The 228,040-nt window shown below is 72.5% G+C and carries 203 protein-coding genes and 7 tRNA genes (1 of these 210 only partly in view); 98 read left to right on the top strand and 112 right to left on the bottom strand.

The genetic code is table 11. The annotated features are described in order from the left end of the window. Both HNP84_RS06205 and mihF read left to right on the top strand, forming a co-directional pair. Nucleotides 1-1,028: the 3' portion of a diol dehydratase reactivase ATPase-like domain-containing protein gene (locus tag HNP84_RS06205; protein ID WP_185048369.1), read on the top strand. 619 nt of this gene lie to the left of the window's left edge; 1,028 of the gene's 1,647 nt are visible here — the last part of the coding sequence; its start codon lies beyond the left edge, outside the window; the stop codon is at nt 1,026-1,028. A gap of 85 nt (nt 1,029-1,113) precedes the next feature. Then, on the top strand, nt 1,114-1,419 hold the full coding sequence (mihF, locus tag HNP84_RS06200) for an integration host factor, actinobacterial type (RefSeq protein ID WP_185048368.1): 306 nt from the start codon (nt 1,114-1,116) through the stop codon (nt 1,417-1,419). Between the two features lie 170 nt (nt 1,420-1,589). Here mihF and HNP84_RS06195 read toward each other — a convergent pair whose 3' ends face one another. Both HNP84_RS06195 and HNP84_RS06190 read right to left on the bottom strand, forming a co-directional pair. Continuing rightward, nucleotides 1,590-2,237 carry a response regulator transcription factor gene (locus tag HNP84_RS06195; protein ID WP_312923967.1) on the bottom strand — a complete coding sequence of 216 codons (648 nt, stop codon included), beginning with the start codon at nt 2,235-2,237 and terminating at the stop codon, nt 1,590-1,592. Further along, nucleotides 2,228-3,475: a sensor histidine kinase gene (locus tag HNP84_RS06190; RefSeq protein WP_185048367.1), complete on the bottom strand. Its 1,248-nt coding sequence runs from the start codon at nt 3,473-3,475 to the stop codon at nt 2,228-2,230. Before HNP84_RS06190 ends, HNP84_RS06195 begins: the two co-directional genes overlap by 10 nt. A gap of 196 nt (nt 3,476-3,671) precedes the next feature. On the opposite strand from HNP84_RS06190, the gene HNP84_RS06185 reads away from it, so the two are divergent. The 3 genes from HNP84_RS06185 (at nt 3,672) to HNP84_RS06175 (ending at nt 8,965) form a co-directional block, all read left to right on the top strand. After that, the gene (locus HNP84_RS06185) at nt 3,672-4,949 is read left to right on the top strand and encodes an acyltransferase family protein (RefSeq protein WP_185048366.1); all 1,278 of its coding nucleotides are present in this window, start codon (nt 3,672-3,674) and stop codon (nt 4,947-4,949) included. Between the two features lie 66 nt (nt 4,950-5,015). After that, nucleotides 5,016-7,523 carry a DEAD/DEAH box helicase gene (locus tag HNP84_RS06180; RefSeq protein ID WP_185048365.1) on the top strand — a complete coding sequence of 836 codons (2,508 nt, stop codon included), beginning with the start codon at nt 5,016-5,018 and terminating at the stop codon, nt 7,521-7,523. 74 nt (nt 7,524-7,597) lie between these two features. Then, nucleotides 7,598-8,965, top strand: a complete 1,368-nt coding sequence (locus HNP84_RS06175; RefSeq protein WP_185048364.1) for an esterase/lipase family protein — start codon at nt 7,598-7,600, stop codon at nt 8,963-8,965. Here HNP84_RS06175 and HNP84_RS06170 read toward each other — a convergent pair. From HNP84_RS06170 to dusB, 5 genes are all read right to left on the bottom strand, one after another. Next, complete coding sequence (locus HNP84_RS06170) at nt 8,960-9,913, bottom strand: TAXI family TRAP transporter solute-binding subunit (protein ID WP_185048363.1); 954 nt, start codon at nt 9,911-9,913, stop codon at nt 8,960-8,962. The two genes, HNP84_RS06175 and HNP84_RS06170, sit on opposite strands and share 6 nt — an antisense overlap. Beyond that, nucleotides 9,910-11,925: a TRAP transporter permease gene (locus HNP84_RS06165; RefSeq protein ID WP_185048466.1), complete on the bottom strand. Its 2,016-nt coding sequence runs from the start codon at nt 11,923-11,925 to the stop codon at nt 9,910-9,912. The genes HNP84_RS06170 and HNP84_RS06165 overlap by 4 nt, the downstream gene beginning before the upstream one ends. A gap of 311 nt (nt 11,926-12,236) precedes the next feature. Beyond that, nucleotides 12,237-12,677 carry a MarR family winged helix-turn-helix transcriptional regulator gene (locus tag HNP84_RS06160; protein WP_185048362.1) on the bottom strand — a complete coding sequence of 147 codons (441 nt, stop codon included), beginning with the start codon at nt 12,675-12,677 and terminating at the stop codon, nt 12,237-12,239. Continuing rightward, nucleotides 12,674-13,054: a hypothetical protein gene (locus tag HNP84_RS06155; protein WP_185048361.1), complete on the bottom strand. Its 381-nt coding sequence runs from the start codon at nt 13,052-13,054 to the stop codon at nt 12,674-12,676. The genes HNP84_RS06160 and HNP84_RS06155 overlap by 4 nt, the downstream gene beginning before the upstream one ends. A 79-nt stretch (nt 13,055-13,133) precedes the next feature. After that, nucleotides 13,134-14,273, bottom strand: coding sequence for a tRNA dihydrouridine synthase DusB (gene dusB / locus HNP84_RS06150; protein WP_312923964.1), 1,140 nt, complete (start codon nt 14,271-14,273; stop codon nt 13,134-13,136). Nucleotides 14,274-14,380: 107 nt separating this feature from the next. Here dusB and HNP84_RS06145 point away from each other — a divergent pair, with 107 nt between their 5' ends. From HNP84_RS06145 to HNP84_RS06130, 4 genes are all read left to right on the top strand, one after another. After that, nucleotides 14,381-15,034 carry an ACT domain-containing protein gene (locus HNP84_RS06145; RefSeq protein ID WP_185048360.1) on the top strand — a complete coding sequence of 218 codons (654 nt, stop codon included), beginning with the start codon at nt 14,381-14,383 and terminating at the stop codon, nt 15,032-15,034. Nucleotides 15,035-15,121: 87 nt separating this feature from the next. Further along, a tRNA-Gly gene (locus tag HNP84_RS06140) sits at nt 15,122-15,194 on the top strand. Between the two features lie 28 nt (nt 15,195-15,222). Continuing rightward, a tRNA-Cys gene (locus HNP84_RS06135) sits at nt 15,223-15,293 on the top strand. Between the two features lie 7 nt (nt 15,294-15,300). Next, nucleotides 15,301-15,375 (top strand) — tRNA-Val (locus tag HNP84_RS06130). A gap of 201 nt (nt 15,376-15,576) precedes the next feature. Here HNP84_RS06130 and HNP84_RS06125 read toward each other — a convergent pair. The 5 genes from HNP84_RS06125 to HNP84_RS06105 form a co-directional block, all read right to left on the bottom strand. Then, nucleotides 15,577-16,155, bottom strand: a complete 579-nt coding sequence (locus tag HNP84_RS06125) for an AfsR/SARP family transcriptional regulator (protein WP_185048359.1) — start codon at nt 16,153-16,155, stop codon at nt 15,577-15,579. Nucleotides 16,156-16,254: 99 nt separating this feature from the next. Next, a complete protein-coding gene (locus HNP84_RS06120; RefSeq protein WP_185048358.1) occupies nt 16,255-16,833 on the bottom strand; it encodes a hypothetical protein in 579 nt (192 codons plus the stop codon). Nucleotides 16,834-16,860: 27 nt separating this feature from the next. After that, nucleotides 16,861-17,100 carry a Clp protease N-terminal domain-containing protein gene (locus tag HNP84_RS57105; RefSeq protein ID WP_246517818.1) on the bottom strand — a complete coding sequence of 80 codons (240 nt, stop codon included), beginning with the start codon at nt 17,098-17,100 and terminating at the stop codon, nt 16,861-16,863. A 354-nt stretch (nt 17,101-17,454) separates the two neighbouring features. Beyond that, nucleotides 17,455-17,949: a DinB family protein gene (locus HNP84_RS06110; protein WP_185048356.1), complete on the bottom strand. Its 495-nt coding sequence runs from the start codon at nt 17,947-17,949 to the stop codon at nt 17,455-17,457. Between the two features lie 41 nt (nt 17,950-17,990). Next, the gene (locus HNP84_RS06105; protein ID WP_185048355.1) at nt 17,991-18,617 is read right to left on the bottom strand and encodes an SAM-dependent methyltransferase; all 627 of its coding nucleotides are present in this window, start codon (nt 18,615-18,617) and stop codon (nt 17,991-17,993) included. An 87-nt stretch (nt 18,618-18,704) separates the two neighbouring features. Here HNP84_RS06105 and HNP84_RS06100 point away from each other — a divergent pair, with 87 nt between their 5' ends. Further along, entirely contained in the window at nt 18,705-19,310 is a 606-nt protein-coding gene (locus tag HNP84_RS06100) for a helix-turn-helix domain-containing protein (protein ID WP_185048354.1), read from the top strand. A 34-nt stretch (nt 19,311-19,344) separates the two neighbouring features. On the opposite strand, the gene HNP84_RS06095 is transcribed toward HNP84_RS06100, so the two are convergent. From HNP84_RS06095 to HNP84_RS06080, 4 genes are all read right to left on the bottom strand, one after another. Next, nucleotides 19,345-20,376 carry a zinc-binding dehydrogenase gene (locus tag HNP84_RS06095; protein WP_185048353.1) on the bottom strand — a complete coding sequence of 344 codons (1,032 nt, stop codon included), beginning with the start codon at nt 20,374-20,376 and terminating at the stop codon, nt 19,345-19,347. Further along, entirely contained in the window at nt 20,373-21,551 is a 1,179-nt protein-coding gene (locus tag HNP84_RS06090; protein ID WP_185048352.1) for an amidohydrolase, read from the bottom strand. The genes HNP84_RS06095 and HNP84_RS06090 overlap by 4 nt, the downstream gene beginning before the upstream one ends. 14 nt (nt 21,552-21,565) lie before the next feature. Further along, nucleotides 21,566-22,759, bottom strand: coding sequence for a dipeptidase (locus HNP84_RS06085; RefSeq protein WP_185048351.1), 1,194 nt, complete (start codon nt 22,757-22,759; stop codon nt 21,566-21,568). 122 nt (nt 22,760-22,881) lie between these two features. Beyond that, nucleotides 22,882-23,661, bottom strand: a complete 780-nt coding sequence (locus HNP84_RS06080; protein ID WP_185048350.1) for an IclR family transcriptional regulator — start codon at nt 23,659-23,661, stop codon at nt 22,882-22,884. A gap of 217 nt (nt 23,662-23,878) precedes the next feature. Between HNP84_RS06080 and HNP84_RS06075 the strand changes: the two genes are divergently transcribed. Together HNP84_RS06075 and HNP84_RS06070 are read left to right on the top strand one after the other, a co-directional pair. After that, complete coding sequence (locus HNP84_RS06075) at nt 23,879-25,189, top strand: MFS transporter (protein ID WP_185048349.1); 1,311 nt, start codon at nt 23,879-23,881, stop codon at nt 25,187-25,189. A gap of 46 nt (nt 25,190-25,235) precedes the next feature. Then, the gene (locus HNP84_RS06070) at nt 25,236-26,615 is read left to right on the top strand and encodes an MFS transporter (protein ID WP_185048348.1); all 1,380 of its coding nucleotides are present in this window, start codon (nt 25,236-25,238) and stop codon (nt 26,613-26,615) included. A 21-nt stretch (nt 26,616-26,636) separates the two neighbouring features. Here HNP84_RS06070 and HNP84_RS06065 read toward each other — a convergent pair whose 3' ends face one another. Beyond that, the gene (locus HNP84_RS06065) at nt 26,637-27,869 is read right to left on the bottom strand and encodes an RNA polymerase sigma factor (RefSeq protein ID WP_185048347.1); all 1,233 of its coding nucleotides are present in this window, start codon (nt 27,867-27,869) and stop codon (nt 26,637-26,639) included. Between the two features lie 5 nt (nt 27,870-27,874). Further along, nucleotides 27,875-28,258 (bottom strand): YciI family protein, encoded by a 384-nt coding sequence (locus tag HNP84_RS06060; RefSeq protein ID WP_221335953.1) that lies wholly within the window; start codon nt 28,256-28,258, stop codon nt 27,875-27,877. A gap of 248 nt (nt 28,259-28,506) precedes the next feature. Here HNP84_RS06060 and HNP84_RS06055 point away from each other — a divergent pair, with 248 nt between their 5' ends. After that, nucleotides 28,507-29,733 carry a serine hydrolase domain-containing protein gene (locus HNP84_RS06055; protein WP_221335886.1) on the top strand — a complete coding sequence of 409 codons (1,227 nt, stop codon included), beginning with the start codon at nt 28,507-28,509 and terminating at the stop codon, nt 29,731-29,733. 91 nt (nt 29,734-29,824) lie between these two features. On the opposite strand, the gene HNP84_RS06050 is transcribed toward HNP84_RS06055, so the two are convergent. Together HNP84_RS06050 and HNP84_RS06045 are read right to left on the bottom strand one after the other, a co-directional pair. Next, a complete protein-coding gene (locus HNP84_RS06050) occupies nt 29,825-31,060 on the bottom strand; it encodes a serine hydrolase domain-containing protein (RefSeq protein WP_185048345.1) in 1,236 nt (411 codons plus the stop codon). Between the two features lie 81 nt (nt 31,061-31,141). Beyond that, nucleotides 31,142-32,188, bottom strand: a complete 1,047-nt coding sequence (locus HNP84_RS06045; RefSeq protein ID WP_185048344.1) for a serine hydrolase domain-containing protein — start codon at nt 32,186-32,188, stop codon at nt 31,142-31,144. Between the two features lie 328 nt (nt 32,189-32,516). On the opposite strand from HNP84_RS06045, the gene HNP84_RS06040 reads away from it, so the two are divergent. Then, nucleotides 32,517-33,647 carry a serine hydrolase domain-containing protein gene (locus tag HNP84_RS06040; protein ID WP_185048343.1) on the top strand — a complete coding sequence of 377 codons (1,131 nt, stop codon included), beginning with the start codon at nt 32,517-32,519 and terminating at the stop codon, nt 33,645-33,647. Between the two features lie 72 nt (nt 33,648-33,719). On the opposite strand, the gene HNP84_RS06035 is transcribed toward HNP84_RS06040, so the two are convergent. Further along, nucleotides 33,720-34,343, bottom strand: coding sequence for a hypothetical protein (locus HNP84_RS06035; protein WP_185048342.1), 624 nt, complete (start codon nt 34,341-34,343; stop codon nt 33,720-33,722). Nucleotides 34,344-34,629: 286 nt separating this feature from the next. Between HNP84_RS06035 and HNP84_RS06030 the strand changes: the two genes are divergently transcribed. From HNP84_RS06030 to HNP84_RS06020, 3 genes are all read left to right on the top strand, one after another. Next, nucleotides 34,630-35,472 carry an alpha/beta hydrolase gene (locus tag HNP84_RS06030; RefSeq protein ID WP_185048341.1) on the top strand — a complete coding sequence of 281 codons (843 nt, stop codon included), beginning with the start codon at nt 34,630-34,632 and terminating at the stop codon, nt 35,470-35,472. Nucleotides 35,473-35,535: 63 nt separating this feature from the next. Then, nucleotides 35,536-36,579, top strand: coding sequence for an alpha/beta fold hydrolase (locus tag HNP84_RS06025; RefSeq protein WP_185048340.1), 1,044 nt, complete (start codon nt 35,536-35,538; stop codon nt 36,577-36,579). Nucleotides 36,580-36,887: 308 nt separating this feature from the next. After that, nucleotides 36,888-37,316 (top strand): hypothetical protein, encoded by a 429-nt coding sequence (locus HNP84_RS06020; protein WP_185048339.1) that lies wholly within the window; start codon nt 36,888-36,890, stop codon nt 37,314-37,316. Nucleotides 37,317-37,412: 96 nt separating this feature from the next. Here the strand turns inward: HNP84_RS06020 and HNP84_RS06015 are convergent, their stop codons facing one another. Next, on the bottom strand, nt 37,413-38,324 hold the full coding sequence (locus tag HNP84_RS06015; protein WP_185048338.1) for a WD40 repeat domain-containing protein: 912 nt from the start codon (nt 38,322-38,324) through the stop codon (nt 37,413-37,415). Between the two features lie 300 nt (nt 38,325-38,624). On the opposite strand from HNP84_RS06015, the gene HNP84_RS06010 reads away from it, so the two are divergent. Together HNP84_RS06010 and HNP84_RS06005 are read left to right on the top strand one after the other, a co-directional pair. Further along, entirely contained in the window at nt 38,625-38,867 is a 243-nt protein-coding gene (locus HNP84_RS06010; RefSeq protein ID WP_185048337.1) for a hypothetical protein, read from the top strand. Nucleotides 38,868-39,237: 370 nt separating this feature from the next. Next, a complete protein-coding gene (locus HNP84_RS06005; RefSeq protein WP_185048336.1) occupies nt 39,238-40,062 on the top strand; it encodes a hypothetical protein in 825 nt (274 codons plus the stop codon). Between the two features lie 19 nt (nt 40,063-40,081). Here the strand turns inward: HNP84_RS06005 and HNP84_RS06000 are convergent, their stop codons facing one another. Continuing rightward, nucleotides 40,082-40,846: an SDR family oxidoreductase gene (locus HNP84_RS06000; RefSeq protein ID WP_185048335.1), complete on the bottom strand. Its 765-nt coding sequence runs from the start codon at nt 40,844-40,846 to the stop codon at nt 40,082-40,084. Nucleotides 40,847-40,957: 111 nt separating this feature from the next. Between HNP84_RS06000 and HNP84_RS05995 the strand changes: the two genes are divergently transcribed. Beyond that, entirely contained in the window at nt 40,958-41,821 is an 864-nt protein-coding gene (locus HNP84_RS05995; RefSeq protein ID WP_185048334.1) for a helix-turn-helix transcriptional regulator, read from the top strand. Between the two features lie 108 nt (nt 41,822-41,929). Here HNP84_RS05995 and HNP84_RS05990 read toward each other — a convergent pair whose 3' ends face one another. The 3 genes from HNP84_RS05990 to HNP84_RS05980 all read right to left on the bottom strand — a co-directional run bounded on the left by HNP84_RS05990 (nt 41,930) and on the right by HNP84_RS05980 (nt 47,886). Then, nucleotides 41,930-45,178: a discoidin domain-containing protein gene (locus HNP84_RS05990; RefSeq protein WP_185048333.1), complete on the bottom strand. Its 3,249-nt coding sequence runs from the start codon at nt 45,176-45,178 to the stop codon at nt 41,930-41,932. Further along, complete coding sequence (locus HNP84_RS05985; protein WP_185048332.1) at nt 45,175-46,563, bottom strand: glycoside hydrolase family 43 protein; 1,389 nt, start codon at nt 46,561-46,563, stop codon at nt 45,175-45,177. Before HNP84_RS05985 ends, HNP84_RS05990 begins: the two co-directional genes overlap by 4 nt. A 288-nt stretch (nt 46,564-46,851) precedes the next feature. Continuing rightward, nucleotides 46,852-47,886: a LacI family DNA-binding transcriptional regulator gene (locus HNP84_RS05980; RefSeq protein WP_185048331.1), complete on the bottom strand. Its 1,035-nt coding sequence runs from the start codon at nt 47,884-47,886 to the stop codon at nt 46,852-46,854. A gap of 205 nt (nt 47,887-48,091) precedes the next feature. Between HNP84_RS05980 and HNP84_RS05975 the strand changes: the two genes are divergently transcribed. The 4 genes from HNP84_RS05975 to HNP84_RS05960 are packed head-to-tail and all read left to right on the top strand — an operon-like array spanning nt 48,092 to nt 52,904. Further along, nucleotides 48,092-49,363, top strand: a complete 1,272-nt coding sequence (locus HNP84_RS05975; RefSeq protein WP_185048330.1) for an ABC transporter substrate-binding protein — start codon at nt 48,092-48,094, stop codon at nt 49,361-49,363. A gap of 7 nt (nt 49,364-49,370) precedes the next feature. Further along, entirely contained in the window at nt 49,371-50,297 is a 927-nt protein-coding gene (locus tag HNP84_RS05970; protein ID WP_185048329.1) for a carbohydrate ABC transporter permease, read from the top strand. Continuing rightward, entirely contained in the window at nt 50,294-51,064 is a 771-nt protein-coding gene (locus HNP84_RS05965) for a carbohydrate ABC transporter permease (RefSeq protein WP_185048328.1), read from the top strand. The genes HNP84_RS05970 and HNP84_RS05965 overlap by 4 nt, the downstream gene beginning before the upstream one ends. Then, complete coding sequence (locus tag HNP84_RS05960; protein WP_185048327.1) at nt 51,057-52,904, top strand: glycoside hydrolase family 127 protein; 1,848 nt, start codon at nt 51,057-51,059, stop codon at nt 52,902-52,904. Before HNP84_RS05965 ends, HNP84_RS05960 begins: the two co-directional genes overlap by 8 nt. A 23-nt stretch (nt 52,905-52,927) precedes the next feature. Here the strand turns inward: HNP84_RS05960 and HNP84_RS05955 are convergent, their stop codons facing one another. The 4 genes from HNP84_RS05955 to HNP84_RS05940 all read right to left on the bottom strand — a co-directional run bounded on the left by HNP84_RS05955 (nt 52,928) and on the right by HNP84_RS05940 (nt 56,118). Further along, the gene (locus HNP84_RS05955; RefSeq protein WP_185048326.1) at nt 52,928-54,199 is read right to left on the bottom strand and encodes a cytochrome P450; all 1,272 of its coding nucleotides are present in this window, start codon (nt 54,197-54,199) and stop codon (nt 52,928-52,930) included. 1 nt (nt 54,200) lies between these two features. Next, nucleotides 54,201-54,401: a ferredoxin gene (locus HNP84_RS05950; RefSeq protein ID WP_185048325.1), complete on the bottom strand. Its 201-nt coding sequence runs from the start codon at nt 54,399-54,401 to the stop codon at nt 54,201-54,203. Further along, nucleotides 54,398-55,048: a TetR/AcrR family transcriptional regulator gene (locus HNP84_RS05945; protein ID WP_185048324.1), complete on the bottom strand. Its 651-nt coding sequence runs from the start codon at nt 55,046-55,048 to the stop codon at nt 54,398-54,400. Before HNP84_RS05945 ends, HNP84_RS05950 begins: the two co-directional genes overlap by 4 nt. Nucleotides 55,049-55,137: 89 nt before the next feature. Beyond that, nucleotides 55,138-56,118, bottom strand: a complete 981-nt coding sequence (locus tag HNP84_RS05940) for a threonine ammonia-lyase (RefSeq protein ID WP_185048323.1) — start codon at nt 56,116-56,118, stop codon at nt 55,138-55,140. A 107-nt stretch (nt 56,119-56,225) separates the two neighbouring features. Between HNP84_RS05940 and HNP84_RS05935 the strand changes: the two genes are divergently transcribed. Further along, nucleotides 56,226-58,763 carry a DUF4118 domain-containing protein gene (locus HNP84_RS05935; RefSeq protein WP_185048322.1) on the top strand — a complete coding sequence of 846 codons (2,538 nt, stop codon included), beginning with the start codon at nt 56,226-56,228 and terminating at the stop codon, nt 58,761-58,763. On the opposite strand, the gene HNP84_RS05930 is transcribed toward HNP84_RS05935, so the two are convergent. Continuing rightward, nucleotides 58,760-59,689 (bottom strand): glycosyltransferase family 9 protein, encoded by a 930-nt coding sequence (locus HNP84_RS05930; protein ID WP_185048321.1) that lies wholly within the window; start codon nt 59,687-59,689, stop codon nt 58,760-58,762. The genes HNP84_RS05935 and HNP84_RS05930 overlap by 4 nt on opposite strands. A gap of 77 nt (nt 59,690-59,766) precedes the next feature. Here HNP84_RS05930 and HNP84_RS05925 point away from each other — a divergent pair, with 77 nt between their 5' ends. Beyond that, a complete protein-coding gene (locus tag HNP84_RS05925; RefSeq protein WP_312923954.1) occupies nt 59,767-60,858 on the top strand; it encodes a glycosyltransferase family 9 protein in 1,092 nt (363 codons plus the stop codon). A 51-nt stretch (nt 60,859-60,909) separates the two neighbouring features. On the opposite strand, the gene HNP84_RS05920 is transcribed toward HNP84_RS05925, so the two are convergent. Then, nucleotides 60,910-61,578, bottom strand: a complete 669-nt coding sequence (locus HNP84_RS05920) for a hypothetical protein (RefSeq protein WP_185048320.1) — start codon at nt 61,576-61,578, stop codon at nt 60,910-60,912. A 112-nt stretch (nt 61,579-61,690) separates the two neighbouring features. Here HNP84_RS05920 and HNP84_RS05915 point away from each other — a divergent pair, with 112 nt between their 5' ends. Beyond that, nucleotides 61,691-61,942 carry a hypothetical protein gene (locus tag HNP84_RS05915; RefSeq protein ID WP_185048319.1) on the top strand — a complete coding sequence of 84 codons (252 nt, stop codon included), beginning with the start codon at nt 61,691-61,693 and terminating at the stop codon, nt 61,940-61,942. A 267-nt stretch (nt 61,943-62,209) separates the two neighbouring features. After that, a complete protein-coding gene (locus HNP84_RS05910; protein WP_185048318.1) occupies nt 62,210-64,102 on the top strand; it encodes an ABC transporter ATP-binding protein in 1,893 nt (630 codons plus the stop codon). A 152-nt stretch (nt 64,103-64,254) separates the two neighbouring features. Here HNP84_RS05910 and HNP84_RS05905 read toward each other — a convergent pair whose 3' ends face one another. From HNP84_RS05905 to HNP84_RS05890, 4 genes are all read right to left on the bottom strand, one after another. After that, on the bottom strand, nt 64,255-65,283 hold the full coding sequence (locus HNP84_RS05905; RefSeq protein WP_312923924.1) for a polysaccharide deacetylase family protein: 1,029 nt from the start codon (nt 65,281-65,283) through the stop codon (nt 64,255-64,257). Between the two features lie 93 nt (nt 65,284-65,376). Next, nucleotides 65,377-66,663, bottom strand: a complete 1,287-nt coding sequence (locus tag HNP84_RS05900; RefSeq protein WP_221335885.1) for an MFS transporter — start codon at nt 66,661-66,663, stop codon at nt 65,377-65,379. 220 nt (nt 66,664-66,883) lie between these two features. Then, the gene (locus tag HNP84_RS05895; RefSeq protein ID WP_185048316.1) at nt 66,884-67,945 is read right to left on the bottom strand and encodes an Ldh family oxidoreductase; all 1,062 of its coding nucleotides are present in this window, start codon (nt 67,943-67,945) and stop codon (nt 66,884-66,886) included. A gap of 687 nt (nt 67,946-68,632) precedes the next feature. Then, complete coding sequence (locus HNP84_RS05890; RefSeq protein WP_185048315.1) at nt 68,633-68,950, bottom strand: alpha-amylase inhibitor; 318 nt, start codon at nt 68,948-68,950, stop codon at nt 68,633-68,635. 128 nt (nt 68,951-69,078) lie between these two features. On the opposite strand from HNP84_RS05890, the gene HNP84_RS05885 reads away from it, so the two are divergent. Further along, nucleotides 69,079-69,891: an alpha/beta fold hydrolase gene (locus tag HNP84_RS05885; RefSeq protein ID WP_185048314.1), complete on the top strand. Its 813-nt coding sequence runs from the start codon at nt 69,079-69,081 to the stop codon at nt 69,889-69,891. On the opposite strand, the gene HNP84_RS05880 is transcribed toward HNP84_RS05885, so the two are convergent. Next, entirely contained in the window at nt 69,866-70,336 is a 471-nt protein-coding gene (locus HNP84_RS05880; RefSeq protein ID WP_185048313.1) for a DoxX family protein, read from the bottom strand. The genes HNP84_RS05885 and HNP84_RS05880 overlap by 26 nt on opposite strands. A gap of 354 nt (nt 70,337-70,690) precedes the next feature. On the opposite strand from HNP84_RS05880, the gene HNP84_RS05875 reads away from it, so the two are divergent. Together HNP84_RS05875 and HNP84_RS05870 are read left to right on the top strand one after the other, a co-directional pair. Continuing rightward, nucleotides 70,691-71,257: a helix-turn-helix domain-containing protein gene (locus HNP84_RS05875; protein WP_185048312.1), complete on the top strand. Its 567-nt coding sequence runs from the start codon at nt 70,691-70,693 to the stop codon at nt 71,255-71,257. Continuing rightward, the gene (locus HNP84_RS05870; protein WP_312923920.1) at nt 71,254-71,787 is read left to right on the top strand and encodes a GNAT family N-acetyltransferase; all 534 of its coding nucleotides are present in this window, start codon (nt 71,254-71,256) and stop codon (nt 71,785-71,787) included. The genes HNP84_RS05875 and HNP84_RS05870 overlap by 4 nt, the downstream gene beginning before the upstream one ends. 13 nt (nt 71,788-71,800) lie before the next feature. On the opposite strand, the gene HNP84_RS05865 is transcribed toward HNP84_RS05870, so the two are convergent. Further along, nucleotides 71,801-72,607, bottom strand: coding sequence for an IclR family transcriptional regulator (locus HNP84_RS05865; protein WP_185048311.1), 807 nt, complete (start codon nt 72,605-72,607; stop codon nt 71,801-71,803). 35 nt (nt 72,608-72,642) lie between these two features. Next, nucleotides 72,643-73,449, bottom strand: coding sequence for an NAD-dependent epimerase/dehydratase family protein (locus HNP84_RS05860; RefSeq protein WP_185048310.1), 807 nt, complete (start codon nt 73,447-73,449; stop codon nt 72,643-72,645). 111 nt (nt 73,450-73,560) lie between these two features. On the opposite strand from HNP84_RS05860, the gene HNP84_RS05855 reads away from it, so the two are divergent. From HNP84_RS05855 to HNP84_RS05840, 4 genes are all read left to right on the top strand, one after another. Continuing rightward, the gene (locus HNP84_RS05855; RefSeq protein WP_185048309.1) at nt 73,561-74,466 is read left to right on the top strand and encodes a 5-dehydro-4-deoxyglucarate dehydratase; all 906 of its coding nucleotides are present in this window, start codon (nt 73,561-73,563) and stop codon (nt 74,464-74,466) included. After that, nucleotides 74,463-75,683, top strand: coding sequence for an enolase C-terminal domain-like protein (locus HNP84_RS05850; RefSeq protein WP_185048308.1), 1,221 nt, complete (start codon nt 74,463-74,465; stop codon nt 75,681-75,683). The genes HNP84_RS05855 and HNP84_RS05850 overlap by 4 nt, the downstream gene beginning before the upstream one ends. Further along, the gene (locus HNP84_RS05845) at nt 75,677-76,840 is read left to right on the top strand and encodes a hypothetical protein (protein WP_185048307.1); all 1,164 of its coding nucleotides are present in this window, start codon (nt 75,677-75,679) and stop codon (nt 76,838-76,840) included. Before HNP84_RS05850 ends, HNP84_RS05845 begins: the two co-directional genes overlap by 7 nt. A gap of 126 nt (nt 76,841-76,966) precedes the next feature. Next, complete coding sequence (locus HNP84_RS05840) at nt 76,967-78,079, top strand: endo-1,4-beta-xylanase (RefSeq protein WP_185048306.1); 1,113 nt, start codon at nt 76,967-76,969, stop codon at nt 78,077-78,079. A 75-nt stretch (nt 78,080-78,154) separates the two neighbouring features. On the opposite strand, the gene HNP84_RS05835 is transcribed toward HNP84_RS05840, so the two are convergent. The 4 genes from HNP84_RS05835 to HNP84_RS05820 all read right to left on the bottom strand — a co-directional run bounded on the left by HNP84_RS05835 (nt 78,155) and on the right by HNP84_RS05820 (nt 82,964). Beyond that, a complete protein-coding gene (locus HNP84_RS05835) occupies nt 78,155-80,245 on the bottom strand; it encodes a DUF6259 domain-containing protein (RefSeq protein WP_185048305.1) in 2,091 nt (696 codons plus the stop codon). Between the two features lie 145 nt (nt 80,246-80,390). Beyond that, on the bottom strand, nt 80,391-81,662 hold the full coding sequence (locus HNP84_RS05830; protein WP_185048304.1) for an ABC transporter substrate-binding protein: 1,272 nt from the start codon (nt 81,660-81,662) through the stop codon (nt 80,391-80,393). Nucleotides 81,663-81,836: 174 nt separating this feature from the next. Then, entirely contained in the window at nt 81,837-81,977 is a 141-nt protein-coding gene (locus tag HNP84_RS05825; RefSeq protein WP_185048303.1) for a hypothetical protein, read from the bottom strand. Between the two features lie 168 nt (nt 81,978-82,145). Then, the gene (locus HNP84_RS05820) at nt 82,146-82,964 is read right to left on the bottom strand and encodes an ion transporter (protein WP_312923916.1); all 819 of its coding nucleotides are present in this window, start codon (nt 82,962-82,964) and stop codon (nt 82,146-82,148) included. Between the two features lie 374 nt (nt 82,965-83,338). Here HNP84_RS05820 and HNP84_RS05815 point away from each other — a divergent pair, with 374 nt between their 5' ends. From HNP84_RS05815 to HNP84_RS05805, 3 genes are read left to right on the top strand one after another with little or no spacing between them, the layout of a single operon-like run. Next, complete coding sequence (locus tag HNP84_RS05815; RefSeq protein ID WP_185048301.1) at nt 83,339-83,836, top strand: hypothetical protein; 498 nt, start codon at nt 83,339-83,341, stop codon at nt 83,834-83,836. Nucleotides 83,837-83,864: 28 nt separating this feature from the next. After that, nucleotides 83,865-84,383, top strand: a complete 519-nt coding sequence (locus tag HNP84_RS05810) for a hypothetical protein (RefSeq protein WP_185048300.1) — start codon at nt 83,865-83,867, stop codon at nt 84,381-84,383. A 54-nt stretch (nt 84,384-84,437) separates the two neighbouring features. Then, nucleotides 84,438-85,334: a prenyltransferase/squalene oxidase repeat-containing protein gene (locus tag HNP84_RS05805; RefSeq protein WP_185048299.1), complete on the top strand. Its 897-nt coding sequence runs from the start codon at nt 84,438-84,440 to the stop codon at nt 85,332-85,334. 9 nt (nt 85,335-85,343) lie between these two features. Here HNP84_RS05805 and HNP84_RS05800 read toward each other — a convergent pair whose 3' ends face one another. The 4 genes from HNP84_RS05800 to HNP84_RS05785 all read right to left on the bottom strand — a co-directional run bounded on the left by HNP84_RS05800 (nt 85,344) and on the right by HNP84_RS05785 (nt 91,346). Beyond that, nucleotides 85,344-86,105: a DUF4184 family protein gene (locus HNP84_RS05800; protein WP_312923915.1), complete on the bottom strand. Its 762-nt coding sequence runs from the start codon at nt 86,103-86,105 to the stop codon at nt 85,344-85,346. 29 nt (nt 86,106-86,134) lie between these two features. Then, nucleotides 86,135-88,456: a terpene synthase family protein gene (locus tag HNP84_RS05795; RefSeq protein ID WP_221335883.1), complete on the bottom strand. Its 2,322-nt coding sequence runs from the start codon at nt 88,454-88,456 to the stop codon at nt 86,135-86,137. 1,271 nt (nt 88,457-89,727) lie between these two features. Beyond that, nucleotides 89,728-90,171, bottom strand: a complete 444-nt coding sequence (locus tag HNP84_RS05790; RefSeq protein ID WP_221335882.1) for a MarR family winged helix-turn-helix transcriptional regulator — start codon at nt 90,169-90,171, stop codon at nt 89,728-89,730. 134 nt (nt 90,172-90,305) lie between these two features. Continuing rightward, a complete protein-coding gene (locus HNP84_RS05785; RefSeq protein WP_185048297.1) occupies nt 90,306-91,346 on the bottom strand; it encodes an LLM class flavin-dependent oxidoreductase in 1,041 nt (346 codons plus the stop codon). Nucleotides 91,347-91,538: 192 nt separating this feature from the next. On the opposite strand from HNP84_RS05785, the gene HNP84_RS05780 reads away from it, so the two are divergent. After that, complete coding sequence (locus HNP84_RS05780) at nt 91,539-92,999, top strand: vanadium-dependent haloperoxidase (protein WP_185048296.1); 1,461 nt, start codon at nt 91,539-91,541, stop codon at nt 92,997-92,999. A gap of 83 nt (nt 93,000-93,082) precedes the next feature. After that, nucleotides 93,083-93,664, top strand: coding sequence for a peroxiredoxin-like family protein (locus tag HNP84_RS05775; protein ID WP_185048295.1), 582 nt, complete (start codon nt 93,083-93,085; stop codon nt 93,662-93,664). Here the strand turns inward: HNP84_RS05775 and HNP84_RS05770 are convergent. Further along, nucleotides 93,621-94,250 (bottom strand): TetR/AcrR family transcriptional regulator, encoded by a 630-nt coding sequence (locus tag HNP84_RS05770; RefSeq protein WP_185048294.1) that lies wholly within the window; start codon nt 94,248-94,250, stop codon nt 93,621-93,623. The genes HNP84_RS05775 and HNP84_RS05770 overlap by 44 nt on opposite strands. 126 nt (nt 94,251-94,376) lie before the next feature. On the opposite strand from HNP84_RS05770, the gene HNP84_RS05765 reads away from it, so the two are divergent. The 3 genes from HNP84_RS05765 (at nt 94,377) to HNP84_RS05755 (ending at nt 97,582) form a co-directional block, all read left to right on the top strand. Continuing rightward, the gene (locus HNP84_RS05765) at nt 94,377-95,600 is read left to right on the top strand and encodes a cytochrome P450 (RefSeq protein ID WP_185048293.1); all 1,224 of its coding nucleotides are present in this window, start codon (nt 94,377-94,379) and stop codon (nt 95,598-95,600) included. Between the two features lie 112 nt (nt 95,601-95,712). Then, nucleotides 95,713-96,915: an LLM class flavin-dependent oxidoreductase gene (locus HNP84_RS05760; protein WP_221335946.1), complete on the top strand. Its 1,203-nt coding sequence runs from the start codon at nt 95,713-95,715 to the stop codon at nt 96,913-96,915. A 46-nt stretch (nt 96,916-96,961) separates the two neighbouring features. After that, entirely contained in the window at nt 96,962-97,582 is a 621-nt protein-coding gene (locus HNP84_RS05755; protein ID WP_185048292.1) for an FMN reductase, read from the top strand. A 28-nt stretch (nt 97,583-97,610) separates the two neighbouring features. On the opposite strand, the gene HNP84_RS05750 is transcribed toward HNP84_RS05755, so the two are convergent. Then, nucleotides 97,611-97,910, bottom strand: a complete 300-nt coding sequence (locus HNP84_RS05750) for an STAS domain-containing protein (RefSeq protein ID WP_185048291.1) — start codon at nt 97,908-97,910, stop codon at nt 97,611-97,613. A gap of 281 nt (nt 97,911-98,191) precedes the next feature. On the opposite strand from HNP84_RS05750, the gene HNP84_RS05745 reads away from it, so the two are divergent. The 5 genes from HNP84_RS05745 (at nt 98,192) to HNP84_RS05725 (ending at nt 102,854) form a co-directional block, all read left to right on the top strand. Further along, nucleotides 98,192-98,644: a helix-turn-helix transcriptional regulator gene (locus HNP84_RS05745; protein ID WP_185048290.1), complete on the top strand. Its 453-nt coding sequence runs from the start codon at nt 98,192-98,194 to the stop codon at nt 98,642-98,644. Between the two features lie 37 nt (nt 98,645-98,681). Further along, complete coding sequence (locus HNP84_RS05740; RefSeq protein ID WP_185048289.1) at nt 98,682-99,644, top strand: LLM class F420-dependent oxidoreductase; 963 nt, start codon at nt 98,682-98,684, stop codon at nt 99,642-99,644. 79 nt (nt 99,645-99,723) lie between these two features. Beyond that, nucleotides 99,724-100,992, top strand: coding sequence for a D-arabinono-1,4-lactone oxidase (locus tag HNP84_RS05735; RefSeq protein ID WP_185048288.1), 1,269 nt, complete (start codon nt 99,724-99,726; stop codon nt 100,990-100,992). Between the two features lie 43 nt (nt 100,993-101,035). Continuing rightward, a complete protein-coding gene (locus HNP84_RS05730; RefSeq protein ID WP_185048287.1) occupies nt 101,036-101,851 on the top strand; it encodes a Clp protease N-terminal domain-containing protein in 816 nt (271 codons plus the stop codon). Between the two features lie 22 nt (nt 101,852-101,873). Then, nucleotides 101,874-102,854, top strand: a complete 981-nt coding sequence (locus tag HNP84_RS05725; protein ID WP_185048286.1) for an asparaginase domain-containing protein — start codon at nt 101,874-101,876, stop codon at nt 102,852-102,854. Here HNP84_RS05725 and HNP84_RS05720 read toward each other — a convergent pair. Genes HNP84_RS05720 through HNP84_RS05685 form a run of 8 tightly spaced genes read right to left on the bottom strand, consistent with a single transcriptional unit; the run spans nt 102,836 to nt 110,196 of the window. Then, complete coding sequence (locus tag HNP84_RS05720) at nt 102,836-103,831, bottom strand: phosphotriesterase family protein (RefSeq protein ID WP_185048285.1); 996 nt, start codon at nt 103,829-103,831, stop codon at nt 102,836-102,838. The two genes, HNP84_RS05725 and HNP84_RS05720, sit on opposite strands and share 19 nt — an antisense overlap. Further along, nucleotides 103,828-104,778: an NAD(P)-dependent oxidoreductase gene (locus tag HNP84_RS05715; protein ID WP_185048284.1), complete on the bottom strand. Its 951-nt coding sequence runs from the start codon at nt 104,776-104,778 to the stop codon at nt 103,828-103,830. Before HNP84_RS05715 ends, HNP84_RS05720 begins: the two co-directional genes overlap by 4 nt. 1 nt (nt 104,779) lies before the next feature. After that, a complete protein-coding gene (locus tag HNP84_RS05710) occupies nt 104,780-105,505 on the bottom strand; it encodes an SDR family oxidoreductase (protein WP_185048283.1) in 726 nt (241 codons plus the stop codon). After that, complete coding sequence (locus HNP84_RS05705; RefSeq protein WP_185048282.1) at nt 105,498-106,997, bottom strand: xylulokinase; 1,500 nt, start codon at nt 106,995-106,997, stop codon at nt 105,498-105,500. The genes HNP84_RS05710 and HNP84_RS05705 overlap by 8 nt, the downstream gene beginning before the upstream one ends. Nucleotides 106,998-106,999: 2 nt before the next feature. Continuing rightward, the gene (locus HNP84_RS05700; protein WP_185048281.1) at nt 107,000-107,923 is read right to left on the bottom strand and encodes an SIS domain-containing protein; all 924 of its coding nucleotides are present in this window, start codon (nt 107,921-107,923) and stop codon (nt 107,000-107,002) included. Continuing rightward, the gene (locus HNP84_RS05695) at nt 107,920-108,912 is read right to left on the bottom strand and encodes a shikimate dehydrogenase family protein (protein ID WP_221335880.1); all 993 of its coding nucleotides are present in this window, start codon (nt 108,910-108,912) and stop codon (nt 107,920-107,922) included. The genes HNP84_RS05700 and HNP84_RS05695 overlap by 4 nt, the downstream gene beginning before the upstream one ends. Further along, complete coding sequence (gene deoC, locus HNP84_RS05690; protein ID WP_185048280.1) at nt 108,909-109,604, bottom strand: deoxyribose-phosphate aldolase; 696 nt, start codon at nt 109,602-109,604, stop codon at nt 108,909-108,911. Before deoC ends, HNP84_RS05695 begins: the two co-directional genes overlap by 4 nt. Continuing rightward, nucleotides 109,597-110,196: a glucose-6-phosphate isomerase family protein gene (locus tag HNP84_RS05685; protein WP_185048279.1), complete on the bottom strand. Its 600-nt coding sequence runs from the start codon at nt 110,194-110,196 to the stop codon at nt 109,597-109,599. The genes deoC and HNP84_RS05685 overlap by 8 nt, the downstream gene beginning before the upstream one ends. A 162-nt stretch (nt 110,197-110,358) precedes the next feature. Here HNP84_RS05685 and HNP84_RS05680 point away from each other — a divergent pair, with 162 nt between their 5' ends. Next, nucleotides 110,359-111,120: an SDR family NAD(P)-dependent oxidoreductase gene (locus HNP84_RS05680; protein WP_185048278.1), complete on the top strand. Its 762-nt coding sequence runs from the start codon at nt 110,359-110,361 to the stop codon at nt 111,118-111,120. Between the two features lie 23 nt (nt 111,121-111,143). Here HNP84_RS05680 and HNP84_RS05675 read toward each other — a convergent pair whose 3' ends face one another. Together HNP84_RS05675 and HNP84_RS05670 are read right to left on the bottom strand one after the other, a co-directional pair. Further along, a complete protein-coding gene (locus HNP84_RS05675; RefSeq protein ID WP_185048277.1) occupies nt 111,144-113,699 on the bottom strand; it encodes an alpha-L-rhamnosidase in 2,556 nt (851 codons plus the stop codon). Next, nucleotides 113,696-115,027, bottom strand: coding sequence for a DUF3863 domain-containing protein (locus HNP84_RS05670; RefSeq protein WP_185048276.1), 1,332 nt, complete (start codon nt 115,025-115,027; stop codon nt 113,696-113,698). The genes HNP84_RS05675 and HNP84_RS05670 overlap by 4 nt, the downstream gene beginning before the upstream one ends. 200 nt (nt 115,028-115,227) lie before the next feature. Here HNP84_RS05670 and HNP84_RS05665 point away from each other — a divergent pair, with 200 nt between their 5' ends. From HNP84_RS05665 to HNP84_RS05600, 15 genes are all read left to right on the top strand, one after another. After that, nucleotides 115,228-116,172 (top strand): carbohydrate ABC transporter permease, encoded by a 945-nt coding sequence (locus HNP84_RS05665; RefSeq protein ID WP_185048275.1) that lies wholly within the window; start codon nt 115,228-115,230, stop codon nt 116,170-116,172. Nucleotides 116,173-116,179: 7 nt separating this feature from the next. After that, on the top strand, nt 116,180-117,010 hold the full coding sequence (locus HNP84_RS05660) for a carbohydrate ABC transporter permease (RefSeq protein WP_185048274.1): 831 nt from the start codon (nt 116,180-116,182) through the stop codon (nt 117,008-117,010). Then, nucleotides 117,010-119,748: a glycoside hydrolase family 2 protein gene (locus HNP84_RS05655; protein ID WP_185048273.1), complete on the top strand. Its 2,739-nt coding sequence runs from the start codon at nt 117,010-117,012 to the stop codon at nt 119,746-119,748. The genes HNP84_RS05660 and HNP84_RS05655 overlap by 1 nt, the downstream gene beginning before the upstream one ends. Before the next feature lie 11 nt (nt 119,749-119,759). Next, entirely contained in the window at nt 119,760-122,273 is a 2,514-nt protein-coding gene (locus HNP84_RS05650) for a glycoside hydrolase family 2 protein (RefSeq protein WP_221335879.1), read from the top strand. Nucleotides 122,274-122,420: 147 nt separating this feature from the next. Beyond that, nucleotides 122,421-123,182: a DeoR/GlpR family DNA-binding transcription regulator gene (locus HNP84_RS05645; RefSeq protein ID WP_185048272.1), complete on the top strand. Its 762-nt coding sequence runs from the start codon at nt 122,421-122,423 to the stop codon at nt 123,180-123,182. After that, complete coding sequence (gene pfkB / locus HNP84_RS05640) at nt 123,179-124,132, top strand: 1-phosphofructokinase (RefSeq protein ID WP_185048271.1); 954 nt, start codon at nt 123,179-123,181, stop codon at nt 124,130-124,132. Before HNP84_RS05645 ends, pfkB begins: the two co-directional genes overlap by 4 nt. Nucleotides 124,133-124,195: 63 nt before the next feature. Continuing rightward, nucleotides 124,196-125,419 carry a mannitol-specific PTS transporter subunit IIC gene (gene mtlA / locus HNP84_RS05635; protein WP_246517816.1) on the top strand — a complete coding sequence of 408 codons (1,224 nt, stop codon included), beginning with the start codon at nt 124,196-124,198 and terminating at the stop codon, nt 125,417-125,419. A 6-nt stretch (nt 125,420-125,425) separates the two neighbouring features. Then, on the top strand, nt 125,426-125,734 hold the full coding sequence (locus HNP84_RS52590; RefSeq protein WP_246517815.1) for a PTS sugar transporter subunit IIBC family protein: 309 nt from the start codon (nt 125,426-125,428) through the stop codon (nt 125,732-125,734). Next, nucleotides 125,727-126,185, top strand: a complete 459-nt coding sequence (locus tag HNP84_RS05630) for a PTS mannitol transporter subunit IIA (protein WP_185048270.1) — start codon at nt 125,727-125,729, stop codon at nt 126,183-126,185. The genes HNP84_RS52590 and HNP84_RS05630 overlap by 8 nt, the downstream gene beginning before the upstream one ends. Next, nucleotides 126,182-127,222: a zinc-dependent dehydrogenase gene (locus HNP84_RS05625; RefSeq protein WP_185048269.1), complete on the top strand. Its 1,041-nt coding sequence runs from the start codon at nt 126,182-126,184 to the stop codon at nt 127,220-127,222. Before HNP84_RS05630 ends, HNP84_RS05625 begins: the two co-directional genes overlap by 4 nt. A 34-nt stretch (nt 127,223-127,256) precedes the next feature. Then, nucleotides 127,257-127,541 carry an HPr family phosphocarrier protein gene (locus HNP84_RS05620; RefSeq protein ID WP_185048268.1) on the top strand — a complete coding sequence of 95 codons (285 nt, stop codon included), beginning with the start codon at nt 127,257-127,259 and terminating at the stop codon, nt 127,539-127,541. A gap of 219 nt (nt 127,542-127,760) precedes the next feature. Continuing rightward, nucleotides 127,761-128,099 carry a PadR family transcriptional regulator gene (locus HNP84_RS05615; RefSeq protein ID WP_185048267.1) on the top strand — a complete coding sequence of 113 codons (339 nt, stop codon included), beginning with the start codon at nt 127,761-127,763 and terminating at the stop codon, nt 128,097-128,099. After that, on the top strand, nt 128,096-129,028 hold the full coding sequence (locus HNP84_RS05610; RefSeq protein WP_185048266.1) for a hypothetical protein: 933 nt from the start codon (nt 128,096-128,098) through the stop codon (nt 129,026-129,028). The genes HNP84_RS05615 and HNP84_RS05610 overlap by 4 nt, the downstream gene beginning before the upstream one ends. A 40-nt stretch (nt 129,029-129,068) precedes the next feature. Then, nucleotides 129,069-129,971: a hypothetical protein gene (locus tag HNP84_RS05605; protein ID WP_185048265.1), complete on the top strand. Its 903-nt coding sequence runs from the start codon at nt 129,069-129,071 to the stop codon at nt 129,969-129,971. Between the two features lie 272 nt (nt 129,972-130,243). Beyond that, nucleotides 130,244-131,347 carry a lytic polysaccharide monooxygenase auxiliary activity family 9 protein gene (locus tag HNP84_RS05600; protein WP_246517814.1) on the top strand — a complete coding sequence of 368 codons (1,104 nt, stop codon included), beginning with the start codon at nt 130,244-130,246 and terminating at the stop codon, nt 131,345-131,347. Nucleotides 131,348-131,796: 449 nt separating this feature from the next. Here the strand turns inward: HNP84_RS05600 and HNP84_RS05595 are convergent, their stop codons facing one another. After that, nucleotides 131,797-132,030, bottom strand: a complete 234-nt coding sequence (locus tag HNP84_RS05595) for a DUF5957 family protein (protein ID WP_185048264.1) — start codon at nt 132,028-132,030, stop codon at nt 131,797-131,799. Between the two features lie 530 nt (nt 132,031-132,560). Between HNP84_RS05595 and HNP84_RS05590 the strand changes: the two genes are divergently transcribed. Then, a complete protein-coding gene (locus HNP84_RS05590) occupies nt 132,561-132,995 on the top strand; it encodes an Lrp/AsnC family transcriptional regulator (RefSeq protein ID WP_185048263.1) in 435 nt (144 codons plus the stop codon). Here the strand turns inward: HNP84_RS05590 and HNP84_RS05585 are convergent. Beyond that, on the bottom strand, nt 132,971-133,459 hold the full coding sequence (locus tag HNP84_RS05585; protein ID WP_185048262.1) for a MarR family winged helix-turn-helix transcriptional regulator: 489 nt from the start codon (nt 133,457-133,459) through the stop codon (nt 132,971-132,973). The two genes, HNP84_RS05590 and HNP84_RS05585, sit on opposite strands and share 25 nt — an antisense overlap. Nucleotides 133,460-133,557: 98 nt before the next feature. Here HNP84_RS05585 and HNP84_RS05580 point away from each other — a divergent pair, with 98 nt between their 5' ends. The 4 genes from HNP84_RS05580 to HNP84_RS05565 all read left to right on the top strand — a co-directional run bounded on the left by HNP84_RS05580 (nt 133,558) and on the right by HNP84_RS05565 (nt 136,219). Beyond that, on the top strand, nt 133,558-133,971 hold the full coding sequence (locus HNP84_RS05580) for an organic hydroperoxide resistance protein (protein WP_185048261.1): 414 nt from the start codon (nt 133,558-133,560) through the stop codon (nt 133,969-133,971). A gap of 139 nt (nt 133,972-134,110) precedes the next feature. Further along, nucleotides 134,111-134,674 carry a GNAT family N-acetyltransferase gene (locus HNP84_RS05575; protein ID WP_185048260.1) on the top strand — a complete coding sequence of 188 codons (564 nt, stop codon included), beginning with the start codon at nt 134,111-134,113 and terminating at the stop codon, nt 134,672-134,674. A 34-nt stretch (nt 134,675-134,708) separates the two neighbouring features. After that, complete coding sequence (locus HNP84_RS05570; RefSeq protein WP_185048259.1) at nt 134,709-135,113, top strand: nitroreductase family deazaflavin-dependent oxidoreductase; 405 nt, start codon at nt 134,709-134,711, stop codon at nt 135,111-135,113. 65 nt (nt 135,114-135,178) lie between these two features. Then, nucleotides 135,179-136,219 carry a D-alanyl-D-alanine carboxypeptidase family protein gene (locus HNP84_RS05565; protein ID WP_221335876.1) on the top strand — a complete coding sequence of 347 codons (1,041 nt, stop codon included), beginning with the start codon at nt 135,179-135,181 and terminating at the stop codon, nt 136,217-136,219. A 105-nt stretch (nt 136,220-136,324) separates the two neighbouring features. Here the strand turns inward: HNP84_RS05565 and HNP84_RS05560 are convergent, their stop codons facing one another. Then, nucleotides 136,325-137,461 (bottom strand): MBL fold metallo-hydrolase, encoded by a 1,137-nt coding sequence (locus tag HNP84_RS05560; protein ID WP_185048258.1) that lies wholly within the window; start codon nt 137,459-137,461, stop codon nt 136,325-136,327. A 107-nt stretch (nt 137,462-137,568) separates the two neighbouring features. Here HNP84_RS05560 and HNP84_RS05555 point away from each other — a divergent pair, with 107 nt between their 5' ends. After that, complete coding sequence (locus HNP84_RS05555) at nt 137,569-138,165, top strand: DUF305 domain-containing protein (protein ID WP_185048257.1); 597 nt, start codon at nt 137,569-137,571, stop codon at nt 138,163-138,165. 116 nt (nt 138,166-138,281) lie between these two features. On the opposite strand, the gene HNP84_RS05550 is transcribed toward HNP84_RS05555, so the two are convergent. The 3 genes from HNP84_RS05550 to glgA form a co-directional block, all read right to left on the bottom strand. Beyond that, nucleotides 138,282-139,778, bottom strand: coding sequence for an Nramp family divalent metal transporter (locus tag HNP84_RS05550; RefSeq protein WP_185048256.1), 1,497 nt, complete (start codon nt 139,776-139,778; stop codon nt 138,282-138,284). A gap of 126 nt (nt 139,779-139,904) precedes the next feature. Then, the gene (gene pgeF / locus HNP84_RS05545) at nt 139,905-140,588 is read right to left on the bottom strand and encodes a peptidoglycan editing factor PgeF (RefSeq protein WP_185048455.1); all 684 of its coding nucleotides are present in this window, start codon (nt 140,586-140,588) and stop codon (nt 139,905-139,907) included. Nucleotides 140,589-140,636: 48 nt separating this feature from the next. After that, on the bottom strand, nt 140,637-141,806 hold the full coding sequence (gene glgA, locus HNP84_RS05540; RefSeq protein WP_185048255.1) for a glycogen synthase: 1,170 nt from the start codon (nt 141,804-141,806) through the stop codon (nt 140,637-140,639). 57 nt (nt 141,807-141,863) lie between these two features. Here glgA and glgC point away from each other — a divergent pair, with 57 nt between their 5' ends. After that, nucleotides 141,864-143,099: a glucose-1-phosphate adenylyltransferase gene (gene glgC, locus HNP84_RS05535; protein WP_185048254.1), complete on the top strand. Its 1,236-nt coding sequence runs from the start codon at nt 141,864-141,866 to the stop codon at nt 143,097-143,099. A gap of 176 nt (nt 143,100-143,275) precedes the next feature. After that, nucleotides 143,276-143,920, top strand: a complete 645-nt coding sequence (locus tag HNP84_RS05530; RefSeq protein WP_185048253.1) for a hypothetical protein — start codon at nt 143,276-143,278, stop codon at nt 143,918-143,920. Between the two features lie 43 nt (nt 143,921-143,963). On the opposite strand, the gene HNP84_RS05525 is transcribed toward HNP84_RS05530, so the two are convergent. The 6 genes from HNP84_RS05525 to HNP84_RS05500 all read right to left on the bottom strand — a co-directional run bounded on the left by HNP84_RS05525 (nt 143,964) and on the right by HNP84_RS05500 (nt 151,725). Further along, complete coding sequence (locus HNP84_RS05525; protein ID WP_312923882.1) at nt 143,964-145,097, bottom strand: mechanosensitive ion channel family protein; 1,134 nt, start codon at nt 145,095-145,097, stop codon at nt 143,964-143,966. Nucleotides 145,098-145,183: 86 nt separating this feature from the next. Further along, nucleotides 145,184-146,191, bottom strand: coding sequence for a ribonucleotide-diphosphate reductase subunit beta (locus tag HNP84_RS05520; RefSeq protein WP_312923879.1), 1,008 nt, complete (start codon nt 146,189-146,191; stop codon nt 145,184-145,186). Next, nucleotides 146,188-148,371, bottom strand: a complete 2,184-nt coding sequence (locus tag HNP84_RS05515; protein WP_312923876.1) for a ribonucleoside-diphosphate reductase subunit alpha — start codon at nt 148,369-148,371, stop codon at nt 146,188-146,190. Before HNP84_RS05515 ends, HNP84_RS05520 begins: the two co-directional genes overlap by 4 nt. Before the next feature lie 184 nt (nt 148,372-148,555). Next, nucleotides 148,556-149,530: a Bug family tripartite tricarboxylate transporter substrate binding protein gene (locus HNP84_RS05510; RefSeq protein ID WP_185048252.1), complete on the bottom strand. Its 975-nt coding sequence runs from the start codon at nt 149,528-149,530 to the stop codon at nt 148,556-148,558. Between the two features lie 85 nt (nt 149,531-149,615). Continuing rightward, nucleotides 149,616-151,436 (bottom strand): glutamine--fructose-6-phosphate transaminase (isomerizing), encoded by a 1,821-nt coding sequence (gene glmS, locus HNP84_RS05505; protein WP_185048251.1) that lies wholly within the window; start codon nt 151,434-151,436, stop codon nt 149,616-149,618. A gap of 13 nt (nt 151,437-151,449) precedes the next feature. Further along, complete coding sequence (locus HNP84_RS05500) at nt 151,450-151,725, bottom strand: hypothetical protein (protein WP_185048250.1); 276 nt, start codon at nt 151,723-151,725, stop codon at nt 151,450-151,452. 239 nt (nt 151,726-151,964) lie between these two features. Between HNP84_RS05500 and HNP84_RS05495 the strand changes: the two genes are divergently transcribed. From HNP84_RS05495 to HNP84_RS05470, 6 genes are all read left to right on the top strand, one after another. Then, nucleotides 151,965-153,953, top strand: coding sequence for an N-acetylmuramoyl-L-alanine amidase (locus tag HNP84_RS05495; RefSeq protein ID WP_185048249.1), 1,989 nt, complete (start codon nt 151,965-151,967; stop codon nt 153,951-153,953). Nucleotides 153,954-153,984: 31 nt separating this feature from the next. Further along, nucleotides 153,985-154,057, top strand: a tRNA-Gly gene (locus HNP84_RS05490). 13 nt (nt 154,058-154,070) lie between these two features. Continuing rightward, a tRNA-Cys gene (locus tag HNP84_RS05485) sits at nt 154,071-154,144 on the top strand. Nucleotides 154,145-154,214: 70 nt separating this feature from the next. Then, nucleotides 154,215-154,287: transfer RNA gene (locus tag HNP84_RS05480), tRNA-Gly, on the top strand. 13 nt (nt 154,288-154,300) lie between these two features. Next, a tRNA-Val gene (locus HNP84_RS05475) sits at nt 154,301-154,375 on the top strand. 453 nt (nt 154,376-154,828) lie between these two features. Further along, nucleotides 154,829-155,503 carry a hypothetical protein gene (locus HNP84_RS05470; protein WP_185048248.1) on the top strand — a complete coding sequence of 225 codons (675 nt, stop codon included), beginning with the start codon at nt 154,829-154,831 and terminating at the stop codon, nt 155,501-155,503. 700 nt (nt 155,504-156,203) lie between these two features. Here the strand turns inward: HNP84_RS05470 and HNP84_RS05465 are convergent. Beyond that, entirely contained in the window at nt 156,204-156,653 is a 450-nt protein-coding gene (locus tag HNP84_RS05465) for a hypothetical protein (protein WP_185048247.1), read from the bottom strand. 401 nt (nt 156,654-157,054) lie between these two features. Between HNP84_RS05465 and HNP84_RS05460 the strand changes: the two genes are divergently transcribed. Continuing rightward, nucleotides 157,055-157,651, top strand: a complete 597-nt coding sequence (locus HNP84_RS05460; protein ID WP_185048246.1) for a DUF6461 domain-containing protein — start codon at nt 157,055-157,057, stop codon at nt 157,649-157,651. A 100-nt stretch (nt 157,652-157,751) separates the two neighbouring features. Here the strand turns inward: HNP84_RS05460 and HNP84_RS05455 are convergent, their stop codons facing one another. From HNP84_RS05455 to HNP84_RS05425, 7 genes are all read right to left on the bottom strand, one after another. After that, nucleotides 157,752-158,039 (bottom strand): TIGR04076 family protein, encoded by a 288-nt coding sequence (locus HNP84_RS05455; RefSeq protein WP_221335875.1) that lies wholly within the window; start codon nt 158,037-158,039, stop codon nt 157,752-157,754. A 105-nt stretch (nt 158,040-158,144) separates the two neighbouring features. Beyond that, the gene (locus HNP84_RS05450; RefSeq protein ID WP_185048245.1) at nt 158,145-158,351 is read right to left on the bottom strand and encodes a hypothetical protein; all 207 of its coding nucleotides are present in this window, start codon (nt 158,349-158,351) and stop codon (nt 158,145-158,147) included. A gap of 406 nt (nt 158,352-158,757) precedes the next feature. Then, nucleotides 158,758-160,182, bottom strand: a complete 1,425-nt coding sequence (locus HNP84_RS05445) for an ABC transporter substrate-binding protein (protein ID WP_185048244.1) — start codon at nt 160,180-160,182, stop codon at nt 158,758-158,760. After that, nucleotides 160,179-160,403 (bottom strand): hypothetical protein, encoded by a 225-nt coding sequence (locus tag HNP84_RS05440; protein WP_185048243.1) that lies wholly within the window; start codon nt 160,401-160,403, stop codon nt 160,179-160,181. The genes HNP84_RS05445 and HNP84_RS05440 overlap by 4 nt, the downstream gene beginning before the upstream one ends. Continuing rightward, nucleotides 160,400-163,216, bottom strand: coding sequence for a branched-chain amino acid ABC transporter permease/ATP-binding protein (locus tag HNP84_RS05435; RefSeq protein ID WP_185048242.1), 2,817 nt, complete (start codon nt 163,214-163,216; stop codon nt 160,400-160,402). The genes HNP84_RS05440 and HNP84_RS05435 overlap by 4 nt, the downstream gene beginning before the upstream one ends. 1 nt (nt 163,217) lies before the next feature. Beyond that, nucleotides 163,218-165,278, bottom strand: a complete 2,061-nt coding sequence (locus HNP84_RS05430) for an MFS transporter (RefSeq protein WP_425586090.1) — start codon at nt 165,276-165,278, stop codon at nt 163,218-163,220. Between the two features lie 250 nt (nt 165,279-165,528). Next, complete coding sequence (locus tag HNP84_RS05425; RefSeq protein ID WP_185048240.1) at nt 165,529-166,068, bottom strand: hypothetical protein; 540 nt, start codon at nt 166,066-166,068, stop codon at nt 165,529-165,531. A gap of 175 nt (nt 166,069-166,243) precedes the next feature. Between HNP84_RS05425 and HNP84_RS05420 the strand changes: the two genes are divergently transcribed. Further along, nucleotides 166,244-167,062: an SDR family oxidoreductase gene (locus HNP84_RS05420; RefSeq protein ID WP_185048239.1), complete on the top strand. Its 819-nt coding sequence runs from the start codon at nt 166,244-166,246 to the stop codon at nt 167,060-167,062. Between the two features lie 70 nt (nt 167,063-167,132). Here the strand turns inward: HNP84_RS05420 and HNP84_RS05415 are convergent, their stop codons facing one another. The 6 genes from HNP84_RS05415 to HNP84_RS05390 all read right to left on the bottom strand — a co-directional run bounded on the left by HNP84_RS05415 (nt 167,133) and on the right by HNP84_RS05390 (nt 173,301). After that, nucleotides 167,133-167,978, bottom strand: coding sequence for an enoyl-CoA hydratase (locus HNP84_RS05415; RefSeq protein ID WP_185048238.1), 846 nt, complete (start codon nt 167,976-167,978; stop codon nt 167,133-167,135). After that, nucleotides 167,971-169,407, bottom strand: coding sequence for an AMP-binding protein (locus HNP84_RS05410; RefSeq protein ID WP_246517882.1), 1,437 nt, complete (start codon nt 169,405-169,407; stop codon nt 167,971-167,973). Before HNP84_RS05410 ends, HNP84_RS05415 begins: the two co-directional genes overlap by 8 nt. Nucleotides 169,408-169,575: 168 nt before the next feature. After that, entirely contained in the window at nt 169,576-170,241 is a 666-nt protein-coding gene (locus HNP84_RS05405) for a TetR/AcrR family transcriptional regulator (RefSeq protein WP_185048237.1), read from the bottom strand. A 132-nt stretch (nt 170,242-170,373) separates the two neighbouring features. After that, nucleotides 170,374-171,255, bottom strand: coding sequence for an SDR family NAD(P)-dependent oxidoreductase (locus HNP84_RS05400; RefSeq protein ID WP_185048236.1), 882 nt, complete (start codon nt 171,253-171,255; stop codon nt 170,374-170,376). A gap of 17 nt (nt 171,256-171,272) precedes the next feature. After that, entirely contained in the window at nt 171,273-172,094 is an 822-nt protein-coding gene (locus HNP84_RS05395) for an SDR family NAD(P)-dependent oxidoreductase (protein WP_185048235.1), read from the bottom strand. 1 nt (nt 172,095) lies between these two features. Beyond that, on the bottom strand, nt 172,096-173,301 hold the full coding sequence (locus tag HNP84_RS05390) for a lipid-transfer protein (protein ID WP_185048234.1): 1,206 nt from the start codon (nt 173,299-173,301) through the stop codon (nt 172,096-172,098). A 230-nt stretch (nt 173,302-173,531) separates the two neighbouring features. Here HNP84_RS05390 and HNP84_RS05385 point away from each other — a divergent pair, with 230 nt between their 5' ends. Continuing rightward, complete coding sequence (locus tag HNP84_RS05385) at nt 173,532-174,947, top strand: WGR domain-containing protein (protein WP_185048233.1); 1,416 nt, start codon at nt 173,532-173,534, stop codon at nt 174,945-174,947. Here HNP84_RS05385 and HNP84_RS05380 read toward each other — a convergent pair whose 3' ends face one another. After that, on the bottom strand, nt 174,948-176,282 hold the full coding sequence (locus HNP84_RS05380; protein ID WP_185048232.1) for an NAD(P)/FAD-dependent oxidoreductase: 1,335 nt from the start codon (nt 176,280-176,282) through the stop codon (nt 174,948-174,950). A gap of 79 nt (nt 176,283-176,361) precedes the next feature. Here HNP84_RS05380 and HNP84_RS05375 point away from each other — a divergent pair, with 79 nt between their 5' ends. Continuing rightward, entirely contained in the window at nt 176,362-176,952 is a 591-nt protein-coding gene (locus HNP84_RS05375) for a TetR/AcrR family transcriptional regulator (RefSeq protein WP_185048231.1), read from the top strand. A 54-nt stretch (nt 176,953-177,006) separates the two neighbouring features. On the opposite strand, the gene HNP84_RS05370 is transcribed toward HNP84_RS05375, so the two are convergent. Beyond that, complete coding sequence (locus HNP84_RS05370; protein ID WP_185048230.1) at nt 177,007-177,825, bottom strand: helix-turn-helix domain-containing protein; 819 nt, start codon at nt 177,823-177,825, stop codon at nt 177,007-177,009. 160 nt (nt 177,826-177,985) lie between these two features. Here HNP84_RS05370 and HNP84_RS05365 point away from each other — a divergent pair, with 160 nt between their 5' ends. Then, a complete protein-coding gene (locus HNP84_RS05365) occupies nt 177,986-178,711 on the top strand; it encodes an alpha/beta fold hydrolase (RefSeq protein ID WP_185048229.1) in 726 nt (241 codons plus the stop codon). Between the two features lie 19 nt (nt 178,712-178,730). Here the strand turns inward: HNP84_RS05365 and HNP84_RS05360 are convergent, their stop codons facing one another. Continuing rightward, entirely contained in the window at nt 178,731-179,390 is a 660-nt protein-coding gene (locus HNP84_RS05360) for a response regulator (RefSeq protein ID WP_185048228.1), read from the bottom strand. Beyond that, nucleotides 179,387-180,541 carry a sensor histidine kinase gene (locus HNP84_RS05355; RefSeq protein ID WP_312923852.1) on the bottom strand — a complete coding sequence of 385 codons (1,155 nt, stop codon included), beginning with the start codon at nt 180,539-180,541 and terminating at the stop codon, nt 179,387-179,389. Before HNP84_RS05355 ends, HNP84_RS05360 begins: the two co-directional genes overlap by 4 nt. Nucleotides 180,542-180,813: 272 nt before the next feature. Here HNP84_RS05355 and HNP84_RS05350 point away from each other — a divergent pair, with 272 nt between their 5' ends. Next, on the top strand, nt 180,814-181,701 hold the full coding sequence (locus HNP84_RS05350) for an alpha/beta fold hydrolase (RefSeq protein ID WP_246517811.1): 888 nt from the start codon (nt 180,814-180,816) through the stop codon (nt 181,699-181,701). A gap of 61 nt (nt 181,702-181,762) precedes the next feature. On the opposite strand, the gene HNP84_RS05345 is transcribed toward HNP84_RS05350, so the two are convergent. Beyond that, the gene (locus HNP84_RS05345) at nt 181,763-182,077 is read right to left on the bottom strand and encodes a DUF3817 domain-containing protein (protein ID WP_185048226.1); all 315 of its coding nucleotides are present in this window, start codon (nt 182,075-182,077) and stop codon (nt 181,763-181,765) included. A gap of 149 nt (nt 182,078-182,226) precedes the next feature. Here HNP84_RS05345 and HNP84_RS05340 point away from each other — a divergent pair, with 149 nt between their 5' ends. Together HNP84_RS05340 and HNP84_RS05335 are read left to right on the top strand one after the other, a co-directional pair. Next, nucleotides 182,227-182,829 (top strand): TetR/AcrR family transcriptional regulator, encoded by a 603-nt coding sequence (locus HNP84_RS05340; protein WP_185048225.1) that lies wholly within the window; start codon nt 182,227-182,229, stop codon nt 182,827-182,829. Then, the gene (locus HNP84_RS05335; RefSeq protein WP_185048224.1) at nt 182,826-183,659 is read left to right on the top strand and encodes an SDR family NAD(P)-dependent oxidoreductase; all 834 of its coding nucleotides are present in this window, start codon (nt 182,826-182,828) and stop codon (nt 183,657-183,659) included. The genes HNP84_RS05340 and HNP84_RS05335 overlap by 4 nt, the downstream gene beginning before the upstream one ends. A gap of 33 nt (nt 183,660-183,692) precedes the next feature. On the opposite strand, the gene HNP84_RS05330 is transcribed toward HNP84_RS05335, so the two are convergent. The 8 genes from HNP84_RS05330 to HNP84_RS05295 form a co-directional block, all read right to left on the bottom strand. After that, nucleotides 183,693-184,676, bottom strand: coding sequence for a serine hydrolase domain-containing protein (locus HNP84_RS05330; protein WP_185048223.1), 984 nt, complete (start codon nt 184,674-184,676; stop codon nt 183,693-183,695). Continuing rightward, complete coding sequence (locus HNP84_RS05325; RefSeq protein WP_185048222.1) at nt 184,673-185,305, bottom strand: nitroreductase family protein; 633 nt, start codon at nt 185,303-185,305, stop codon at nt 184,673-184,675. The genes HNP84_RS05330 and HNP84_RS05325 overlap by 4 nt, the downstream gene beginning before the upstream one ends. A gap of 126 nt (nt 185,306-185,431) precedes the next feature. Further along, entirely contained in the window at nt 185,432-187,867 is a 2,436-nt protein-coding gene (locus tag HNP84_RS05320) for a beta-glucosidase family protein (RefSeq protein WP_312923844.1), read from the bottom strand. A 5-nt stretch (nt 187,868-187,872) separates the two neighbouring features. Continuing rightward, a complete protein-coding gene (locus HNP84_RS05315) occupies nt 187,873-189,501 on the bottom strand; it encodes an FAD-dependent oxidoreductase (RefSeq protein WP_185048221.1) in 1,629 nt (542 codons plus the stop codon). Nucleotides 189,502-189,504: 3 nt separating this feature from the next. Further along, nucleotides 189,505-190,356, bottom strand: coding sequence for a carbohydrate ABC transporter permease (locus HNP84_RS05310; protein ID WP_185048220.1), 852 nt, complete (start codon nt 190,354-190,356; stop codon nt 189,505-189,507). Continuing rightward, a complete protein-coding gene (locus HNP84_RS05305; RefSeq protein ID WP_185048219.1) occupies nt 190,353-191,279 on the bottom strand; it encodes a carbohydrate ABC transporter permease in 927 nt (308 codons plus the stop codon). The genes HNP84_RS05310 and HNP84_RS05305 overlap by 4 nt, the downstream gene beginning before the upstream one ends. A gap of 1 nt (nt 191,280) precedes the next feature. Then, entirely contained in the window at nt 191,281-192,561 is a 1,281-nt protein-coding gene (locus HNP84_RS05300; RefSeq protein WP_185048218.1) for an ABC transporter substrate-binding protein, read from the bottom strand. A 226-nt stretch (nt 192,562-192,787) separates the two neighbouring features. Next, nucleotides 192,788-193,825, bottom strand: coding sequence for a LacI family DNA-binding transcriptional regulator (locus HNP84_RS05295; protein ID WP_185048217.1), 1,038 nt, complete (start codon nt 193,823-193,825; stop codon nt 192,788-192,790). Nucleotides 193,826-194,077: 252 nt separating this feature from the next. Between HNP84_RS05295 and HNP84_RS05290 the strand changes: the two genes are divergently transcribed. After that, nucleotides 194,078-195,829 carry a BNR-4 repeat-containing protein gene (locus HNP84_RS05290; protein WP_185048216.1) on the top strand — a complete coding sequence of 584 codons (1,752 nt, stop codon included), beginning with the start codon at nt 194,078-194,080 and terminating at the stop codon, nt 195,827-195,829. A gap of 29 nt (nt 195,830-195,858) precedes the next feature. Here HNP84_RS05290 and HNP84_RS05285 read toward each other — a convergent pair whose 3' ends face one another. Continuing rightward, entirely contained in the window at nt 195,859-196,797 is a 939-nt protein-coding gene (locus HNP84_RS05285) for a patatin-like phospholipase family protein (RefSeq protein WP_185048215.1), read from the bottom strand. Further along, nucleotides 196,794-197,720: an acetoacetate decarboxylase family protein gene (locus tag HNP84_RS05280; RefSeq protein WP_185048214.1), complete on the bottom strand. Its 927-nt coding sequence runs from the start codon at nt 197,718-197,720 to the stop codon at nt 196,794-196,796. Before HNP84_RS05280 ends, HNP84_RS05285 begins: the two co-directional genes overlap by 4 nt. Before the next feature lie 391 nt (nt 197,721-198,111). On the opposite strand from HNP84_RS05280, the gene HNP84_RS05275 reads away from it, so the two are divergent. Together HNP84_RS05275 and HNP84_RS05270 are read left to right on the top strand one after the other, a co-directional pair. Continuing rightward, on the top strand, nt 198,112-198,780 hold the full coding sequence (locus HNP84_RS05275; protein WP_185048213.1) for a calcium-binding protein: 669 nt from the start codon (nt 198,112-198,114) through the stop codon (nt 198,778-198,780). Nucleotides 198,781-198,935: 155 nt separating this feature from the next. Then, nucleotides 198,936-199,346, top strand: a complete 411-nt coding sequence (locus HNP84_RS05270) for an Hsp15 family ribosome-associated heat shock protein (RefSeq protein WP_185048212.1) — start codon at nt 198,936-198,938, stop codon at nt 199,344-199,346. A gap of 897 nt (nt 199,347-200,243) precedes the next feature. Here HNP84_RS05270 and HNP84_RS05265 read toward each other — a convergent pair. After that, nucleotides 200,244-201,089: a helix-turn-helix domain-containing protein gene (locus HNP84_RS05265; protein ID WP_185048211.1), complete on the bottom strand. Its 846-nt coding sequence runs from the start codon at nt 201,087-201,089 to the stop codon at nt 200,244-200,246. 90 nt (nt 201,090-201,179) lie between these two features. On the opposite strand from HNP84_RS05265, the gene HNP84_RS05260 reads away from it, so the two are divergent. The 4 genes from HNP84_RS05260 (at nt 201,180) to HNP84_RS05245 (ending at nt 204,476) form a co-directional block, all read left to right on the top strand. Beyond that, nucleotides 201,180-202,226, top strand: a complete 1,047-nt coding sequence (locus HNP84_RS05260; protein ID WP_185048210.1) for an aldo/keto reductase — start codon at nt 201,180-201,182, stop codon at nt 202,224-202,226. A 22-nt stretch (nt 202,227-202,248) separates the two neighbouring features. Then, nucleotides 202,249-203,226, top strand: a complete 978-nt coding sequence (locus HNP84_RS05255; protein ID WP_185048209.1) for an aldo/keto reductase — start codon at nt 202,249-202,251, stop codon at nt 203,224-203,226. 68 nt (nt 203,227-203,294) lie between these two features. Continuing rightward, complete coding sequence (locus tag HNP84_RS05250; RefSeq protein WP_185048208.1) at nt 203,295-204,158, top strand: MBL fold metallo-hydrolase; 864 nt, start codon at nt 203,295-203,297, stop codon at nt 204,156-204,158. Nucleotides 204,159-204,260: 102 nt separating this feature from the next. Further along, nucleotides 204,261-204,476 carry a hypothetical protein gene (locus tag HNP84_RS05245; protein ID WP_185048207.1) on the top strand — a complete coding sequence of 72 codons (216 nt, stop codon included), beginning with the start codon at nt 204,261-204,263 and terminating at the stop codon, nt 204,474-204,476. A gap of 273 nt (nt 204,477-204,749) precedes the next feature. Here HNP84_RS05245 and HNP84_RS05240 read toward each other — a convergent pair whose 3' ends face one another. The 4 genes from HNP84_RS05240 to HNP84_RS05225 form a co-directional block, all read right to left on the bottom strand. Then, nucleotides 204,750-205,292 carry a hypothetical protein gene (locus HNP84_RS05240; RefSeq protein ID WP_185048206.1) on the bottom strand — a complete coding sequence of 181 codons (543 nt, stop codon included), beginning with the start codon at nt 205,290-205,292 and terminating at the stop codon, nt 204,750-204,752. A gap of 243 nt (nt 205,293-205,535) precedes the next feature. Continuing rightward, nucleotides 205,536-206,096, bottom strand: coding sequence for a CHRD domain-containing protein (locus HNP84_RS05235; protein ID WP_185048205.1), 561 nt, complete (start codon nt 206,094-206,096; stop codon nt 205,536-205,538). Between the two features lie 141 nt (nt 206,097-206,237). After that, nucleotides 206,238-209,363 (bottom strand): hypothetical protein, encoded by a 3,126-nt coding sequence (locus HNP84_RS05230; RefSeq protein WP_185048204.1) that lies wholly within the window; start codon nt 209,361-209,363, stop codon nt 206,238-206,240. Nucleotides 209,364-209,692: 329 nt separating this feature from the next. After that, on the bottom strand, nt 209,693-210,739 hold the full coding sequence (locus HNP84_RS05225) for a LacI family DNA-binding transcriptional regulator (RefSeq protein WP_185048203.1): 1,047 nt from the start codon (nt 210,737-210,739) through the stop codon (nt 209,693-209,695). Between the two features lie 503 nt (nt 210,740-211,242). On the opposite strand from HNP84_RS05225, the gene HNP84_RS05220 reads away from it, so the two are divergent. From HNP84_RS05220 to HNP84_RS05205, 4 genes are all read left to right on the top strand, one after another. Beyond that, the gene (locus HNP84_RS05220; protein ID WP_312923834.1) at nt 211,243-212,199 is read left to right on the top strand and encodes a carbohydrate ABC transporter permease; all 957 of its coding nucleotides are present in this window, start codon (nt 211,243-211,245) and stop codon (nt 212,197-212,199) included. Next, nucleotides 212,199-213,023: a carbohydrate ABC transporter permease gene (locus tag HNP84_RS05215; RefSeq protein WP_185048201.1), complete on the top strand. Its 825-nt coding sequence runs from the start codon at nt 212,199-212,201 to the stop codon at nt 213,021-213,023. Before HNP84_RS05220 ends, HNP84_RS05215 begins: the two co-directional genes overlap by 1 nt. 40 nt (nt 213,024-213,063) lie before the next feature. Beyond that, nucleotides 213,064-214,335 (top strand): ABC transporter substrate-binding protein, encoded by a 1,272-nt coding sequence (locus HNP84_RS05210; RefSeq protein WP_185048200.1) that lies wholly within the window; start codon nt 213,064-213,066, stop codon nt 214,333-214,335. Between the two features lie 83 nt (nt 214,336-214,418). Continuing rightward, complete coding sequence (locus HNP84_RS05205; protein ID WP_185048199.1) at nt 214,419-215,630, top strand: hypothetical protein; 1,212 nt, start codon at nt 214,419-214,421, stop codon at nt 215,628-215,630. Between the two features lie 8 nt (nt 215,631-215,638). Here HNP84_RS05205 and HNP84_RS05200 read toward each other — a convergent pair whose 3' ends face one another. From HNP84_RS05200 to HNP84_RS05190, 3 genes are all read right to left on the bottom strand, one after another. Then, on the bottom strand, nt 215,639-216,019 hold the full coding sequence (locus HNP84_RS05200) for a GatB/YqeY domain-containing protein (RefSeq protein WP_185048198.1): 381 nt from the start codon (nt 216,017-216,019) through the stop codon (nt 215,639-215,641). 95 nt (nt 216,020-216,114) lie between these two features. Next, nucleotides 216,115-218,970: a poly(A) polymerase gene (locus HNP84_RS05195; protein WP_185048197.1), complete on the bottom strand. Its 2,856-nt coding sequence runs from the start codon at nt 218,968-218,970 to the stop codon at nt 216,115-216,117. Continuing rightward, entirely contained in the window at nt 218,970-220,727 is a 1,758-nt protein-coding gene (locus HNP84_RS05190; RefSeq protein WP_185048196.1) for an RNA ligase family protein, read from the bottom strand. The genes HNP84_RS05195 and HNP84_RS05190 overlap by 1 nt, the downstream gene beginning before the upstream one ends. A 173-nt stretch (nt 220,728-220,900) precedes the next feature. Here HNP84_RS05190 and HNP84_RS05185 point away from each other — a divergent pair, with 173 nt between their 5' ends. Then, entirely contained in the window at nt 220,901-221,785 is an 885-nt protein-coding gene (locus HNP84_RS05185; RefSeq protein WP_185048195.1) for a haloalkane dehalogenase, read from the top strand. A gap of 85 nt (nt 221,786-221,870) precedes the next feature. Here HNP84_RS05185 and HNP84_RS05180 read toward each other — a convergent pair whose 3' ends face one another. The 4 genes from HNP84_RS05180 to fusA form a co-directional block, all read right to left on the bottom strand. After that, complete coding sequence (locus tag HNP84_RS05180) at nt 221,871-222,602, bottom strand: ABC transporter ATP-binding protein (protein ID WP_185048194.1); 732 nt, start codon at nt 222,600-222,602, stop codon at nt 221,871-221,873. Next, the gene (locus HNP84_RS05175; protein ID WP_185048477.1) at nt 222,599-222,802 is read right to left on the bottom strand and encodes a hypothetical protein; all 204 of its coding nucleotides are present in this window, start codon (nt 222,800-222,802) and stop codon (nt 222,599-222,601) included. The genes HNP84_RS05180 and HNP84_RS05175 overlap by 4 nt, the downstream gene beginning before the upstream one ends. Before the next feature lie 1,666 nt (nt 222,803-224,468). Continuing rightward, the gene (locus HNP84_RS05170) at nt 224,469-224,849 is read right to left on the bottom strand and encodes a hypothetical protein (RefSeq protein ID WP_185048193.1); all 381 of its coding nucleotides are present in this window, start codon (nt 224,847-224,849) and stop codon (nt 224,469-224,471) included. 228 nt (nt 224,850-225,077) lie between these two features. Further along, complete coding sequence (gene fusA / locus HNP84_RS05165) at nt 225,078-227,147, bottom strand: elongation factor G (RefSeq protein WP_312923821.1); 2,070 nt, start codon at nt 227,145-227,147, stop codon at nt 225,078-225,080. Nucleotides 227,148-228,040: the final 893 nt, after the last annotated feature.

The raw sequence follows: 228,040 nt of genomic DNA, 5'->3' as shown, positions 1-228,040 counted from the left end.
AGGTGCGCCCGCCCGGCCGGCCGCTGGCCAAGCTGTCCGACGCGCTGTTCCTGAAGGCGGCGTTCCCGGGTTCGGCGCCGGGCGAGGAGGCGCACGCGCAGGCCGTGTGCCGCGAGCTGTACGACGTGTCCAACGCCGTGGTCGCCCGGCTGCGCACCGCCGCCCCGCCGCCGGAGCCCGCCCCCGAGCCGCCGGAGGCGACCCTGGAGCGGGCGGTGCTCGACCTGGACGCGCTGGCGGCGTCGGTGCACGCGCGCCCCCGCGCCGTACGCCGCCGCTCGCTGCTGCTGGCCACCCTGGAGCACGAGGACGAGGCCCCGGCGGCGGACGCGGAGGAGGTCTTCCGGCGGCCGGTGCGCCGCGCCCCCTCCGAGGCCGGCGCGGCCCGCCGGGGCGCGCTGACGACCCCCGGCGCGCCGCCCGGAGCGCTCGTGATCGACCTCGGCGGCGGCACCGTGGACGTCATCGGAGCCCCGCGACACGCCGGAGGCGATGGAATTTCGCCGGATCAGCTAAGAGCGGAAGCGGTGGCGGCGGGCGCCGGAGACCTACTCACGGCGGCGGTCGCGGCGGTGGTCGGCGTGCCGCGCGGGGCCGCCGAATGGATCAAACGGGGGCCGTGCGTACGGGTGGAGAACCCGCATCTCGCGGTCGGCGAGGACGGCACGCGCACGTTCCTCGGCGCCGCGGCGCCGCCCGCGTCCGTCGGCTCGCTGGCGGCGCCCGGCCCGGCCGGGTTGCTGGCGTTCTCGCAGGTCATGAGCCCTGCGGAGTGGCGGGTGCTGCGCCGGGCGATCAAGGCGGAGGTGCTCGGCGGCACCGTGCGCCGGGCCCTGGCCGCGCTGCCCGGCCCCCTGCCGCCTGCCGCCGTCGTGGTGGGCGGGCCCGCCGGTGACGACGAGGTGCTGGCGGTCCTCGCGCACGAGCTGCCGGAGGGCATCGCGCTCGGCCGCGGGGACGTCGCGGGCGCCCTCGGGCACCGGTACGCGGTCGCTTACGGGCTGGCCGTGCTTCCCAGAAGCCGGTGAACACGGAAAACTCGTGCTCGCCGCGATTAGATTCGGCAACACGGGTAACACACACCCGACTCCAGGACCCGAGGAGGAGACACTCATGGCACTTCCCACACTCACCCCCGAGCAGCGCCAGGCGGCGCTGGAGAAGGCGGCCGAGGCGCGGGCCGCGAGGGCGGCGCTGCTGGCCAAGATCAAGTCCGGCGAGCTGTCCTTCTCCGACCTTCTCGCCCGGGACGACGAGATCACCAAGAAGACGAAGGTGTCGCAGGCCCTGCGCGCGGTCAAGGGCGTGGGCCCGGCCAAGGCCACGGCGCTGATGGAGCAGGCGGGCGTCGACGCCAACCGGCGCATCGGCGGGCTGGGCGCGCAGCAGCGCCGCAAGCTGGTGGACGCGCTCTCCTGACCGCGCCTCCCCCCGCTTCCCGGACCGTCCGCGGTGCTCCCGGCCTTCAGGCCGGGGGTGAAGCGGGGCGGGGAAGGCCGGTTCGCCGCCGAGGCGTTCATGCGGAAGAGGGCATGCGGAAGAGGGCATGCCGAAGCGGGCGTGCCGAGGAGGACGTGCCGAAGAGGGCGTCAGGATCTGAGGTAGGTGAGCACGGCCAGCACGCGCCTGTGCTGGTCGGCGTCCTCCGCGTGGAGGCCGAGCTTGGCGAAGATGCTGCGGATGTGCTTTTCGACCGCGCCGTCACTGATCACGAGCTGCCGGCCGATCGCCGGGTTGGACCTGCCCTCGGCCATCAACCCGAGCACCTCGCGCTCGCGGGGCGTGAGCGAGGCGAGGGGGTCGTCACGGCGCCTTCGCACCATCAACTGGGCCACCACCTCGGGGTCGAAGACCGTGCCGCCCGCGGCGACGCGGCGCAGGCCGCCGAGGAACTCATCGACGTCCACGACGCGGTCCTTGAGCAGGTAGCCCACCGCGCCGCGCGCGTCGGCGAGCAGATCGTCGGCATACGACACCTCCACGTACTGCGACAGGATCAGCACGGGCGCGCCCGGCACCCGCCTGCGGGCCTCCACCGCCGCGCGCAGCCCCTCGTCGCTGAAGGTCGGCGGCATGCGCACGTCCACCACCGAGACGTCGGGGCGGTGGTCGGCGACGGCCCGCACCAGGGCCTCACCGTCGCCCACCGCCTCGACGACCTCGCAGCCGAACTCCTCCAGCAGCCTGATCAGGCCCTCCCTGATCAGGACGGCGTCGTCGGCCACGATCACCCGCACGGTACCTCCGCCACGATCATCGTCGGCCCCCCGGGCGGCGACTCGACGGCCAGTTCGCCATCGACCGCGCGCAGCCGGTCGGCCAGACCGGCCAGGCCGTGTCCCTTGGCGACATGGGCGCCGCCGACACCATCATCCCCGATCGTGAGCAGCAGCACGTCGCCCGTGCGGGTCAGCGTGACCGAGCAGGAGGTCGCCTGGCTGTGCTTGGCCACGTTCGTCAGCGACTCCGCCACCACGAAGTAGACGGTGTTCTCGATCGCCGCGGGGTAGCGCTCGGCGACCTGCACGTCGATGTCCACCGGGACCGTGCACCGGCTCGCCAGCGCCGCGAGGGCGGGGGCCAGGCCCCGGTCCGCCAGCACCGGCGGGGCGATGCCGCGCGAGAGCGCGCGCAGCTCGTCCAGCGTCTCGCGGGTCGCCACGATCGCCTCGGCGAGCGTGCTCTCGGCCGCCGCCGGGTCCTTGCCCATCTGCCGCCGGGCCCGCGACAGCTCCATGGCCAGGTGGACCAGGCGCTGCTGCGGCCCGTCGTGGATGTCACGCTCCAGCCGGCGCAGCGCCGCGGCCTCGGCCGAGACCGCCGCCGCCCGCCCCTCGGCCAGGTCGTCGATGCGCTCGTGCAGTTCGGCCACGCCGGTCAGCAGGGCCCGCGCCAGGCTGCCCTTCAGCAGCGCGACGAAACGCAGCGCGAACGGCAGCGTGAGCGCGGCCACCGCCCCGATGGCGAAGTTGAACGCCGCGTCCGTGAAGTAGGTGTCGGGCAGGCCGAGCAGGTCGGGCAGCGACTCGTTGCCCGGGATGTTGTAGAGGATCCAGCCGTAGAGCGGATAGGTGAGCCCGGCCAGCGTGACGGCCCACCACGTCACCGCGGCCACGAACCCCACGATCGCGAAGGGGAGCGCCAGGACGCCGTGCAGCAGGTCCAGCCACGCCTGGCCGTTCGTCATCGGGTTCACCAGGCGCCGGAACGCGCCCGCGCCCTCCGGCGGCCGGGGGTAGCGGGGCCGGGCCAGGTCGCGGCCGAAGACGCCGGGCAGCAGCCTGCGCTCGGCATCGGCGAACACCCGCGCCAGCAGCAGGGTCCCGGCCAGGATGGGCAGCCCGACCCAGACCACGACCGTGCCGACCCCGGCCGCGAAGCCCGCGACCAGGAGCACGAACCCGATCACCGTCAGGGGGAGGCCGACCAGCAGGTATCGCGTGTCGATGCCGATCTGTCGCATGAGGGAGCGCATGGCCTCAACGCTACGAGGACGCCCGCCACCGGACGACCCGGCGAACCGGTGTCCTCGGGTAGGGCTGTCCCTACCCCCGCCGGTGGTGGGCCCTTGACCCCGAGACGCCCGCCCGCGTGACTGCGCGGGGCATGCCCCCGGCGGGAGGCTCGATACGCACGTCGTCCCCATGACCTGCGAGGAATCGAGCCCCCACATGACCGTCCTACTCGAACGCCCTGCCCCTGCCCTTGCCCCCGCCCCCGCTCCCGTCGCCGTCGCCGGCCGGGACGTCTTCGTGGACGCGCTGCGCCTGTTCGGCATGGCGCTGGTGATCCTGCAGCACTGGAGCATGCCCGTCCTGTCGTTCGCCGACGGCCGCATCGTCACCGGCAACGCCCTGGCCGCGCCGGGGGTGTTCGCGGTGACCTGGATCAGCCAGGTCATGCCGCTGGTGTTCTTCGCGGGCGGCGCGGCGAACGCGATCGGGCTGCGCGCCCGCGGCGGGGCGTACCTGGAGGCGGGGCCGGTGTGGCTGGCGCAGCGGCTGCGCCGCCTGGCCTGGCCGGTGCTGGCGCTGGGCGCGGTGTGGGTGCCGCTGCCGCACGCGCTGCTCGCGCTCGGCCTGCCCGAGCAGCCGGTGGAGGTCGGCGCCCGGCTGACCGGGCAGTTGCTGTGGTTCCTGGCGGCGTACCTGATCGCGGTGGCGCTCAGCCCGGTCCTGCTGCGCGCGCACGAGCGGTACGGCGCCCGCGTGCCCGCCGTCCTGGCCGCGGGCGCGGTCGCGGTGGACCTGCTGCGCTTCGGCACCGGCCTGGAGTGGCTCGGCTACCTCAACGTGGCCTGCGTCTGGCTCGCGGTGCACCAGATCGGCTTCCTGTACGCCGACGGCCGCATCACCCGGCCCCTGCTCCTCGTGGCCGGCGGCTACGGCGCGGCGCTGCTGCTGGTGGCCGCCGGCCCCTACCCGGGCAGCATGATCGGCCTGCCCGGCGCGCCGGTGTCCAACATGGCGCCGCCCACGCTGGCGCTGCTGGCCGTCGGGATCGGGCAGATCGGGCTGGCCCTGCTGCTGCGCCCGCTGATCGTGCGCGCCCGGTGGCTGCGCCCGGCGCTCGGCTGGGCCGGGCCGCGGATCATGACGGCGTACCTGTGGCACATGCCGGCGCTGGTCGCGGTGGCCGGGGTGGTCGTGGTCGGGCTCGGGGTCAGCACGCCGGAGCCGGGCGGGGCGGCGTGGGCGGCGCTGTGGCCGCTGTGGCTGGGTCTGCTCGGCCTGGTGCTGTGGCCGCTGCTGCGCGGCCTGGCCCGCTTCGAGCGCCCGCCGGCGGTGCCGTACGGGCCGCTGGGGTGGCCGGGCGCGCTGGCCGCGGCGGCCCTGGTCGGCGCGGGCCTGCTCACCCTCACCGTCGCCGGGTTCGCCCCCGGGCTCGCCCCGGTCGCCGGGATGCTGGCCATCGGCGCCGGCCTGCTGCTGACCGTGCCCAGACTCTGACCCCGATCTGCCCTGTCCCCCCTGGATCTGACCGGCCGGTTCGACTAATCGCGCAAGTTCGGCAGTATGAGAGACGTGAGCCTCATCGACCACCTCCCAGAGTCCATCGACGCCGACGCCGACACCATCTTCGACGCCTTCGTCGAATGGAACACCCAGCGCGGGCTCACCCTCTATCCGCACCAGGAGGAGGCGCTGATCGAGGTCGTCTCCGGCAACAACCTGATCCTGTCCACGCCGACCGGCTCGGGCAAGAGCCTGGTCGCGGCGGGAGCCCACTTCACCGCGCTGACCCGCGACGTGCGCACCTTCTACACCGCGCCGATCAAGGCGCTGGTGTCGGAGAAGTTCTTCGACCTGTGCGCGCTGTTCGGCACCGAGAACGTCGGCATGATGACCGGCGACGCCAGCGTCAACCCCGGCGCCCCGCTCATCTGCTGCACCGCCGAGATCCTGGCCAATGTCGCGCTGCGCGACGGGGCGGCGGCCGACATCGGCCAGGTCGTGATGGACGAGTTCCACTTCTACGCCGAGCCCGACCGCGGCTGGGCCTGGCAGGTGCCGCTGCTGGAGCTGCCGAACGTGCAGTTCATCCTGATGTCGGCCACGCTGGGCGACGTCTCGATGTTCGAGCGCGACCTGACCCGGCGCACCGGGCGGCCCACGGCGGTGGTCAAGAACGCCGAGCGGCCGGTGCCGCTGGTCTACTCCTACCGGCTCACCCCGCTGCACGAGACGCTGGAGGAGCTGCTGTCCACCCAGCAGGCCCCCGTCTACATCGTGCACTTCACCCAGGCCGCCGCGATGGAGCGGGCCCAGGCGCTGATGAGCATCAACATGTGCACCAAGGCCGAGAAGGAGGCCATCGCCAAGCTGATCGGCGGCTTCCGGTTCACCACCAGGTTCGGCCGGGCGCTGTCGCGGCTGGTGCGCCACGGCATCGGCGTGCACCACGCCGGCATGCTGCCGAAGTACCGCCGGCTGGTGGAGCGGCTGGCGCAGGCCGGGCTGCTCAAGGTCATCTGCGGCACCGACACGCTGGGCGTCGGGGTGAACGTGCCGATCCGCACGGTGCTGTTCACCGCGCTGTCGAAGTTCGACGGCACCAAGGTGCGCCGGCTGCGCGCCCGGGAGTTCCACCAGATCGCGGGCCGGGCCGGGCGCGCCGGGTTCGACACGATCGGCTACGTGGTGTGCCAGGCGCCCGAGCACGTCATCGAGAACGAGCGCGCCCTGGCCAAGATCGGCGACGACCCGAAGCGGCGGCGCGGCTACGCCCGCAAGAAGCCGCCCGAGGGCTTCGTCGGGTGGAGCGAGGACACCTTCGAGAAGCTCCAGAACGCCGAGCCCGAGCCGCTGACCTCCCGGTTCAAGGTGAGCAACGCCATGCTGCTGGCCGTGATCAACCGGCCGGGCGACTGCTTCGCCGCCATGAAGCACCTGCTGACCGACAACCACGAGGACCGCAAGTGGCAGCGGCGGCACATCAGCCAGGCCATCGCGATCTACCGCTCGCTGCTGGCCGGCGGCATCGTGGAGAAGCTGCGCGAGCCCGACGAGCAGGGGCGCATGGCCCGCCTCACCATCGACCTCCAGGAGGACTTCGCGCTGAACCAGGCGCTGTCCACCTTCGCGCTGGCCTCCTTCGAGCTGCTCAGCCCCGAGTCGCCGTCGTACGCGCTGGACATGGTCTCGATCGTGGAGTCCATCCTGGACGACCCCAGGCAGATCCTGTCGGCGCAGCTCAACAAGGCGCGGGCCGAGGCGGTCGCGCAGATGAAGGCCGACGGCATCGAGTACGAGGAGCGCATGGAGCGCCTCACCGAGGTCATGTACCCGATGCCGCTCGCCGACCTGCTGCTCGGCGCGTACGAGACCTACCGGCGCGGCCACCCGTGGGTGGCCGACTACACGGTCAGCCCCAAGTCGGTGGTGCGCGACATGTACGAGCGCGCGATGACGTTCACCGAGTACGTCCAGTTCTACGAGCTGGCCCGCTCCGAGGGCACGGTGCTGCGCTACCTCGCCGACGCCTACCGCACCCTGTCGCGCACGATCCCCGAGCACCTCAAGACCGACGACCTGGTCGATCTGATCGAGTGGCTGGGCGAGCTGGTGCGCCAGGTCGACTCCAGCCTGCTGGACGAGTGGGAGGCGCTGGCCAACCCCGAGGCCGCGCTCGCCGCCGAGCAGGAGGAGCTGGAGGCCAAGCCGCGCCCGGTGACCGGCAACGCGCGGGCGTTCCGGGTGCTGGTGCGCAACGCCATGTTCCGCCTGGTGGAGCTGGCCGCGCTGGAGCGCGAGGAGGAGCTGGCCGAGCTGGCGCCCGACGTCGACTGGGGCGCGGCCCTCGACGCGTACTTCGAGGAGCACGACGAGATCCGCACCGGCCCCGACGCGCGCGGGCCCGCGCTGCTGCGCATCGAGGAGGAGCAGGGCCTGTGGCGGGTGCGCCAGACCATCGACGACCCGGCCGGCGACCACGACTGGGGCATCGACGCCCAGGTCGATCTGGCCGCCTCCGACGAGGAGGGCCGGGCGGTGCTGCACGTCACGGGGCTGAACCGGCTGTGACGGCCGTCGCGCGACGATCACCTGAGTAGGGCTCTACTCATGCGCCGCGCCGTGGTGCGGCCCACGCTGGGCGCATGGTGGAGTTTCACACGGGGCAGACGGTTCGCATCGGCTCGCGCACCGGTCTGCGCGCGACCCTGACCAGCATCGGCGTCACCGGTTCCGTACGCGCGCTGCCGCCGCCCGCCCACACCGGATCGGCGGCGTTCGGGTGGCGGATGCCCGAGGCGCTGGCCGGGGCCATCGCGGAGGCGGGGCTGCGCGACCTGCGCGCCGACTACCTGGTGTCGGTGGAGCGCACCGGCCGGGTGCCGGGCACGCGGCTGCTGGTGGACCGGGGCGTCGCGCCGCCGGAGGACGAGCGGTGGGTGGCGCTGGCGGTCACCGGGCGGGGCACCTACTCCTGGCATCCCCTGGTGCGGGCGGGCACCGGGCGGTTCGAGGTGGGGCGGCGGGAGTGGAGCCGCGGCTGGTCCGGGCCGCTGCTGATCAAGCTGTTCGCGTTCCCGTGGCGGACGGCGTGCCCCCTGGCGGCGTACGAGGAGCGGCGGCACCGCTACCGGCTGCGCGCGTGCGCGCCGGACACGTACGCGCGGGACGTGGCCGAGGACCTGCACCCGTCGCGCTGGGCCGGCCTGGAGGCCGGGGAGGGCGGGGAACGGCGCACGCTGCTGCTCCTGCACGGCGCCTTCGGGCGTACGCACTCCTCGTTCGGCGGGATGCCCGCCGAGGCGTTCGCCCGGCTGCACGCGGCGTACGGAGGGCGGGTGATCGCCTTCGACCACCACACGCTCACCCACGACCCGGCCGAGAACGCGCGCCGCCTCATCGCGCTGATCCCCGACGGAGCGGACCTGCACCTGGACGTGCTGGCCCACTCCCGCGGCGGGCTGGTGGCCCGCGAGCTGGCGCAGAACGCCGCGGCGCTGCCGCTCGGCCGCCGCCGCGTCCGGATCGGCAGGGTGATGTTCGCCGGCACCCCGAACGCGGGCACGCCGCTCGCCGACCCCGCCCGGCTGCGCCACCTGGCCGGACGGCTGACCACGCTGCTGGCCGCCACCGGCCAGGCCGGCCCGCTGGGCGCGGTGCAGGAACTGGTCAAGCACCTCGCCTCGGGCGCGTCCGGCGACCTGCCGGGGCTGACCGCGATGAGCCCGGCGGGGGCGTACCTGCGCGGGCTGAACGCCTTCGGCCCGCACGCGCACGGCCCGCGCCCGCGGTACCGGGCCCTGGCCGCGGAGTACGGCCCGCCGGGGGACGACGGCGTCTTCGGCGAGGGCGTCGGCAACGACGTGGTCGTGCCGGTGGCGGCGGTGGGCGCCATGGGGCGCACGGGCCGGGTGCCGGACACGCACGTGCTGGAGCGCGTGCACCACCACGCCTACTTCGAGTCGGCCGCGGCGACGCGGCGCATCCTCACCTGGGCGGCCGAGGCGTCATGACCCGAAGTACCTCTTCGCGCCGTCGTGCAGCAGCACCGGCTCGGTCTTCGGCGCGTTCTCCCTGGTGATCTCCTTCGCCGCGGCGTGCACCTTCTCCAGCTCGGCCTTGCGGTCGAACAGCAGCCCGGTGAGCCGCTCGGCGAGTCCGGCGTCCATGCTCTGGTTGACCACCAGCAGGTTCGGCACCACGATCGTGGCCACGTCGCCGGGGGTCGAGTAGGCGGCGGCCGGGATCGTGCCGGCGGCGTACACCTGGCCGTGCTCGCGCTGCATGGCGGGCAGCACGTCGTCCAGCGGCACGAACACCACCTCGTCCTTCTCGCTGGTGATCAGGTCGGTGATGCCCCCGGTGGGCAGGCCGCCGGACCAGACCAGCGCGTCGATGGTCTCGTCCTTGACGCCCTGCACCGTCTCGGGCAGCGACAGCGCCTGCCGGGTCACGTCCTTGTCGGGGTCGAGGCCGGCGGCGGCGAGCAGCCGCAGCGCGATCACCTCGGTGCCGGAGTTGGGCGAGCCGGTGGACACCCGCTTGCCCTTCAGGTCGGCCACCGTCTTGATCCCGGCGTCGGCGCGCGCGATCACGTGCGTGTAGTTGTCGTACAGGCGGGCCAGGGCCCGGATCGGCTGCGGCGCGGCGAACGAGCCCTTGCCGCTCGCGGCGTCGGCGGCGGTGTCGGCCAGGGTGAAGGCGATGTCGGAGTCGCCGCGCACCACCCGCTGGATGTTCTCCACCGACGCGCCCGTGGCCTCGGCGGTGGCCTGGTAGCCGTCGAGGTTCTTGTTGATCTGCTCGGCGATGCCGCCGCCGAGCACGTAGTAGACGCCGGTGGTGTTGCCGGTCGCGATCGACAGCCGCTGCCCGCCGCCGGACCGCTCACCGCCGCACGCGGTCAGCGCCACCGCCAGGGCCCCGGCCGCGAGCACCGCGGCCATCCGCATGATCCTCATGACCCGCTCCTTCTCCTCACGAGGTGTACGCCCAGCGCCAGGACCAGCGCGGCCACCCCCGCCGCCGCCGGCGCCGGGGACAGCACCAGCAGCAGCACCGCCGCCGCCCCGCACAGCACCCGCTCCACCGGCCCCGCCGCCCCGATCAGCCACCCGCCGGTCGCCGCCGCCAGCGCCACCACGGCCAGCGCCGAGGCCCCCAGCGCCGCCGCGATCTCCCCCGCCGAGCCCTGCCCGAGCAGCGCGGCCCCCGCCGGGGTCAGCACGAACGCGAACGGCACCAGGAACGCGGGCAGCGTGTACTTCCAGGTGGCCCACATGGTGCGCTGCGCGTTGCCCTCCGTGATCGCCGAGGCCGCGAAGGCCGACAGCGCCGTCGGCGGGCTGACCTCCGACAGCACGGCGTAGTAGAAGATGAACATGTACGCCTCGGCGGCCGTCACCCCGAAATCCAGCAGCGCGGGACCGATGATCACCGCCGCGATGACGAACGAGGCGGTCACCGGCACGGCCAGCCCGAGCAGCAGCACGGCGAGCGCGCACATCACCGCCGTCAGGGCCAGGACCCCCGCCGACGCGCCGACGATCAGCGAACTGGCCTTCAGCCCGAGCCCGGTCAGCGTCACCACCGCGACGATCATCCCGGCGGCGGCGCAGGTGACGGCCACGGGCAGCACCCCGGTGGCCCCCGCGGCCAGCGCCCCGGCCGCCCGGCGCGGGGTGAGCCGGTGCTCCCGGTCCAGGAACGACAGCGCGAACGCGAGCAGGGTGGCGTACACGACGGCGCGGAACGGCGACTGCCCCAGCGCCATCAGGATCACGATCACGAACAGCGAGCTGAAGTGGTAGCCGAACCTGCGCAGCAGCGGCCACAGGCGCGGGGCGTCGATCTCCACGGCGTGGGTGCCGTACTTGCGGGCGTCTATCTCGATCGCCAGGAAGATGCCGAGGTAGTACAGGACGGTGGGGATCGTGGCGTACACGAGCACGGTCAGGTAGCTGACCCGCAGGTACTCCGCGATGATGAACGCCGCCGCGCCCAGGGTCGGCGGCGAGAGGATCGCGCCGATGCCCGCCGCCGCCAGCACCCCGCCGGCCTGCTCGCGCGGGTAGCCGGCGCGGCGCAGGATCGGCCAGGCCACGCTGCCCACGCTGACCGTCGTGGCCACCCCCGACCCGCTGACCGTGCCGAGCAGGAACCCGGCCAGCGCGACCGTACGCCCCGGCGCCGACCGCGAGCGCCGGAACGCGGCCAGCGAGACGTCCACGAAGAACCGCCCGGCCCCCGAGTGGTCGAGCACCGCGCCGTAGACGGTGAACAGGATGATGTACGTCGCCGCCACGTCGAGCGGCACCCCGTAGATCCCCTCGGTGCCCATCACGAACGAGGCCATGATCCGCTCGATGTCGTAGCCGCGGTGGCCGATGGGCCACTCGACCGGCAGGTACCCGCCGTAGTACGCGTACAGGAAGAACCCGATCACCACGGCCGGCAGGATCCACCCCACGGTCCTGCGCACGGCCTCCAGCACCAGCAGCGCGACCGCCGCCCCCACGGCCACGTCCAGCGCGGTCGGGGCGAACGCCCGGCGGATGAAGTCGTCGAACACGACCACCGGGTACAGGCACACGGCGAGCGCGAGCGCCGCCAGTGCCCAGTCCAGGCCCCCCGGCGCCTCCCGCCCGCGCCGCCCCGGCCGGTAGCACAGGAAGCACAGCGGCAGCACGACGGCGAGGAACAGCATCCGGTACGGCAGCACCGCCCCCGGCCGGAACGTCCAGTACAGCACGTACGCCGAGAGCCCGAACGCGACGGCGGTGACGAAGACCGCGACGGGCCCGGCCAGCCGCCGCGCGGGCCGCTCCGCGTCAAGCTCGGCGACGACGTCCTCGCCGCCGAGCTCCCGGCCGCCGCCATGACCCCCCGGCTCGCCCGGACGCCCAGGACCACCCGGACCGCCTGGACTGCCCGGCTCGCTGCCCTGTTCGTCCCGCTCGTCCTGACTGTGCACGTCCGTCAAACGCCGTCTCCAGGATCGGGTGCCACGCCCTACCTTGACAGCACGTTACGCGCAATCTTGACGCCCGTCCGTCATCCGGAAATCACAGTCTGATCACTAGCCGTATGGGACCAGCACGTCGCCGGCGTTTGCGGGAGCGGCCGGCGCGGGCGGCCGGCCCTCGTACGCGCCGAACCACTCCTTGGCGCGGTTCCGCAGACCGAGGCCGGAGAACCGCTCGTACCGATTCCCCGACTTCGACGCCGTCGCGCGCGCGCGAGATCCCCATTCTCGCGGCCCCTCGACCGTCAACGTGGCGTGCCCTATGAGCCGATCGCGTAGGACCGGGCGATGAGGTCGGCCATCGCGCGCTGGAAATCGTCGCGTCGTTGCCGGCTCCATCCCGCGGTCAGCTCGGCGAAGACCTTCTCCTGCCATGCATGGGCGTGCCGTAGCGCGGTGCGACCGGCGGGCGTGACGGACACCTCGCGTCTGCGGCCATCCGACGGCGCCGTCGTCATCGTCAGGTAGCCGGCCTCGACCGCGCTCTTGATCAGACGGGACGCGCCGCTCTGGTCGATGCCGATCTCGTCGGCGACGGCGTTCACCGTCGCGGGCTCGTCGCGGCCGGCCAGAGCGGCGACCGCCTCGGTCACCAGCACGAGCCGCCCCTGCTCGGCGATGGAAGCGTCCCCCGCGGCCGCACGGCGTGACCAGTACCGCACGAAAGCGAACAGGAGCTGCCCCGGCCCCGCCGCGCTCATTCGGTCGCGGCCATTTCGCGGCAGATGTAGGCCAGCTCCAGGGCCGATCTCAGATCCGGCAGCCGCAGCGCGGCCGTGACCTTCGCGCCCGCGACGCGGAACACCGTCGCCACGCGAGTGGGAGTCTGGTCGCCGGGCCAGGTCGCGTCCTCCTCGACCACCATGAGCCGCTCGCTGATCGGGTGCCATGAGCGCGGCACGAGCCGGATCCCCGAACGATCCACCCAGTCCGCGAACTGGTCGGGCGTGATCGGGCCCGCGCCCTTCGGGCCGAGGACGACGACCGGATCACCGACTGCCGCCGCCGCCCGGGAGAGATCACCGGCGTTCACGCCGGCATGCCACTCGTTGATGGCGTCTTCCAGTTCCGATTCCATGACCAAAAGCGTATGCGAAACGCATACGTTTCGTCATACGCTTCCGCAAGTGCGCCGACAACCTCCCGGCCGGCGACGACTAGCCGCCGGACACGTCGCTCTCCTCCGTGACGACCCCGCCACGGGTGTCGTCCAGCCACCCCTCCGGCAGCAGCACCTTGTCGCGCGGATTGGACTTCCCCCGCGGCCCCTCGGCGGCCGCGGGCCACGGCTGCGTGTGGTCGAGCTCGGCCAGCCGCTCCCGCAGCTCCTCCAGGCTCGCCGCGGTGGCCAGCCCGCGCCGCGTCTCGGCGCCCACGGTGAACCCCTTCAGGTACCAGCCCACGTGCTTGCGGAAGTCGGCGATCCCGTGGGGCTCGCTGCCGAACGACTCCACCAGCAGCTCGGCGTGCCGCGCCATGACCCGCGCGACCTCGCCCAGGTCCGGCCGGGCCCGCTCGGCGGACCCCTCCATGGCGGCGGCGAGGTCGCGGAACAGCCAGGGCCGCCCCAGGCACCCGCGTCCCACCACGACGCCGTCGCAGCCCGTCCGCGCCATCATCCGCAGCGCGTCGTCGGCGCTCCAGATGTCGCCGTTGCCCAGCACCGGGATCTCGGTCACGGCCTCCTTGAGCCGCGCGATGGCCTCCCAGTCGGCCTCCCCGCCGTAGTGCTGCACGGCCGTGCGCCCGTGCAGCGCGACCGCCGCGATCCCCTCCTCGACCGCGATGCGCCCCGCGTCCAGGTAGGTCAGATGCCGCTCGTCGATCCCCTTGCGCATCTTCATCGTGACCGGCAGCCCCCCGGCGGCCGAGACGGCCGCGCGCAGGATCGCCCGCAGCAGATCCCGCTTGTACGGCAGCGCCGCCCCGCCCCCGCGCCGGGTCACCTTCGGCACCGGGCACCCGAAGTTCAGATCGACGTGATCCGCCAGCCCCTCCTCCGCGATCATCCGCACGGCCCGCCCGACCACGGCCGGATCGACCCCGTAGAGCTGGATGCTCCGCGGCCACTCCCCCTCGGCGAACCGGATCATCGCGAACGTCTTGCGGTTGCGCTCGGCCAGCGCGCGGCTCGTGATCATCTCCGACACGAACAGCCCGCCGCCCTGCTCCCGGCACAGGGCGCGGAACGGCGCGCTGGTGATCCCGGCCATCGGCGCCAGCACCACCGGCGGCCACACCTCGATGGCCCCCACCTTCAACGCCGCGACCGCGCGGCCACGCACCCCGTCGTCCACCCGCCCTTTCTACCCCACGCCGCCGCACGCCCGCCCCCTGGATAAACTCCCACCGAACGCTCCGTCGCGTCAGACCCGCTCCCCGACCACCCCGGAAAGGCCGCGCCATGCTCCTGCGACTGCGGATCGCACTGCCCGACAGGCCCGGATCGCTCGGGCAGGTCACCCGGGTGCTCGGCGTCGCCGGGGCCGACATCACCCAGATCATCGTCCTGGAGCGCGGCGACGGCCGCGCCGTGGACGACCTCACCGTCTTCTGGCCCGACTCCGAACCGCGCGAACGCCTCGTGGAGAGCCTGCGCGGCGTCGAGGGCGTCGAGGTCGAAGGCGTCTGGGCCACCCGCGAGGCCCCCGGCACCTACCCCGAGCTGGAGATCCTCAAGTACATCACCACGGCCGGCGACCGCGCCCTGGCCACCCTGATCGACTCCATGCCGGTCCTGTTCAGCGCCGACTGGGCCGCCGCCGGCACCGAACGCGAGCCGCACACCGTCATCCACTCAAGCTGGCGCGCCCCCGAGCAGATCCCCTTCCCCGAGATCCCCGCCCGCCCCACCGCCACCACCCTGGACTCCGGCCTGCACGTCATCGCGGCCCCCCTCCCCCCGCTGGCCCTGGTCCTCGTCCTGGCCCGCGCCGCCGGCCCCGCCTTCCACCGCATCGAGGTCCACCGCCTCACCCGCATCCTGGAGATCTTCCTCACCCTCCCCGCCGTCGAGCGCGGCGTGGCCCGCCAGCTCCGCAAAGCCGCCATCGACTGACCCGCCCCGCCTCACTTGGTTAGGCACCACACGGAAAACCCGCTAGAGTTCTCTTCGTCGCCACCGGAACGCCACCGGGGCCGACACGCGGACGTGGCTCAGTTGGTAGAGCATCACCTTGCCAAGGTGAGGGTCGCGGGTTCGAATCCCGTCGTCCGCTCGAAGAGGTCTGACGCAGGGCCTCGCTCGGTGGAGTGGCCGAGAGGCGAGGCAGCGGCCTGCAAAGCCGCGTACACGGGTTCAAATCCCGTCTCCACCTCGAACAGGGGCGATTAGCTCAGTGGGAGAGCGCTACCTTGACACGGTAGAGGTCACTGGTTCAATCCCAGTATCGCCCACCACCGAATCCCCAGGTCACCGGCCTGGGGATCTTCTTTTTGAACATCGATGACCATGGAAACGGGAGCAGACCGCTCCCCCAAGAGCGCTGCCCGACCCTCGCACGGGTAGAGGTCACGCGCCGCTCCCTACCGGAGTTCCGGTCGCGATCGCCTCCAGGCAGGCGAAGCGGGAGCATGCGCAGGTCCTGGCGCTCCACCTGCTCACCCGGCCGCCTTGCGCATCCGCGCCCAGTACCGCTGCAGACCCTTCACCAGACGCGTCCGCATCACCTCGGTGACATGGCTGTAGCGTCCGGAAATGCCCTTCATGCGGTGCCCCATCCGCTCGCAGGCCAGGACATCGGGCACGTCGAGCTCGTCCAGGATCGTCTTGTGGTGGTGGCTCAGCCTGTGGAAGACCGCCCCTTGCAGGATCGGTGCCACTGGCTCCTCAGCCTCAGGCTGCCCGTCGCAGGCCGAGCGCCAGATACGGCGGCAGAAGTTCGAGCGCCGCAGCACTCCCCCCATCGACTCGAACGCGCGGCGCAGGAACGAGATGTGACTCTGCAAGGTGTTAGTCACGGTGGGCGGCGAACTGCCCGCCCAGACGACGTCGATGAGGGCGTCACTGCTCATCACCTTGCCCTCCTTCACGGCAAGCGCGGCCAGAATGGCCTTTCTGAAAGAGCCCACGATGTCCTTCGCGACCCCCTCAACGACGATGTCGACTGGCCCCGAGAAAACGAACCTGGTAACGCGCATCCGCCGCAGCTCCCCGCCCTTGACCATGAAGAAACTCACCGCTGCGCAACCCCTTGTCCCCCCGTCGGCATCGGCATTCCGATCGGCTCCGTAACGGCAGGCGTTCCATACGGTTCCACCGCCCGGTTCCAGGGCGACCTACATGAAAGACGGCAGTCGCCAGTAAGGGCCGTCGAGCAGTTCGAAGTCGACGCGCACGCCACTTTCCAGCTCGATCACGGCCAGGCACGCCGCTGTGATCTCCACGGTCGCCTCCGCCTCCTCGCTGTCGTACCCGCACGCCAGCAGGTCGGCGTAGCGGCCGATGGGGCCCAGGTCATCCCTGCCGAGGGTGAAGGGCAACCCGTCGGGGTGGGGGTCGTCCAGGTGGCCTTCGGCGTTCCCGTAGCGCACGTACACGCTGGTGTTGCCCTCGATGTCGCAGGCCAGGCTCCAGTACCGGAACCCTTCCCCGGCGAGCCGGTCGATCCTCGCGTCATGGAAGCCGGCCGGGCTGGGTTCCCAGATCAGGACGCCGGCGCCGACCTCGTAGAGGGACAGGCCGGGATCGCCGGGGTGCGGCCGTCCAGGAGGCGACAGCGTGGCGGGGTCGCCTCCCAGGCGGCGAGCCGCGTCCTGCACGGTGAGGACGCCGGAGTCGGGGATGGTCACCGTGAACGCGAAGCAGTCCAGGTCGTTGACCAGCTGGGTGTAGTGGGCGATGATCTCGTCGAACATGGAGATCACCGTATGGCTGAAGCGAGTTCAGAGGGCGCCGCCGTGGAGGATCTTGATGACTCGGTCGCGGGTCTGTCGCAGGCCGACCCCCAGAGCCTCTGATACCTCCTCATGGAGGAGGGCGAGCAGGAGATGCTCGGTGCCGACGTACCGGTGCCCGAGCCCGGCCGCCTCGTGGCGGGTTAGCTCCGTGATGCGGCCGAGGTCCGTGCCTATCGGGCGGGTGCGCCTGTCTTCGAGGTCGACGCCGAGGCTGTTGAGCGTCATAACTGCCACGCCCTCGTTCAGGCGGGCAAGAGTCGTCAGCAAGTGCTCGCCCGTGACACGGTCATGGCCCTGACCTCGCGCTTCACTCGGCGGGTGTTGGACCTGGCCGGTCCCCCCCCGCCCCCGAGCCGTCACGGCCGGGGGCGATCGAACGTTCCCGAACTCCAGAAGGTGCACGCCGCCCCGCACGCCTGGGCACCGTCAGCCCCCACAGCCGCCCGCAAAACGACCGACGGGAGTGTCCGGGCAAGGGACCTCCCGCAAGGCGGATGAGGAGGTTGTAGTACACGTCAGCCGGCATGACCGCGAGAGCCACGAGCCCGCGGACGACAGCGGCCGACAGAAGGTGGTGGGTCAGCGGCCGGTCGAGCCGTCGATCAGTTCGCGGAGGATGTCCGCGTGGCCCGCGTGGCGGCCGGTTTCCTCGATCATGTGGGTGAGTGCCCAGCGGGCGCTGGGGGCGGGGCGGCCCGGTCGCGGGCGAGGGATTGGTGCGGCGAGGTCGGTGCATCTGTCGAGCACGTCGTTCGCGCGCTCGACCGTCTCGCGGTAGCGGGCGACGACGCCGGCCACGCTGTCGGCCGGTGCGGCCTGGAACGTCGCCTGCCAGTCGGTGACGTCCTCGCCGAGGAAGATCGAGCGTTCGACGAAGGTCAGGTGGTTGAGCAGGCCGAGCAGGTTCGTGCCTGAGGGCACCGCGGCCGTTCGCGCCTGGGGTTCGGGGGCGCCGTCGACCTTCGCGGCCACTGAGGTCCGGAGGTAGTCGAGGAATCCGCGCAGGACCTCGGCCTCGCCGCTCCCGGTGCGGGGCGGCGGGGTGTCGCGGCGGCGGCGCACGGTGTCGGCCATGGTGGTCTTCTCCCTTCCTGGGACGGCGCTGTTCGGCCGTGTCAGGCGGTGCGGTGGATGAGCAGCACGTGGTCGGTGACCTCGGCGGTGCGCCCGTCCGGACCGGTCGCGATCCTGCGGGGTGCGTCCGCCCGCTCGACCGTCCACGTCGCCGGGTCCAGGTCGATGCCCGCCGCGACCTCCCTCGGGCTCGGGTGCCGGACGCCTGGGTCCTGGTTCCACGACCACGGCGCGGTCGAGCCGTGGTCGACGACCAGCAGCCGCCCGTCCCTGCGCAACGCGTGCGCGGCCGAGCGCAGGACGGCCGCCCTGTCCAGGTCGAAGGGGGTGTGCAGGTAGTGCGCGCAGATCAGGTCGAATTCGCCGGACGGGAAGGACCCGCGCAGGTCGTGCCGTACGGCGGTGACGCGGTCGTCCAGGCCGTTCGCGCGGGCGAGTGCCGTGAGCCGCTCGACCGCCACGGCCGAGATGTCGGTGGCGGTGACGTGCCACCCCTGCCCGGCGAGCCACAGGGCGTCACCGCCGCCGCCGCATCCGAGGTCCAACGCGTCGCCGCGCGGCAGGCTCGCGACCACTTCGGTGAGCCGGACATTCGGCCGCGGATCGGTGGCCGCCGGTCGTGCCGCGTGCACGCCGTCCCAGAATGTGGCCGCCTCGGTGCCGTTCATCGAACCTCCGTCCATCGGTGTCGGCTCAGTCTCGCCCGGCACGCACCGACCTGGCACGGAATCTTGCGGTTCCGGCAAGATGGCAGGGTGGACCATGAACTGGACGAGGTGCTCGATGCGGTGGGGCCGCGACTGCGCGCGCTGCGTCGTCACCGCGGCATCACCCTCGCCGAGCTGGCGACGACGACCGGCGTGTCCGAGAGCACCCTGTCCCGGCTGGAGAGCGGGCAGCGCCGGGCGACCCTGGAGTTGCTGCTGCCGCTGGCCCGTACGTACAACGTTCCGCTGGACGAGCTCGTAGGCGCCCCGCGCACCGGCGACCCCCGGATCCACCTCACGCCGATCCGGAGGTTCGGGATGACCTTCGTGCCGCTGTCCCGGCGGCCCGGCGGGGTGCAGGCGTTCAAAATGATCATCCCCGCCCGGCCGGAACCGCTCGTGCCGACCCCGCAGACCCACGACGGCTTCGAATGGCTGTACGTGCTCAACGGCAACCTGCGGCTCGTCCTCGGCGAGCGCGACCTGACGTTGCCGCCCGGTGAGGCGGCCGAGTTCGACACGTCCTTGCCGCACTGGCTGGGCAGCGCCGACGGCGGCGTCGTCGAACTGCTCATCCTGTTCGACCCGCAGGGGATGCGCACGCACATCCACGCCGACCCGCACCGGCCCTCTCACGGCCGAAGCCGACGGTGAACGCGACGAGAGACGCCGGTGCGCCGGCCGGGTGTCAGTCGATGGTCAGGACGACCTTGCCGAACCGCTCGGAGGAGACCAGGCGGGCCTGTGCGTCGGCGGCCCGCTCCAGGGGGAAGACGGAGTCCACCAGCGGACGCAACGCGCCGCCGGCCAGGTGGGGCAGGAACTCGGCGATGTCCCGGGCGCCGGCCGTGTGGGCGCCCAGGATGGTGATCTCGCGGCGGTAGATGTTCCACAGGTCCAGCTCGACGCGGGCGCCCGTGTGGGAGCCCATGCAGACCAGCCGCCCGCCGTGGCGCAGGGCGAGGATGGACCGCTGGAACGTGGCCCTGCCGACCGAGTCGTGTGCCACGTCGGCGCCGCGGCCGCCGGTCAGGTCGCGGACCGCCTCGTGGAACTCCGGTGTACGCCGGTAGTCGATCACCTCGTCGGCGCCGATCTCGCGCAGGCGGCGCTCCTTGTCCGGCGTGCCGGTGGTGGCGATGACCCGGGCGCCCAGGAGCTTGGCGACCTGGACCGCCGCCGAGCCGACGCCGCTTCCGGCCCCCGCGATCAGCACGGTCTCCCCCTCCGCGACGGCGGCTCTGGTGGCGAGCATGTGCCAGGCCGTCATGTACGCCGTCATGGCGGCGGCCAGTTCGACGTGGCCGAGGTTCGCGGGGGCGGGCAGGACGTTGTGCCGGGGCACGGCGATGTACTGGGCGTAGGTGCCGTCCATGTGCTCGCCGATCACCTTCAGCGACGGGCAGGCGTTGTCGGCCCCGGCCCGGCAGGCGGCGCACGCGCCGCACACGATCATCGGGCTGAGCAGGACCTTCTGCCCCGCCTCCAGGCCGTAGGCCCGGTCGCCGGGATCGGCGACCTCGCCGGCGCCCTCCACGCCGAGGATGATCGGGCACGGCGCCTCCGGGAAGCCGCCCTCGCGGATGATCACATCCGCCCGGTTCAGCCCGGCCGCGCGCAGCCGGACCAGCACCTGCCCCGGACCGGGGACCGGGTCCGGAACCTCCTCGATCCGCACCGCCTCGGGGCCGCCCCACGCCCGTACGATCCCGGCCTTCACACGGCCGCTCCGGACCTGCTCGCCCGGCCGGCGATGAGCCGGGCGCGGACGACCTCGGAGGTGGCGAGGTCGGCGACCGTGAGCGCCATGGCCAGGCCGCCGTCCAGCACCGCGAGGTCGCCGGTCGCGGAGCCCGCGGCGGCGGCGAACCCCGCGGTGTGGTTGCCGTGCTCGGGCGGGGCGTCCAGGGACAGCACCGGGTGGATGGAGGGCACGTGGTGCGAGACGTTGGCCATGTCGGTCGAGCCGAGCGCGCGGTCCTCGTAGTCGGGGAAGGTGCGGCCCAGGGCCTCGGCGTTGGCCTGGAACAGCCGCGCCAGGTCGGGGTCGTGCCGGAACTCCGGGCAGCTCAGCAGGGGCTCGCCGACCTCGATCTCGACCCCCGCTGCCAGCGCGCCCGCCTCGAAGCAGGCCCGTACGCGCCGCCAGGTCGCGTCCACCTGGGCGAGGGTGTCGCAGCGGATCATGCACTCGATGACCGCCCTGCCGGGGATGATGTTGACCGCGGCCCCGGCCTCCTTGACCACGTAGTGCACCCGGACGCCGTCGGGCAGTTGCTGGCGCAGCAGGCCGATGGCGGTCTGGGCGATGACGGCGGCGTCGGCGGCGTTGCGGCCCTCACGGGGGCGGGAGGCGTGGGCCTCGCGCCCGGTGTAGGCGATCTGCCACATGCGGGTGGCGCGGATCTTCGGGGTGACCATGTCCTTGAGGGTGGGGTGGACCATCATCGCGGCGTGCAGGCCGTCGAAGACGCCCGCCTCCAGCATGAGCACCTTGCCCGCCCCGCGCTCCTCAGCCGGGGTGCCGAGCACCCGTACCGTGATGCCGAGCTCGTCGGCGACCTCGGCCAGGGCCAGGCCGGCGGTGACGGCCGCGGCGGCGATGACGTTGTGCCCGCAGCCGTGGCCCACCCCGGGCAGGGCGTCCATCTCGGCGCAGATGCCGATCTCCAGTTCGCCGGTGCCGGCGGTGGCGACGAACGCGGTGGGCAGGCCGGCCACCCCGCGTTCCACCGAGAACCGGCCGCCGGCGGTCAGCGTGCGCACCAGCAGGCCGGCGGTCTCGTGCTCCTCGAAGGCGAGTTCGGGCCTGGCGTTGACGGCGCGCGACAGCGCGGTCATCTCCGCGGCCCTGTCGCGCACGTACGCGGTGATGCGCTCCTTCACGTGCCGCATGCTCCTGCTCCCCCTCACCAGATCTCGCCCAGGACGCGGAGGATGTTGCCGCCGAGGACCGCTTCGATCTCGTCGTCGTGGTACCCGTGCTTGACCAGCCAGCGGGTGACGTTGCCGAAGAACTCCCCCGGGTTCTCCGCGCCGTCGACGAACTCCACCTCGGGGAAGTCCAGCAGCCCGGCGGGCCGGATGATCCGGGAGACGTCCAGGCCGGCCGCGAGCGCGTGGTGGAAGCCGACGTGGTCGCCGAAGAAGGTGTCGGGTCCGAAGGCGACGTGCTCGATGCCCATCAGGTCCACGCAGTAGCGGAAGTGGTCCATGACCGATTCGAGCGTGTGCCGGGGATGCTCGCGGGAGAGCGTGGTGTGCGGCGCGGCCTCGATGCCGAGCACGCCGCCCGAGCGCGCGCAGGCCAGCAGCACGTCATCGGGTTTCATCCGGGGCGTGGGCCAGACCGCGCGGGCCCCGGCGTGGGTGATCAGGACGGGCTTGTCCGACGCCTCGATGGTGTCCAGGGCGGTGCGGTCTCCGGAGTGGGAGACGTCGATGGCGACGCCGATGGCGTTCATGCGCGCCACGGCCCGCCTGCCGAAGAGCGTCAGCCCGCCGTCGCGTTCCTCCTTCAGGCCGCAGCCGAGCGCGTTGGCCTCGGAGTAGGCGATGCCCATCTGCCGTACGCCCAGGCCGTACAGGATGTCGATCCGGTCGAGCTCGTTCTCGATGGGCGTGGCCGACTCGGTGCCCATCACGAAGGCGAGGTTGCCGTCGCGGTGGGCGGCGAGGATGTCGGCCACGCTCCGCGCCACCACCACGCCCTCCTGGTGGGCGATGTCGGCCAGCCGCATGCCGAGCGCGGTGATGGCGTCGTCCCACTTCCAGCCGGACGGGCTCGCCGCGCCGACGACGCCGAGCAGGTTGTCGAACACGGCGGTCAGGCCGGATCGGCGCAGCGTGCGGTAGGCGGTGTGCTCGCGGGCGCCACGGACGTACTCCATGGTGCGGGCCGGGTCCTTGGGCAGGATCTGCGGGTGGTCGTGCAGGCTGATCACGATGCTGGACCGCATCAGCTCGCGGGCCCGGGCCTCCTGCTCCTCGTCCAGCCCCAGGTCCAGCCGGCTGAGGCGGGCATCGGGGTCGGCGAGCTCGATGGCGGGCGGGCCCGCGGGGAGGTACGGGTACGACTCGCGGGTCGGTGCCGGATCTGACATCGGCGGCTCCTTTGCCGGTTGCGCGGCACGACGCCCCTGTTGTTCCTCTATGTTGAACGCCGTGCCGTATTCAGGTACACATCCTGAGCATGGAACCGCCGTGTGGTCAAGAGCGCGGGGTCTCAGAGCAGGCGGAGGTTGGCCGAGATCTCCTCGGCCGCGGCCACGACAAGGGGCCCCAGCTCGGCGACGCGCGGCTCCGTGAGGCGCATGAGCGGGACCGACAGGCTCAGCGCCGCCGCCGCCACGCCCGACTTGCCGGTGATGGCGGCGGCCACGGCGCCGACCTCGGGCCGCCACCAGCCGCCGTCGTTGACCGCGTAGCCGCGCTCGCGGGCGGCCGCGATGGCGGCTTCCACGGCCGCGCGCCCGGTCGGCGTGCCGGCCGTCACGGCCGAGAGCCGCTCGCGCAGGACCGCGTCGACGTCGGCCTGCGCCGACGCGGCCAGGATCGCCACGCCGGCCGCCGAGGCGTGCAGCGGCACCCTCGCCCCGGTCTCGATGAACGTGCGCACCGCCTGGGTGCCGTCCTGATGGGCGACGATCACCAGGGAGCCGCCCTCGCGCACGGCCAGGTGCACGGTCTCGCCGGTCACGTTGCGCAGCCGCTCCATGGGCGTGGCGGCGGCGTCGCGCAGGGTCTGGCCCACGTCGGCGCGCAGGCCCACCATCAGCGGCTTGGCCGTCAGCGTCCAGTGGCGCCTGCCGTTGGCGCTCAGGCACAGCCAGCCGGCCTGCTCCAGCGTGACCAGGGCGCGCTGCACCGTGCTCTTGGGCAGGTCGAGCGCGCGAGCGAGGTCGGACACGCCGATCGGCTGGCGCAGCGACACCTCCTCCAGCACGCGCAACGCCATCAGCGCGCTGTTGGACTCGCGCCCGGTCGCCTTCGGCCTGTCGCTCATGCGCCTCTCCCGTCTGCGGGCGGTCGCGCCCCCGGCGTGTGTCGCCGGTGTTTCCCGTGCGTCAACTCCGCGGCAGGGGGTTGCTTTCCGCTCCGTCACTTGTCAGTCTAATCCGGTTCCCATATGTGGCACATCGGCTCACACAGCGGCACAGACGCTTTCCGGTGTCCACCGCCTTCCCTAGCCTCGCATCACTCCGGCAGCCAAGGAGCCTCCCATGCGCGAGCGCCAGAGCCCCACGCTCGTACTCGCCGCCACGTCGTTCGGCAACTTCGTGGAGCTGTTCGACTTCGTCATCTACGGCTACAGCTCGACCGTGATCGCCCAGCAGTTCTTCTCCTCCGACGAGCCGCTCACCGCCCTGCTCGCCGCCTTCGCCGTCTACGGCATCGCCTTCGTCACCCGCCCCATCGGCGGGGCCGTCCTCGGCGGCCTGGCCGACCGCGTCGGCCGCCGCCGCATGCTCGCGATCGTCATCGGCCTGATGGGCGGCTCCACCGCGCTCATCGGGCTGCTCCCCTCCTACGACAGCGTGGGAATCCTCGCCCCCGTGCTGCTGGTGGTCTGCCGCCTGGCGCAGGGTCTGTCCGCCGGGGCCGAGTACACCGGCGCCTCGGTCTACGCCTACGAGACCGCCCCGCCGGGCAGGCGGGGCGCCCGGCTCGGCTTCGTGGCCGCCTTCACGCTCGTCGGGGCCGCCGCCGCGGCGCTGACCGTGCTCGCCATCACCGCGATCTCGCCGGAGGCGTACGCCGCCTGGACATGGCGGGTGCCGTTCGTCATCGGCGGCCTGCTGGCCTTCGCCGGGCTGGTGCTGCGCCTGCGCCTGGAGGAGTCGCCGGCCTTCCGGCATCTGCAGGCCGAGCGGAAGGTCACCAGGACCCCGCTGCGGGCCGTGCTGCGCGAGCGCGCGCGGGTGCTGGCGGTGCTGGTCGCGGTCTTCGCCTACGGCGCGCTGGCCAGCCACACCGTGGTGGCCTTCCTGCCCGCCTACCTCACCAACTCCGTCGGCATGGACGCGCGCCCGATCCTGCTGATCAGCAGCGTGATCCTGGTCGCCGGCGGCCTGACGGGGTGGGGTGCCGCGGCCCTGTCCGACCGCGTCGGCCGCAAGCCGTTGATCGTCGGCGGCGCGCTGGCCGCCGCCGTGCTGACCCTCCCGGCGTACGTTCTGGCCGGCAGCGGGTCGATCCCCGGGGCCGCCGCCGCCATGGCGCTGCTGCTCCTCCCCCAGGCCGCCGTCGCCACGGTGGCGACCGTCTCGGCGATCGAGTCGGTGAGCCCGAGCGTGCGCTCCGCCGGCACCGCGGTCACCTACAACGCCGCGTACGCCCTCTTCGGCGGCACCGCGCCGTTCGCCGGCACCGTCCTGGTGGCCGCCTTCGGACCGATCGCACCGGCGTACTACCTGATCGCGCTGGCCGTCGCCGCGCTCGTCGCGACCGCGGTCCTGCTCCCCGAGACGTACCGCTCGGCCGCGCCGGGCGAGACGAGCCCGGTCAGCACGCCTGCGCACCCCGGCCGCTGACGCCACTCCATCCCGAACTCCATCCCGAAGTGAGGATCGGACCCGCATGCCCGTCCCGGCCGCGGCCGAGGCCCGCACCGGCTTCGGCGCCCGCCTGCTCGCCCCGCTGTACCTGTCCGTCACCCTCAACCCGGTCAACAGCGCGATCCTGGCCACCGCGCTGACCGACATCGGCGCCTCGCTCGGTGTCGGGCTCGCCGCCGCGTCCACGCTGGTGGCCGCCCTCTACCTGGTCAGCGCCGTGGCCCAGCCGTTCCTGGGCCGGCTCGCGGAGCGGTACGGGGCGCGGCGCGTCCTGCTGGCCGGTCACCTGCTGGTCCTCGCCGGGGCGGCGGTGGCGATGGCCGCGCCCTCGCTGCCCTGGCTGCTCGCCGCCCGCTGCCTCATCGGCGCCGGCACCTCCGCCGCCTACCCGTGCGCGATGGCGATCGTGCGCGCGCGGGCCGACGAGCGGGGCGGCGAGGTGCCGCGGGGCGTGCTCGGCGGGCTGGCGATGTGCAACCAGCTCGCCGTGGCGCTCGGCCTGGCCTTCGGCGGTGTCCTTGTGGGCGCGGGCGGCTGGCGGTGGACGTTCGCGGTGAACCTGCCGCTGGCCGCCCTCGCCATCGTCACCACCCTGCTGTACGTGCCCGCGACCCGGGGCGGCCCCGTCCGCGGGCGCACCGCGCTGGGCGCGCTGGACCCGCTCGGAGTGCTGCTGTTCACCGTCGCCGTCACCAGCGGTTTCCTCGTGCTGCACGCCTTCCCGGCCCCGAGCCCGTACGCCCTCGCCGTCTGCGCCGCCTCCTCCGTGGCCCTGGTCGCCTGGGAGCTGCGCGCGGCGGCGCCGTTCGTCGATGTCCGGGCCCTGGCCGCGACCCCGGCCCTGCTGTGGACGCACCTGCGCAACGCCCTGACGTACGTCACGGTGTACTCGGTGCTCTACGGCTTCGGCGCCTGGCTCGGCTCGCGGGGCGGGTACCCGCCCGGCACCGCCGGGCTCCTCCTGCTCCCGATCTCCCTAGGCGGAGCCGCGGCCTCCGCGCTGGCGGGCCGGATGCGCGCCCCCCGGCTGCCGCTCGTGCTGTGCGGCGCGGCCACCACCGCCGGGGCGGCCCTGCTGGCGCTGGTGTCGCCCGGCGGGGGCGTGGCCCTGCCCCTCGCCGTGGCCGCCCTGTTCGGCCTGGCCATGGGGCTGGGCGCGGTGGGCAACCAGCAGACGCTCTACCAGCAGAGCCCTCCCGCCGAGACCGCCTCCTCGGCGGGGCTGCTGCGCACGTCCATGTACCTCGGCGCGACCGTCTCCTCGGCCCTCATCGCGGTCGTCCTCGGCCCGGCCCCGACCGGCGCCTCCCTGCGCGACCTGGCCCTCATCATGCTCGTCCTCGGCGCCGCGCTGACCGCGCTCCCCTTCGCCGACCGCCACCTGCGTCCCGGGCCGCGTTGACTCCCCTCACGGTCCATCACCTCACCCGAGCCGGTGCGCCTGGGCGGTCAGGTAGCGGCGGTGGCGCAGGTTGGTGGCGAGTCCGGCGGCCCGGGCGTAGGCCGCGCGGGCGGCCTGGTGGTCTCCGGACATCTCCAGCAGGTGCGCCCGCGCGGCGTGCAGCCGGTGGTCGCGGGCCAGGCGCGGGTCGTCCAGTCCGTCGAGCAGGGCCAGGCCCGCGGCGGGCCCTTCCGCCATGGCCACGGCGACGGCGTGGTTGAGGCGGGCGACAGGGCTGGGCGAGAGCCGTACCAGCAGCCGGTACAGCGTGGCGATCCGCGGCCAGTCCGTGGCCGCCGCGCTCGGCGCCTGGTCGTGCAGCGCGGCGATGGCGGCCTGCACCTGGTACGGCCCGACGCGTCCGCGCGGGAAGGCCCGTGCGAGCAGGGCCTGGCCGCGCTGGACGGACTCGGCCTTCCACAGGCTCCGGTCCTGCTCCCCCAGCGGGATCAGGTCGCCGTGCTCGGTGGTCCGCGCCGGGGCGCGGGCGTCGGTGAGCAGCATCAACGCGAGCAGCCCGGCCACCTCGCCGTCGTCGGGGAGCAGCCCGTGCAGCGTCTCGGCCAGCCTGATCGCCTCGGCCGCCAGATCGGGACGGTGCAGGTGCGGGCCGGACGTGGCCGCGTACCCCTCGGTGAAGATCAGGTACAGCACGTGCAGGACGCTCTGCAGCCGCTCCTCGCGCTCGTCCTCGGGCGGCATCCGGAACGGAACACCGCTCGCCTGGATCGTCCGCTTCGCCCGGGTGATCCTGCGGGTCATACTGGCCTCGGAGGTCAGGAACGCGCGCGCGACCTCCGCCGTCGTCAGCCCGCCCACCGCCCGCAGCGTCAGGGCGATCTGCGAGGACTGCGACAGCGACGGATGGCAGCACAGGGTGAGCAGGATCAGCGTGTCGTCCTCCTCACGGGCCGCGGCGTCGGCGGCCGGGCCGATCCGCTCGTGCGGCAGCACCCGGCTCGCCACGACGTCCTCGCGCCGCCTGCGGGCCTGCTCGGCGCGCAGCAGGTCGGTGAGCCTGCGCGCGGCGACCTGGATCAGCCAGGCCCGCGGCCGTTCCGGCACGCCCTCGGCCCGCCACTGCCGCGCGGCGGCCAGCAGCGCCTCCTGGACCGCGTCCTCGGCGCAGTCGAAGTGCCCGTAGCGGCGTACGAGCGCGCCGAGGACCTGCGGCATCAGGCGACGCAGCAGGCCCTCGATGGAGTCATCGCTCATACGGGTCAGTGCTCGACGTCCTCGGCCCAGTCGGCGATCGGCCGGATGACCGTGCCGGCGGCGGGCTGCGGCCCGGGACACTCGTTCAGCCGCGCGGCGATCTCGGTGGCCCGGTCGATGCCGTCGCACTCGACGATCCAGTACCCTGCCAGCACCTCCTCGGTCTCGGCGAACGGGCCGTCGGTGACGACCTGCGCGCCGTCGCGGAGCCGCACCCGGCGCGCCAGCACCGGAGCGGTCAGCCCCTGCGTCTCGACCAGCTCCCCCGATTCGGCCAGTTCAGCGGTGAACTTGGCCAGGAAGTCGCCGATCGCCGCCACGTCCTGCGCCGAGGCGCCCGTCTCGGACATGGCGTCGTAGTCCCGCTGCGAGCCGTAGCTGAGGATCATGTACTTCAACTCGTTCCTCCCGTCCTCGGCGCTCCGTCGGCGCCCTCACCTGAGACGTCGGAGCGGGCCAGGCCGACCGGACACGTCAAGGCCCGCGATTTCGGCGCCGCGCCGCCCGGGGCACCGGTGACCACCGTCGGCCTGGAACCCGGCCGGGAGCCTCCCACTCGGCTGTTCCCTCCTGGTAACCGGCCTCCCTGTTGCATACCTCACAGCAGCGGATCACAAGGTCTACCCAGGGGGTTTTCGTGCGCATCACCAGCACCTCGATGTGCCGCCGGCCCGGCGTGCGTCTTCTGGCGGTCGCCGCGGCCACCGGGCTCGTCATGACGACAGCGGCGCCGTCGCCGTCGCTCGCGCTCTCGTCCCGCCCGCTCGGGGCCCCGGCCGAGGCGGAGGGGACGATTCCGGACCGGCTGCGCGACGACGTAAGGGCCGTGCGTGCGACCGGGGTCGTGGGCGTGCTCGGCGAGGTCGGCACGGGGTCGAGACGGACGGTCGCGCGCAGCGGGGTCGCCGACCGGAGGACCAAGGAGGCCATGCCACCGAACGGCCACTTCCGGATCGGCAGCACCACCAAGACCTTCGTCGCCACGGTCGTGCTCCAACTGGCCGGGGAGGGCAGGCTGTCGCTGGACGACACGGTGGAGAAGTGGCTGCCCGGGGTCGTGCGCGGAAACGGCAACGACGGACGCGAGATCACCGTACGGCAGCTCCTGCAGCACACCAGCGGCATCCCCGAGTACCTGCGACCGGCCACCTCGCCGGAGCAGTGGCGCCGGGAGCGGTCGCGCACCTGGCGGCCCGAACAGCTCGTCGCGCTGGCCGTGCGCAAGAAGCCGTCCTTCGCCCCCGGCGCGGAGTGGGGCTACTCCAACACCAACTACGTGCTCGCCGGCATGATCATCCGCAGGGTCACCGGGCGCGGCTGGGATGAGGAGGTCGAGCGGCGCGTCCTCACCCCGCTGGGCCTGCGGCACACCCTCATCCCCGGCGCCGATCCGCGTCTGCCCGCGCCGCACGCCAGGGCGTACGCGCGGTTCACCCCGGACGGCGCGTTGACGGACGTCACCGAGCACGACCAGACCCTCGGCGACGCGGCCGGAGCGATGATCAGCACCACCGGCGACCTCAACCGGTTCTTCCGCGCCCTGCTGGGCGGCCGGCTCCTCCCGCCGGCGCAACTGGCCGAGATGAAGAAGACCGTTCCGGCCAAGGCGCTGCGGGCCATGGGGGTCACCGGGGCCGCGTACGGACTCGGGCTCATGTACCGCCCGCTGAGCTGCGGCGGCGGCTACTGGGGCCACGGCGGTGACGAGATCGGCTTCAGCACGAGAGTGGGCGTCACCGCGGACGGCGGGCGCGGCGTGGCCGTCGAGACGACCTCTCGCTCGCTCGCGGACCTCCGAGCCGCGCAACGCACCAACCAGGCGCTGTCGGCTCTGGTCGATCACGCTCTCTGCGGCGCCGCCTGACCGTTCGCGCTCCCGTCTCCTCCCCGCCGCCGGGTCGGGCCCGTCCCCGAACGATCGGGGACGGGCCACCCGCGGTCGCGGCGGTGCCGGGCTAGGACGTGCTACCGAAGACGGCCTCGCGCTCCCGGCTGATGATGGACTGGATGTCGAGGTCGTAGTTGCACAAGATGATCCCGATCCAGTCGCTGTCGCGATAGATGGTCCAGTTGGCGTTCCCGCCCGCGATGCCGCCGCCGTGCCCGAACAGCCGCTGGTCGTTGACGAGGTGGGCGGTCGCCCCGTACCCGGAGAATCCCTGGTCCGAGCCCGTCGGAGGGGTGGAGCCCGGCCGTGGCGGGATGGGGATCTTCGAGCCCATGTACAGCTCCGTCCAGGCGCGGTTGTGGCGGAGCAGCTTGCCGCTCTCCAGGGCGAGCGCGAAACGTACCAGGTCGGGGGCCGTGGAGAAGCCGCCGCCGCCTCCGGAGCCGAGCCAGGAACGGGCCGCGTTGGTGCCCTCTCCGCCGTTGATCGTCGCGCCCGCGTCCAGGTTGCGCACGCCGTCCACCCGGGAGCCGTCGCGCTGGTAGATGTACGGATGCGCGATGCGCTCGTCGGTCAGCCAGTCGTGCCGGGTGTAGTACTTGGAGCTGGTCATCTTGGCCGGGGCGAAGATGTTCGCGGCGATGTAGTCGTGGATGTAGGTCCCGGTCAACGTCTCGACGACCTCGCCCAGGATGGAGAACCCGAGGCTGCTGTAGGCGTGTCCGCTGCCGGGGGTGAAGGTGGTCTCGGCCCTGCGGTGCATCTCCTTGCGGAAGGCGATCTCCTCCTCGACGCTGCTGGTGACGCGTTTTATGTCCACGCCCTCGGCGTAGTTGGACAGCCCGGAGGTGTGGGTGAGCAGGTGGTGGATGGTGACGTGGTCGGCGACGGAGCGTGAGAAGCCGTCCAGGTACGTGCCCAGCGGCGCGGTGAGCCGCAGCTTGCCCTGTTGCGCGAGTTGGATGATCGCCAGGCCGGTGAACGGCTTGGCGGTGGAGGCCAGGTTGTAGATGGTGTCGATCCTGTTGGGGACCTCGCGCTCCTTGTCCGCCATGCCGTAGGCCCGGGCCAGTACGGTCTTGCCCCGATACGCGACGAGTACGGTGCCGGAGAACTCGTCCTCGTCGGCGAGGTTCTTCAGGAACCGGTCGTAGTCGCCGCCGGGGCGCAGCGCCTGCGGAATCCGGCCGGCGCCGGAGGATCGGGCCGACGCTTCAGCGGTCCGCGTGAGAGCGGCGGCGAGGGGAACGGCCCCCAGCAGGCCGAGCGCGAGACGCCGTGAGGGCCGATCATGTCCAGTCATGCATGCACCTTTCAACGAGTGCTAAACGCGGAACGGTGACCCGGTCCGAGGGGTCACTTCGGGCAGGTCGCTTCGGGCAGGTCACTTCGGGCACAGCACCGCCTCGGCGGCCCGCTGGATGGGGGCGGTGAACGTGCCTCCGGGGTCCTTGACGCTGGTCGTGGCCGACACGGCCAGTTGCAGACGGCCGTCGGCCGAGGTGAAGGTCATGCTGATGGAGCCGAGTCCGACGCCCCTGGCGCCGTCCACCTTGCCCCCGCACAGAGCCGGCCGCTGGTTCCCGGTGATCACCTGCCGCAGGTTCGCCGGCAGCAGCCTGCCCTGCGCGAAGGCGCGATGGAAGTCGGTCATGTCCTCGGCCGTGGAGATGACACCGCCGGCCGCCCACAGGCTGGTCGCGTTCTGCCGGTCGATGTCGCGCACGCTCCCGTCGGGCTGGGCCAGGTAGCCGTGCCCGTGCGGGCCCTTGATGCCCTGTCCCGGTTCGGTGGGCAGATAGGTACGGTCCATCCCGAGCGGTTCGAAGAACCGCCGCTCGAACTCCTCGGCCAGGGTGTTGCCGGTCAGCTTCTCGATGATCATGCCGAGCAGGATGTAGTTGATGTTGGAGTAGGCGAACTTCTCGCCCGGATCCTGCTGTCGCGCCTGGGAACGGGAGACCTTCAGCAGGTCGATGGGAGAGTGGTGGGTCGTGACGTCCCACGGCTCAAGTCCCGGCCGGCCGGCGTAGTCGGGGATGCCGGAGGTGTGGTCGATCAGTTGCCGGATGGTGATCTCGTTTGCCCGCTCCACGAGATCCCGCTCGGCCACGACCGGCAGGACCTCGCTCAGCTTGTCATCCACGCCGAGCTTCCTCGCCTTGACCAGTTGCAGCAGCGCGGTGGCGGTCATCCGCTTGGTCTCGGAGCCGATGCGGTAGCGCGCGTTCGACGGGATCTTCCCGCCCTTGCCGCCGAGCAGACGGGAGCCGGCCGAGCCGCGGCCGATGCGCTTGCCGTCGTAGAAGGCCTCGCCGATGACGCCCACGATCCCTGCGTCTTCCGCCAGGACCTCCAGGGCGCGCTGGACGTCGCCGATCCGGGGCCGGGTGGTGGCGCCGGCGGGAGGCGTGACGCTCAGTACCAGCATCGCGCTCGCCATTCCCACGCCGAGGGCGGTTATCGCTCTATTCAGCACACGAATCCTTCCTGAACGGGGACAGGCGCGCCGCCGAGTCGTCCGGATAGAACCGGCCGGCGGGCGCGCCGACATTCGACGGCCTCTTTTCTGCACCGGCGAACGTTTCCGCGGCGTTTCCGGCACCACGGCCGGGAGCGGTTCCACCGGAAACGCGGAGGAAACCTCCGCTGATCTAGACAGGTTCGGCGTAGCCGGCGCGGCTGAGGCGTCCACGCTCACGCCGGCGCTTCTCTCGCGTTTTCCCCGCAAAAGGTTCACTGACGAAAAGGATCGGCGTGTGAGGACTGAGAAAACCAGGAACGTGATCGGCCTGGCCTGCGTGCTGCTGGTGCTCGGCGCCCCGATGCCCGCCGCGGCGGACGCGGGACGGCCCGTACCGGGGGATGTGCAGCGGGCGTTGACCGCCCTGGCCGCGAACCCCGCGGTGGTCGGAGCGATCGGCGAGGTCTACTACGACGGCAAGCCCGTCGGCAAGGGCTCGGCCGGCTCCCGCCTGCTCGGCGGCCAGGGCGGGAAGATCCCCTCTGGCGCCCGCTTCCGCATCGGCTCCCAGACCAAGGCCATGACCGCCACCGTGGTGCTGCAGCTCGTCAAGGAGAACAGGCTCGCCCTTGACGACAAGCTAAGCGACCTGCTGCCCGAACTCGCCCGGCAGGACCTGGTGGAACTGGCCGACGAGATCACGCTGCACCACCTGATCAAACACACCTCCGGCATTCCGGACTACTTCCAGCCCCACCTGCTCGACTTCTTCGACTTCACCACCCGCTACAGTCCGATCGACCTGGTGAAGGTGTCCCGCGGCCAGTCCCGGCAGCAGAAACCGGGTGAGAGGTTCGCCTACTCCAACACCAACTACGTGCTCCTCGGCATGATCATCGAGAGGCTGACCGGCGACACCCTGGCCGCCGAGTTCGACCGGCGCCTGTTCAAGCCGCTGAAGATGAGCCGCACCTACCTGCCCACCCAGCCTGGGCAGGGGATCAAGGGCCCGCACGGCCACGGCTACTACCCCGACGCCGACGGCAGGCTGCGCGACATGGACCGGTTCAACCCCGGCTACTCGTTCGCCGCCGGAGGAGTGATCTCGACCGCTCGGGACATCAGCACCTTCCACCAGGCGTTCAGGCAGGACAAGCTGCTGCCGCCGGAACTGCGGAAGGTGCTCACCGACCCGCCCCCCGGCGCTCCGGCCCCGCCGCCGCCCGCCGAGCGGCTGTGCGGCGGCGACCCGGTCATCAGCCAGAGCTCCGGCGGCGCGCCCGGGTACAACGCGACCACGTTCAGCTCGCCGGACGGACGCCTGCAGTTCGCCCTGTCCACCACCTTGGCGGTGCCGAACACCGACCCCGCCGTCACCTCACTGGTCGAGCAGGCCGCCGAAGCGGTGCTCTGCCCCGCGGAATAGGCGCGCCGGTCCCGGGCGCACGGCATCCCCGGCATCTCGCGGCGTCTCACGGACGAAGCAGCCGAACGTGGTTCAGGCGTATCCGCCCTCCCTCGCCCAGAACTCGTAGTCCTTGGCGAAGGCCCGCTCCCAGCCGGGGTCGAAGTAGTCGCGGATCACCTCCGCGGCGGTGTACGTCACCAGGTACTCCACGCGCCCGTCCGGATCGCCGGGGTCGGCCCATTCGGCGAGCGCCGGCCACTCCCCGTACGTGGTCAGCTCCCTGGTGATCAGGTCGTGCAGGAACCGCTCCGGGTCGGTGCCGGACCGGAGGACGCGCCGGATCCGCGGTGCCAGCTCCGCGGCGAGTTCGCCGAGCGTCAGCTCCAGCCCCATGTAGTACCTGACGGGATGGAAGTAGTCGGACTTCGGGGGCTGCAGCAGCCGCAGCCGGCCGTCCTCTTCCCACACCGCCTCCGCGGTCAGCCCCGGCATCTTCCTGAGATCGACCGGGCGCACGCACTCGCCCCACGTCCCCGTGCCGTGAACGACCGACAAGGCATGGTGCTCGAAGTCGTCGTCGGGCTCGGGGCTGTCGGGATGCCCGAGATACCACGCCTCGATCCGGTCGCCGCTCTGGTGGGCGAGAACGATGTGCACCTCGGAGGAGAAGTACAGGCCGAACTGGTCGGTGTAGAGGGTGACGGTCGTGGTCACGGATCTCTCCGGCGGAGACGCGGTGTGCGGATTCCTCGGGGACATGGCTGCTCGCGATTTCAGCGTACGCGTGGGACGCCGGGAGTGCCGGGCTCGTCCGGGATATCGCCTGATGGTGGTGGCGTAACCCGTTGATTCGCCCTTCCTCATGGTGACAGCCCACATGGAGCGGCCCGGGTCACCGGACTAGGTTCTGCTGCATGAGTGCTGAGAGGCCGGCGGCGGATCCTGGGAGTACACCAGTGCGTTCGGTGCGCAGGACGCTCGGTGGCGGTTGGAGCGTGCCATGACCGCGTACCGGCGGGTTCGCGTCCCGGTGCCGGGCGGCGAGCTGATGGTCGGCGTGTGGGGCACCGGTACCCGGGCGGTGCTGGCCGTGCACGGCGTGACGGCCTCGCATCTGGCCTGGCAGCTCGTGGCGGAGCGGTTGCCGCAGGACACCGTGCTGGTCGCGCCGGACCTGCGCGGGCGCGGCGACAGCGGCGCGCTGCCGGGTCCGTACGGGATGGCGCGGCACGCCGACGACTGTGTGGCGGCTCTGGACGCGCTGGGGTGCGCCGACGCGGTGGTGGCCGGGCACTCCATGGGCGGCTTCGTGGCGTTGGTGCTGGCCGACCGGCATCCCGAGCGGGTGCGGCGGCTGGTGCTCGTCGATGGTGGCGCGCCGCTGCCGCTGCCGCCCGGTGACACGCCCGAGGCGCGGCTTTCCGCGGTGATCGGCCCGGCCGCCGCCCGGCTCACCATGCGGTTCGCCGACCGCGACGCGTACCGGGCGTACTGGCGTTCGCACCCGGCGTTCGCGGACTGGACGGCGGCCATCGAGTCCTATGTGGACTACGACCTGACCGGCGAGGCGGGGTGCCTGCGCAGCAAGGCGTCGGCGGAGGCGGTCCGGGAGGACTCGATCGACCTGTACAGCGGCGACGCGCCGGCGGGCGCGTGGTCGCGGCTGCGGCACGAAGCGCTGTTCCTGCGCGCCGAGTACGGGATTCTCGGCGCGGCGCCGGCCCTGTACCCGGACCCGGAGCCGATCGCCGCCCGGATGCCGGTGCGCACCATCGACGGCGCCAACCACTACACGATCCTGCTCGCCGCGCCCGGCGCCGCCGCGGTCGCGGCAACCCTCTAGGCAGTCGCCTCGGTTGAAAGGAACGACTCGGTTGAAAGGGACGACTCGGTTGAAAGGAACAACGTGACCACCCTGCTTCCCGGCGTGACCGCGCGTCGCATCGACACCAAGCGGCTGACCGTCAACGTGCTGGAGGTCGAGAACCGTGCCGGCGCGCCCGTGCTGTTCGTCCACGGGAACGTGTCGTCGAGCCTGTTCTGGCAGACGACGATGCTCGCGCTGCCGGAGGGTTTCCGCCCGCTGGCGCTGGACCTGCGCGGATTCGGCGACACCGACCCGGAACCGGTGGACGCCACCCGGGGGCTCCGCGACTACGCCGACGACCTCGCCGCGCTGGTGTCCGCGATGGACCTCGCTCCGGTGCACCTGGTCGGCTGGAGCATGGGCGGCGGCGTGCTGATGCAGTACCTGCTCGACGACCCGGGGGCGATCGCGTCGCTGACGCTGGTGAACCCGGTGTCGCCGTACGGTTTCGGCGGCACGCGCGGCGCCGACGGCGAGCTGTGCCACCCGAGCGGCGCCGGCTCCGGCGCCGGCGGCGCGAACCCCGAGTTCGTACGCCGGCTCGCCGACGGCGACACCGGCGAGGAGTCCCCGCTGTCGCCGCGCCAGGTGCTGCTCGCGCACTACGTCAAGCCGCCGTGCGTACCCGAGCACCTGGACATGCTGGTCGAGTCGATGCTGTCCACGCGCACCGGCGACGACCACTACCCGGGCACCGCCGCCACCACGGGCGACTGGCCGGGGATCGCGCCGGGAGAGCGGGGCGTGCTGAACACCATGTCGCCCGTCCACTTCCGGATCACCGGCCTGTCCGCCGTGGACCCCAAGCCGCCGATCCTCTGGGTGCGCGGCGCCGACGACGTGATCGTCTCGGACACCTCGCTGTACGACCTGGCGTACCTGGGGTCGATCGGCGCGGTGCCCGGGTGGCCGGGCGCGGAGACGTTCCCGCCGCAGCCGATGATCGCGCAGACCCGCGCGGCGCTGGACACGTACGGCCGCTACCGCGAGGTGGTGATCCCCGACTCGGGCCACGGGCCGCATCTGGACCAGCCGGCCGCGTTCCGCACCGCGCTCGTCGAACACCTCACATCGACCGGCTGAGGCCCATCCATCCGGCCCGGGTTATAGATCGAAACTCTGGAGAGCCTAAAATCTGGATAAAAACTGTGACCACGCCGCACGCGTCCATTTGATCAGCCGACGCCCTTTTCCCGCCCGGTGAGCGCCGGAAAGGCGCCGTCAAGAGGCGTGTCAAGAGGGGCTCGATGCCGGGAAGCGGACGTCGGCGGGCGCCCAAGGGCACGCAAAGCTCAAGTTATGCTGCCAAGTGGCTGAATCCCCTAGCGGGCTCGCCGAGCAAGGACCGGCCCGAAGCACGCCGGGTGTCCGCCGTCCCGAAAGGTTGATCGATGAAGAATGACGCTGTGTGGGTGCGGGGTGTAACCGGCATTCAATTGCACCACACCACCAGCCTCCAGGACGCCGGCCGGTTTCTGGGCAATGCGGTGATGGCGCTGCACGCGGCGCACGTGCGGACGGGCGACGACCGGTACTCCGACCTCGCCACCCGGCTGAAGGCCGCGGTGGTGGAGGTGCGGGAGCTGGAGGATCAGGCACGGTCGAGCATGCGGGAGCTGCACTCGGCGGACCCCGAGCGCTTCATCCGCTGCCGCGAGGGCGAAGAGCCGTGGCCCGACGAGATCCAGGCGGGGTTCATTCCGCGCCACACCTGCAGGGATCAGTGCCTCTACCACGACCACGACGTTGTGGACGCCATCATGCAGTGCACGTGCGGCCGGCCGCCGTGCCGGGCGTGCGCCATCGGCGGCACGCCGTGAGGTGACCCGGCTCGGCGCAGTGTCCGGCGCCCCGCCGGCGGTCGCGCTCCGTGTGCCGGGGGCGCTGGGCCGGATGGCGCCGGGTTCGGGGGCCGCTCACAGGATCCAGGTCCAGATCTCGCCGTCGTACGTGCCGGACACGACGACCTGCCTGCCGCCGAGGTCGCGGATCGCGATGGATTCGACGCCTCCCTCCGGGCCGGCGAGGCCGGTGCCGTACGGGCGGCCGGTGGCCAGGTCCCACAGGCGGATGGTGTTGTCGCCGCCGGCGGACATCAGGACGGTCGTGCCGTTCACCGTGCCTACGGCCACGGTCTTGATCGCGCTGTGGAGCCGTTCGCCGATGACCTTGCCGGGGTGGCCGGGTGCGGTGAGGTCCCAGCTTCGGAGGGCGCCGTCGTTGCCGCCGGAGACCGCGACGGTTCGTCCGCGGACGGTGCCGGTGGCCACGGCCCAGACCTCGTCCTCGTGGGCGCCGAGGAGCCGGACGAGGCGCCCGGTGCCCACGTCCCACAGTCGGATCGTTCCATTCGCGCTGCCCGACACGGCGAGAGTCCGGCCGTTGACGGTGGCGAGCGCGACACTCCTGACTTCCGCGTCGAGCCGTTCGCCGAGGATTTCACCGGGGAGTCCGGGGGCGGCCGGGTTCCACCTCCGGATCGTGCGGTCGTCGCCGCCCGACACCGCCACGATCGTGTCGTTCACGGTGCCGAGCGCCACGCTGTTGATCCCGCGGGTGAGCCTGTCGCCCAGGCGGGTGCCGGCGGGCGGGTCGGCGGCGAGGTCCCAGACCCGCAAAGTCCCGTCGGTGCCGGCCGACACCGCGGTGGGGGTGCGCAGCGCGATGGAGTAGACCGGCCCCTCGTGGCCGGTCAGGGGATCGCCGAGGGCCTTGCCCGTGACCGGGTTCCACAGTTGCAGGGTGCCGTCGGCCCGGCCGACGACCGCGAGGGGCTCGCTGTCGAGCATGCCGATCGCGACGCACCAGACGGAGTTTCCCTTGGACACCGGAGGGCTGAGCAGCCTGCCGGCGGAGCTGTAGTGAGCAGCGCTCGATGCGCCCGAGCCGGACTCCGCGGTCCGCGGACCGGAGCCGCGTAACCAGAGGGGGACGGCCACCCCCGCTCCCACCCCCGCCAGTCCGGTGGTCGTCGCCAGGAGAAGCTGTCGTCTCGTGAAACGCGGGCGGCGCGCGGCCGGCGCGTCCTCGGGTGCGGCCGGGGGCGGTTGGAGGGCGGGAGGAGGTGCGGGGCGGCGGGGGCGGCGGTTCATCTGCTCGCGGAGCTCGCGGTAGGCAGCATCCCAGGAGTGGCGGTCGCCGAGATGGGCCGGCAGCGAAATGTTCTTTTCCGCGGCGATGCGCAAACACGTGTCGACGAAAACCTCGAAATTCGCCGGCTCGGGGCGGACCGGGTTCGTCGCATGGGTCATTCCGGCGATCGTGCTGCGTTTAAGCCGGATTCTGTCCTCTTTCCGGCGGCGCGGGGTGCGCTGGCTCTCGACTTCCAACTGCCGCAGGGAAAGGCCCACCTCTTCCCGCAGCGCCTGTAACCGGCGGGCGAACGCCACGCGGGGATCAGTCGTCTCGTCCAAGCCGATCTCCTACAGGCACGCCAGCCGCCGGACGCCGCCGGACACCTCGGACGCCTCCAGGGTACGGCACTGAGCTGCGGCTTATCGGAATCTCCGGGGAATCCGTCCGGGATCGTGGCCGGACACCCCGGCCCCGCAGGATCGTCGGCTTCGCGCCACCGGGCCCAGTCGCGCAGTCCTCATCCACCTCGCGGGAAAAGGTGTCATTCTCGTGCTCGCCTCACCCCTTCATGCCCTGGGTCACCGGTGGCCGGGGATTCTCCGCTCTTCGGGGATCCTCGCCTTCTGCGCGGCCATTACGAGCACCGCTGTGGTGTCCACATCCGCCATGGCCATCGCCGGTACCACTCCAATTGCGGCCGCCTGCGATCCGGCGTTCATGCTTCCGCGGGGCCATCCCGTCCAAAAGGCGTGGGAGGCCGCCGGCGGCCGGAACAGCGGCTACGGATGCCCGATCGAAAAGGAACACGTGTATCGCGACGGCGGTGGCGGATCGGTGGTGCGCTACCAGAGGGGGGCGATCGTCCGGTCTCCCGCGCAGGGAGAGGCCATGACCGTCGGCGCCTACACCCGGGGATCGGCCGCCCGCCTGATCTGGGGGCCGACCGATCCCTTCCGCTACGACTTCTTCCAGGTGCGGTGGCATCGCGATGGCGCGTTTCTGGAACAGCGGGTGATCAGGCCCGGCGGGCGCGAGGGCGCCGCCGGGTTCCGGTTGCCCGGCCCCGGTCGGTACATGTTCATCGTCGAGGGCTGCGACGGGCCCGTCCTCACCCAGCGGACGGTGTGCCGGCAGGGGTACACGCTGCCCGTGGAGGTGCGGTCGGATGCCGCCTCGCCTCCCCGTCCGGCCCGTCCGAAGATCGGCGTGAGATTCTCCCGGCCGGATTCCTCGGTGCTCGGCCATTTCCACGTCTCCGGATCGGGTTTCCTGGCCAACAGGACGATCCGCATTCGCGCCGAGGGCGTGCCGTCGGTGGCGTACGCGAACTTCTACGCGACGTCCACGGCGAACGGCGAGGTGTCGGAGTTGATCGCGTTCCCGGTCGCACGCGGCCGGGTGATCGCGTTCGCCGCCACCGACGGCCGGGGCGGCGGGACGGACGGCACCGGTCTGCTCTGGCCGGAGACCGTGCGGGTCACCACTAGCTGATCACGGCCCGCCCTCCGGGCTACTTGCCGTGCGGGTCGGAGGCGTTGAGGGTCGCGACGACCTGGTCGTAGTCGCCGCGGGCCTCGCCGTAGCGGAGGAACTTCACCCGCTCGACCTGGATCTCCTTGGCGTCGGGCTGCGATTCCAGCAGCGCGACGACCTCGGTCACGAAGTCCTCCAGTGGCATGGCGAAGTCGCTGCTCTCCTGGCCCGGCAGCAGGGAGGTGCGGACGGACGGCGGCACGAGTTCCACGATCTTGACGTTCGTGTCGGCGAGCTGGAGCCGGATCGACTCGCTGAGCATGTGGATCGCGGCCTTGGAGGCGTTGTAGCTCGGCGTGATCTTCAGCGGCGTGAAGGCCAGGCCCGAGGAGACGGTCATGATGGTGGCGTCCGGCTGGGCGCGCAGGTGCTGGATGAACGCGGCGATGAGGCGGATCGGGCCGAGCACGTTGGTGGTGATGACCGACTCGGCCGAGGCGAGGAACGTCTCGGGCGTGTGCCAGTCCTCGATCCGCATGATGCCCGCCATCGTGACCAGGACGTTGAGGTCCGGGTGCCTGGCCAGCACCTCCTTGGCGGCGGAGTCGATGCTCGCGGCGTCGGTGGTGTCGATCCGCACGGTGTCGATCCCCGGATGCTCCGCGGCGATCCGCTCCAGCAGTTCGGCCCGCCGGCCGCCGACGATGACGGTGTTCCCCTTCGCCCGCAGCTCGACCGCGAGGGCGAGGCCGATGCCGCTCGTGGCGCCCGGGATGAAAACGGTGTTCCCTGAGATCCTCATGGCCACAAGTCTGGGCGGAGGGCCGCGGCGGGTGCAGAGAGCGCCTATCGGGGGATCGGCGATCCCTGGCTGGCCGCCCCCTCCCTCGGGCACACGGTGGATACTGGGCATATGGACAAAGGAGCGCTCGCCGACTTCCTGCGTCACCGGCGTGAGGCGCTGCGGCCGGAGGACGTGGGGCTTCCCGCGGGGGCGCGCCGCCGGGCCCCCGGGCTGCGGCGCGAGGAGGTGGCGTCGCTCGCCGCGATGTCGGCCGACTACTACACGCGGCTCGAACAGCGGCGCGGCCCGCAGCCCAGCGAGCAGTTGCTCGCCTCGCTCGCCCGCGCGCTGCGGCTGACCAGCGACGAGCGCGACTACCTGTTCCAGGTGGCGGGCCGCAACGCCCCGGCGTCGGTGGCCGACGCCTCCCACGTCGCCCCGGCGCTGATGCGGGTGCTGGACCGCCTGGACGACACCCCGGCGCTCATCCTGTCCAACCTGGGCGAGACGCTGGTGCAGAACCGGATGGCCGAGGCCCTGCTCGGCGACAAGTCCGGCTACACCGGCCTGGCCCGCAGTGAGATCTACCGGTGGTTCACCGATCCCGCCGAGCGGCTGCGCTACCCCGAGTACGACCACGACAGGCAGAGCCGGGCCCAGGTCGCGAACCTGCGCGCGGCGTACGGAACGATGGGCCCGCAGTCGCGGGCCGGCGAGCTGGTGCGGGCGCTGCAGAAGGCGAGCCCGGAGTTCGCCGAGCTGTGGGAACGGCACGAGGTCGCCAAGCGCTTCGCGGACCACAAGGTTCTCATCCATCCCGAACTCGGCCCGATCGAGCTGGACTGCCAGGTGCTGTTCACCGAGGACCAGTCGCAGGCGCTGCTCGTGCTGACCGCTCCCCCGCGCACCGAGGGCCACGAGAAGCTGCGGCTGCTGGCCGTGCTGGGCCGGGAGCGCTTCACCGGCGAGGGGGCTCGGCTGGCCGGCGGCTGACCCTCATGCCGGGCAGGTCATCCTCCCGGCGGTGTGGACGGCGGGCGGCTCCCGCGCCTCGGCGTGGACGGCCGAGGCAGACGGGCGCCGCCCGCACGGGTCAGGGGGTCAGGGGCCGTACGCCTTGACCTCCAGCAGGCCCACGGACGACGCGCCGGTGCCGGTGAGCAGGACCCGCAGCCGGGTGGTCGTCACGGGGGTGAAGGTGACGGTGTTGTACTGGTCCTTGGCCAGTGTGTACGCGCCCGCGCCCGGCACGTCCGCGTACGCGCTGCCGTTCCAGTACTGCAGCTTCCACGACGACGGCATGTCGATCCCCTGGTCGTCGTCGAAGAAGTACACCTCGGCCCGGTTCAGGGTCTGCGCGGTGGACCAGGTCAGATCCGCCCAGTGCTGGCCGGTCTGGGGCCAGGTGCCCCAGCGTGTGCCTTGGTTCGGGCCGGGGATGTTCGAGGCGGCCGGCTCGTCGCCGTTGTTGACGGCCGCGCAGCTCTCCCAGGACGAGGTGTAGGAGCACGAGGCCGTGGCCGACAGGGCGCGGTTGGCCGGCGGTTGCGCACCTCCCCGGTTGAAGATCTTGATCTCGGTCAGGCCGGTCTTCGCGCCCGAGGCGTTGGTGGCGAGCATCCTCACCCGCTGCGCCGTCACCGGGGCGAAGATGACCTTGTTGAAGTTGGCGCGCGGAGTCGCCGGCGACTTCACCTGGCCGCTCACGGTGGCCCAGGAGGAGCCGTTCCAGTACTGGATGTCGTACGCCGACGGCGCCCGGTAGGTCCCGCTGGCCGGGCGGGTGTCGCGGAAGTGGAGCCAGACCTCGTTGAAGGTCTGCGGCGAGCCGAAGTCGATCTCGTACCAGTCCTGGCCGTTGGGCGAGCCGCCCGCGCCCCAGAACGGCTCGTTGATCGGGAAGCCGTCGCGGGCCCCGCCCACGCTGGTGCCCGAGCCGGTGTGCGAGGCCGAGGCCGTGCCGATCCTGGCCAGGTTGGTCAGCCGGGCGGTCAGATCGACGCCGGCCTTGGCCAGCATGTCCACCATGCGGGCGTCGGTGTGCGCCACCTGCGCCGGGGCCTGCATGCCCGGCGCGGCCGAGCTGAACAGGACCGTGGCCGTGGTGGTCACGGCGCCGGTGGCCGGGTCGTACGTCATCGGCGCGAGCCGGTCGATCGTCGCCCGCCGCACGCCGTTGACGTAGATCGAGTAACCCTCCGGCACGCCGCCGTAGCGGGCGACGCCGTCGGCCGGGTCGTCCCAGACGATGGTCAGGTCGCTGTTGCGGTAGCGCAGGTTGTTGACGGTGAAGTGGCTCCAGCCGATGTCGATCGGGCTGAGCTCCACGCGGGCGTCGGTGCGCGGGCGCAGGCCGGCGACGTCCTCGATCACGGTCCAGTTGCTGCTGCCGAGGATGTTGTGGTGGATCCAGGAGCGGTACTGGATGCTGCTGCCGTTCCAGTCGGCCCAGAACTCGTTGGCGTCGGGCCACTGGGTGTTGCCGCCGATGTACTGCGCCCAGGCGTTCCAGTACAGCAGCTTCTTGTACCACTCGGCGTCGATCCACTCGTTGGGGTAGTTCCGCAGCACCGAGGACAGCAGGCGGAACTGCACCGTGGAGTTGATGGTGGAGAAGTTGTTGCTGCCGGTGCCCGAGGCCGCCTTGTCGCGCTGGTTGGCGGTGTAGAACGGGAAGATCGGGTACTCGGCCGGGTCGTCGAACAGCCGCAGCGCCTGCTTGTACGTCGCCGTGTCCGGCACCGCGCCGACCGCGAACGGGTAGTAGTTGTTGATCTCCTTCCAGGGCACCCACTCGTCGCTGGAGACGTGCCGGTGCTCGAACAGCCGCCGGTCGGGGTTCCACAGCACGCTGACCAGGGCGTTGCCGATGCCGGTGGCCAGGGTGTTCATCTCGTTCGCCTTGGCGGTGTCGCCGAGCAGCGCGTACGCCTGGGCGGCGGCCCGCGCCCCGCTGTACTGGTAGGCGCCCTCGGCCCGGTCCAGCCACCCGGAGCGCCAGTGGAACGACACCGCGTCGGCGTCGTTGCCGGTCAGCGCGCCCCAGTCGTACTCGATGACCTTGTCGCCGTCGTGGTCGTAGTGGGCGAGCTGGCCCTTGACGTCCTGCTCGGCGTAGCGGGCGAGGTTCTCCACGATTCCGGGCTGCCCGCCGTGGATCTGGTAGCTCTTCCAGGCCGCCTCGGCGATGTACTGGGTGTAGCTGTTGGACCAGTTCTCCGGATCGCCCGGGTTGTCGACGAAGCGGCCGTTCCTGGAGACCTGTCCCACCGACAGCCACGGCCCGTACGACCACACCGGGTTGCGCAGGTACTTCAGGTCGTCGATGTGCATGGGCTGGGTGAGCACGATGGCGTTGTTGTAGCCCAGCACCCCCTCCATCGAGGTGGGGAACTGGAAGGTCTGCCCGGGGATGTCCGCGTCGAGGTGGTTGTAGCGCATCAGCCACCAGCGGTAGTAGATGTTCTTCTTGATCGCGGGCTCGGGCACGTCGATGTAGGGCACGTTCTGCGCCCACCACAGGTTGTAGGCCCGCACGTGGGTCGCGAACGCGGTGGCGGCGGAGTAGCCGGCGTACGCCTGGTACTCCGTCAGCGACTCGGGGATCTCGGTGGTGACGAAGCCCATGACGACCTTGGCGGTCACGGTGGCGCCGGGCGCGACGGTGACCGAGCGGTTGAGCCCGCCGTTGGCGGCGGTGAACCCGTCCCCGGTCAGCCGCGGGTAGAGGGTGGTGAGGTTGTTGTAGGCGTTGACCTGGCCGGTCAGCTCGGCGCCGCTGCCCGAGGCGGCGTACGGGGAGGTGGCCCGAAGCTGCAGCGTGGCCGGGGACGCGCCGCCGTTGGCGATCGACAGGTTGGTCACCGCGACGTTGTTGTGGGTGATGAACTTGGTCTGGGTGACGGTGATCGAGCCGCTGGTGTGGACGCTGCGCCAGTGGCTGGGCGCCTGCCGGCGCTGACCGACCTGCTCGGTGAACGTGCCGGGCGTGATGGCGATGGTGTAGGCGTTGGCGTCGCTGATGCTCTCCCAGTACGCCGCCTGCCCGGCGAAGCCGAGGGTGCCGGGCCTGTGGGTCTTCATGAACAGGGCGCGGCCCCGGGTCATCAGCCAGGTGCCGGCCGGGTCGTTGCCGGTCCGGGCGAGCAGCCGGTCCATCCAGAAGTCGGTGCCGGAGCTCTCGGCGTCGTAGATGGCCCGCATCATGTCGCCGGTGGTGTAGGAGCCGGGCGGGTTCGGCACGGCCGGCCCGCTGAAGGTGGGGTAGCCGATGGTCTGGTCGGCGTGCGCCGCGGGCGCGGCGGTGAGGAGCCCCGCGAGCAGGAGCAGGGCGGCTGCGATCCTTCTCATGACAGGGCCCGCCATTCGAGTACGCCGGTGGAGTGGCCGGGTCTGGAGGTGATGCTCAGCCTGAGCCTGGTCGTGGTGACCGCCGGGAAGGCGGTGACGTTGAAGGTGTCGGCGGCCACGCCGCACGCCGCCTGGCCGGGCACGGGGACGTACGCGCCGCCGTTCCAGTACTGCACCTGGCAGGAGGCGGGCAGGTCGATGCCGAGGTCGTCGTCGAACCAGTAGGTCTCCACGCTGCGCACGGTCTGCGGAGCAGGCCAGCGGTACTCGATCCACTCGGTGCCCTGGTGGTCCCAGTTGCCGTACGCGCCGTGGCCGCGGTCGGCGGAGCTCGCGGGCCGGTGGCCGTCGTTGATCGCGCCGAGCGTCTCCCACGGGGAGACGTAGGAGGTGTACGGCGTGGCGGTGAGCGCCAGGTTCGCGCCGCCGCCGGTGGTCTGCACGACCTTCCGCATCGTGCCGTCGGGGTTCCAGTAGAGCTTGTCCAGCGTGACCGAGCGGCGGAAGTCACCGCCTCCGGGGGCCGCGGCGTTGTGGTAGACCATGTACCACTGGCCCTTGAACTCGATGATCGCCGGGTGGTTGGTGGTGGAGCTGACCGGGTCGAGCACCACGCCGCGGTGGGTCCACGGGCCGAGCGGGCTGCTCGCGGTGGCGTACCGCACGCAGGCGTGGTTCGGCGGCGAGCAGCCCGAGTCGTTGGCGGCGTAGGCCAGGTAGTAGACGCCGTCGCGCTTGAACATCCAGGGCGCCTCCCAGAAGTTCGACACGCCCTGCGGGGTGATCACCGGGCCGTCGAGGGTGACCATGTCGGGGCGGAGCCTGGCCGCGCGCAGGCCCCAGTAGGACCCCCAGTACATGTAGACCTGGCCGTCGTCGTCCACGAAGACGGTCGGGTCGATGTTGAGGGGCGCGGAGCCGGGGGTGTCGTCGCTGATCAGCGGGCCGCCCTTGGCGTCGGTGAACGGGCCGAGCGGGCTGTCGCCGACCGCGACGCCGATGTTCATCCAGCCGGGGCCGTTGCCGTTGACCGAGACGTACCAGTAGTAGCGGCCGTCGGGGCCGCGTTCCACCTCGCCGGCCCAGGCGTCCGCGCCCGCCCAGGGGAAGCTGGAGACGGACAGCTTGGCGCCGTGGCCGGTGAAGGTGGTGGCGTCGGTGGAGCTGAAGACGTGCCAGTCGCGCATGACGAAGCCGGTGCCGCCCGCGGGGGCCTCGTCGTGGCCGGTGTACAGGTAGAGGGTGTCCCCGGCCACGAGCGCGGCCGGGTCGGCGGTGTAGACGGCGGTCGTGATCGGCGCCGCGGCGGACGCGGGCGGCGCGAGGGCGGGGAGCAGGCCGAGCGCTACGGCCAGGGCCAGGATCCTCGGGGCTGATCGGATCATGGGGTCCTTCCTGGGGGGTGGATGGCGGCCGGCACGTGATGGCGTGCGTGGTACGGCCGGCCCCATGCGGCGGCACGGGGGAGCCGCTGCGATGGCTCCCCCGCGCCCCGGGATGTCCGAAGCGAACTAAAAGGTTTTCGCCACGGTACCGCGCCCAGGAAGGCTGTCAAGATGCGGAAATACCGGAGAAACACCCCGGTCATCGGCCGGAACGGCCGCATGCTGCGGAAACGAACCTCCGGGCGGGAACGAAAAAGCCCATCCAGGGCCGAAAAGGCTTTCGGGGGCTCAGTCCCTCGGAGCGGGGGCCGGGGGCGGGGCCGTGGAGTCGCGGATCACGAGCTGGCAGGGCATCGCGTGGACGCCCGGCGTGGCCTTGCCGTCGATGGCGGCGAACAGGTGCTGCGCGGCGGTGTGGCCCAGGCGCTCCAGGTTGGGGTTGACGCTGGTCAGCAGGGGCCTCGTCTCGGCCGACAGCACCTCCCAGTCGTCGTAGCCGACCACGGCGATGTCGGCGGGCAGGCTGCGCCCGCGCTCCCTGGCGGTCTCGATGAACCCGGCGGCTATCTGGTCGCTGCCGCAGAACACCGCGTCCACCTCGGGATGCGTCATCAGCAGCATCTCGGCGGCCTGCCGGCCCCACCGCTGCGACCACGCGCCGTACAGGGTCTCGCCCACCTGCTCCAGGCCCGCCTCGGCGAGCACCCGCCGCACGCCCTCGGCCCGGTCGGTGGCGGCCTTGTAGTGGGTGGGGCCGGTGATGTGCGCGATCCGGCGCCGCCCGGTGGCCAGCAGGTGGCGCACGGCCAGCATCGCGCCGCCGACGTCGTCGGGGATGAAGGAGACGTCGTCGGGGTCGTCGGAGGGCGCGTAGGCGTAGACCACGGGGACCGGCAGGTCGCGGCTGATGGACGGGCGCGGGTCGGTGCTCTCGCCGACCACGATCAGGCCGTCCACCCGGCGGGCCAGCAGGGTGCGGATGTAGTGCTGCTCGCGGATGGCGTCGCCGCGCGCGTCGCAGAGCATGACCGCCATCTCGCCGGCGCCGAAGGCGTCCTCGGCCCCGAGCAGCACCGGGATGCCGAAGCGGCCGACGCTGTCGCTGGTGAGCAGCCCGACCGTGCGGGTCTGGCCCGCGAGCAGGCTGCGGGCGAGCGCGTTGGGCCGGAAGGAGAGCTGCTCGGCGGCGGCGAGCACCCGCTCGCGGGTCTCGGCCTTGACCTTCTCCTTGCCGTTGAGCGCCTTGGACACGGTGGCGATGGACACCCCGGCGAGGGAGGCCACGTCACTGATGGTCACCGGGCGCGACCGCCTACCGGCCATGGGGCGAAATCCTTTTCACGCGATGGTCACTCCTGCTCTCGCCGGCACGGCGGCGGCGCCTCGACCCTATCCCCCAGCGCTACGGCACGGCAAGGCGACCCCGGCCGATCAGGTCATTGACACCCCCTCGTGTTTCTTTTACGTTTCCGAAAACCCTTTACTTCAGTTTTCGTGCGGCTCGGGGGATGCCGGAAGAGGAGAGACCATGCGGTCACGTGCGCGAATCCCCGCCCTTGCGTTAGCGCTAACAGCACTGGTCGGGCTCACCGCCTGCGGCGGCGCCGGGCAGGAGTCGCCCGGGGCCTCCGCGGACGGCGTCACGATCACCATGTGGACCCGCGCGGCCACCCAGGCGCAGAGCCGGCGGCTGGTGGACGCCTACAACAAGACCCACAAGAACCAGGTGAAGCTGACCGTCATCCCCACGGACAACTACCAGCCGCGGATCGCCGCCGCGGCGGGGGCCAGGCAACTGCCCGACGTGTTCGCCGCCGACGTCATCTTCGTGCCCAACTACACCGCCCAGGGCCTGTTCCTGGACATCACCGACCGCGTCAAGGCGCTGCCGTACGCCGGCTCGCTGGCCCCCTCGCACATGCGGCTCGGCACCGCGAACGGGCGCATGCACACCCTGCCGCACACGCTGGACCTGTCGGTGTGGTTCTGGAACAAGGACCTGTACGAGAAGGCCGGCCTCGACCCGGAACAGGGCCCGAAGTCGCTGAAGGAGTTCGCCGAGCACGCCACCACCATCGACGAGAAGCTCGGCGAGGACGGCAAGGTCCACGGCACCTTCTTCGGCGGCAACTGCGGCGGCTGCTACGTCTTCACCTTCTGGCCCTCGGTCTGGGCCGCGGGCGGCCAGGTGATGAACGCCGAGGGCACGGTCTCGCACAACGCCGAGCCGCCGATGACCGAGGTCTTCGCGATCTGGCGCGACCTGTACGACAAGGGCGTCACCGGCCCGACCGCCAAGGAGGAGCAGGGCCCGACCTGGACCGGGTTCTTCCCCAAGGGCGAGATCGGCGTGATGCCGATGCCGTCCACGACGCTGGGCTCCATGCCCGCGGACATGAAGATCGGCGTCACCGCCATCGCCGGCCCCGACGGCGGGGAGTCCACCTTCGTCGGCGGCGACTCCATCGGCGTCTCCTCGACCTCCAGGAACCCCGACGCGGCCTGGGAGTTCATCTCCTGGACCGTCTCGGACGAGGCGCAGGTCGAGGTCATGGCCAAGAACAAGGACGTGCTGGCCCGCACCGACCTGGCGGACAACAAGTACTCCTCCGCCGACCCGAGGGTGGTGCTGATCAACTCGCTGGTGGCCAAGGGCCAGACCCCGTACGCCCCCCGCTTCGGCCAGACCTTCAACGACCCGCAGGGGCCGTGGCTGCGCCTGGCGCGCGAGGCGATGTTCGGCGACCCGGCCAAGCTGCCTCAGCTCGACGCCGACATCACCAAGTCGCTGCAGCAGTGAGGACCCGATGAGCATCACCGTGGACCGGCCGCGGACCCGCGCCGCCGGCCGGTCCTCCCGTCCCGGCCGGTGGACCGGCCGCGCCGCCCAGGGCTGGCTGTACGCCGCGCCCACCGCGCTCGTGGTGGGCGTGCTGTTCCTGGCCCCGCTGGTGCTGGTCGTGTGGATGTCGCTGCACCGCTGGCCGCTGCTCGGTCGGCCCGCGTTCAACGCGCCGGAGAACTACACCAAGATCGCCGACAACCCGCTGTTCCCGGACGCGGTGCTGTTCACGCTGAAGTACACCGCGATCGTGACCGTGCTGCTGTCGGCGCTCGCGCTGGCCCTGGCCCTGCTGGTGCAGGAGCGCAGGAAGGGCGTCGGGTTCTACCGCACCGCGTTCTTCCTGCCCGGCGCGGTCGGCTTCGCCGCCGCCGCGCTGCTGTTCTACGGCATGCTGAACAACGACTTCGGCCCCATCGACCCCATGCTCCAGGCGCTGGGGATCACCGACGAGCCGGTGAAGTGGATCGGCACCCCCGACGCCGCGCTGTTCTCCACCATCGCGCTGGTGCTGTGGCGCTTCGCCGGGTTCAACATGCTGATCCTGCTGACCGGCCTGCAGGCGATCCCGGTCTCGGTCTACGAGGCGGCGCGGGTGGACGGCGCGAGCCGGTGGCAGACGTTCTCCAGGATCACGCTGCCGCTGCTGCGCCCCACCATCGCGCTGATGCTGATCCTGAGCATCAGCGGCTCGCTGCTGGCCTTCGACCAGTTCTTCATCTTCACCAACGGAGGCCCGGACAACAGCACGGTCTCCATGGTGATGGTCATCTACCGCGACGCCTTCTTCCGGTTCGACCTCGGCGGCGCGGCGGCCCTGTCGGTGGTCCTGCTGGCGGCCCTGGTGGCGCTGAACGTGTTCCAGATGCGGGTGTTCCGGAGGCGGGGATGAGATACCACGTCACGATGGCGGCCCTGGCCGTGCTGTTCCTGTTCCCGCTGGCGTGGAGCGGCTGGTCCTCGCTGGAGGACGGCGGGCTCGGCAACTACGCCCAGATGGCGGGCTACGGCGAGGGCGTGGCGAGGTACGCCTCCAACAGCGCGCTGGTCTCGGCCATGACCGTGCTGGGCACGCTGGTCGTGTCCTCCCTGGGCGGCTACGCCTTCGCCCGCTTCGCCTTCCCCGGCAAGAACCTGCTGTTCCTGGCCACGCTGGCCATCCTCATGGTGCCGTACGCGACCATCCTCATCCCCCTGTACGTGCTGCTCGGGGCGCTCGGCCTGCAGAACTCCCTGGTCGGCCTGGCGCTGGTGTTCGTGATGTTCCAGCTCCCGTTCGCGCTGTTCATGATGCGCAACGCGTTCGAGGCGGTGCCCCGCGAGCTGGAGGAGGCGGCGCTCGTGGACGGCTGCGGCACCTTCCGCGCCTTCACCCGCATCCTGCTGCACGCGGTCAGGCCCGCGCTGGTCACGGTGGCGCTGTTCGCCTTCCTCGCGTCCTGGAACGACTTCTTCGCCCCGCTGATCCTGCTCAACGACGGCGCGTCGTTCACCCTGCCGGTGGCGGTCGTGAGCATGACCAACCAGACCTTCGGCGCCATCGACTACGGGATGCTCCAGGCGGGCGTCATGGTCATGGCCCTGCCCTGCCTCATCCTCTTCGTCGTCTTGCAGCGCCACTACGTGCGCGGATTCATGTCAGGAGCCTTGCGTGGTTGACCCCGTCCTGCCCTCGTCCGGCGCCCTGTCCCCCATCGGGCTCGACAGCGTACGGCTCGGCCCCGGATTCTGGGGTGACCGCGTGGCGCGCAACTTCCAGGCCACCATCCCGCACTGCCAGGAGTGGATGGAGCGGGAGGGGTGGATCGGCAACTTCCGCGGCCGGAGCCCCCGCCGGGGCAGGGAGTTCAGCGACTCGGAGATCTACAAGCTGCTGGAGGCGATGGCCTGGTCCGGCCACCCGGCGCTGCCCGGCCTGGCCGCCACGGTGGCCGGGGCGCAGGAGGGCGACGGCTACCTCAACACCCGCTGGAGCGGGCAGCGCTACTCCGACCTGGCCTGGGGGCACGAGCTGTACTGCTACGGCCATCTGATCCAGGCGGGCGTGGCGCGGCTGCGGGCGTACGGGGAGGACGAGCTGACCCGGGCCGCGCGCCTGGCCGCCGACCACGTCTGCCGCCGGTTCATGGACACGGCCGAGGTCTGCGGCCACCCTGTGGTGGAGATGGCGCTGGTGGAGCTGTACCGCGCCACGGGCGCCGAGCGCTACCTGGAGATGGCCCGCAGGTTCGTGGAGCGGCGCGGCCTGCCCGCGCTGCCGGGGGCCGCCGACCCGGCGTACTTCCAGGACGACGTGCCCGTACGGCAGGCGCAGGTGCTGCGCGGCCACGCGGTGCGGGCGCTGTACCTCGCCGCCAGCGCGGTGGACGTGGCCGTGGAGACCGGCGACGCCGACCTGCTGAAGGCGGTCGAGACGCAGTGGGAGCGCACCGTGGCCCGGCGCACCCACCTGACCGGCGGCATGGGGTCGCGGCACGCCGACGAGGCGTTCGGGGAGGACTTCGAGCTGCCGCCGGACCGCGCCTACGCCGAGACCTGCGCGGGCGTCGCCTCCGTCATGCTGTGCCACCGGCTGCTGCTGGCCACCGGCGACCCGCGCTACGCCGACCTGGCCGAGCGGACCATGTACAACGTGCTGGCCGCGGGCACGGCCCCCGACGGGCGCTCGTTCTTCTACTCCAACCCGCTGCAGGTCCGGGTGCCGCCGGAGCCGCGCCAGGGGGTGAACCCGGGGGTGGCGGGCGGGACGCGCTCGGCCTGGTTCGAGGTGGCGTGCTGCCCGAACAACATCGCCCGCACGCTGGCGTCGCTGGGGGCGTACCTCGCGGCGGCGGACGGCGACGGCCTGCGGGTGCACCACTACGCCACGGGCGAGATCGGCCACGACGGCCTGGTGCTGCGGATCGAGACCGGCTACCCGTGGTCCGGCGCGGTCACCGCGCGCGTCGTCGAGGGGCGTACGGCCAGGATCGCGCTGCGCGTGCCGGCCTGGGCCGGCGGGGCCGCCCTGACCTACCGGGGCGAGACCCGCCCCGCCGGCCCCGGATACGCCGTCGCCGAGGCCGACTGGCGGCCGGGCGAGGAGATCCGCCTCGACCTGCCCGTGCGCCCGCGCTGGACGCTGCCCGACCGGCGGGTGGACGCGCTGCGCGGCTGCGCCGCCGTCGAGCGCGGCCCGCTGGTCTACTGCGCCGAGTCCGCCGGGGACGGCCCCCCGCTCGACCTGGCGGAGGCGGTCCTGAGTGCCCCCGCCGAGCGCGAGGCGGACGGCGTGGTGGAACTGGAGGTGCCGGCCCGGTTGGCGCCGCCCGCCGACACCGCCTGGCCGTACGCCGAGAGCCACCCCGCCGCGCGGCCCGCCGAGGACGCCACGCTCCGCCTGATCCCCTACCATTTGCGCGCCACCCGCGGCCCCGCCGCCATGCGCGTGTGGCTGCCCATCGCGGCCCCGGACGGCACCGACGACACCACCGGGACCGCCCCCGCGGAACGCCGGTGATGACCGGCGCCCGGGCCGCGCCGTCAGCCGATGCGCAGCGGGAGCGTCCGCGGGCCGCGCACCTGACCGGGCGACCAGGTGACCGCGCCGGGGTCGTCGAGCGTGAAGGCCGGGACGCGCTCCAGCCAGACCTCCAGGGCGACCCGCAGTTCCATGCGCGCCAGGTGCGAGCCGACGCAGCGGTGGATGCCCAGGCCGAACGCGACGTGCCGGTTGACCTCGCGGTCGATGACCACCTCGCCGGCCCGCTCGAACTGCTCCGGGTCGCGGTTGGCCGCCGGGAAGGACAGCAGGACCCAGTCGTCGGCCTTCATGTCCACGCCGCGCCAGTGCATGTCCTCCTTGACCAGGCGGGCCATGGTGACCGGCGCGTACGCGCGCAGGAACTCCTCCATCGCGGTCGGCAGCAGCTCGGGCTCGGCCACCAGCCGCTCGCGGTCGGCCGGGGTCTTGGCCAGGTGCCACAGCGAGGCGCCGATGGCGCTCCAGGTGGTGTCGATGCCCGCGATGAGCAGCAGCGCGATCGTGCCGGCCACGTGGGCGGGGTCGAGCTTGCGCCCGTACAGCTCGGCGTCGATCAGGTAGGTGGTCAGGTCGTCGCGCGGGTTCTCGACGTGGTCGCGGATCTGCGCGTACAGGTAGTCGAACAGGCTCTCCATGCGGGCCAGGCGCTCCTCCGGCGGCAGGTTGACGCCTTCGAGCGCGTTTTCCACGAACTCCCGGAACCGCGGCCCGTCCTCGGGCGGGAAGCCCAGCATGTCGGCGATGACCCGCATCGGGATGTGCTGGGCGTAGTCGCGGGCGGCGTCCACGACCGGCTGCCCCTCGAATCCGTCCACGAGCGCGTGGCAGAACGCGCGCGTGGCCGCCTCGCGCTTGGCGACGGCGCTCTTGGTGAACGCCGGGAGCAGCAGCTTGCGGGCGTCGTGGTGGAAGGGCGGGTCGGAGGAGATCGGCGGCGTGGCGCCGATGGGGGCCAGCTCGAGGGGCGGCCGGTAGTTGCTCATGATGATCGAGCGTGAGGAGAAGCGCTCGGTGTCGTAGGCGATGGCGGCGACGTCCTCGTAGCGGGTGGGCAGCCAGCCGCCGCCGAAGCGGCCGGTGTGCGCGATCGGGCAGCGCCGCCGCAGGTCGTCCTGGATCGGGTACGGATCGGCCGCCCACTCCGGTTCCAGATGGGAGAAGTCCTCGGCCCAGTCGGAGACCGGACCGACGACGATCTCGTTGCGCGTGCCGAGGGGCAGCTCGCCACGCGTGTCGCGGTGGTCGCGGGTGAAGCGGTCGTCCACCGTCATCTCACGCCTCCTCCTGCAGTTCGATCGCGAGTTCCGGGCAGTTGGCCACCGCGAGGCGCGCCGCCTGCTCCTCGCCCGGCGGCACGACGCCGTCGCCGACGACCTGCCCGTAGCCCTCCTCGTCCTCGCCGAACAGGCCGGGCGCGAGGGTGTAGCAGCGGCCGTGCCCCTGGCAGCGGCCCGGGTCGATGTGCACTTTCACGGCGAGGCACTCCTTTGTGCGGTCTCGGAAGGGTGTGCGGCGGTCTGTGAAGGAGTCGTGCCGGCGGGGGCGAGGGCGGCCACGAGCCGGGTCAGCAGCGCCGTCCACTCCTCGTCGCCGACCTCGTGCAGGTCGGGGGTGATGAGGGCGCTGCCCATGGCGAGCAGGAGGCACAGGTGGGCCAGGGCGTTGGGCGACACCGCCGGGTCCAGCTCGCCGCCCGACTGCCCGGCCCCCACCAGGTCGGCGATCCAGCCGGCGCGCTCGCCGACGTAGTCGCGCATCGGCCCGGCCAGGTCGTCGTCGCGGCGGGCGGCGACCAGCGCCTCCACGATGAGGTGACCGGGCGCGTCGCGGCGGCGCGGCAGCCTGCGGCCGAGCGCCAGGAGCAGGCCGGCGATGGACCGGTCGGGGTCGGCGGCGAACAGGGTGGCCAGCACCCGCCGGCCGTGCTCGCGCAGCGCGGCGGCCAGCAGCTCGGCCTTGGAGCCGAAGTGCGCGTACAGGGCGCCGTTGCTCACCCCGGCCGCCGCCGCGATGTCGGCCACGCGCGTGCCGTCGTACCCGCGCTCGGCGAAGACGTCGGCGGCGGCGCGCAGCAGCCGCTCCCGGGTCTCGGCGGCGCTGACGCCCGCGATCCGCCCCATGACTCGAATTAAACGACCATTCATTTGTTACGTCAAGGATCGGACCGGTCCCGCGCGGACGACCCGCTCATCGGCGAAAGGGGCGATCGTCACGACCCGTGGACGGGAGCCGCGCCGACCCAGCGGCGATAGGCGTCCACGTCCACGTTGCTGCCGCACACGATGGTGACCACGTGCCGGCCGGCGAAGCGGTCGCGGTCTTCGAGGATCGCCGCGACGCCGAGCGCGGCCGACGGTTCGACGACGAGACCGGCGTGGTCCAGGAGCATCCGCATACCGGCGATGATCGACGCCTCCTGGACCAGGACGGCGTCGTCGGCGACCACGAGGAGGTCGTCCAGGACGGCCGGGATGGGACGCCGGCCGGCGACGCCGTCGGCGATGGTGTCGGTCGAGCCGGTGGTGACGACGCGCCGCCGGCGCCATGAGAGTGTCATCGCCGGCGCGCCCAGCGGCTGGACGCAGATCACCTCGGTCTGGGGCGCCAGGGACTTCACCACATGTCCCACACCGGTGGCCAGCGCCCCGCCGCCGAGGGCGATCAGGACGGCGTCGAACGACGGCGCGGCGTCCACCAGCTCCAGGCCGATGGTCGCCGCGCCCTCGCAGGTCTCGATGTCCAGACTGTCTTCGACCAGCCGGATGCCGTCGTGCCGGGCGATGGCCGCCGCCCGCTCGCGAGCCAGGTCGAAGTCGCCGTCCACCAGCTCCAGCCTGGCGTCCAGCGCGCGGATGCGATCGAGCTTGGCCCTGGGCGCGAAGCGGGACGCCACGACGGTGACGTCGAGCCCTCGGCCGCGGCCGGACCAGGCGATGGCCTGCCCCAGGTTGCCCGCGCTGGCGCACACCACCGCTCCCGAGCCATCGCCGGCGAGCAGGCTCGCGATCACCTCGGTGCCACGGGCCTTGAAGCTGCGCACCGGGTTCGCCGTTTCGAGCTTGACGCTCACCATGCACCCGAGGACGCGCTCCAGCGCCTCGCAACGGTACAGCGGAGTGTCGAGGAAGATCGGGTCGATCACCCGGCGAGCCGCCCGGATCCGAGCCGTGTCGAGGCGCGTCCCCTGCATGGCACAGCAGCGTAGCGCCCGTACCGGGGAGCGGGTCCCGCTGTCATCCTCGCCGCGTCCGGACAATGGGAGGCAGGAGGGTCGGCGTACGCGGACGGGGGCCGGACATGAACCACACGCGCGGGCGGCTGCGGGTCTACCTGGGCGCGGCGCCCGGGGTGGGCAAGACCTACGCCATGCTCGCCGAGGCCCGCCGGGCCGCCGAGCGCGGGCGCGACGTGGTGGTGGGCTACGTCGAGACCCACGGCCGCCCCCGGACCGCCGCGCTGCTGGAGGGCCTGGAGGTCCTGCCGCGCAGGACCCTCACCTACCGGGGCGCCTCCTTCACCGAGCTGGACGTGGACGCGGTGATCGCGCGGGCCCCGAAGATAGCGCTGATCGACGAGCTGGCCCACACCAACGTGCCCGGTTCCCGCAACGCCAAGCGGTGGCAGGACATCGAGGAGATCCTGGCCGCCGGCATCGACGTGATCTCCACCGTGAACATCCAGCACCTGGAGTCGGTCAACGACGTCGTCTACGACATCACCGGTGTCCCCCAGCGCGAGACCGTGCCCGACGAGGTGGTGCGCCGCGCCGACCAGGTGGAGCTGGTGGACATGTCGCCCGAGGCGCTGCGCCGCCGCATGGCGCACGGCAACGTCTACCCGCCGGAGAAGGTGGACGCCGCGCTGGCGAACTACTTCCGCTCCGGCAACCTCACCGCGCTGCGCGAGCTGGCCCTGCTGTGGGTCGCCGGGAAGGTGGACGAGCAGCTCGACCGCTACCGCGCCGACCACGGCATCGCCGGGCCGTGGGAGGCGCGCGAGCGGGTCGTGGTCGCGCTGACCGGCGGCCCCGAGGGCGACACCCTCATCCGCCGGGCGGCCCGCATCGCCGCCCGCACCAAGGGCGCCGACCTGCTGGCCGTGCACGTCACCACCGGCGACGGCCTGACCGGCGCCTCCGGCCCGGCCCACCTGGCCCGCCAGCGCGCCCTGGTGGAGGACCTGGGCGGCAGCTACCACCAGGTCGTCGGCGAGGACGTCCCGCGCGCGCTGCTGGACTTCGCCCGCGGCGTCAACGCCACCCAGCTCGTGCTCGGGGCGTCGCGGCGGGGCCGGTTCGCCCAGCTCCTGTCGCGCGGCGTGGGCGTGGAGACCTCCGCGCTGTCGGGCCCCATCGACGTGCACCTGGTGACGCACGAGGAGGTGCGCAAGGGACGCCGCCCCGCCTCGCGGGCCGCGCTCACCCGTACCCGCCGCGCCGCGGGCTGGGCCATGACCGCCCTCGGCCTGCCCGCGCTCACCGCGCTCCTGTACGCCCTGCGCCACACGCTCGGGCTGCCCAGCCAGATCCTGCTGTTCCTGGTCTGGGTCGTCGCCGTGGCGCTGACCGGCGGCATGTGGCCCGCCGTCACCGCCGCCCTCGGCGGCTTCCTGCTGCTGAACTACTTCTTCACCGACCCGTACCGCACCCTGGCCGTCTCCGATCCGGAGGTGCTGCTGGCGCTGGTGGCGTTCGTGCTGGTGGCCGTGGCCGTCTCCGCGATCGTGGACCTCGCCGCCCGGCGCACCCGGGAGGCGGCGCGGGCCGGCGCGGAGGCCGAGGTGCTGTCCACGCTGGCCGGGCACGTGCTGCGCGGCCAGGCCGCGCTGCCCTCGCTGCTGGCCCGGCTGCGCGAGACCTTCGGGCTGACCTCGGTCACGCTGCTGGAGCGCGCCGGCGAGCCCGGCCCCGAGGACCGCTCCGAGCCCGCGGCCTGGCGGATCGTCGCCGGCGCGGGCGGCCCGCCGTGCACCTGCCCCGGCGCCGCCGACACCGACGTGGTCATCGACGACCGCCTCACCCTGGCGGCCCGCGGCCGGCTCCTGGACGCCGCCGACCGCCGGCTGCTGGAGGCGTTCGCCGCCGAGGCGGCGGTGGCGCTGCGCCAGGAGCGGCTGCGCGAGCAGGCCGAGCGGGTCCGCCCGCTGGCCGAGGCCGACAAGATGCGCACCGCCCTGCTGGCCGCGGTCAGCCACGACCTGCGTACGCCGCTGGCCTCGGCACGGGCGGCGGTGGACAGCCTGCGCGCCACCGACGTGGACTGGTCCCCCGAGGACCGCGCCGAGCTGCTGGCCACCGCCGGCGAGTCGCTGGCCCGGCTGACCCGCCTGGTGGACAACCTGCTGGACATGAGCCGCCTCCAGGCCGGCGTGCTCGGCGTGGACCTCCAGCCCACCTCGGCGGAGGAGATCGTCCCCCGGGCGATCGACGACCTGGAGCCGCCGCTGCGCGAGCGGGTGCGCCCCGGCGTGCCCGCCGGTCTGCCCGACGTCAAGGCCGACCCGGCGCTGCTGGAGCGCATCCTGGTCAACCTGATCGGCAACGCGGTGCGCTACAGCCCGGACCGGGAGAAGGTGCTCGTCACCGCGAGCCGGCACGGCGACCGGGTGGAGATCCGGGTGATCGACCGGGGCCCCGGCATCCCGCCCGAGGCCCGCGACCGGGTCTTCCTGCCCTTCCAGCGCCTGGGCGACCGCGGCGACGGCACCGGGGTGGGCCTGGGCCTGGCGCTGTCACGCGGCCTGGCCGAGGCCATGGGCGGCGGCCTCGCCCCCGAGGAGACCCCGGGCGGCGGGCTGACCATGGTCCTCACCCTGCCGGTCGCCGAGCCCGGCTAGGCCGGGGACGCGGCCAGGACCCGGGCCGCCGCGGCGAGCACCTCCGGGACGGTGATGCGGAGCAGGGCGGGGTCCGGGCGGTCGGCCAGCACCTCGCGTTCGCCCGTGCCGTGCCAGAGCGCGACGTGGCAGGGCTTGGCGGGCGGGCCCCAGATGCGCGGCGAGGCCGGGCCGAACAGGACGACCGAGGGGCGCTCGTACGCCGTCGCCAGGTGGGCCACCCCCGTGTCGCCGCTGATCACCAGCGCCGCCTCGTGCACCAGGGCGAGCAGCGAGCCGATGCCGGTGGTGCCGGCCAGGTTCGCCGTCTCGGGCAGCCCGGCCGCGGCGGCCACCCGGGCGGCCAGGCCGCGTTCGGCCGCCGTGCCGGTGATGACCACCTCGTGCCCCTGGGCGGCGAGGGCGCGGGCGACCGCCGCGAACCGGGCGGGCGGCCACCGCTTGCTGCCGTACCCGGCGCCCGGATGGAGCACGGCCGCGCCGGGGCGGGGGCTCGCGACGTCCGGAGGCGGCAGCAGCAGGTCGCCCTCGTCCGCGTCGGCGCCGTCGTATCTGACCAGGCGGCACCACTTGGCCACCTCGTGCTCCACCTCCCGCACGAGCGGCCCGCCGGTGTGCCCCGCCTCGGCGCAGGCGAAGGCGACGAGGCGGCGCGGACGCAGGGCCTGGAGCGCCCGTACGCTGCCGGGCAGGACCCCGTGCAGATCGACGGCCACGTCGGGCGCCGCGACCGCGGGCGGGCCGAGGCCCCGGTGCGGCACGCACTCGTCCACGGCTCCCGTGAGCGCGGCCACCTCGGCCAGGGCGGGGTTGCCGGCCAGCAGCATGCGGTGGCGCGGGTAGCGGCGCCGCAGCGCGCGCATGGCGGGCACGCTGACGAGCAGGTCGCCCAGGTTCAGCGCGCGGAGCATCAGCACGGCCGGCATGCGCAAGACGTACCCGGGATCGGGGCGCGGCGCGCGGGGTGTCCGGCCGGGGCGGAGGGGAAGGAGCAGGTCGGGAGGTGGCAGCGGGGGTGTGCGGGGACGGCCTTGTGTACGGCGGTGTGTACGGCCTTGTCGAAGGGGTGCGGCGGATCGCGGTGCTGCGCGCCAACGCCCTCGGCGACCTGGTGGTGTCGCTGCCGGCGATCGAGGCGCTCAAACGCGCCTACCCGCAGGCGCGGCTCACCCTGCTGGGGCAGGACTGGCACAGGCGTTTCCTGGCCGGTCGGCCGGGGCCGGTGGACGAGGTGATCGCGCTGCCGCCGGTGGCGGGCGTGTCGGCCCCCGCCGACGGCCCAGCGGCCCCGCCCGGCCTGTACGACGGCCTGCGCCGGCGCCGGTTCGACCTGGCGGTGCAACTCCACGGGGGCGGGCGCTACTCCAACCCGTTCGTACGCGCGCTCGGCGCCCGGCTCACCGCCGGGCTGCGCACCCCCGACGCGGAACGGCTGGACCGCTGGGTGCCCTACCACTACTTCCAGCACGAGACGCTGCGCATGCTGGAGGTCGCCGCCCTGGTCGGGGCGCGTACCGAGACCGCCGAGCCCCGGATCGCGGTGACCGCGGCCGACCGGGCCGAGCTGGCCCGCGTGCTCGGCGAGCCGCCGCCCGGCCTGGTGGCGGTGCACCCGGGCGCCGGCGATCCGCGCCGCCGCTGGCCGGCCCGCAGGTTCGCGGCCGTGGCCGACCGGCTGGGCCGTCCGGTCGTGGTCACCGGGACGGGCGCGGAGCGCGAGCTGGTGCACGACGTCGTCGCGGCGATGCGCCGCCCGGCCCTCCCGCTGGTGGACGGCCTGGGCATGGGCGGGCTGGCGGCCCTGTACGAGCGGTGCGACCTGGTCATCGCCAACGACACCGGCCCGCGCCACCTGGCCGCGGCCGTGGGCGCCCCCACGGTGGGCATCTACTGGTGCGGCAACGCGATCAACGCCGCCCCCCTGGCCTGCGGCCGGCACCGGCCGCTGCTGTCCTGGGTCCTGGCCTGCCCGGTGTGCGGGGCCAGCGGCGTCGATCTGACCGCCGAGCGCTGCCCGCACGACGCGTCCTGGGTGGCCGGGGTGACGACCGAGGAGGTCCTGGACGCGGCGCAGGACCTCCTCGCGGGACGCTGAGACAGGACCCTGAGCCGGGGCGCGGCCCGGGGTGGGCGCGCCCCGCCTGGATCAGAGCCGACCGCTCTCGATCGCCTGCTTCAGCGCCGCCTGCGTCTGCTGGTGCGAGGCCACGCCGTTGGTGACGACGAAGTCGATCAGTGAGTCGTCGGCGTCGAAGGTGAGGTGCTCGGTGACCTTGGTCCCGCCCTTCACCTTGGTGAATACGATCTTCTGGTGGGTGACGACGCCGGGCAGCGACCAGGTGTCGGTCTCGTAGTAGAGCTCGTCGCGGTGGATGCGCTGCTGGGCGTGGGTGTTGCTGACCACGATCTGGCCCTCGTACGGGATCTCCTCGATCGCCGTGAGGTTGATGTAGCGGGTGTCGCCCTCGCACCAGTCCTTGTGCGTGACGACCCGGGTGAGGAACGCCGCCCGTCCGATGTGGTTCTCCAGGTTGGAGTACACGGCGAAGACGCGCTGCGGATGGGCGTCGATCGTGATCGAGATGCTGGTCTGCACCCGGCTGCGGCCGGAGCCGGGGGCCGGGGGCGTGGTGTCGTAGAACTTGTGGGTGTCCCAGGCGTGCTGCCATTCGGCGGCGAGCTGGGGGTCGGTGTCCGTGGCGGTGTCCATGGCGGTGTCCGTGGCGGTCTGGGCGCCGACCGGGGCGGCGAGCGCGGTGACGGCGAGCGCCGCGGCGAACAGCGGCGCCACGAATAACCGGAGGATCGTGTTCATCTCCACCTCGGGGGGAGCGACATCAGAGACGAATGATCTTTTATCGCATCCGTCCGCACCGCACAGCGGAACCGGTGACGTTTAGCGCGCGGGAGCGGGGAACGGGCAGGGCATGAACACTCTGATCGATCGGGAATGCGTGCGCGAGCTGCTGCGCTCCGACCGCGACGACGCGACGCTGGTGTTCGTGCGGGGCGAGTGCGTGGTCCTGCCGGCCGCGGAGATCGACGAGGCGCACCGCGGCATGGTGATCGCCAGTCGCGCCGACCTCATGTCACTCATACCCGGCGGTGACCTCAGCGACCAGGACATCGACACGCTCGCCGCGCGCCTGGACAACGTCGTACGCGACCTGGGCGCCTGAGCGCGGTTACGCGACGGCGCCTCAGCGCGATCACCCGCCGGCGCCTCAGGCCGGCCCGTTGTGCACGCCACAGAACGTCGCGAAGGACGTCGCGAAGGACGGCGGTCCCCCTTCGCGTACGGTTCCGCTCCCCCTGCTGCCCAGCGGCGCGCCGCGAAACCGGCGCGGGGGAAGAAGCGGAACGATCACATTTGGGTGCCGCGGCGATTACCTGGCGTGACCCCGGCGGGCATGGTCAGGCGCCGGGGCCGCGCGCACACTGCGGGCATGGCCGAAGCCGAGCGCACCACCGGGGAGCATGACGACGACGGACTGGACATCGGGGAGGTCACGGCCTCCGACTGGTACGCGCACATCGACCAGATGGCCGAGGTGCGCTTCCTGACGATCGCACGGCGGCTGCCCGCGCTGGTGGCCGAGGCGTGGCGGATGGCCTGGCGGGCCAGTCCGCGCGACGCGCTGACGGCGGTGGCGGGCAACCTGGCCGGCGGGGTGTGCACGGCGTTCGGGCTGCTCGCGACCACCGGGGTGCTGGAGGCGCTGTTCCGCTCCGGGCCCACACCCGACCGGGTGCGCGACGCGCTGCCCGCGCTGGCGCTGGTCGCCGCGGCGGCGGCACTGCGTACGACGACGCAGGCGGTCGCGGGCTGGGCGCAGTCGCGCCTGGACCCGCAGGTGTCCCGGATCAGCGAGGAGCGCCTGTACGGCCTCACCAGCCGGGTCGAGCTGATCGCCTACGACGACCCCGACTTCCACGACGCGTTGCAGCGGGCCAGGGCACGCGGGGTGGCCACCGCGGACGCGGTGGTGATGTCGGCGATCAACGTCATGACCGCGCTGGTCGGCCTGGTGGCCGTGGCGGGCGTGCTCGGGGTGCTGCACCCGGTGCTGCTGCCGCTGCTGCTGCTCGCCGTGCTGCCCGACGCCTGGGCCGCCGTGCGGTCGGCGCGCATGCGCTACACCACCATGTACGCCCTCATCCCCGTGCACCGCCGCAAGTGGATCGTCGGCGACCTGCTGGCCAACCGCAGCTCGGCGGCCGAGGTGCGGGCCTTCGGCATGCGCGGCTTCCTGCTGCGCATGTACGACGCGGTGGCGCGGGCCGAGCAGGAGGTCATGCTGCGCCTGGCCCGGCGGCAGACCGTCGCCCGCCTGGCCGGGGAGGCGCTGGGCGGCGTCGGCACCGGCCTGGTCTACCTGGCGCTGGGCGTCCTGCTCGCCGTGGCCGCGGTCCCGCTGGCCGTGGCCGGCACCGCGATCCTGGCGATCAGGTCGGGCCAGTCGTCCCTGGCCACCCTGATGCACTCGGTGAACCGCCTGTACGAGGAGGGCCTGTACTACACCGACTTCCTCGACTTCTGCGCCGGCGCCGAGCGCCGCCTGACCGGCCCGCGCCCCGAGCCCGCGCCGCGCTCCTTCGCCCGGATCACCGCCGAGGACGTCACCTTCTGCTATCCGGGCGCCGAGAGCCCGGCGCTGCACGGGGTGTCCATGGAGATCAGGCGGGGCGAGGTGATCGCGTTCGTGGGCGAAAACGGCTCCGGCAAGACCACCATGGCCAAGATCCTGGCGGGCCTGTACGAGCCGCAGGGCGGCACCGTCGCCTGGGACGGCCTGGACGTGCGCCTGGTCGAACCGGACGAGTTGCGCGCGTCGATCGCCGTCATCGCCCAGGACCACACCCGCTGGCCGCTCACCGCCCGCTACAACATCACGATGGGCACCGACAAGGGCGAGGCGGAGCTGCTGGCCGCGGCCAGGGTGGCGGGCGCCGACGAGGTGATCGCGGAGCTGGCGCACGGTTACCGCACGCTGCTGGACCGGCGGTTCAAGGACGGCGCGGAGCTGTCGGGCGGCCAGTGGCAGCGCATCGCGGTCGCCCGCGGCTTCCACCGGGACGCGCCGCTGCTGATCTGCGACGAGCCGACGGCGGCCCTGGACGCGCGGGCGGAGCACGCGCTGTTCGAGCGGATCAGGCGGCACGCGGACGGGCGTACGGTCGTGCTCATCACGCATCGCCTGGCCAGCGTCAGGTACGCCGACCGCATCTACGTGCTGGACCACGGCAAGGTCGCCGAGGAGGGCACGCACGAGGAGCTGATGGCCCTCGGCGGCCTGTACGCCGAGCTGTACACGCTGCAGGCCGCCGCGTACCGGTGAGGGGTCTCAGGCGTCCGAGGCCGGCCGGCGGCGCGGTGGCATGGCCGGGCCCGTGGCCGGCGCCGGCCACGGGCCCACCGCCTCCCGGCCGCGCCGGTTCGGCGAACCCGGCGAGCGGGGCGCGGTCCATCGGGGAGAGCGCCGGCGCGGGATCAGCCCGCCCGGCACGAGACGGACGGCCAGGTCCAGTTCCCGTTGTGCATGACGGTGAAGCCGAAGGTGTTGCCGCTGCCGTTCGGCCGCATCGTCATCACGGTGCCGCTGGAATCCCAGCTCGGGGTGCCGTTCCAGGTGGCGATGACCCGCTGCGGGCTGCGCAGGGTCACCGTGACGACCCAGGAGTTCGTCCCGGAGACCGAGACGGACAGGTTGAACCGGTCGCTCCACTGCTGCCCGGCCGAGATCGTGGCGGTGCAGGCGCCCCCGGGCGTCGGCGTGGTGGTCGGGTTGCCCGGTCCGCCGCCGTCGGGGGCCACGGCCCTGCCGGTGGCGGGCGAGATCATGCCGGCGCACAGGTTGCGGCTGCGCAGGTTGGCCGCGATCTGCGGGATGGCCGCGAGCGTGGTGGCGTACTGGTCGTGCATCAGGATGATCTGGCCGTTCTGCAGCCTGCTCGCGGCCTGCACGATCTGCGCGGTGCTCGCGCCGTTCCAGTCCTGGGAGTCGACGTCCCACAGGATCTCGGTCAGCCCGAGCTGCTGCTCGACCGACCGGAGGGTGGCGTTGGTCTCGCCGTACGGCGGGCGGAACAGCCGGGGCGCCGTGCCGGTGGCCTGCTGGATGACCTGCTGGGTGCGCTGAAGCTCCGAGAGCATCTGGGAGCCGCTCAACTGGGTCATGTGCGGGTGGGACCAACTGTGGTTGCCGACCCACATGCCGGCGTCCACCTGCGCCCGGACCAGCGCCTGGTTGTTCTGCGCGTTCTGCCCGGTGTTGAACATGGTGGCGCGCAGGCCGTTGGACCTCAGGGCGTTGAGCAGGTTGGCGGTGTTGCCCGGGTTGGGCCCGTCGTCGAAGGTCAGGCCGACGTAGCCGGCGCTGCAGTCGGCGGCCGTGGCGGGCTGGGAGATCGTCATGGCGAAGCCCAGGGTGAGGATGGCGATGACACCGGTGATGAGGGCGGTACGCGGGCCGGATCGGCGTGTCCTGCCCGCGTCGGTCGAGACGGCGCTGTCGAGCACGGCTGTACCTCCGCTGTCGCTGGAGGACTCAGTGTGCGAAGCGGCCCGAAATGTGTCAACGATATTGAGAAAACTTTCGAAGGCATCACCTGCTCACCCTGCGGTTCCGCTGCCAGCGGCGCCGAAAGTTTCAGGACGGCCGGGGTCGATGGCGGTGATGTCCATGTCCTTGGTCTCGGCCGAGAAGACGAACGCCACCAGCGTCACCAGCGCGGTCGCCACCAGGTACGCGGCCACCAGCCACGGCGCCCCGTCCAGCAGGCCGGTGAGGTAGGCCGCGACGAACGGCGAGAACCCGACCAGCGCGGTGCTCAGCTCCCGGGAGGTGGCGAAGCCGCTGTAGCGTACGCGGGCGCCGAACAGCTCGGCGTAGAAGGCGGGCTGGACCGCCACCATGGGGGCGAAGCCGAACGCGGTCATCACCACCATCGCGAGGTGGATCAGCGCCGGGGTTCCGGTCTGCACCAGCAGGAAGTACGGGAACCAGAACAGCGCGGCGAAGACGACGGAGAAGATGTTCAGCGGGCGCCGCCCGACCCGGTCCGACAGGGCGCCGTAGACGGGCTGCAGCGCGATGACCACCACGCCGAAGATCAGCACCCCGGCCAGGACGGTGGACCCCGGCAGCCCCAGCTCGGCGGTGGCGTACGAGACGGTGAAGGTGGCCAGGGTGTAGATCAGCGCGGTGTCGCCGATGTGCGCGCCGATGCCGATGAGCAGGCCGCGCGGATGCCTGCGCACCGCCTCCAGGACCGGCATCCGCACGACCCGCCGGGTGCTCTCCATCCGCCGGAACACCGGAGACTCGGCGACCCGCAGCCGCACGTACAGCGCCACGGCGATCATGGCGAACCCGGCCAGGAACGGCAGCCGCCAGCCCCACGACTCCCGCGGCCCCTCCGGCATCAGGCCGACCAGCAGGAACGCGCCGGTGCCCAGCACCAGGCCGATCTGCACCCCGGTCTGGGCGAAGGAGCAGTAGAAGCCGCGCCGCCCCGGGGGCGCGTGCTCGGCCAGCAGCGTGGACGCGCCGCCGAACTCCGCCCCGGCGCCCAGCCCCTGGCAGATCCGCAGCAGCGTCAGCAACGCGGGCGCCCACAGCCCGATCGCGTCGTAGGTGGGCAGCAGGCCGATCAGACCGGTCGCGATCCCCATGATCAGCGTGGTCGCGATCAGCGTGGCACGGCGGCCGATGCGGTCGCCGAGGTGCCCGAACACGATCCCGCCGAGCGGCCGGAACAGGAACCCGACCCCGAACGTGGCGAACGCGGCCAAGGTCCCCGCCGCCGGGTCGTCACCGGGGAAGAACAGGTCACCGAACACCAGCGCGGCGGCGGTGCCGTAGATGAAGAAGTCGTACCACTCCAGCGCCGTCCCCACCAGCGCACCCCCGACGACCCGCCGTAACTCCCGCCCCTCGGCAGGCCGCCCGGCGGGCCCGCGCGGCGGAACACTCCCGGTCCCCGCCTCAGATCGCCGCGGCGGCGGCACCTCCGGGGACTCTGACGGCACCCTCGGGGGCTCTGCCGGGGGATGGGTCGGCTCTGGCATGCTCCCTCTCCTCGCGCGCGCGCGGCGGCGCGGTGGCCGCCGGTGCCCGTTACGGCGGGACGGGCTCGCCCGCGCCGGTGCGCGCGGCCAGCTCGCGCAGCTCGCGCCACTCGGCCTCGGTCAGGGGGACGCCGTCTCGCAGGCGCTCGCGGCGGGTGCGCGCCTCGATCTCACCCGGGACCAGGACCCGGTCGAAGCCGGCGGCGGGCGGGGTGTCGCGCAGCGCCCGGCACAGCTCCTCGGCCTGCTCCCGGAACCGCGAGAGCGGCAGGAACGCGGCGATGTCCACGGCGAGCACGACCGTGCCGAACCCGCCGCCGTAGCCGGGCAGGCAGGAGACGCCGGCCCCGGCGAGCAGGCCGCCGGCCAGTTCGATCAGCACGCTCAGCCCATAGCCCTTGTGCCCGCCGAACGGCAGCAGCGCCCCGCCCCGGTACAGGTCGGCGGGGTCGGTCGTGGGCCGCCCGTCGCGGTCCACGACCGCGCCCTCCGGCACGGGCTCGCCGCGGGCGAGCGCGACCGCGACCTTGCCCTCGGCCAGGGCGGCGGTGGACCAGTCCATCAGCACCGGGGCCTCGCCCTCGGCGCGAGGGGCGGCCCAGGCCAGCGGGTTGGTACCGAGCCGCCGCTCCCGTCCGCCGTAGGGGGCCACCATGGGATCGGCGTTGCCGAGCACGATGCCGATCATCCCCGCCTCGGCGAGCGCGGCGGCGTACTCACCCAGCCTGCCGATGTGGTTGCACTCGCGGATCGCGACGGTGGCCGTGCCATGGTGGGCCGCCAGCCGGGAGGCCACCTCGACCGCGAGCCGCGCGGCAGGCTGCCCGAAGCCGCGGTTCCCGCTCACGACCGCACTCGCCCCGGCCGTCCGCACCTCCTCGGGCCGCGCCGCCGGCACGATCACCCCCGCCGCCACCGCGTCCAGGTACGGCCCCAGCCTGCGCACGCCGTGCGAGTCGTGCCCCACGAGGTTGGCCTCCACCAAGGACCCGGCCACGATCCGCCCCGCCTCCACCGAGGCCCCGGCCGCCCCCAGGATCGACCGCACGATCCGCCCCAGCCGATCCGCGGGCACCCACCGCACCCCGCCCGACCGTCCGTCCCGGCTCATCCCACCACCCTCCGGGATGTTCCACGTAGCGAAACGGCTTTCTGTTTCACCACCGTACGTCGCCCCACGCCCGCCGTGAAGCCCACCCAACACGAATCGCCATCCCCGGCCTCCACGCCACGGCACCACCCGTTCCGGTGGCTGCGGGCACGCACGGAGGTGCCGGACACAGGTCGGTCGGCATGGCGCCGGGGCAGCGCGCACTGAAGGGTACAAGTGGGGCACGGACGCGCGTCGGCGGACGGGGGCGAGGGCCGGGCGCTGTTCGGATGTGGCCAGTGGGCCGCACGCTGGCGCGACGGGGCCCGTCGCGAACCGCCGCGGAGTGCGAGCCGACCGACCCGCCGCAGCCCGGCACCACGAAAGGTTCCCGTTCGGGAGGAAGCAGCGGGAGGGCGTCAGGTGCCCGCAGGTTCCGACATCCACCCCCATCCCGCCCTGCCAAAGATCCACTCCCACCTGCATACTCCCCGCCACGGGACCCCGTCCCGGTGGTCCGGGGCGCGCGCGGTGGGTCCGATTACGTGCCGTGCCGCCGCCCGCTTCACGCCGGGTCACGCGCGCACGGGCGCATGCGGGCATCTGCCGGGGAGCGGCCGCGCGGGCGCTGGAGGGGACGCGCGGGCCGATGGCGGCCGGTGCGGTGCGTTGGGTAGGGCGTTGGGCTCGCTCGGGTGGCGGTGGGGGTCAGCAGCGGTTGGCGCCGTCGAAGCCGCGGATGCCTCGGGGGACCTTGCTGCTGATGGTGTGGCCGGGGCGGACGGTGTGGCAGGAGCCGTCGGTGCCGTGGGACCAGACGATCTTCAGGTTGAGGGTGTAACCGCAGTCGTTCCTGGCGTAGCCCGTCTTGGTGACGGTGCCGACCTTCTCCCAGACGGTCACGCAGGAGGGGGCGTTGCCCGCGGGGAGTGCCGCCGCCGGGGCCTGGGCCGCGAGGGCGGGCAGGCCCAGGGAGAGCAGGAACGCCGCGGCGGGGACCGCGGCGGACGGCCGGAGAGTGCGCACGGGAGTCCTTTCGACAAAGGGTGAACGCGACCCTCCAATCTGTAATCAGTCAGATACGCAGCGTCAAGGGCGGGTAAGGGCTTCCTTCCCCGGGGAAGATCCGGCGTGGGGTTGTCTCGGGAGGGTTCATGCCGTTCGCCCGGTTCCGTGAGGTCACGCTGCACTACGCCCACCAGGGCGGTGAGGGGCGGGTGCTGCTGCTCGTGCACGGGTGGGGCGGGGACGGGCGGGCGTGGGGGCCGGTGGTCGCGGCTTTGCCGCCGGGGATGCGGGTGATCGCCGCCGACCTGCGCGGGCACGGCCGCTCCTCGGCGCCGCCTTCGGGCTATCGCCCCGCCGACCTGGCCGGCGACCTGGTCGCGCTGCTCGACCTGCTCGGCGTGGCGGAGGCGGTGCCGGTCGGGCACTCGATGGGGGCGCAGGTCGCGACGGTGCTGGCCGTGGAGCATCCGGAGCGGGTGCCCGCGCTGGTGGTGATCGATCCGGCGTACGGGGCGAGCGCGGAGGAGGAGCTGCGCTTCGCGGGCCGGATGGCGGCGCTGCGGGCCGGGGGCGCGCGGGCCGCGGCACGGCAGCTCGCCCTGCCGCCCGGCCCGATCCGCGATCAGGTGCTGGCCACCCCGGACCACGTGCTGGCCCAGTGCTACGAGGGGCTGTACCTCGCGCCGGGCGCGTTCGGGGCGCGCCCGGCCACGGCGGCGTACCTGGCCCGGCGCCGTGTTCCGGCGCTGTGCCTGCGCTCGCGCCCGGAGCCGGCGGCCTGGGAGGAGTCCCTGCCCGCGCCGCCGGGCTCGCGGGTCGTCACCTGGCCGGGCACCGGCCACTGGCCGCACCTGGAGCGGCCCGCCGCGTTCGCCCGGCTGCTGGTGGAGTGGCTGGACGGGCTCGACCGGCGGGCCGGGGAGTGCGCGCGGGTCAGTCCACCCTCGCCGAGCGCCTGAGGGGCGCGGGCGCGGGCGCGGGGGCGCCGGCCTGGTCGTGGGCCTCGGCGGGCCTGCGCAGCAGGGCGTCCAGCGCCCAGGTGCCGGGGCCGAGCACCGCGATGAGGAAGAAGGACCAGCAGAACAGGGCGGCCAGTTCGCCGCCGTTGCGGAGCGGGAGCAGGTCCTGCGGCTGGTGGACGACGAAGTACGCGTACGCCATCGAGCCCGAGGCGAGCAGGGCGGCGACCCGGGTGAACAGGCCGGTCATCACCAGCGCGCCGCAGACGAGCTGGATCAGCGCGGCCCACCAGTTGGGCCAGGCCAGCAGTTCCGCGGCCCGCCCGGTGCCCCGATGCCCGCCGAAGACGCCGAACATGGTCGCGAGGCCGTGAAAGGTGAACAGCAGCCCCACGACGATGCGGAAAAGCGACAGCGTGATCCCGCCATAGCGGTTGAACATCATGAAATGCCCTCCATGACGACAAATAGGAATGGTTCCCCGCGGTTCTTCCCTGTGTGGCGCAGTGCGACTCACGGGCCTGCGACCAGCGCCGTAACGGCGACGGAACGGCAGTGGGACGACGACGGAACGGCGGCGAACGGCGGCGGAACGTCGGAACGTCGGCGGTGACGTGCCGGTACCCAGCGTCGCCATCTCCCCGCTTTGCCGTCAATGTCGGCAAGTAAGCCGAAACGGAGACCACATGTTGGCGAAGCTTTTCCCGGTGTAATTTTCATTGTTTACCGGGTTTCGCTGCCACCTCGGGCGGGCGGCTCCGGCGCGCACTCGTCTCGGATCTGAGATATCTTCTCTCACGTGAGAAGCGAGGAGCTGGTGGAGGTCCGGCTGGCCGAGCGGCTGGCCGAGCTGCGGGCGGAGCGGGGGTGGTCGCTGGAGGAGCTGGCCGAGCGCACCGGCGTCAGCCGCTCGACGCTGTCCCGGCTGGAGCGGGGCGAGATCAGCCCGACCGCGGCGCTGCTGAACCGGCTGTGCGCGGCGTACGGGCGCACGATGTCCCGGCTGCTGGCCGAGGTCGAGTCGGGGCCGCCGCAGGTGGTGCGCGCGGCCGAGCAGGCGGTGTGGCGGGATGAGGAGTCCGGCTTCGTACGCCGGTCGGTGTCGCCGCCGCACGCCGGGCTGCGCGGCGAGGTGGTGGAGGGCGTGCTGCGGCCGGGCGCGGACATCTCCTACGACCGGCCGCCCGTCCCGGGGCTGGAGCAGCACATCTGGGTGCTGGAGGGCGGGCTGGAGGTCACCGCCGACGGCCGTGCGCACGCCCTGCGCGAGGGCGACTGCCTGCGGTTCCGGCTGTGGGGCACGTCGCGCTTCCGCTGCCTGGGCTCCGAGCCGGTCCGCTACGCCCTGCTGGTGGTCCTGCCGTGACGCACGCGATCGGCCTGATGAGCGCGCCCGAGTTCGGCGCTGCCGTGCCCGGCCTGGCCGAGGTCCTGGCCGACGTGGTCGCCGGGGGCGACTCGCTCGGCTTCCTGTCCCCCTTCGGCCCCGAGGAAGCCGCCGCCTGGTGGCGAGGGCTGACCCCGGCCGTGGAGTCCGGCGCCCTGCTGGTCTGGGCGGCACGCGACGGGGAGCGGGTGACCGGCACGATCAGCCTCGCGCGCTCCTGGAAGGCCAACGCCCGGCATCGGGCCGAGGTCGTCAAGCTGATGGTCCGCCGCGACGCCCGGCGCCGGGGCCTGGCCCGCGCGCTCCTGGCCGCCGCCGAGCGGGAGGCCGTCCGGTCGGGGGCGTCCCTCCTCGTCCTGGACACCGAGACCGGCAGCGACGCCGAGCGCCTGTACCTCGCCACCGGCTGGACCAGGTACGGCGTCGTGCCCGGTTACGCCACCGACACGGCCGGAGTCCCGCGCGACTGCAGCTTCTTCTACAAGCGCGTCCCCGGCCCGGCCTCATGAGGGCGGGCGGGGGTCAGCGGATGCCCTCGGCGCGCAGCCGGGCGGCGAGCTTGGCCGCGTGCTCGTGGATGACCCCGGCGACGCGCTCCAGCTCCTCGTCCGTGGCGGCGTCGATGGGCAGCGAGCAGCTTATGGCGTCGGTGGCCGGGATGCGGTACGACACCGCCACCGCGACGCAGCCGAGCCCGGGGGTGTTCTGCTCCCGTTCCAGCGAGTGCCCGCGCTCGCGGGTCAGCTCCAGGTCGGCCAGCAGCTCGCCGAGGTCGGTGATGGTGTGCTCGGTGAGCGCGGGCAGGGGCGGCTCGGGCAGCAGCTCGGCCAGCTCGCCGGCGCTGCGCTCGGCCAGCAGGATCTTGCCCAGCGCGGTCGCGTGCGCGGGCAGCTCGCGGCCCACCCGGGAGGTGGCCCGGCGCGGCTCGATGGTCTCGCGGGTGGCGAGGTACATCACGTTCGCGCCGTCGAGCCGGGCGTAGTGGGTGGTGTAGCCGGTGGCGTCGCCGATCAGCTCCAGGGTGCGGATCGCGTAGGGCAGGGCCGGGTCGCGGTCGAGGTAGGCCGTGCCGCACAGCAGCGCGCGCGAGCCGACGCCGACCGCCGAGCCGTCGGGGGTCTGCTCGACCCAGCCCATGGCGATGAGCGTGTGCAGGAGCTGGTGCAGGCTGGAGCGCGGGTAGCCGGTTCGCTCGCGCAGCTCGGCGACCGTGATGGGGCCGCGGGCGGCGCCGAGCATCTCCATGAGCTGGATCGTGCGCTGGGCGGACTTGACCAGCCGCGGTTCCTCGTCGGGCCCGTCGGGATCGCGGGGCGGAGTAGACGCCATGCGGCCTAGCGTACGGAACCCCGGGCCCGGCGAGATCACCATCGGCCGCCCACCTCCCGGCCGGGGCCGCCCCAGTCGTGGCCGAGCCGCACCCCGGGGGGTGTGGGCTGGGGCGGGCAGGCGCCGGGGATGTCCGGGGCGAACCGCTCGGCGTCGTCGCGGGGCCGGTAGCCGATCGCCTCGCCTGCGGCCAGCGAGACCCAGCGCCGCCGGTTGCGCGAGATCCCCCAGACGATGTGGTGGCCGGGCTCGTCCAGGGCCAGGCACGCCTCGGCGAGCCGGGCGGCGTCGGCCGGGGAGAGCCAGGTGGACAGGCTGCGCACGCTGTCGGCGACCGGGGTCACGGTGCCGATCCTGGCCGAGACCACGGACATGCCGTACGCGTCGGCGTACAGGCTGCCCAGGGCCTCGGCGGTGGCCTTGCTCACGCCGTAGAAGGTGTCGGGCCGGGGCGGGATCACCGCGTCGCCGCCGGCCTCGGCGACGGGGAGCATGCCCACGACGTGCGCGGAGGACGCGAGCAGGACGCGCCGCACGCCGGCGCGGCGGGCCGCCTCCAGCACGGTGTACGCGCCGTTGATATCGGTCTGCACGATCTCCGCCCACGGGCGCTCGGCGCTGTGACCGCCGAGGTGGACCACGAGGGACGCGCCGGCGCACGCCTCGCGCACGGCGTCCAGGTCGGTGATGGACGCGGTGACGCTCGTCTCGCCCGGCAGCGGCTCGCCGGGAGGCGGCACCAGGTCGAGCAGGCGCACCTCGCGGCCGGGCCGGGCCAGGAACGGCCTGATCAGCGTGGCCACGCGGCCCGAGCCGCCGGTCACCAGCACTACCTCGCCCACTCGTCCCCCCGTTGCGGCGGCCTTGACATCGTCGTCGGATCGTCCATACCGTACCGCACTGCGTCCACATATCTAAATGGGTTCGCATATGTGAATCCGCGAGAGGAAGCGATGCGGTTCCAGGGGATCCTGTTCTTTCCGGTGACGCCCTTCGGCGCCGGCGGCGGCGTCGATGAGGACGTGCTCGCGCGGCACGTCGCGGCGGGCGTCGAGGCCGGGGCGGGCGGCGTGTTCGCGGCGTGCGGCACGGGCGAGTTCCACGCCCTGTCGCCGGCGGAGGTCGAGACCTGCGCCCGCGTCGCCGCCGCGGTGAGCGCCGGGCGGGCGCCGGTGTTCGCCGCGGCGGGCGGGCCGCTCCCCGTCGCGCTGGACCAGGTGCGCCGCATCGAGCGGGCCGGGGCCGACGGCGTGCTGCTCATGCCGCCGTACCTGGTCGGCGGCCCCCCGGACGGCCTGCTGGAGTACGTCCGCGCGGTCGCGGCGGCCACCTCCCTGCGGGTGGTGTTCTACCGGCGCGGCCAGGCCGTGCCGGGCCCCCGCGTCGCGGCGGAGCTGGCCGCGCTGCCCAACGTCGTCGGGATCAAGGACGGCGTGGGCGACATGGAGGCGATGCAGCGCACGGTGCTGGCCGTGCGCCGGGCCGCCGGCGACGGATTCGCCTTCTTCAACGGGCTGCCCACGGCCGAGATGACCGTGCGCGCGTACCGGGCGATCGGGGTGCCGCTGTACTCTTCGGCGGTGTTCGCCTTCGCCCCCGAGATCGCGCTGCGCTTCCACCAGGCCGTCGAGAAGGGCGACGACGCGACCGCGCAGGCCCTGCTCGACGGCTTCTACGCGCCGCTGTCGGAGCTTCGCGAGCAGGTGGAGGGCTACCCCGTCGCGCTGGTCAAGGCGGGCGTACGGCTGCGCGGCCTGGACGTCGGCGGCGTGCGCCCGCCGCTGCTCGACCCCACGCCCGAGCACCTGCGCCGCCTTGAGGAGCTGATCGGGCGCGGGCTGGAGCTGGCCGCCGCATGAGGATCACCGACCTGGAGGTCGTCCCGATCGCGTTCCGCGACCCGCCGCTGCTCAACAGCAGCGGGGTGCACGAGCCGCTGGCATTGCGCTGCGTGCTGCGGCTGCACACCGAGGACGGCGTGGTGGGGCTGAGCGAGGGCCCCGGCGACCGGGCGAGCCTGGACCGCCTGGCCGCGGTGCGCGAGAGCGTGCGCGGGATGAGCGTGTTCGCCACCACGCTGATCGCCCGCGCGGTGGACGCCGCGCTGCCGGGTGCGCGCGAGGTCGATCGCGCCGCCGCGTTCTCGCTGATCGAGGTGGCCTGCCTGGACGTCCAGGGCAAGGTCCTCGGGCTGCCGGTGAGCGAGCTGCTGGGCGGCAGGGTGCGCGACGCCGTGCCCTACGCCGCGTACCTGTTCTACAAGTGGGCCGGGCACCCGGGCGAGGCGGACGACGAGTGGGGCGAGGCCCTCGACCCCGACGGAATCGTGCGGCAGGCGCGGCGCATGATCGACGCGTACGGGTTCGGCTCGATCAAGCTCAAGGGCGGGGTGTTCCCGCCCGAGCAGGAGATCGCCGCGATCCGGGCGCTGCGCGCGGCCTTCCCGGAGCATCCGCTGCGCATCGACCCGAACTGCGCCTGGACCCCCGAGACCGGGCGGCGCGTCGCCGAGGAGCTGGACGGCGTGCTGGAGTACCTGGAGGACCCCTCCCCCGGCGTGGACGGCATGGCGGCGGTCGCGCGGGCGGCCGGGATGCCGCTGGCCAGCAACATGTGCGTGCACTCCTTCGGCACGCTCGCGCCCGCGGTCGCGCGCGGCGCGGTGCACGTGGTGCTCTCCGACCACCACTACTGGGGCGGGCTGCGCCGCACGCAGCACCTGGCCACGCTGTGCGAGGCGTTCGGGCTGGGGCTGTCGATGCACTCCAACTCGCATCTCGGCATCAGCCTGGCCGCCATGACGCACCTGGCCGCCTCGATCCCCCACCTCGGCTACGCCTGCGACACGCACTACCCCTGGAACGCGGCCGACGACGTCGTGGTGCCGGGCGCGCTGCGCTTCGAGGACGGGGCGGTGCCGGTGCCCACGGGCCCGGGGCTGGGCGTGGAGCTGGACGAGGCCGCGCTGGCCCGGCTGCACCGGGCGTACACCGAGTCGGGACGCCAGGTGCGCGACGACACCGGCTACATGCGCAGGTTCCGGCCGGACTTCGACCCGGCGCTGCCACGATGGTGACCCCGGCGACCTGGTACCTCTACCCCTGGGACGTGCTGGGCGACCCCGAGGCGGCCGGGCGGCTGGCGGCGCTGGGGGTGCGGTCGGTCGCGCTGGCGGCGGCGTACCACTCGGTGCGGGCCGCGACCCCGCGGCATCCGCGGCGGCGGGTAGTGGACGCGCGGCACGCGGCCCTGTACGTCCCGGTGCGCGAGGCCGCCTGGCGGCACGCCCGGCTCGCGCCGGAGTCCGGGGCGGCCTGGACCGGGAGCGAGGACGCCTACGGCGAGGCCCGCGACGCGCTGGCCCGGCACGGCGTCGAGGTGGACGCCTGGGTGGTGCTCACCCACTCCTCGCTGCTGGGCGGGCGGCACCCCGGGCTGGTGGCGCGCAACGCGTTCGGCGAGGCGTACCCGTACGCGCTGTGCCCGTCGGCGCCGGAGGTGCGGGAGTACGCCCGGCTGCTGGTGCGCGAGGTCGTCGCCCAGGGACGGCCGGGCGGGCTGGTCGCCGAGGCGTGCGGGCCGATGGGCTTCGGGCACCAGGGGTGCCACGAGAAGACCGCCGGCGCCGACTGGTCCCCGCTGGAGGAGCGCCTGCTGTCGCTGTGCTTCTGCGCCGCCTGCCGCGACGCCCTCGCCGCGGCCGGCTGCGACCCGGACGCCCTGGCCGCCCGCGTGCGCGCGGCCCTGGGGGCCGGGGAGGCCACCGGGGGCCCGGCTCCGGGCGGTGCGGCGGGCATGGATGAGGTGCTGGAGGAGGTGCTGAAAGACGGGGCCGCGGCGGTCCTGGCCGTGCGGGCGGCGGGCGTCGCCGCGCTGCGGGACGCGGTGGCCGAGGAGGCGGCCGGGGTGCCCCGGCTCGCCTTCCACGCCTCGCCCGATCCGTGGGCCACCGGCCCCGCGGCGCACGTCACCGGGGGCGGACGGCTGATCGTCCCGTGCTGGGAGGGCGGGGTGGAGGCGCTGCGGGCGATGCGGGCCGCGGCGGGACCGGCCGCGCGGCTCGGCGCGTACGTGACCGTGCTGCCGCCCCGGCCCGCCGACGCCGCGGCCCTGGCCGGGCACTGGCGGAGGCTGCGCGAGGCGGGCGCGAGCGAGTTGCACGTCTACCACGCCGGACTGGCCTCGGCCGCCCGGCTGGAGGCCGCGGCGGCGGCCCTGCGCGCAACGGCCTGACGCACCACGGTCTCACGCTCGAAACGTTTCAGGCCCATTGACGGCGAGCCACGTGACATCTACGTTTCATTGCACGAAAGATGTCGGGGTTGTTCCGAAAGTTTCGCCGCATCCTGGGAGCCGCATATGAGGCCCGCAACGAAACGACTCGCTCTGGGACTGGCCACGCTCGCGCTCGCGCTGGCCCCCGCCCTCCCCTCGCCCGCCTCCGCCGAGACCGCCGCACCGCAGACCACCGCGCCACAGACAGCCGCCCACCCCGGCAAGCACAAGCCGGACAACCTGCGCGAGCTCGCGCGCAAGCTCGGCATCCACATCGGCACGGCCGTGGACGTCACCGCCCTGGCCGAGGAGGACGACTACCGGCGGGTGCTCAACCGCGAGTTCACCCACATCACCGCGGAGAACGCGATGAAGTGGGAGTCGGTCGAGCCCGAGCGCGGCGTGTACAACTGGGAGGGCGCCGACGCCGTCGTGGAGAACGCGCGGCGCAACCACCAGCGCGTACGCGGGCACACCCTCGTCTGGCACAACCAGCTCCCGGCCTGGCTCACCCAGGGTGTGGAGAGCGGCGAGATCGACGCGGCCGAGCTGCGCGCGATCCTGCGCGACCACATCAAGAAGGAGGTCGGCAGGTACCGCGGCAAGATCCGCGCCTGGGACGTCGCCAACGAGGTCATCGACGACGACGGCAACATGCGCCAGAGCATCTGGCTGACCCACCTCGGCCCCGGCTACATCGCCGACGCCTTCCGCTGGGCCCGCCAGGCCGACCCGCACGCCAAGCTCTACCTGAACGACTACAACCTGGAGTGGGACACCGACAAGATCGACGCCTACCTGAACCTGGTCAAGCAGCTCCAGGCGCAGCGGGTGCCGCTCGACGGCATGGGCTTCCAGGGCCACCTCGGCATCCAGTACGACTACCCGGGCGACTTCCCCAACGTGATGCGCAAGTTCACCGATCTCGGCCTGGAGGTGGCGATCACCGAGGCCGACGCGCGCATGGTGCTGCCGGTCACGCCGGAGAAGCTGGCGCGGCAGGCGGAGTTCTTCCGCGACATGCTGAAGACGTGCGCGGCCAACCGGCGGTGCACCGAGTTCACCGTCTGGGGCTTCACCGACCGGCACTCCTGGGTGCCCGAATGGTTCGAGGGCGAGGGCGCGGCGACCCCGATGGACGAGAACCTCGCGCCCAAGCCGGCCTACACGGCGATGCTGGGCGTGCGGCGCTTCTGATCCGCACTGATCCACTCTGATCGACCCTGATCAACCCGGACCGGCCGCGGCGGCGCAACCCGCCGCGGCCTTCGGTCACAGGTCGGCGGGGTCGGCGAGCACGGCGGCGCTGCGCGGGCCGAGCGCGAGACGGCCGGCCTCCAGCGGCTCCGGCTCGCCGCCCTCGGGGCGCAGCACCACGCGCGGCCCGTCGATCGCGACGGCGTACGTACGCGGCTCGTCGTCGAAGTTGGCCACCACCACGCACCTGCTGCCGGGCCGCGACTCGTGGGCCCAGACGGCGACCTGCGGGGCGCGGGCCCCGGCCTCGTGAACCGTGACCGTCACCCCCTCGGCCACCCCCTCGTCCCCCAGGTAGGCGCCGTTCCACAGCCAGGGCGCGAGCCGGGCGCGCAAGCGGTCCACGGCGGCGGCGTACGCGAGCGTGGCGGGCATGTCGCCGGGGCGGCCCTTGAAGTTGTACGGCTCCAGGCTCATGGCGTAGCCGTACAGCAGGCACTGACCGACCATGTTTCGGTCGTCGAAGCCGATCACGGCGGTGGCCATGCGCACGTCCGAGCGCAGCTCGCGGCCGATCGGCAGGTGCCGCTCCGACCAGCTACGGAAGTAGGACAGGTCGTAGTGCTCGAACTGGCCGTCGTAGCAGCCCTCCCCCGCGATCACGAAGTCCGGGGAGACGGCCTCGGCGGCGCGGCGCAGGTCCTCCACGAACTCGCCGTCCCACAGGTACGCCGACGCGCCCGGCTCGTGGCCGTGGCCGCTCGCGAAGCACAGCAGCGCACGGCCGTGGTACAGCGACTCGTCGGCGAGCACCCCGGCGGCGCCCCACTCCGCCATCCGGGCCACCTCCTCGGCGAACCGGGCCCGCAGGTCGCGGGCGGAGAAGCAGAGGGGGACGTACCAGGGCGTGCTCATGCCGTAGCGCTTGCGCGCGGAGTGGTAGACCGGCCCCGGCTGCGCGTACGGCTGGCCGTTCTCGTCCAGGCAGGCGTACGGCTCCAGCTCCGCCCAGTGCGGGCCCGGACGCTCCACCCACTGGTACTTGACGTACAGCACCGCCTTGACGTCCAGCTCCCGGGCGCGGGCCAGCGCGCGGACCAGCCCGGCCTCGCCGCCCAGCCGCCCGGCCGGGCGGTGCACCGGCACCAGGCCGTCCTGGCCGCCCTCGTTCCAGCCGACGATCTGGATCGCGCCGATGCCCCCGGCCGCGCACTCCTCGATGATCGCGGCCAGGTCGGCGAAGTCGTAGCGCGGCTCGTTCTCGGTGGACATGAGCTGGACCTGCAGCCAGGTGCGCGGCTCGCGCAGCCAGGCGGCGGACGGCACCCGGCTGGGCCGCTGCGTGGCCCGGTACGGCGCCAGGGCCTGCGCCCGCCCGCCCCGGTACGGCGCCAGCGTGACCGGCACCGCGCGCAGCCGCCCGTCCGAGGGCGTCGGCATCTGGATCGCGTCCAGCGTGACCGCCGCGTCCGCGCCCGCGAGCCTGGTCAGGCTGTCCAGGTAGCCGGGCTCCAGCGACACCCGCCACCCGACGAACTCCAGCGTGGGCGCCGACGGCATGACCGTGATCCCGCCGGTCTCCCCGGCCAGGGCCACGAACGGCGAGGTGGGGTTGCACACCACCTCCGGGCGCAGGTTGGTGCTGGCGTAGTCGGGGAACGTCGTGCCCCAGTAGGGAGAGTTGTTCTCGAAGCCCGGCAGCAGCGCGACCGTGCCGCCCTGGGAGTACTCCGCCCGGATCAGCTCCAGCCGTTCGCCCTCCGGCGGCCTGAACCCGGCGAGCGACGGGAAGCGCACGGCCTCCACGACCGCCTCGCCGGGCTCGGCCTCCAGCGTCAGCTCCAGCCGTCCCGCGCCGTCCAGCGCGGCGGTGACCTCCACCCGCGCGTCCAGGCGCTCGCCGGCGCTGGTCACCAGCCCGTCCCAGGCGAGCGCGACCGCGCGCCCGTCCTCGCGTACGACGGCCGAGGCGAGCGTCTGCGCGGCGGTGGCGGCGACCACGGTGCGGTCGCCGTGCCGGGGGATCTCCAGGACGAACAGCGAGGGCCCGGCCCCGGGCCGCAGCCAGCCGCCCAGCTCCAGGTCACGCAGGCCGGTGATGCCGCCGCTGGCCGGGTCGAAGACGACCTCGGTACGGCCGTCGCGGATCGTCAGGTGCTCGGTCATGGGAGAAAAGCGGTCCTCTTCTCGGTAAGCGCGTCTCGGTAGGCGGCGTCTCGGTAGGCGGCGTGTCGGCAGGCTGCGGGCGCGGCGGCGGCGCCGGAGCGGACCGTCGCGGCCCGCTCCGGCGCCGGCGCGGCCGGCGCGGGGGCTAGTTGCCCGCCTCCCGTTCCTCATCGACGGTGTCCTGCAGCTTCTTCAGGACGTCCGCGACCTCCGTGCGCCCGCCGGTGAGGTTCTGCAGCTCCTTGAGCAGCACGTCCTGGATGCCCGGGACGGGCGGCAGGAGCAGGGTGGCGAAGGTGCGCCCCTCCCACGCCTGCTGCATGTCGGGGAAGAGCGGGTCGATCGTGCCCACGTCCACGCCCTGGGCGGTCGGGAAGGCCCGCACGGTGCCCAGGAACTTGGTGTACGCCTGCGGGGAGAACAGGAACCCGATGAACTTGCTGGCCAGGTCCTTCTTGCCGTTCTTGGGGTTGATGCCGAGCGAGACCAGGTAGCTGCCCCACATCGTCTTGGTCTCGGCGGTGTCGGTGGTGGGGAAGTTGAAGTAGCCGACGTCGAGCTTGGCGTCGCGCGCCTCCTGAAGGATCCACGGCGCGGGGAACATCGCCGCGTTTCCGCGGATGAACGCCGACTGCGCGGCCGTCTGGTTGGTGCCGAGCGGGTTGTCCATGAAGTACGGCACCAGCTTCCGGTAGATCTCCAGGCTCTCCTTCCAGCCGGCGTTGGACCCGATGCTGTCCTTGCCGGACATCACGTCCTCGTTGAAGTTCGGGTTCTTGTCGTAGACGTGCTGGGCGATGGCGTAGTAGATGATGAACTGCGGCCACCAGCTCTCCTGGGCCGACATCGCCAGCGGCGTGATCTTCGCCTTCTTCAGCTTCTCCGAGACGGCGATCAGCTCGTCGAGGGTCTGCGGCTCCTCGGTGACGCCCGCCTTGTCGAACAGCGCCTTGTTGTAGACGATGCCGTTGCCCGACTGGGAGATCGGCACGTAGTGCGCCTCGCCCGCGGCCGCGAACCGGGTGGCCTCGCGCTTGGCGTCCTCGGTGAGGGAGGCGAACCAGGGCTCGCCGACGAGGTTGGTGGTGTAGCCGGCCTTGATGAAGTCGGTCAGGTTCTTCTGGTCGAAGCCGTAGATGTCGGGCCCGGCGCCGCCGGCGAGGCGGCTTTTGAGCACGGTGTCGTAGTTGGTGGTGGAGAAGGTCTCCAGGTTGACCTTGATGCCGGGGTTGGCCTTCTCGAAGTCGGCGATCACGTCCTTGTACGCCTTCGCCGAGTCCTCGCCGTCGCCCCACATCACGAAGCTGAGCGTGGTCTTCGACTGCGCCGCGCCGCCGCCGCCGACGGCGCACCCGGCCAGCACGAGCGGCACCGCGGCCAGCGCCACCGCCGTCATGCGCTTGAGCAGGTTCCCCATCCCGAACTCCTCATCGCCCCGTGCGCGCCGGCCGGCCAGGCGCCGCCGGATGGGGCAATCTTCGTAGGATTACTACACGTTTACGACGGAAGAAGCCGTCTTGAAACGATTTTCTGCTGGAACGTTAGCACCGCGGTAACAACCTGGCTAGTGTCACTACCAAACCTGCTCCCATCACCTGAGCGGCGCCGCGAGGCCCGGGGCGGCGCGGCAGTGGCCGGGGGCCGCGCCGGACTCGCCCTCCTGCGCGTCCACCAGCGGGGCGCCGGGCGCGTCGGCGAGGCCGTGGCCCAGTTCGCGGGGCAGGAACACCACATCGCCGGCGCCCGGCGACCGCGTCGCTGAGCAGGTCCATGGCGGGACACTACATCGGCCGTCGGGAGGGCCATCGGGGCAGCACGACGATCGGACATCCCCCCGGACGCACGGCCATGGGATCGTCCGGCCGTCCTCCCTGGCGTGGACGGCGAGGCGGGCGCCCGGTCAGCCGCCCGAGGCGCCGCCCCGGCGGGCGACGGCGGGCACGCCGTTGCGGGTGGCGGGTGCCGCCGCCTGGAGGGAGTCGAGCTTGGCGTGCAGCCGGGCGATCTCGTCCATGATCGCGATCAGCCGGTCGTCGGTGCGCTGCTCCTCCTCGGAGGTGTTCTCGTCGTCCATCGCGTTGACCACGACGGCGATGAACAGGTTGAGCACCACGAACGACGAGACCAGGATGTAGCCGACAAAGAAGATCCACGCCCACGGCCGGGCGCTCATGACCTGCTGCACGATGTCCGGCCACGACTCCCCGGTCATGATCTGGAACAGCGTGAACAGCGAGGTCGGCAGGTCGGCGAAGTACGCGGGGGCGACCGGGCCGAACATCTCGGTGGCCATCACCGCCGAGACGTACATGACGAGCAGCAGCAAGCCGATGATCGAGGCCATGCCCGGCACGGCGGCCAGCAGCCCGCTGACCACCCGGCGCATGCTGGGCACGGTGGAGATCAGGCGCAGCGCCCGCAGCACGCGCAGCGTGCGCAGCACGGAGGCCGAACCGCCCGCGGGGACCAGCGCGACCAGCACGATCGTCAGGTCGGCCCAGTTCCAGGGGTCGCGGAAGAAGGAGCCGCGGTAGACGTACAGGCGGGCGGCCAGCTCGCCCGCGAAGATGGTCACGGCGATCCGGTCGATCGCCTGGAGCAGACCGCCGGCGTGCTCGACCAGGAACGCGGACGTCTCGCATCCGATGGTGATCGCGTTGACGACGATGACGGTGACGATCGCCCGCTCGAAGCTCCGGGTCTCCAGAATGGCACGCACGCGTTCTCGCGCTGACAACGATTCAGCTCCCTACACCGACCAGCCTCATGATCACCGTAAATACCCCAAAGCCCCACGAGTTATGACGAACCTGAGTACCCCCGTGCTCATGCGCCGCGGGCGGCTCCGGCCGACGCTTGGAGCAATCACCCCCGACCCGAGGAGCCGGAGTGACCCCGCACCACACGTCCAGGAGAAGGCGGCTCGCCGCAGGAGCCGGAGCGTCCCCGCACCACACGTCGTGGAGAAAGCGGTCAGCCGCAGGAGCCGAGGGCTCCCCGCACCGTCCGTCGTGGAGAAGGCGGCTCGCCCCAGGAGCCGGGGTGTCCCCGCACCGCGTGTCGTGGAGAAGGCGGCGCACCGCAGGAGCCGGAGTGACCCCGCACCGCGCGTCGTGGAGAAGGCGGCTGGCCGCCGTCGCGCTCGCGTTCGCCGCCGCGTTCGGCGCCTCCGCCGCCCCGGCCGCGGCGGGGCAGGTCATCGTCTTCTGGGGCCCGATCTACGACCCCTCGTGGCTGACCAACATGAGCGGCACCTACGAGGACGACTTCTGGTTCGACTACCAGGGCGGGCTGCCGGTGGTGCGGCACAAGCCGGTGCTGCGCGGCCAGATCAACGTCTGGCTCGGGCAGTGCGCCAAGGGGCGCGTCGAGGTCACGCACTGGCCCAGCCCGGCGTACTACGTGAAGAGCTGGAGCTACACCTCCGAGCACTGCCTGCCCGTCCCCCATACCGGCCCCGACACCGCGCCGTTCGAGATGGCGCTGTCGCAGCCGTTCGAGCAGATCACCCAGATCACGATCGCGGTCTGCCGGTGGACCCCCTGGGACCCGCTCACCTGCGGCCCGGCGGAGACGATCTACTCCCGCTGACCTCCCCCGCCCGTGAGACGATCGGGGCATGGTGGTGGTGCAGCGGATCGTGACGCGCTGGTCCAAGCAGAGCCGGGGCGCGGCCGAGGCGACCCGGCGCGGGGCGCTGCCCACCGCGCTGCCGGTGCCGCCCGCGCCCGAGGGCGCGGGGCCGCTCCTCCTGCATGACGTGCTGCTGGACGAGGAGGCCGGCTACGCCCCGGCCGAAACGGTCGCCGCCCACCCGCTGCCCGCCCGGGTGGCCGGGCTCGCACTCGACCTCCGCGAGGACGGCGTGCTGCGGGTGCGCAGCACGCCGGGGTTCGCGTCGTACCCGATCCGGCGCCGCGAGGAGTCGCTGTTCCGGCTCGCCCCCGGCCACCGCGGCCGCTACCTCGCCAACTTCCGCTTCACCGGCTGCCAGTGCTCGGCCCGGTGGTGGTACGAACAGTGGACGGTCAACGTCTCGCACGGCGTGTCGCCGGCCGTCTTCCCCGCCGACGGCGCCGCCTTCGACGCCCGGGCCGACGCCCGCGTCTCCCTTTACGGCGGGCCGTCCCGCTCCTGACCCATGTCCGGAACCTGCAATACACCGGGTGCCGGCCGCCCGCAGACTGGTGCCGTGAGCATCGATCTGTCCGCTGCTGCGGACTTCATGGCAGGTCACGCCCGTCTTCTCGACCGGCGCAGGTTCGAGGCGGTGCTGGGGCGCGCCTCCGGCCCCGAGGGCGTGCTGGGCGCGCTGGACGGCTACCGCAACCCCGACGGCGGCTACGGCTGGGGGCTGGAGCCCGACCTGCGGTCCCGTACCAGCCAGCCCGGCGGGGCGCTGCACGCGTTCGAGGCGCTGCGGGACGCCGGGCCGGCCGGGTCGGACCGGGCGGTGGCGCTGTGCGACTGGCTGGAGTCGGTCACGCTGCCGGACGGCGGGCTGCCGTTCGCCCTGCCGGTGCCCGATCCGGCCGCGTGCGCGCCGTTCTGGGCCCAGGCCGACAGCAAGACGTCGTCGCTGCAGATCACCGGCATGATCACGGCCGAGGCGCTGCGGATCGCCGCGTACGATCCCGCCGTCGCGGCCCACCCCTGGACGGCGCGGGCGACGGCGTACTGCCTGGCCGCGATCGAGGCGATCGAGGAGACCCCGCACGCGCTCGTGCTGTACGGCGCGATCCGGTTCCTGGACGCCGTGTACGACGCGCACCCGCAGGCTCCCGCGCTGCTGGACCGGCTTCGCGCGTTCCTGCCGCGCGACGGGCTCCTCCACGTCGCCGGCGGCCTGGAGGACGAGATGATGCGCCCGCTGGACTTCGCGCCCGAGCCCGGCCGCCCGGCGCGGGCCCTGCTCGATCCGGAGGCCGTCGCCGCCGACCTGGACCGGCTGGCCGCCGGGCAGCGCGAGGACGGCGGGTGGGCGCCGGACTTCACCAGTTACTCCCCCGCCGCGGCGCTCGAATGGCGCGGCCACACCACGGTGCGGGCGGTGTCGGTGCTGGTGGCCAACGGCGTCGTACGCCCCTGAGCGCGGCGATCACTCCAGACCCGGGCCGCGGCGCGCCGTACGGGCCGGGCGCCAGGCGCGCACGGCGTGCCAGAGGGCGACGTAGCAGGCCAGGGCCGCGCCCGCGCCGCCGGACAGGCCCAGGATCACCTCGCGCACCAGGTCGTACTGGCTGAACGTGGCGCGCTCGCCGGTGCCGAGCAGGACCGCCCCGGCCAGCGCGGCGCAGGCCACCGCGGCGAGCACCGCGCCCCGCAGCGGGCCGGGCAGGCCGGGCCACCGGCCGGGGACCACCGGGGCCCGGCGGTACCAGACGGCGAACCAGGCCGCCAGCACGGCGAGCCCGCCGGCCGAGCTGACGTACATGATCACGTTGTACAGCCGGTGCGGCCCGTACACCGACACCCTGATCCACGGCCAGTTGGCGACGGCGTACCCGCCCACCTGGGTGATCTCGTCCCACGCCAGGTGGGTGACCACCCCGAAGAGCAGCGCCACCGCCACCGCGGCCAGGCGCCGCGCCGACTCGTACGCCACCGGGGCGGGCAGCCGCGCCCGCAGCGGCTCCGGGGCGAGGGCCGCCAGCGGCGGGCGCAGCGCCAGGTGGAACAGCACGAGCAGCCCGGCCGCGAGCGGCACGTCCAGCAGCGGCGCGGCCCACCAATCGTGGGTGACGCCCGAGGAGAACGGCAACGGGACGTAGTAGGGCAGGTCAGGCGCCATCGCCCCGGCCGCGACCGCGGAGGGGGGCAGCCACCGTCGCAGCGGCAGGGCCACGACGGCATGGCTCACGGTGAAAGGCACCCCTCATTATGCGGCGATCACACCGGTCCCACCCCCGAGACCGGCGCGCCGGGCGTGGGTGTGCGGAAGGCGGCCGGCGCGCCGGGGTTCGAGGGCCGGGCGGCCCGCGGCGGGGCGAGACGGAGTGCGGAGGTGCCGAGCCCCGTGGGCAGGAACGGCGAGGACAGGGCCGGGCGGGCGGGCTCGCGTACGCGGCCCAGCGCCTCGTCACGCACCCGGCGCAGCTCGGCGTCGGTGTAGCGCACGCACCTGCGGTGCCACTCCAGGATGCCGGACATCCAGTCCTTGATCTCGTCGGCGTGGCGGAGCAGGGCGGCGCGGGCGTCGTCGTCGAGGCGCAGCTCGTCGAACATGGCCGGCAGGTCGCCCGCCAGGATGTGCTCGAACTGCCGGATGCGGGCCTCCGTCAGGTCCCTGACCACGTCGCGCGCCCGCAGGCGATCGACGCCGAGGAACTTCTCCACCACCAGCACCAGGTTGTGCAGCTCGCCCTCGAACTCGATCTCCTTCTGGTAGGAGAACAGGTCGTTGACGAAGCAGGCGTAGTCCTGGGCCGCGGTGGTCAGCTCGTGCATGGCGCGGTGGCCGTAGACCTCGGGCGGCACGGCGTCGGCGTGCGCCACCCGGGCCAGGGCCATCGTCATGTCCGAGCCGAAGGTCTTGCGCCGCATCTCGACGTAGTCGATGGGGTCGGGGATGCGGTGCTGGATCTCGTTGGCCACCTCCCACAGCCAGCTCTCGGCCATGCGCTCGACCGCCCGGCGGAACTGCAGCCGCCCGGCGGGCGACATCGGGCCGGCCGTACGCCGCCACAGGTCGGCCAGGCCGCGCTCCAACTGGTTCGCGGGCGGCGGGGTGGGGGCGGGCAGCTCCAGCGGCATGAACAGCGACATCCGCTCGGTCGCGATCCGGGCCGCCGGCAGGTCGCCGGTCTTGGCGTAGGCGATCGGGTAGAGGTCGTCGCCGTAGGTGCCCCAGGCCAGCCAGGCCGAGGACACGTCGAGCTCCTCGGGGGTGGCGTCGGCGTGCAGCATCGAGGCGCAGTGGGCCAGGTCGTGCCCGCGCATGCGCCGCTCGTCCCAGATCGCCTCCGGGGTGAGGCCGGGCACCGGCTCGAAGAAGCCCATCTCCCGGCCCCACTCGATGACACGCTCGCGGGCGGTCTCCAGGTGCGGGCTCATCCGGTACTGGTAGGGCATGTAGATCTCGGGCAGCGGCAGGTGCCCGACCGGCGCGTACGGCATGTGCCCGAACTGGCGCGCGCGCTGCTTCAGCCCGAGCCTGCCCGGCGTGAGCGCGGCGGTGCCGAGCCCCGTGGGCCCGCCGAGCACACCGGTGGCGCCCTTGTTCATGTACCTGCTGGACCTGGCGTGCCACTCGTGCCCGCCCGACTGCCAGTCCTGCAGCCCCTTGACGTACGCGGCCACGGCCGCAGCCTCCAGCGGCGAGGCGGCGCGATCGGCCAGCAGCGCGGGCACCTCCTGCAGCGCCGTGGCCTCGAACTGCTGCAGCCGGGAGGTGAGCAGGTCGTTGACCAGCTCGGCGGCCTCCTGGGTGGGGCAGTCGAAGAAGCGCTCGAACACCAGAACCGCGTTGGAGTTCTCACCCTCCTGCCGCACCTCGCGCTCATAGGAGAACAGGTCGTTGCGCAGGTGTACGGCGTCGGCGAAGGTGTCGGTGAGCACCTGCAACGGCCGCGTGCCGGCGAACCGCGCGGGCACCTCGGCCCCCACCGCGTACTCAACCAGGTTGGCCGACCACGGCGCCCCGCCGACCCGCCGCCGCATCTGCACGTACTCGATCGGGTTGGCGATCCGGCCCCGGTCGATGTTGTCCAGCTCCCACATCGACTCGACCATCAGGTTGTGCGTGCTGACGACGAACCGCCGCCGCCAGTCGTCCGACATCGAGGGAATGGTCCGCGCCCACAGATCCCGCAACCCCGCCTCGGCCGCGTTCTCCGGCTCCGGCGGCGTCTCCCCGGGCTCGGTCATGAACATTTCGAGCCGGTCGAGATACGCCTGCGCGGCCTCCATGTCCCGCGAGTACTTGAACCGCTCCAGGAACTGGTCATCGAAGAAGAACACCCACACGTACCAGTCGGTGATCAGATCCAGGGCGTCGCCGTCACAGTCCGGGTGGGTATAAGCACACATGAGCGGATAATCCATCCGCTCCAACTCCTCTTCCTCCCAAATCACCCCACCACCGGGCTTGGGAGAGTCGAGCATACCCATCCGCCTGGCCCACTCGGTGCTGTGCTCGCGCGTACGCGGCAGGTTGGGATTGAGCCGGGCGGGATATGGCATGTAGAAGTCGGGGAGCGTGAAAGGCTGCATGACCTGCCGCTTACCCCATCCAAGCGAAAGTAAAGCACGCCCCAGTGAAATTTCACCCTCGAATTCCGCACCCCACATTCTCTAATATCCCCATTTAACACCCCCAATTCCCCCACAATACAAAAAACCGCCCCATCAAGAATGAACCCGACATCCCCCCACCACTCCCCCCGAAGCACAGGCAAGCCATGCGGCCCAACGCCCGCCCGCCCCAGCCCTCGCACCGGGCGGCCGCATGACCACACCAGGTCGCGGCCGGATGCGAGGTAAGCCCGGGGAAGGCGTACCGGCCCCACCGGGAGGCGGGAGCTGTGGACGTGCCGACCATGTGTGCAGCATGGTGGACTCGCCCGAGCCGGAGGGACCGGCGAGGGCGAGCAGCTCCAGAGGTCACGAGGCGGCCCTCGCAAAGACGGGCAGCGGCCACGGGAAGACGGTTAGCGGCCGTAGAGGACGCGGCGGAAGGTGGGAAGCCGACGGCCGCTGTGCCGGACCCGACCGGCACCCCGCGCGAGGCGAGACGCGACACGGGCAACGCGATGCAGACACGGGCAACGCCCCGCGCGACAAGCGCACGCGAAACCGGCACAGAACGGGGCCGCGCCAAGGCCGACGCAACATAACGCCGACACTGACCGCACGGGTACCCCCACCACCTCCCTGAAAAGGAGGTCGGCGCCGGACGTGGTCGGTGCCGCGCCGCGCGACCTCACCACCGCGCGACCTCCCCCGGCATGCGGCGCCGCAGTGAGGCTGAGCGCCCATGGGGCGTCAGATGCCCCGCCCACTCCACGGCCACACACGCGGCCAAGCCTCACGCCCCCGGCCGATGACCCCGCACCCACTCCACCAGGCACCACGCAGCCAGGCGCCACGCGCCACGCGCCCGGCCGATGGCTCCGCCCTGCCCGGCACCCAACTCTCCCGGCAGGCGTCCTCCAAGCGTCACGCACCCGGCGGCGCGCTCCGCCTCACTCTCCGGCACGGACCCGGCCAAGCCTCACACACCCGGCCAACAGCTCCGCACCGCCCGCACTAGACCCCCGGCACGCATGCGGGCAAGCGCCGCACACCCGGCCGGCTCCACCCCATCCGCACCCCACTCCCCCGGCAGGCGTGGGGAGTGTCCGGGCAACGGTGGATCTTGCGCCCGACGGGACGGGGGTGGATGCCGGAACTTGCGGAAACGCGACGCCCTCCGGCCGCCTCCTCCCGAACGGTGACACACCCCAGGCGTGCGGCCGGGGGCACGGTGGCTCGTTCTGGGGTGGTCAGCGGAGGGGGTGGGGGCGTCTTGGGTAGAGGTAGGCGCTGTAGACCGACAGTTCCGCGCTGTGGCGGGCGTCGTCCAGGGTTCTGGCCACGCTCTCCAGGTACGTGCGGCGCGCCGCCTCGACCACGCGGCGGCCCTTGGCGCTGATGCGGGTGTAGACGCCGCGGCGGTCGGAGTCGCAGACGCGGCGTTCGCTCAGGCCGGCGCGTTCCAGGCGGCCCACCAGGCGGGTGACCGAGCTGTTGCGCAGTGGAATGGCGGCGGCCAGTTCCTGCTGGCGCAGGCTGCCGCCCTCGGCGCCCGCCAGGGCGGCCAGTGCGACGTATTCGGACACGGACAGGCCGTGCCGGTCCCGCAACGCGCGCTCCGCGGCGCCGTCGAGCCGGTCGTGCAGCCTGCGCAGCACCTGGACGCGCTGCTCCATCACCGCGGGTATGTCCATCCTCGGCACCCCTGCCGTCCCCCTTTGCCTCCTCGCCCGGCCGTCGCGGACGGCCTTAAGTCTGACGAGCGGCGATCGACTCGGTGTGGATACGGCGTGGACGAGCCGGTGGGAGGGGGTGGCCGGGGGTGGCGTCACTCGCCGCGGACGGCGGCGAGGACCTCGGCGGAGCCCTCCAGGGTCTCGCGCAGGCCCTCGTACATCGACTCGCGGCGCGGGGCGGCGAGGTTCATGCTGGCGCTGGTGAAGCCGAGGGCGAGCACCTCGCGGGTGAGCTCGGCGCACTCCTCGGGGGTGCCGGCGATGGCGAAGCGGCGTACCAGGTCGTCGTCGATGAGCCGGTCGAGTTCGGGGTCGTCGTAGCGGTCGTGGTCGAAGTACCAGCCCTTGGAGCGGGCGAGCGCCGCCTCGACCTCGGCCAGCCACCGGCCCCCGTCGCGCTCGGCCAGGTCCGGCGGGCGGATCAGGGCCGCGTAGTGGCCGACGTACCGCTTGAGGCTGCGCCGGGCCAGGGCGCCGTCGCGGGAGACGCACAGGGTGAGGCGCGGGGCGATGTCGATGCCGTCGATGGAGCGGCCGGCGCGGGCCGCGCCCTCGGCGAGCCAGGTGCGGTACTCGGCGGCGATCCTGGCGTCGATGGTGCGCCCGCCGATCAGGGCGATGTCGGCCAGCTCGCCCGCCAGCCGCATGACCTGGGGGCTGCGGCTGCCGATCGAGATCGGCACCGGGACGGGGGCGGCGACCATGCGCCCGTGCTCGACCGTGATGGTCTCGCCGCGCAGGTTCACCTCCTCGCCGCGCAGCAGCCCGGTGATCGCGGTGATGGCCTCGCGCAGGGTGCGTACGGGGCGGGGGTAGTCCATGCCGAGCTGCTCCAGGCCCGCGCCGACGCCGATGCCGAGGAACGCGCGGCCCTGCGAGGCGTCCTGGAGCGTGGCCATGATCCCGGCGAGCACCACCGGGTGCCGCGAGTACGGGTTGGTCACCATCGGCCCGAGCCCGATCCGCTCGGTCTTGGTCGCCACCAGGCCGAGCAAGACGAAGCAGTCGTGCCAGAACACCACGTCGGAGATGCCGAGCCGGTCGAACCCTGCGTCCTCCGCCAGCCTCGCCAGCTCGACGACCTGCGCCGTGCTCATCCCCGGCGTGATCTCCGCCTCGAACATGCCCGCCATGCCACCGTCCGTCCTTCTGTTGCCGTTCGCACCTATGATCCCGCAGGTGCGCGGGGGCCTGACCGGGCGCGCGGGGTGGTCGTGCCCTGTGCCGGGGGAAGGCGGTTCTCACCGTTCGGACATTAGAACGGGCGTTCGACTCGTGTCATGATCTCGGGGCCCGCTCGACCGCGAGAAGCGAGGAGATTCGCCATGCGTGTTCAACGGCAGTTACGCATCCTGTTACGCACGTTCGCCCTGGGGGCGGCCGCCGCGCTCGTCCTGCCCGTCTCGGCGCAGGCCGCCGGAGCGCAGGCCGTCCCGGCGCAGGCCACGGCGGGGCCCAGCGTGGTGGTGCGCTGGAACCAGGCGCTGCTGGCGGCGGTGCGCGCCGGCACGCTGGGGCCGCCGATGGTGGCCAGGGCGCTGGCCGTCGTGCACACCTGCGCCTACGACGCCTGGGCCGCGTACGACCCGGTGGCCGTCGGCACCCGGCTGGGCGGCTCGCTGCGGCGGCCGGAGGCCGAGCGCACCGACGCCAACCGGGCCGCGGCGATCAGCTACGCCGCCCACATGGCGGCCGTGGATCTGTATCCGGCGCAACGGGCCGGGTTCGACGCGCTGATGGCCGAGCTGGGATACGACCCGGCCGACACGTCGAGCCAGGCGGCGCGCACCGGCCTGGCCGCGTGCGGCGCGGTGCTCGACCACCGCCACGCCGACGGCTCCAACCAGGCCGGCGGCTACGCCGACACCAGCGGCTACGCCCCGGTCAACGCGCCGATGGCGGTCGCCGATCCGCTGACCTCGGTGACCGATCCGGGCCGCTGGCAGCCGCTCACCTATGTGAACAGGGCGGGCGCCGTGGTGACGCCGCCGTTCCTGGCGCCCCACTGGGGCGGTGTGGCCTCCTTCAGCGGGCAGGCCCGGCAGCTCGCCGACGCGGTGCCGGCGCCCGCGGCGTACGGCACGTCGGCGTTCCGCGCGCAGGCCGCCGAGATCGTGGCCGTCACGGCCGCGCTGACCGACCGGCACAAGGCCATCGCCGAGTACTGGGCCGACGGCCCGGCCAGCGAGACCCCGCCGGGCCACTGGTCCCTGTTCGCCCAGCAGGTCTCGGCCCGCGACCGGCACGGCCTGGCCGAGGACGTGAAGATGTTCTTCGCCCTGGCCAACGCGGTCATGGACGCCGGCATCGCCGCCTGGGAGGTCAAGCGCGACCACGACACCGCCCGGCCGATCACGGCGATCCGGTTCCTGTACCGGGGGCAGCAGATCCCGACCTGGGGCGGCAGGACGATCGACGGCGCCACGTGGACGCCGTACCAGCCCTCGTGGTTCCCGACCCCGCCGTTCGCCGAGTACGTCTCGGGCCACAGCACGTTCAGCGCGGCGGCGGCGGAGGTGCTGCGCCGCTTCACCGGCTCCGACTCCTTCGGCGGCCAGGTCGTGATCGCCCGCGGCTCCTCGCTGGTCGAGCCCGGGGTGACCCCGGCGCAGGACGTGACGCTGCGCTGGTACACCTTCACCCAGGCCGCCGACGAGGCGGGCGTGTCGCGCAGGTACGGCGGCATCCACTTCCGCGCCGGCGATCTGGAGGGCCGGGCCCTGGGCCGGTCGGTGGGCGCGGCGGCGTGGCAGCGCGCGGCGGCGTACTGGACCGGCCGGGGCTGACCCCACGACCCCACTTGACCGAGTACAGCGTACGCGCATAGCTTTCTAGGCGTACGCTGTACTCGCATGGAGAGGGGCTGGGAATGGCGGGCAGGCTACGGGCGGGAGACGAGGTGCCCCGGCGGGACCTCGCGGTCATGGCGGGCGGGACCGTGACGGTGCCCGACGCGGAGCGGCCGGTGCATCTGCAGTTCCGCCGCTTCGCGGGGTGCCCGGTGTGCAACATGCACCTGCGGTCGGTGGTCACCAGGCACGCGGAGATCGAGGCGGCCGGAGTGCGCGAGGTGGTGGTGTTCCACTCCCCCGAGGCGGAGCTGCGGCCCCACGTGGCCGGCCTGCCGTTCGCCGTGGTGGCCGACCCGGGCAAGCGGCTGTACCGGGAGTTCGGCGTGGAGTCGGCGCCCCGCGCGCTGCTCGACCCGCGCGCCTGGGGGCCGATCCTGCGCGCGCTCGGGCAGGCGCTCGTCGCGCTGGTGCGCGAGCGCCGCCCCGGGCCGGCGGCGCGGCCCCACGGCGGGCGGCTGGGCCTGCCCGCCGACTTCCTCATCGCGCCCGACGGGAAGGTGCTGGCCGCGAAGTACGGCGAGCACGTCTACGACCAGTGGCCGGTGGACACCGTGCTCAGCCTGGCCCGCCGGGCTCGTCGGGAAAGCCGGCGAGGATGAGCGCCAGGCCGCGCCGGAACTCCTCCTCCGGCGGCACGCCCACGGCCTCGGCGGCGGTCTCGGCCAGCAGCGGGTAGCGGTCGGCGGGCAGCTCGGCAAGCGCGGCCGTGCCCGGTCCCGCCAGCGGGCCCAGGTTGTCCAGTTGGAGCGCGCCGTACAGGTGGCCGAGCAGGCAGCGGAAGGCGATCACGCGCCGCCGTCCGGCGAACCCGGCCCCGGCCAGCACGCCGAGCAGGGTCTCGCCCAGGCGGCGCGACTCCTCCGAGGCGTGCCGGTGCGCCAGCGTCAGCGGCACCGCCGCGGGGTGGGCGGCCACCGCGTCGCGGGCCCGGCCGAGCAGGATCGACACCTGCCTGCGCCAGGGGGCCCGCGGGGGCAGCGTGTAGTCCACCGAGCCGAGCACCAGGTCCACGACCAGGGTTTCGAGCTGGGCGCGGTCTTCGACGTAGCGGTACAGCGACATCGTGCCCGTGCCCAGTTGCTTGGCGACCGCGCGCATCGACAGCGCGTCGAGGCCGTCGCGGTCGATGACGGCGAGCGCGGCGGCGGCGATCTCGGTCTCGGTCAGCGAGCGAGGACGGGGCACGGGAGGAGAGCGTACAGGATACGCGGACCACCCCGGTACGCGTACGCCCGCACGGGCCGCGCCGGACGATGATCCTAAGATCGGCGGGAACGGACGACGCTTCATGCTGCGACGGCTAGGAGAGCCATGCCGATCGGCGCTACCTACGACCCACTCGGGGAGCATCTACAGGACCCCTACCCCTTCTATGAGCGGGCACGGGCCGAGACCCCCGTCTTCTACTCCCCCTTACTGGAATCGTGGGTGGTGACCCGCCACGACGACCTGACCACGGTGCTGCGCGACCCGGAGACGTACTCGTCCGCCCGCGCCCTGCCCGTCGTCCTGCCGGTGGCGGAGGAGGCGCTGGCGGTGGTCGCCAAGGGCCGCCCGCAACTGCCGGACGTGGTGCAGTCCGACGGCGAGGCGCACGCGCGGATGCGCGCGCCGCTGGCCGCGGCGCTGCGGCCCGACCGGGTGGCGGCGATGGAGCCGGCGCTGCGCGAGCGGGCCGTGGCCCTGGCCGCCGCCGTGCGCGAGGGAGGCGGGCGGGCGGAGCTGATGACCGCGTACGCGATCCCGCTCACCCAGGCCGCGATCGGCCTGCTGTGCGGGTTCGACGAGGAGCTGGCGGTGCGGACGTACTCGCTGATGGACAGCCTGGTCCGGCTGGGCTCGCAGCGGCAGACCGAACCGGAGCAGATGGCCTCGGCGGAGGCCGGGGCCGAGCTGGCCGCGGTGGTCGCCCGCCTGCTGCGCGAGCGGCGGGCCGCGCCGGGCGACGACGCGTTCAGCCTGGTCGCCGCGTCCATGGCCGAGGGTGATCGCCCGCTGACCCCGCTGGAGGAGGCGGAGGCGGTGGGCAACCTGATGCAGCTCGTCATCGCGGGCCAGGTCACCACCGCGCCGCTCCTGGGCGGCGCGGTGGCGCTGCTGCTGGGCGAGCGCGGCGGGGAGGAGTGGCGCCGCATCGCCGCCGACCGCTCATTGGTGCCCGCGGCCGTGGAGGAGCTGGTGCGCCTGGTGGCCCCGGCGAGCGGGCTGTACCGCGAGACGACCAGGCCGGTCACGCTGGGCGGCGTTGACCTGCCCGAGGGGGCCAGGCTGGTGCTGCGCTACAACGCGGCCTGCCGCGACCCGGCGAAGTACGACCGGCCGCACGAGCTGGACCTCGGCCGCAGCCCGAACCGGCACCTCGCCTTCGGCCGGGGGCCGCACTACTGCGTCGGCGCCCCGCTGGCCCGGCTGCAGCTCACCATCACCCTGGAGGTGCTGCCGGACGCGCTGCCCGGCCTGCGGCTCGCCGCGCCGGTCGCGCTGCGCCCCACCCTGGACGTACGCCACCCCGAGGCGGTGCATGTCGCCTGGTGAGGCGGGTGGCGGGAACGATCGCGGGCTGGAATAACCCGGGGCGCCGCTACGCTTAGCCGGTTGAAATTTCAACGAGCTGGGCGAGCCCGGCACGAAGGAGACGGTGACCATGATGCAGTTCGGCATCTTCAGCGTCGGCGACGTCACCACCGACCCGACGAACGGCACGACCCCCAGCGAGTACGAGCGCATCAAGGCGATCCTGCGCATCGCGCTCAAGGCGGAGGAGGTCGGGCTGGACGTCTTCGCCATGGGCGAGCACCACAACCCGCCCTTCGTGCCGTCGTCCCCGACGACGCTGCTCGGCTACGTCGCGGCCCGCACCGAGCGGCTGATCCTGTCCACCGCGACCACGCTGATCACGACGAACGACCCGGTGAAGATCGCCGAGGACTTCGCCATGCTGCAGCACGTCGCCGACGGGCGGGTGGACCTGATGCTCGGCCGGGGCAACACCGGCCCGGTCTACCCGTGGTTCGGCAAGGACATCCGCCAGGGCATCCCGCTGGCGATCGAGAACTACGCCCTGCTGCACCGGCTGTGGCGCGAGGACGTGGTGGACTGGCAGGGCAGGTTCCGTACGCCGCTGCAGTCCTTCACCTCCACTCCGCGCCCGCTGGACGGGGTGCCCCCGTTCGTGTGGCACGGCTCGATCCGCAGCCCGGAGATCGCCGAGCAGGCCGCGTACTACGGCGACGGGTTCTTCGCCAACAACATCTTCTGGCCCAAGGAGCACTTCCAGCGGCTGATCGGGCTGTACCGGGAGCGCTTCGCGCACTACGGGCACGGCACGCCGGAGCAGGCGTACGTCGGGCTCGGCGGGCAGGTGTTCATGCGCAAGAACTCCCAGGACGCCGTGCGCGAGTTCCGGCCCTACTTCGACAACGCGCCCGTCTACGGCCACGGCCCCTCCCTGGAGGACTTCATGGCCGAGACCCCGCTCACGGTCGGCAGCCCGCAGCAGGTGATCGACCGGACCCTGGCCTTCCGGGAGCACTTCGGCGACTACCAGCGTCAGTTGTTCCTGATGGACCACGCGGGGCTGCCGCTGAAGACCGTGCTGGAGCAGCTCGACATCCTCGGCGAGGAGGTCGTGCCGGTGCTGCGCAAGGAGTTCGCGATCGGCCGGCCGAGCGAGGTGCCCGACGCCCCCACGCACGCCTCCCTCGTCGCCCGCAGGGACGCCGAGGCCGCCCGCCGCGCCGAGAGCGGGACGCGCGAGACCGCCGGCGCCGGCGAGTCGAGCGAGACGGGTGCGACCGCCGAGACGGGCACGCGGGCCGAGGGCTCGGTGCCCGCGGGTTCGAGCGCATGAGGGCCCGCGCGAAGGACCGCATGCAGGAGCGCTTGAAGGAGTGACGATGACCACCTTCCGCCTGGCGGTGGTGACGGCCGGCCTCAGCCGGCCGTCGTCCAGCCGCCTGCTCGCCGACCGGCTCGCCGAGGCCGCGCGGCGGCACCTCGGCGCCGAGACCGAGGTACGCGTGTTCGAGCTGCGCGAGCTGGCCGCCGACATCGCCGCGAACTTCGTCACCGGCTTCCCGAACGCCCGGCTCCGGGAGGCGATCGACGCGGTGACCGGCGCCGACGGCCTGATCGCGGTCACGCCGATCTTCAGCGCGTCCTACAGCGGCCTGTTCAAGTCCTTCTTCGACGTGCTCGACCCCGGCGCGCTGGAGGGCATGCCGGTGCTGGCCGGGGCGACCGGCGGGACCGCGCGGCACTCGCTCGCGCTGGAGCACGCGCTGCGCCCGCTGTTCGCGTACCTGCGCGCGGTCATGGCGCCCACCGCCGTGTACGCGGCCTCGGAGGACTGGGGCTCCGCGGGCGACCCGGGCAGCGGGGGCGCGCTGACCGAGCGGATCGACCGCGCCGGCCGCGAACTGGCCGGCCTGGTACGCGCCCGCCCCGCGCGCTCGCCGGAGCCCGAGCCGGTCGTGCCGTTCGAGCAGCAGCTCGCCGCACTGCGCGACCCCGCCTGACCGGGCGCCCGCCCAGGCGGTCTCGCAGCTACGAGGCCGTCTCGCAGGGGAGCATGTCGAGCAGCCGCCGCATCAGGCGGGGGACGTTGACCAGGCGGACCGGGGCGAGACCGGGCCGGCCGGGGCCGGGGCGCAGCACCCTGAGACCGGACATGTCGATGAACGTCAGCCCCTGCAGATCCACGACGAGGGGCGTGCCGGGCGGGGTCCGGGCCGCGATGAGCACGCCCGCCAGCACGGCGCTGTTGCGGGCGTCCACCTCGCCGTGCAGGGTGAGCGTTCCCCCGGCGGACCGGGTGACGCGCAACTGCCCGTCGTCAAGGAGCACCCGAGGATCCTCTCGCGGCTCTTCCAGCCCCGGCACGGCTTCCAGGCCGGCCATCGGGCTCACTCATCCGCGCTTCGCGACAGGACCACCGGGATGGACGCCATCGCCGGCGGAGCGCTCGGAACCATGGCCACCCTCCTTCGCGGATTTCCTGCCTGGCTTACAGGGTGCTCCCGCGCCGGGTCTCCTGTCAACGAATACACGAAACTGCCTTCGTCATATTTTGGACACGAAACGCCACGGCATGACGACTCGTGAATGGATGCTCGTATGATCGGAGGATGACCTCCGGCTCAGCAGGCAGCCCGCCCACCGGCCGCTGGACGTTCCTGACCAACCACGCGCGCGTGCTGATCGAGATCGCCAAGAACCCCGAAGTGCGCCTGCGCGACGTCGCGGCCACCGTCGGGATCACCGAGCGCGCCGTGCAAGCCATCGTCGCCGACCTTGAGGCGGCGGGCTACCTCACGCGCGACCGGGTGGGCCGGCGCAACCGATACACCATCGACGCCACCCGCAGCTTCCGCCACCCGGTCGAGGCCGCGCATCCGATCGAGGATCTGATCAACCTGTTCACCCACCGCGACCGGAGCACGACCGGGGCGAACGCCCCCGGCGGGCACCCCCGGGAGTTAGGCGCCGAAGCGCTCGCGCCCGACCCGGCGGCCGGCACCCTGCCGATGGACACCGCCGCCGGCGGCATGCCGCGCGGCGACGACGCCGCGCCGCCCTGACGCGTGCCCGCCTCCGATCCGTGGGTAGGGGCGGCCCATGGCGAAAATCGGATATACGCTCCTTTGCGAGCAGACACCACCCAAACAGCTCGTCACCGATCTCGTCGCGGCCGAGCGGGCCGGGTTCGACTTCTCGGTGATCTCCGATCACTACTCCCCGTGGGTGGAGCAGCAGGGTCATTCCGCGTACGCGTGGGCGGTGCTGGGCGCCGCGGCGCAGGCGACGGAGTCCATCCCGCTGATGACCTTCGTGACCTGCCCGATCATGCGCTACCACCCGGCCGTGGTGGCGCAGAAGGCGGCCACGGTGGGCGTGCTGTCCGACGGCCGGTTCACCCTCGGCCTGGGCGCGGGCGAGAACCTGAACGAGCACGTGGTCGGGCACGGCTGGCCGGCGGTCCGGGTGCGGCACGAGATGCTCACCGAGGCCATCGAGATCATCGGCGCGCTGTTCTCCGGTGACTACGTGGACTACGACGGCAACCACTTCACCGTGGAGTCGGCCAGGCTGTACGACCTGCCCGACACCGCGATCCCGATCGCGGTCGCGGCGTCGGGGCGGGAGTCGGCCGACATCGCCGCGACGCTCGGCGACGGCCTGATCGCCACCGAGCCCAAGCCGAGCCTGGTGCGCGACTTCGAGCAGGCGGGCGGCGGCGGCAAGCCGAAGTACGGCCAGGTGCCGATCTGCTACGACCCCGACGAGGAGGCCGCGATCAAGCGGGCCACGGAGTTGTGGGCCTGGGGCCTGGCCGGCTGGAAGGTGCAGGCCGAGCTGCCCGGCCCGGTCAACTTCGCGGCCCACACGAGCTTCGTGCGCCCGGAGGACGTCGCCGCCCAGGTGCCGTGCGGTCCCAAGGTGGAGCCGTGCGTGGAGGCGGTGCGCGAGTTCATCGACGCCGGGTTCGACCACGTCGCGCTGGTCCAGGTGGGCGCCGACCACCAGGGCGAGTTCATCGAGTGGGCGCAGCGGGAGCTGCTGCCCGCGCTGCGCGAGTAGGCCCCGGACGCGCCTGCCGTCGTAGGGTTCGAGGGGGCGGCGGCCCCGCCGCTCCTCACCCCCCGACGGGAGGCCGTGGTTGACCCCGAGACCGACGAACTGGGCCGGCAACATCACCTTCGCGGCAGGGCGCGTGCACAGCCCCGAGACACTGGCCGAGTTGCAGTCCCTGGTGGCGGGCAGCGTCCGGGCGCGGGCCCTGGGCAGCGCCCACTCCTTCACCGACATCGCCGACTCGCCGGGAGTGCTGATCTCGGCCGAGCGGCTGCCGTACGAGCTGGAGGTGGACGCCGCGGCCGGCACGGTGCGGGTGGGCGCGGGCGTCCGCTACGCCGCGCTGAGCCGGGCGCTGCACGAGCGCGGGTACGCCCTGCGCAACCTGGCCTCGCTGCCGCACATCTCGGTGGCGGGCTCCTGCGCGACCGGCACCCACGGCTCCGGCGACCGCAACGGCGGCCTGGCCACCGCGGTGGCCGCGATGGACCTCGTCACCGGGAGCGGCGAGCCGGTCACCCTCGCCCGCGGCGACGCCGGCTTCGCGGGCGCGGCGGTGCACCTCGGCGCGCTGGGCGTGGTGACGGCCCTGGAGCTGGACATCGTGCCCGCCTACGAGATGGCCCAGCACGTCTACGAGGGCCTGGACCTGGAGCTGGTGTGCGAGCGGTTCGACGAGGTGATGTCGGCGACGTACAGCGTGAGCCTGTTCACCTCCTGGCGGGGTCCCGTGGTGGACGCGCTGTGGCTCAAACGCCGTCTCGACGAGCCCGCTCCCGCCGGGTGGGCGCCCGGCGAGCCGTTCTTCGGCGCCGCGCCCGCGCCCGGCCCGCGCCACCCGGTACCGGGCGTGCCGGCCGAGGCGTGCACGCCCCAGCTCGGGGCGCCGGGACCGTGGCACGAGCGGCTGCCGCACTTCCGGCCCGACTTCCCGCCGAGCAGCCGGGGCGATGAGCTGCAGTCGGAGTACCTCCTCCCCCGCCGGCACGCGGTGGAGGCGCTGCGGGCGCTCGACGCCGTGCGCGGGCGGATCGCGCCGGCGCTGCAGATCTCCGAGATCCGCACCGTCGCGGCCGACGACCTGTGGCTGAGCCCGGCGTACGGGGAGGATGTGGTGGGGTTCCACTTCACCTGGGTGCGCGACGAGCGCGCGGTGCTGCCCGTGGTGGACCTGCTGGAGGGGGTGCTCGGGGCGTTCGGCGCCCGGCCGCACTGGGGCAAGATCTTCACCACCCCGGCGGAGACGCTGGCCGCGCGCTATCCGAGGCTGGCCGACTTCCGGGACCTGGCCAGGAAGTACGACCCCGCGGGCAGGTTCACGAACGCGTACACGGCACGCTTCCTCGACTTATAACCCCACTGGGGGTATAAAGGGGGGCGGAAGGAGGCGTTCCGTGATGCCCAAGATCAACGTATACCTGCCCGACGAACTGGCCGAGGCGGTCAAGGAGGCGGGCGTGCCCGTCTCCGCCGTGTGCCAGCGCGCGCTGGAGCAGGCCGTACGGCGGCTGACCGCGATCCGCGAGACCGTGGTCGGCGATCTCGACCTGGACGACCCCAGCGGGCGGCTGGCCCACTTCACCGCCCGCACCCGCCAGGTCCTCAAGCTCGCGTTGTCCGAGGCCGAGGCAGCGGGCGCCCCGGCCATCGGCACGGAGTTCCTGCTCGGCGGGATGCTGCGCGAGGGCACCAACCTGGCGCTGCACGTGCTGCGCGCGCTGGAGATCGAGCCCGCCCAGGTGGAGCGGGCGCTGGCCGCGCAGCTCGCGTCCGGCTCGGCCGCGGAGGCCCCGGCCGGCGAGGGCGGACGGCGGCTCAGCGGCCCGGCCGCGGCGGCGCTGGAGCTGGCCGTGACCGAGGCCACCTCGCTCGGCCACAACTACATCGGCTGCGAGCACCTGCTGCTCGGCCTGATCGCCGAGCCCGACGGGACCGCGGGCCAGGTGCTGCGCGGCCTCGGCGCCGACCTGCGGCTCACCCGGCGCGGGGTCACCGCCGCCCTGGCCGGGTACGTCCACCTGCGCGCCCAGACCGCGGTGGCCCAGTCCGCGGCGGCACAGTCCGCCGTGGCCCAGTCCGAGGCCGCGCCGCAGCCGGCGGCCGGGCTGAGCCTGGCGGCCGTCACCGAGGCCGTGCGCAGGGAGCTGCGCCCGCTGGTGGCGCGGATCGAGCGCCTGGAGGCGGGCGCGGGGCTGTCACCGGACGCCGGATGAGCGCCCCGAGGAGGCGGGCGGCGTGACCCGGGTGCTGCTGCTCGCCACCGGCGACACCATCGCGCACAACTCCGGGCGCCGGGGCCGGCCCGGCATCGCCCCGGGCGCCGAGCTGGTGCGCGACGTGGCGCCCGTGCTGCCCCCGGGCCTGGAGGTCGTCGCCGAGGACGTCATGGCCCCGCCGAGCTGGGACATGCCGCCCGAGACCATGCTGGACCTGGCGCGCAGGGCCCGTGCGGCGATCCTGGAGCGCGACTTCGCCGGGGTCGTGATCACCTACGGCGTGGACACCATGGAGGACGTGGCGTTCCTGGTGGACCTGTACGCCGGGCGCGCGGCCACCCGCGGCGGGATCGTGCTGACCGCCGCCTCCCGCCCGCGCGACGACCCCTACCCCGACGGGCCGGGCAACCTGGCGGCCTCGCTCACCGCCGCCGCCGACCCGGCGCTGCGCGGCATGGGCGCGGTGGTGTGCGCGGGAGGCGAGCTGCACGCGGCCCGCTGGGTCGCGACCGTGGCCGCCACCGGCGGCCCGGCCTTCTCCTCCGCGCCGCACCCCCCGGTCGGCCGGGTCTCCGGCGGCCGGGTGTCCACGCGCGGCGCCCCTCCGCCCCGCCCACCGCGGCTCACCGGGGAGCCCGACCTGAACGTCGCGCTGATAATGACGTACCCGGGCATGGGCCCCGAGCAGCTCAGGACCGTGACCGACATGGGCGCGCGCGGAGTGGTGCTGGCGGGCACCGGCGCGGGCAACGTCCCCGTGGACCTGTTCGCCGCGATCGGCGGGCTGGTCGGGCAGGACATCCCGGTCGTGATCGCCTCGCGCGCCCACACCGGGGGCGAGCCGCTGGACGACCTGCCGCTGGACTGGGGCCTGGCCGGCAAGCTGGGCGCGATCGGCGCCCGCGGACTGTCGCCGGTCAAGGCCCGCGCCGCCCTGATGGCCGCGCTGGCCGGCGGCGGCGGCGTGGCCGCGGCGCGCGACTACTTCGCCGCGCTCTGAGCCCCGGGAACCTCCTCCGGAACCCGCCAGGTCAGCCAGGCGGCCGGGTTGGCGACCAGGACGGCGTGCTCCAGCTCGGCGCCCGTGCGCTCGCGCAGCCGGGGCAGGAACCGCTCGCCCAGGTACGCCAGCCCCGGCATCCCGCCGTACGCCCGGTAGCGGCTGCGGCGGGCCACGTCGCCGCCGAGCAGCAGCCGGTCGCCGCCGCCCCGCCCGGCCACCTCCGCCAGGCAGTCCAGCAGCACCGAGTCGGGCCACTCCCGGTGCCGGGCGGGGCCGTCGTAGCCCAGGTACGCCCCGGCGGCGGCCAGCTCGGCGTGCAGGCCGGGGTCGGGATTGCGGTCGATGTGCGCCAGGGCCACGCGGGCCGCGGGCACGCCCTCGGCGTCCAGGGCGGCCAGCACCTCGAAGGCGGCGCTGCCGTGCTCCAGGTGCACCATCACGGGCGCCCCGGTACGCCGGTGCGCCGCGCCCACCGCCTCGATCACCCGGCGCTCGAACGGCCCGATGGACCAGTAGCCGATCCCCGCCTTGAGCACCCCGGCGCGCACCGGCTCGCCGCCCGGCCCGCGCGCCGCGGGCAGGTCCTCGCCGGGCCCGTCCGCCTCTGGCGCGCCGTGCAGCAGGTCGCGCAGGAACCGCTCGCCCAGCGCCTCCGCGGACAGCCCGGTCAGCCAGTGCCCCTCGCCGTAGTGCTCGAAGCGGTGCGCCCCCGTGGTCATGACCACGCGCAGCCCGGTGCGTTCGCTGATCCTGGCCACCGCCGCCGGATCGCGGCCCAGGCCCTGCGGGGTCGCGTCCACCATCGCCTCGACGCCGCAGGCCCGCAGCGACGCGGCCTCGGCGCCGCTGCGCTCCTCGTCGTCCAGCTCCTCGCCCGGCAGCAGCGGCGAGACCTGGAACAGGTGCTCGTGGTAGTCGGTGCGCCCCAGCCCGGCGGCCGGCAGGTCGCCGAGCACCGTGCGGATCGCGGTCACCCGTACGCCACCAGGTTGGCCGGGGTGCGGCCATCGAGCACCGCCAGCAGGTCCGCCACGGCCGCGGCGCCCATGCGGTCGATGGCCTCCACGGTCTGCGCGGCGACGTGCGGGGTGATGATGACCCGCTCGCGCAGGTCGGGCGCGAGCAGCGGCCCGCCGCCCGCGCCGCCCTCCTCGCGCAGGGTGTCGGCGGCGTACGCGCTGACCCGGCCCGAGCGCAGCGCGGCGGCCAGCGCCGCCTCGTCCACCAGGTCACCGCGCGCGGTGTTGACGACGACCACGGGCGCGTCGCTGCGGGCGAGCCAGGCCGCGTCGATCACCGTGCCGCCGCCCGGCGCGTGCAGGCTGACCACGTCGCACTCGCGGGCGATCTCGTCGATGGTGGCGCGCCGCACGCCCAGGGCGGCGAAGTCCGCCTCCGGCAGGTACGGGTCGTGCGCCACCACCTCGCAGCCGAAGCCGGACAGCCGGGCCACGACCTCGCGGCCGATCCTGCCCAGGCCGATGATGCCGACGGTGGCGGTGGCCAGCTCGCGCGAGCGCCACCCGGACCAGTCGCCGGCGCGCACCCGCTCGTTGCCGCGCACCACGCCGCGCACCGCGGCCAGGATCAGCGCGAGCGTGTGGTCGGCCACCGCCGCGGAGTTGGCGCCGGGGGTGTTGGTGACCACGATGCCCCGGCGCGCGGCGGCGGCGCGGTCCACCGCGTCCACGCCCACGCCGTAGCGGGCGATCACGCGTAGCCGGGGCGCCGCGTCGAGATGGGCCTCGGTGATCGGGCCGGTGCCGGCGATCCAGCCGGTGGCGCGGCCGAGCGGGCCGCGCAGCGCGTCCAGGTCGTGCGTGGCCGGGCCGCGCTCGACGGCGTGCCCGGCGGCCCGCAGCCGCCCCACCAGGTCGGCCGAGCCGGTCGAGAACGACCGCGACGTGACCAGGATCGTCATCTCAGGAGTCCTGCACCGTGGCCGCGACGACGATCTCGCGCAGGTTGACGTGCTGCGGCAGCCGGTACGCGTGCAGCATCGCCTCGGCGACGTCCTCGGGCGCCAGCCCGCCGCCGATGGACTTCTTGTAGTCCAGGTAGCCGTCGAGCACCCGGCCCGCGCCGGTGTTGCTGAGCAGGTCGGTGTCCACCATGCCGGGCGCGACCAGCATCACCCGCACGCCGTGGGCGGCGGTCTCGCGGCGCAGCCCCTCGGTCATCACGTGCAGCGCGTACTTGGTGCCGCAGTAGACGGTGTGGTCGCCGTACAGCGCCTTGCCCGCGATGGAGCCGACGTTCATGATCGTGCCGCCGCGCCTGGCCATCATGGCGGGCAGCACGAGCTGGGCCAGCCGCATCGGCGCGACGCAGTTGAGGTCGAACATCCGCTGGATGTGCTGCGGGTCCTGTTCCGCGACCGGGGCCAGCGACATCATCCCGGCGTTGTTGACCAGCAGGTCCACCGGCCCGTACGCCTCCTCGGCGCGCCCGATCGCGGCGGCGACGGCCGCGCTGTCGGTCACGTCCACCGCCTCCACGATCGTGTCCGGCAGCCCCAGCGCCTCCATCGGCCCGGCCCGCCGCGCGAGCAGCAGCAGCGGATGCCCGGCCGCGGAGAACGCGCGCGCGGCGGCGGCGCCGATGCCGGAGCTGGCCCCGGTGACGACGACAAGGGGACGCTCATCCATGGACGACTCCATTCGCTAGGTGAGGTGATCCGGCCAGGGCGCGTACGGCGGCGTCGAAGCGGGCTCGGGCCGCCTCGTAGACCGGGGCGGCGGCCGGGTCGGGCTCGTAGCGCTCGACGGGGACGTGGGGGGCGTCGGCGCGGTCGAAGCCGGGCCACAGGCCCAGGCCGACGAAGGCGATGGCCGCCGCGCCGAGGGTCGCGGCCTGCTGGTCCACGGCGGTGCGGGTCAGGGGCACGCCGAGGACGTCGGCGTAGATCTGGTTCCAGCCCGGGTGCCTGCCGCCGCCGCCGGAGATCAGCAGCTCGGCGTCGCACTCGGCCAGCGCGCGCATCGCGTCCAGGCTGCGGCGCAGCGCGAACGCCACGCCCTCCAGCCCGGCGCGGGCGATGTCGCGGCGCTCGTGCGCCAGGTCCAGGCCCATCAGCACGCCGCGCGCCGAGGGGCCGCCCTCGATCGGGGTGCCGCCGCTGAGCATGGGCAGCATCAGCGCGCCGCGCGCCCCCGGCGGGGCCTGGCACGCCTCCGAGACCAGCTCGGCGACCGGGATTCCCGGGGCGATCAGGTCGCGCAGCCACTCGATGCTGGTGCCACTGCTGAAGGTGGACAGGGCGCTGATGAACAGGCCGGGCACTGCGTGCGCGAACACGTACGGACGGGAGGCGGGGTCCAGCACCGGCCGGTCGGAGGTCACTGTGATCCAGCTCGACGAGCCGAGCGAGGCGAACACCCGGCCGGGCCTGGTGCCGCGCGAGCCCAGCGCCATGCAGGAGTTGTCCACCGCACCGGCCAGCACCGGCGTGCCCGAGGGCACGCCCAGCGCGGCGGCGGCCTCGGCGGTCACCCCGCCGATGACGTCGGTGGCCTCGCGGATCGGGGGCAGCAGCGCCGGGTCCAGGCCGGCCGCGGCCAGCAGCTCCGGGTCGTACGCCCGCTTGAGCAGGTCGTAGGCGCCGCTGCCGGAGGCGTAGGAGTGGTCGGTGGCGATCACCCCGGTGAGCCGGTGGTTGACGTAGTCCTTGGAGCCGATCAGCGTGCGGGCCCGCCGCCAGGACTCCGGGGCGTGCTCGCGGAACCACATCGCCTTGAACAGCGGGTACAGGCCCGGCGGGAAGCCGTTGCCGGTGCGCAGGTACCACGTCTCCTCGGGCACCCGGGTGAACAGCGCCTCGGCCTGGGCCACCGCCCTGGCGTCGGACCAGATCGGGGTCAGCTCCTCCACCGGCCGCCCGGCGGAGTCGAGCATGACCGCGCCCAGGCTCTGGCCCGACAGGGCGATCCCCTCGATCGGGACGCCACCGGCCAGCAGCTCGCGGGTGGCGGCGGTCACCGCGTCCCACCAGTCGGCGGGCCGCTGCTCGTTGCGGCCGACGGCGCTGTGGTGGGTGGCGTACGGGGTGACCGTCTCGGCCAGGCAGGCGCCCTCGGCGCTCCACAGGGACGCCTTGCACCCGCCCGTGCCGAGGTCCAGCGCGAGGACGGCGCCGGGCACCGCTACTCCCCCTCGCCGGCCTCGCCCACCCGGCGGGCGGGCGCGCCGGGAACCTCGTGGCGCATGGTGGCCAGGCGGCTCTTCATCCGGCGGATCTTCTCCTGGTGCTCCGGGCCCCGGCGCATCGCGACGCCGGTGGCCAGGATGTCGATCACGACCAGCCCGGCCAGGCGGCTGGTGCTGGGCGTGTAGATGTCGGTGTCCTCGAAGGTGACCGCCTTCAGCGCGATGTCGGCCAGGTCGGCCAGCGGGCTGTCGCTGCCGACCAGCGCGATCACGGTCGAGCCCGCGCTCTTGGCCTCGCGCGCCACGGTCAGGGTCTCGGCGGTGTGGCCGGTGTTGGAGATGGCGAAGGTCACCGTACGCGGCCCGCTGACGGAGGCGGCGATGAACTGCTGGTGGAAGTCGGCCGGGGCGTCGCAGGGCACGCCGAACAGCGGGAACTTCTGCTGGGCGTCCTGGGCGATGATGCCGCTGGCGCCGAAGCCGACGAACAGCACCGACTCGGCCGCCAGCAGCGCCTGTATCGCCCGCTCCACGCTGTCCTGGTCCAGGTTGCGCCGGGCCCGGTCCAGGCTGCTGATCGTGTGGTTGAAGATCTTCTCCGCCAGGTCGCCCGCGGTGTCGTCGGCGGTGATCGCCGAGTGGGTGACCGGCAGGCCCAGCGCCATCGTCTGGGCGAGCTGGATGCGGAAGTCCTGGAAGCCGTCGCAGCCGATGGAGCTGCAAAAGCGCATGACCGTCGGCTCGCTCACCCCGGCCGCCTCCGCGCACTCGGCCATGGTGAAGTTCATCGCCCGGCCCGGGGCGGCGAGAACCACCTCCCCCACCTTGCGCTCGGACTTGCGCATGGTGGGCATCGAACGCGTGATGCGTTCGAGAAGCGTCTCACTCGGCGCCCGCTGGGCGAGCTCGGCTGGATTCATCGTTTTTGGTCCTTACGCGTCGCCAGTGCCAGGGTGGACAGAGCGTCGAACTCAGGTCCCGACTCGGGGATCGCGATATGGAACACCTCGGCGATGACCTGTGTCCACCCGTGCAGGAAGTAGACCCAGCCGTCCTCGACGTGCAGCGACCTCTCGCGTTGCTGAGCGCGCGCCTGATCCAGGAACACCAGATCGCCACGGTAGTTCAGATCCCAGGCGAGGCCGGTCTCGGGGAAGCGGGCGGCGCCCGTTATCGGCGAGCCGGGGGCGTCCTTGCCCAGGCCGGTGGCGTTGATCACCAGCGAGCCGGGCGGCAGGGCGTTGACGGCCGCGTCGTTGGCCGCGGTGTCCTCGGCGAGGACGTACTCGAAGGGGGTGTCGGTGGGCAGGGCCTGGTGCACCTCGCGGAGGTGGTCCAGCCGGGCCTGGGACCGGTTGGTGACCACGATCCGCGCGGGCCGGTCGGCGCCGCGGGACGCCTGGCTGAGGTACCAGGTGATCGCGATCGTGGAGCCGCCCGCGCCCATGCTCAGCACCTCGGCGCCGGTGCGGGCCCAGTGGCCCGCGGGCACGAACGCGTCGAGGGCCAGGCCGCTGGAGATCGGGTCCTTGGCGTGCGCGACCAGGCCCAGCTCCGACTTCGACAGGCAGCTCGTCTCGCCCATCATCTTGGCGTGCGGGTCCACCACGTCGAACATGTCGGCGCAGGCCCGGTAGAGGTCGATCTTGTGCGTGGTGACCAGCGCGCCCATGCTCAGCTCGTCGGCCGCGATGAACTCCACCACCCTGCGGTAGTCCTCGGGGTCGGCGTGCAGCGGCAGGTCCACGCCCTGCAGCCGCGCGCCGTCCAGGCCCAGGTGCTCGGCCCAGCGCGGGAAGACCGCCTGGATGGAGGAGTCGCCGGTGGTCACGCCGACGAAGTAGAGGGTGGGCGACTCGGCCGGGCGCAGCGTCGCCGCGGTCATCACCGGCAGGACCCCCGCGCTCATCGCGCCACCTCCGCCCGCTCGTCGTAGGCCGCGACGGCGGCGATGGCCGCCCGCGCGTTCATGCCGAACCGCGCCACGCCCAGCGCCTCCATGGCCCGGATCGTGGCCACGTCGCGGATACCGCCCGCGGCCTTGATCCCCGCCCGGCCCCGTGCGGCCTCGGCGATGAGCCGTACGTGGTGCTCGGTGGTCGGCACGCCCGACCAGCCGGTGCCGGTCTTCACCCAGGGCACCCCGGCGTCCACGGCGGCGCGGGTGGCCTCGCCGATCTCCCGGTCGTCGAGGTGGCCGACCTCGATGATCGCGCGCAGCGGCACCGCGCCGTCCACCAGCGCGACCACCTGGGCCAGCTCCCGGCGTACGTACTCGGAGTCGCCGGAGCGCAGCCGGCCGACGGCGATCACGACGTCCAGCTCGCCCGCGCCGGCCTCGAGCAGTTCCCCGGCCTCGGCCAGCTTGGTGCGGGTGGTCGCGCCGCCGGAGGGGAAACCGACCGGCGCGCCGGCCAGCGTGCGCGAGCCGGCGAGCATGCCGGCCAGGGTGCCGAGCCACTGCGGCAGCACGTGCGCGCTGACGAAGTCGTGCTCGCGGGCCAGCCGGGCCAGCTCGGTGACGTCGGCCAGGGAGTGGTGGGCCTGGACGCAACTGATGTCCACCCGGCGGGCCAGCGACTCCCGCCTGCCGTCAGTCACGGCGGTACCCCGTGTGGTCCGGGTTGGGGCGGGTGGTCCAGCCGTCGCCGTCGCGCACGACGAGCCGGCGCATGCCGCCCGCGCGCGCGATGATCTCGTAGTCCTGGCCGGCGTCGGCGGGGTAGCAGAACAGGGTGGCCAGCCGCTCCTCGCCCACGTTGACGCTGCGGTGCACCCAGTGGCCCGGGACGTGCACCGCCGTGCCGGGGCCGATCTCCACGGCCCGGCTCTCGCCGTCCAGCGACTCCAGCAGCATCACGCCCCGGCCGCTGAGCCCGTAGTACAGCTCGGCGCGGTCGGCGAGGCGGTGCAGGTGGCCCCGGGTCATGTAGAACTCGTCGCCGATCGTGCCGGGTTCCAGCACGCTGATGCCGACGGTCAGGGCGCCGTCGCCGTGCTCGGGGGTGCTGGTCTCCACCCAGTAGACCGGCGCGCCGGCGTCCGCGGCCAGCGCCGCCCGGTACGCCGCCTCGTCGCGGTACAGGCCGGCGAGGTCGCCGAGGAACTTCTCGTAGCGGCCGTCGCCGCCGCGCAGGACGCCCTCATCGGCGAGCGGTTCCAGCCGCACGGGTGCGGCGGGCAGTGAACTCACGCGTCTCTCCTCAACCTGACGGGCTCCGCCCCGTCACATCAGGTAGTTGTACTATCTCTTTCCGGCCGAAAACTGGCTGGGCGGGCCGCGAGAACCGGCATATTCCACGCCGATCAGGCCAAGCTTTGTAGCAACACTACCATTTGACAGCGAGGAGACACGATGTACCGGGAACGTCTGGATCTCGGGGGCAAGGTCGCGGTGGTCACGGGCGGGGCGCGCGGCATCGGCCTCGCCGTCACCGCGGCCCTGCGCGAGATGGGCGCGGCGGTGGTGATCTGCGATGTGCTCGACGACGCGGGCGAGGCCGCCGCGGCGTCCTTCGGCGACGGCGGCCCCGCGGTCTCCTACGCCCACCTCGACGTACGCGACCCCGGCGCGGTCGCGGCCGTGTTCGACCGGGTGGTGGCCGAGCACGGCTCGCTCGACGTCCTGGTCACCTCGGCCGGGGTCGCCCTCCACACGCCCGCGCTCGACGTCGCCCCCGAGCAGTGGCAACGCGTGCTGGACATCAACCTGAACGGCTCGTTCTGGTGCGCCCGCGAGGCGGCCCGGCGGATGGGCGAGGGCGGCTCGATCGTGGCGATCGGCTCCATGTCCGGCGAGATCGCCAACGCGCCGCAGGCCCAGACCGCCTACAACGCCTCCAAGGGGGCCGTGCACCTGATGGTGAAGTCGCTGGCCGTGGAGCTGGCGGGGGCCGGCATCCGGGTCAATGCGGTCGCGCCCGGCTACGTCGCCACCGAGCTGACCAAGGAGGGCGTGCCGGAGGAGTGGCTGGCCGACTGGCGGCGGCGTACGCCGATGGACCGCCTGGCCCGCCCCGAGGAGGTGGCCTCGGTGGTCGCGTTCCTGGCCTCCGCCGCCGCGTCGTACATGACCGGGTCGGTGGTGCTGGTGGACGGCGGCTACACCGCCTGGTGAGCCGCCGATCACGGAGCCCTTGATCATCGCAGTGTGAAGGTGTACTCGCCGCTCCGCACCCGCAGCGCGATCTCGCCGGGCGGGGCGGCGGCCTCCTCCACCCCCGCCGCCTCCCGGCACTCGTGGCCGAGCCGCCCCGCCGGGAGGCGCACCAGGGCCCTGGCGCCCACCGGGACCGAGACGCTCACCGTGAGCGGGCCGCCGTCGCGGTGCCAGTCCACCCGCGCCGGGCCGTACGGCGTGACCACCTCGGCGCGGGCCGAGGTGAGCACGCCGGTCAGCGCCGGCCGCACGGTCAGCTCGCCGGGGCCGTCCTGGCGCAGCCCGGCGACGTGGGTGAACAGCCAGTCGTCGATCGTGCCGAGGAAGTAGTGCCCCCGCGAGCGCGACTCGGCGCTCCAGTGCTCCCACAGCGTGGTCGCGCCGTTGGCCAGCCAGAACCCCCAGCCGGGGAACTCCGGGTTGACCGCGATCTCGTACGCCAGCGCGGCGTGGCCGTGGTCGGTCAGCACGGGCAGCAGGTACTTGGTGCCGAGCGCGCCGGTGTTCAGGTGGCCGCCGCGGGCGCGGGCGTCGGCGGCCACGGCGCCGGCCGCGCGGGCGGCCTCCTCGCCCTCGACCAGCCCGAACGCCACCGCGAGCACGTTGTGGGTCTGCCGGAACCCCGCGTCGCCCTCGCCGCGCACGACCCCGTCCTCGTGCAGGAAGCGGGCGCGGAACGCGGCGCGCACCCGATCGGCGTCGGCGCGCAGCGCCCGCGCGTCCTCCTCGCGGCCGAGCGCGCCGGCGGCGCGGGCCAGCGTGGCCAGCATGAGATACAGGTACGCCGTCGCCGCCACCCGCCGGTCCTCGGGCGCGTTGCCGCCGCCCGGGTCGGTCTCCGGGCTCACCCAGTCGCCCAGGGTGGTGTCGGCGATCCCTCCCGGCGACCGGGCCAGCTCGAACCGGACGTAGTCCAGCATCCCGGGGTAGTGCTCGCGCAGCACCCGCTCGTCGCCCCGGTAGCGGTACAGCCACCACGGGATCAGCACGTACGCCGCGTGCCACGGCGGCGCCGGGCTCCAGTCCATCCGCCAGCCGCCGTGCGGCGCGATCACCTCGGGCGCGCCGTTCCCGCGGCGGGTGTCGGCGATGTCGTCCACCCACTTGGCCAGCAGCTCGTGGCAGTCCAGGTTGCGCAGGAACAGCTCGGCGCCCAGCATGCCGTCGCCGGTCCAGCCGTTCTTCTCGTACTTGGGGGTGTCGGTCGGCAGGCCGTGCAGGTTGTTCAGCACGGTGGCGACGGTCAGCTCGTGCAGCCGGGTGAGCGCCGGGTCGGAGCAGGAGAAGTGGCCGGTGACCGGCACGTCGTTGTGCAGGACCTGGGCCACCAGGTCGCCGGGGCCGGGCGTGCCGGGCCAGCCGGTGATCTCGGCGTACTGGAAGCCCTTCCAGGAGAAGCGGGACGCCCAGCGCTCCTCGCCGGTGCCCGCGAGGGTCAGCTCGTCGGTCTGGAAGCGGCCGTCGTAGTAGCCCTTGTCGTCGTCGTAGTTGGGACGGCCGGCGGCGGTGAGGCGCTCGCCGTACCTGACGGTGATCCTGGTCCCGGCCGGGCCGCGGGCGCGCAGGGCGAGGCGGCCCGCGATCACCCGGGGGAACCGGGCGACGTACACGCCGGGGGCGGGCTCGGTGATCTCCTCGGGGCGCAGCTCCCCGGTGACCGCGATCGGCTGCTGGCGCTGGCCGACCAGCCGTCCGGCGGGGGCGGGCAGCACGTCCGCCGGCCGCCACTCGCGGGGCGCGGCGAGGCGGGCGTCGTGGCTCTCGCCGCCGTACGGGTCGTCGTAGGTGGTGGGGCCGTCGGCGAGCAGCCAGGACGGCGAGGAGGCGAACGTGCGCCGGGTGCCGTCGGCGAGGTCGGCGACCAGCAGCAGCCGCACCCGCGGCTCGCCGTGCCAGGGGGCGGTGTGCCAGTCCCAGGTGTTGGCGGCGGCGGTGCCGTAGAAGCCGCGGCCCAGCTCCACCGTGATCGTGTTGGGCCCCTCGCGCAGGAGGTGGCCGGCCTCGACGCCGGTGTACTGCACCCGCTCCTCGTAGTCGGTGAAACCCGGCGAGAGCGGGCCCGGCCCGGCGGGCGCGCCGTTGACGGTCACCTCGGCGTAGCCGCCCGCGGCGACGAACAGCAGGGCCGCGCGCACCGGGCCGCCCGGGTCGAACTCCGCGCGCAGCAGCGGCGCGCCGCGGGCGGGCCCGGCCCGGCCGATCCAGGCCGCCCCGGCCCAGTCGGCCTCGGTGAACAGGCCGGTGTGGAACCGCGAGCCCGCCCTGGCCGGGCCGTGGGTGGTCTCCACCTCCACCGTCCAGTCGCAGGCGGTGGCGGCGGGGAGCGGCGGCCCGGCGTACTCGATCCCGTACGTCCGCCGCCGGCGCACGGTGCCCGAGTCCCACACCTCCTCGCCCCCGGCGGCGACCCGCAGCCGGTAGGAGATCTGCTCGGCCCCGCGCCCGCCTCCGGTGAGGATCCAGGAGAAGCGCGGGGTGACGTCCACGCCGACGGGCCGCACCCGGTGCTCCACCCGCAGGCCGGCCAGCGCGATCACGGCGCCACCGTCCCGAAGCAGACCTCCAGCTCCGCCGCGCCCGCGTATCGGGCGGCCAGTTCCTCGGCCAGGGCGGGCCGGGCGGCGAAGAACTCCGCCACCGGGACCGGCCGGTCCTGCGGGCGGGTGCGCTTCTGGTTGATCTCGCCGAGCAGGCTCCAGTTGCGCTCCCCCACTCCCCGCGGCTCGGGGGCCGCCCCGCGGTAGTCGGTGTAGTCGAACACCTCGGCCGGGCCGCGCCCGTCCACCACGCCCAGCCGGAAGTCCGCGTTCATGAACCAGGTGACCCGCTCCCCCGCGGTGGAGGCGTCGATGCCGCTGCCCTCCTGCTGGAGGATGTAGCGCAGGCTCTCGTTGTCGGGGTGGGCGGCGCGGTGCTCCTCGCCCAGCTCGGCCATGGTGGGGCACTCCAGGTCCGGCCAGGTCGCGCGCAGCCAGCCCAGCCACTCGCCGAACGCGCGCAGGATCGCCGGGTCGATGGCCATGCCTCGGGCGACCTCGGCCACCTCGTAGTTGTCGGTGAGCCAGCCCAGGCCGTTGCGGGCCACGTTGGCCGGGTTCAGGTGCGCCTGGCTGGTGTGCCGCATCTGGCGCAGCGCCCGGTCCAGCGGCATGCGGTGCAGGGTCTCGATCGGCCCGATGCCCATCCGCGAGTTGTACGGGGTGTCCGCGCCCTCCGCCGACATGCCGGCGGCACGGGCGGCGAGCAGGTCCACGGTCCAGCCGTCCAGGCTGACCACGTCGATGCGGTCCTCGCCCCGGCCGGGGACCAGGAAGTTGCCGCGCGAGGGGTAGTACGGGTAGGCGATGGAGCCGTCGCCGTCCTGGAGGTCGATGTCGAACTGGCTCCAGATGTTGGCCTGGGCGGTGCGCACGCCCTCGCGCCCGGCGCGCTCGATGTTCTCCGCGGCCAGGAAGCCGGCGAGCAGGGAGGTGACGGGGCGGGGGAACTCGCCGCGCAGGATCGCCAGCGCCTCGGCGACGTCCGCGGCGACCTGGTCGCGGGTGGCGTAGCGGTTGGCGAAGAAGCCGCCGGGGACGAAGGTCACGTCGTCGCCGTGCCGCTCGCTCAGCTCGCGCACCGTGGCGCGGATCGCGGCGTACCTGTCACCGGGATCGGTGAGCGCGCCCCAGGAGAAGCCCCAGGTCATGCGGGCGCCGGGGAAGTTGTCCCGCACGCAGGCCGACAGCGCGAGCACGACGTCGGGCGAGTGCAGCGCGGTCTCGTCCTCCCACAGCGACGTGGTGCGGGTGGCCTCGATCTGGTGGCGGCGGATGACCGAGTTGAGCGTCAGCCTTCTGGCACCGCCCGGTGCGTGGTGGGGCATGGATGTGGTCCGTCCTCGCTCTCAAAAGTATGTAGTGACACTAGTGATTTCCCCGACATATTGCTAGCGTTCGCCTAGTAAGTCAGGTTTATCGGCCTGTCTGGCGCCCTGATCGTGTAGTATCGCTACCTAGCTCCTTGTGTAGTATCGCTACCCGCCCGGCAGGGCGCGCGTTCTTCGCAAGAGAGGAAAAACCCCGGATGGCGGTGCAAACGCCCTCACGGCCGTCGGTGTCCATCAGGGCCGGCGCCGGCGGCAGACCGGCCAGGCGGGGGGCGAGATCCCAGTTCTGGATCGCCCTGGCCCCCGCCCTCCTGCTCTACGGCGTCTTCACGCTGTGGCCGATCATCGAGGTCGTCCTCGCCAGCGTGACCGACGCCCGCGACCTCACCGGCGAGAGCAGCTTCGTCGGGGTGGACAACTTCATGCGGATGTTCACCGACGACCCCGACCTGCTCAACGCGACGGTCAACACCGGGATCTACGCCTTCTTCCGCATCGTCGTGCAGACCGTGCTGGCCTTCGGCATCGCCGTGCTGCTGAACAAGAAGATGGCCCTGGGCAACGTGTACCGGGCGATCTTCTTCGCGCCCATCGTGATCAGCCCGGTCGCGATCGTGTTCACCTGGTCGTTCATGTTCGACCCGACCTCCGGCACGATCAACACGACGCTGCGCGACCTCGGGCTGGGCTCACTGGCCCAGGACTGGCTCGGCGACTTCGACCTCGCGCTCTACAGCGTGATCCTGGTGGACATCTGGTCCAGCATCGGCTTCAGCATCGTCATCTTCATGGCCGGGCTGTCCACCATCCCGGCCGAGGTCACCGAGGCGGCCCGGGTGGACGGCGCCAACGCCTGGCACACCCTGCGGCACATCACGATCCCGCTGATGCGGCCCACGACCGCGCTGGTGCTGGTGCTCGCGGTCAACGGCGCGCTGCGCGCCTTCGACACCGTCTACCTGATGACCAAGGGCGGGCCGGGCGGCGCGACCGAGCTGTACATGACCCGGGTGTTCGACGAGGGGTTCGCCTACAACCACTTCGGCTACGCGTCCTCGATGGCCGTGGTCGTGATCGTCGCGCTGGTCGGCGTGGCGTACCTGCAGAACCGCTTCGACAGCCAGGTCGGCAAGGGAAGGTGAGCGGCCGATGAACACCGCCAGGAAGCTGGCCAGGAGCGCGCCGCGCCACCTGGTCCTGATCGTGCTGTGCGCGGCCATGGTCTACCCGCTGCTGATCATGCTGCTGACCTCGCTGAAGTCCAACACCGAGGTGCTGCAGAACCCGACCGGGCTGCCGCTGTCGCCCACCCTGGGCAACTTCCTCACCACCTGGGTGCAGGGCGACTTCGGGCCGCTGTTCGTCAACTCCCTCGCGCTGACGCTGATCAGCATGGTGGTGAGCACGCTGGTCGCGGCGCTGGCGGCGTACGCGGTGGTGCGCAAGGCCGGGCGGCTGGGCTCGGCGTTCTACATGCTGCTCGCGGCGGGCATCTTCCTGCCCATGCAGCTCGCGATCATCCCGCAGTTCCGGGTGGTGCGCAGCCTGGGCCTGATCGACAGCTACGCCGGCGTGGTCGCGGTGTACATCTCCGGCGCGATCCCGTTCGGGGTGTTCCTGATGGCGGCGTTCATGCGGCAGATCCCGCGCGAGATCGTCGAGGCGGCGACCATCGACGGCGCGGGCTACTTCCACATGTTCTTCCGCATCTTCTTCCCGCTGTCGCGGCCGGCCATCGTGACGTACTGGGTGATCATGGGCGTGTCGATCTGGAACGACTACCTCGTGCCCTACCTGTTCCTCACCGACCCCACGAAGCGTACGCTGACCACCGGCGTCCTGTACTTCAAGCAGCAGTACCTCGCCGACTGGGGGAACATCATGGCAGGTGTGGTGATCATGAGCCTGCCCGTGCTGCTGCTGTTCGTCTTCGCGCAGCGCTACTTCGTCAGCGGCCTGTACGCGGGTGCGGTCAAGTAGTGAGCGAGCCCCGTTTCCTCGACGACGTCGAGCGCGAGCTGTTCACCCGGGCCCGGATCAGCGGCGACGACGGCGCCGAGGCGTACGCCGCGCTGCCCGTCGAGTCCGTGCCCGCCACCGAGGCCCCGCCGCGCCCCGCCCCCGAGGTCGTGCCGCCGATCAGCCTGAACGGCGAGTGGCGCATGGCCGGGCACGAGCCGCGCAGGCAGTTCTCCATCGAGCACTGGACCGCCGCCCCCGGCCGCAAGCCCACCGGCGCGCCGCCGTCGTGGTGGCGCGAGGACACCGACCGCTCCGGCTGGATCCCGGCCACGGTGCCCGGCACGGTGCAGGCGGCGCTGGTCGCGGCGGGCGAGCTGCCCGACCCGCTGTGGGACGCCAACACCTACGAGGAGCTGACCGCCCACGGCGTGCCGGCCGAGTGGCCCTGGCACTTCCGCCGCACCCGCGTGGAGGAGCGCGAGTGGTGGCTGGCCAGGAGCTTCACCGTGCCGGCGCCGTGGCGGGACCGCCGGGTCCGGCTGGCCTTCGACGGCATCGACTACGCCGCCACCGTGTACGTCAACGGCGTGCCGCTGCGCCACCACACCGGCATGTTCGGCGGCCCCGAGATCGACGTGACCGATCTGCTGCGGTACGGCGGCGAGAACGAGGTGGTGGTGCGGATCTTCCCGCCGCCGCGCGACTGGCACGGCGTGCCCAAGGGCAGCCCCGGGTGGGGCTGGCACTACGGCCACCTGATCAGCATGGGCATCTGGCGTGACGTGCGCCTTGAGTGCGTGCCCGACTTCGAGCTGCGCGACGTGTTCGTCCGCACCGAGCACCTCGCCGCCGACGGGAGCCTGGCCGAGCTGCGGGTGCGCTACGACGTGGTCAACCACACCGGCTCGGCCCGCGAGATCGAGATCACCGGCAGGATCGGCGAGCGGGCGTTCGGCAACACGGTCGCCGCCCGGCGCGGCCCCAACCGGTACGAGACCGCGATCACGGTGGAGGCGCCGGAGGTCTGGTGGCCGATGGGCTACGGCGAGCAGCCGCTGCACACCCTCACCCTGGAGTGCCCCGGCAGCGCGGTCACCACCGAGTTCGGCATCCGCACGGTCGAGACCGCCGGGGTGCCCGACTGGCCCGGCGAGGAGCACTACCGCTGGCAGTTCGTGGTCAACGGCCGCCGGATGTTCCTCAAGGGCGCCAACTGGTGCTGGACCGACCCGTTCCTCGGCGGCGACTTCGCCAAGGACGCGCACATCCTGGAGCTCGCCCGCCGCGCCAACCTGCAGATCCTGCGCGCCTGGGGCGGCGGCATGGTGGAGCGCGAGGAGTTCTACCGGGCCTGCGACCGGATGGGCATCCTGGTCTACCAGGAGTTCCCGCTGTCGTTCGGGCTGCCCGAGGCCCCGGTCACCGACCTGAACGTGCTGGACCGCACGGTCTCGCGGGTGGTGCGCGACCTGCGCAACCACCCCTCGCTGCTGCTGTGGGGCGGCGGCAACGAGAACGCCGAGACCACCGGCGCCGACGAGCCGCACGTGCTGATGGGCCGGCGCTGCCTCCAGCTCGACCCCTCACGCCCGTTCCACCGCACCAGCCCGTGGGGCGGCGGCGCGCACAACTACCGCGTCTACCACGAGGGCGAGCCGATCGACTCCGGCTACCGGGCCGTGGACGCGGTCGTCTACGGCGAGTACGGCCTGTCCAGCCAGCCCAACCTGGAGTCGGTGCCGCGCTTCCTGCCGCCGGAGAAGCTGGCCGCCTGGCCGCCGCCGCCCGACGGCGGCATCATGCAGCACCAGTCGCAGTTCGGCCTGTTCGACCTGGTCAAACAGCTCAGGTACGCGTCCTACGGCCCGGTGACGTCGTGGGCGGAGATGACGGAGTACAGCCAGGTCGCCCAGGGCGAGGCGCTGCGCTTCGCCTCGGAGATGGTGCGGGCGGGCAGCGGCACGCACACCAGCGCGTTCCTGTTCTACAAGCTCACCGACCTGTTCCCGGGCGCGTCGTGGTCGGTGGTGGACTTCTACGGCGTGCCCAAGCTGTCGTACTACCAGGCGCGCCGGTTCTGCCGCGCCCGCGCGGCCTTCGCGGCGTACGAGCGGCTGGAGTGGGGCGCGGACGAGCCGTTCCGCGCGGTGGTGCACGTCGCCAACGACACCCCGCACGTCCTGAGCGGGGCGGAGGCGACCGCGACCGTGTACGACGCGAGGCTGCGGCCGGTGCGCGAGCGGCGCGAGCGGGTCACCGTGCCCGGCGACGGCCGGGTGGCCGCCTTCGAGCTGGAGGCCGGCCCGGAGGCGCACGGGGGCGAGGTGTTCCTGCTGGCGGTGGCGCTGCGCGACGCCGGCGGGGCGCTGCTGTCCGACCAGTGGTACTGGTTCAACGCCCGGCCCAAGAGCGAGCGGGTGCGCGCCATCGAGGCGCGGCCGATGGCCGAGCTGGAGGCCGCCGACCCGCGCGAGCTGATCGCGGCGTACGCCGAGCCGGGCCCGGCCCCGCTGCTCACCCTGCCGCGCACGGAGCTGGCCGCCCGGATGGAGCCGGGCGCGCTGGTGGTCCGCAACGCGGGCGACGTGCCGGCCGCGCACGTGGTGATCGACGGGTTCCCGCACGGCTACGGCGCATACCTGGAGGACAACGGGTTCTTCCTGCGGCCGGGCGAGGAGCGCCGGGTCGCCGTCGAGGCCCCGGGCGAGCCGCGGCTGTCGGTACGCGCCTGGAACGCACCGCGTACGCATACGTGAAGAAGGGATCGATGAGCAGCTACATGGAGCTGGCCGAGGGCTGGACGGTACGCGCGGCGGGCGGCCCGGTGCCGCCGGAACTGGCGGCGAAGCTCGCCGCCGGCGTGCCCGCGCGCGTGCCGGGGGTGGTCCACACCGACCTGCTCGACGCCGGCCTGATCCCCGACCCGTACGACGGCGACAACGAGGCGCGTCTGGCCTGGATCGGGCTGACCGCCTGGGAGTACACGACCGCCTTCGACTGGCGCCCCGGCGGCGAGTCGCGCCACGACCTGGTGGCCGAGGGCCTGGACACCGTCGCGGTCGTGGAGCTGAACGGGCGGGAGGTCGGCCGGACCTTCAACCAGCACCGCGGCCACCGCTGGGACGTGTCGGGGCTGCTGCGCGAGGGCCGCAACGAGCTGCGGGTGCGCTTCGCCTCGGCGATCGAGTACGCCCGGGAGCAGGAGCGGGTCCTCGGCTCGCGCCCGCACACCAACCACCACCCGTACAACGCGATCCGGAAGATGGCCTGCAACTTCGGCTGGGACTGGGGCCCGGACGTGGTAACGGCCGGCATCTGGCGCCGGATCGGGATCGAGGGCTGGTCGGTGGCGCGCCTGGCGTCGGTGCGCCCGCTCACCTCGTTCAGCGGTGAACACGGCGAACACGGAGAACACGGAGAACACGGTGAACACGGCGAACACGGGACGGTGACCGTGGCCGCCGGGCTGGAGTGGGAGGGCGAGCCGGTCCCGGTGACGCTGACGGCCCGCATCGCCGGGCACGGGGTGACGGCGATGGTGACCGCGACGGTGGCGCCGGGCGCGGAGGCGGCCGAGGCCGTGCTCGACGCGGGCGAGGTGGAGCGGTGGTGGCCGCGCGGCCACGGCGCGCAGCCGCTGTACCCGCTGGAGGTGACCCTGGCGACGGCCGGCGGGCGGGAGCTGGACGCGTGGTCGCGCCGGATCGGCTTCCGCACCGTCGAGATCGACGTCGCGCCGGACGAGGCCGGCTCGCCGTTCACGTTCGTCGTCAACGGCGAGCCGGTGTACGTACGGGGCGCGAACTGGATCCCCGACGACACGTTCCTGCCCCGGATCACCCGGGCCTCGCTGGAGCGCTCGATCGGCGAGGCCGTGGCCGCGGAGATGAACCTGCTGCGGGTGTGGGGCGGCGGGATCTACGAGTCGGAGGACTTCTACGAGATCTGCGACGAGCTGGGGATCATGGTCTGGCAGGACTTCCTGCTGGCCTGCGCCGCGTACGCGGAGGAGCCCCCGCTGTGGGAGGAGTTCGAGGCCGAGGCGCGCGAGGCCGTCACCCGGCTCACCGCGCACCCCAGCCTGGTGCTGTGGAACGGCGGCAACGAGAACATCTGGGGCTACGCCGACTGGAACTGGCGCTCCCGCCTGGGCGGCCTGACCTGGGGCGAGGGCTACTACATGGAGCTGTTCCCCCGGATCGTGGCCGAGCTGGCGCCGGGCACGCCGTACTCCCCGGGCAGCCCGTACTCCTTCAGCCGCTACCTGCACCCCAACGACCCGGCCCACGGCACCGTGCACATCTGGGACGTGTGGAACACACGCGACTACACGGCGTACCGCGACTACAGGCCGAGGTTCGTCTCGGAGTTCGGCTTCCAGGGCCCGCCCGCGTGGTCCACGCTCGCCTCGGTGGTGCACGACGACCCGCCGAGCCCGTTCGGCCCGACCATGCTGGTGCACCAGAAGGCGAAGGACGGCAACGGCAAGCTGGAGCGGGGGCTGCGCGGCCACCTGCCCGAGCCGCGCTCGATCGCGGACTGGCACTGGGCCACCCAGCTCAACCAGGCGCGGGCGGTGGCGTACGGGATCGAGCACTTCCGGTCGCTGTACCCGCTCAACAGCGGCGCGATCGTCTGGCAGCTCAACGACTGCTGGCCGGTGGTCTCCTGGGCCGCGGTGGACGCGCACGGGCACCGCAAGCCGCTGTGGCACGCGCTGCGCCGGGCGTACGCGGGCCGGCTGGCCACGATCCAGCCGCGCGACGGCGCACCCGCCCTGGTGGTGCACAACGACGTGGCCGAGCCGCTGGAGACCACCGCCACGGTGCGGCGGATGACGCTCGGCGGCGTGGTGCCCGCACAGGCCGCGGTGGAGCTGCGGGCCGCGGCCCGCGGCGCGGTCACGGCGGCGCTGCCCGCCGAGGTGGCCGAGCCGTCCGACCCGGCCGCCGAGTTCCTGGTCGCCGAGCTGGCCACCGGCGAGCGCGCCCTGTGGTTCTACGCCGAGGACGTGGACCTGGCGCTGGACCCCGCGCCGCTGACCGCCGTGGCCCGCGCCGCCGCCGGCGGCTACGAGGTGACGGTGACGGCGGCCTCGCTGGCCAAGGACGTGACGCTGCTGGCCGACCGGGTGGCCCCCGACGCCGCCGCCGACCGGGCCCTGGTCACGCTGCTGCCCGGCGAGTCGGCCACGTTCACGGTCACCACCGCCGCTGCGGTCGATCCGGCCGCCTTCACCGCGCCGGACGTGCTGCGCACGGCCAACGACCTGCGTCCCTGACCGAACGGGCAGCCTCGACACCGCGTTACCACGCCGCGACGCCCCGGGAACCCCGGGGCGTTTTCGCGTTCCCGGACCTCTTGACGCCCAACGTAAACGGGTATAAACAAAGACGAAACCACGCTGAAACGGCGGTGAACCCACACGATGTACGCCGAGGAGCGACAGCAGGAGATCCTGCGCCGGGCACGGGCCATCGGGCGCGTTGACGTGGTGACCCTGGCCGAGGAGTTCCAGGTCACGACGGAGACCATCCGCCGCGACCTGACGGCGCTCGAGCGCTCCGGGGTGCTGCGGCGGGTGCACGGGGGCGCGATCCCGGTCGAGCGGCTCGGCTTCGAGCCCGCGCTGGCCACCCGCGACGAAGTGATGACCGCCGAGAAGGAGCGCATCGCCAAGGCCGCGCTGGCCGAGCTGCCCGAGGACGGCTCGATCATCATCGACGCGGGCTCGACGACCGGCCGGCTGGTGCAGGTGCTGCCGCTGGACCGCGAGCTCACCGTCATCGTCAACTCGCCGCCGCTGGCCTCCGCGCTCGCCACCCGCCCCAACCTGAGCGTCATCATGCTCGGCGGCCGGGTGCGCGGGCGCACCCTGGCGACCGTGGACGACTGGGCCCTGCACCCCCTGTCCAACCTCAACGTGGACGTGGCGTTCATGGCCACCAACGGCTGCTCGGTCGCCAAGGGCCTGACCACGCCCGACCCGGCCGAGGCGGCGATGAAGCGGGCCATGGTCCGCGCCGCCGAGCGGTGCGTGCTGCTGGCCGACCACACCAAGTTCGGCAACACCTATCTCGCCCGCTTCGCCGCGATCGGCGAGATCGACGTGTTGATCACAGATACGGGGCTGGACGACGCGACCGTGGCCGAGATCGGCGCCGCCGGCCCGGAAGTGGTGCGGGCATGATCCTCACCGTCACCCTCAACCCGAGCCTGGACCGCACGATCGAGATCGGCGCGCTCACCCGGGGCGCGGTCATCCGCGCCGGGGCCGCCCACCTCGACCCCGGCGGCAAGGGCGTCAACGTCTCGCGGGCGCTGCTGGCCAACCAGATCACGTCCTGCGCGGTCATCCCGTACGGCGGCGACGAAGGCCGCCGCCTGATCGGGCTGCTGTCGGCCGAGGGCCTGGACATGATCACGGTCCCGGTCTCCGGCCCCACACGATCCAACATCACGCTGGCCGAGCCCGACGGCACCGTCACCAAGATCAACGAGCCCGGCACGGCCCTGTCGCCGGCCGAGCTCGACACCGTGGCCGACGCCGTCCTCGGCGCGGCCCACTCCGCCGACTGGGTCGTGGCCTCGGGCAGCCTTCCGCCCGAGGTGCCCAGCGACGTCTACGCCCGGCTGTGCGCCCGCTTCGCCATCGCCGGCATCCACGTGGCGGTGGACACCAGCGGCCCCGCCCTGCTGGCCGCGGTGAGCGCGGGCCCCGCGCTGATCAAGCCGAACCGCGAGGAACTGGCCGAGGCGACCGGCGTGCGGATCGCCACGCTCGGCGACGCCATCGACGCCGCCCGCAAGCTGCGCGCCATGGGGGCGCGCACCGTGCTGGCCAGCCTGGGCCCCGACGGGGCCGTGCTCGTCGAGGGCGACGCCGAGGAGGAGCGGGTGTGGTTCGGCCAGTGCCCGGTGGCCGAGCCGCGCAGCACGGTCGGCGCGGGCGACGCGATGCTCGCCGGGTTCCTGGCCGCGGGCGCCCGTGGCCGCGGCGCCCTGGTCGAGGCGCTGGCCTGGGCGACCGCCGCGGTGGCGCTGCCCGGCAGCCGCATGCCGCGCTCGAAGGACATCAGGCGCGACCTGGTGCGCATCAGGGAAGCCGATCCGACCCTGCCGCTGCAGTCCGGGGGCTGACAGCGGCACGTACCCACACCTGACCGGCTTCATCGCGCCGGCCGCCCCGGAAGGAGAAACACGATGGCCTCCCCATACACACCCGAAGTACAGGGGACCGGAGTCAAGGCCACGATCCAGCGCATCGGCGGCTATCTCGCCGGGATGATCATGCCGAACATCGGCGCGTTCATCGCCTGGGGTCTCATCACCGCGCTGTTCATCCCCACCGGCTGGGCGCCGAACGAGCAGCTCAACGAGCTGGTCAACCCGATCATCAGGATGCTGCTGCCGATCCTGATCGGCTACACCGGCGGGCGCATGGTGCACGGGCAGCGCGGCGCCGTCGTGGGCGCGGTGGCCACGATGGGCGTGGTGGTCGGCGCGGAGGCGCCGATGTTCCTCGGCGCGATGATCATCGGCCCGCTGGCCGCGTACATCATCAAGCTGGTGGACGGGCTGGTCCAGGACCGGACCAAGGCCGGGTTCGAGATGCTGGTGGACAACTTCACCGCCGGCATCGTCGGCGCGGCGATGGCGGTCGCCGGCGCCCTGGCCATCGGCCCGGTGGTGGAGAGCGTCACCGAGGTGGCCGGCGACGGCGTCGAGTGGCTGGTGACCAACAACCTGCTGCCGCTGGCGTCGGTGCTGATCGAGCCGGCCAAGGTGCTGTTCCTGAACAACGCCATCAACCACGGCGTGCTCGGCCCGCTCGGCGTCGCCGAGGCGGCCGAGACCGGCAAGTCGATCCTGTTCATGCTGGAGTCGAACCCCGGCCCCGGCCTCGGCCTGCTGCTGGCCTACATGTTCTTCGGCCCGCGCATGCTGCGCGCCAGCACCCCCGCCTCCGCGATCATCCACTTCTTCGGCGGCATCCACGAGATCTACTTCCCGTACGTGCTGATGAAGCCGCGCATGATCCTCGCGGTCATCGCGGGCGGCGCGGCCGGCGTCTTCACCTTCATGATCACGGGGGCCGGGCTGGTGGCCACCCCGTCGCCGGGCAGCATCTTCGCCTACCTGACCATGACCCCGCGCGGCGGCTACTTCGGGGTGATCCTCGGCGTCCTGATCGCCACCGGCGTGTCCTTCCTGGTCGGCGCGGTGCTGCTGGGCTTCGGCAAGGCGTCCGGCGACACCCCCGCGGACGAGGACGAGGCCCCGGCGGAGGCCGAGACCGAGACCGAGGCGACGAGCGAGAGCGAGGCCAGGAGCGAGGCCGGGGCGGAGACCGGCGCCGAGGGCGAGGACGCACACGAGCGGAACGGCGCGCGCAAGGACGGCGCGCCGGTCATGAAGGAGGCATAGAGCGCCATGGCGAGCATGGACAGCAAGGACATCAAGAAGATCGTCATCGCCTGCGACGCCGGCATGGGCAGCAGCGTGATGCTGGCCTCCACGGTGCGCAAGCAGCTCAAGGGCCACGGCATCGAGGTCGTGCACACGCCGGTCAACTCGATCCCGGCGGACGCCGACCTGGTGCTGTGCCACGTCGGCCTGGCCGAGCGGGCGCGCAAGACCGCGCCGGACAAGCCGCTGGTGCCGTTCCAGGTCTTCATCGGCGACCCGGCCGTGACCAAGGTCGTCAACGCCATCAAGAAGGGCGGCACCGTCGATGCCTGAGGTGGCGCCGCTGCCCCTCGACCCGCGCGCCGTACGGCTGGACGCGACGGCGGCGAGCCGCGAGGACGCGATCCGCCAGTGCGGCGAGACCCTGCTCGCCGTGGGCGCGGTCGATGCCGCGTACATCGACACCATGCTGGAGCGCGAGCGCTCGGTGTCCACGTACGTCGGCGAGGGCGTCGCGATCCCGCACGGCACGCTGGCGGGCAAGGACGTGGTGCACCACGACGCGATCTGCGTGCTGCGCTTCCCCGGGGGAGTGGACTGGGGCGGCGAGCGGGTGGACGTGTGCGTGGGCATCGCGGCCCGGGGCGACGGCCACGTACGGCTGCTGTCGGAGCTGGCCCAGATCCTGCTCGACCCCGACCGCGCCCGCGAACTGCGCGAGGCCACGGAGACGGGCGCGGTGCTGCGCCTGCTCCAACCCATCGGAGAGGAAGCCAACCAGTGAAGGTCGCCCGATTCCACGCGCCCGGGGACATCCGCATCGAGGACGCCCCCGAGCCCGTGGCCGGACCGGGAGAGGTCAAGATCCGGGTCCGCAACTGCTCCACCTGCGGCACCGACGCGAAGATCTACAAGTTCGGCCACCACCACATCCGGCCGCCCCGCGTCATGGGGCACGAGATCGCCGGGGAGATCGCCGAGGTCGGCGACGGCGTGGCCGGCTGGGCCCCCGGCGACCGGGTCCAGGTCATCGCGGCGATCCCCTGCGGCGCCTGCGAGGAGTGCCGCCGCGGCCGGATGACCGTGTGCCCGAACCAGGAGTCGATGGGCTACCACTACGACGGCGGCTTCGCCGAGTACATGACGGTGCCGGCGAAGGTGCTCGCGGTGGACGGCCTGAACCGCGTCCCCGAGGGCATCGGGTACGCCGAGGCGTCGGTGGCCGAGCCGCTGGCGTGCGTGCTCAACGGCCAGGAGCTGGCCCGGGTCGGCGAGGCCGACGACGTGGTGATCATCGGCTCCGGCCCGATCGGCTGCCTGCACGTGCGCCTGGCCCGCGCGCGCGGCGCGGCCCGGGTGTTCCTGGCCGACATCAACGCCGAGCGGCTGGCCATGGCCGCGGACCTGGTCCGGCCGGACGAGGCGATCCGCGCCGGCGAGGGCGACCTGGTGGACGAGGTGCTCAAGCTGACCGGCGGCCGGGGCCCGGACGTGGTGATCACGGCGGCGGCGTCCGGGGCGGCGCAGCAGCAGGCGATCCAGATGGCGGCGCGGCAGGGCAGGATCAGCTTCTTCGGGGGCCTGCCCAAGGACGCGCCGATCATCCAGTGCGACTCCAACCTGATGCACTACCGCGAACTGACCATCGTGGGCGCCAACGGCTCAAGCCCCCGCCACAACGCGCAGGCGCTGCGGCTCATCGCCGACGGCGCGGTGCCGGTGGCCGACCTGATCACGCACCGGCTCCCGCTGGAGCGGGTGCTCGACGGCATCGGCATCGTCACCCGCGGCGAGGCCATCAAGGTCACCGTCGAACCCTGACCGAGGTCGAACCCTGACCGAGAAGGAGGGCTGCATGCCCGAGAGAAAAGTCGTCGTCGCCGCGAGCAGCGGTCTGCACGCGCGCCCCGCCAAGCTGTTCGTCCAGGCCGCGGCCAAGACCGGCGCCCCGGTGCGCATCCGGGTCGGCGACGGCAAGCCCGTCCCGGCCAGCAGCATGCTCGCCGTGCTGTCCCTGGGCGCCACGCACGGCACCGAGGTCACCCTGGAGGCCGACGGCCCCGGGGCCGAGGAGGCCCTGGAGTCCCTGGCCGCCCTGCTGTCCAAGGACCTCGACGCCGCCGAACCCGCCGGAGCCTGACCTCCCCCAGGGTGCCTCCGCCCCCCCGGCGTTCCCCTCGCACCCACCCGGGCATCCCCCGTGCCCACCCCCTGGGCGCCTCCCCCTCGCGCCCACCCCGCCCCGGGCGCTCGCGTCCCCATCCTGCGCACCGCGAGCGCCCGGGGCGCCTCCATGCCGGGGCACGGGACGACGGCCCGCGCTTGACCATACTTCGTGCGGCGAAGTATGGTCGTGGGCATGGTCAAGGGTTCTCCCGCCGTCAGCGAGCCGACCTACTTCATCCTGGCCGCGCTCCTCGACGGCCCGCTGCACGGGCACGGCATCATCAAGCACGTGCTCGGCCTGTCAGAAGGCCGGGTGAAGCTGCCGGTCGGCACGCTGTACGGCGCGCTGGACCGGCTGGCGGCCAAGGGCCTGATCGCGGTCGAGCGCGAGGAGGTCGTCGAGGGCCGCCCCCGGCGGTACTTCCGGCTCACCGACGACGGCCGCGCGCTGGTGACCGCGGAGGCGCGCCGCATGCAGCAGGCCGCCTCGGTGGTCACCAGCAGAGTGCTGCCCGGATCGGCCTTCACATGACCAGCGGGCTGGGCACGCACGTCACCGCGGGGGCGGACGTGCGCGCCCTGGAGCGGCGGTACCGGCGGCTGCTGCTGGCCTACCCGCCCGGCTACCGGGCGGCGCACGGCGAGGAGCTGATCGGCACGCTGCTGGAGACGGCCGCCCCCGGGCGCGCCACTCCCCCGCTCGCCGAGGCCGTCGCCCTGGTGCACGGCGGGCTGCGGGCCAGGGCCGAGCGCGCCGCCACCGGGCCCGCCTGGGCCGACGGGCTCCACCTCGGCGTCACCGTCCTGGTCGTGGCGGGGTTCGCCGCCCTGCTGCCGTACGCCGGCTCGATCCCGGTGTGGACCGGCCTGGCCGGGCTCGCCACGCTGGCCGTGCTGAACGGGTGGGCGGTGGCCGCCCTCCCGCTGATGGTGCTCGTCGCCGCCAGGGTGGGCGCCATCGCGCTGGGCCGCCCGTGGCCCGACGGCACCCTGCTGCCGGTCTTCCCCGACGCGCCGTGGGGCGAGGGTCCGGCTCTGTACCAGGGCGGCGGGCCGGTGGCGCCGGTGGCGGCCTGGGCGCTGGCCTTCCTCGGCCTGGCCGTGCTGGCCGCGCGCCGGGTCCCGCTGCGGCGCAGGTCGTGGCGGTGGTGGCTGCTCGCGCCGCCCCTGGCGCCGGCCGCGCAGGACCCGCTGCTCCTGAACGCCGATCCCACCCGCACCCCGGCCAGGCTGCTGGCCGAGGTCGCGCTGCTCCTGCTCGCCGTGTGGGCCTGTCACGTGACCGGCGACCCGCGCTGGTCGCTGGCCGCCGCGGTCTACGTGCTGGCCAAGTGCGCCGAGCTGGCCGAGAACCTCCCGTACGCCGGGCCGCGCGAACTGGCCCACCTCGCCCTGCTGGCGTTCCCGGCCGCCGCAGCGGCCGTGCTCGCCCACCGGACCAGGCGGCACGACACCCTCTGACCGCACCGCACACCACAGTCAGCCACGAACGGGGCCATTCATGTCCAGACATTCGTACACATTCATCATCGCCGGGGCGCTCGCCCTGCTCACGATCTCCGCCGCCGGGCAGTCCTCGGCCGCCCCCGGCCCGCGGCCCTCCGCCGCCGGCGACGACGGACGGCACCGGATGGAGGAGATCAAGGCCGCGTGCATGAACCGGGAGGGCTTCACCTACATCCCCTACGTGAGGACCTCCCCGGAGCCGACCGCCGAGGAGCGCCGCCGCGCCGAGGGCGACTACGAGGCGATGAAGACGTGGCGGCACAAGCACGGCCACGGGGTCTTCGACATCTACGTCTATCCCATCGAGATGGGCAACCCCATGGTCAAGCCGGACAACCCGCCCAAGGACCCCTCCCCCGACCCGAACACCGCGATCAGGTCCTCGCTGTCGCGGGCGCAGGCACGGGCGTACGAGGAGGCGGAGCAGACCTGCCTGCGGGAGGCGGTCAAGCGGGTCTACGGCAAGGACGTCACCTCCATGCGCGACCACTTCGAGCAGGCCGCCGCGTACGCCCGGCGGCTGCTGTCGCACGAGCTGGACCGCGACCCGGCCTTGGTCGAGCGCGCGGCGGCGATGGCGTCGTGCCTGAGGGCCAAGGGGTACGCCGTGGGCTCCGCCGCCCCGACCGCGCTCGCCTCCCGGGGACGCGAGGCGTTCGAGGCGATCAAGGAGCCGATGGGCGAGCCGATCCCCGAGGAGCAGCGCGTGGCCTTCGACGCGCCGAAGGGCGCCCGCTACGAGCCGAACCTCACCATCGAGCAGGCCAGGCCGTACCTCGCCAGGGAGGTGCGGGACGCACTGGACGACCTGGAGTGCGGCAAGGACTTCTACCGGCTCTACGAGCCGCGCAGGACGGAGATCGAGCACCGCGCCTACCGGGAGTTCGGCCTGGAGTGACGCGGCGCCGGGAGCGCGGTGGCGCGACCCCGTTGTGCCGATCGCGGCGACCGTGTTTCAATGTCATCACGCGAGCGATACGGCCTTGATGCTCTTCGATGCTGCTTTTGACGCTACCGGGCGGCCGCAGCAGGAGGGCGTGCGGCAGTACGGCGGCGACGCACGCCACCCAGGCCCGATCTCGCGCGTCTTTCCCCTCGATCGGTGCCGGGCGCAGGCGGCCGCGCCCATCCGGGGCCGTCCCACGGCTCCGCCCCCCGAAAGGGAAAGAGTTGACATCGAGAACCATCCCGGCGCTGACCGGCAGACACCGTCTGTGGGTGGTCGCCGTGACGGCGGTGGTCGCGGTCGTGGTCGCGATCATCACCGTGCCGAGAGAGGCCGACGCGCACGGCGCCACCATGGTCCCCGGCAGCCGCACCTGGCTGTGCTACCAGGACGGCCTGCGTGACAACGGGCAGATCATCCCCTACAACCCCGCCTGCCAGGCCGCGGTGGCCTCGGGCGGCCAGCAGCCGCTGTACGACTGGTACGGCGTGCTGCGCTCCGACGCCGCCGGGCGCACGTCGGGCTTCATCCCCGACGGCGAGATCTGCGGCGCCGGCACGACGAAGTACGCGGCGTACAACGCGGCGCGTACCGACTGGCCGACCACCCACCTGACCTCGGGCGCGACCATCCAGTGGCGGCACAGCAACTGGGCGCACCACCCCGGCAGGTTCGACCTCTACGTGACCAAGAACGGCTGGAACCCCAACGCCCCGCTGAAGTGGAGCGACCTGGAGAAGTTCAACACGGTCACGAACCCGCCGCAGTCGGGCCCGCCCGGTGGCCTGAACTACTACTACTGGGACGCGCAGTTGCCCTCGGGCAAGAGCGGCCGGCACATCATCTTCGTGCACTGGATCCGCTCCGACAGCAACGAGAACTTCTACAGTTGCTCCGACGTCGTCTTCGACGGCGGCAACGGTCAGGTGACCGGCGTCGGCCCCAACCAGACCCAGCCGCCCGTCACCCCCACCGTCACCTCCAGCCCGACGGTGACGCCCACGGTGACCCCGACCGTCACCGGCGGGCCGTCCTCCTGCCGGGCCACGGTGACCGCGACCAGCACCTGGGGCAACGGCTTCCAGGGCAAGGTGACCATCACCAACACCGGCACGACGCCGCTCAACAACTGGTACGTCCAGTGGATGATGCCGTCCGGCGTGACGATCAGTCAGAGCTGGGGCGGCACGCACATGCAGAGCGGCCCCTCCGCGATGATCCACGCGGCCCAGTGGAACTCCTCGCTCGCGCCGAACGCCTCGGCCGAGGCGGGCTTCCTCGCCACCGGATCGTCGGCCCCCACCTTCACCGACATCACCTGCGGCTGACCCCGCCCGAAACGCGGCCGGGCGGGGGGGGGGGGGGGCCCCCCCCCCCCCCCCGGGGGGGGGGGGGGGGGGGGGGGCCCCCCCGGGGGGGGGGGGGGGGGGGGCGGGGGGGGGGGGGGGGCGGCGGGCGCCCGCGCCGCCCCTCCGCCCCCCCCCAAACACCCCCAGAACACCGGGGGCCCCCCCCCCCCCCCCCCGGGCGGGGGGGGGGGGGGCCCCCCCCCCCCCCGGCCGGCCGTGTGCTGCTTTCCGGGCGTGCCCTCGCAGGGGCAGGTCTTGCCTGGTCTCGGCTTTCGCCGTCGTACGCGCGAGCGGTGGCCACGTCGAAGCGGCCTCACCTCCTGAAGGGTCGGCGAACTGCGGGAGCGCTCCCATGCATGCGATCGGAGAGTACGTCCGCCACGACGCGCCCCGCAGCGCCACCCCGCTCCTCCCCCCGTCACCGCACGTCAACGGCCATCCGGGGATGTAATTTTCAGATCCCCGGACCCCCGCCGCCGCCGTCGCCGCTCGGCCACCAGCGCCACCCCCACCCCCGCCACGGCGGTGAACACCGGCAGATACCGCACCCCCACCGCCCGCCCGAACCCCAGATGCGCCACGACGGCCACGACCTCGGACACGACGATCCCCGCGATGAACCCCCCGATGGCCGCCGCCACGACGACACCGACTGTCCGCATCCCCGCTCCTATATGTAGGCGCTCTATATGTAGACAGCCTACACGCTCCACGGGCGGCGCCGCGCGAGCTCTCCGGGCACCACCACTGTCGCTGTGCGACACGCCCGGCAGCTCACGGATCGCCGGCGACGGAACCGGCAACGCGAGATGGATCACCGAGAGGGGGACGGGTGACCGAGCGCGAATGCGACTCCCCTCCCGCGTCGGCCCGAACCGGAACGACCTGACGGCCGAGGCCATCCGGCCCACCCGATGGTGCACCGCCCGCCTCCCGCCATAGCGGTGCCCACGGGGAAGGCCCGGGTCGGGGCGCGGGCGCCCGAAGCGGCGGGGACCGGCACGGCGATCCGGTCACGGGCCTGCGGCCTCAGGCCACGCCCACGCGGCAGACGACCCGTCCGCCTCCGCCGTACCCCCGAGTGCTGCTGGGATTTGTCCTGTTCGGGCGGTCTCGCGCTACCTTCGGATCGCAAGGGGAAAACGGTGTTCCGGCTGTCGGATGACAAGCCGGGGCAGGGGGAGGGCGGACGATGGACGCGATGGACTGGGCGTTGCTGGCGGAGTTGCAGGCGGACGCGCGGTTGTCCTTCAGTGAGCTGGCGCGGCGGGTGCACATGTCGGCGCCGGCCGTGGCCGAGCGGGTGCGGCGGATGGAGGACGCCGGGGTGATCGCGGGGTATCACGCGCGGGTGGATCTGGCGGCGGCGGGGCGGACCGTCAGCGCGCTGATCAGGATGTCGTGCTACGGCGCGCGGTGCGTGCTGCGGGACGAGCAGGCCATGGCCTGGCCGGAGATCCTGGAGGTGCACCGGGTGACCGGCGACACCTGCTGTCTGCTGCGGGTGGCGACGCCGTCGATGACGGAGTTCGAGGAGCTGATCGACCGGCTCGCGCCGTACGGACAGCCGTCGAGCATGATGGTGCTGTCGAGCCCCGTGCCCTACCGGCCCGTGCCGCCGGCCTGATCCTCGGCCGGGCCGCCCCGCGAGACGTACGCGTCGAGCGTGGCGGTCAGCTCGCCGAGCATGCCGTGCAGGGCCATGGCGCCGTCCCGGGTCAGGCCGGTGGCGCGGCCGATCGCGAGCGGCACCTGCTGGGCCCGTTCCCTGAGCGCGGCCCCCGCCGGCGTCAGGCGGACGATCACCGAGCGCTCGTCGGCCGCGCTGCGCTCACGGCGTACGTGGCCGGCCGCCTCCAGGCGTTTGAGCAGCGGCGACAGGGTGCCGGAGTCGAGGCGCAGCGCCAGGCCCAGCTCCTTGACCGTGACCGGACCGCGCTCCCAGAGCACCATCATCGCCAGGTACTGCGGGTAGGTGAGGCCGAGGTCGAGGTCGCGCAGCACCTGCCGGTACGCCGCGTCGAACGCGCGCGAGGCCGCGTGCACGGCGAAGCAGAGCTGCCGGTCGAGCACCAGATGATCCGTCCCCATGCCCACGACGATACACCTTGACTGCACACAATTCAGTTGTGCACAATCATTCTGCTGCGCGACCGACCACGCCGCGCGAACGACCACGAGGAGAAACCGTGAGCACGATCTACACCGCGACCGCGACCGCGTCGACCCGTGAGGGACGTGCCGTCTCCTCCGACGGGCTGCTCGACGTCACCCTCGCCCTGCCCAAGGAGCTGGGCGGCTCCGGCGCGGGCACCAACCCCGAGCAGCTCTTCGCCGCCGGCTACGCCGCCTGCTTCGGCAGCGCGCTGCAGGCCGTCGCCCGCCGGGAGAAGGTGGACGCGTCCGAGGCGTCGGTCACGGCCGAGGTGGGCCTGGCCGCCTCTGAGGGCGGCGCGTTCGGCCTGGAGGTGACGCTGCGCGTGGAGCTGCCCGACGCGCTGCACGGCGAGGTCGGCGAGTCGCTGGTGGAGAAGGCGCACCAGATGTGCCCCTACTCCAACGCCACCCGCGGCAACATCCCGGTCACCCTGGTGGTCGAGTAGGGCCGCCGGTTTCGGCCACAAACCACCGGCAATCCGGCGCATCCGTTACCCGGACATGCGTCGGGACGGGCGACATATCGGTGGTGCGGGCCGGGTCCAGAGCTGGTCCTGCGCCACGAGAGACGTTAGCGTCAGGCCCATGCGCGGCTACGAGATCACCGGAATGGGCCTTGGGCTGCGCGAGGTGACGCTCGGCGACGTGGACGCGCTGCTGGCGATCTACGGCGATCCGGCCGCCACCGAGCACATGCCGTTCGAGCCGCGTACCAGGGACGAGGTCGAGGACATCGTGGCCGAGGCGCTCGCCGCCGCCGCGGCCGAGCCCCGCCACCTGTACGTGCTCGCCGTCGTCGAGCTGGAGACCGGCCAGGTCGTGGGCGTCGCCCGGATCAGGATCGAGGCCGACCACCCCCACAGCGCCGAGATCGGCCTCGGCCTGCGCCCCGACCACTGGGGCCGGGGCATGGGCGCCGACCTGATCCGGCTGGTGCTCCAGTACGGCTTCAAGCACCTCGGGCTGCACCGCATCTGGGGCGCCCGCGCCCCCGCCAACACCGCCGCCCAGCTCGCCATGCTCGTGGCCGGCATGGTGGAGGAGGGCCGCATCCGCCACCACGTGCGCGCTCGCGGCGTGTGGCGCGACTCGATCGTGCACTCCGCCCTGGAAGACGAATGGGAAGGACATCGTTCCCTGGGTAGGTGAAGCTTCACAAAGCAGATATTCGAGAGGTCAGCACATGTTGTTCGGCGAAGAGCACGTCAGGCGCTATCGCGAGACCGATGGGGACGAAGGCCACGACTGGCAGGGCACCACGACACTCCTGCTGACCACCACGGGCCGCAAGAGCGGCAAGGAGTACACCACCCCGTTGATCTACCAGCGCTACGGTGATGACTATCTCGTGGTCGCCTCCAAGGGCGGCGACCCCAATCCCCCCGACTGGTACCTCAACCTCCAGGCCAATCCGGAAGTGGGCGTGCAGGTCAAGGGCGACAAATTCCATGCTCGCGCACGCAACGCCACCCCGTCCGAAAAGCCGGACATGTGGCGCGTGATGACCCAGGCATGGCCCGACTACGACAACTACCAGAAGCGCACCTCCCGCGAGATCCCGGTCGTGGTCCTGGAGCGGCAGGGGTAACCCCGAACCCCCCGAATCCGGTCAAGTCGCTGAAGGCGGGCACCTCGATCTGGTAGGGGTGTGGGATGACCAAGTTCGGGGTGTGGCTGGCCGGGATGCTGGTGCTGCCGGTCGTGACAGGATGCGCGGCGGCCGTCGAGGCCGACTCCGGAGGGCGCCGGTCGGCCTCGGCCAAGACCGCCGCCCCCGCCTCGCCTGCGGAGCTCCCGGCCGACACCGCCGGCACCCGCGCCACCGAGACCGGCGGCACCCGCGCGACCGACACCAGTGGCACCCGCGCCGCCGGGACCGGTGACGCCCGCGCGGGCGATGCGGTGCAGCGGCCCGCCGCGCCGAAGCCCAAGGTGCCCGCGGGCACGACCGCCGGCTACGTCGTGTTCGACCGGGTGGCCCGCAAGGTGACGGCGCAGCGGAACGCGCACCGCGCGTTCCGCTCGGCGTCCGTGGTGAAGATCCTGATCGCGATCGACTACCTGGAGTCGCACAGGACGGTCCCCGCGGCCGACGCCGCGCTGCTGAAGGTGATGCTGCGCTCCAGCGACGACGCCGCGGCGACCACCTTCTGGAACCGGGGCGGCAAGAAGCGGATCATCGAGCGGATGGCGCGCAAGCTGAAGCTCGCCGACACCGCGCCCCCGCCGGACCACAAGCCGGGCTTTTGGGGCTACACCTCGCTCAGCGCCTGGGACGTCGCCGCCACCTACCGCTACCTGCTCGACACCGCCGACCCCCGGGTCCGTGGGCTGATCCTCGGGCACCTGCGCAGGTCGACCAAGTGCGGCACCGACGGCTTCGACCAGTCCTTCGGCATCCCGAGCGCCGTGCCCCGGCCGTGGGCGGTCAAGCAGGGCTGGTCGGGGTTCGGCACCACGCCGCCCGTGCCGTGCGCGCGCACCTCGGCGACCTCCTTCGAAGCCGCCGGGGAGCGGGCCGGAGTCCCCGACCTCGGCCGGCCCGTGCTGCACACGACGGGGGTCGTGGGGGCGGGCGACCGCACGGTGATGGTGCTGCTGACGGCCCACCCCGCCGGCACGTCCTGGCGCGAGTCGGTACGCCGTACGACCTCGCTGGCCCGGCAGGTCTACCGCAGCGGCACCACCGGCTGACCGGGCGGCGGGCCCGTCGCGCCCCCCGGCGACAGGCCCTGCGGCTCAGGCGATGGTCCGCCGGTTCAGGTGATGGTCTGGCGGTTCAGGCGATGCCCTGGCGGTTCAGGCGATGGTCTGCCACCAGGCGTCCACCGGCGGCGGGTCGTCCACGTTGATCCGCTCGCCCGGCCGTGGCACGGCCAGCCGGACGTCCCTGGCCTTGGACTCGCGCCACAGCCGGTCCACCGGCTCGCCCCACGGGTGGAAGGCCAGGGTGAACGTGCCCCAGTGCACGGGCAGCAGCACCTGGCCGCCCAGGTCGCGGTGCGCGGTGACCGCCTCCTCGGGGGTCATGTGCACGTCGGGCCAGGCGTGGCTGTAGGCGCCGATCTGCATCAGGGTGAGGTCGAACGGGCCGTGCTGCGCGCCGATGTCGGCGTAGCCGTCGAAGTAGCCGGAGTCGCCGGTGTAGAAGACGCGGCGGCGCTCGCCGGCCAGGGCCCAGGACGCCCACAGCGTACGGTTGCGGGCGAAGGCGCGGCCGGAGAAGTGGCGCGCGGCCGTGGCGGTGAAGCGCACCCCCTCGACCGTGGCCTGCTCGTCCCAGTCGAGCTCGATGATCCGCGACCGGGGCACCCCCCACCGCTCCAGGTGGGCGCCGACGCCGAGCGGCACCAGGAACGGCACCGAGCGGGTGCGGGTCAGGGTGCGGATCGTGGCCCGGTCGAGGTGGTCGTAGTGGTCGTGCGAGATCACCACCGCGTCGAGGTGGGGCAGGTGCTCGATCGGCAGCGGCAGCGGATGCAGGCGGCGCGGCCCCACGTGCGCGGACGGCGAGCAGCGCTCGCTCCACATCGGGTCGAACAGCACCCGGCGGCCCTCGATCTCCACCAGCGTGGTGGCGTGGCCGAACCAGGTGGCGTACAGGCCGTCGGCGGGGGCGGCGCTGCCGGGGCCGGTGGCCGGGGTCACCAGTGGGATCGGGCCGCGCGGCTTGCGGGTGCTCTCGACGAAGACCATGTCACGGACGATCTTGCGCGTCGGCCCGGACGGCACGACGGTGCTGGGCATCGGGTTGTGGAAGCTGTCGCCCCGGAACCGCGGCGACCTGCGGACGCGCTCGGCCCGCTCGCCCTTCGGCAGCGCGCCGAGCGAGGCCGGGATGTCGCGCAGGGCCCAGAGCCCGGCGGTCAGGGCCGCCGCCGCGGCCAGCCCATAGCGGAGCCGTGAGCGCCGTCGCGCCCCTGATCGTTGTGCCATGCCTTGAGGCTAGCCAACCGGGCGCCGATCGCGGCGCGCCCGGTGAACTCCCGGGGACCGTCGTCCGTACCTGCTTGCGTGTGGACCGCAACGCGCAACGAACGCTCATGGACGTGATCCTCCGTACGGCCGCCGCCGGGGCCGCCGTGCTCGCGCTCGCGGGATGCTCATCCGCCCCCGCCGGCCCCGCCGACGCCGACAGCGCGGTCGCGGCCGGCGCGCGGACGGCCGCGACCACCGCGGCCACCGCGGCGTACAACGAGTCGGACGTGCGGTTCTGCCGCGAGATGATCCCGCATCACATGATGACGATCGAGCTGGCCGAGCTGGTCACCGGCCGGACCACCGACCCGTACGTGACCTCCATGGCCGAACGGATCGCCGAAGGGGAGGACGAGGAGATCGACAGGATGACCGCCTGGCTGGAGGAGTGGCGCAAGCCGCCGCCCGGCGAGGCGCACCTGGGGCACGACGGGAACGGGCTGGACGCCGAGGCCGTCGCGGAGCTGGAGCGGGCCTCGGGCCGGACCTTCGACCGGCTGTGGCTGCGCGCGGTGGCCGACCATCTGGAGCACGGCGTGCGGATGGCCGAGACGGTGCTGGCCGTGGGCCGGTCCGCCCCCGCGACGATGCTCGCCGGGCAGATGGTGACCGAGCTGCGGGCCGACGTCGAGGACATCGAGGTGCGCCTGCGCCAGATCTGAGCGGCCCCGAAGACCGCCCCGGCGCACCTCTCGGCGGTGCGCCGGGGCCCTGCCTCGCCCGCGTCGGCACGCTTCAGCACGCTTCCAGAAGGTGACCGGTTCAGAAGGTGACCGGTTCAGAAGGTGACCAGCGGGTCGCCGACGAAGTCGGCGATGAAGTTGACGAAGAAGAAGCCGAAGAACAGGAAGTTGAGCACCAGGATGACGTAGTGCCACCAGCGCGGGCGGGCCGGGCGGGGCAGCTTGCTGTTGAGGTACATCAGCAGGAACGGGTAGATCAGCGCGCCCAGGTTGGACATGTTCGCCGACCATTGCACCAGGCTGACCGGCAGCGCGAAGTGCAGGATGATCGCGATCACGATGAGCAGGCCGATCATGAACGGGTAGTAGAACCGGCGCGGGTCGCCCTCGATCAGCGCGCGCAGGCGGGGGCTGGTGGAGTGGGCCGCGTCGGTGGTGACCCGGACCATGGCCTCGAAGATGCCGAGCTGGGTGGAGAACAGGATCAGCACCCCGACGATCAGGGCGATGTAGAACATGCCCCGGCCGTACTCCTCGTTCAGCGCGGCGGCGACGAACGTGGGCACGTTGGCCTGGGTGGGCCTCTGGCCCGACAGCTCCACCGCGCGGGCCATGAGCATGGTGGGCAGCAGCATGCCCAGGATCGCGCCGACGAAGAACACGCCCCACATGTCCACCAGCAGCAGCCGGTACCAGCGCCGCCACATCCCGGCGTTGGCCTCGTTCTCGGGGAAGGTCACGCCGCTGGCCAGGATCTCCCTGCGCTCGCCGCGCAGGCCCGCGATGAACCCGACGCGGTGGCCCATGCCGTAGCCCTTGTCGCGGTAGTGGCCCATGACGTACCAGTTCAGGCCGGAGGCCAGCGCGGTGAACCCGGCCAGGGCGCCGATCTGGGTGGCGGTGATGCCGGCGGGCGGGGCGGCCGGGGTGACGAAGCCGCGGACGGCGTCCCACCACTGCCCGAACGGGACCACGAGCAGGTCGATGAGCAGCAGCGCCACCAGGACCGAGCCCACCATGATCCAGTTGGCCAGTTCCAGGGCGCGGCTGATGCGGCGGGCGGCGGCGGTGATCAGGAACACCAGGACGAGCAGGGCGATGGCCCACAGCCGGGGCTCCTCGGCGCCCGCGGGCGGCACCTCGCCGTGCACCAGGGCGTACACGCCCTGGCCGGCGGAGGCCGCCCAGCCGCCCGCGATGAAGGCGAATATCACGATGAACACGGACAGGGGGACCCAGAGCAGGTACCCCGGTGGCACCCGGCCCCACGCGACGACCGGGGTCTCGCCGGTCGCCACGACGTAGCGCGAGCACTCGACGTTGTAGAAGGTCTGGAGCAGGGCCGAGACCAGGATCACCCAGCCCACCCCGACGAACCCGTACTGCCCGACCGCCTGCGGCCCGAGCAGCCACTCACCGCTGCCGATCGAGATCCCCAGCGCGATCAGGCTCGGGCCGACGGCGTACTTGAACAGTTCCTTGGGACCGAGCCGGCTGACCTTGAAGACCTCCTCGGGCGAGGGAAGGTCGGCGACGGCGAGGTCGGGACGGCTGACTCCGAGTGGACGTGTCTGCGTGCCTTCCTGTGTCATGAAGGCGCCTCCCGCGATTGCACCCCCGAGGTGAATCGGTTCCTTCACCAGAGCATGGATCCGGACAGCCCGCAAAGGCAAGAGTCAGATGTGATCGGCGTCACATTCCCGATATCGGGGCCGGTTTCAGGTGAGCCAGACGATGCCGGCGAATCTGCCGGTCACCCGCTCGCGCCGGTGCGAGAACAGCTCCTCGCTCTCGATCGTGCACCGGTCGTCGTGCCGCACCTCGCCGACGCCGGCCTTGACGAGCTGGGCCGCGATGCCGGCGCGCAGGTCGAGCGCGGGGGTGCCCCAGCTCGTGGTGGACCACGTCTCGGGTACGCGGGCCGCCCCCTCCTCGCGCATCGCCTCGGGCACCTCGTAGCAGCGCCCGCAGGCGGCCGGCCCGATCACCGCCACGCACCGCGACGGCTCCGCGCCGCGCCGCGCCATCTCCGCCACCAGGTTGCCGGCCACGCCCGCCAGCGTGCCGGGCCGTCCGGAATGCGCCGCGCCGACGACCCCGGCGACCGGATCGGCGACCAGTACGGGGGCGCAGTCGGCGCCCAGGACCGCCAGCCCGAGGCCGGGCCGATCGGTGACCGAGCCGTCGAGCGGCGGGGCGTCGCCGGTGAAGGGCGCGGTCACGTACGCCACGTCGGCGCCGTGCACCTGGCGCAGAAAGACCAGACCCGCCAGGCCCAGCTCGGCGGCGGTCCTGGCCCGGTTGGCGGCCACCGCCTCGGGGTCGTCTCCGACGAGCCCGCCGAGGTTGCGGCTGGAGTAGGGCCCGGTGCTCACGCCGCCGTGGCGGTCGGTGAAGGTCATGCGGGCCCGGCCGACGGAGATCGTCACAACCGCCAGGTTATAGCAGCCTCACAGCAGCGAGGCGTACAGGCCGGCGGTGCGCTGGGCGATGGCCGGCCAGGAGAAGTGCTCCACCGCGCGCGCCCGCCCCGCCCGGCCCATCTCCCTGGCCCGCTCCGGTGCTCCGAGCAGCGCGTTGATCCGCTCCGCCAGCCCGGCGGCGAACGCCTCCGGGTCGTGCGGGGTGCCGTCGGCGGCCTGGTCGATCGGGACGAGCAGCCCGGTCTCGCCGTCGGCGACCACCTCGGGGATGCCCCCGGTCTCGGTGGCGACCACGGCGGTCTCGCAGGCCATCGCCTCCAGGTTGACGATGCCCATCGGTTCGTACACCGACGGGCAGACGAACACGGTGGCGTGGCTGAGGATCTGGATCACCTCGGGGCGCGGCAGCATCTCGGAGATCCACACCACGCCCTCCCGGTCCAGCCCTTCGACCAGCGCGGCGACCTCGGCGGCGATCTCCGGCGTGTCGGGCGCGCCCGCGCACAGCACGAGCTGCGCGCCCGGGTCCAGCGAGCGGGCCGCGTGCAGCAGGTGCACCAGGCCCTTCTGCCGGGTGATGCGGCCGACGAACACGACGTACGGGCGGCCGGGGTCGATGCCCCGCCTGGCCAGCGCGTCGGTGCCGGGGTCGGGGGCGTACTCGGTGGTGTCGATGCCGTTGTGGATCACCGACACGCGCTCCGGCGGGATCTCGGGGTACGTCGCGAGCACGTCGGCGCGCATGCCCTCCGACACCGCGATCACCGCGTCGGCGGCCAGCAGCGTGGTGCGCTCGGCCCAGGAGGACAGCGTGTAGCCGCCGCCGAGCTGCTCGGCCTTCCACGGGCGCAGCGGCTCCAGGCTGTGCGTGGTGACGACGTGCGGCACCCCGTACAGCATCTTGGCGACGTGGCCGGCGAAGTTGGCGTACCACGTGTGGCTGTGCACCAGGTCGGCCCCGGCGCAGGCGGCGGCCATCTCCAGATCGACGCCGAGCACCTGGAGCGCGGCGTTGGCCGTCTCCAGCCCGCCGGGCACGGCGTAGGCGGTGACGCCCTCCACCTCCCGGGGCGCGCCGAAGCAGCGGACCCGCAGGTCGGCGATTCGGCGCAGCTCGCGGGCGAGGTATTCGACATGGACGCCCGCCCCGCCGTAGACCTCCGGCGGGTACTCCCGGGTCAGCAGATCGACACGCATACCCGCACCTTAGCCGCATGATGTTTCGTGGTGGTTGGTACGGTTATCGTCCTGCTTATGACGACGCCCAGTGTCCTCGCGATCGTGCTCGCCGGCGGCGAGGGTAAGCGGCTGATGCCGCTGACCGCGGATCGCGCCAAACCCGCCGTCCCCTTCGGCGGGATCTACCGGCTGATCGACTTCGTGCTCTCCAACCTGGCCAACGGACACTATCTGAAGATCGTCGTCCTGACGCAGTACAAGAACCACAGCCTGGACCGGCACATCTCCCGCACCTGGCGGCTGTCGGCCATGCTGGGCAACTACGTGACGCCGGTGCCGGCGCAGCAGCGGCTCGGCCCGCGCTGGTTCTCCGGCTCGGCCGACGCGCTGTTCCAGAACCTGAACCTGATCTACGACGAGATGCCCGAGCACGTGATCGTGTTCGGCGCCGACCACATCTACCGGATGGACCCCCGGCAGATGGTGCAGCAGCACATGGACACCGGCGCCGACGTGACCGTGGCCGCGATCAGGCAGCCGCTGTCGCTGGCCGACCAGTTCGGCGTGATCGAGACCGACCCCGCCGGGCGCAGGATCGTCGCCTTCCGCGAGAAGCCCAAGGACGCCGTGGGCCTCCCGGACGCGCCCGACCAGGTCTACGCCTCGATGGGCAACTACGTCTTCCGCACCCAGGCCATGATCGACGCGCTGCGGGAGGACGCCCTCGACCCGACCAGCAAGCACGACCTGGGCGGCAACATCATCCCGATGATGGTCAAGTCGGGCGGCGCGGAGGTCTACGACTTCAAGGACAACGTGGTGCCGGGCTCCACCGAGCGCGACCGCGGCTACTGGCGCGACGTGGGGACGCTGGACGCGTACTACGAGGCGCACATGGACCTGATCTCCGCGCACCCGGTCTTCAACCTCTACAACGACCGCTGGCCCATCTTCACCGGCCACGACCCGCTCCCGCCGGCCAAGTTCGTGCACAACACCGGCGACCGCGTGGGCCGCGCCCTGGACTCCCTGGTCTCCCCCGGGGTGATCGTCTCCGGCGGCACCGCCGTGCGCTCGATCCTCTCCCCCCGCGTCGTGCTGCACTCCCACTCGCTGGTCGAGGACTCGGTCCTGATGGACAGCGTCAAGGTCGGCCGCGGCGCCATGATCCGGCGCGCCATCATCGACAAGAACGTCGTCATCCCCGACGGCGCCCGCATCGGCTACGACCTCGACCTCGACCGCACCCGCTTCGCCGTCACCCGCAGCGGCGTGGTCGTGATCGGCAAGAACGAGGTGGTGGACAGATAGGCCGACTCCGCCACACGCCCCTCCTACCGGCAACGAATCCGGCACATGGCGGGAGCAGCGGCATCCGGGGGATGTAGGCTCCGGCCGTCACCGTTCGGCAGTGGGGTCTCGGGGCGGCGGCACGGTGCGACCGAGCCCCGGCCGGTGTCCGGACCGAGGAGCGCAGGGAGCGAAGCGTGGGGTGGGCTAAGCGGGTTCTCGCCGGAGGTGCGCTCGTGGTGTGCGTGGCCGGTTGCACCGGGGGCGATCCGGGACCGAGCGCTCCGGTGGTCTCCGAGGCGCCGGTGCCGGCGGGGTTCAAGCGGCTGGGCGGGCCCGGCAACGGGGTGAGCGTGGCGGTGCCGGCGTCGTGGGCGACGCTCGATCTGACCAAGGACGACATCGAGCAGGGCCTGGCGCAGAGCGGGCTGAGCGGGTCCGCGCTGGACCAGGCCAAGCAGGCGCTCAAGGCGCTGGTGACGAGCAAGGCGGTGTGGGCGTCCGACCCGGCGTCGGTGGAGCGCTCGCCCGACAAGTTCGCCACCAACCTCAACGGGTTCTGCCAGCGCGGCACCGGCGCCACGGCCGCGCAGCTCATCGCCGACGCCAAGGCGCAGCTCGCCACGCTGGACGCCGAGGTGTCGGAGGCGGGCGAGGTACGGGCCGGGGCGGGCACGGCGGTGCGGATCGTCTACACCTTCACCGCCGGCGGCGTGAAGGTCAGGGGCACCCAGTTCTACGTGCCCGCCTCCGGGCGGACCTGCATCGTGACGATCAGCACCGACCGCGAGGGGCAGCAGGCGCTGTTCGACCAGATCGGGGGCACCGTGCGCGCGCTGTGAGGCGCGGCGCCCGGTGCCATGCGGCCCCGGCGCCATGGCCGAGCTACCCCTGGCCGTCCTCCTTGCCGTCGGCCGTGGGCTCGGCGCCCTCGGCCGTCCCGTCGCCGGGGGCGGCGAAGGCGCGCGGCGGAGGCCCGATGGGGTCGGCGCCCGGACGCTCGCCGACGGCCTCGACCCGGAACCTGGGCAGGGTCTCAGGGTACTTCTCCCTGATGTAGCCCACCAGGAACTCCCGCGCGTCGCACTTCAGGTCCCAGGCGCTGGCCGAGTCGGCGGCGCTCATCAGCGCGCGCAGCTCGACCAGCCCGTTGGGCAGCAGGTCGGTGACCTGGAGGGTCCAGTCCTTCTGGTCCCACAGCGGGTGGGCGCGCAGGAACGCGTACAGCTCGGAGCGCAGCTCCTCCACCGGCACCGACCAGTCCACGCGCAGGAAGACGTGCCCGATCACCCGGCTGCCGTGCCTGGTCCAGTTCTCGAAGGGGTTCTGGGTGAAGTAGGAGACGGGCAGGACCAGGCGCCGCTCGTCCCACAGCCGGAGCACGACGTACGTCAGCGTCAGCTCCTCGATCCGGCCCCACTCGCCCTTCACCACGACCACGTCGTCCAGGCGGATGGCGTCGCTGAAGGCGAGCTGGAGCCCGGCCACCATGTTGCCCAGCGTGGACTGGGCCGCGACGCCGACGATCACGCCCGCGATGCCGGCCGAGGCCAGCAGCCCGGCGCCGAGGGCGCGCACGGCGGGGAAGGTGAACAGCATCGCGCCCATCGCCACGACGATGATCACGGCCGCGGCCACCCGGCGCACCAGCGCGATCTGGGTGCGGGTGCGCCGGGCGCGGCGGTTGGAGTCGCCCTCGACCGTGCCCAGGCGGTCCAGGACGACGTCCGTGATCGCGTACGCGGCCTGGATGATCAGCCAGGACACGCACGCGATCATCAGCAGGTTGATCGAGGTGTCCACGATCCCGCCGGGCGGGTCGGGGACGTACACCATGTTGGCGGTGGTCACCGCGGCCGTGGAGAACCCGGGCCAGGTGCATCGTCGTACCAGTGGGCCGGAGAGCACCCACCGCTCACCGATCAGCCGGGAGCGGAGCAGGCGGCGTACGACCTCGACGAGCGCGACCGCCACCAGCACGGCACCGACCATGACGACCCAGTTGGGGAGCGACGACACTGACGATGACCTCCTTTCACCTCACCTCCCCCACAATGCCGCAAACAGGGCGTAAAGTAACCGCCAGGGTCTTCGGATCGGGATCTTCAGAACTCCTCGTCGAAGGCGACCTCGCCGGTCACCCCCACCTGGTACGCCGACACCCGCCGCTCGAAGAAGTTGGCCAGCTCCTGCACGTCCTGCAGCTCCATGAACCCGAACGGGTTGGCCGAGCCGTACCTGGGCGGCAGGCCCAGCCGCGCCAGCCGCCGGTCGGCGACGTACTCCAGGTACGCGCGCATCCGCTCCGCCGTCATCTCGCCCACGCCGTCGCCGCACAGGTCGCGGGCGAAGGCCAGCTCCGCCGCCACGGCCTGCTCCAGCATCTCGGTCACCCGCGCGGCCATCTCGGCGTCGAACAGGTCCGGCTCCTCCGCGCGCACGGTGTCCACGACGTCGAAGGCGAACTCCATGTGCAGTGACTCGTCGCGGAACACCCAGTTCGTCCCGGTGGCCAGCCCACCGAGCAGGCCCCGCGACCGGAACCAGTACACGTACGCGAAGGCGCCGTAGAAGAACAGGCCCTCGATGCAGGCGGCGAAGCAGATCAGGTTGAGCAGGAACGCCCGCCGGTCCTCGCGCGTCTCCAGCCGCCGCAGCTCCGCCAGGGAGTCGATCCAGCGGAAGCAGAACTCGGCCTTGTCGCGGATGGACGGGATGTGCTCCACCGCCGCGAACGCCTTGGCCCGCTCGTCGTGGTCGGGCAGGTAGGTGTCCAGCAGCGTCAGGTAGAACTGGACGTGCACGGCCTCCTCGAAGAGCTGCCGGCTCAGGTACAGCCGCGCCTCTGGCGCGTTGACGTGCTGGTACAGGTTGAGCACCAGGTTGTTGGCCACGATCGAGTCGCCGGTGGCGAAGAACGCCACCAGCCGGTTGATCAGGTGCCGCTCCTGCTCGCCCAGCGCGGCCAGGTCGGCGATGTCGGAGTGCAGGTCCACCTCCTCCACCGTCCAGGTGTTGCGGATCGCGGCGCGGAAGCGCTCGTAGAAGCCCGGGTAGCGCATCGGGCGCAGCGTCAGGTCCATGCCCGGGTCGAGCAGCAGTCGAGTCGTCACTGGCACGCCTCGCACACCTCGGGATTCTCCAGGGAGCACGCGACGGCCCCCTCCGGCTCGATCGGGACGGTCGCCTGCGCGATCCGGGTGGCGGGGCGGGAGCGCAGGTAGTAGGTGGTCTTCAGCCCGGCGCGCCAGGCGTAGGCGTACATCGAGGACAGCTTGCCGATGGTCGGCGCGGCGATGAACAGGTTCAGCGACTGGCCCTGGTCCACGTACGGCTGCCGCGCCGCCGCGAGGTCGATCAGCGCCTTCTGCGGCAGCTCCCACGCGGTGCGGTACAGCGCCTTGAGGTCATCGGGGATCTCCGGGATGTCCTGCACCGAGCCGTCGGCGCGCTTGATCGCGTCGCGCACGCGCGGCGTCCACAGCCCCAGCCGCCGCAGGTCGGCCACGAGGTACCGGTTCACCTGCAAGAACTCCCCCGACAGCGTCTCGCGCTTGAACACGTTGGACACCTGCGGCTCGATGCACTCATAGCACCCGGCGATGGACGCGATCGTGGCGGTCGGCGCGATGGCGATCAGCAGCGAGTTGCGCAGCCCGTGGGCCGCGACCCGCTCCCGCAGGGCCGCCCACTCCTCCGGGTGCGCGGGCACGGCGCCGGGGTAGTGGTCGGGGTGCAGCACCCCGCCCGCCGCCCGGGTCTCGCCGTACGCCGGGTGGGCGCCGCGCTCCCGCGCCAGCTCCGCCGACGCCCCGTACGCCGCCAGCGCGATCTCCTCGGCGATCCGGGTGGACAGCGCCAGCGCCTCGGCCGAGTCGAACGGCAGCCGCAGCGTGAAGAACACGTCCGCGAGCCCCATCACGCCCAGCCCGATCGGCCGCCACCTGCGGTTGGCCGCCTCCGCCTCCGGCGTGGGGTAGTAGCCGAGGTCGACGGTGCGGTCCAGCACCCGCACCGCCGTGCGCACGGTGGCGCGCAGCCGGGCCCAGTCGAGCCCGTCGCCGGTCGCGGCGAGGTGGGCGGCCAGGTTGACCGAGCCCAGGTTGCACACGGCGGTCTCCTTGTCGCCGGTGACCTCCAGGATCTCGGTGCACAGGTTCGACAGGTGGATCACGTTCTCCGGGCGGGCGGTCTGGTTGGAGGTGCGGTTGGCGGCGTCCTTGAAGGTCATCCAGCCGTTGCCGGTCTGGGCCAGGGTGCGCATCATCCGGGCGTACAGGGCGCGGGCGGGCACCTGCCGTACGTAGGCGCCCTCGGCCTCGGCGGCGCGGTACGCCGCGTCGAACTCCTCGCCCCACAGGTCCGCCAGCTCGGGCACCCGCTTGGGGTCGAACAGCGACCAGACGCCGTCGGCCTCGACCCGGCGCATGAACTCGTCCGGGATCCAGTTGGCCAGGTTCAGGTTGTGGGTGCGCCGGGCGTCCTCGCCGGTGTTGTCGCGCAGCTCCAGGAACTCCTCCACGTCGGCGTGCCAGGGTTCCAGGTAGACGCAGGCGGCGCCCTTGCGCCGGCCGCCCTGGTTGACCGCGGCCACCGAGGCGTCCAGGGTGCGCAGCCACGGCACGATGCCGTTGGAGTGGCCGTTGGTGCCCCGGATCAGCGAGCCGCGCGAGCGCACCCGGGTCCAGGAGATGCCGATGCCGCCCGCGTACTTCGACAGCCGCGCCACCTGGGCGTACCGCTCGTAGATGGCCTCCAGCTCGTCGCGGGGCGAGTCGAGCAGGAAGCAGGAGGACAGTTGCGGGCGGCGGGCGCCGGCGTTGAACAGCGTCGGCGAGCTGGGCAGGTAGGCCAGCGTGGACATCAGGCGGTACAGCTCGGCGGCGTCGTCGTACGAGCCGGCCGCCAGGCCGCAGGCGACCCGCAGGAAGAAGTGCTGCGGCCGCTCCAGCACCTTGCGCGTCTCGGGGTGGCGCAGCAGGTAGCGGTCGTAGACGGTGCGCAGGCCGAAGTACTCGAAGCGGTCGTCGGCGGCCTCGTCCACCAGGGCGTCCAGCTCGGCGGCGCGGGCGGCCACGAAGGCGGCCAGCTCGTCCTGGATCAGCCCGGCGGCGTGCGTGGCCGCGATCGACTCCGAGAAGGCGCGTACGCCGTGCGCGGCGGCCTCCTCGGCGATCTCCTCGGCCAGCAGCCGGGCCGCGACCCCGGAGTTCTCCGGCTCGGCGATCACCCCCGCGGCCGCCCGCTCGATGGCGGCGCGCCGCTCCTGGGAGGCGGTGGCGACGTCGATCACATACTCCCCTTCCGTATACCCCCGGGGGTATAGGCGCGCGAGAGTACGCCGCGTGGCTCCGCGCCCCGCGCCGCGTCGTCCCCCGCACCCCCGCGGGGGCCTGGACCTCGCGCGCACGCCGGACGGCACGCGCGCGCCGCCCGCCCGGGCGTTCCCGGGCTCGGCGACGCGCTAGATCCTACATCTAGTGGCGATCAACGCAAGTACCCCTACAAGTTGTGCCGGGGCGGGTACGGAGCCCGAGATCGCGGAGGACGGTCCTGATCCGGACCAGCTCGGTGCCGAGCCACTCGCCGAAGCCGTCGCCGGTCAGGTGGATCATCGTCCAGCCGTGCGCGCGGCACTCCTCCCGCCAGACCGGGGAGTCGCCGAGCCGGTCGCACACCTCGATCGCGAGGTCGCGCTCGCCCTCGCGCATGCCGCGCGGCCCGACCAGGCCGCACCAGTCGGCGTAGTCCACGCCGACGCCGCATTCGAGCAGGCTGGGCGCCTCGACGTCGGGCAGCCGCTCGGCCGAGGAGACGGCCAGCGCCCTGGCCTGGCGGGCGGCCACCCGGTCGCGCCAGCCCCGCACCGGGCCGATGGCCACCGGCACCCTGCCGCCGAGCATGGCCGAGGCGACCTGGTCGCCGCTCGCGTACGCGCGGTACTGCACGCGCCGCGCGTCCACGCCGAGGCCCTGGGCGATCAGGCCGTACAGCAGGTGCTCCGGGCCGCCGACGGGGCCGCCCGCGACGGTGAGGCAGCCGGGGTCGCGCCGCAGGGCGTCGGCGAGCGCGCCGAAGTCGCGCAGGCGCGAGCCGCGCGGCACGACCACGACCTGACGCTCGCCGACCAGCCGGGCGAGCGGGGTCGCCTCCGCCTCCTCCGCGCCCCGGCCATCGCCCGCCTCGCCCGCGGCGAGCACCGCGAGCCCGGTGACGACCCAGGCCCCCTGCGCGGGCCCGCCGCCCAGCCGCACCCGGCGCGCCAGCCGCTCCCGGGCCAGGGCGCGCGCCAGCGCCGCCGCGACCTCGCGCACCCGCGGGTCGGCGCGGGCGGCGGGAACGACGGCCACGTCGCGCAGGGCCCGGCCGCGCCCGGAGCACCCACCCACGGCGCTCCCCGTGACGGCGACGGCCACTCCGGCCCCCACCGCGAAGAAGCGCCGCCGCCGCATGACCCCTCCCCGCTACGCACTGTCCGGCATACGTCGCATTCTGTCACAGACGACACCGGACAGGGACAGAGGGGGTCACATTCCGCTACTCCACGGTCACGCTCTTGGCGAGGTTGCGCGGCTTGTCCACGTCGCGGCCCAGCGCCACCGCCGCGTGGTAGGCGAAGATCTGCAGCGGGATCGTGAGCAGGATCGGGTCCAGCTCGACCTCGTTCTTGGGCACCACGATGCAGTCGTCGACCAGCTTCGGCTCGGCCACCCGGTGGCCCACCATCAGCACCTGCCCGCCGCGGGCGCGGATCTCGCCGAGCGTGGTGAGGTTCTTGTCCAGCAGCTCGTCGTCGGGCACGATCGCCACCGTCGGCATGTCGGGGCCGATCAGCGCGAGCGGGCCGTGCTTGAGCTCGCTGGCCGGGTACGCCTCGGCGTGCACGTAGGAGATCTCCTTGAGCTTCTGCGCGCCCTCGCGGGCCACCGGGTAGCCGCGCACCCGCCCGACGAACATCATGCTCGGGTGCCCGGCGTACTTGCGGGCCAGCTCGGCGATCTCCTGCTCCTTCTCCAGGATCTCCGCGATCTGGCCGGGCAGCCGGCGCAGGCCCTCACAGATGCGCCGCCCGTCGGCGGGCGAGAGGTCGTGCACCCGGCCGAAGTGCAGCGCCAGCAGCCCGAACGCCACCGCCGTGGAGGTGAACGCCTTGGTCGAGGCCACCGACACCTCCGGCCCGGCGTGCAGGTAGACGCCGCCGTCGCACTCGCGGGCGATGGCGCTGCCGACCGTGTTCACGATGCCCAGCACCCGCCCGCCCTTGCGCTTGAGCTCCTGCACCGCCGCCAGCGTGTCGTAGGTCTCGCCGGACTGGCTGATCGCGACGTACAGCGTGTCGTGCTCGACGACCGGGTTGCGGTAGCGGAACTCGCTGGCGGGCTCGGCGTCGGCGGGGATGCGGGCCAGCTCCTCGATGAGCTGCGCGCCGATCTGCCCGGAGTAGTACGCCGAACCGCAGCCGATGATCTTCACCCGGCGGAACGCGCGGGTCTCGTGCGGGGTGAGGTTCAGCCCGCCGAGGTGGGCGATGTGGAAGCGGTCGTCCAGCCGTCCGCGCAGGGTCCTGGCCACGGTCTCCGGCTGCTCGGAGATCTCCTTGAGCAGGTAGTGCTCGTAGCCGCCGGTGTCGTAGTGCCCGGCGTCCCAGTCGACGGTCAGCGGCTCCTTGGCGGTCTCGCGGGCGTCCATGGTGAAGGTGTGGAAGCCGTCGGAGTCGAGCACGGCCAGCTCGCCGTCCTCCAGGTGCACGACCTGGCGGGTGTAGCGCACCAGGGCGGCGACGTCGGAGGCGGCGAACATCTCCTTCTCGCCGATCCCGAGCACGATCGGGCTGCCGTTGCGGGCCACGACGACCTCGCCGGGCCGCTCGGCGTCCAGGACGGCGATCCCGTACGTGCCGACCACCGACTTCAGCGCGGTCCTGACCGCGTCGGCGAGGGTGTCGGTGTCCTTGACCGTGCGGGCGATGAGGTGGGCGAGCACCTCGGTGTCGGTCTCGGAGGCGAACTCGGCGCCGTCGGCGGTCAGCTTGGCGCGCAGCTCGTCGGCGTTCTCGATGATCCCGTTGTGCACCACCGCGATCCGCTCGGAGGAGTCGAGATGGGGGTGCGCGTTGACGTCGCTCGGCACGCCGTGGGTGGCCCAGCGGGTGTGCCCGATGCCGATGCCGCCCTTGAACCGCGCGGGCACGGCGGAGGCGAGGTCGGCGACCCTGCCCTTGACCTTGCGGGTCTTGATCCCCTTGTTGAGGACGGCGAGCCCGGCGGAGTCGTACCCCCGGTACTCCAGGCGCTGGAGCCCCTCCAACAGGATCGGTGCCGCGTCCTTCGGCCCGACATAGGCGACAATTCCGCACATAGAAAGGCGCTCCTTACCCGTAGACGATCCTGCGGAGCTGTCTTGTGGACAGCTCCGGCGCCGCGACCCGCCGCGACCGCAGTTCGGCCGCGATCCTCGGGAAGATCTCATCGTTGGTCAGCCCCGCGGACTTCAGCTCGGCGTGGCGGCGGCGGACGAACTCCTCGGCGGGCTCGGAGAAGAACGCCAGCACGTCCGCGATGACCCGCGCCGCCTCGCCGGGACCGAGCCCGCTGGTCCGGGTGAGATGGATGATCAGATCCTCATGAGGATGCCGAGTCGTGGACACAGAGCAGGACCTTACGCATCCAGGAGCCCGAACACCAAGCATCCTGCCCGATTTCGGGCAGGATTGCGCCCTTGTAGCGGGAGATCCGAGAGAAAACAAAGAGAAGCCTGGTAAGTCTCCCGCACACCACCCGCCCCAGCGCCCTCTCCGGCCGAACACGCCAGGGGCCGCCTGAACCGGACGCGCGGCACGGATGGCTACCCTGAGCAACATCACCCGGACAAGGAGTAGCAGCCGAGATGCCCCGATCACGCACCTGCGCTTTCGCCCTGGCCGCCCTCCTCCCCCTGATCACCGCCGCCACCCCATCCTCCACCCCGTTCGTCCCGCCTGCCGGCGAGGACCCACGCCAGGCCGCGTACGCCGAGGCCGCCAGGACGTACGGCGTACCCGAGGAGATCCTGCTCGCCGTCTCCTACCTGCAGTCGCGCTGGGACACCCACGCCGGCCGGCCCAGCACCGCGGGCGGCTACGGCCCCATGCACCTCACCGCCCCCGTCGAGCTGCCGCCGCGGGCGCCGGACGACCTCCGCGGCGACGGCTCCGTCCCCGCGCACGCGCCGATCCCCCGCGCGACCACCACCACGACCGACCAGATCGCCCTGGCCGCCCGCCTGACCGGCCTGAGCCCCGCCGCCCTGCGCACCGACCCCGCGGCCAACATCCGGGGCGGCGCCGCCCTGCTGGCCCACCACCACCGCCGCCTCGCCCCCACCGCCCCCGCCGGCGACCTGGCCGGCTGGCGGGAGGCGATAGCCGCGTACGCGTCCCCCACCCCCGGTTCCGGCGCGTCCTTCGCCAACGAGGTCTTCGCCACGATCAGGACCGGCGCCACCCGCACCACCGACGACGGCCACCGGGTCCGCCTGCGCCCCGCCCCCGTCCCGGACCCGGCCCCCTTCCGCGACTCCGCGGCGGAATGCCCCCCGGAGATCGCCTGCGACTGGCTGCCCGCCGCCCACCGCACCTACGCCAAGGGCAGGTACGGCAACCACGACCGCACCCTCGACGGCCGCCGGATCGACTACATCGTGATCCACGACGGCGAGACGACGTACGACGCGATGACCAGGCTGCGCCGCGACCCGAAGTACGTGAGCTGGCACTACACGCTCAGATCCCAGGACGGCCAGGTGGCCCAGCACGTCCGCACCCGCGACATCGCCTGGCACAGCGGCAACTGGTACGTCAACACCCACTCCATCGGCCTGGAACACGAGGGCTACCTGGCCAGCGGCGGCACCTGGTACACCGAGGCGATGTACCGCTCCTCGGCCAGGCTGGTCAGGTACCTCGCCGACAAGTACGACATCCCGCTCGACCGCGCCCACATCCTCGGCCACGACAACGTCCCCGGCACCACCCCGGCCACGGTGCGCGGCATGCACGTGGACCCCGGGCCGTACTGGGACTGGGCGCACTACTTCACCCTGCTCGGCGCCCCCCTGAGCCCGTCCGCCGGCTACGACCAGGCGATGTGGCCCCCGCCTTCGCCGTCCTCGTCCGCCATGGTCATGATCCTCCCCCGCTTCGAGGCCAACCGCCCCCGCTACACGGGCTGCGTCCGCAACCGCCCGCGCCGGCCCTGCCCGTCCCAGGGCTCATCCGCCGTCTGGCTCCACTCCGCCCCGGACGAGACGGCCCCCCTGGTCCGCGACCCCGGCCGCCACCCCGACGGCGCGCCGTCCACCACCAGCGTGTACGACCACGCCGCCCGCGCCTCCACCGGCCAGACGTACGCCGTCGCGGGCCGCTCCGGCGACTGGACCGCCATCTGGTACCTCGGCCGGCGCGCCTGGTTCCACGACCCCGCCTGGGCCCCCGCCTCCGCACCGGCCGAGGGCGTCCTGGCCACCCCCCGCCCCGGCGCCGGCCCCGTCCCGCTCTACGGCCGCGCGTACCCGGAACCCGCCGCGTACCCGCCCGGCGTCCGCCCCGAGCCGCTGACTCCCCTCCAGTACCGCCTCCTCCCCGGCCAGCACTACACCGTCGGCCTCACCGTCCGCTCCTCCTACTACCGCGCCTCCTCCCGCAACCCCGCCCGCCATCGCCGGGTGACCGGCAGGCTCGTCTACCACCAGATCCAGTTCGGCCACCGCGTGATGTTCGTCCGAGCCGGCGACGTCACCCTCCGCCGCACCGCCCCCCAGGCGATCCACGCCGCGAAAACTTCGTCAAATCCACCGCCGTCGGCCTCGCGCGTACGCCGGACGCCCGAGGAGCGATAGAGTTCACCTGTGACCCCGCACAGGGGCGCACGCGGACGTGGCTCAGTTGGTAGAGCATCACCTTGCCAAGGTGAGGGTCGCGGGTTCGAATCCCGTCGTCCGCTCGGGAACCATCCCGGTGGAGTGGCCGAGAGGCGAGGCAGCGGCCTGCAAAGCCGCGTACACGGGTTCAAATCCCGTCTCCACCTCCACGGACTCCGGCACTCCCGGAATCCGCTAAAGTAGTGACCACGCCGAGGGCCACAAGCCCAAAGCGATCACGCGGACGTGGCTCAGTTGGTAGAGCATCACCTTGCCAAGGTGAGGGTCGCGGGTTCGAATCCCGTCGTCCGCTCTGATGCAAGCCGGGGCGATTAGCTCAGTGGGAGAGCGCTACCTTGACACGGTAGAGGTCACTGGTTCAATCCCAGTATCGCCCACCACCGAATCCCCAGGTCACCGGCCTGGGGATCTTCTTTTTGAACACCGTTGACCATGGAAATGGGAGCACACTGCTCCCGGAAGATCGCTGCCCGACCCTCGTACGGGTAGTGGTCATGGATGGCTCCCTATCGGAGCTCCGGTCGCGGTCACCTGACGCCAGGCGAACCGGGAGCATGCGCACGTCATGGCGCTCCACTCCCTCATCGAGCCGCCTCGCGTGCCCGCTCCCAGTAGCGCTGCAGGCCCTTCACCAGACGCGTGCGCATCGCCTCTGTGACGTGGCTGTAGCGGCCGGAGATGCCCTTCATCCGGTGCCCCATCCGCTCACTCGACGGCCAAGCCAAAGTCACCCCCAAGCCCGCCCCTACACCATCGCCTTCGTCACCCCAGCCGCCGGCACCCTCCCCCCTCTACCGCCAACCCCGCTACTGGCGCTGGCCACCCGCCCGGCAATGGCTCTGGTCCATCGCCTCACGAACCAGCTACACCCACTACCACCGGACCCCACCAACCTCGAACCCACCGACACCGACGTCATCCGGCTCTCCGTCGACTGGCACGCCGTCGTCCTGCGCGACGGCATGGCCGTCATCGGCATGCGCCCCGACCAAGGAACCCACGATCCGTACTTCGGCTACGCCGAGGTCTACCTACGCTCCACCTACCTCGACGCCATCCTCCTCGGCCTACTCCAAAACCACCGACTGACCCACCTGGAGGTCATCGCCACACTCGACTCGGCCAAGACCACCGCGATGGCCGACCTCGAACAACAGATCAGCACCTTCCGCCACCAGATCTGGGCCCAACACCTCACCCCGCACGGCACCCCGAACAAACTCCTGACCGTCTACCAGAGCCAGCACACGCTCCGCGAGCGCTTCGAACAACTCCTCACCGAGATCAGCGACTTCAATCGACTCACCCGGGACGACGAAAGCCACCACGCCAACAGCGCCATCGTCGTACTCACCCTGCTCACCGTCCCCGCCGACATATCCCTCGCCATTTTGGAGGTCCTACAAACCTCATCGCCGTCGTGGCCGCCGCCTGTTTCGTTCTTACGGCCTTCCTTCTCCGCACACGCTCCGCGCGTCTCGCCTTACGCGCATTACGCCGCCGCCTGATGCAGTAATACTTTACCTTCCCGATCTCCATCGAGTACATGCGCCGCTAGATCGATCCACAGCGCCGTCACCTCGCAAACGTGGTGAACGCGTGGGCAAAACTGCTCATCACAATCGGTCGGCACGGCGAGCGCGAGCAGGAGTCCTGCCAATCACAGCGATGGCCAGTTCAACGGACAGAAAGCGTATTCTGTTTGGTAAAGCTCGCAGCTTGCCCCGATCGCTTGCCGAATGTCGAGTCTCGCGAGACTTGAGCCCCGCCATTCACCAACCTGGCCTCTCATGCGATTTGTCTCAGTAAGGCTACTGCCCCGCCGGGTCCTACAGGATGTGAAAGCGGTCCCCTTACACCAACTTGAAGGAGCGACAAAATATCAACCCGCAAGCGTCCAACCGAAGGACGCTGAACGACCGCCCATATAGGCACTACGTCTATGTAGCTAACCCGGCGCGCCCGGAGGATCCAGGACCGAGGCCATGTGACTCTTCGACCAGCTTCACGATCTGGCCGAGGACCCGGGTGAGCATCGACGTTGTGGACGACTTCAGACGAGAGAGCGCGGTTTTACCTCTGCCCATTTGTCCAGACCCGGCGACGGGTTCCCCTTTCTGACAGCACTCCTCCTCTTCATCGTGTACTGCCACTGCGGGATGGGCATCGCCGGGCTGAATTCGAATTTTTCTAGGATCTTACAGATTACTAGCGGTAGGGTATTACGGACAGCAGAACACACGAATCCGAGCGCAGGCGACAAACGTCCTTTGCCTTTTTGATCTGCGGATCCTCGGCGACCCAGTCGGCCAAGCCGTTCAGCCCTTTCAGCGACTCGATCCAGACGCTGATCTGGTCCCATTTTGCGGACTCCATATGAATGAAATCACCCTTCGGTGCGACGATCCTCCACCCTCGCTCCGAAAGTCGTTGATTGGCAACGGCTATCGCCTCGGACGTTCCCTTGGTCCCGACATCGACTACCATGACATCGGTAACTTGAACGATGTTCTTGTAGATCTCTTCTGTTTCAACCTCTGCGACCACCCTGCCGATGCCGGCCGCTTCGATTACAGCGCCAGGATCAGCCTCCAGTCTGACAGTCTCCCGAAGGGCGCATCCTGTGAGTGTGAGCGAGACGCCGAGGACGGCAAGCATCGACCTGATTGTCGTTAACGCTGCTCTCTGGGTATTCATAAGGAGCATGGGGGCCGGCCCTTCTGAATGTTGGTTCGGATCCAGAATTCTATCAGCAGTTGCCCCCAATACTCGTTGGCCGCGGCCCAGACCCAGCCCATCATTGCATCGTGGCGTTTCATCCCTTCCCGTACGCAACAACAATCCAGGGAGCAAGCTCACCCGGGCGCAACTTCTCACTCAGGTAAATCAGCAGGACCGGCAATACCGCCGCCGGTGCCACCCAGGAGATCTTCTGGTCAAGGTACCGAGTGCTGGACGGCGACCGATTCTATGTCGAACCACTTTCTAGGTAGTAGCTGATAGTATTACCGCCCGGGGCGTATCCACCTACGCCCCGGGCAGTTTTTTAAGGAGGGCATATGACCATAAGCGAGGCGGAATCTCACTACCGACGCCTCGTTTCACGCTGGTTCGAAGACACATTCTGCATCACATGGACACACGGGTTGGATGTCGAAGAGGTGGCCGCAGTGTTCGACAGCGGAATCGATACTGGTCGTCGCCTGGATTTCGTCGACGCCATGAACGCAGCCTCAGATGCGCGCGAAATCGCCGGGGAACCGTGTTCCGGGATTGCGGGTCGCCTTGGCCGATGGACGGTCACCATCGAGCCTAAGGGATACAAGGGGTCGTTATGGGAAACAATGCGAACGCTGTCCGAGAAGGGCACCACGATCAGTGTGCTCTATAGCTGGAACGCTCAAACCCTCGATTACACCGTGCACGGCGAACATATTGCTGGTATCGACCTATTCGAAACCGCGACTCCCACAGGGGGCAGCGACCCCCACCGACTCGATCCCCACTTGAAAGGCCTGTCCTTCGACGACGAACTCTCCATCAAGGCATCATCTCTCGTCGTATGCGAGCGCATAACGGGCGAACGCCTCGACGAGGCCTGGCTTGCTCGCAAACATCGATGGATGCTATGGGAGGATTTGGACTCCTACCAGTGAAAGCTCCATGCAAGCAAGAACCGCGGCGGCAAGGGGTGCGCGCCAAGAGGGCCGCCGATCTACTGATGATCCCGGGTTCGGCACCTTAGAACATCGGTAATCAGGGTCGGTTACTACCAAAGTTCAGGGTGACGCGGCGGGTGCGTTCGATGCGCATGATCAGGCGTTCCTCCGGGTCGGGGCAGGCGATCAGGTTGTCACGTTCCAGCCAGTCGCGCGGCGGCAGGTCGCGCTGCTTGGCGGGCAGCAGCGGCAGCGCGGCCTGCAGGGCGTACACGCAGAAGTGCCGGCCCTCGGGCACGCGCGGCTCGCAACTGTTGGTCAGCTCGAAGTGGTCGCCGACGCGCATGCCGCACACCGACCGCCCTTCGATGCGCTCGACGCTCACGCGCAGGTCCCGCCATGGGCAAGGAACTGCGAGGGGGCCGGCATTGGACCGCTGGCGGGTTGGAAGGGAAGCACGAGCTCGAAGAGCGGGTCGAGGTCAGGCGGCTCAGTTCCCGGCGGAATCGTCCAGCCCCATTCGCGCTCGGTGGCGGTCCACACCTGTTGCAGGTGGGGGATATGGGGCGGCGAGTCCGAGTTCGTCCGGAGAGGCGGGCAGCTTCGTGGCCAGTCGCAGTGCGCGGTTCCAGTACACGTCGATGACGAACACGTTGTAGCCGCCTCGGCGCTGGATGGCGACGTATCCCTTGTTCATGACCGGCTGCCAGGCGATCGGCGAAACAGGCGACCTACTACTCGACCTTGTTACTTCAGACCACGGCCGGCTGAGGGAGGCGATCCGAAAGAGGGGATCAGGAGGAGTTGTAGCGGCTGGCCTAGGGGATGGAAATCCTGCAGGCCAGGCATCAGGGGGCGAAGGTGGTCACGACCTTGAGGGCGCCTCGACGCGGCATGCGGGCGATTCGGGAGCAGAGGCAGGTCATCGTGCTCCCTCTGCTCATCTGGCCGCGTTGCGCGTCCGCTCCCAGTACCGCTGCAGACCCTTCACCAGCCGCGTCCGGATCACCTCGGTGACACGACTGCAGCGGCCGGCCGCTCACAAGGCAGGACATCGGACACGCGGCCGGGTCGCCGGCCTGTCTCCGTGGTCGCGGCGGATGTCAGCGCACGTCCACTGGGGATCCGGCGGCGGAGTAGGACTTGGTGGCGCTGGACCAGCGGACGGGTTGCAGTTGGTCGGAGTAGCCGGTTTTGCCCGGTGCGAAGGTGCCTCGGAGTACGGCGGGGAGGCCGTCGATGGTGCCGATGCGTTCCAGGGCCTGGACGAAGCTGCGTGGGTTGAGGTCGGTTCCGGCGTCGGTCGCGGCGCGCACGAAGACCTGGGTAATGGCGCAGATGAGGGGGACGGCGCTCTGCTCTCCTGGGGGAATCTTTTTGGTCGTGGTGGTCTTGTGGTAGTTGTCCAGGCACGCCTGGTTCTCGGGCGTCGTGGGCGCGCCGCCGCGCGGCCAGGCGTTGTTGGTGAAGCCGATGACACCGTCCAGGCTCTGGCCGGCATTGGCCAGTACGCCGTTGGACGCCAGAGATCCCAGGTCGCTGGTGAGGTACTGCGGGCGGTAGCGCTGAGCCTCTGCCAGGGCGATGAACCGGAGTGCGTTGGCGAAGTCGGATGCGAGCATCACCGAGTCGACACCGGCGGACTTCATCTTCTGGATCAGAGCGGGGATCTCCGAGACGCTGTTCGCCGGGTCGAGCTCGCCCATGACGGTCAGCGGGTATCCGAGCCTTTCGAGGGTGTCGGCCGCGGCCTTGCCCGAGAGCTGGTAGGTCGACCCGTCCGCGACGGTGAGCATGCCGACTTTGCGGCCCTTGACGAATCCCGCCTTCACCAGGACGTTGGCCCAGTTTCGCTGGAGCTGTTCGAGCGGGGGATCGAGGGTGGCGAGGAGGCCGTGGGAGTCCCGGTAGACATGTTCGAGCGCGGGGTACCGCGTGACGACGGGCAACTGGTACTGCAGTGCGGCGCAGGTGCCGGCTTCGTAGGTGAAGCCGATGACCGCGAAGACCCGCTCGTCCTTGGCGAGCCTGGTGCAGATCGCCTTGTCGGAGTGCGGGCCGGTCGTGGCGATGGTGTCGCGGCTGACGTAGATCGGTTCGATCGTGCGCCCGTTGATTCCGCCGCCGGCGTTGATGGCGTCGAAGAGCGAGTCGAATGCCGCCTGCTGGAGCTCGACCTCGTAGTTCGGGAGGCCGAGCCCGAGCGAGGCGACCGAGGAGAGGTCGAGGAGGACGACGCCGACCTTGATCGTGGTGCCGGTGACGCCCTGGGCGACGTCGGTGATCCGGCCGGCGGTCGAGGTACCGGTCGAGGCGGGGGCTCCGTCCGTGCGGGTGCTTCCGCTGTCGATCTCGATGGGACCGGTGTCGCCGCGGCGGGCACCGGCATCGGCCGGTGCGGACGAGGCCAGGGCGAGCGGAAGCACGAGGCCGATGGCGAGCAGCAGGCCGGAGACGGCGACGAGCACGCCGTACGCGCGGGCGGGTGCCATCACGTGGAAGTGCTTGTCGTTCGACGGGCCGGTCATAGGTATCCCTCGGAGCGGAGCGTGCGGGGTTCGGTTCGGATGAGGCGGGCGGCGGCGCCGGTCTCCTGGTCGTCGTGGTCGCGGGAGTCGAGTACGGGCGGCAGGGTCACGGCCAGGAGGACTCCCGCGAGGATCACGGCCAGGAGGATCGTCTGCCACTGCCCGGCGGTCAGGCCGAGCGGGGGGCGGGTGCTGCGGCTGCTGCGGCTGGTCTCGGTCATGGGTGATCCTTCGCGCCGGTGAGGGCGTCGCTGCGTTCGATCGCCCGCTTGTCGGTGCCCAGGTAGGCGGCGACGACGTCGGGGTTGTCGCGGACGGCCTCCGGAGCGCCCTCGGCGATGAGCCGTCCGGCGGAGTAGCAGTACAGGCGGTCGGAGATCGACATGACCAGCGGCATGTCGTGCTCGATGATGACGACGGTCGCCGACAGCTCGGTCTGGATGCTCTTGATCAGCGGCCCGAACGCCTCCGACTCCTTCTGCGCCACGCCGGCCGTGGGCTCGTCGAGCAGGAGCACGTCGGCTCCTTGGGCGAGCAGGCAGCACATCTCGACGATGCGCCGGGTGCCCGTGGAGAGCTCGGAGGTGAGGGTGTGGGCGTAGCGGCCGAGGCCGATGAAGTCGATGTAGGCGTCGGCGTCGGTGATCTTCCGCCGCTCACTCGTCCATCCGGCGGGGAGAGCGAGGAGGGACGGAACGAACTCCGAGCGTTTCCGCGCCTCCAGCGCGACCCGTACGGTCTCGTGGACGGTGAGGTCGCCGAAGAGTCGCGCGTCCTGGAAGACACGCCCCACCCCGAGCGCGGCCCGCCGGTGGGGGCTGAACGATGTGACGTCGAGGCCGCCGATGTGGATCCGGCCCGACTGCGGACGGATGAAACCGCTGATGACGTTCATCAGGGTCGACTTGCCGGCGCCGTTGGAGCCGATCACGCCGACGACCTCGCCCCGGGCGACCCGCAACGAGGCGTCCTTGAGCGCCACCCTGCCCCCGAAGGCGACGTCGACTCCGCTGACCTCGATCGCCGGCGCGGCCTGGTCGGCGACGGGACGGGGCTCGGGGCGCGGCAGCGCGTGGATCGGCGGGCGCGAGGGAGCGGGCGGGGCCTCGCGTCCGCGGGCGAGATGGGTGAGGAACGCGGAGCGCGCCGACAGCGCGAGCTGGGTCAGACCGCCGGGCTGGAAGAGGATGAGAGCCAGGACGCCGATGCCGGAGGTGGCGAGGCTGACCGAGACCGACTCGCCGAACAGCGCGGGCAGGCCGACGAGGTAGATCGCACCGAGGACCGAGCCGGAGACCCGGCCCAGCCCGCCGATGACGACCATCGAGATGATGAAGGTCGACTGGTCGGGGCCGAAGATCGCTGGGGTCGTCGTCGCGGTGAGGGCGAACTGACCGGTGGCGGCGGCGTAGAGCCCCCCGGCCAGGCCGGCGAGCGCGCCGGCGAAGACGAACGCCGAGAGCTTCGCCGCGACCGGCGAGACCGCGAAACTGGCCGCGGCCCGCTCGTTGTCCCGCACCGCGACGATCGAGATCCCGGCACCGGTGCGGCGGAGGCGGGCGACCGCCGCGGCGGTGACGACCAGGACCACCAGGGTGAGGAAGTAGACGGTGCGCTCGGAGGAGAGGTCGAGCAGTCCGAACAGCTCCAGCTCGGGGAAGGTGTAGGTCGGTCCCTCGCCGAACAGGTCCTGCCCGTACAGCCATGACTGGCAGGCCACGGCGAACGCGAGCGTCGTCATGGCGAGGAACGGGCCCTTGACGCGCAGCGCCGGGAGGCCGACCACGAACGCGGCGATGCCGCCCGCGACCGCGGCCTCGGCGACCGCGGCGAGGAACGGGACGCCGTGGCCGGCGAGCTGGGTCGCCACCAGCGCGCCGATGCCGACGAACGCGAACTGCCCGAGCGTCAGCTGGCCGGCCCATCCCGCGAGCACGGTCACGGAGAGCCCGATGAGCGCGAAGATCAGGACCTTGGTGAGCATGTAGGTGCCGGCCGAGCTGGTGAAGACCAGCGGGAGGCACGCGGCGACCACGACCGCGGCGACGGCGGTGATCAGCCCGGAGCGGCGCACCCACCACAGGTTCCGCATCGCCTCTGGCAACGGCGGCGTCTTCACGGTGATGCCCAGCCCGTCCGCGCTGGAATCCACGTCGCGCCGGCGCAGGAGGGTCATCACCAGGATCGCGATGAACAGGACGAGATCGGTCGAGCCGGTCGGTGCGCCGTTGGCCGTCATCACCGCCTCGACGACACCGACGACGATGCCGCCGATCAGCGCTCGCGGCATCGAGGTGAGGCCGCCGACGAGGGCGGCCGCGAGCGCGTGCAGCAGGAGGCTGGGGCCGACCGACGCGGTGGGGAGGCCGACGACCGCGCCGGTGACGGGGTTGAGCAGAGCCACGGTCAGCACCGCGAGCGCGCCGGAGATCGCCCAGACCGTGGTGGACACCCGCATGACCGGGACGCCGGCGAGCTTGGCGCGGTCGGGGTTGTCCGCGGAGGCGCGGACGGCGATGCCGAACGGCGTCTTCGTCAGGAAGAGGGTCAGGCCGACGATCACGGCCGGAACGAAGGCCAGCATCATGAAGTGCGGTGAGCTGAGGACCACTCCACCGAACTCGGCCTCGCGGTTCAGGGGCGACGGGAAGGGAGCGTGGTTCTCGATCTCGGGGAGGAGCACCCGGGCGAGGAACGCGACCTGACCGACCCCGAGAGTGGCGACCAGGAGGATCAGGCGAGGCGACTTCGCGAGCCTGCGGATGACGCCCATCTCGACGACCGCCCCGACCGCGGCGCCTGCGGCGAGTGAGGCGGCGAACGCGAGCCAGAAGTTCCAGTGCCAGTCGAGGACGAGCTTGGCCAGGAGCGCCGCCCCGAAGACGCCGATCTCGCCGTGGGCGAGGTTGATCACCTTGGTGGCGCGGTAGACCAGCACGATGCCGGCCGCGAGGATGGCGTACGCGAGTCCGGCGAGGACTCCGAACACGAGCATGTCAGACTCGATCGCCCAGCCCGTTCCGGGGATGCCCATGTCAGGCACCTCCCGTGCCGAGGAAGACCGCGCGTACCAGGTCGTCGCGATGGGCGAGCTCCTGGGCCGGGCCCTCGAAGCGGACCTGGCCCTTCTCCATGAACACGGCCCGGTCGGCGATGGACAGGGCGATCTTCACCGACTGCTCGACGATGACCATGGTCACGCCGTCGGCCTTCAGGCCCTCGACGATCGACAGAACCTCCTGCACCATCACGGGCGAGAGGCCGAGGGAGAGCTCGTCGATGAGCAGGATCTCGGGGCGGAGGAGCATCGCGGTGGCCAGGCCGAGCATCTGCTGCTCGCCGCCGGACAGCGTGCCGGCCGGCTGGTCGAGGCGTTGCCGGAGGATGGGGAACCTGTCGAGCACCTCCCGGGCTCGCTCCTCGAGGTCGCGGGAGTCACCGAGCAGGGTGTAGCCGCCGATGAGGAGGTTCTCCGAAACGCTCAGGTTCGGGTAGACCGAACGGCCGCCGGGGACCTGGACGATCCCCAGCCGTACCCGCGTCGCGGGGTCGGCATAGGTGACGGTGCGGCCGGAGACACGGACCGCGCCGCGGTCGGCGTACTCGAGACCGGAGATGACGCGCAGCAGGGTCGACTTGCCGGCGCCGTTGGTGCCGAGCAGGGCGAGGGTCTCCCCCTTGCGGACCTCCAGTGAGACGTCGAAGAGCACCTGCACCGGCCCGTAGGAGAAGTCGAGGCGGCTGACCTGGAGCAGCGGCGCCTCGTCGCCCCGGGCGAGACGGAGTCGCTCGTTGCGCTCCTCCAGCAGGTCGGCGGCGGCACGCGCGATGTCGCGCGGCAGGTGCCCGGCGCTGCTGGCCAGGACGAGGCCCGCCAGGATCGAGGCCGCCGGCGCGACCACGGCGATGGCGGTCCGAGCGCCCCAGGACTCCTCGGCGAGGCCGGTCACCAGTGCCCCGCCGAGTCCGCCGACGAGCGCCAGGTAGAGCCCCACGACCGCGAACGCCGTGGCACGGAACTCCGCCGGGGTGACCGCGGCGACGACGAGAGTCAGCGGGACCAGGCCGAAGAAGAGAATGCCGGAGGTGACCATCCCGACGACGACGTACGTCGCGAGGTTCGGGGCGTACGCCTGGATGCCGAACCCGATGCCGAGCGCGGCGAGCGCTCCGCTGCCCATGTAGAGACACGCCGCGGGGCTGCGCCGGAAGAGACGGTCACTGTACGTGCCACCGAGTGCGGCGCCGGCCAGCCCGCCGATCGCGGTCATGGCGCCGATCACGCCGCGCGCCTCGACGCTCTGCCCGAAGTGGTCTTCCAGGATGAGGCTGAGGTAGATCGGGATCGTGGTCACGCAGAGGCCGAACGCGCCGAGCGCCACCATCACGGAGTAGAAGGTGCGGATCTTCTTGAGGCGGGCGAACGCCGCCGCGAGGGTGACCGGGAGTGCGTGGGGGTCGGGAGGCAGCTCGCCGCCGAGCAGCGCCTCCTGTTCGAACCGCCCCCGTACGGGCTCAGGCAGGCGCAGGACGCCCAGCGCGAGCAGGACGCCGGGAACGGCGAGGGCGCCGAACGCCCACCGCCAGGCGTCGTGGTCGCCGGGCACGATCACGGCGACGACGGCCGCCAGCACCGGCCCGAGCGCGATGCCGAGCGGAAGCCCGCTCCTGTGGAGGCCGAAGACCCGGCCGCGCCCCGCCGGCGGGTAGGTGTCGGTCAGGATCGACCCCTGGATCGGCCCCTCGTTCGCCTTGCCGAGCCCGGCGACGATCCGGACGACGACCAACTGCCACAGGGCCTGGACGAACCCGAGGAAGACCGCGGCGACCGCCCAGCCGAGGGTGCAGATGCCCGCGATGAACGTGCGGCGGAAGCGGTCTCCGAGCGAGCCGAGCGGGACAGCGCCCAGGGAGACCATGACGCCGGCGAGCGCGCCGACGACGGCGACCGCCGAGGACCCGATGCCGAGCGACTCGCGGATGTCCGGCGCGAAGACGGTGAACATCGCGTTGTCGATGCTGTCGAGCACCGCGAGGCCGAAGAGCAGGCCGATGGTGCCGCGCCCGCCGATGGACACGACCTGTTTGAAGGTCATCTCCGGCGCGGGTGCGGCTTTGAGCGCGGTCTCCGCGTCGCGCAGGGCGCCGTCCTCGGTTCCGGGGTCGTGCGGGCCGTCGAGTGTCTGTCCGGCCAGCACGGCGGAGGCGAGGGATCGAGGGTCGCCGCTCACTCCGCGATCTTCTTCGGTCATCGGTCCCCTTTCACGGCGCGGTCGGTCTGCTCGGTCGGCCGGTGGCTCAGCGCTTGACGGTGACGGTCTGTCGCCCCGAGGCCGGGGGGAACCGCTACTCCTCGGGCGTGAACGGGACGGCCGACGCGGAGAGGGCGCCGACGGTGGCGGCGTCGGCGAGCAGGACGCCGCACGTGAACCCGGCCTCCCGGTCGGCGGCGGTGGTGGGGCAGCGGCGCGTGACGCCCGCGTTGTCCTGCGCGGAGAAGGGCTTGTAGGTGACCTCGCAGGTGATCTTTCCTGCGGCGTTCGACTTCACGGGCTTCAGGGTGGACCTGTCGGGTGCCGACACTCCGCCCCCGTCGGTGTCGTAGGCGGCGATGAGGCAGTAGTAGGCCGTCGAGGGGGTGGCGCCCGTGGACTTGGCGGTCAGGACCGTTCCCGGTGCCACTCCGGTCTCGGGGGTGACCTCGGTCTTGAAGTACGTCGTGCCCGGTGCCGTCGTCTCCCGGCCGCTGCCGGCCGCGCTCGGCGTGGCGGACGCCGGAGTCCGGCTTGCTCCTTGCACGGAGTCATCGCCGCCCTGGGCGCACCCGGCGACAGTGACGGCCAACATCAGGCCGGCAGCCCCGGCGGCGAACATCCTCTTGCGCATTCTGGGTTCCTTCGGTGGTGAATTCCCCGTAACACGCTGCTCACGATACTATGTTGCTCAGCATAGACACAACAGGTCAACACAGGAATGACCTGACGAGTCAATGCCGACCGACAGAGATCCATGGCTCCACGAAGGATGGCCCGCCTGAGGGCCATCGAAGAAGGGCGGACTTGTGAGGGAGTGGAAGGGTGCGGTCGCCTTCATCACCGGCGGCGGCCAGGGCATCGGGCTGGGCATCGCGCGCGCCCTGGCCAAGCGCGGCGTACGCCTCGCGCTGGCCGACATCGACGAAGCGGCGTTGAGCTCCAGCCGGAGAGAGCTCGCACAGGTGACGGACGTCGAGGTCTTCCGGCTCGACGTGCGGGATCGTCAGGCGTTCGCCTCGGTCGCCGACGAGGCCGAGTCGAAGCTGGGCCCTGTCAGCCTGTTGTTCAACAACGCCGGCATCGCGCCGTACTCGTCGCTGTCGAAGATGCGGTACGAGATGTGGGACCTGACGCTCGGCGTGAACCTGATGGGCGTGGTCAACGGCCTGCAGACCTTCGCGCCTCGCATGATCGAGCGCCGCGAGGGCGGCTACATCGTGAACACCGCGTCGGGCGCCGGACTGGTCGGCGGCCCGAACGTCCTCTACACGACCTCCAAGTACGCGGTCGTGGGGCTCTCGGAGTCGCTGAAGCGGGATGCGGCCAAGTACGGCATCGAGGTGAGCGTGCTGTGCCCCGGCCCCGTCGCCACCGACATCCTGAGCAACACGGAGCGGATCGGCGAGGGCCTTTCCGTCGTGCACAGGGAGGGCGCCAACAGGGACACCGAGGCGTTCCTCAGATCGGGCACGAGCATCGACGCCGTCGGCGAGATGGTCATCGCCGGCATGGAGGCCAAGGCCATGTGGATCCACACCGACGGCTCGATCAAGGACTACGTCAGGATGCGGATGGAGGCTCTTCTCGCGTCGATGCCCGACCCGGTCGCCGACGAGGTCTCCTGACTCGCGAGCCCGTGGACGGCGACGGCCTCCGGCGCGGTGCGCCGGAGGCCGTCGCCGCGATCTGGGGCGGCTAGCGCTTGGAGAGCTGCCGGATGACCTCGATGCCGGACGGGTCCACGGGCAGGCCGTCGAAGACCGCGCGGGCGTTGGCGTGGCCGGTCTGGTGCAGGGCGAAGGCGTGGCGAATCGCGTTGAACTGCCCCTGGGCCTCCAGCGCTCCGTTGACCGACATCTTGGCCAGTTTCAGGCCGAACGCGGGGCGCTGGGCGATCTCGGCGGCCAGGTCGAGGGTGAACTTCTCCAGGTCGTCGCGTGCGACGACGTGGTTGACCATGCCGAGCCTCTCGCACTCGCGGGCGGTGAGCGCGTTGCCGCGGAAGAGCATCTCCTTGGCCTTGCGGGCGCCGAGCTCCCATGTGTGGGTGTGGTACTCGTGCCCGTTGACGGCGAAGGCGACCGTCGGGTCGGCGAAGGTCGCGTCCTCGCTGGCGATGATGAGGTCGCACGGCCACACCAGCATCAGACCGCCGGCGATCACCTTGCCCTGGACCTGGGCGATGGTCGGCTTCGGCACATTGCGCCAGCGCCAGCACATCCCGAGGTAGAACTCCTCCTCGTTGGCCATGCCCCCGGCCTGGCCGGGCTGGAGGTAACCACCGGTCATGCAGTGAGGTTCGAAGTCGGCGCCGGTGGCGGTGTTCGTCAGGTCATGCCCGGAGGAGAAGTGGGGCCCGTCGGCCGCCAGGACGATGACCCGGATGTCGTCGTCGAGGGTGGCCTGCTGGAACGCGGTGTCGAGCTCGTGGAGCATCTTGTAGTCCTGCGCGTTGCGCGTCTCCGGGCGCGCCAGCGTGATGCGTGCCACCCGCTCGGCCGGCACGTCGTAGCGGATCCGCTCGAAGGTGGTCTCAGGCATTGCTCTTCATCCTCTCGATCGCGGCGTCGCGCATCTGGCTGCGGCGTACCTTGCCGGAGTCGTCGCGCAGCGGCTCGTCGATGAACTCGATGGAACGGGGGATCTTGTAGCGGACGAGCCTGCCGGCGAGGAAGTCGAGGATCTCCTGCGCGGTCGTGCCGGGCTCGGCCTGCACGAGGGCGTGGACCCGCTGGACGAGGTCGTCGTCGGGAAGGCCGACGACGACCGAGGAGAGCACCTGGGGGTACTGGTCGATCGCGGTCTCGACCTCGGCCGGGTAGACGTTCGCGCCACCGCTGACGATCATGTCGACGCGCCGGTCGCTGATGTAGAGGTAGCCGTCCTCGTCCTTCCAGCCCAGGTCGCCGAGGCTCTCCCAGCCGTTGAGCGTCCTGGGCTCGGCGCCGACGTACTCGTAGCCGATCCCCATGCCGTCGCCGCTCTTCATGTAGATCTCGCCGATCTCGCCGGGAGGCAGCTCGACGCCGTGGGGGTCGAGGACCTTCATGTCGCCGACGAAGGGCCGGCCGACCGAGCCGCGGTGCTCCAGCCACTCGGTTCCGGTGATGAGCGTTATCGCGATCGACTCGGTTCCGCCGTAGATCTCGATGATCTTCTCCGGCCCCAGCAGCTCGATCCACTTCTCCTTCAGCCACTCGGGGCACTTGGACGCCGTGTGCAGCAGGGCCCGGATCGACGACAGGTCGTACTTCCCGCCGGCCTCGATGATCCGGTACATGCGGTGCATCATCGTGGGCACGAGCATCAGCCAGGTGATCTTGTGCTTCTCGATCAGCCGCAGCGTCTGCTCGGCGTCGAACCTGTTCATGACCACGATGTGCTGACCCAGGAGCAGGCCGCCGACCGACATCGCCAGCGCCGAGTTGTGGTAGAGCGGCGCCACGACGGCCTGGGTGTCCTCGGATGTGTAGCGGAACACGATCTGGTTGATCGCCGGAGACCCCTCGGCGGCGGCGCCGGATCGGATGATCTTGGGCCGTCCGGTGCTGCCACCGGACGTGGGCGCCTTCCACGCCGGGGAGACGACCTCGGGCAGGGGCTCGTCGCTCACCGACGCGTCCGGCTCGAACCCGGCCGGCAGCGCGACGTACCCGGGGTGGTCCTCCTGTCTCACGCCGACGAGGAGTGCGGCCTTCGCGAGGTCGATGATCGCCTGGCGCTCCGCGATCGGAAGGCGGTACGACAACGGCAGCGGCACCGCACCGACCTTGAGCGTCGCGAAGAAGGCGACGTAGAAGTCGATGCCGTTCGGCAGCCCGACGGCGACGTAGTCGCCGAACCTCACCCCCTTCTCGGCGTAGACCCGGGCGAGCCGGTTGGAACGCCGCTCCAGCTCGCGTCGGGTGATGGAGTCGTCCTCGTAGCTGATGGCGACGAAGTCCGGGTCCTCGTCCGCGAGCCGGGCCATCGTCCGCACGAACGGTTCCGACGGGCTGACAGCCATAAGCCGCTCGATCTCCGCAGCGTCCATGGCACACCTCTCTCGTCGTGGGATCAAGCAGGCCAACTCTATGTCACTCGACATAGAATTAGGCAAGTAACAGTTCAGAGAGTTTCGACGACGAGGCCGAACGGGTCAGTCGGTGGTCTTGCCGGCGTCGCAGCCGCCGGGCGCGTCGTCGGCGGCCGGCAGGGTGGCCCACAGGTCGGCGAGGTTCTTGTCGAACTGCTCCGCGACCAGACGCAGGGCCTCGTCGAGATCGAAGCCGTCGGGGTCGATGAGCGCCTGAAGGTGAATTCCGTAGAGCGTTCCGGTGAGCGCCACCGCGAAGGTGCGCTCCCGCTTCGACGCGATCTTGGGATCGACGCCCTTGGGGCGTTGCGCACGCAGCCAGAGCGCGACACCGCGGCGCCGCTGGGTGAGGAACTCCTGGTACTGGCGGTGGACGGCGCCCGTGCTGCTCATGGCTTCGGTCAGGATCATGAACAGCAGCGCCGAGTTGCCGCCACGCACCCACTTGGCGTAGTCGTCGAACAGCTCGGCGAGCGTCGGCAGAGAAGCGTAGTGCTCGATATCGACCGCACGCTCGATCGCGCGTTCGACGACGGCCATCACCAGACCGTGCTTGTTCTTGAAGTGCCATGGGATCGAGCCACGGCTGATGCCCGAGCGCTCGGCGATGTCGACGAAGGACGTGCGGTCGAACCCGCGCTCGGCGAACAGCTCTTCGGCTGCGTCGAGGATGCGGCGGCGACTCTCGTCGCCGATCTCGTCGATGCGGCGGCGTCCTCGGGAACTCACAGCGGTCATCCTAGGGCAGCGATCCCACCGGGGCGCGCGGCTCCGGGGTCACCGGCGCTCGCCCGCGATGGCGGACCTCGGCCGCGCGCCCGATCCGGGTGCGCGCGCTGCCGACGATCGTGCCCCTCCGCGTCATACGGCCTGCTCCGCGGTCGCGTCGAAGCTCGCCAGGAAGCTCTCGGCGTGCCTCATGGCCGCGGTCAGCTCGTCGTTGCGCCGGCGGAGGTACTCCCCCAGCTCGTTGCGGGTGGCGATGTACGCCGCGTTCGTCTCGACCGCGCCGAGGACCAGCTCGCCGACGCCGTCGGGAGAGGCGCCCTGATCGTTGAGGAGCTTGTGAGCGGAGTCCAGGATCCGGGTCACCCGCTCCGAGTGCGGCGGCGCGGTGTCAGGCCGCAGGCTTCGGGTGTTCTCGACGATGTCGGTCGCGACCGGTCCGGGGAAGAGGACCGAGACTCCGACATCGAAGTGCGCCAGCTCCCGCCGCAACGACTCGCTCATGCCGATCACGGCGTACTTGCTCGCGTGGTAGAGGAACCCGGAGCCCGCCTCGACGAGGCCGGCCTCGGAGGAGGTGTTCACCACGTGGCAGCGGCGGGGCGAGGCGAGCATCCCGGGGACGAACGTCTGGATCCCGTTGTAGACGCCATCGAGGTTGACCCCCATGACATGGCCCCACATCTCGTACGAGAGCTTGCTCGGGCTGACGGAGTCGATGATGCCCGCGTTGTTGAAGAGCAGCGTCACCTCGCCGAGGTCGCGGTGGACCTCGGCCGCGACGCGGGCGTACCGCTCACGGTCGGTGACGTCGAGCTGGTAGCAGCGCAGCCGGGCCGGCGACGCGCCGAGCCTGTCGCGTGCCCGCTCAAGGGCGCCCGCGCTGATGTCGGCGATGGCGACGTTCGCGCCGCGGCGCAACAGGGCCCGGACGATGCCGAGACCGATGCCGCGCGCGCCGCCGGTGACGAAGGCGACGCGCCCTTCGAAGTCGGTGATGCCGTCGTTGGTGCTCATCAGACCCCGATTCGGCGTCAGTACTCGTAGCCGCCGGCGGCCGTGATGACCTGGCCGGAGACGAAGTCGGCTTCGGGGTAGGTGAGCATGACCACCGAACCGGCGGCCTCTTCGGGCGAGCCCGGCCGGCCCAGCGGGATCAGCGACTTCAGCGCCTCGATGGCCTCGGGTCGTACGCCGACCTTGATCTCGCGGCCCTCGACCTCGATCGCCGAGACCCCGGTGGGCGCGGTCAGACGAGTCTCGATGAAGCCGAACGCGACGCAGTTGACGTTGACGTTGTAGCGCCCCCACTCGTGGGCGAGGGTCTTGGTGAGACCGACGATGCCCGCCTTGGCGGCCGAGTAGTTGGCCTGGCCGGCGCTGCCGTGGAGGCCGGCCACCGAGGAGATGTTGACCACCTTGCGGTGCACGACGACGCCCTGCGCCTTCTCCTTCTTCGCCGCGGCGCCGATGACCGGCTGGGCGGCGCGCAGGATGTCGAAGGGGGCCTTGAGGTGCAGGTCGACGATGGCGTGCCACTGCTCGTCGGTCATCTTCTGGATCACGTTGTCCCACGTGTAACCGGCGTTGTTGATGATGATGTCGATGCCGCCGAAGCTCTCGACGGCCGCGCCGATGAACCGCTCGGCGAATCCCTCGGCGGTCACACTGCCGGGAACCACGACGACCTGGCCGCCGGCGGCCTTGATCTCCTCGGCCACCTCGGCGGCGGGTTCGGCGTCGAGGTCGTTGACCACGACGGACGCGCCCTCCGCGGCGAGCTTGAGCGCGATCGCGCGGCCGATGCCCCGGCCGGCCCCGGTGACGAGCGCGGCCTTGCCTTCGAGCTTTCCCATGTCAGGCGGCCACCTTCTGGTGCGCCACCTTCTGGTACATCGTCACGACGACCGCGCCGCCGAGACCGACGTTGTGCTGCAGGGCGGTGGTGACACCCTCGACCTGGCGGCCCTCCGCCTGTCCACGCAGCTGCCAGACGAGCTCCGCGCACTGCGCGAGTCCGGTGGCGCCGATCGGGTGGCCCCTGGCGATCAGGCCGCCCGAGGGGTTGGTGACGACCTGGCCGCCGTAGGTGTTCCGGCCGTCGAGCACGAACTTCTCGGCCGTGCCCTCCGCGGTGAGGCCGAGCGCCTCGTAGATGAGGAACTCGTGGGTGGTGAAGCAGTCGTGCAGCTCGACGACGCGGACGTCCTCGGGGCCGATGCCGCTGTTCTCGTAGACCTGCTTCGAGGCGGCGGCCGTCATGTCGTAGCTGACGAGACGCTTCATGTCGCCTTCGAAGGTGCTCGGGAAGTCGGTGGCCATCGCCTGGGCGGCGATCACCACGTCGCCGCGCAGACCGTGCCTCCTGGCGTACTCCTGCGACACGACGACCGCGGCGGCGGCGCCCGAGGTGGGCGGGCAGCACTGGTACTTCGTCAGCGGGCCTGAGATCTTCCGCGACCCGAGGACCTCTTCGACGGTGAGCGGGTCGCGGAAGACGGCGTAGGGGTTGTTCGCGGCGTGGCGGCGGTTCTTGACGGTGATGTGGGCGAAGACCTTCGGATCGATGCCGTGCTCCTCGACGTACTGGTCACCCGCGGCGCCGTAGAAGAAGGCGGCGCCGGGGAACTGCCCTTCGGGCATGCCGTACTTGGCGACCACGACCTTGGCGAACTCCTCCAGGGGGTGGGGCCGCTCGGGCCACCGGCCCTCGACGCCGGCCTCCATCTGCTCGAACCCGAGCGCGAGCGCGACATCGACGACACCGCTCTCGACGGCCTGACGGGCGAGGAACAGCGCCGTGGAACCCGAGGAGCAGTTGTTGTGGACGTTGATGATCGGGACACCGGTCATGCCGACCCGGTAGAGGGCCTTCTCCCCGCCGGCCGAGTCGCCGTAGATGTAACTGGTGTACGCCTGCTGGACGGCGTCGTACTCGATACCGGCGTCGGCCAGCGCGCGGCGCGCGGCTTCGGCGCCCATGACATCGAACGGGTCACTGCGGCCGGCCTTGGTGAACGGGATCATCCCGACACCGGCGACCACAGCCTTGTTCTCGGACATGCCGTCTCCTCTTCTCGGCGGCGCTCGGCAAGAGCGTTCTCTGCGAGTCGATTCAGTATGCCCTTCACTAGGCCGACCGATCAACTCTGTGTTGGCTGTCATAAAGATGGACGGCACAAGGCGCCTGGGAGCACCGTCCGGATGCCGCATTCATGGCATCCGGCGCCAAATGTCGGCGGCCTCCCCTACGCTCTGGCGCTAGTCGAGAAGATCAACCGTGGAGAGCCGGCATGACATACCTGGAACTGTCCGAGGACGGCGGCGGCGCGCACAAGTTCTACGAGGTGCTCGTCTCCGGCACCGAGGTCACGATCAGCTACGGGCGGATCGGGGGCCCCGGGCAGACCAAGGTCACCGGCTTCGCCACCCCCGAGAAGGCTCGGGCCGCAGCGCAGAAGAAGATCGACGAGAAGATGCGCAAGGGCTACGAGCCGGCCGTGCGAGGAGTGAGGCAGGCCCGGCCGGTGACCCGCAGGCCCACGGTGAGCCGGGCCTCGACGGCGCGACTGGCGCCGGTGCTGTGGCGGTTCGCCAGCGGTTCGCCCGCGTACGGCATCTTCGTGGACGGTGAGCGCTGCTGGGTGGGCAACCAGCAGGGCGACGTCTACAAGGTCGCCCACGACGGGACGGTGAACGGCCGATTCAAGCTGCCCGACGGGGTCAAGTGCATCGTCGCGGACGACTTCTGGATCTACGCCGGGTGCGACGACGGCAGCGTGTACGACCTGTCGGGCAAGGTGCCGCGGGTCGCCTACGAGATCGCCGCCAACGTCGACATCTTCTGGCTGGACATCTACGACGGCGTTCTGGGGGTGTCCGACGCGGCCGGCAACGTCACCGCGATCGACCACGAGGACGAGTACCAGTGGGCGCGCACCACCGACGGCCGGCACGCGTGGATGGTCCGCTGCGACCGCGACTCCGTCTACCACGGGCATTCCCGGGGCGTGGCCCGCTACCAGGCGGGCGACGGCAAGCCCGTCTGGCACACCCGGGTGGACGGCGCGGTCCTGTTCGGCTGGCAGGAGCCGGGTTCGGTGTACGCGGGCACGGCCAACGACAAGGTGATCAAGCTGGCCAAGGACTCCGGCGCGATCGAGGCGGTCTACCGGTGCGACGACATCGTCTACTCCTGCGCGACCGCGCCGGACGGGCGCTACGTCTTCGCCGGCGACAGTTCCTCCTCCATCTACTGCTTCGACCAGAACGGCGAGCGGCTGTGGAAGCTCGGCACCGGCTGCGGCTCGGCGTTCTCGATGCAGTTCCTCGACGATCGCCTCTACATCGTCACCACCGGCGGGACGCTGGCCTGCATCGACGCCGGTGAACAGGCGGTCAGCGCGGCGCAGGGCGGAAGCGTGCCCGTACCGGTCGATGTCAAGGCCGCCGCCGGGCTGACGGCGGTCGAGCCGACGCAGGCGCTGCAGACCACGACGGACGCCGCCGGCGGTGTGATCGTGGAGTGCTACCCGCAGGGCGACCGCCTGCGTGTCCGGGTGCTCTCCCCGGGGTTCGAGTCCGGCTGGAACGTGCAGTTCCCCAAGAACATCCGCGAGGCGGGCGCCCGCTACGTCGTCGAGGGCGTGCGCCCCGCCGAACGCGGCGGCTTCTACCGCGCGTACGGTGAGATCAGGCGACTGCTCTGATCAGCGGGCGAGGCGGTCTGCGTAGAAGTCGGCGAGATGGGCGAGGGCGGATGCGGCGCGGACGCCGAGCCAGCGCAACGGCTCGGGTTCCCAGCGGCGTCCGACGCCGGCCCAGGGAAGGCGGGTCTCGCCGGTGTCGATGCCGATGATCAGGTGGGCCAGGGTGCGGCCGGCGAGGTTGCTGAGGGCGACGCCGTCGCCTCCGTACCCGCCGGCCCAGGCCAGGCGGCGGGCGCGGTCGATGCCGGCCGACGGCTCCATGGTGCGGGTGAACGCGATCGGCCCGCCCCAGCGATGGCTGATCCCGGCCTTGCCTAACTGGGGGAACATCTCGGCCAGGGCGTGGCGCAGCCGCGCCCATATGGCCTCGGACCGGTCGCCGGCGGAGGAGACGCGCGAGCCGAAGGGGTAGGTGATGCCCCGGCCGCCGATGGCGATCCTGTCGTCCTCGGTGCGCTGCATGTAGGCGAAGTGGTGGCGCTGGTCGGCGACCGTGGCGCGGTCGGCCCAGCCCACCTGCCGCCAGAAGCTCTCCGGGAGCGGGTCGGTGGCGATCATGTGCGAGTGAACGGGGGCCAGTTCGCGGCGCAGCCCCGGCAGGCCGGCCGTGTAGCCCTCGGTCGCCAGCACCACCATGTCGCCTTCCAGCACTCCGTGCTCGGTGCGCACCCGGCCCCGGTCGATCGAGAGGACCGGGGTCTGTTCGTGGATGACCGCGCCGTGGCGTTCGACCACCGCCGCGAGCCCCCGTACCAGCTTGGCCGGGTTCAGCACGGCGCAGTGCGGCGTGTACGCCGAGCCGACCACCTGGGAGACCGCCAGATGCCGGCTCGTCTCCTCCTTGTCCAGCAGCCGGTAGTCCTCCGGACCGAAGCCGAAGGACCGCAGGCGGGCCATCGTACGGGCGAGCCGGTTCGCCTGGGCCCGGTTGCGGGCGAGCAGCCGGCTGCCGCCGCGCCGGATTCCGCAGTCGATGCGTTCGGCGGCGACGACCCGCTCCACTTCGCTCACCGTCTCGATGGCCGCCCGCTGCATGGCCATGGCCGCTTGACGGCCGTGCTCGCGGGCCAACCCGTCGAGCCCGTTGGGCAGAAAGCCGGAGCACCAGCCGCAGTTGCGTCCGGAGGCGCCGTATCCGGCGAGCCGGCGCTCCACGACGATCACCGAGCGTTCCGGAGCGAGCAGGCGCAGGTAGTAGGCGGTCCACAGGCCGGTGAAGCCGGCCCCCACGATGACGACGTCCGCGGTGGTGTCGTTCGCCGGTGCCGGCCGGGGCCGCCGCTGCGTCTCGGCGAGCCCGTCCCACCACAGACCCGGGCCTCGGATAATTTCCATGACGGTCATTATGATAATGCTCGTGATGTAAATCAAGCGGGGTGATCGGTCCTACGCTGGACGCGAGATGTCAGAGCAGATGAGAAGGCCCGTCGGGCGACCGCCCCAGCCCGGCCGCCGCGAGGAGATCCTCACCGCCGCCGTCCGCGTGGCCGCCGAGCGAGGGCTGGACGACCTCTCGCTGGCCGAGCTGGCCACCGCGCTGGGCTTCAGCACGTACACGCTGACCTACCACTTCGGCCGCAGAGAAGGGCTGCTGGCCGCGATCGTCGAGCACGTCGAGACCGAGATGCGCGAGCAGATCCGGCGGCTCGCCGAGGGCCCCGGCGGCGCCTCGCCCGGCGAGCTGCTGCGGCGCTACTGGGAGAGCACCCGCGCACCCGGCGCCCACAGCTACATGCGGCTATGGCTGGAGCTCCTGGTCTTGGCCGGGCGTCATCCCGACCGCTTCCCCGGTTTCCAGCAGCGCGCCGCCACCGGCTGGCGCGACCTGGCCGCGCAGGTCCTGCGCGAGCACACCGGCTCCGACGAGCTGGCCACCTTGATCGTCGCGACGGTCACCGGCCTGGAGATCGAGCAGATGCTCGACCCCGGCTCCCCCCGCCCCGGCCAGGCCCTGGACTGCATGATCCGGCTCCTGGAACAACGCGACGCCGCCGAAGGACCGTGACCGGCGCGACGGCGCACGCCCTGACGGCGCCGTCCTCGCCGCCACGGGCCGGGGTCATGTCCGCACGATGGACGCGAGGAGCGCCAGCTTGTCGGCGCTGTCGGTGCCGGGGTCGGGGTGGAGGACGACGAGCGTCTGACCCGTCGCGCCGCTGACGCCCAACCTCTCGCGGTTCAACCACAGGCCACCGACCTGGGGGTGGTCGATGTGCTTGGGCGTGCCTTCGCACGTGTTGACGTCGTGGCGGGCCCAGAGCCTGCTGAAGAGAGGGCTGGCGAGGGAGAGCTCGCCGACGAGTTCGATGAACCGGGGGTCGTCCGTGTCGGTGCCGACGGACTCGCGGAAGCCGGCGACCATGCCCTGCGCGGCGTCCTCCCAGTCGGGGTAGAGAGCCTGCTCGGCCGGGTCGAGGAACACGTCGCGCAGGCGGTTGCCCCCGGCCGCGAGTCGCGGCGACAGAGCGGTCGCGAGCGCGTTGGCGGCGAGGACGTCGAAGTAGCGGTCCTCCACGTACGCGGGGAGCGGGAGCGTGGCGACGAGCTTGGCGACGCCGGGAGGAACGGTCTCCTTCCGGGGCCGCCGTCGCCGCCGGGGTCTTCCCGCCCCGAGGCGTAGCAGGTAGGCCGTCGCGTCGTCGTCGAGCAGCAGCACGCGGGCGAGGGACTCCAGGACCTGCGCGGAGGGGTTGCGGTCGCGGCCCTGCTCCAGGCGCAGGTAGTAGTCGGCGCTGATGCCGGCGAGCATCGCGACCTCCTCCCGGCGCAGGCCGGGCACGCGCCGTACGCCCGCGGAAGGGATGCCGGCCTGTTCCGGAGTGACGAGCTCCCGGCGGGCGCGTATGTAATCGCCCAGAAGGTTGAGGTCGCCGCTCATGGCCCCACTGTAGTTCCCGCGCTTCCGCGCGTGCCTGGTCCTGTCACCCCCAGGATCGCGGGGGCTCTGCCTCCGTCGGCGGGCGAGCGGAAACCTGGCTTCCGCGACGAACGCCGGCGATATCGGCCGGCGGTCCCTTCCGCGAACAAGGAGCTGCACCATGTCAACATTTCTGCTGGTACACGGGGCCTGGCACAGCGGGCGGTGCTGGGAGCGGGTGGTCCCGTTGCTGGCATCGGCCGGGCACCGGGTGCTCGCGCCGTCGCTGACCGGCCTCGGCGACAAGGCGCATCTGCTCGGCCCCGAGGTGGGGCTCGACACGCACGTGGACGACATCGTCACGCTGATCATCGAGGAGGACCTGACCGACGTGGTCCTGGTGGGCCACAGCTACGCCGGGCTGGTCATCTCGTCCACCGCCAACCGGGTCCCGGATCGGATCGCCCATCTGGTCTATCTCGACGCGATGGTCCCGGAGGACGGCGAGAGCGCGGTCGATGTCCACCCCATGACCCAGGACCTCATCGACCGCGCCGCGGAGTCCGGGGCCGGCTGGCGGGTCCCGCCGATGCCCGAGCTGCCGCCGCCCCTGGGCCTGTTCGGGGTCACCGACCCGGCGGACGTGGCGTGGCTGCGGACGATGTTGTCGGATCAGCCGGTGCTCTGCTTCCGGCAACCGGTCCGGCTGGACAACCCGGCCCTGCGCAGGATTCCGCGGACGCACATCCACTGCGTCGCCGGCGTACCGGAGGGCATCGAGCGGCGGCCCGTCCCGGCGACACAGCCCAACGGCAGCCCGGCACAGGTGTGGGAACTGCCGACGGGGCACGACTGCATGATCACCATGCCCGCCGAGCTCACCGAACTGCTGCTCAAGCTCACCTGACCGCCCTGGCCGCGCGGTCTCAGGTCACCAGGCCGTTGCGGTAGGCGTAGACGACAGCCTGCACGCGGTCACGCAGGTCGAGCTTGGTGAGGATGCGCGAGACGTACGTCTTGACGGTCTCCTGGCTGATCACCAGAGTCCCGGCGATCTCGCTGTTGGACCGGCCGTCGGCGATGAGCCGCAGCACCTCCAGCTCGCGCGGGGTCAGCGCGTGGTCGTCTGGTGCGCTCTCGGGGGGACGGATCCGGGCCGCGTACTTGCCGACGAGCTGCCGCGTGACCTCGGGCGCCAGCAGCGCGGCGCCGGTGGCGACGGTGCGGATGCCGTGCAGCAGTTGCGCCGGCGGAGCGTCCTTGAGCAGGAAGCCGCTCGCCCCCGCGCGCAGCGCCTCGTAGACGTACTCGTCCAGGTTGAACGTCGTCACCACGAGCACCTTGACGGGATGCTCGACCCCGGAGCCGGCGAGCCGGCGGGTCGCCTCGATGCCGTCGAGCACCGGCATCCGCACGTCCATCACCACGATGTCCGGCTTCAGCCGGTGGGCGAGATCGACCGCGGCCTGTCCGTCGCCGCACTCGCCCACCACCTCCAGGTCGGGCTGCGCGTCGATGATCGTGGCGAACCCGGTGCGGATCAGCGCCTGGTCGTCGCAGACCAGGACCCGGGTCGGCGCGGTCACAACGAGCTCCCGGTGGGGATGCGGGCCCGTACGACGAAGCCGCCGTCGGCCTGCCGGTCGGCGCTGAACTCGCCGTCCAGGGCCTCGACCCGCTCCCGGAGCCCGGCCAGGCCCCGCCCGCTCCCGCCAAGAGAGCCGGTCCGCTGGCCGGAACCGTCGGTGCCGACCTCCACGCTGATCTCCTTTTCGCCATGACGCACGCGGACTACGGTACGGCTGCCGTGGGCGTATTTAAGGGCGTTTGTCAGAGATTCTTGCACGATCCTGTAGGCCACGAACTCGGCGCTGCCGGACGACCCCGCCGACTCGCCCTCCTCGGTGTACTCCACCGGCTGCCCAGCCTGGCGCGTCTGCTCCACGAGCGTGCGCAAATCGGCGGTGGACGGCGTGCTGACGTCGGTGTCGTGGTCGGGGTTGAGCAGGTCGAGCAGGTGCCGCAGGTCGGAGATGGCCCGCCGGCCGGTGTCGGTGACCGCGCTCAGGGCGGCGTCGAGGCGTTCGGGCGCGGCGGTCAGGTAGCGCGCCGCCTCGGCCTGCACGACCATGGCGGTCACGTGGTGGGTGACGACGTCGTGGAGCTCGCGGGCGATGCGGGTGCGTTCGGCGGCGCGGGTGGCCTGGGCGATGTGGCGGCGGCGTTCGGCCTCGGCGGCCCGGGTGGAGCGCAGCCAGGCCCCGATGGCCCACGCGAGGACCAGCGCCAGGTAGAACAGCGCGAGGTCCGCCGGCCCTTCGTTCGAGCCGAGCCGGTCGAGCGCGACCACCAGCGGCAGGTACGCCGCGGACAGCAGGAGCACGGTGACGCGCCGGTGCCGTTCCAGGTGGGCGCCCGCGCTCACGAGCGCGATGGGCAGCGCGGTGCCCGCCACCGCGTGGTAGGTGAAGAGCTGGTCCAGGGCGAAACCCAGCGACACCAGGACCAGGCTGACGGCCGGCCACCGCCGGCGCACGGTGAGCGGGAGGCTCTCCAGGGCGATCACCGCGACGGCCAGCGCGTCGTGGGGGCGGGCCGGCAGATCGCTGAGCTGCGTCCCGTTGCCCTGGAACTCCGGCAGGAGCGACACGACGGTCAGCAGCAGCGCCAACGGAAAATCCCGGACCATGACGTCAGACCGCCACCACAGGTCCCGGATCCGGCGAAGATCCATCACCGGGCGAGCCTAGCGGCCGGGGCGGCATCTCGGTGTCCGGACCACCACATCGCCCAGGCGGACGCGAACGGCGTGAGGCGTGCCAGTCCCTTTGATGGGCCGGCGCGCTTGTCCCCCGTGCGAGCTACCGGCGAATGTCCACCGCACGGTGACGATTCCGGCACCGCCGATTCCGTAGCGTTCTCGTCGTCGCCACGGCGGCACCCCACCACCCCACCGGGGAAACCGACCCGACCTCGATCCGCTCACCGGAGGACATAATGCCGCGCAAGATGAACAGGACCGTCGCGATCGCGCTGTGCTGCGCCGTGGCCGGCGGGGCTCTCACCGCCTGCTCAGGCGGCTCCCTGGAGAACTGGGACCCGCTCGCCCCGGCCACCCCCGAAGCCGACGCCGACCTGATCTCCGGAACCCAGAAGATCGATGTCGCGGGCAGCTCGGTGAACGTCTCCTGCTCCGGCGACCCGGCCGGCGACCGGCCGGTCATCGTCCTGCTGCCCGGAGCGGGCGACGGCCTGGACAAGATGGCCGCCCTCCAGAAGACCCTGAGCGAGAAGAACCGGGTCTGCGCCTACGACCGCCTCGGCGCGGGCGCCAGCGACCAGCCCGACGCCCCCCAGGACTTCACCGCCACCGGGAAGATCCTGACCGGGGTCCTGGACCGCGTCGCCGGTGACGCCCCGGTCGTCCTGGCCGGGCACTCCCTGGGCGGCCTGATCGCCGCCAGGTACGCCCCCGGCCACCAGGACAGGGTCAAGGGGGTGGTGCTGATGGACGCCACCTCCCCCACCATGACCGCCGACATCACCACGGCGATCCCCGAGTCCGCCACCGGCCCGGCCGCGGAGTTGCGCGCCCAGAACCTCGCGGTGCTCCAGGGGAACAACCCGGAGAAGCTCGTCATCCCCGACGGGAAGGTCCGTTCCGCCGGGGACATCCCGGTGGAGGTGATCCAGCACGGCAAGCAGTATCTGGCGGCCGTGCCGGAGTACGGCCCGCGCCTGGAGAAGGCGTGGTCCGCGGGCCAGCGCAAGTGGCTGGCGCTGTCCAGCCGCAGCAAGCTGAGCACGGCCACCGACAGCGAGCACTACATCTACGTCGACCAGCCCGATGTCGCCGTCAAGGCCATCCAGCGCGTCACCTCCCAGATCGCCGGCTGAGCGATGGCAACCGACCGGCTCCGGGCTGGTCGGCTGCGCCCTGGGCGCGACGCGACCGGTCTCAGGGGGTCGCGGCCTGTTCGGCGCGGAGGAGTTCGTCCCGCTTGAGGCGGTGGAAGAGGAACGGGGTGAGCGGGAGCAGGCCGGCGAGGAAGGCGAGGAACGTGGCGCCGGGGCCCCAGCCGAGCCTGCGGCGTACGGTCAGCAGGGAGACGACCAGGGCGACGAACAGCGCGCCGTGCACGATGCCGAGCGGCCGGACGAGATCGATGTCGGAGATTCGGCTCAGCAGGGACCCGAAGACCAGCAGGACCACGAACGACCAGCCTTCGGCCAGGGTGAGCATGCGGAAGACGAGGACGGGGTTGGCGCGCACGGTGGGGTGACCGCTCCTTTCGAGGATTTCCCGCACAGGGTAGTGCACGGGGGCCTCGGTCCCGGGTTCGCCTCACGCCCGCGGGCGCCGCCGCCGTACGCCTTTCGAATCGATACGTCTCGTCTTCATTTACGGTAGCATGGGCGGCGATGAGCGACCGACCAGTCCAGCCCCGACCGGGCCGCAAGCGCAGTGAGGAGAGCCGGCTGGCGATCCTGACCGCGGCGTTCGAGCTGATCGCAGAGGTCGGCTACGCCGGTCTGACGATCGAGGGGATCGCGGCGCGCTCGGGGACCGGCAAGCAGACCATCTACCGGTGGTGGCCGTCCAAAGCCGACGTGCTGATGGACGCGATGGCCACCAAGGCCGAGCTGTACGTGCCGATCCCCGACACCGGGAGCTATGCGGCCGATCTGCGGGCCTTTCTGGAGGCGAGTTTCACCCTGGCCCGCCGGCCGGCGGTCGCCGACGGGCTGCGCGCCCTCATGGCCGAGGCCCAGATCGACGCCGCGTTCGGCGAGCGGTTCCGCGCCTCGTTCCTGCGGCCCCGCCGCGACGCGCTCGGGATCGTCTTGGAGCGCGCCCGGTCCCGCGGGGAGCTGCCGCCGGGCCTGTCGCCCGGCGCCATCGCCGACATCGTGTTCGGCACCATCTGGTACCGGCTGCTCGCCACCCGCCGGCTCCCCGACGACCGGCTCGTCGAGGAGCTCGTCACCGCGCTCACCGAACCCGGCCTTGAGGAGCCCTCGTGACCCGCCCACGCACGATCTTCATCACCGGCGCCACCGACGGCCTCGGCCGCGCCCTCGCGAATCGGCTCGCCGCCGACGGCGCCGCCTTGATCCTGCACGGCCGCGACCAGGGGAAGCTGGACCGGACGGCCGAGGAGATCCGTGCCAAGCACGGCGTGGACCGGCCGCGTACCGTCCTCGCCGACCTGGCCTCGCTCGCGCAGGTACGCGCCCTCGCGGCCGGAGTGCGCGCCGCGACCGACCGGCTGGACGTGTTCGTCAGCAACGCCGGCATCGGCGCGGGCGAACCCGACGGCCGCGACCGCCGCACCAGCGCCGACGGCCACGAGCTCAGGTTCGCGGTCAACTACCTCGCCGGGTTCCTGCTCACCCTGGAGCTCCTTCCGCTGCTGCGGGCATCGGCCCCGGCCCGCATCGTCAACGTCGCGTCCATCGGGCAGGAGGCCGTCGACTTCGACGACCTGATGCTCGAACACGGCTACAGCGGCATGCGCGCCTACCGCCAGAGCAAGCTCGCCCAGATCGCCTCGGGCTTCGAACTGGCCGGCCGGATCCCCGCCTCCGAGGTCACGGTGAACAGCCTGCACCCGGCGACGTACATGCCGACCAAGATGGTGCTGCGGGAGCTCGGCTACCACATCGACAGCATCGAGGACGGCGTGGCCGCCACCTACCGGCTGGTCACCGACCCCGCCCTCGCCGCCACGACCGGGCGGTTCTTCGACCGCACCCGCGACGCCGAGGCGCACCCCCAGGCGTACGACACCCAGGCCCGGGCCGAGCTGTGGCGGCGCAGCCTGAAGCTCGTGGACCACCCCGGCATCGCCTGAGCACCGCTCGCAGCCAGCGGTACGCCGTGGGGGTCACGCGGCGGTGCCGGTCACCTCGGTCAGCAGCCGGAAGCCGTGGCGATCGACGGACGCCGAGGTGGCCGACAGGACGACCACGCCGGTCCCGGCTGCGCGGTCCAGGCCAAGCCAGGACCGGAAGCCGCCGGAGCCGCCGTTGTGCCAGGTGATGTCGCGTCCGTTCAGGGACGTGGTGATCCATCCCGCCCCGATGCGCGAGCGCCCGGCGAACGGGGCCACCGGGTCGAGCGCGGCGACTCCGGGGGCCGAGCCGTCCAGCAGCGCGGCGGCGAGGCGGGCCATGTCCCCGATGGAGGCCCGGATGCCCCCGGCGGGACCGATCGCCTCGCCCGTCCACGGCTCCCGTGGCCGTCCTCGCCTGCTCCGGCCGGTCAGGGCCGTCTCGCGCAACTGCGCGGGGACGGCGGGCACGTACAGGCCGGCGAGCCCGAGCGGCTCGGCGATCCGGCCGGCGAGCAGCTCGGCGTAGGTGGTCCCGGCCGCACTGGCGACGGCGTGGCCGAGCAGTTCGAACCCGAAGTTCGAGTAGCGGGCGGCCGGCTTGCCCACCGTGACCCCCCGGGCCTGGGCGAGGAGCCGGGCCAGGTCCTCTCCGTACGGGTTCGTCCCGTGCCGCCACAGGGCGATGGTCCGCCGCAGCGGCTGCGCCGAGGCGGGAAGGCGCGGCAGGCCGGACCGATGCGTGCTGAGGGCGTCGAGCGTCACCCGCGCGGCGGGGACGTCACCGAGCGGCAGCAGCTCGCCGAGGGTGGTCTCGCGCCCGACCTCGCCGCGCGCCAGCGCGTCGGCGTAGAGCATCCCGGTGATGCCCTTGGAGATGGACGCGATCTCGAAGCCGGCGTCCAGCGCGGCGCCGCGCGCCGCGACGGTCACCCCCGCGGAGGTGACGGTGGCGGCGGCGGCCACCGGGTGGCGCGGCCCCAGCAGTCCGGCCAGCCTCTCCGCGAGCCGCGCGTCACCGTGTACGCCGGCCGTCATGCGCGGCCGTCCAGATCGCCGCGCCGGGCCCCCGCGAGGCCGATGATCCGTTCCCGATGCATTGTGTCAACGTAGGTTGACGAGCCTGCCGCGTCAACCGTTGTTGACGGCTCGATCCAGCGGACCAGGCGGTCCAACGGGAGGCGCCCGGTGGGGATGGCGGATCTTCCCTCCGGAGCGGGGGCCGGATAGCCGAGCGAGATCGCCGTCCGGACCCGCCACGGCGGCTCGACGCCGGCCAGGCGGCCGGCCCGTGCGACGTTGGCGGCCGGGAAGAACGAGGCCGGGCAGCTCCCCAGGCCGGCGGCGTGCGCGGCGAGCATGAGGCTCTGCGCGACGCGCCCGCCGTCGAACTCCGCGTCCTCGCCGCCCGTACCGTGATCGATCGCGAGCAGGACGACGACGGGGGCGGTGGCCAGATGCCCCGCGTAGCCTCCCAGCAGGCTCAGCCTCCGCTGCAGCTCGCGGTCCCTGACGACGACGAACCGCCACGGCTGGCGGTTGCGCGCCGATCCGGTCCACCGCGCCGCCTCCAGCACCCGCACGATCTCGCCCGTCGGAACCGGCTCGCCGGTGAACCACCGGGTGGCCCGCAGCGACGCCACCCCGGCCCGCGTACCGTCTCCCACCGCCCCACTCCCCTCTCACCGGCCTCGCCGGGCCCGACGTCCCGACGTCCCGGCGTACCGCCCAACCCTAGAGCTCCGGCCTCCCGGACGGCGTCGCCACCCGCCGCGCGCCGGCGCGACGGAGGATCACCATGCCGCGAGCTTCGCGGACAGCGGGCGGTCCGCGCTGCTGGGACCGGCTTCGAGCAGGTGGTCACCGGGGATCGGGTGCCACGATCCGGCCCAGGTCTGGAAGGCACGGTCGGGCAGGGCGATCGTGACGGTCGCGGCCTGGCCGGGGCCGGCGGTGACGGTGGCGAAGCCGGCCAGCCTGCGCCCGGGGTGCGAGGGGTGGCCGGCCACGGGGGCGAGGTAGAGCTGGACGACCTCCCGGCCGGGGCGGGTTCCGGTGTTGCGCACGGTGATCGTCGCTTCGCGTCCGTTGACGGACAGCGACTCGTACGTCCACGTCGTGTACCCCAGCCCGTGCCCGAACGGGTAACGGGGCCGCGTCCCGGTACGCTCCCAGGCGCGGTAGCCGATGAAGACGTCCTCGGTGTAGGCGAGGGCGCCGTCGATCGGGGTGGTGGACAGGACCGGGCAGTCCGCCGCCCGCATGGGCCAGGTGGTGGGCAGCCGCCCGCCGGGCTCGGTCGTGCCGAGGAGGACGCCGGCGAGGGCGTGGCCGGCCTCCTGGCCGGGGAACCAGGTCAGCAGGACGGCGGCGACCTGGTCGGCCCACGGCAGTTCGACCGGGGAGCCGGCGTTGACCACGACGATCGTCCGCGGGTTCGCGGCGGCCACCCGGGTGACGAGTTCGTCCTGGCGGCCGGGCAGGGCCAGTCCGGCGCGGTCCACGCCCTCGGACTCGGCTTCCTCGGTGGTGCCGACGACGACGATCGCGACATCCGCCTCGGCGGCGGCGCGTTCGGCCTGCTCCAGCAGCTCGTCCGGGGTCGCGACCGGCTCGCCGTGACCGAGCGTGAGCGAGACGAAGGGCTGGTCGGGATGCAGGTCGATGCGGTGGTGGACCCGTACGGCGACGGGTTCGCCCGCGGCGAGGCCGATGAGGTGCCGGTGCTCGGGCGGGGCGGTGGACAGCACGGCCAGGTCGCCGGTCTCGGGCTCGATGACGCCGGTCACGACGGTCTCGCCGACGGTGAGGGTGTAGCCGCCGGTGCACCGGACCCCGAGTCGGTGCGTGCCACCGGTCGCCGGGGTGAACCGGGTGGCCAGTTCGATCGCGGCGACACGTGCCGGGGGGACCGCGCTGGAGACGTCCGGCCAGATCGCCGCTCCGTCGGGCAGGTTCACGACCGCCAGCACCTCTCCCCCGTGGCCCAGGAACCTGGCGGTGACCCCGGTGGCCCCGTCGAGGTTCCGCCACTGCGGGCCGGCCGCGGGCGGCAGCGTGGTACGCGGGTCGGCGCCGACCGCGTACGTGACCCGTACGCCGCCGGGGAGCGCCGCGGTCAGGCCGTCCAGGGGCGAGACCACGTGCGGCGGGAAGACCGTGGCGCTGCCGCCGCCGAGGATGCGCACGTCGCGGGCCGCCGCCCCGAGCACGGCGACGCCGCGCAGGCGCGCGGCGTCCAGCGGAAGCACTCCGTGCGGGTTGCTCGCCAGGACGAAGGACCGGGCGGCGATCTCGCGGGCCAGTTCCTGCCCGTCCACGGCCGCCGGACGGTCGCTCTCCGCCACGGCCGGCCGCGCCCCGGACAGGGCGCCGACGCGTGCGGCCAGGCGCAGCACCCGGCGTACCTGGTCATCGACGACCTCGGGTTCGACGGCGCCGGAGCGGACCGCGGCGGCCAGCCGCTCCCCCCACGGGCTGCCCGCCGCGGGCATCGCGACGTCCAGCCCGCCGCGGGCGGTGGCCTCGGTGTCGCGGGCGGCGAACCAGTCCGAGACCACCACGCCGTCGAAGCCCCACTCGCCCTTGAGCACTCCACGCAGCAGCGGGGCGTGCTCGGTCATGGGCACCCCGTTGACCTTGTTGTACGCGGCCATGACGCCCCACACTCCGGCGGCCACGACGATCTCGAAGGGAGCCAGATAGAGCTCCCGCAGGGCGCGCTCGGAGACCAGGTTGTCCACGGTGAAGCGGTCGGTCTCGGCGTCGTTGGCGACGAAGTGCTTCACCACGGCCGCGACGCCGTGCTCCTGCACGCCCGCGACGTACTGCGCCGCGATCACGCCGGTCAGCAGCGGGTCCTCGGAGAACGCCTCGAAGTGCCGGCCGCCGAGCGGGCTGCGGTGCAGGTTGACGGTGGGCGCGAGCAGGACGTCCACGCCTTTGCGGCGCGCCTCCTGGCCAAGCAGCCGTCCGGCCCGGCGGGCCAGGCCGGGATCCCAGGTCGCGGCGAGCGCGGTCGGGCTGGGCAGGGTGATCGCCGGATCGGCGGCGCTCCAGTGCGTCCCGCGTACGCCGACCGGCCCGTCGCTCATCACGATCGGCCTCAGGCCGATCTCCGGCACGGCGGGCAGCGACCACATGTCCTGCCCGGAGAGGATCGTGACCTTGGTGTCCAGGTCGAGCGCGGCCAGTGCGGCCTCGACGGCCGCTTCGCGGTCGGTGTGCACGAGGGTCACTCCTCGACGAGCTGCGGGACGGCGGGAGCCCGGCCGCAGGGAGTGGTGCGGATGTCGTCCGGCCAGGCCAGCGGTATGCCGAGCGTGCCGGACAGGAGCCGCTGGAAGTCGCCCAGCCGGTTCGGGTCGGCGCGGATCTTGCGGGGCGGGAGGTCGGTTTCCAGCGCGTGCGCGACCAGCGCGCCGACGGCCTCGCCGATGCTCCACTCGACGGGGTGCAGCCGGTAGGCGCCGTTGGTGATGTGGGTGGTGCCGATGTTCTTGCCGGCCGGCAGCAGGTTCTCCACCCGCTGCGGCAGCAGCGCGCCGAGCGGGATCTGGAACGGATAGCAGTCCACGTCCACGTACGTGCGCCCGGCGGTGCTGGGATGCAGGTCGATGCGGTACGAGCCGATGCCGACCGCGTCGTGGAAGACCTCGGAGCCGGCCAGCGCCCCCCGGGCCTCCACGCCCACGTGCTGCTCCAGGACCGTGAACTCGGCCTTGATCCGCCGCGACTCGCGGATGTAGGGCGCCTTGGCCAGGCCGTCGGCGGTGCCGACGATGTCCGGACGCAGCCGCAGCCCGGGGTAGCCGGTGCCGCCGTCCGGCCGCGGAGCCTCGGTCTGCATCCAGTACAGGAACGACAGCGACAGCGACTTGGCGCCGTCGAGCGCCGCCGCCGGGTCCGCGCCGGGCCCGATCAGCGGCAGGTCCCAGTAGTCGATCTGCGGCCAGTTGACCAGCGTGACGTCGCGCTCGATGGTGCCCGGCCGGTGCTGGGAGGCGGCGACGATGCGCCGGTAGTGCCACAGGTCGTGCCGGCCGGGCAGGTGCCCGTCGGGCTGGAAGATGGACCGTTCGCGCCGCGTCAGATCGATGGGCTCGATGTCCACCCAGGACAGTTGCGGCCCCGGCCAGAACGGGGGGACGTGCGTGCGCCAGTGGTCGTACCGGCCGGGCCTGTCGATCGTGTGGTCCTCACCCGGCCGGTGTTCGAGCGGGAAGCACCAGGAGATGGCCTGCTGGTCCAGCGGGTCGGCCACCGCGGGGGCGTGCGGCTCACCGGTGTCGCCGGCGCCCTCCGCGCCGATGACATGCTCGACGCCGGCCAGCGGCAGCAGATCGCCCAGCTCGGTGGCGTCGATGACGTAGTGGGCGGCGACGGTGACGTGCGCGTCGTCGGTGAGCCGGTGGAAGGTCACGGCCTCGACCTGGTCGCCCGTCGCGGCCACGGCGACCGGCCGGTGACGGAGCAGCACGGTGAGGCGGCCGCTCGTACGGTGTGGCGCGAGCAGTTCCTCGATCGCGGCCAGCGCCGCCCGCGGCTCGTGGCACAGCGGGCTGACCACCCCCAGCCCCGGGTTGAGCAGCGGCTGCGCGGCGACCTCGGGGAGCAGCGGGTACGCGCGGCGGTAGTAGTCGCGGATGGTACGCCGCAGGCGGCGATAACCGGCCGAGGCGTACCTGGACTCGATCCACGGATGCTCGTCCGGCGGGACGGCCTGGCTGGTGAGCTGGCCGCCGAGCCAGTCGGTCTCCTCGGTGAGGATCACCCGCAGGCCGAGCCGCGCGGCGGTGAGCGCGGCGGCGACACCGCCGAGGCCGCCGCCGACGACGAGCACCGGGGAGCGCGTTTCAGACATGGATCACCCTTTCACGCCGCCTTCGGACAGGCCGGCGATGAAGCTGCGCTGGTTGAACAGGAAGACGGCGAGGATGGGCAGGATCACCAGGACCGATCCGGCCATGGCCGGGCCGTAGGCGACGTTGCCGCCGGTCAGGAACCGGCTGAGCGCGAGCTGCACGGTCTGCGTCTCGGCGGAGCCGGTGACCACCAGCGGCCAGAGGAAGTCGTCCCAGACCGCGGTGAACGCGAACACGGCGACGGTGGCGACCAGGGGCTTGGCCAGCGGCAGGTAGATGCGCCAGAACACGGTCAGCTCGCCGGCTCCGTCCACCCTGCCGGCCTCGCCCAGCTCGTCGGCGAGGCCGAGGAAGAACTGGCGGGCCAGGAACACGTTGAGCGGCCCGATCAGGTGCGGCAGCGTCAGCCCGGCGAGGGTGTCGAGCAGGCCGGAACCGCCCTGGCCCAGCAGGTCGTTGCCGCCCGCGAGCGGGATGCCCTTGGTGATGAGGAACAGCGGGATGAGGGTCACCGCGACCGGCACCATCGTGGTGGAGACGATCGCCAGGAAGACGGCGCCGCCGCCCGGGAACGGCAGCTTGGCGAAGGCGTAACCGGCCAGCAGGGCGAACACGCAGTTGGCGACCACCACGATGAGGGCCACGATGGCGAAGTTGAGCATGGCGCGGCCGAGGTTGCCGTCGTCGAGGGCGACCGAGAAGTTGCCGAGGGTCGGCTGGGCCGGCAGCAGGCGGGGCTCCTGGGTGAAGACCTCCGCCTCCGGCTTGAACGCCATCGACACCATCCACCAGAACGGCATCAGCACCAGGATCGTCGCGGTCGCCAGGGCGACCAGGGCACCGGGTCTCCTCACGATCGCCTGCCCATCCCGCGCATGGCCACGAAGGAGAACGCGAAGATCAGGGCGAACAGGACGAACGCCATCGCGCTGGCCGAGCCGAACTGGTTGTTCTGGAACGCCTGCTGGTAGATGAGGAAGTTCGTGGTGGTGGTGGAGCCCAGCGGGCCGCCGCCGGTGAGGATGAAGATCTCCGCGAACGACTGCGCCAGGTAGACGATGTTGACGGTGATCACGTAGACCATCACGGGACGCAGGCCGGGCAGCGTGACATGCCGGAACCTGGCCCAGGCGCCGGCGCCGTCGAGGGCGGCGGCCTCGTAGAGGGTCTTCGGGATGGCCTGCAGCCCGGCCAGGAACAGCACCATGTTCCCGCCCAGCGCCTTCCACACCCGCATCACCGCGACCGCGTGCAGCGCGGTGTCCTCGTCCAGCAGCCAGGTGTGCGGCCGCAGCCCGGCATCGGCGAGCAGGCTGTTGAACCAGCCGTCGGGAGAGTAGAGCCATAGCCAGACCAGGCTGACCGCGGTCAGCGGCACGATCCGGGGCAGGAACAGCCCGGCCCGCCACAGGCCGATGCCGCGTACCCTGCGGTTGGCGAGCAGGGCCAGGCCGAGCGCGATCCCGACGGCGAACGGCAGCACCTCGGCCACGAACTGCACGGTGACCCCGACCGACTGCAGGAACTCGGCCGAGCCTGCCAGCGCGGCGTAGTTGCCGAGGCCGACGAACCGGGGCGCGCCCCGGTCGAGCGGGCTGTAGCTGGTGAAGCTCAGGTACAGCCCGTACAGCATCGGGAACATCTGGAAGACGGCCAGGTAGGCGATGGCCGGGGCGGCGAAGGCGAGGCCGATGAGCCGCCGGCGCCGGCTCGGCCGGCGCCGCACCGCGGGCCGGCTCCGCGCGGTGGCGGGTCCGGCCTGTGTCGCGACGCTCATGTCACTCGCCCGCCAGCAGCGGGCCCGCCTCCGCCGCCGCGGCGGCGAGTGCCTCCGCGGCCGGCACCTTGCCGGCGAGCGCCTGCTCGATGTGCTTGTCGAGCACGTCGCGGACCTGCACCCAGGCGGGCACGTTCGGGCTGCCCAGGTACGCCGGCGCGGCCTCGACGAACGGCTTGAGCAGCGGCTGCTCGCTCGCGTACGCGCCGGTGGCCGCCGAGGCGCGCACCGGCAGCGCGCCGGCGGCCTGCGCGTAGCGGTCCGACACCGGCCGCGACACCATGAACTCGATGAACTTCCAGGCCAGGTCCTTGTTCGCGGAGTCGGCGTTGACGAACAGGCCGGGGCCGGCCCCGCCGAACGTCTTGGCGGTCGCCGCCTCCAGCGGCGGCATCACGCCGATCTTGTCCGCGAGGTCGGGCCGGGCCTTGGCGATCTGGATCACCTGACCGGACGTCGCCATCACCATCGCGGCCTTGCCGGTGGCCAGCGGGTTCTGCGCGGCGGGCTGGTTGGCGAAGTCGGCGCCGAGCTGGTTGCTGACCGCGGTGTCCCCCTGGTAGAGGCGGGCGAAGTACTCCAGGGCACGAGTGCCTTCGGGACCGTTCCACGCCGGCTTCCTGCCGTCGCCGGTCAGCAGGGAGCCGCCCTCGGAGCCCAGCAGCGTCAGGAAGGTCTGCACCCGCTGCGTCTTGGCCGACTGCAGCAGCAGACCGGCCCGGCTGACCGCGCCGTCCTCCCTGACGGTGAGCTTCTGCGCGGCCTGGTACGCCTCGGCCCAGGTCCGGGGCGGGCTCGCCGGGTCCAGGCCGGCGGCGGTCAGCAGATCCTCGCGGTACGCGATGAGAGTGCCCTGGCCGCTGAGCGGGATCATGTACTGGACGCCGGCGACCTTGCCGCCCTCCAGGTACGCCGCGAGGTCCTCGCGGTCCTCGGCCGGCAGCGCGGCGATCCGCTCGTCGAGCTTGTCGATGCGGCCCGTCTGGACGAAACCGGCGGCGGCGGCGGGGCCGTGGCCGAACACGTCGGGGGCGGTGCCGGCGGCGAAGGCGGCGTTGAGCTTCGGGGAGATCTGCCCCCAGTCCACGTAGGTGATCTCGACCTCGACGTTGTGCGCCTTCTCGAACTCGGGCACCAGCGTCTTGGTGACCAGCTCGATCTCGGGCGCGGAGTTGCCGGGGAACCACACGGTCAGGCCGCCGGGGCCGCCGGTGCCCGAGCCGCCGCCGGTACCGCAGGCGGTGGCGAGCAGGACACCCGCGCAGGCCACCGCGAGTGTCACGTGTCGCCTTGCTGTGAGGGGCATGTCCTGGCCTCCTTTCTGGAGCAGGGTCTTTCCGGAGCGGGGTCGCTTTCCGGAGCAGGGTCGTTTCCGGAGCAGGGTCGTTTCCGGAGCAGGGTCGCTTTCGGAGCAGGGGATCGCTTTTCGGAGCAGGGGATCGCTTTCCGGAGCAGGGGGGATCGGGCCGCGGGCGGGCTCGCCCGCGGCCGGGGTGGGTTCGGCTCGGTCAGCCCTTGGGCGGGCCGATCGTGATGTCGTCCAGTTGCTCGCAGGGCAGGAGAACGTGCCGGGCGGGTGCCGGAGCGGGATCGGCGAGCAGGTCGATGAGCAGCTTCACCGCGACCCGTCCCATCTCGTTGCGCGGTATGCGCAGGGAGCTCCAGCGGGGCGCGCCGACGGCGGGGAGGTTGACCAGGACCACCGCCGACAGGTCGCCGGGCACGGTGAGCCCGCGCGCGTCGAGCAGCGCCGCGACCAGCGTGGCGATCTCGGCGCCTTCCAGGAGCAGTGCGGTCAGCCCGGTGGCGAGCACGGCGTCGAGCCACGCGTCGTCCACGTGCCCGGGGTCTATGACGTACATGAGTTCCGGCAGCCCGGCGGCGGCGCATCCCGTGCGATAGCCGGCCTCCTTGTCCAGGTGGACGTCCACCCGGTCGGCGCAGGTGATGTAGCCGATCCTGCGGTGGCCGAGGCCGGCGAGCCTGGCGACGATGTCGGCGGTCGCCGTCGCGTAGTCGGCGCTGACCCAGGAGATGTCCGCCCCGGGCACGGTACGACGCCCTATGTGCACGAACGGATAGCCCTCGCCCGCCAGGCGGGCGAGGTCGGAGGCGTTGTGCTCGACACCGATGAGCACGCTGCCGTCGGCCAGGGCGAGCCGGTTCGTCCCGTCGCGGTAGATGTGCCGTCGTCCGTCGGCCGACTCGGTGGAGGCGAACAGGACCAGGTCGTAGCCGTCGGCGACGGCCTGCTGCTCGATGCCGGTCAGGAACTCGTGGTAGAAGTCGAGCTGGTCGATCGGGAACATCGACTCGAAGGAGTGCACCCCGATGAGCCGGTTGCCCTTGCCCTTCAGGCTGCGGGCGGCCGCGTTCGCGACGTAGCCGAGCTGCCGCACCGCGTCCTCGACGCGCCGGACCGTCTGCTCCGGGATGCCCGACTCACGGGCCCGCCCGTTGATGACGGCCGAGACCGTCGCCTGTGACACCCCTGCCAGCCGTGCCACATCGGCCTGCCGCGGTACGCGCCTGCGTACGCCCGCCATGAACCGTCTCCTGATTCGTATCAGCGACCGGATCGGTCGGATGGATGCTGCTGCTACGTGTTGGCCCCCGATCGTGACGAGCCCGCGGCCGGCTGTCAAGTGCCCTGGCGTTATCCACCGGCAATGTTCCGGTAACCATTGACACGAGATCCGTGCCGGGATCACGATCTGCTGATACGAGCCAGTGAACCGGCCCGCGCTCCTGATACGTACCAGGAACCCCCCCTTGGACCAGTGAAGGAGGTGCCCGCGATGCCACGCCCCCCATCGCGCGCGCTCACCGTACTCGCGGCGGCGGCCGCGATCCTCGTCACCGTCGTCACGGCGCCCGCGCACGCGGCCGCGCTGCACACCGTCCAGGTGCCGGCCACCACGCACCCGACCAGCTCGGGTGCGGGCTGGTGGACCCCCATCGTCCACGTGGACGGCGCGACGTACGTCACCTACCTCGACGCCGACCTCAACGTGGTGGTGGCCAGGCGCGGCGCCGGCGGCACCTGGACCTCGGCGATCGTGGACACCGGGATCGTGGCCGACGCGGGACACACGCAGCCGTCGATCGCCGTGGACGGTGACGGCTACATCCACGCCTTCTACGGCATGCACGACAACCCGATGCGGTACAAGCGCGGCAACGTGCCCGGCAGTGTGACGGGAGGCTGGACCGACCGCAGCGGCGAGATCGCGTCCATCGCGCCGTACAACGCCTTCACCTACCCCATCCTGGCCACGACCCCGAACGGCGACGTGTACCTGCTGATCCGGTCCCGGGGCCGCTACGGCGAGCTCTACCGGTGGCGCGACTCCACCGACACGTGGTCGCTGATCGAACGCTTCGGCAACGAGACCGGCTACACGTTCTACCCCAACGCGATGGTCGCCGACGGCGCCGGCGACCTGCACATCGCCTTCGAATGGGCCAAGGTCCAGCCGCGCCCCGAGCGGCACATGGGCTCCTACGTCCGCTACAGCCCGGCCGACGACACCTTCTACCAGGCCGGCGGGGCGCGGCAGGAACTGCCGATCACCCGCGCCAACTCCGACGTCCACCAGCCGATGCGGGCCGAGGAGACCTGGGACCAGTGGGGCGTCCAGGGCGCCAAGATCACTGTGGACGGCGAAGGGCGGCCGCTCATCGCCTTCGACTACTCCGTGGACGGCACGACCGCCGGCATGCAGCACCGGCTCTCCCGCTGGACCGGCGACCGGTGGGCGGTGACCACCATGTCCACCGGCTACAGCCATCCGGACAAGCCCTGGATCACCCACTCCGGCGGCGTCACCCGCTACTACTTCCCCGACGCGGCGCAGAACGTCCAGTTGCGGGCGTCGTCCGACGGCGGTGCGAGCTGGACGGCCCCGCAGCAGCTCACCGGCGGGCACCGGCTCAAGAGCCTGTCGGGCTACACCTCCGCCGGCACCGACTACCTCTACCTGAACGCGCTCTCGGCGCACGAGCTGTACATCGGCGTCTCCACCGGGGGCCCCACCCTCTTCTCCGACGACTTCGAGGACGGCGACGCCGCCGGGTGGGCCCCGGCGGGCGGGAGCTGGTCGCCGGTCACCGACGGCACCACGCGATACCGGCAGGCGGCCCTCGCGGGCAACAACATCTCCACGGCCGGCCAGAGCACCTGGACGGACTACACCGTGCGGGCCTCGATCAAACCTCTCGGCTACGGCGCCAACCCGGCCCTGGGCATCAGCGCCCGCTACACCGATGCCGGCAACCGCTACGGGTTCAACTACTCCAACGGGGTGCTGCACATCATGAAACGGGTCGGCGGGGTCGCCACGGTGCTGGCGAGCAAGCCGTACACGCTGAGCCCCGGGACCGCGTACACCTTCACCGCCACCCTCAACGGCGACGCGCTCGCGTTCGCGGTCAACGGCGTCCAGGAACTGACCGCGGTGGACCGCAGCCACACCGGCGGCAAGATCGCGCTGGCCACGTACAACGCCACCGCGTCCTTCGACGACGTCCGCGTCACCGCCGGATGGTGAGCCACCGCGTCAGCCGGCCCGGAGGGTCTTCATGGTGCGGCTCTCGCGGATTCCGGCCGCGGGGTCCGTGCGGCGCCCGCCGGGGCCGCACGGCGCAGGTGCCCCGTCCTGCCGAGGTACTCCCGGGCCGCGATCCGGCCGGCCTCGATCGTGGGGCGCATCTGCCGCCTGCCGCGGAAGAACAGGTAGCCGACGGGGATGGGGTGCCGGGGCCGTACGATGTGCACGGTGACGTGGCGCTGCCCCGGCTCGGCGGTCCCGGCCGCCACGTGCTCGTTGACCTCCGCTATGCGGTCGAGTTCGCGCTTGAGGTTGCCCGTGGCGCAGATCTCGAAGATGTGCCCGAGGTGGTTCCAGAATCCGCCCCGCCACTCGGGCCGGTCCTCTATCGCCCAGATGACCCAGATCTCCTCGGCGCCCTGCCGTACGGCTTCGGCGAGGTTGGCGTCCTTGAGCAGCAAGGCGTCGACGTACAGCGTGCCGTCCTTGGCCACCGGCGGCACCACGCCCGGCACCGCGTCGACGGCGAGGAAGTAGTCGAGATCCATCTGCTCGTGCGGAATCGTCTTGATCCGCTTGGTGGTGAAGTCCACCACGTTGAAGGTGGCGGTCACCGGATGCCCGTTGACCTGGCGGCAGGTTCGCACCTTCGCCAGGTCTATGCCCCACTTGGGGAGGATCCGGCGCACCGCCGCGTCCTGCGTGAGCAGCGACGGCAGCGTCCAGAACGCCAGGTAGCGCCACCACGGGTGGAAGGAGAGGAACTCCCGGGGCGACAGGTTCCCCCAGGCTTCGGCGATCTCCCCGGCGGAGCGGCCCGACAGCAGCATGCCCAGATTGAAGACCGACCCGCTGGTGGCGTCGATGTGGTCGAACTCCAGGTCCGACTCCTCCATCAGCACCTGAAGGACGCCGGACGCCCAGCCGATCTTCGCGCCGCCTCCGGCCAGAACGAGTGATCTTTTCACGAGGCCACCCCCCGTCCGATCGGTTCACGCGTTCCGCGCGCCGCCAGCAGGCGGTCGCTGTGGACACGGTCGGGGGGCGGCAGCCGGTCCTGCGACAGCCCCAGGCCGACCACGCTGTCCAGGCCCTCCCTCGGGGGCGGGGGCCGGGAGGCCGAGGTGAGGAACCACGTCTCCACGTGATCGTCCAGTGTTCCGCGCATGGACGGGATGAAGGCGGTCAGCAGCGGCCGCTCCTCCGGCACGCCCAGGCCCTTCAGCCACGCCACCCGCTCGTGGTCGCCGATGAGAAGCCGGCTGCCCGGCCCTCCTCCGAGGGTCACGCCCATCCGGCCGCGCAGCGAGATCGACGACTTGGCCAGCATGCCGCGGAAGCAGCCGTACCCGACGCCGTTGAACCGCAACGGCAGCCACGCCCCGGCCGGGCGGGGTACGTCCACTCGCATGACGATCTGCCCGTCGAGGTCGTACTGGCTGCTCACCGTGGTGTCGCCGACGACGAAGTCCAGGTTGGCCTGCCGCTTGGGCATGCCCCAGATGCCCAGGCCGCCCTTCACCGAGATCTCGGTGCTCACCGGCAGGTCGTAGATGTACAGGCCGGTGCCGAAGGCCCGGCCGAGCAGGAGCGGCGACAGCGGCGGCGCCGGCCGCGCTCCCCTGGTGCACAGGACTCCGATGCAGAACTCGACGTAGCTGCCGATCGTGGTGTCCCGGTAGTCGACGACCGCGATCACCAGCAGCCCCTTGCCGCGCACCCGGCACGGATGCAACTCCTCCGGGAGCACCGCCCGCGTGCCCTCCGGCTCGATCGGGTACACGGCCAGCAGCGCCGGACTGCCCCGCGTCTCCACCGGCATCCGGAACGGAATGCCGTCAACGTTGGCGAAGCGGCCGGCGGTACGCCTGCGCCGCGAGAAGAGAATCATGATCGGACACCCGGGCCCCTCATGGGCGGGATCGTCCCCCGGCGCACGTCAACGAGATGCGGATCTACGCCACCGCCGCCGGACAAGGACACGACACGTTCATCGGTAGCGGGTCGTCTGTACATGGTAGGCCGCCACGATCCGGGCCCCGCCGCGGCGACGCCCTGGTCTGGGCTGCTGTCTCCGGTGCTCACCTCACCGGCCGGTCACACTTTCATTCTGTGCCTCCCCCCGCCCCTTGACAAGGCCGGACGACGGCCGGACCACAGGCCGGCCCTCCAGTCCAGGTATCGGTGCCCAGAAGGAGCGCGCAATAGTGCGCGGTGTGCCGCCTGCCGCTCTGCGAACGTCCTCGTGTTCCATGTCCCGGCTTCTGAGGGGGATCTTCCGCATGCGAGTCATCACGGGACCATCGGTCGCCGCCTTACTGGTGGCGGGCGTCACGTTCATCACGGGCCCGGCCCACGCCGCGGCGGCGGGCACGGTCAGCCTCGGCGACGACGGCCTGACCTTCACCGCCGGCGCGAACGTCGCCAACAGGCTCACCATCACCCGCGTCGGCGACCAGATCAGGTTCGTGGACATCGCCGCCCCGGTCACCGAGAACGCCGACCTGTGCACGACCTTCAACAACAACGCCGGCACCGGCGTACTGTGCGATGTCGCCGTCGCCAGCCGCGTCAACGTCTACCTGCGCGACGAGGCCGACCTGCTGACCGCGCTCAGCACCGTCCCCTACCACGTGGAAGGGGGCGCGGGCGACGACGAGATCTCCACCGGCGACGGAACCGACACCGTTCGCGGCGGCATCGGTGACGACACCATCGAAGACGTCGGTGACGGAAACGACGTCGTCTACGGCGAGGCCGGCCAGGACGAGATCAACATCGACGACGGCCTGGGCCGCGACACCGCGTACGGCGGCCTCAACGCCGACACCATCAACGCCGACGACGGCCTGCGCGACATCATCCGCTGCGGCGACGGCGTCTTCGACCGCGGAGACAAGGCCGACATCGACGCCAACGACTCGGCCCTCGACTGCGACTCGGTGTTCTGACCCGACTCGTGTTCTGACCCGTCGAAAGGCAGGCGCCGCTGAGAGACCACGGCGCCTGCTCACCAGGGGCGCTCTCCAGAAGCCCCCATGGATGACCGGTGTGGGCAGGCCGCGGCACGGGACGGTGGTGCGCGCTGCCGCAGTACAGTGGCGGGGTGACGGGTGAGCAGGTGAGCGCTCGGGTGGACAGCTGGATCTGGTCGGTGCGGCTGACCAAGACCCGTTCGATCGCGTCCGACGCGTGCCGCGGCGGGCACGTCAGGGTCAACGGGGTGCGGGTCAAGCCGGCGCACGCGATCCGGATCGGGGACGAGGTGCGTCTCCGCCACGAGGGGCGCGAACGCGTCGTGGTCGTCTCCCGCATCATCACCAAGCGCGTCGGCGCGCCCGTGGCCGCCGAGTGCTACATCGACAAGAGCCCGCCGCCGCCTCCGCTCGAGGAGGTCGCGGTCGCGGTACGCGATCGTGGCGCGGGGCGTCCCACCAAGCGCGAGCGCCGCAGCATCGAGAAGCTGTTCGGGCGCACCACGGCCGAACGACGGGGCCGCCGGGGCCGTCCGGAGTGATCTGCCGCATCCCGAGCGTTCCGGGCTGAACCCGCGGCCGCCCGGCCGTGGCCGCCGGTGGCCGGCGCCCCGGGACGGCGGGTGGTGGTGGAGGTCGGCTGCGGCACCGGCCTGTACAGCCACCTCATGCTCACGCGGTTCTCCGCCCTCTCGGCGGTGGGCGTGGACGTGCCCCACATCCTGCGCCTGGCCGCGGTGCCGAGCGCCCAGCTCGGCGTGGACTCCCGGTTCACCCCCGGGGGCTGGACTTCTGGGCCGACGACTGGGACGGCTTCGACCGGGTGTTCTCCGCCGGGATCTTCCACCTGCAGACCGCCGCCTCGGCCCGCTCCCTCTTGGCCAGGGCCGCTGCCGCCCTCTCCCCCGACGGCCTGGTGGCTATCGCCGACCACATCCTGTTCGCGCCAGCATGCTCGCCACCCCCGCGGCGGCGCCTCCCACACCATCGCCGACTATGACACCTGGCTGCGGGAATGCGGCCTGCGCCGCGTCGCCCTCCTCGCCCCCCATGCACCGCCTCCTGCCGGCCCGCCTCTCCGGGCCGCCCTCGCCTGTGCCGGTGGGGGCGGCTTCTCGCGTGCACCCTTTGGGACCGGCTGCGCCACACGTCGAAGGGCGGGCGTGCGCGGGCCGGCGCGGGGTGCGTCTCTGGGAGTGGTGCGCGAGTTCGGCCTGGTCCCGGGCGTGGCGGGGCGAAATGGTGACGGCCATCGCGTGACCCTTCGGAGTGCGAACGATCAAGATCGAAGGAGGACAGGCGATGGCCGCGGACACCATTGTGACGCCCGAGCGATGGGCGGGCAGACAGATCCATACCAGGGGCTCCGACTTTGTTGCGGCCCCTGGGGACCGACTCAAGGCACGGCCCCTGTGCGCGTGCGTGCGGGGCGGGGCGGTCTACTGGTACGCGGCGGCGGTGGGGCGGGCCTCGGTGAGGAGGGCGAGCGTGGCCGACGCGGCGTCGTCGGCGGGGAGGTAGACGAGCAGGCGTTGCTCGTCGGTGCCGGGGAGCTCCAGGCTCTCGTACGCCAGCAGCAGCTCGCCGGCCACCGGGTGCGCCCAGCGCTCGACTCCGGTGCGCGCGGGGAGCGTGCCCGAGGAGTGGAAGCGGTCGCCGAACGGCGCGCCGGCGGTCACCGTCAGCTCGCGGGCCAGGGCGGTGGCGTGGGGGTCGCCCAGGGCGGCGGCGGCCCTGAGGTCGGCGGCGCGCTCGTCGGCAAGGTGCTCCCAGTCGGGGAAGGCCGCACGGGCGCGGGGGTCGGTGAAGACGTAGCGGGCGAGGTTGGGCGGCCGGGAGTCGAGCAGGCCCGAGGGGGCGGCGAGGCGCCGGAACCCGGCCGTGCAGGCGAGGATGTCGGCGATCCGGTTGACCACCAGGGCCGGCGCCGGTTCCAGCCGGTCGAGCAGCGCGAGCACGGTGGGGCGGACGGCGCGGGCGGGCGGCTCGGCGGCCTGGCACACGGCGCCCGTCGTCACCTTCACCAGGCGGTGCAGGTGGACCCGCTCGTCGGCGGACAGGCCGAGGGCGTCGGCGAGCGCGCCGATGATCTCGGGTGAGGGGCGGCGGTCGCGGCCCTGCTCCAGACGGGTGAGGTACTCGACGCTGATCCCGGCGAGCGTGGCCAGCTCGGCGCGGCGCAGACCGGGAGTGCGGCGGCGGGACCCGGCGGGCAGTCCCACGTCGGACGGGGAGACGGCCTCGCGCCGCGCGCGAAGGAAGTCGCCCAGCTCGTTGTCGCCCATGAGCAGGAGTCTAGGTCGTTATCGTGGCCCTGCGAGGGATGGTCTCGGCGCGGTCTCCCGCGCGGGCGGCCCGGCGGGCAGGCTCGGAGCATGAGATACCGATCGCTGGGGCGCACCGGGCTGCGGGTGTCGGAGCTGTTCTTCGGCGCGATGACCTTCTACGAGCCCGCCGGCTCCGGGCGCATGCGCGAGTACGCCGCGATGCTCGACGCGTACGCCGCCGCCGGGGGCAACGTGATCGACACCGCCTCGGCGTACGGCGAGAGCGAGAGCATCCTGGGCGAGCTGCTCACCGGGAAGCGTGACCGGTTCGTCGTGGCCACCAAGTACACGCTCTCGCGCGACCCCGCCGACCCGAACGCCTCTGGGAACCACCGCAAGAACCTCACCCTGTCGCTGGAGCGCAGCCTGCGCCGGCTCAGGACCGACTACATCGACGTGTACTGGGTGCACATCTGGGACCGGCTCACCCCGATCGAGGAGACGATGCGGGCGCTGGACGACGCCGTGCGCACCGGCAAGATCCTGCACATCGGCGTCTCCAACGCCCCGGCGTGGCTGGTGAGCCGGGCCAACACGCTGGCGGAGTGGCGCGGCTGGACCGCGTTCGCCGGGTTGCAGGTGCCCTACAACCTGCTGCGGCGCGATGTGGAGCGCGAGCTGCTGCCGATGGCGGAGGCGTACGGGATGAGCGTGGCCGCGTGGGGGCCGCTGGCGGGCGGCGTCCTGTCCGGCAAGTTCAGCCGGCCGGAGGGGCCGGGCGGGTCCACCCGCGTCGATCCGGGGTCCCTCACCGCCCGGGACCACGCCGTGGCGCGCGCGGCGCGGGAGGTCGCGGACGAGCTGGGCGTCACGGCCGCCCAGGTGGCCCTGGCCTGGACCCGTTCCCGCTCCGCCGCCGTGCACCCGATCATCGGCGCGAGCGGCCTGGCGCAGCTCACCGAGAACCTGGGCGCGGCCGGCCTCGTCCTGCCGCCCGACGCGGTACGCCGGCTGGAGTCGGCGACGGAGTTCGAGCAGGGCTACCCGGGCGACTTCATCGCCGAGTGCGAGGCCGCCGCCGGGGTGTTCGGCGAGGCCGTCGCCGCCGAGAACCGGAGGATTCAGGCGGTCCGGGATACTAAGGGCGACGTTTGAGGCTGTCGCGCGGGGAGAACGCATGGAGAACCGGACATTGGGGCGGACCGGACGGCAGGTCGGGGTCGTCGGGCTCGGGGCCTGGCAGCTCGGGGCCGACTGGGGCGAGGTGAGCGAGGACGACGCGTTCGCCACGCTGGAGGCCGCGGTGGAGGCGGGGGTGACCTTCATCGACACCGCCGACGTGTACGGCGACGGCCGCAGCGAGCAGATCGTGGGGCGCTTCGCCAAGGGGCGCCCGGAGCTCACGGTTGCCACCAAGATGGGCCGCCGCATGGAGCAGGTGCCCGCGAACTACGTGATGGCCAACTTCCGGGCCTGGATCGACCGGTCCCGGCAGAACCTGGGCGTGGACACCCTGGACCTGGTGCAGCTCCACTGCCCGCCGACGCCGGTCTACTCCACCGACGCGGTGTTCGACGCGCTGGACACCCTGGTCGCCGAGCGGAAGCTCGCGGCGTACGGGGTGAGCGTGGAGACCTGCGAGGAGGCGCTGACCGCCATCGCCCGGCCGGGCGTGGCCACGGTGCAGATCATCCTCAACGCGTTCCGGCTCAAGCCGCTGGAGCGGGTGCTGCCGGCCGCCCGCGCGGCCGGGGTGGGGATCATCGCCCGGGTGCCGCTGGCCAGCGGGCTGCTGTCCGGCAGGTACGACGAGAACACCGTCTTCGCCCCGGACGACCACCGCAGCTACAACCGGCGCGGCGAGGCGTTCGACGTGGGCGAGACCTTCTCCGGCGTGGACTTCGCCACCGGCCTGGAGGCGGTGCGCCGCCTGGCCCCGCTGGTGCCCGAGGGGGTGGCGATGGCCCAGTTCGCGCTGCGCTGGGTCATCGACCAGCCCGGCGTCTCGGTCGTCATCCCGGGCGCCCGCAACCCCGCGCAGGCCAGGGCCAACGCCGGGGCCGCCGCGCTGGCGCCGCTGCCGTCCGAGACCCTGGAGGCCGTGCGGGCGGTGTACGACGAGCTGATCCGGCCGCAGGTGCACCACCGCTGGTGACCCCGCGTGGCGGTCCCCGGCGCGGCCCCCTCTCCCGGTGAGAATGACCCGGGAGAGGGGGGGCCGGGATGATCCACAGGTTCGCGGTCGGTGACCTGCCCTGCGCGGTGATCAGCGACGGGCAGCCGGAACCGCCGTGGGAGCCCGCGCTGGAGACGTTCTTCACCCCCGGCACGGGCGTGCCGCCGGAGGAGCTGCGCGCGGCCGTGGCGGCGGAGGGACGCGGCAGGACGACGGTGCGGTGCGGCTACAACTGCCTGTGCGTCGAGACCCCGGCCGGTCTGACGGTCATCGACACCGGGCTCGGCCGGGACTTCGGCGGGTACGGGCCCGAGGTCGCCCCGCTGGTGGGACGGTTCGGCGAGCGGCTGGCCGAGGCCGGGTTCTCCGCGGCCGACGCGGTGGCCGTGGTGTTCACCCACCTGCACGAGGACCACGTACGGGGTGCGATGTGGCCCGGCGAGCCCGCGTTCCCCCGGGCCACCCTGTACGCGCACGCCGCCGAGGTGGCGTTCTGGTCCGGCGCGCCGCCGTCGGTGCCGCCGGACCAGCGGGAGCCGGCGCTGGAGGCGATCCGGGTCTTCGGCGAGCGGCTGCGCCCGGTGGAGTACGGCGTGGAGATCATGCCGCAGGTCCGCGCGGTCGAGGCCGCCGGGCACACCCCCGGGCACATGGCCGTGCTGCTGGAGTCGCGCGGGCAGCGGCTGCTGTGCACCGGCGACTCCTTCCACGATCCCCTCCAGCTCGGCCATCCCACCTGGCGCACCCCCTGGGACGCCGACGCCGAGCGGTCGGTACGCAGCCGCCGCGCACTGCTGGAGTGGGCGGCGGCGGAGAACCTCCTCGTACTGGCCTACCACCTGCCGTTCCCCGGCCTGGGCCGGATCGCCCGGGACGGCGACGCCTTCGCCTGGCGGCCGATCCCTGCCTGATCCCTGCCTGATCCCTGCCCGTCCCGGCCCTTGAATGAGCCCTCAAACAATTAGTAAACTTTCCTTAAAGTTCTCGCCCTGGTCGCAGGTAGAAGGAGCCCGATGAAAAGACATGCGCTTCGGCTGGCGGTCATCGCCCTCGCCCTGACCGCCATCGGCGGCATCACCGCCTCCCCCGCCAACGCCGGGGTCGTCGCCGTCTATCCCAACAGTGCCGCCTGCGAGTCCGCCGGGCAGCGCGGCCTCGGAACTCTGTGGCCCTGGTACACCTGCTACCAGTCAGGCACCGGCTGGGCCCTCTGGGCGCCCAACTTCTAGCCCACCCCGAGTCCCCAGGCCGGCCCCTCCGGTCACGCCCGCACCACCCAGGCGCTGACCGCCTCCTGCATCACGTCCAGAGGGCCGCCTCCGCTTCCTGGAGTTCCGGAGGCGGCCCCATACCCGGGCCGGATATGACATGGGGAGGGCGGGGAGCACGGTGGGCCGCACGACGTGGCGCTCACCCGTGCATCTCCCGGGAAAGAGCGCGGGGCGCGGAGATCCTCTGCTGGAATTCCGTGCCCCGGATGTTGAAATGTCCGCTTTATAGTGCTAATTCGTGCACATTGCGGAAACGGTGACGTTGTAGATGTACCAGGCGCCGCCCGGCGCCGTGTACACCGGCGTGGATGTGGTGGACCAGTTCGCGCATGCGACCCCGGCCGCCAGGATGTCCGCCCGTGCCGCCTGCGAGCCCGCCTGGATGGCCGCGGTCGATGACGTGCCCCCGCCCTGCCGCGTCGCCGAGCGCGGCACCGTGTAGGCCGGCTGCGGCTGTGGCACGCAGGTGCCCGACGCGGTCGCGCTGAAGACGTACGCCGAGCCGTCGGGCGCGGTGTAGACGTGCGTGGACGTGGTGGTCACGCTTGGGCACGTCTCCCCCGCCTGGGCCGCCTGCGCGTTCAGCGCCGCGCGGGCGTTGGCCTCGGCGTTGGCCCTTCCCGCGCTCATCGTGGGCCCCCAGCCGCTCTCGGTCGCGGTGCGGAAGGTGTCGGCGTGCGCCGGGGCCGCGCCGAGCGCGAGCACCGCCGCAGTCGCGGCGGCGCCCGCCGCGAGCCGCTGGGCCTGGAGAATACGTCGTCGTGTGTGCCGCATCTGCGCTCCTCGCCTGGGGGCCGTGGCGGCGTCACCGTACGAGACCGGTGCGCGGCCGGGCCAGCCCCGCCGGCGTACGGCGGAGTCCGCCCCGGTCGGCGGCCTGCGGCGATGTAACTTTCAGCGGTCGTTCAGCGCATCGCGCGCGGCGCCCCTTGGCGCCGAAGTGGCGGCGGGCGGCAGTGGCTCCACCCGGCAGGCCGCAAGGCGGCCGGGGGCGGCCTCCGCCCCCGGCCGCACCGGTCACCAGCGGCCGGTCTTGTGGAGCTGGCCGCGGACGGCGCCGTCGGGGAACGTCTTGGTGTGCAGGTTGGCGTACCAGTTCTGCGGGTTCTTCTTGATGCCCTTCAGGACGCTCAGGTCGCGGACGACCACCGAGCCGGAGCTGGTGTTGCCGCGGATCGTGCCGTTGGACAGCAGGTCGATGACGACCGGTCCGTTCTTGCCCGCCTTGCCGCGGTGGATGTGGAAGGCGGTGGGCTTGGCCACGTGCTTCCACTGCACGAAGTAGTAGAAGCGGTTGCCCTTGATGCGGAACTTGGCTATCGCCTTGCCGTCGCGGTCGTTGACCTTCTTGCCCGGTTCCGGCACCTCGTTGCGGCCGAGCAGGCCGCTGGCGAAGTAGTAGTTCTTGACCTGGGACGCCGGCGCGGCGGCGGTCGTACCGGTGGCCTCGGCCGCGGGGGCCGCGGCCTCCGCGGGCAGCGCCACCGCGGTGGCGGCCAGCGCCGCGGCCGTCACGCCCACCAGCACCCGGCCCATGACGCGCCGCCAGCCCCCGGCGATCTCTTCGAGCGCGTTCATCAGAATCTGTCCCCTTACTGTCTGCCTTGTCGGCGATCTCTGACTCGGCAGACAGTAGGGGCGTCAGCCGGTGAGGTTATGCGTACAAATCCACACCGGGTGGGCAATGTGAAGAAGGCCACATTCCGGAGCGGCGTTTCCTCAGGTCAGGGCCACGCGGACGTTGTCGAAGTCCACGGCCGCGCGGCCCGTGATCAGTTGCACGGACCCGGGTCCGCCGATCGGGTTCGGGTCGGTGACGGTCACGCGGGGCGTCGTCTCCCCCCCGACGAAGGCGCGGATCTCGGCGCCGCGCAGCTCGACGCGGAGCTTCACCGGGCCCGTCACCGCCGCCCCCGTGCCGGTGGCGATCACGCCGGTCCCGGCGCGGTAGACGTCCACCGACCCGTTGGGCCGCAGGTAGATCAGGTAGCCGGACTGGGTGTACGCGTCGCCGGGCTTGGCCGTGCGCACCTGGACGCCGCCGAAGGCGGTGGAGGTGGCCAGAGTGCGGAAGGTGATGTCGGTCTCCACGAAGCCGTCGGTGATGCGCAGGTCGTCGATGACGGACCTCCATCCCGTACGCGTGGTGTCCTGCTGGCGGTAGACGCCGTCGGCGACGGTCCACGTGCCGTCCACGGCGGTCCACGCCTGCGAGGTGGCCGCCGGCGAGGAGAAGCCGTCGCGGAACACCACGCCCTCGGCGTCGGGCACGATCCGCAGGTCAAGAGCGTCGATCTCGGCCGTGCCGCTGGTGCGCAGCGTCCGGACCTGGAGCGGGCACTCGCCGGGGAGCGTCGTCTCCCGTACGGCGACCTTCACCTCGCCGGGCCCGGCGGCGGTGGCGTCCGCGGTCAGGCAGGGGCCCGAGACGGTCACCTCGCCGATGTCCCGGCCGGCGACATGCACCGTGAGCTCCTGGCCGGCGGTGGCGGTCGCGGCGTCCAGCCTGGCGGTGACCAGGTCCTGGCCGACGTCGGAGCGGGCCGCGGCGGTGACGAGACGCGCGGCGTCGCGCCGGCTCAGCACGTCCGCGCGGGCCAGCCGGTGCGCCGTCTTGGTGACGTGCGAAACGAACGCGCCGTGGCTCTCCCACTGCTCGTCCGCCCGGATCAGGTCGGCGACCGTGCAGCCGGTGCCGTCGTCGGGGTTGGGCACGCCGGTGTCCCGGGCGCCGATGCGCACCGTCGCCGACTCGTCGGAGCCGACGCAGGCGTCGTCCAGGACGCGGACGTCGTAGCTCAGCTCGCCCGCGGCCTTGACGTCGAGCACTTGCAGGGTGCGCTTCCCCCCGGCCACCGGGAAGGACGAGGGCCACAGCGTCGCCGTGCCGGCCCCGGTCCAGCGGATCTCGACGCTGCGCCCGTCGCGGTTGACCACGACGCCGGAGACGTTCTCGGCGGTGGCACGGGACCCGACCTGGACGCCGCCGCCGCCGATCCACTGGAGCGTGTCGTCCGGCTCCAGCACCAGCGGGATGCGCTCGAAGAACTGCCCCGAGCCGCTGACGCGCACCTTGAGGGTGTCGCCGAGCGTGACCGACTTGGTCACGGGCGCGTTCTCGGCCGCGTAGCGGATCTCCAGCGCCTCCAGGCCCTTCACCGTGGCCGGATCGACCGGGGCGCCGTCAAGGTAGAACGCGGGGACCGGCTGGTCGTAGGAGTCGAAGTGCGGGCCGTCGGCCGCGGTCCACCCGGTGCCCCAGGACAGCTCGGCGTCCACCGGCCGCGTACGCGGGGCGCCGATCTGCGGCGCGTTCTGGCCCTGGATCACCACGCCCAGCTCGGGGTCGTAGAGGTAGTTCAGGCCGAAGCGCTGGTTGTCCCAGAAGCCGTACTGGGTGTTGAAGTGCCGGCCGAAGCCCAGGCCGACGGCGTACGCGGGGCGCTTGGCGAAGACGAACCGCTGGCCGAGGGCCGAGTCGGGGCGGTACTCGGTGTACGGGCCACCCGCGTACGGCCGCAGCGTGCCGATCGCCGCCCGCCGTTCGGTGGCGGCCGGGTAGTACTCCTCCTTCAGCGCCACGTCGCGGACCACCGCCGGGTCCAGGTACGCCCACGTGGGGGCGATCAGCGGGGCCACCGACTTCTCCCAGCCCCCTTCGGCGAAGTCCTCGCGGCGCTGCCGCATCTCCTCCTGCGTGGCCGAGTACGCCCTGGCCTGCGGGATCTTCGCGCCCCACAGGTTGTTGGAGCCGATGGGCAGCTCGTCGGCGTAGTTCCAGCCGCGGTGCCGGGAGTCGATCGCGGTGTTGATGAAGTAGCCGTCCAGGACCTTGTCGTAGAGCAGGTTGTACTGGGCCCAGTCCATGTAGCGCGACTGCATCCGGTCGATGGTGGCCTGGGTGGCCGGGTCGGCCCAGCCCGCGAGGTCCTCCGACTCCACTTCCAGGCTGTAGCGGTGGGCGACCGTCCCGTCGCGGAAGAAGCCGGCCTCGCCCTGGGAGATCCGCTCGTGGTCGGCGAGGCGCTGCTCGAAGCGGGCGCGCAGCGCCGGGTCCCCGAAGCGGCCGAGCAGGCGGGAGATGCCGACCAGACCGCCCGCGACCTGGTTGGCGAACTGCGAGCCGCGCGGCCCCCACACCTCCTCGTCCTCCAGGAACCAGACGCCGGCCGCCTTCATGGACTGGGTCAGGGCGGAGACCAGCGCCGGGTCCACGGTGCCGTCGGCGTCCAGGAGCTCCAGCATGATCGCGTACAGTTCGAGCGCGAAGCCGGTCGCGGCGCGCGAGTGGACGTCCCCGCTGCCCTGCGGGAACGACCCGTCGGCGTTCTGCCTGCTCAGCGTGAACTGCAGCGCCGCCTCAAGCCGCTGCCGCAGCGCCGCGTCGCGGTAGTACGGGTTCCACGGCCGGTTCGCGGTGTAGAAGTACGCCAGCGTGAGGACGTTCTCCATGACGCGGGCGTCACCGGGCCCCTGCCCGGTGCGCCAGCAGTTGCAGGTGATGTAGCCGTAGTTGGTCGCGCTGTCGTCGTTGACGCTGTTGGCGAGCCTGGCCAGGTTGCCGAGGTAGGGGGCGATCTGCTGCTCCAGGCCGGTGAAGCCGGCCAGGTCGATCGCGGCCGGGTCGAGGGCGGCGACCTCGGGCAGCGGCCCCGACACGACCGCCGGCACCGCGGGCGGCGCCACCGCTGCCAGCGGCGCCGCCGTCTGCGCCCCCTGGGGCAGCGGGGCCGTCTCCGCCCAGGCCGCCTGGGCGCTGGGCGCCAGCGCCAGCGCCAGGCCGAGGGCCGCCGCGGTGACGCGGCGCCCGCCGCGGGCGCGCGCACCGGCTCGTTTCGATCTCATGGTGGTGCCTCCAGGATGGGGGGATGAGCGCCGGCGACCGGCCCGCTCGACATCGACTGATCGCCATGGAGCGCCGGCGGGACGACGGTCCGGGAACCCGTGGCCTGTGCCGCGTGAATGTCGTGAATCGATTCACGAGGGTGCGGCGATCGTAGTTACGGCGTTGCGGCCATGTCAACGGGCTGTTACGCGCGGCCCCTCAGGGGCGTGCCCCACGGCCCGTTACGCGGGGCCCTCAGCGGCGCGTCCACGGCCTGTTACGCGGCGGCCCTCAGCGGCGCGTCCATGGCCCGCTACGCGGGCCCCTCGGGGGCGTGCCCACGCAACGGCTACGCGCGGCCGTTCACGGGGAGGGACGTCGCGCGTACCACCAGCTCGGGCTCGAACCGCCCCTCGGACTCCCGCTCGTCCTCGATGCCGAGCAGGATGCGCACGGCGCTGGCGCCGAGCGCCTTCGACGGGTGCCTGATGGTGGTGAGCGGCACGATCGCGAAGTCGGCGAACTCTATGTCGTCGTAGCCGACCAGGGACAGGTCCTCCGGCACCCGGACCCCCGCCACGATGAGCCCGTGCAGCAGGCCCAGCGCGAGCAGGTCGTTGCCGGCCACGATGCCGTCGGGGAAGCCCGACCGCGCCCGCCCGACCAGCGTCCGCGAGACCGCCTCGCCGATCTTGGCGGTCTGGACCTGCACCCGGACCACTTCCAGCGAGGCCCGCGCGCCGGACTCGGCCACCGCCCGCTCGGCCCCGGCCAGCCGCAGGTCCACGTGGGGGTGCGGGCCGCCGACGAACAGCAGGCGGCGCCGTCCCTGGGCGAGCAGGTGCGCCGCGGCGAGGTAGCCGCCGCGCTCGTTGTCGCCGGAGACGGCCGGATAGCTGTGCGGGCCGGGCGCGACGCCGACCAGGACGAACGGGGTGCCCCTGCGGCGCAGCGCGAGCAGCTCGCCCGGAACGTCCCCGACCGGGACCGCGAGGATCCCGCTGACCTGCTGCGACTCGAAGAACTTGATGTACGCCCGCTCGCGCTCGCGGCTCTCGTCGCTGTTGGCGACCAGGATGAACCGGCCGTGGGCGGCGGCCTCGGCCTCGGCCCCCGCGGCGACCTCGGCGTACACGGGGTTGCTCATGCTGGACACGAGCAGCCCGAGCGCCAGGCTGTGCCCGACGCGCAGCCGCCGCGCCGCGTCGTTGCCGACGTAGCCCAGCTCGTCGGCCGCCGCGAGCACCCGGCGGCGCAGCTCGGGCGAGACCCGGCCGGGCTGGGTGAAGGTGTAGGAGACGGTGGCCCGGGAGACCCCGGCGCGCGCCGCGACGTCGCCGACCGTGGCGGCGGAGCCCTGGGCCTTCGGCCGCCTCGACGCCGGCTGAGAGGTCATCGATCTCCTCACTGTCCTGTCCCGCGGACGGCCGGAGTATATGGCGCGGGTGCGCCGCGATGCGGGCTCGCGGGGCGGTTGGGATGGGCGGGTGTGCTTTGCGATGGAGGATCGCCTGTTAGCGTAGCGCAGTCGTGAATCGATTCACCCCGCGCGACGCCCGACGGATGCCGCGCCGCCCGATGAACCCCGGCCCCAGCGGGCCGGGGCCCCGGCTCATTGACACCGAATCCCGGCGGCACGTAATCTGCGCGAAATGGTGTGAATCGATTCACGATTCCGAAGGGTGGCCCGCATGACGGCCGCGATCAGCCCGCTCGGCCGGCGAAACCGTCGCTACAGGCGGTACCGGGCCGTCACTCCCGGACGGATCTCCGGGTTATAACGATTTAACCGCGCCTTCTTGACACTCCCGAATCCGGGTTCCTACCGTACCCAGCACGTTCGCATGGATGAACTCTGTCACATATGTGAACACCAACTTGTCCGAGAGGAGTCACACGGTGGCTTTGCCGCATGCGACCACGACGCCGGCGGAGGCGCGGGAACCGGCCGCGCAGACGCCCTCCGGCGTCCCCCCGCGCAGGGCGCGCCACCGGGTCGGCGTGCGCGCCCCCTGGTGGTTCCTCGTGCCGGCGGTCGGCGTCTACCTGTTCATCGTCGTGGTGCCCAGCGTGAACGGCGCGCTGTTCTCCTTCACCGACTGGAACGGGCTGCGTCCGGACTGGTCCTTCGTGGGGCTGGACAACTTCGGCACGGTCTTCTCCGACCGCGCGGCCCGCGACGCCCTGGTCAACACGCTGCTCCTGGCGGCGGTGGCGACCGTGGTGCAGAACATCGTGGGCCTGCTGCTGGCGCTCGGCGTCAACTCCATGGTCAAGAGCCGCTACCTGCTGCGGGTGATCTTCTTCGCCCCGGTGGTGCTGACGCCGCTGGTGGCCGGGTACGTGTGGAGCTTCCTGCTCGCGCCCAACGGCGCGATCAACGAGGCGCTGCGCGCCGTCGGGCTGGGCGGCCTGGCCCGTGACTGGCTCGGCGACCCCGACACGGCGCTGTACGCGATCGTGGCGGAGATCGTCTGGCAGTTCGCCGGCTACTCCATGGTCATCTACCTGGCCGGGCTGCAGGCGATCCCGGCCGAGGTGCTGGAGGCGGCCACGATCGACGGCGCCGGCGCCTGGTACAAGTTCCGCCGGGTCGTGCTGCCGCTGCTCAACGGCGCGGTCGTGATCAACGTGATGCTCTGCCTGATCGGCGGGCTCAAGCAGTTCGACCAGGTGATGGCGATGACCGGCGGCGGCCCCGGCACCGCCACCGAGACGATCTCGACGGTGATCTACAAGAGCGCCTTCTCGCTGGGCGACTTCCCCTTCTCGATCGCGCTGGCGGTCGTGATGACCGTGGTCATCGCGGTCCTGGCCGCGGTGCAGTTCCGCCTGACGCAGAGGAGGACCTCCTGATGCACGCGCGATACACGTGGCGGACGCTGATCCGCGAGGTCGTGCTGATCCTGCTGGCGCTGGCGTTCCTGGTCCCGCTGGCCGGCCTGCTCAACGTCTCGCTCAAGCCGCAGAACAGCCAGACCGGCGCGCTGGCGCCGGCGTGGCCGCCGACGCTGGACAACTACGTGGAGGCGTGGAACCAGGCCAGCCTCGGCGCGGCCCTGGCCAACAGCTTCGTCATCACCGTGGTCAGCGTCGTGCTGATCATCGCCTTCGCCGCCATGGCCGCGTACCCGCTGGCCCGGGTGACCCGCCGCTGGTCGCGCCTGACCTTCTACTTCGTCATCGGCGGGCTGCTCATCCCGGGCCAGCTCGCGCTGCTCCCGCTGTACGCGACCATGCGCGACATCGGGCTGCTCGGCTCGCTCTGGTCGGTGATCCTGATCAACGTCGGGCAGCAGATGCCGTTCTCGGTGTTCCTCTACACGATGTTCCTGCGCGAGCTGCCGCTCGACTACGAGGAGGCGGCGCTGCTCGACGGCTGCGGCCCGCTGCGCTCGTTCGTGACCGTCGTGTTCCCGCTGCTGCGGCCGGTCACCGGGACCGTGGTGATCCTCAACTCGGTCGGCATCTGGAACGAGTTCTTCACCCCGCTGCTCTACCTGGGCGGCAGCGACAACACCACCGCGCCGGTGGCCATCTACGGCTTCGTCAGCCAGTACGTCTCGCAGTGGCCGCTGATCTTCGCCGGCCTGGTCATCAGCGTCATCCCGATCCTGGTCGTCTACTTCGCGCTGCAGAAGCACATCATCAAGGGCTTCGCCGGCGGCCTCAAAGGCTAGAGCCCGCCCATCCCCCCGCTCCCCGACCCTGGAGTCTGACATGAAGTCGCTGAAAACACTCGCACTCGGATGCTGCCTCGCGGTCGCGGCCACCGCGTGCTCGACCTCGGGCGGCGGCTCGACCACCGCCGCCTCCGGCGACCAGGTGCTCACGCTGGCCGCCGCCGGGCAGGGCCCGGCCTCGGCCGCCGTGAAGGCGTTCGAGAAGGCCAACCCCGGCGTCACCGTGAAGACCGTCTTCACCGAGGACGACACGGCCTACCAGCAGCAGCTCCGCACCCAGCTCGCCTCCGGCACCGCGCCCGACGTGTTCCGCATGTGGCCCGGCGGCGGCAACACCATGGCCGTACGCGACCTGGGCAAGGACGGCATGCTGATGGACCTGTCCGGCGAGAGCTGGGCGGCGGGGCTGAGCGCCGACCTGAAGTCCGTCACCAGCGACCCCGGCGGCAAGGTCATGGCGGTGCCCGTGACGATCGGCGCCATCGGCGCGGTCTGGAACGACCAGGCCCTGGCCAAGAGCGGGCTGAGCAAGCCGGCCACCTGGCCGGAGGTGCTGAAGTTCTGCAAGGACGCCAAGGCCAAGGGCGTCACCGCGTTCGCGCTCGGCCTGAAGTCGTCCTGGGTCACCCAGCTCGTGCCGTACGCGCTGACCGCCTCCCTGGTCTACGGCCCGAACCCTGCCTTCACCCAGCAGCAGAAGGACGGCAAGGCCACCTTCGCCGGCTCCCAGTGGAAGCAGGCCCTGGAGCAGTACCTCCAGATGCGCGATGAGGGCTGCTTCAACGACAGCCCCAACGGCGTCGGCTACGACGAGCAGATGCAGCTCTTCGGCCAGGGCAAGGCCCTCGGCGTGGTGCACGTGCTGTCGGCGGTGCAGTCGGCGATCGAGTACGCCCCCGAGGGCACCACGTTCTCGATGACCCCCTTCCCGGCCACCGACAACGCCGGGGACACCTACCTTCCGGTCTCGGTCGGCATCGTCTACGGCGTCAACGCCAAGGCCAAGAACCCGGAGCTGGCCAAGAAGTTCATGCAGTTCCTCGCCTCGCCGGAGGGCCAGGCGCTGTACGCCACCGAGTCGGGCAGCAGCCCCGCGCTGGACAGCCCGTCCTTCAAGGCCGACGCGCTGCAGCAGCCGGTGCTCGACGCGGTCAAGTCGGGCCGCTCCACGCTCTACCCGGACCAGGCCTGGCCGAACCCGAGGGTCCAGCAGGAGCACCTGACCTCGATCCAGGAGCTGTTCAACGGAACCGTGGACGTCAAGACCGTGCTCTCGCGCATGGACAAGGCGTTCACCTCCACCTCATGACACCCCAGCCCACCACACCCCAGCCCACGACACCCCAGCCCGCGACGACCCAACCCTCGACCCAGCCAGGAGACCCCGGCACAGTGGCCCGAGCCATGGAGGCGTGCCTGTGGATCACGCCCAAGATCTTCGACGACCTGCGCGACCCGGCGCCCGGCGTGGCGGCCTTCTTCGACCACCACGCCGCCTGGCTGGAGGACCGGCCGGTGACGGTGGTGTTCTGCGCGGGCAACGGCGACCACATCCTGAACTACCGCGGCCCGTCCGGCTGGGAGGAGCGCTTCGACTGGGCCCGCTACAACTGCTTCGCGCTCGGTCCGGGCGGCCCGTCCGGGATCACCAGGGCGCACAACCGCGACTGGCTGGCACGGGTGCGCGAGGGCGGCGAGCGCTCGGCCAACCCGTACTCGGCGGGGCCGATGTTCATCGTCTCGGAGCAGCCGATGGACTACGTGACGCTGGCCGGGATCTACGCCGCCATACGGGCCGAGGCGGAGCGGCGCGGGCTGCGGGTGAACCTGCTGGAGTACCTTGAGCCGGGCCCGGAGTTCTGCCGCAGCGAGTGGAAGACCGCGCTGCACCCGGAGGTGGCCGGCAGCGCCGCCGACGCGGGCGGCCACATGGTGCCGGGCGTCATCGACGTGACGGCCCCGCTGGCCGCCGACTCCCGCCGGTACGCCGCCCACCCCGGCGGCATCCCGGCCGGGCTGCCCGCGGGCGACTTCGTGGCCGCCCAGACCGCCGCGTTCACCCGCGACTTCGAGCTGGACGGGGTCATGCTCGGCAACCAGTTCGGCCTGGTCGGCTTCTGGCACCCGGACAACGCGCCCCCGCTCACCCCAGAGCGGGCGGCCGGGATCGAGCGGTTCTTCCTGCGGCTGCGCGAGGCGATGGGCGAGCGCCTGGTGTACTGGATGGACACCTACTGGCGGGCCGAGGTCGAGCGCTCGGCGTGGGGGATGTCCGACGCGGCGTACCAGAGCCTGGACGCGATCCTGGTCAGCACCTTCGCCGTGCTGGTCGAGCGCACCGAGATCGTGCCCAACCTGCTCAGCAAGGCCGCGCTGGACGGCCCCCGCCCGCTGCTCGGCCTGGACTTCGTGGACCCGTGGTACTGGTACCGCACCTATCTCGACGACCGGCGCACCTACCTCTACCAGCGGGAGGTCCTGGCCGCGCACGCCGAATCGGTGGCCGGGGTGTCCTTCTTCGCCAACGACACCTTCGGCCACTTCGTCCCCGAGCCCGAGCTGACGTCCACCCTGGAGGTGGTCAGGAAAGGCGAGATCGGCTGATCCGGGGTCTATCGTGCCCGGGCGGCGCCGTCGAGGTGCGCGGCCAGGACCGCGATCTCGGCCCGAAGCCGCCCGGCCTGCTCGGCGCGACCGGCACGGGAGTACGCCTCGGCGGCGGCCTCGCGCTCGGCCAGCTCGGCCCGCACGATCCCCTCGATCTGCTCCTCGCTCAGCTCGCGCCGGGCCACATCCGCCGCCCCGGCCCCGACCGGTGCCTGCTCGATCGCCTGCGAGGCGCCGGACGGGGCCGGCGCCTCGACCGCCTCGGCGTTGTCGATGGCGGCGATGGTGGCGCGCAGCACCGGCACCGCCACCCGGTCTCGCTCGCGCATCGCGGTCAGCAGGGCCTCGCGGAGCCGCGTCCGCAGCGGCACGGGGGTCTCGGACATGGCGGGGATCCTATCGGGGCAGGGCGATCAGCCGTAGGGCCCGCGCATCGGCGCAAGGCCCGGCACATCGCGTACCGGACCTCGGGGCGGGCGCGTCAGCGCAGGGTCGGCACATCACCACACTCGGCTCGCGTCACGGTCACGCCGGGCAGGCCCCTGGCCCACCGGCCGGTGATCTCGGCGAGCCGGTCCGCGCCGGGCGGGGTGCGGCCCAGGCCGATCGCGTAACGGACCGAGCCGGGGCCGGACTCGAAGGGACGCGGCCAGGCGTGCGCGTCGGGCACGCCCGCCTCGTCCAGGGCGGCGAGCAGGGCGCGCATCCGGCCCCGCACCCGGCCGAGGGCGCCGTCCACGGTGGCGTCGGGCCCGGCGGGGCGTACGGTCAGCACCGCCCAGGCCGCGTGCCGGCGGTGCAGGGGCGGCGGGGCCAGCAGCTCGGCCCGTGGGAGGGCCGCCCCGGTCTCGGCGGCGGCCTCCAGGAGCTCCCACGCCTGGTAGAGCTCCTGGGTGAGCAGGTCCCGGCCGCCCGCGCCGACCTGCTCGGCGCAGTTGCGCACCGGGGCGCTCGGGGTCAGGATCGTCACCGGCGCCGTTCCCCTGCCCGCGGGTCCGGCGAGGGCCACGGGCTCGCGCCAGTCCCAGGCCGCCCAGGTGCTGAAGAAGCGGCGCGGCAGCTCGTCCTCGGGCACGTCCCCGGCCTCGCGTACGGTGCGGGCGGCGAGCACCGCCCAGGCCAGGCCGGGCAGCCCGCCGAACGGGGCCGCGTCCAGGCCGCGCGCCCGCGCCCACGCCTTGACCAGCCGGGCCAGGCGGGCGAAGGCGGAGTGCCGGCCGCCGGCCGCGGCGCGTACGGCCTCGGCGTCGCTGACCGCGCTCAGCGCGACCCCGGCCTCCTCGCCCAGCTCCGCGCGGCGCGCCACCGCCTCGGCCGGGGCGAGCCCGCCGGTGGGCACCACGGTCAGGTCGACGTCCAGCTCGCCGGTGCGCAGCCGCAGGCCGGGCACCCTGGCGCCGGTCACCTCCCGTACGCGGGTGGCGCCGGGCAGGGCGGCCCGCACCCGGGTGCGTACGTCGGCCATGTCCGCATCGCCCGGCAGCGCCGCCACCAGGTCCAGGTCGGCGGCCGGAGCCGCGCAGCCCATCCGGCGCGACCCGGCGAGGTGGACGACCCCCTCCGGCAGCGCCCGCGCGATGCTCCCCGTCACCGCCCGCGCCGCCGCGTCGTCGCCCGCCTCCCGGTCGCCCGCCTCCTGGCCCGGGTCGTCGGGAGGGCCGGGCAGCCAGCGCACCTCGCCGGTGCCCAGGGCGATCACCGCGCGCGGTTCCATCGGCTCGCCGCCGCGGCGGGACAGCAGCACGATCTCACCGACCTCGGCCCGCATGCCGCCCAGCCGGGCGGCGCAGCCGGGGGCGAGCCGGGCCGCGTCGCGGGTGCGGCCCAGGGTCAGGTGCGGGGTGAACCCCTCGGCGCGTCCCCGGCAGCGGGGGAAGCGCCGCTGGAGCGCGTGGCGCAGGCGGGCCCACGGCTCCGGCCCGTCGGCCGCCGGGTCGAGCCAGACGGTGGCGTCGTCGCGGTGCTCGAAGGCGCGCACCCCCTCCAGCCTGGCGGTGAACGGCTCCGTCTCGGCGGCGGCCGCGGCCAGCAGCGGCGCGGCGCGCTCGAAGTCGCACTCGGGCACGAAGCCGAACAGCAGGTTGACGTGCGGCGGCCAGCGCCGGAGCCGCGGGTCGTGCTCGCGGCGGATCTCCTGGATCGCCGGCCACAGCTCGCGCGGCGGAATCCAGGCCACCGCCGTACGGGCGGTCGGCGGGACGTTCAGCACCTCGCCCTCGCCCTCGGCCCCGGCCCCGGCCCCGGCCGCGGCCAGGTCCACGCGCACCCCGTAGTGGTCGGAGACGTACAGGCCGTCCGGCTCGGGCGAGTCGCCGAGCAGGACCGCCGAGACCGCGCGCGGCCCCCGCAGCAGCACCCGGTCCAGCCGGGAGGCCCGGCCCGACAGCGAGGAGAGCGCGGCCAGCGGGTTGACCCGCGGGTCGAAGGTGGGCGTGGCGTCGGGCCCGTGCACCTCCGTCCAGGCGTCGCGCAGCCCGAGCACCGCGGCCGGTCCCTCGGGGCCGTCGTCGCCGTCGTTGAAGTCGCCGAGCAGGACCACCTCGCCGTCCACGCCCGCCAGCGCCTCGCCGATGCGGGCCAGCTCGGCCCGCCGCCTGGCCGGTCCCTGGTCGGAGTGGTCGCTGGTCAGGTGGGTCGCGGCGACCACGACCGGGCCGGAGGCGGTGTCCACCGTGATCGCGGTGAGCGCCTTGTACGGCCCGAGCGCGAGCACCCCCGCCTCGCGCACCGGCCCCCGGGCGAGCAGCAGCAGCCCGGTGTCCTCGACGTCCCGGCCCGCCGGGTCGGTGCCCAGGGTGTAGCCGGCGCGCACCCACGGCTCCCGCAGCAGCATGGCGAGCAGCGCGGGCTCGACCTCTTGCAGTGCGATGACGTCGGCGTCGGCGGCCTCCAGCGCGGCGAGGAGCAGCGGGCGGCGCCTGGCGGTGTCGATGCGGTCGCTCAGGTAGCGGTCCCACAGGGTGTTCCAGGTGAGCACGCGCAGCGCGGCGGGCGGGGCGGAGCTCGCCGGGCCGGCGGGGCGCCACCCGGCGTCCGGGCTGTAGGAGTGCGGGGTGCGGGCGGCGAAGAACGGCGGGCGCAGCCGCAGCGCGTCGCGCGCCCGCCCGGCCTGGCAGGTGTCGAGGCGGTCCACGCCGGTGGCGCGGTCCCAGACCAGCTCGCCGTCCGCCTCCACGAACAGCACCCGGTGCCAGGGGATGTCGCCGCCGGGTGTGAAGGCGGGCAGCGGAACGCGCTTGGCCGCGGCGTCGCGCTGGCCGATGCCCAGCACGAACCGGGACGGGTCGAACCTCGGGTCCCAGCGGACCCGGTGGTAGATCTCCTCGCTGGTACGCATCACGCCCCCTGCCCGTCATCGTCCAGAACGCCGTCCACGTCGTCCACCCCGCCGGAAGGGCCGACGTACCAGGTGCGGTGCGCCTCGCCGGGATAGGGCGGGACGAACCGGTGAAGCTGGGCGGTGAGCACGTGCGGCGGCACCGGGTGCGCCCGCGTGGCGTTGCGACGGTGCAGCTCGTCCTCCTCCACCACCGTGACCGCGTGGGTGACCAGGGCGTCGCGGCGGCGCGCCACGGCGTGCACCAGCGAGCGCTGGTGCCGGTTGAGCGAGGTGGCGTCCCACACCACGGTGCCGCCGCCGGCCAGCGCGGCGTCGAGCCGGTCCAGGCCCTCGCCCAGCACCTCCTGGTTGTCCCGCTGGCCGGCCCGCGACCCCCGGGCCTCGCGCAGGTCGTCGAGGGAGACGACCACGTCGATCCCGGGCAGGCCCGCGGCGAAGGAGCTCTTGCCGCTTCCGGACGGCCCGGTCAGGTGCACCAGCCGGGGGAACGCCCCGGACCGCCACCGCCAGCACGCCGCGACGGCCTCCTCGGCGGTGGCGATCCGTCCTCTGGCGTACGCGTCGCGGGCCTCCGCCCAGCACCGGTCGGCCGCCTCCGGGGCGAGACCGGCCAGCGCCTCACGCAGCCCGGCCCGCAGCGGTTCCAGCGGCTCCGGCCCGAGCAGCCCGGCGTCCTCGGCGTGCAGCGCGGACCACTCGACCTGCTCGCGCGCCTCGGCGGCCTCCTCGCCGCCGCGTCCCGCGAGCACGGCCCGCGCCACCGCGTGCAGCACGCCCAGGTCGGCGGCGAACGACATGCGTACCAGGCCGGCCCGGCGGTCCTCGTCCGGATGGGGCCGGTGCAGGGCGGCGTGCAGCCCGGCCAGGTCGGCGACGCGCCGCGCCTGCGGCACGCCCAGCGGTCCCGCCAGCCGGGCCATCAGCCAGGGCCGCCGCGCCCGGTGCAGCAGCGCCGCCAGCACGCCCGACAGCCGCGCGTCCCCGGTACGGCCCAGCACGTCGAGCCCGGCCGACGCCTCCGCCACGACCGCCTTCACGTCCTCGGCGGGCTCCTCGGGCTCCTTCTCGGCGCCCACCGCGGCCAGCAGCGCCGGCACGTCGGCGGCGGCCCCGGAGCGGACCGCCCACAGCGCCGCGGCCGGGCCCAGCCCGTTCTCCACGACGGCGGCGTGCATCCAGTGGGTGCCGGTCTGGACGTGATCGGGCCGCACCCACTTGGCGACCCGCCCGGCGAACTCCTCGCGCCCGAACCCCGCGACCGTACGCACGACGTACCCCTCCTGCCGCGTGGTGTCCAGCCTCAGCGCGCGCAGCGCCCGCTCGTCGAAGACCCCGCGCCACAACACCGGTGGCACCGGCACCCCCAGCCCGCGCAGGAAGCGCACGGTGCGGTCCCAGTCGAGGCAGTGATCGCCGTCCCAGACCGAGAACCCGTAGAACCAGCTCTCCAGCTCCTGGTACGCGATGGAGTGCCGGGCGTACACGTTCTCCCCGCACACCCGCCACCCGGGCGGGATCGCCGCCCCGATCCGCCCCTGCAGCCCTTTCACCCACGCCCGCGACGGGTGATGCCCCGAGTCCAGCGACCGCGCGTGCATGCCGTCGTGGTACAGGGTGGTGTTCTCCCCGTCCAGCTTCTCGGTGACCACGACCTCCCGCCCCCGCATTCCGGACAGGTCACCGGCCCGCACGTCGTCCGCCGTCGCCCCCGGAGACCATGGCAGATGCGGCGTACGGGGATAGTGCACACGCATGATCCGCTCCCCCCCGCGTGACCCCGATCGGATCACCATACGGGCCCGCCGAAACCCTGATCCATCGAATATCCGGGACATCGGGCCCGGCAGCACGCTTGCGTTGGCCCGACCAACGAACTAAATTCGTTGGCGCAACCAACGTTAGTGACGCCAACGATCGGAGAAGGCCAATGCCCGTGATCGACGTGCTCGGCTCGCCCATGTACTACGAGGAGTCCGGCGACGGGGTCCCCTTCGTGTTCCTGCACGGCAACCCCGCCTCCTCCCACCTGTGGCGCAAGGTGCTGCCCGGCATCGCCGGGCCGGCCCGCCTGCTCGCGCCCGATCTGATCGGCATGGGACGCTCGGGCAGGCCGGACCTGCCGTACCGGTTCGCCGACCACGCCCGCTACCTGGACGCCTGGTTCGACCGGCTGGACCTGCGCGACGTGGTGCTCGTCGGCCACGACTGGGGCGGGTCGCTCGCCTTCGACTGGGCGGCGCGGCACCCCAGCCGGGTGCGGGGCGTGGCCTTCTTCGAGACCATCGTGCGCGGGATGTCCTGGGGCGAGCTGGGCGAGGGGCCGCGCTCGCGGGCGGAACTCATCCGCGGCCCGCAGGGCGAGGCACTGGCCCTCGACGGGAACTTCCTGATCGAGACCGCGTTCACCGGCGGCGTGCTGACACCGCTCGGCGAGGAGGAGATGCGGCCGTACCTCGCGCCGTACCAGGACCGCGACAGCCGCCGCCCGCTGCTGGAATGGGCCCGCTCGCTGCCGCTCGACGGCGAGCCCGCCGACGTGGCCGAGCGGGTCGAACGGTACGGCGACTGGCTGGCGGGCAGCGACACGGTGCCCAAGCTGCTGCTCACCTTCGACTCCTCCCCCACCCTGCTCATCAAGGAGGACACCGCGGCCTGGTGCGCCGCCAACATCGCCGCCCTGGAGACCGAGCACTGCGGCCCCGCGGGCCACCACGCGCCGGAGGACCGGCCCGAGGAGATCGCCTCGGCCATCACCGCCTGGGCGCGGCGGCACGGCCTGCTCCCGGCCCCGGCCGCGAGCGCCCGGGGCTAGCCCTGCTCACCGGACGCGCATACGCGGGGAGTGTGCGCACCGGCAGCAGGACCGGGCGGCCCGGCAGCGGAGGTACGGCATCCGGCTACTCGGCCTCCAGGTCGGCGAGCCGCTGCGCCAGCCCCACCGCGGTGGGCGACTCCACCGCGTCCACGATCCGCCCGTCCGCCAGGACCAGGGCCAGGTCCGCCCGCGCGGCGGCGGCCGGATCGTGGGTCACCATCACCAACGTCTGCCCGAACTCGCCCACCAGGTCGCGGAGCAGGCCGAGCACATCCTGCGCGGTACGCAGGTCCAGCGCCGCGGTGGGCTCGTCGGCGAACACCACCGCGGGCCTGGTCACCAGCGCCCTGGCGATGGCCGCCCGCTGCTGCTCACCGCCGGACAACTCCCCCGGCCGGTACCCCAGCCGCCCGGCCAGCCCGACCCGCTCGACCAGCGTCCGCAGCCACGCCCGATCCGGCACCCGCCCCGCCAGCCGCAACGGCAACGTGATGTTCTCCACGACACTGAGCGACGGCACCAGGTTGTACGCCTGGAACACGAACCCGACCCGCTGCCGCCGCACCTCGGTACGCCAGACCTCGTCCAGCCCGCCGATCTCGACCCCGTCGACGAACACCCTCCCGCTGGTGGGCACGTCCAGCCCCGCCGCACACTGCATCAGCGTGCTCTTCCCCGCCCCCGAGGGCCCCACCACCGCGACGAACGCCTCCCGCTCAACGGTCAGGGACACCTCGTCCAACGCCCGCACGCCGCCCGGGTACACCTTGGTCACCCGCTCCAGCACCACGGCCGCCGCCCCCGGCACGCTCATCGGCGGCGGAACCGGTAGTGATGCACGATCAGCCCGGCCGCGCACCCCACCGTGGCCAGCCCGAACAGGACGCTCACGACCACGTTGACGTCCGCGGCCGAGACCACCGTGTTCACCGCCCCACTGAGCACCAGCAACGACCACAACACCGGCCGCAACAGCGCCCCCTGCGCAGTCCCCCGCGCCGCCGCCTCAGGCATGACGCGCTCCTCACTCGCTCGATTCGGAAGCTCATCGGCCATGGCGTCGAAGCTACGAACGATCACGTCGCGCGACGATCCCGCCAACGCGACACCCGAGGTACAGCAGCCTGTACTTCGCCGCGCAAACGACCGCGCTCACCGCTCCACCCGTTCGCCCGACGCCCCTCAGGTCCCACCAGGTGCGTGCGTGATCTCCCGCGACCAGCACGCGACGCATCCGCCGCCCTCGCACACGCCACACGCCCGCGAGCACAGGCAACGGACACGCCCAGTGCGCCGCAACGACGCCCCCGCGCACTCCCGCCGACACGCGAGCCCAGGCACGGATATGCGGGCCGAAGGTGACGCGCCGAATGGCGCGACATTCGCTGTGGCCACGTGGCAGCGCCACGCGTCACGCTCACTCGCGGCCCGACCCGGCGCCCGTCACCGCCGCACTAGCCTGCACGCGCCCCCGGCGATCGGCGCCACCACCGCAGACCACAAACCGCCGGCACCGCACAAACCCGCGGCACGCCCTACGAACCGTCGCCACCACGATCGCCACGGCACGACCCACCGCCTGTGCCACCACACACCCACGACACGCCGCGCCAACCGCCACCACCAAGGTCACCCACGGCACGACCCCAGTGCCGCCGCCACCAGCCTCACCCAGGACAGGAGGCCGGCGCCCCGCCACCACACCCACCCACGACATCCGTCGTCGGTGACCGCTTCGAGCTCGCAGTGCCGGACGTTGAGGCATCGAGGTTGCGCAGCCGGTGGCGGGCGGCGCGGACCTCGTGCACGGGCCACGGGGCACCGTTGACCAGGATCAACATCTCCGAGGACCTGGCGAGGTGCGGCTAGCGCACACCGGGCGTACGCGCAGGGCGGGGTCGAGAGCGGGACCCGGCACCGACACCACCCGCACCCACGACACGGCCGCACCAACCACCGCCCCCACACTCACCCACGGCATGACCCGGAGGGCCGTCGCCGTGCACTCGCTGTCCCGCATGGGATGGGATGCGAAGACGCGGGTTCGCACCTCCCCCCTGGCGGCTTGGTGCGTTCGCGGATGGGCGGAACGGAACCCAGCGGCGCCATACGCGCGCCGCCCGAGACGCACCAGCGGCCTGATGCCGTGCCTGTGTGACGCTCGCGGCGGACCGCACGGGACGCATGGGCGGCCACCCTGCCGTGCTCAACGCCTGCCCGCAGGTGCGTGAGGAGTCCGGGGCCCGGCTCAGCACAGCGGCTGACCCTGCGCTACCCCGGCGCCGTCGCCACCGCCTTGGCCCTAAACGGCCTGACCGCCGTGGCCGGGCTCGCCGCCCCGCCTGCTCGGCGAGCTGGTGGAGGGCGTCGCGGCCGGCAGCGGCACGGGAGGCGCCGCGTCGTGCGGGCCGTTCGGCACGATCGCCCCGCACACGGCTCCATGCGCACACCACAGCACGCCGCACGCCGTCCCGAACATCGGAGACCCCGGCCCATCGCGAAAAGCCGTCCAAAGGCCAGGCATTCCCCATCGGGGGCATTTCCCCTGGCCGGCGCGCGCTCACCGCACGCAAAAAGACGCTGCCATTGAAAGCCGCATTTCCACACACGCGACCTGACCCACGGCCTGGAATACGGGCGGTGATTCCGAGAATACCCGGCCGGATAACCGGATGAGGGGTCAGTAGGCGCAGATGGCGTACACGCTGATGCCGACGTCGTCGCGGTTCGTCTGGCGGCCGAGGGCGATCCAGCCGCGGCCGTCGCTGGTGGGGAACGAGCCGACGAGGACGGCCTCGGGCCCCTGCGCCTCGGCGCCCCCGCCGATGACGTGCTTGTGCGGCGGGCACCAGACCGTGCGGCGCTTGAAGTTGGGCACGTTCTTGTTGGGCAGTGTGACGATCTGGTAGCCCCGGGGCAGCGTGGACGCCTCCGTCGTGCCCGAGGCCGCGACGCCCGGCGCCGCCGCCGGGGTGTTCGCGAACGCGGAGGCGGTGGTGGACAACAGCACACCCGCGGCGACGGCGGCCAGGGCGACGGTGGCGGTCTTCTTCAGCGGCATGAATCTCTCCCGTTTCTCGATGCCCTCCGGCCGCGCCGGAGGGTTATCTGGAGAGACTGCGTTTCGACGGTCTCGGTTCGACGAAATCAGAAGAAAATAAAGTGACCTGTGCAAATACAGCCGAGGCAGTTTTTCCCGGCACCCCGCATCGCGACCCCGTGTCCGCTTTCCCCAGGAGCGGATGGGGCCGCATCGCCCCGTCACCAGGGGGCGATGCGGCCGTTCCGGTCAGCGGGCGGGGACCGGGGCGTAGCCGGCCGGGCGGCTGGTGAAGGCGCCCCTGCCCTGGGTACGGCTGCGCAGCCGGGTCGCGTAGCCGAACAGCTCGGCCAGCGGCACCGTCGCGGTGACCACCGCCGCGCCGGCGCGGGTGGTCGAGCCGGTGACCCGGCCGCGGCGGGCCGCCAGGTCGCCGAGCACGCCGCCCACCGCGTCGTCGGGGACGGTGATCGTGACCTCGGCCACCGGCTCCAGCAGCACCATGGCGCAGGCGCGCAGGGCCTCGCGGAGCGCGAGCCGCCCGGCGGTGCGGAAGGCGAGCTCCGAGGAGTCCTTGGGGTGGGTGGCCCCGTCGGTGAGCGTGACCCGCAGGCCGGTCACGGGGTGACCGCCCAGCGGGCCCTCGGCCAGGGCGTCCCGGCATCCGTCCTCCACCGCGCGGACGTACTCCCGGGGCACCCGCCCGCCCACGACCGTCGAGCGGAACTCGAAGCCCCGCGCCTCCTCCAGCGGCTCCACATCGAGGACGACGTGGGCGTACTGGCCGGCGCCCCCGTCCTGCTTGACGTGCCGGTACAGCAGGCCGGCCACCCCGCGCACGACGGTCTCGCGGTGCGCCACCCGCGGGCGGCCGACGCCGAGCTCCAGCCCGTGATCACGGCGGATCTTCTCCACCGCGACCTCCAGATGCAGCTCGCCCATCCCCGACAGCAGCGTCTGGCCGGTCTCGGGGTCGGTGCGTACGACGAGCGAGGGGTCCTCCTCGGCCAGTCTCGCCAGGACGGCGGCCAGCCGGTCGGCGTCGGTGCTCCGGCGCGGCTCGACCGCGACGGAGACCACCGGGTCGGCCGCACTCGGCGGTTCCAGCACCAGCGGCGCCCCGGGGGCGCACAGCGTGGCACCGGCGCGCGCGGCCTTGGGCCCGGCGACGGCGACGATGTCGCCGGCCACCGCGTTCTCGACCTCGGTGTGCCGGTCGGCCTGCACGCGCAGGATGCGCGCGATCCGCTCGGTACGCCGGGCGCCCGCGTCGAGCACCGTGTCTCCCTTCCGCATCGTTCCCGAGTACAGGCGCAGGTAGGTGAGCCTGCCGGTGGCGGCCGAGGTCACCTTGAACACCAGCGCGGCCAGCGGCGCCGCCGGGTCGGCGGGACGCTCCTCCCGCGCGCCGTCGTACGCGCCGTGCACGGCGGGCACGTCCAGCGGCGAGGGCAGGTAGGCCACGACGGCGTCCAGCAGCGGCTCGATGCCCCGGTTGCGGTAGGCCGAGCCGCACAGCACCACCACGCCCTCACCCGTACGGGTGAGGTCGCGCAGCGCCGAGGCGAGCGTGGCCGCGCCGACGGCCGGTCGCGCGCAGTACTCCTCCAACGCGAGGGGGTGCAGTTCGGCCACGACCTCCTCCAGCGCCCGCCGGCGCCGCGCCGCCTCCTCACGCAGCCCTTCGGGCACCGGACCCTCCTCGACGCCGTCACGCCCGTCGGCCCAGACCAGCGCGCGCATGCGCAGCAGGTCCACCACGCCGGTGAAGGAGCCCTCGCGCCCGATCGGCATCTGGACCACCAGCGGGGTCACGCGCAGCCGGTCGCGGATCGAGGCGACCGCGGTGTCGAGATCGGCACCGGCTCGGTCGAGCTTGTTGACGAACGCGATGCGCGGCACCCCGTGCCGATCAGCGCGCCGCCACACCGACTCACTCTGCGGCTCGACCCCCGCGACGGCGTCGAACACCGCGACCGCCCCGTCGAGGACCCGCAGCGACCGCTCCACCTCGTCGGAGAAGTCGACGTGTCCCGGCGTGTCGATCAGGTTGATCCGATGACCGTCCCAGACGCAGCTCACCGCCGCGGCGAAAATGGTGATGCCACGATCACGCTCCTGCGGGTCGAAGTCGGTGACGGTCGTACCCTCGTGCACCTCGCCCCGCTTGTACGTGGCACCGGTGATGTAGAGGATGCGCTCGGTGACGGTCGTCTTACCGGCGTCAACATGGGCGAGGATGCCCAGGTTCCGTACGGCGGTCAGAGGGCCACCGAGGTGGCCGGCATTCGGGGGACGGTGGTGCGATTGCGTACGCACGGTCCATGACCTTTCTGGATAATCCGGACAGGACGGCGCGATTTCTTCTGACGAGCAGGAACACCCGACACAGGCGACCACTGCATGGAGCTCCACGACCATCCCGTATCGCGCAGACGGCAGGCGGCAAACGGCAGGCAGCAGGCAGCAGGCGGCACGCAGCAGGCGGCAAGCGGCACGCAGCAGGCGGTAGGCAGCAGGCACCAGGCGCCAGCGCGAATCGGGCACGCGCCAGGGCGCGCGACATCACCACACACTGGGAGGCACACACCAACACCCAGCGAGATGCGTGAATCAGCGGCGGGCGCAGCACGACCCGAGCCCTCAACAGCACCGACATCAGCCCCGCACACAGCGCAAGCGTCCGCCCCGCATACAGCCCAAGCGTCCGCCCCGCACAGCCCGAGCGTCAGCCCTCGCAACGGCGAGACCTCAGCCGCACGCCCGCCACGGCGTCAGCCCACATGCGGCCGAGTCGGTGCGCCGCGGGCGGGACGTGCACGTCCTGAACCGGCGCCGAACCGCCGGACCGCCGGCCGCCCTCAGCCCCGCAGATCGCGCAAGCCTCAGCCGCACGCGGCACGGCCGCGCCCGCACCGCGCGGTCCGGGCGGGCTGAGGTCCGACATCGCCCCGCGGGGGCACCGCATCAGCCCGAAACCGGACGGCAGTGGCCCCCCGAATCGGAACGCGGCATCCCCGCACCGGGCGCGGCACCACCTCCGTCACGGGGACGGCACCGTCACGGGGACGGCACCGGCCCCCGGAATCGGGGTATGACACCAGCCCTGAGCCGGGAACAGCACCAGGCCCGAAGTGGGCACAGCACCAGCCCCGCAACCGGGGCACGACACCAGCCCGAACCGGACCCAGCACCAACCCCGCAACCAGGCG

Source organism: Thermocatellispora tengchongensis, from assembly GCF_014202315.1.
Taxonomy (GTDB): domain Bacteria; phylum Actinomycetota; class Actinomycetes; order Streptosporangiales; family Streptosporangiaceae; genus Thermocatellispora; species Thermocatellispora tengchongensis.
Note: the sequence above shows the minus strand (reverse complement) of the source record. Positions and strands in the feature narration are given on the sequence as shown.

Coding starts and splice junctions, on each gene's coding strand:
- mihF (WP_185048368.1), top strand. CDS start 1,114: ATGGCACTTCCCACACTCACCCCCGAGCAGCGCCAGGCGGCGCTGGAG.
- HNP84_RS06190 (WP_185048367.1), bottom strand. CDS start 3,475: ATGCGCTCCCTCATGCGACAGATCGGCATCGACACGCGATACCTGCTG.
- HNP84_RS06185 (WP_185048366.1), top strand. CDS start 3,672: ATGACCGTCCTACTCGAACGCCCTGCCCCTGCCCTTGCCCCCGCCCCC.
- HNP84_RS06180 (WP_185048365.1), top strand. CDS start 5,016: ATGAGAGACGTGAGCCTCATCGACCACCTCCCAGAGTCCATCGACGCC.
- HNP84_RS06175 (WP_185048364.1), top strand. CDS start 7,598: ATGGTGGAGTTTCACACGGGGCAGACGGTTCGCATCGGCTCGCGCACC.
- HNP84_RS06170 (WP_185048363.1), bottom strand. CDS start 9,913: ATGAGGATCATGCGGATGGCCGCGGTGCTCGCGGCCGGGGCCCTGGCG.
- HNP84_RS06160 (WP_185048362.1), bottom strand. CDS start 12,677: ATGAGCGCGGCGGGGCCGGGGCAGCTCCTGTTCGCTTTCGTGCGGTAC.
- HNP84_RS06155 (WP_185048361.1), bottom strand. CDS start 13,054: ATGGAATCGGAACTGGAAGACGCCATCAACGAGTGGCATGCCGGCGTG.
- HNP84_RS06145 (WP_185048360.1), top strand. CDS start 14,381: ATGCTCCTGCGACTGCGGATCGCACTGCCCGACAGGCCCGGATCGCTC.
- HNP84_RS06120 (WP_185048358.1), bottom strand. CDS start 16,833: ATGTTCGACGAGATCATCGCCCACTACACCCAGCTGGTCAACGACCTG.
- HNP84_RS57105 (WP_246517818.1), bottom strand. CDS start 17,100: ATGACGCTCAACAGCCTCGGCGTCGACCTCGAAGACAGGCGCACCCGC.
- HNP84_RS06110 (WP_185048356.1), bottom strand. CDS start 17,949: ATGGCCGACACCGTGCGCCGCCGCCGCGACACCCCGCCGCCCCGCACC.
- HNP84_RS06105 (WP_185048355.1), bottom strand. CDS start 18,617: ATGAACGGCACCGAGGCGGCCACATTCTGGGACGGCGTGCACGCGGCA.
- HNP84_RS06090 (WP_185048352.1), bottom strand. CDS start 21,551: ATGCGGCACGTGAAGGAGCGCATCACCGCGTACGTGCGCGACAGGGCC.
- HNP84_RS06085 (WP_185048351.1), bottom strand. CDS start 22,759: ATGTCAGATCCGGCACCGACCCGCGAGTCGTACCCGTACCTCCCCGCG.
- HNP84_RS06080 (WP_185048350.1), bottom strand. CDS start 23,661: ATGAGCGACAGGCCGAAGGCGACCGGGCGCGAGTCCAACAGCGCGCTG.
- HNP84_RS06075 (WP_185048349.1), top strand. CDS start 23,879: ATGCGCGAGCGCCAGAGCCCCACGCTCGTACTCGCCGCCACGTCGTTC.
- HNP84_RS06070 (WP_185048348.1), top strand. CDS start 25,236: ATGCCCGTCCCGGCCGCGGCCGAGGCCCGCACCGGCTTCGGCGCCCGC.
- HNP84_RS06065 (WP_185048347.1), bottom strand. CDS start 27,869: ATGAGCGATGACTCCATCGAGGGCCTGCTGCGTCGCCTGATGCCGCAG.
- HNP84_RS06060 (WP_221335953.1), bottom strand. CDS start 28,258: ATGATCCTCAGCTACGGCTCGCAGCGGGACTACGACGCCATGTCCGAG.
- HNP84_RS06050 (WP_185048345.1), bottom strand. CDS start 31,060: ATGACTGGACATGATCGGCCCTCACGGCGTCTCGCGCTCGGCCTGCTG.
- HNP84_RS06045 (WP_185048344.1), bottom strand. CDS start 32,188: ATGCTGGTACTGAGCGTCACGCCTCCCGCCGGCGCCACCACCCGGCCC.
- HNP84_RS06030 (WP_185048341.1), top strand. CDS start 34,630: ATGACCGCGTACCGGCGGGTTCGCGTCCCGGTGCCGGGCGGCGAGCTG.
- HNP84_RS06020 (WP_185048339.1), top strand. CDS start 36,888: ATGAAGAATGACGCTGTGTGGGTGCGGGGTGTAACCGGCATTCAATTG.
- HNP84_RS06005 (WP_185048336.1), top strand. CDS start 39,238: ATGGCCATCGCCGGTACCACTCCAATTGCGGCCGCCTGCGATCCGGCG.
- HNP84_RS06000 (WP_185048335.1), bottom strand. CDS start 40,846: ATGAGGATCTCAGGGAACACCGTTTTCATCCCGGGCGCCACGAGCGGC.
- HNP84_RS05995 (WP_185048334.1), top strand. CDS start 40,958: ATGGACAAAGGAGCGCTCGCCGACTTCCTGCGTCACCGGCGTGAGGCG.
- HNP84_RS05990 (WP_185048333.1), bottom strand. CDS start 45,178: ATGAGAAGGATCGCAGCCGCCCTGCTCCTGCTCGCGGGGCTCCTCACC.
- HNP84_RS05985 (WP_185048332.1), bottom strand. CDS start 46,563: ATGATCCGATCAGCCCCGAGGATCCTGGCCCTGGCCGTAGCGCTCGGC.
- HNP84_RS05980 (WP_185048331.1), bottom strand. CDS start 47,886: ATGGCCGGTAGGCGGTCGCGCCCGGTGACCATCAGTGACGTGGCCTCC.
- HNP84_RS05975 (WP_185048330.1), top strand. CDS start 48,092: ATGCGGTCACGTGCGCGAATCCCCGCCCTTGCGTTAGCGCTAACAGCA.
- HNP84_RS05970 (WP_185048329.1), top strand. CDS start 49,371: ATGAGCATCACCGTGGACCGGCCGCGGACCCGCGCCGCCGGCCGGTCC.
- HNP84_RS05965 (WP_185048328.1), top strand. CDS start 50,294: ATGAGATACCACGTCACGATGGCGGCCCTGGCCGTGCTGTTCCTGTTC.
- HNP84_RS05955 (WP_185048326.1), bottom strand. CDS start 54,199: ATGACGGTGGACGACCGCTTCACCCGCGACCACCGCGACACGCGTGGC.
- HNP84_RS05945 (WP_185048324.1), bottom strand. CDS start 55,048: ATGGGGCGGATCGCGGGCGTCAGCGCCGCCGAGACCCGGGAGCGGCTG.
- HNP84_RS05940 (WP_185048323.1), bottom strand. CDS start 56,118: ATGCAGGGGACGCGCCTCGACACGGCTCGGATCCGGGCGGCTCGCCGG.
- HNP84_RS05935 (WP_185048322.1), top strand. CDS start 56,226: ATGAACCACACGCGCGGGCGGCTGCGGGTCTACCTGGGCGCGGCGCCC.
- HNP84_RS05930 (WP_185048321.1), bottom strand. CDS start 59,689: ATGCCGGCCGTGCTGATGCTCCGCGCGCTGAACCTGGGCGACCTGCTC.
- HNP84_RS05920 (WP_185048320.1), bottom strand. CDS start 61,578: ATGAACACGATCCTCCGGTTATTCGTGGCGCCGCTGTTCGCCGCGGCG.
- HNP84_RS05915 (WP_185048319.1), top strand. CDS start 61,691: ATGAACACTCTGATCGATCGGGAATGCGTGCGCGAGCTGCTGCGCTCC.
- HNP84_RS05910 (WP_185048318.1), top strand. CDS start 62,210: ATGGCCGAAGCCGAGCGCACCACCGGGGAGCATGACGACGACGGACTG.
- HNP84_RS05895 (WP_185048316.1), bottom strand. CDS start 67,945: ATGAGCCGGGACGGACGGTCGGGCGGGGTGCGGTGGGTGCCCGCGGAT.
- HNP84_RS05885 (WP_185048314.1), top strand. CDS start 69,079: ATGCCGTTCGCCCGGTTCCGTGAGGTCACGCTGCACTACGCCCACCAG.
- HNP84_RS05880 (WP_185048313.1), bottom strand. CDS start 70,336: ATGATGTTCAACCGCTATGGCGGGATCACGCTGTCGCTTTTCCGCATC.
- HNP84_RS05865 (WP_185048311.1), bottom strand. CDS start 72,607: ATGGCGTCTACTCCGCCCCGCGATCCCGACGGGCCCGACGAGGAACCG.
- HNP84_RS05855 (WP_185048309.1), top strand. CDS start 73,561: ATGCGGTTCCAGGGGATCCTGTTCTTTCCGGTGACGCCCTTCGGCGCC.
- HNP84_RS05850 (WP_185048308.1), top strand. CDS start 74,463: ATGAGGATCACCGACCTGGAGGTCGTCCCGATCGCGTTCCGCGACCCG.
- HNP84_RS05845 (WP_185048307.1), top strand. CDS start 75,677: ATGGTGACCCCGGCGACCTGGTACCTCTACCCCTGGGACGTGCTGGGC.
- HNP84_RS05840 (WP_185048306.1), top strand. CDS start 76,967: ATGAGGCCCGCAACGAAACGACTCGCTCTGGGACTGGCCACGCTCGCG.
- HNP84_RS05835 (WP_185048305.1), bottom strand. CDS start 80,245: ATGACCGAGCACCTGACGATCCGCGACGGCCGTACCGAGGTCGTCTTC.
- HNP84_RS05830 (WP_185048304.1), bottom strand. CDS start 81,662: ATGGGGAACCTGCTCAAGCGCATGACGGCGGTGGCGCTGGCCGCGGTG.
- HNP84_RS05810 (WP_185048300.1), top strand. CDS start 83,865: ATGGTGGTGGTGCAGCGGATCGTGACGCGCTGGTCCAAGCAGAGCCGG.
- HNP84_RS05795 (WP_221335883.1), bottom strand. CDS start 88,456: ATGCAGCCTTTCACGCTCCCCGACTTCTACATGCCATATCCCGCCCGG.
- HNP84_RS05790 (WP_221335882.1), bottom strand. CDS start 90,171: ATGGACATACCCGCGGTGATGGAGCAGCGCGTCCAGGTGCTGCGCAGG.
- HNP84_RS05785 (WP_185048297.1), bottom strand. CDS start 91,346: ATGGCGGGCATGTTCGAGGCGGAGATCACGCCGGGGATGAGCACGGCG.
- HNP84_RS05780 (WP_185048296.1), top strand. CDS start 91,539: ATGCGTGTTCAACGGCAGTTACGCATCCTGTTACGCACGTTCGCCCTG.
- HNP84_RS05775 (WP_185048295.1), top strand. CDS start 93,083: ATGGCGGGCAGGCTACGGGCGGGAGACGAGGTGCCCCGGCGGGACCTC.
- HNP84_RS05765 (WP_185048293.1), top strand. CDS start 94,377: ATGCCGATCGGCGCTACCTACGACCCACTCGGGGAGCATCTACAGGAC.
- HNP84_RS05760 (WP_221335946.1), top strand. CDS start 95,713: ATGCAGTTCGGCATCTTCAGCGTCGGCGACGTCACCACCGACCCGACG.
- HNP84_RS05755 (WP_185048292.1), top strand. CDS start 96,962: ATGACCACCTTCCGCCTGGCGGTGGTGACGGCCGGCCTCAGCCGGCCG.
- HNP84_RS05745 (WP_185048290.1), top strand. CDS start 98,192: ATGACCTCCGGCTCAGCAGGCAGCCCGCCCACCGGCCGCTGGACGTTC.
- HNP84_RS05740 (WP_185048289.1), top strand. CDS start 98,682: ATGGCGAAAATCGGATATACGCTCCTTTGCGAGCAGACACCACCCAAA.
- HNP84_RS05730 (WP_185048287.1), top strand. CDS start 101,036: ATGCCCAAGATCAACGTATACCTGCCCGACGAACTGGCCGAGGCGGTC.
- HNP84_RS05715 (WP_185048284.1), bottom strand. CDS start 104,778: ATGACGATCCTGGTCACGTCGCGGTCGTTCTCGACCGGCTCGGCCGAC.
- HNP84_RS05710 (WP_185048283.1), bottom strand. CDS start 105,505: ATGGATGAGCGTCCCCTTGTCGTCGTCACCGGGGCCAGCTCCGGCATC.
- HNP84_RS05700 (WP_185048281.1), bottom strand. CDS start 107,923: ATGAATCCAGCCGAGCTCGCCCAGCGGGCGCCGAGTGAGACGCTTCTC.
- HNP84_RS05695 (WP_221335880.1), bottom strand. CDS start 108,912: ATGAGCGCGGGGGTCCTGCCGGTGATGACCGCGGCGACGCTGCGCCCG.
- HNP84_RS05680 (WP_185048278.1), top strand. CDS start 110,359: ATGTACCGGGAACGTCTGGATCTCGGGGGCAAGGTCGCGGTGGTCACG.
- HNP84_RS05670 (WP_185048276.1), bottom strand. CDS start 115,027: ATGCCCCACCACGCACCGGGCGGTGCCAGAAGGCTGACGCTCAACTCG.
- HNP84_RS05665 (WP_185048275.1), top strand. CDS start 115,228: ATGGCGGTGCAAACGCCCTCACGGCCGTCGGTGTCCATCAGGGCCGGC.
- HNP84_RS05660 (WP_185048274.1), top strand. CDS start 116,180: ATGAACACCGCCAGGAAGCTGGCCAGGAGCGCGCCGCGCCACCTGGTC.
- HNP84_RS05650 (WP_221335879.1), top strand. CDS start 119,760: ATGAGCAGCTACATGGAGCTGGCCGAGGGCTGGACGGTACGCGCGGCG.
- HNP84_RS05645 (WP_185048272.1), top strand. CDS start 122,421: ATGTACGCCGAGGAGCGACAGCAGGAGATCCTGCGCCGGGCACGGGCC.
- pfkB (WP_185048271.1), top strand. CDS start 123,179: ATGATCCTCACCGTCACCCTCAACCCGAGCCTGGACCGCACGATCGAG.
- mtlA (WP_246517816.1), top strand. CDS start 124,196: ATGGCCTCCCCATACACACCCGAAGTACAGGGGACCGGAGTCAAGGCC.
- HNP84_RS52590 (WP_246517815.1), top strand. CDS start 125,426: ATGGCGAGCATGGACAGCAAGGACATCAAGAAGATCGTCATCGCCTGC.
- HNP84_RS05630 (WP_185048270.1), top strand. CDS start 125,727: ATGCCTGAGGTGGCGCCGCTGCCCCTCGACCCGCGCGCCGTACGGCTG.
- HNP84_RS05620 (WP_185048268.1), top strand. CDS start 127,257: ATGCCCGAGAGAAAAGTCGTCGTCGCCGCGAGCAGCGGTCTGCACGCG.
- HNP84_RS05615 (WP_185048267.1), top strand. CDS start 127,761: ATGGTCAAGGGTTCTCCCGCCGTCAGCGAGCCGACCTACTTCATCCTG.
- HNP84_RS05610 (WP_185048266.1), top strand. CDS start 128,096: ATGACCAGCGGGCTGGGCACGCACGTCACCGCGGGGGCGGACGTGCGC.
- HNP84_RS05605 (WP_185048265.1), top strand. CDS start 129,069: ATGTCCAGACATTCGTACACATTCATCATCGCCGGGGCGCTCGCCCTG.
- HNP84_RS05595 (WP_185048264.1), bottom strand. CDS start 132,030: ATGCGGACAGTCGGTGTCGTCGTGGCGGCGGCCATCGGGGGGTTCATC.
- HNP84_RS05590 (WP_185048263.1), top strand. CDS start 132,561: ATGGACGCGATGGACTGGGCGTTGCTGGCGGAGTTGCAGGCGGACGCG.
- HNP84_RS05585 (WP_185048262.1), bottom strand. CDS start 133,459: ATGGGGACGGATCATCTGGTGCTCGACCGGCAGCTCTGCTTCGCCGTG.
- HNP84_RS05575 (WP_185048260.1), top strand. CDS start 134,111: ATGCGCGGCTACGAGATCACCGGAATGGGCCTTGGGCTGCGCGAGGTG.
- HNP84_RS05570 (WP_185048259.1), top strand. CDS start 134,709: ATGTTGTTCGGCGAAGAGCACGTCAGGCGCTATCGCGAGACCGATGGG.
- HNP84_RS05565 (WP_221335876.1), top strand. CDS start 135,179: ATGACCAAGTTCGGGGTGTGGCTGGCCGGGATGCTGGTGCTGCCGGTC.
- HNP84_RS05560 (WP_185048258.1), bottom strand. CDS start 137,461: ATGGCACAACGATCAGGGGCGCGACGGCGCTCACGGCTCCGCTATGGG.
- HNP84_RS05555 (WP_185048257.1), top strand. CDS start 137,569: ATGGACGTGATCCTCCGTACGGCCGCCGCCGGGGCCGCCGTGCTCGCG.
- HNP84_RS05550 (WP_185048256.1), bottom strand. CDS start 139,778: ATGACACAGGAAGGCACGCAGACACGTCCACTCGGAGTCAGCCGTCCC.
- pgeF (WP_185048455.1), bottom strand. CDS start 140,588: ATGACCTTCACCGACCGCCACGGCGGCGTGAGCACCGGGCCCTACTCC.
- glgA (WP_185048255.1), bottom strand. CDS start 141,806: ATGCGTGTCGATCTGCTGACCCGGGAGTACCCGCCGGAGGTCTACGGC.
- glgC (WP_185048254.1), top strand. CDS start 141,864: ATGACGACGCCCAGTGTCCTCGCGATCGTGCTCGCCGGCGGCGAGGGT.
- HNP84_RS05510 (WP_185048252.1), bottom strand. CDS start 149,530: ATGCGGCGGCGGCGCTTCTTCGCGGTGGGGGCCGGAGTGGCCGTCGCC.
- glmS (WP_185048251.1), bottom strand. CDS start 151,436: ATGTGCGGAATTGTCGCCTATGTCGGGCCGAAGGACGCGGCACCGATC.
- HNP84_RS05495 (WP_185048249.1), top strand. CDS start 151,965: ATGCCCCGATCACGCACCTGCGCTTTCGCCCTGGCCGCCCTCCTCCCC.
- HNP84_RS05470 (WP_185048248.1), top strand. CDS start 154,829: ATGGCTCTGGTCCATCGCCTCACGAACCAGCTACACCCACTACCACCG.
- HNP84_RS05465 (WP_185048247.1), bottom strand. CDS start 156,653: ATGCTTGCCGTCCTCGGCGTCTCGCTCACACTCACAGGATGCGCCCTT.
- HNP84_RS05460 (WP_185048246.1), top strand. CDS start 157,055: ATGACCATAAGCGAGGCGGAATCTCACTACCGACGCCTCGTTTCACGC.
- HNP84_RS05450 (WP_185048245.1), bottom strand. CDS start 158,351: ATGAACAAGGGATACGTCGCCATCCAGCGCCGAGGCGGCTACAACGTG.
- HNP84_RS05445 (WP_185048244.1), bottom strand. CDS start 160,182: ATGACCGGCCCGTCGAACGACAAGCACTTCCACGTGATGGCACCCGCC.
- HNP84_RS05440 (WP_185048243.1), bottom strand. CDS start 160,403: ATGACCGAGACCAGCCGCAGCAGCCGCAGCACCCGCCCCCCGCTCGGC.
- HNP84_RS05435 (WP_185048242.1), bottom strand. CDS start 163,216: ATGGGCATCCCCGGAACGGGCTGGGCGATCGAGTCTGACATGCTCGTG.
- HNP84_RS05430 (WP_425586090.1), bottom strand. CDS start 165,278: ATGACCTTCAAACAGGTCGTGTCCATCGGCGGGCGCGGCACCATCGGC.
- HNP84_RS05425 (WP_185048240.1), bottom strand. CDS start 166,068: ATGCGCAAGAGGATGTTCGCCGCCGGGGCTGCCGGCCTGATGTTGGCC.
- HNP84_RS05415 (WP_185048238.1), bottom strand. CDS start 167,978: ATGCCTGAGACCACCTTCGAGCGGATCCGCTACGACGTGCCGGCCGAG.
- HNP84_RS05410 (WP_246517882.1), bottom strand. CDS start 169,407: ATGGCCCGGCTCGCGGACGAGGACCCGGACTTCGTCGCCATCAGCTAC.
- HNP84_RS05400 (WP_185048236.1), bottom strand. CDS start 171,255: ATGAGCACCAACGACGGCATCACCGACTTCGAAGGGCGCGTCGCCTTC.
- HNP84_RS05395 (WP_185048235.1), bottom strand. CDS start 172,094: ATGGGAAAGCTCGAAGGCAAGGCCGCGCTCGTCACCGGGGCCGGCCGG.
- HNP84_RS05390 (WP_185048234.1), bottom strand. CDS start 173,301: ATGTCCGAGAACAAGGCTGTGGTCGCCGGTGTCGGGATGATCCCGTTC.
- HNP84_RS05385 (WP_185048233.1), top strand. CDS start 173,532: ATGACATACCTGGAACTGTCCGAGGACGGCGGCGGCGCGCACAAGTTC.
- HNP84_RS05380 (WP_185048232.1), bottom strand. CDS start 176,282: ATGGAAATTATCCGAGGCCCGGGTCTGTGGTGGGACGGGCTCGCCGAG.
- HNP84_RS05375 (WP_185048231.1), top strand. CDS start 176,362: ATGAGAAGGCCCGTCGGGCGACCGCCCCAGCCCGGCCGCCGCGAGGAG.
- HNP84_RS05370 (WP_185048230.1), bottom strand. CDS start 177,825: ATGAGCGGCGACCTCAACCTTCTGGGCGATTACATACGCGCCCGCCGG.
- HNP84_RS05365 (WP_185048229.1), top strand. CDS start 177,986: ATGTCAACATTTCTGCTGGTACACGGGGCCTGGCACAGCGGGCGGTGC.
- HNP84_RS05350 (WP_246517811.1), top strand. CDS start 180,814: ATGAACAGGACCGTCGCGATCGCGCTGTGCTGCGCCGTGGCCGGCGGG.
- HNP84_RS05340 (WP_185048225.1), top strand. CDS start 182,227: ATGAGCGACCGACCAGTCCAGCCCCGACCGGGCCGCAAGCGCAGTGAG.
- HNP84_RS05330 (WP_185048223.1), bottom strand. CDS start 184,676: ATGACGGCCGGCGTACACGGTGACGCGCGGCTCGCGGAGAGGCTGGCC.
- HNP84_RS05315 (WP_185048221.1), bottom strand. CDS start 189,501: ATGTCTGAAACGCGCTCCCCGGTGCTCGTCGTCGGCGGCGGCCTCGGC.
- HNP84_RS05305 (WP_185048219.1), bottom strand. CDS start 191,279: ATGAGCGTCGCGACACAGGCCGGACCCGCCACCGCGCGGAGCCGGCCC.
- HNP84_RS05295 (WP_185048217.1), bottom strand. CDS start 193,825: ATGGCGGGCGTACGCAGGCGCGTACCGCGGCAGGCCGATGTGGCACGG.
- HNP84_RS05290 (WP_185048216.1), top strand. CDS start 194,078: ATGCCACGCCCCCCATCGCGCGCGCTCACCGTACTCGCGGCGGCGGCC.
- HNP84_RS05280 (WP_185048214.1), bottom strand. CDS start 197,720: ATGATTCTCTTCTCGCGGCGCAGGCGTACCGCCGGCCGCTTCGCCAAC.
- HNP84_RS05275 (WP_185048213.1), top strand. CDS start 198,112: ATGCGAGTCATCACGGGACCATCGGTCGCCGCCTTACTGGTGGCGGGC.
- HNP84_RS05265 (WP_185048211.1), bottom strand. CDS start 201,089: ATGGGCGACAACGAGCTGGGCGACTTCCTTCGCGCGCGGCGCGAGGCC.
- HNP84_RS05260 (WP_185048210.1), top strand. CDS start 201,180: ATGAGATACCGATCGCTGGGGCGCACCGGGCTGCGGGTGTCGGAGCTG.
- HNP84_RS05255 (WP_185048209.1), top strand. CDS start 202,249: ATGGAGAACCGGACATTGGGGCGGACCGGACGGCAGGTCGGGGTCGTC.
- HNP84_RS05250 (WP_185048208.1), top strand. CDS start 203,295: ATGATCCACAGGTTCGCGGTCGGTGACCTGCCCTGCGCGGTGATCAGC.
- HNP84_RS05245 (WP_185048207.1), top strand. CDS start 204,261: ATGAAAAGACATGCGCTTCGGCTGGCGGTCATCGCCCTCGCCCTGACC.
- HNP84_RS05240 (WP_185048206.1), bottom strand. CDS start 205,292: ATGCGGCACACACGACGACGTATTCTCCAGGCCCAGCGGCTCGCGGCG.
- HNP84_RS05235 (WP_185048205.1), bottom strand. CDS start 206,096: ATGAACGCGCTCGAAGAGATCGCCGGGGGCTGGCGGCGCGTCATGGGC.
- HNP84_RS05230 (WP_185048204.1), bottom strand. CDS start 209,363: ATGAGATCGAAACGAGCCGGTGCGCGCGCCCGCGGCGGGCGCCGCGTC.
- HNP84_RS05225 (WP_185048203.1), bottom strand. CDS start 210,739: ATGACCTCTCAGCCGGCGTCGAGGCGGCCGAAGGCCCAGGGCTCCGCC.
- HNP84_RS05215 (WP_185048201.1), top strand. CDS start 212,199: ATGCACGCGCGATACACGTGGCGGACGCTGATCCGCGAGGTCGTGCTG.
- HNP84_RS05210 (WP_185048200.1), top strand. CDS start 213,064: ATGAAGTCGCTGAAAACACTCGCACTCGGATGCTGCCTCGCGGTCGCG.
- HNP84_RS05200 (WP_185048198.1), bottom strand. CDS start 216,019: ATGTCCGAGACCCCCGTGCCGCTGCGGACGCGGCTCCGCGAGGCCCTG.
- HNP84_RS05195 (WP_185048197.1), bottom strand. CDS start 218,970: ATGCGTACCAGCGAGGAGATCTACCACCGGGTCCGCTGGGACCCGAGG.
- HNP84_RS05190 (WP_185048196.1), bottom strand. CDS start 220,727: ATGCGTGTGCACTATCCCCGTACGCCGCATCTGCCATGGTCTCCGGGG.
- HNP84_RS05185 (WP_185048195.1), top strand. CDS start 220,901: ATGCCCGTGATCGACGTGCTCGGCTCGCCCATGTACTACGAGGAGTCC.
- HNP84_RS05180 (WP_185048194.1), bottom strand. CDS start 222,602: ATGAGCGTGCCGGGGGCGGCGGCCGTGGTGCTGGAGCGGGTGACCAAG.
- HNP84_RS05175 (WP_185048477.1), bottom strand. CDS start 222,802: ATGCCTGAGGCGGCGGCGCGGGGGACTGCGCAGGGGGCGCTGTTGCGG.
- HNP84_RS05170 (WP_185048193.1), bottom strand. CDS start 224,849: ATGCCGCTGAAGAAGACCGCCACCGTCGCCCTGGCCGCCGTCGCCGCG.